199 protein-coding genes, 4 tRNA genes and 2 pseudogenes are annotated in these 202,025 nt (G+C 66.1%); 85 read left to right on the forward strand and 120 right to left on the reverse strand.

Features of this window, described 5'->3' with window-relative positions; genetic code table 11:
* The first annotated feature begins 257 nt into the window (after positions 1-257).
* Positions 258-470: a hypothetical protein gene (locus ACROSR_RS00845; RefSeq protein ID WP_432681858.1), complete on the forward strand. Its 213-nt coding sequence runs from the start codon at positions 258-260 to the stop codon at positions 468-470.
* A gap of 48 nt (positions 471-518) precedes the next feature.
* Here the strand turns inward: ACROSR_RS00845 and ACROSR_RS00850 are convergent, their stop codons facing one another.
* Together ACROSR_RS00850 and ACROSR_RS00855 are read right to left on the reverse strand one after the other, a co-directional pair.
* A complete protein-coding gene (locus tag ACROSR_RS00850) occupies positions 519-1,499 on the reverse strand; it encodes a glycerophosphodiester phosphodiesterase family protein (protein WP_432681859.1) in 981 nt (326 codons plus the stop codon).
* A gap of 4 nt (positions 1,500-1,503) precedes the next feature.
* Positions 1,504-2,355 carry a hypothetical protein gene (locus tag ACROSR_RS00855; protein ID WP_432681860.1) on the reverse strand — a complete coding sequence of 284 codons (852 nt, stop codon included), beginning with the start codon at positions 2,353-2,355 and terminating at the stop codon, positions 1,504-1,506.
* Here ACROSR_RS00855 and ACROSR_RS00860 point away from each other — a divergent pair.
* Complete coding sequence (locus tag ACROSR_RS00860) at positions 2,354-2,764, forward strand: metallopeptidase family protein (protein ID WP_432681861.1); 411 nt, start codon at positions 2,354-2,356, stop codon at positions 2,762-2,764. The genes ACROSR_RS00855 and ACROSR_RS00860 overlap by 2 nt on opposite strands.
* Before the next feature lie 109 nt (positions 2,765-2,873).
* On the opposite strand, the gene ACROSR_RS00865 is transcribed toward ACROSR_RS00860, so the two are convergent.
* A complete protein-coding gene (locus tag ACROSR_RS00865) occupies positions 2,874-3,410 on the reverse strand; it encodes a putative glycolipid-binding domain-containing protein (protein ID WP_432681862.1) in 537 nt (178 codons plus the stop codon).
* A 58-nt stretch (positions 3,411-3,468) separates the two neighbouring features.
* Between ACROSR_RS00865 and ACROSR_RS00870 the strand changes: the two genes are divergently transcribed.
* On the forward strand, positions 3,469-3,807 hold the full coding sequence (locus ACROSR_RS00870) for a hypothetical protein (RefSeq protein WP_432681863.1): 339 nt from the start codon (positions 3,469-3,471) through the stop codon (positions 3,805-3,807).
* A gap of 16 nt (positions 3,808-3,823) precedes the next feature.
* Here ACROSR_RS00870 and ACROSR_RS00875 read toward each other — a convergent pair.
* From ACROSR_RS00875 to yajC, 3 genes are all read right to left on the reverse strand, one after another.
* Positions 3,824-3,898: transfer RNA gene (locus ACROSR_RS00875), tRNA-Val, on the reverse strand.
* Between the two features lie 139 nt (positions 3,899-4,037).
* Positions 4,038-6,671, reverse strand: a complete 2,634-nt coding sequence (secD, locus tag ACROSR_RS00880) for a protein translocase subunit SecD (RefSeq protein WP_432681864.1) — start codon at positions 6,669-6,671, stop codon at positions 4,038-4,040.
* A gap of 45 nt (positions 6,672-6,716) precedes the next feature.
* A complete protein-coding gene (gene yajC / locus ACROSR_RS00885; protein ID WP_432681865.1) occupies positions 6,717-6,998 on the reverse strand; it encodes a preprotein translocase subunit YajC in 282 nt (93 codons plus the stop codon).
* 215 nt (positions 6,999-7,213) lie between these two features.
* Between yajC and ACROSR_RS00890 the strand changes: the two genes are divergently transcribed.
* The 5 genes from ACROSR_RS00890 (at position 7,214) to ACROSR_RS00910 (ending at position 11,937) form a co-directional block, all read left to right on the forward strand.
* Positions 7,214-7,894: a hypothetical protein gene (locus tag ACROSR_RS00890; RefSeq protein ID WP_432681866.1), complete on the forward strand. Its 681-nt coding sequence runs from the start codon at positions 7,214-7,216 to the stop codon at positions 7,892-7,894.
* A gap of 9 nt (positions 7,895-7,903) precedes the next feature.
* Positions 7,904-8,395, forward strand: a complete 492-nt coding sequence (locus ACROSR_RS00895; protein WP_432681867.1) for a pentapeptide repeat-containing protein — start codon at positions 7,904-7,906, stop codon at positions 8,393-8,395.
* A gap of 172 nt (positions 8,396-8,567) precedes the next feature.
* Complete coding sequence (gene serS / locus ACROSR_RS00900) at positions 8,568-9,860, forward strand: serine--tRNA ligase (RefSeq protein ID WP_432681868.1); 1,293 nt, start codon at positions 8,568-8,570, stop codon at positions 9,858-9,860.
* A gap of 147 nt (positions 9,861-10,007) precedes the next feature.
* Positions 10,008-11,267 (forward strand): glycerate kinase type-2 family protein, encoded by a 1,260-nt coding sequence (locus ACROSR_RS00905; RefSeq protein ID WP_432681869.1) that lies wholly within the window; start codon positions 10,008-10,010, stop codon positions 11,265-11,267.
* A gap of 289 nt (positions 11,268-11,556) precedes the next feature.
* Positions 11,557-11,937, forward strand: coding sequence for a hypothetical protein (locus ACROSR_RS00910; RefSeq protein ID WP_432681870.1), 381 nt, complete (start codon positions 11,557-11,559; stop codon positions 11,935-11,937).
* Positions 11,938-11,972: 35 nt separating this feature from the next.
* Here ACROSR_RS00910 and ACROSR_RS00915 read toward each other — a convergent pair whose 3' ends face one another.
* The 7 genes from ACROSR_RS00915 to ACROSR_RS00945 all read right to left on the reverse strand — a co-directional run bounded on the left by ACROSR_RS00915 (position 11,973) and on the right by ACROSR_RS00945 (position 17,414).
* Complete coding sequence (locus ACROSR_RS00915) at positions 11,973-12,878, reverse strand: lysophospholipid acyltransferase family protein (RefSeq protein ID WP_432681871.1); 906 nt, start codon at positions 12,876-12,878, stop codon at positions 11,973-11,975.
* A 52-nt stretch (positions 12,879-12,930) separates the two neighbouring features.
* Positions 12,931-13,209 (reverse strand): HPr family phosphocarrier protein, encoded by a 279-nt coding sequence (locus ACROSR_RS00920; protein WP_432681872.1) that lies wholly within the window; start codon positions 13,207-13,209, stop codon positions 12,931-12,933.
* A gap of 17 nt (positions 13,210-13,226) precedes the next feature.
* The gene (locus ACROSR_RS00925; RefSeq protein WP_432681873.1) at positions 13,227-13,619 is read right to left on the reverse strand and encodes a PTS sugar transporter subunit IIA; all 393 of its coding nucleotides are present in this window, start codon (positions 13,617-13,619) and stop codon (positions 13,227-13,229) included.
* Between the two features lie 7 nt (positions 13,620-13,626).
* A complete protein-coding gene (gene rapZ, locus ACROSR_RS00930) occupies positions 13,627-14,553 on the reverse strand; it encodes an RNase adapter RapZ (RefSeq protein ID WP_432681874.1) in 927 nt (308 codons plus the stop codon).
* Entirely contained in the window at positions 14,550-15,002 is a 453-nt protein-coding gene (locus ACROSR_RS00935; RefSeq protein WP_432681875.1) for an HPr kinase/phosphorylase, read from the reverse strand. The genes rapZ and ACROSR_RS00935 overlap by 4 nt, the downstream gene beginning before the upstream one ends.
* Positions 15,003-15,005: 3 nt before the next feature.
* Positions 15,006-16,619: an ATP-binding protein gene (locus ACROSR_RS00940; protein ID WP_432682057.1), complete on the reverse strand. Its 1,614-nt coding sequence runs from the start codon at positions 16,617-16,619 to the stop codon at positions 15,006-15,008.
* Between the two features lie 87 nt (positions 16,620-16,706).
* The gene (locus ACROSR_RS00945) at positions 16,707-17,414 is read right to left on the reverse strand and encodes a response regulator transcription factor (RefSeq protein ID WP_432681876.1); all 708 of its coding nucleotides are present in this window, start codon (positions 17,412-17,414) and stop codon (positions 16,707-16,709) included.
* A gap of 349 nt (positions 17,415-17,763) precedes the next feature.
* Between ACROSR_RS00945 and ACROSR_RS00950 the strand changes: the two genes are divergently transcribed.
* The gene (locus ACROSR_RS00950; RefSeq protein WP_432681877.1) at positions 17,764-19,362 is read left to right on the forward strand and encodes a phosphoenolpyruvate carboxykinase; all 1,599 of its coding nucleotides are present in this window, start codon (positions 17,764-17,766) and stop codon (positions 19,360-19,362) included.
* Between the two features lie 73 nt (positions 19,363-19,435).
* Here ACROSR_RS00950 and ACROSR_RS00955 read toward each other — a convergent pair whose 3' ends face one another.
* Positions 19,436-19,804, reverse strand: a complete 369-nt coding sequence (locus ACROSR_RS00955; RefSeq protein WP_432681878.1) for a hypothetical protein — start codon at positions 19,802-19,804, stop codon at positions 19,436-19,438.
* Positions 19,805-19,840: 36 nt separating this feature from the next.
* Positions 19,841-20,155, reverse strand: a complete 315-nt coding sequence (locus ACROSR_RS00960) for an arsenate reductase family protein (protein WP_432681879.1) — start codon at positions 20,153-20,155, stop codon at positions 19,841-19,843.
* 213 nt (positions 20,156-20,368) lie between these two features.
* On the opposite strand from ACROSR_RS00960, the gene ACROSR_RS00965 reads away from it, so the two are divergent.
* The gene (locus tag ACROSR_RS00965) at positions 20,369-20,575 is read left to right on the forward strand and encodes a cold-shock protein (RefSeq protein WP_432681880.1); all 207 of its coding nucleotides are present in this window, start codon (positions 20,369-20,371) and stop codon (positions 20,573-20,575) included.
* A 55-nt stretch (positions 20,576-20,630) separates the two neighbouring features.
* On the opposite strand, the gene ACROSR_RS00970 is transcribed toward ACROSR_RS00965, so the two are convergent.
* The gene (locus ACROSR_RS00970) at positions 20,631-21,218 is read right to left on the reverse strand and encodes a riboflavin synthase (protein WP_432681881.1); all 588 of its coding nucleotides are present in this window, start codon (positions 21,216-21,218) and stop codon (positions 20,631-20,633) included.
* Between the two features lie 240 nt (positions 21,219-21,458).
* Here ACROSR_RS00970 and ACROSR_RS00975 point away from each other — a divergent pair, with 240 nt between their 5' ends.
* The 5 genes from ACROSR_RS00975 to ACROSR_RS00995 all read left to right on the forward strand — a co-directional run bounded on the left by ACROSR_RS00975 (position 21,459) and on the right by ACROSR_RS00995 (position 27,173).
* Positions 21,459-22,841: a capsule polysaccharide biogenesis protein gene (locus ACROSR_RS00975; RefSeq protein ID WP_432681882.1), complete on the forward strand. Its 1,383-nt coding sequence runs from the start codon at positions 21,459-21,461 to the stop codon at positions 22,839-22,841.
* Positions 22,842-22,879: 38 nt separating this feature from the next.
* The gene (locus ACROSR_RS00980; protein WP_432681883.1) at positions 22,880-23,818 is read left to right on the forward strand and encodes a polysaccharide biosynthesis/export family protein; all 939 of its coding nucleotides are present in this window, start codon (positions 22,880-22,882) and stop codon (positions 23,816-23,818) included.
* Positions 23,819-23,885: 67 nt separating this feature from the next.
* A protein-coding gene (locus ACROSR_RS00985; protein ID WP_432681884.1) for an IS630 family transposase occupies positions 23,886-24,949 on the forward strand; the annotation gives its coding sequence in 2 pieces (ribosomal slippage) (positions 23,886-24,371 and positions 24,374-24,949; 1,062 coding nt in all).
* Positions 24,931-25,158 carry a hypothetical protein gene (locus ACROSR_RS00990; RefSeq protein WP_490166891.1) on the forward strand — a complete coding sequence of 76 codons (228 nt, stop codon included), beginning with the start codon at positions 24,931-24,933 and terminating at the stop codon, positions 25,156-25,158. The genes ACROSR_RS00985 and ACROSR_RS00990 overlap by 19 nt, the downstream gene beginning before the upstream one ends.
* Entirely contained in the window at positions 25,155-27,173 is a 2,019-nt protein-coding gene (locus ACROSR_RS00995; protein WP_432681885.1) for a capsule polysaccharide biogenesis protein, read from the forward strand. The genes ACROSR_RS00990 and ACROSR_RS00995 overlap by 4 nt, the downstream gene beginning before the upstream one ends.
* Positions 27,174-27,213: 40 nt before the next feature.
* On the opposite strand, the gene mltG is transcribed toward ACROSR_RS00995, so the two are convergent.
* From mltG to fabD, 6 genes are all read right to left on the reverse strand, one after another.
* Entirely contained in the window at positions 27,214-28,374 is a 1,161-nt protein-coding gene (gene mltG, locus ACROSR_RS01000) for an endolytic transglycosylase MltG (RefSeq protein WP_432681886.1), read from the reverse strand.
* On the reverse strand, positions 28,374-29,633 hold the full coding sequence (fabF, locus tag ACROSR_RS01005; RefSeq protein ID WP_432681887.1) for a beta-ketoacyl-ACP synthase II: 1,260 nt from the start codon (positions 29,631-29,633) through the stop codon (positions 28,374-28,376). The genes mltG and fabF overlap by 1 nt, the downstream gene beginning before the upstream one ends.
* A gap of 125 nt (positions 29,634-29,758) precedes the next feature.
* A complete protein-coding gene (locus ACROSR_RS01010) occupies positions 29,759-30,502 on the reverse strand; it encodes a 1-(5-phosphoribosyl)-5-[(5-phosphoribosylamino)methylideneamino] imidazole-4-carboxamide isomerase (RefSeq protein WP_432681888.1) in 744 nt (247 codons plus the stop codon).
* A gap of 328 nt (positions 30,503-30,830) precedes the next feature.
* On the reverse strand, positions 30,831-31,064 hold the full coding sequence (locus tag ACROSR_RS01015) for an acyl carrier protein (RefSeq protein ID WP_050663737.1): 234 nt from the start codon (positions 31,062-31,064) through the stop codon (positions 30,831-30,833).
* 229 nt (positions 31,065-31,293) lie between these two features.
* Positions 31,294-32,031, reverse strand: a complete 738-nt coding sequence (fabG, locus tag ACROSR_RS01020; protein ID WP_432681889.1) for a 3-oxoacyl-[acyl-carrier-protein] reductase — start codon at positions 32,029-32,031, stop codon at positions 31,294-31,296.
* A gap of 35 nt (positions 32,032-32,066) precedes the next feature.
* On the reverse strand, positions 32,067-33,011 hold the full coding sequence (fabD, locus tag ACROSR_RS01025) for an ACP S-malonyltransferase (protein WP_432681890.1): 945 nt from the start codon (positions 33,009-33,011) through the stop codon (positions 32,067-32,069).
* A gap of 172 nt (positions 33,012-33,183) precedes the next feature.
* Here fabD and ACROSR_RS01030 point away from each other — a divergent pair, with 172 nt between their 5' ends.
* The gene (locus ACROSR_RS01030) at positions 33,184-34,404 is read left to right on the forward strand and encodes a cytochrome b/b6 domain-containing protein (RefSeq protein ID WP_432681891.1); all 1,221 of its coding nucleotides are present in this window, start codon (positions 33,184-33,186) and stop codon (positions 34,402-34,404) included.
* A 4-nt stretch (positions 34,405-34,408) separates the two neighbouring features.
* Here ACROSR_RS01030 and ACROSR_RS01035 read toward each other — a convergent pair whose 3' ends face one another.
* Entirely contained in the window at positions 34,409-35,422 is a 1,014-nt protein-coding gene (locus tag ACROSR_RS01035; protein WP_432681892.1) for a Hint domain-containing protein, read from the reverse strand.
* A gap of 328 nt (positions 35,423-35,750) precedes the next feature.
* Between ACROSR_RS01035 and ACROSR_RS01040 the strand changes: the two genes are divergently transcribed.
* The 3 genes from ACROSR_RS01040 to ACROSR_RS01050 all read left to right on the forward strand — a co-directional run bounded on the left by ACROSR_RS01040 (position 35,751) and on the right by ACROSR_RS01050 (position 38,606).
* Positions 35,751-36,530 (forward strand): SDR family oxidoreductase, encoded by a 780-nt coding sequence (locus ACROSR_RS01040; RefSeq protein WP_432681893.1) that lies wholly within the window; start codon positions 35,751-35,753, stop codon positions 36,528-36,530.
* 127 nt (positions 36,531-36,657) lie between these two features.
* The gene (locus ACROSR_RS01045) at positions 36,658-38,025 is read left to right on the forward strand and encodes a sodium:proline symporter (protein WP_432681894.1); all 1,368 of its coding nucleotides are present in this window, start codon (positions 36,658-36,660) and stop codon (positions 38,023-38,025) included.
* A gap of 56 nt (positions 38,026-38,081) precedes the next feature.
* Entirely contained in the window at positions 38,082-38,606 is a 525-nt protein-coding gene (locus ACROSR_RS01050) for a DUF3833 domain-containing protein (RefSeq protein WP_432681895.1), read from the forward strand.
* 118 nt (positions 38,607-38,724) lie between these two features.
* On the opposite strand, the gene ribA is transcribed toward ACROSR_RS01050, so the two are convergent.
* Complete coding sequence (ribA, locus tag ACROSR_RS01055; RefSeq protein WP_432681896.1) at positions 38,725-39,816, reverse strand: GTP cyclohydrolase II; 1,092 nt, start codon at positions 39,814-39,816, stop codon at positions 38,725-38,727.
* A gap of 160 nt (positions 39,817-39,976) precedes the next feature.
* Between ribA and ACROSR_RS01060 the strand changes: the two genes are divergently transcribed.
* Positions 39,977-40,663, forward strand: coding sequence for a response regulator transcription factor (locus ACROSR_RS01060; RefSeq protein ID WP_432681897.1), 687 nt, complete (start codon positions 39,977-39,979; stop codon positions 40,661-40,663).
* A gap of 159 nt (positions 40,664-40,822) precedes the next feature.
* On the opposite strand, the gene speB is transcribed toward ACROSR_RS01060, so the two are convergent.
* Complete coding sequence (speB, locus tag ACROSR_RS01065) at positions 40,823-41,797, reverse strand: agmatinase (protein ID WP_432681898.1); 975 nt, start codon at positions 41,795-41,797, stop codon at positions 40,823-40,825.
* Positions 41,798-41,995: 198 nt separating this feature from the next.
* Between speB and ACROSR_RS01070 the strand changes: the two genes are divergently transcribed.
* Genes ACROSR_RS01070 through ACROSR_RS01085 form a run of 4 tightly spaced genes read left to right on the forward strand, consistent with a single transcriptional unit; the run spans position 41,996 to position 44,635 of the window.
* Complete coding sequence (locus tag ACROSR_RS01070) at positions 41,996-42,784, forward strand: exodeoxyribonuclease III (RefSeq protein ID WP_432681899.1); 789 nt, start codon at positions 41,996-41,998, stop codon at positions 42,782-42,784.
* Positions 42,785-42,840: 56 nt separating this feature from the next.
* Positions 42,841-43,767 carry a tetratricopeptide repeat protein gene (locus tag ACROSR_RS01075; RefSeq protein WP_432681900.1) on the forward strand — a complete coding sequence of 309 codons (927 nt, stop codon included), beginning with the start codon at positions 42,841-42,843 and terminating at the stop codon, positions 43,765-43,767.
* Between the two features lie 26 nt (positions 43,768-43,793).
* Complete coding sequence (locus ACROSR_RS01080; RefSeq protein ID WP_432681901.1) at positions 43,794-44,441, forward strand: LON peptidase substrate-binding domain-containing protein; 648 nt, start codon at positions 43,794-43,796, stop codon at positions 44,439-44,441.
* Positions 44,438-44,635, forward strand: a complete 198-nt coding sequence (locus ACROSR_RS01085) for a Trm112 family protein (RefSeq protein ID WP_432681902.1) — start codon at positions 44,438-44,440, stop codon at positions 44,633-44,635. The genes ACROSR_RS01080 and ACROSR_RS01085 overlap by 4 nt, the downstream gene beginning before the upstream one ends.
* Before the next feature lie 12 nt (positions 44,636-44,647).
* Here ACROSR_RS01085 and recN read toward each other — a convergent pair whose 3' ends face one another.
* From recN to ftsW, 11 genes are all read right to left on the reverse strand, one after another.
* Positions 44,648-46,297 carry a DNA repair protein RecN gene (gene recN, locus ACROSR_RS01090; RefSeq protein ID WP_432681903.1) on the reverse strand — a complete coding sequence of 550 codons (1,650 nt, stop codon included), beginning with the start codon at positions 46,295-46,297 and terminating at the stop codon, positions 44,648-44,650.
* A 38-nt stretch (positions 46,298-46,335) separates the two neighbouring features.
* Positions 46,336-47,184 (reverse strand): outer membrane protein assembly factor BamD, encoded by an 849-nt coding sequence (locus tag ACROSR_RS01095; protein ID WP_432681904.1) that lies wholly within the window; start codon positions 47,182-47,184, stop codon positions 46,336-46,338.
* A 114-nt stretch (positions 47,185-47,298) separates the two neighbouring features.
* Positions 47,299-48,243: a UDP-3-O-acyl-N-acetylglucosamine deacetylase gene (lpxC, locus tag ACROSR_RS01100; RefSeq protein WP_432681905.1), complete on the reverse strand. Its 945-nt coding sequence runs from the start codon at positions 48,241-48,243 to the stop codon at positions 47,299-47,301.
* 258 nt (positions 48,244-48,501) lie between these two features.
* The gene (ftsZ, locus tag ACROSR_RS01105; RefSeq protein ID WP_432681906.1) at positions 48,502-50,085 is read right to left on the reverse strand and encodes a cell division protein FtsZ; all 1,584 of its coding nucleotides are present in this window, start codon (positions 50,083-50,085) and stop codon (positions 48,502-48,504) included.
* A 347-nt stretch (positions 50,086-50,432) separates the two neighbouring features.
* Positions 50,433-51,767: a cell division protein FtsA gene (ftsA, locus tag ACROSR_RS01110; RefSeq protein ID WP_432681907.1), complete on the reverse strand. Its 1,335-nt coding sequence runs from the start codon at positions 51,765-51,767 to the stop codon at positions 50,433-50,435.
* The gene (locus tag ACROSR_RS01115; RefSeq protein WP_432681908.1) at positions 51,764-52,639 is read right to left on the reverse strand and encodes a cell division protein FtsQ/DivIB; all 876 of its coding nucleotides are present in this window, start codon (positions 52,637-52,639) and stop codon (positions 51,764-51,766) included. Before ACROSR_RS01115 ends, ftsA begins: the two co-directional genes overlap by 4 nt.
* A complete protein-coding gene (locus ACROSR_RS01120; RefSeq protein WP_432681909.1) occupies positions 52,627-53,505 on the reverse strand; it encodes a D-alanine--D-alanine ligase in 879 nt (292 codons plus the stop codon). The genes ACROSR_RS01115 and ACROSR_RS01120 overlap by 13 nt, the downstream gene beginning before the upstream one ends.
* Before the next feature lie 87 nt (positions 53,506-53,592).
* Positions 53,593-54,591, reverse strand: a complete 999-nt coding sequence (gene murB / locus ACROSR_RS01125) for a UDP-N-acetylmuramate dehydrogenase (RefSeq protein WP_432681910.1) — start codon at positions 54,589-54,591, stop codon at positions 53,593-53,595.
* 50 nt (positions 54,592-54,641) lie between these two features.
* Positions 54,642-56,051 carry a UDP-N-acetylmuramate--L-alanine ligase gene (gene murC, locus ACROSR_RS01130; RefSeq protein ID WP_432681911.1) on the reverse strand — a complete coding sequence of 470 codons (1,410 nt, stop codon included), beginning with the start codon at positions 56,049-56,051 and terminating at the stop codon, positions 54,642-54,644.
* A complete protein-coding gene (locus ACROSR_RS01135; protein WP_432681912.1) occupies positions 56,048-57,154 on the reverse strand; it encodes a UDP-N-acetylglucosamine--N-acetylmuramyl-(pentapeptide) pyrophosphoryl-undecaprenol N-acetylglucosamine transferase in 1,107 nt (368 codons plus the stop codon). Before ACROSR_RS01135 ends, murC begins: the two co-directional genes overlap by 4 nt.
* Before the next feature lie 15 nt (positions 57,155-57,169).
* Entirely contained in the window at positions 57,170-58,333 is a 1,164-nt protein-coding gene (gene ftsW / locus ACROSR_RS01140; protein ID WP_432681913.1) for a putative lipid II flippase FtsW, read from the reverse strand.
* A gap of 132 nt (positions 58,334-58,465) precedes the next feature.
* Between ftsW and ACROSR_RS01145 the strand changes: the two genes are divergently transcribed.
* Positions 58,466-59,647, forward strand: coding sequence for a BaiN/RdsA family NAD(P)/FAD-dependent oxidoreductase (locus ACROSR_RS01145; protein WP_432681914.1), 1,182 nt, complete (start codon positions 58,466-58,468; stop codon positions 59,645-59,647).
* An 80-nt stretch (positions 59,648-59,727) separates the two neighbouring features.
* On the opposite strand, the gene murD is transcribed toward ACROSR_RS01145, so the two are convergent.
* The gene (murD, locus tag ACROSR_RS01150; RefSeq protein WP_432681915.1) at positions 59,728-61,125 is read right to left on the reverse strand and encodes a UDP-N-acetylmuramoyl-L-alanine--D-glutamate ligase; all 1,398 of its coding nucleotides are present in this window, start codon (positions 61,123-61,125) and stop codon (positions 59,728-59,730) included.
* Between the two features lie 137 nt (positions 61,126-61,262).
* On the opposite strand from murD, the gene ACROSR_RS01155 reads away from it, so the two are divergent.
* The 6 genes from ACROSR_RS01155 (at position 61,263) to phnE (ACROSR_RS01180) (ending at position 66,270) form a co-directional block, all read left to right on the forward strand.
* Positions 61,263-61,580, forward strand: coding sequence for an ArsR/SmtB family transcription factor (locus ACROSR_RS01155; RefSeq protein ID WP_432681916.1), 318 nt, complete (start codon positions 61,263-61,265; stop codon positions 61,578-61,580).
* A 46-nt stretch (positions 61,581-61,626) separates the two neighbouring features.
* Positions 61,627-62,679 carry a permease gene (locus ACROSR_RS01160; RefSeq protein ID WP_432681917.1) on the forward strand — a complete coding sequence of 351 codons (1,053 nt, stop codon included), beginning with the start codon at positions 61,627-61,629 and terminating at the stop codon, positions 62,677-62,679.
* 133 nt (positions 62,680-62,812) lie between these two features.
* Positions 62,813-63,763: a phosphate/phosphite/phosphonate ABC transporter substrate-binding protein gene (phnD, locus tag ACROSR_RS01165; RefSeq protein WP_432681918.1), complete on the forward strand. Its 951-nt coding sequence runs from the start codon at positions 62,813-62,815 to the stop codon at positions 63,761-63,763.
* A 73-nt stretch (positions 63,764-63,836) separates the two neighbouring features.
* The gene (gene phnC / locus ACROSR_RS01170) at positions 63,837-64,658 is read left to right on the forward strand and encodes a phosphonate ABC transporter ATP-binding protein (protein WP_432681919.1); all 822 of its coding nucleotides are present in this window, start codon (positions 63,837-63,839) and stop codon (positions 64,656-64,658) included.
* Positions 64,655-65,461, forward strand: a complete 807-nt coding sequence (phnE, locus tag ACROSR_RS01175) for a phosphonate ABC transporter, permease protein PhnE (protein ID WP_432681920.1) — start codon at positions 64,655-64,657, stop codon at positions 65,459-65,461. The genes phnC and phnE (ACROSR_RS01175) overlap by 4 nt, the downstream gene beginning before the upstream one ends.
* The gene (gene phnE / locus ACROSR_RS01180) at positions 65,458-66,270 is read left to right on the forward strand and encodes a phosphonate ABC transporter, permease protein PhnE (RefSeq protein WP_432681921.1); all 813 of its coding nucleotides are present in this window, start codon (positions 65,458-65,460) and stop codon (positions 66,268-66,270) included. The genes phnE (ACROSR_RS01175) and phnE (ACROSR_RS01180) overlap by 4 nt, the downstream gene beginning before the upstream one ends.
* Before the next feature lie 154 nt (positions 66,271-66,424).
* Here the strand turns inward: phnE (ACROSR_RS01180) and mraY are convergent, their stop codons facing one another.
* The 10 genes from mraY to ACROSR_RS01230 form a co-directional block, all read right to left on the reverse strand.
* Positions 66,425-67,507 carry a phospho-N-acetylmuramoyl-pentapeptide-transferase gene (gene mraY, locus ACROSR_RS01185; RefSeq protein WP_432681922.1) on the reverse strand — a complete coding sequence of 361 codons (1,083 nt, stop codon included), beginning with the start codon at positions 67,505-67,507 and terminating at the stop codon, positions 66,425-66,427.
* Complete coding sequence (locus tag ACROSR_RS01190) at positions 67,508-68,947, reverse strand: UDP-N-acetylmuramoyl-tripeptide--D-alanyl-D-alanine ligase (RefSeq protein ID WP_432681923.1); 1,440 nt, start codon at positions 68,945-68,947, stop codon at positions 67,508-67,510.
* A complete protein-coding gene (locus ACROSR_RS01195; RefSeq protein ID WP_432681924.1) occupies positions 68,944-70,428 on the reverse strand; it encodes a UDP-N-acetylmuramoyl-L-alanyl-D-glutamate--2,6-diaminopimelate ligase in 1,485 nt (494 codons plus the stop codon). Before ACROSR_RS01195 ends, ACROSR_RS01190 begins: the two co-directional genes overlap by 4 nt.
* 14 nt (positions 70,429-70,442) lie before the next feature.
* Entirely contained in the window at positions 70,443-72,224 is a 1,782-nt protein-coding gene (locus ACROSR_RS01200; protein ID WP_432681925.1) for a peptidoglycan D,D-transpeptidase FtsI family protein, read from the reverse strand.
* Positions 72,221-72,565 (reverse strand): cell division protein FtsL, encoded by a 345-nt coding sequence (gene ftsL, locus ACROSR_RS01205; RefSeq protein ID WP_432681926.1) that lies wholly within the window; start codon positions 72,563-72,565, stop codon positions 72,221-72,223. Before ftsL ends, ACROSR_RS01200 begins: the two co-directional genes overlap by 4 nt.
* A complete protein-coding gene (rsmH, locus tag ACROSR_RS01210) occupies positions 72,565-73,557 on the reverse strand; it encodes a 16S rRNA (cytosine(1402)-N(4))-methyltransferase RsmH (protein WP_432681927.1) in 993 nt (330 codons plus the stop codon). Before rsmH ends, ftsL begins: the two co-directional genes overlap by 1 nt.
* Positions 73,558-73,560: 3 nt before the next feature.
* Positions 73,561-74,064, reverse strand: a complete 504-nt coding sequence (gene mraZ / locus ACROSR_RS01215; protein ID WP_432681928.1) for a division/cell wall cluster transcriptional repressor MraZ — start codon at positions 74,062-74,064, stop codon at positions 73,561-73,563.
* Positions 74,065-74,883: 819 nt separating this feature from the next.
* On the reverse strand, positions 74,884-75,078 hold the full coding sequence (locus ACROSR_RS01220) for a hypothetical protein (protein WP_432681929.1): 195 nt from the start codon (positions 75,076-75,078) through the stop codon (positions 74,884-74,886).
* An 87-nt stretch (positions 75,079-75,165) separates the two neighbouring features.
* A complete protein-coding gene (locus ACROSR_RS01225) occupies positions 75,166-75,444 on the reverse strand; it encodes a hypothetical protein (RefSeq protein WP_432681930.1) in 279 nt (92 codons plus the stop codon).
* Positions 75,445-75,836: 392 nt separating this feature from the next.
* Entirely contained in the window at positions 75,837-76,025 is a 189-nt protein-coding gene (locus ACROSR_RS01230) for a hypothetical protein (RefSeq protein ID WP_432681931.1), read from the reverse strand.
* Between the two features lie 204 nt (positions 76,026-76,229).
* Between ACROSR_RS01230 and ACROSR_RS01235 the strand changes: the two genes are divergently transcribed.
* Both ACROSR_RS01235 and ACROSR_RS01240 read left to right on the forward strand, forming a co-directional pair.
* On the forward strand, positions 76,230-76,841 hold the full coding sequence (locus ACROSR_RS01235; protein WP_432681932.1) for a S24 family peptidase: 612 nt from the start codon (positions 76,230-76,232) through the stop codon (positions 76,839-76,841).
* Between the two features lie 344 nt (positions 76,842-77,185).
* Positions 77,186-77,440 (forward strand): hypothetical protein, encoded by a 255-nt coding sequence (locus ACROSR_RS01240; protein ID WP_432681933.1) that lies wholly within the window; start codon positions 77,186-77,188, stop codon positions 77,438-77,440.
* A 183-nt stretch (positions 77,441-77,623) separates the two neighbouring features.
* Here ACROSR_RS01240 and ACROSR_RS01245 read toward each other — a convergent pair whose 3' ends face one another.
* The 6 genes from ACROSR_RS01245 to ACROSR_RS01270 all read right to left on the reverse strand — a co-directional run bounded on the left by ACROSR_RS01245 (position 77,624) and on the right by ACROSR_RS01270 (position 82,257).
* Complete coding sequence (locus tag ACROSR_RS01245; protein ID WP_432681934.1) at positions 77,624-78,151, reverse strand: GNAT family N-acetyltransferase; 528 nt, start codon at positions 78,149-78,151, stop codon at positions 77,624-77,626.
* Positions 78,138-79,133: an acryloyl-CoA reductase gene (acuI, locus tag ACROSR_RS01250; protein WP_432681935.1), complete on the reverse strand. Its 996-nt coding sequence runs from the start codon at positions 79,131-79,133 to the stop codon at positions 78,138-78,140. Before acuI ends, ACROSR_RS01245 begins: the two co-directional genes overlap by 14 nt.
* A gap of 105 nt (positions 79,134-79,238) precedes the next feature.
* A complete protein-coding gene (locus ACROSR_RS01255) occupies positions 79,239-80,351 on the reverse strand; it encodes a dimethylsulfoniopropionate demethylase (protein WP_432681936.1) in 1,113 nt (370 codons plus the stop codon).
* Positions 80,348-80,869, reverse strand: a complete 522-nt coding sequence (locus ACROSR_RS01260) for a DinB family protein (RefSeq protein ID WP_432681937.1) — start codon at positions 80,867-80,869, stop codon at positions 80,348-80,350. Before ACROSR_RS01260 ends, ACROSR_RS01255 begins: the two co-directional genes overlap by 4 nt.
* Entirely contained in the window at positions 80,869-81,504 is a 636-nt protein-coding gene (locus ACROSR_RS01265) for a DUF1326 domain-containing protein (RefSeq protein ID WP_432681938.1), read from the reverse strand. The genes ACROSR_RS01260 and ACROSR_RS01265 overlap by 1 nt, the downstream gene beginning before the upstream one ends.
* Before the next feature lie 18 nt (positions 81,505-81,522).
* Positions 81,523-82,257, reverse strand: coding sequence for a DUF2182 domain-containing protein (locus ACROSR_RS01270; RefSeq protein ID WP_432682058.1), 735 nt, complete (start codon positions 82,255-82,257; stop codon positions 81,523-81,525).
* Between the two features lie 89 nt (positions 82,258-82,346).
* Between ACROSR_RS01270 and ACROSR_RS01275 the strand changes: the two genes are divergently transcribed.
* On the forward strand, positions 82,347-83,087 hold the full coding sequence (locus ACROSR_RS01275) for a FadR/GntR family transcriptional regulator (RefSeq protein ID WP_432681939.1): 741 nt from the start codon (positions 82,347-82,349) through the stop codon (positions 83,085-83,087).
* Positions 83,088-83,176: 89 nt separating this feature from the next.
* On the opposite strand, the gene ribD is transcribed toward ACROSR_RS01275, so the two are convergent.
* The gene (gene ribD / locus ACROSR_RS01280; protein WP_432681940.1) at positions 83,177-84,277 is read right to left on the reverse strand and encodes a bifunctional diaminohydroxyphosphoribosylaminopyrimidine deaminase/5-amino-6-(5-phosphoribosylamino)uracil reductase RibD; all 1,101 of its coding nucleotides are present in this window, start codon (positions 84,275-84,277) and stop codon (positions 83,177-83,179) included.
* On the reverse strand, positions 84,274-84,759 hold the full coding sequence (gene nrdR, locus ACROSR_RS01285; RefSeq protein WP_432681941.1) for a transcriptional regulator NrdR: 486 nt from the start codon (positions 84,757-84,759) through the stop codon (positions 84,274-84,276). Before nrdR ends, ribD begins: the two co-directional genes overlap by 4 nt.
* Before the next feature lie 192 nt (positions 84,760-84,951).
* Between nrdR and ACROSR_RS01290 the strand changes: the two genes are divergently transcribed.
* A complete protein-coding gene (locus ACROSR_RS01290; protein ID WP_432681942.1) occupies positions 84,952-85,629 on the forward strand; it encodes an SDR family oxidoreductase in 678 nt (225 codons plus the stop codon).
* 11 nt (positions 85,630-85,640) lie between these two features.
* Positions 85,641-85,865 carry a hypothetical protein gene (locus ACROSR_RS01295; RefSeq protein WP_432681943.1) on the forward strand — a complete coding sequence of 75 codons (225 nt, stop codon included), beginning with the start codon at positions 85,641-85,643 and terminating at the stop codon, positions 85,863-85,865.
* A gap of 6 nt (positions 85,866-85,871) precedes the next feature.
* Here ACROSR_RS01295 and pgi read toward each other — a convergent pair whose 3' ends face one another.
* The 3 genes from pgi to zwf are packed head-to-tail and all read right to left on the reverse strand — an operon-like array spanning position 85,872 to position 89,601.
* Positions 85,872-87,449 (reverse strand): glucose-6-phosphate isomerase, encoded by a 1,578-nt coding sequence (pgi, locus tag ACROSR_RS01300; protein WP_432682059.1) that lies wholly within the window; start codon positions 87,447-87,449, stop codon positions 85,872-85,874.
* A gap of 5 nt (positions 87,450-87,454) precedes the next feature.
* Positions 87,455-88,153 carry a 6-phosphogluconolactonase gene (pgl, locus tag ACROSR_RS01305; RefSeq protein ID WP_432681944.1) on the reverse strand — a complete coding sequence of 233 codons (699 nt, stop codon included), beginning with the start codon at positions 88,151-88,153 and terminating at the stop codon, positions 87,455-87,457.
* Positions 88,150-89,601, reverse strand: coding sequence for a glucose-6-phosphate dehydrogenase (zwf, locus tag ACROSR_RS01310; protein WP_432681945.1), 1,452 nt, complete (start codon positions 89,599-89,601; stop codon positions 88,150-88,152). Before zwf ends, pgl begins: the two co-directional genes overlap by 4 nt.
* A 161-nt stretch (positions 89,602-89,762) precedes the next feature.
* Between zwf and ACROSR_RS01315 the strand changes: the two genes are divergently transcribed.
* Positions 89,763-90,719, forward strand: coding sequence for a radical SAM protein (locus ACROSR_RS01315; RefSeq protein WP_432681946.1), 957 nt, complete (start codon positions 89,763-89,765; stop codon positions 90,717-90,719).
* A 105-nt stretch (positions 90,720-90,824) separates the two neighbouring features.
* Here ACROSR_RS01315 and ACROSR_RS01320 read toward each other — a convergent pair whose 3' ends face one another.
* From ACROSR_RS01320 to ACROSR_RS01335, 4 genes are read right to left on the reverse strand one after another with little or no spacing between them, the layout of a single operon-like run.
* Complete coding sequence (locus ACROSR_RS01320) at positions 90,825-91,070, reverse strand: MoaD/ThiS family protein (protein WP_432681947.1); 246 nt, start codon at positions 91,068-91,070, stop codon at positions 90,825-90,827.
* Positions 91,070-93,319, reverse strand: a complete 2,250-nt coding sequence (locus tag ACROSR_RS01325; protein ID WP_432681948.1) for a xanthine dehydrogenase family protein molybdopterin-binding subunit — start codon at positions 93,317-93,319, stop codon at positions 91,070-91,072. Before ACROSR_RS01325 ends, ACROSR_RS01320 begins: the two co-directional genes overlap by 1 nt.
* Positions 93,319-93,798, reverse strand: coding sequence for a (2Fe-2S)-binding protein (locus tag ACROSR_RS01330; RefSeq protein ID WP_432681949.1), 480 nt, complete (start codon positions 93,796-93,798; stop codon positions 93,319-93,321). The genes ACROSR_RS01325 and ACROSR_RS01330 overlap by 1 nt, the downstream gene beginning before the upstream one ends.
* Positions 93,795-94,658 carry an FAD binding domain-containing protein gene (locus tag ACROSR_RS01335; RefSeq protein ID WP_432681950.1) on the reverse strand — a complete coding sequence of 288 codons (864 nt, stop codon included), beginning with the start codon at positions 94,656-94,658 and terminating at the stop codon, positions 93,795-93,797. Before ACROSR_RS01335 ends, ACROSR_RS01330 begins: the two co-directional genes overlap by 4 nt.
* A gap of 143 nt (positions 94,659-94,801) precedes the next feature.
* Between ACROSR_RS01335 and ACROSR_RS01340 the strand changes: the two genes are divergently transcribed.
* The 5 genes from ACROSR_RS01340 (at position 94,802) to ACROSR_RS01360 (ending at position 107,375) form a co-directional block, all read left to right on the forward strand.
* Positions 94,802-95,908, forward strand: a complete 1,107-nt coding sequence (locus tag ACROSR_RS01340; RefSeq protein ID WP_432681951.1) for an efflux RND transporter periplasmic adaptor subunit — start codon at positions 94,802-94,804, stop codon at positions 95,906-95,908.
* The gene (locus ACROSR_RS01345) at positions 95,905-98,997 is read left to right on the forward strand and encodes an efflux RND transporter permease subunit (protein ID WP_432681952.1); all 3,093 of its coding nucleotides are present in this window, start codon (positions 95,905-95,907) and stop codon (positions 98,995-98,997) included. Before ACROSR_RS01340 ends, ACROSR_RS01345 begins: the two co-directional genes overlap by 4 nt.
* Positions 98,998-99,098: 101 nt before the next feature.
* Complete coding sequence (locus tag ACROSR_RS01350) at positions 99,099-100,904, forward strand: autotransporter assembly complex protein TamA (protein WP_432681953.1); 1,806 nt, start codon at positions 99,099-99,101, stop codon at positions 100,902-100,904.
* On the forward strand, positions 100,904-105,682 hold the full coding sequence (locus tag ACROSR_RS01355) for a translocation/assembly module TamB domain-containing protein (RefSeq protein ID WP_432681954.1): 4,779 nt from the start codon (positions 100,904-100,906) through the stop codon (positions 105,680-105,682). Before ACROSR_RS01350 ends, ACROSR_RS01355 begins: the two co-directional genes overlap by 1 nt.
* Positions 105,683-105,782: 100 nt before the next feature.
* Positions 105,783-107,375: an FMN-binding glutamate synthase family protein gene (locus ACROSR_RS01360; protein WP_432681955.1), complete on the forward strand. Its 1,593-nt coding sequence runs from the start codon at positions 105,783-105,785 to the stop codon at positions 107,373-107,375.
* A 119-nt stretch (positions 107,376-107,494) separates the two neighbouring features.
* Here ACROSR_RS01360 and ACROSR_RS01365 read toward each other — a convergent pair whose 3' ends face one another.
* Genes ACROSR_RS01365 through ACROSR_RS01375 form a run of 3 tightly spaced genes read right to left on the reverse strand, consistent with a single transcriptional unit; the run spans position 107,495 to position 110,489 of the window.
* Positions 107,495-108,637, reverse strand: coding sequence for a trans-sulfuration enzyme family protein (locus tag ACROSR_RS01365; RefSeq protein WP_432681956.1), 1,143 nt, complete (start codon positions 108,635-108,637; stop codon positions 107,495-107,497).
* Positions 108,634-109,389 (reverse strand): maleate cis-trans isomerase family protein, encoded by a 756-nt coding sequence (locus ACROSR_RS01370; RefSeq protein WP_432681957.1) that lies wholly within the window; start codon positions 109,387-109,389, stop codon positions 108,634-108,636. The genes ACROSR_RS01365 and ACROSR_RS01370 overlap by 4 nt, the downstream gene beginning before the upstream one ends.
* The gene (locus tag ACROSR_RS01375) at positions 109,389-110,489 is read right to left on the reverse strand and encodes an anhydro-N-acetylmuramic acid kinase (RefSeq protein WP_432681958.1); all 1,101 of its coding nucleotides are present in this window, start codon (positions 110,487-110,489) and stop codon (positions 109,389-109,391) included. Before ACROSR_RS01375 ends, ACROSR_RS01370 begins: the two co-directional genes overlap by 1 nt.
* Before the next feature lie 63 nt (positions 110,490-110,552).
* On the opposite strand from ACROSR_RS01375, the gene tyrS reads away from it, so the two are divergent.
* Positions 110,553-111,806, forward strand: a complete 1,254-nt coding sequence (tyrS, locus tag ACROSR_RS01380) for a tyrosine--tRNA ligase (RefSeq protein ID WP_432681959.1) — start codon at positions 110,553-110,555, stop codon at positions 111,804-111,806.
* Positions 111,807-111,829: 23 nt separating this feature from the next.
* On the opposite strand, the gene aroB is transcribed toward tyrS, so the two are convergent.
* Both aroB and ACROSR_RS01390 read right to left on the reverse strand, forming a co-directional pair.
* A complete protein-coding gene (gene aroB / locus ACROSR_RS01385) occupies positions 111,830-112,948 on the reverse strand; it encodes a 3-dehydroquinate synthase (RefSeq protein WP_432681960.1) in 1,119 nt (372 codons plus the stop codon).
* The gene (locus ACROSR_RS01390; protein ID WP_432681961.1) at positions 112,945-113,505 is read right to left on the reverse strand and encodes a shikimate kinase; all 561 of its coding nucleotides are present in this window, start codon (positions 113,503-113,505) and stop codon (positions 112,945-112,947) included. Before ACROSR_RS01390 ends, aroB begins: the two co-directional genes overlap by 4 nt.
* Positions 113,506-113,615: 110 nt before the next feature.
* Between ACROSR_RS01390 and ACROSR_RS01395 the strand changes: the two genes are divergently transcribed.
* The 4 genes from ACROSR_RS01395 (at position 113,616) to ACROSR_RS01410 (ending at position 117,643) form a co-directional block, all read left to right on the forward strand.
* Positions 113,616-113,765, forward strand: a complete 150-nt coding sequence (locus tag ACROSR_RS01395; RefSeq protein WP_432681962.1) for a hypothetical protein — start codon at positions 113,616-113,618, stop codon at positions 113,763-113,765.
* A gap of 7 nt (positions 113,766-113,772) precedes the next feature.
* A complete protein-coding gene (locus ACROSR_RS01400; RefSeq protein WP_432681963.1) occupies positions 113,773-115,284 on the forward strand; it encodes a hypothetical protein in 1,512 nt (503 codons plus the stop codon).
* The gene (locus tag ACROSR_RS01405) at positions 115,281-116,267 is read left to right on the forward strand and encodes a site-specific tyrosine recombinase XerD (RefSeq protein ID WP_432681964.1); all 987 of its coding nucleotides are present in this window, start codon (positions 115,281-115,283) and stop codon (positions 116,265-116,267) included. The genes ACROSR_RS01400 and ACROSR_RS01405 overlap by 4 nt, the downstream gene beginning before the upstream one ends.
* A 68-nt stretch (positions 116,268-116,335) precedes the next feature.
* On the forward strand, positions 116,336-117,643 hold the full coding sequence (locus ACROSR_RS01410) for an HlyC/CorC family transporter (RefSeq protein ID WP_432681965.1): 1,308 nt from the start codon (positions 116,336-116,338) through the stop codon (positions 117,641-117,643).
* A gap of 118 nt (positions 117,644-117,761) precedes the next feature.
* Here ACROSR_RS01410 and ACROSR_RS01415 read toward each other — a convergent pair whose 3' ends face one another.
* The 8 genes from ACROSR_RS01415 to ACROSR_RS01450 all read right to left on the reverse strand — a co-directional run bounded on the left by ACROSR_RS01415 (position 117,762) and on the right by ACROSR_RS01450 (position 126,592).
* Positions 117,762-118,862, reverse strand: a complete 1,101-nt coding sequence (locus ACROSR_RS01415) for an ABC transporter ATP-binding protein (protein ID WP_432681966.1) — start codon at positions 118,860-118,862, stop codon at positions 117,762-117,764.
* Positions 118,863-118,955: 93 nt separating this feature from the next.
* Positions 118,956-120,095, reverse strand: coding sequence for a lipid-A-disaccharide synthase (lpxB, locus tag ACROSR_RS01420; protein ID WP_432681967.1), 1,140 nt, complete (start codon positions 120,093-120,095; stop codon positions 118,956-118,958).
* On the reverse strand, positions 120,092-121,000 hold the full coding sequence (lpxI, locus tag ACROSR_RS01425; protein WP_432681968.1) for a UDP-2,3-diacylglucosamine diphosphatase LpxI domain-containing protein: 909 nt from the start codon (positions 120,998-121,000) through the stop codon (positions 120,092-120,094). The genes lpxB and lpxI overlap by 4 nt, the downstream gene beginning before the upstream one ends.
* Before the next feature lie 3 nt (positions 121,001-121,003).
* Positions 121,004-121,798, reverse strand: a complete 795-nt coding sequence (lpxA, locus tag ACROSR_RS01430) for an acyl-ACP--UDP-N-acetylglucosamine O-acyltransferase (protein WP_432681969.1) — start codon at positions 121,796-121,798, stop codon at positions 121,004-121,006.
* A gap of 4 nt (positions 121,799-121,802) precedes the next feature.
* Complete coding sequence (fabZ, locus tag ACROSR_RS01435) at positions 121,803-122,267, reverse strand: 3-hydroxyacyl-ACP dehydratase FabZ (protein ID WP_432681970.1); 465 nt, start codon at positions 122,265-122,267, stop codon at positions 121,803-121,805.
* 82 nt (positions 122,268-122,349) lie between these two features.
* Positions 122,350-122,982 (reverse strand): OmpH family outer membrane protein, encoded by a 633-nt coding sequence (locus tag ACROSR_RS01440; RefSeq protein ID WP_432681971.1) that lies wholly within the window; start codon positions 122,980-122,982, stop codon positions 122,350-122,352.
* Between the two features lie 2 nt (positions 122,983-122,984).
* Positions 122,985-125,303, reverse strand: a complete 2,319-nt coding sequence (bamA, locus tag ACROSR_RS01445; RefSeq protein WP_432681972.1) for an outer membrane protein assembly factor BamA — start codon at positions 125,301-125,303, stop codon at positions 122,985-122,987.
* Positions 125,304-125,449: 146 nt separating this feature from the next.
* Complete coding sequence (locus ACROSR_RS01450; protein ID WP_432681973.1) at positions 125,450-126,592, reverse strand: pyridoxal phosphate-dependent aminotransferase; 1,143 nt, start codon at positions 126,590-126,592, stop codon at positions 125,450-125,452.
* A gap of 61 nt (positions 126,593-126,653) precedes the next feature.
* Here ACROSR_RS01450 and ACROSR_RS01455 point away from each other — a divergent pair, with 61 nt between their 5' ends.
* Genes ACROSR_RS01455 through ACROSR_RS01465 form a run of 3 tightly spaced genes read left to right on the forward strand, consistent with a single transcriptional unit; the run spans position 126,654 to position 129,261 of the window.
* Positions 126,654-127,982, forward strand: coding sequence for a M48 family metalloprotease (locus ACROSR_RS01455; RefSeq protein WP_432681974.1), 1,329 nt, complete (start codon positions 126,654-126,656; stop codon positions 127,980-127,982).
* A complete protein-coding gene (locus ACROSR_RS01460) occupies positions 127,979-128,740 on the forward strand; it encodes a DsbA family protein (protein WP_432681975.1) in 762 nt (253 codons plus the stop codon). Before ACROSR_RS01455 ends, ACROSR_RS01460 begins: the two co-directional genes overlap by 4 nt.
* The gene (locus ACROSR_RS01465; RefSeq protein WP_432681976.1) at positions 128,737-129,261 is read left to right on the forward strand and encodes a thioredoxin domain-containing protein; all 525 of its coding nucleotides are present in this window, start codon (positions 128,737-128,739) and stop codon (positions 129,259-129,261) included. Before ACROSR_RS01460 ends, ACROSR_RS01465 begins: the two co-directional genes overlap by 4 nt.
* A gap of 12 nt (positions 129,262-129,273) precedes the next feature.
* Here the strand turns inward: ACROSR_RS01465 and ACROSR_RS01470 are convergent, their stop codons facing one another.
* From ACROSR_RS01470 to ACROSR_RS01480, 3 genes are all read right to left on the reverse strand, one after another.
* Positions 129,274-130,470, reverse strand: a complete 1,197-nt coding sequence (locus ACROSR_RS01470; protein ID WP_432681977.1) for a DegT/DnrJ/EryC1/StrS family aminotransferase — start codon at positions 130,468-130,470, stop codon at positions 129,274-129,276.
* A 61-nt stretch (positions 130,471-130,531) separates the two neighbouring features.
* Positions 130,532-131,197, reverse strand: a complete 666-nt coding sequence (locus ACROSR_RS01475) for an HAD-IA family hydrolase (protein ID WP_432681978.1) — start codon at positions 131,195-131,197, stop codon at positions 130,532-130,534.
* 78 nt (positions 131,198-131,275) lie between these two features.
* Positions 131,276-131,707 (reverse strand): hypothetical protein, encoded by a 432-nt coding sequence (locus ACROSR_RS01480; RefSeq protein WP_432681979.1) that lies wholly within the window; start codon positions 131,705-131,707, stop codon positions 131,276-131,278.
* 86 nt (positions 131,708-131,793) lie between these two features.
* On the opposite strand from ACROSR_RS01480, the gene moaA reads away from it, so the two are divergent.
* The 3 genes from moaA to ACROSR_RS01495 are packed head-to-tail and all read left to right on the forward strand — an operon-like array spanning position 131,794 to position 135,169.
* Positions 131,794-132,801: a GTP 3',8-cyclase MoaA gene (gene moaA / locus ACROSR_RS01485; protein ID WP_432681980.1), complete on the forward strand. Its 1,008-nt coding sequence runs from the start codon at positions 131,794-131,796 to the stop codon at positions 132,799-132,801.
* On the forward strand, positions 132,801-134,087 hold the full coding sequence (locus ACROSR_RS01490; protein WP_432681981.1) for a 3-deoxy-D-manno-octulosonic acid transferase: 1,287 nt from the start codon (positions 132,801-132,803) through the stop codon (positions 134,085-134,087). The genes moaA and ACROSR_RS01490 overlap by 1 nt, the downstream gene beginning before the upstream one ends.
* A 35-nt stretch (positions 134,088-134,122) precedes the next feature.
* Positions 134,123-135,169 (forward strand): glycosyltransferase family 4 protein, encoded by a 1,047-nt coding sequence (locus ACROSR_RS01495; protein ID WP_432681982.1) that lies wholly within the window; start codon positions 134,123-134,125, stop codon positions 135,167-135,169.
* A gap of 24 nt (positions 135,170-135,193) precedes the next feature.
* Here ACROSR_RS01495 and ACROSR_RS01500 read toward each other — a convergent pair whose 3' ends face one another.
* Positions 135,194-135,604: a SufE family protein gene (locus ACROSR_RS01500; RefSeq protein WP_432681983.1), complete on the reverse strand. Its 411-nt coding sequence runs from the start codon at positions 135,602-135,604 to the stop codon at positions 135,194-135,196.
* 127 nt (positions 135,605-135,731) lie between these two features.
* Between ACROSR_RS01500 and ACROSR_RS01505 the strand changes: the two genes are divergently transcribed.
* On the forward strand, positions 135,732-136,259 hold the full coding sequence (locus ACROSR_RS01505; protein WP_432681984.1) for a hypothetical protein: 528 nt from the start codon (positions 135,732-135,734) through the stop codon (positions 136,257-136,259).
* 47 nt (positions 136,260-136,306) lie between these two features.
* Here the strand turns inward: ACROSR_RS01505 and rnd are convergent, their stop codons facing one another.
* The 3 genes from rnd to purM form a co-directional block, all read right to left on the reverse strand.
* Positions 136,307-137,467, reverse strand: coding sequence for a ribonuclease D (gene rnd, locus ACROSR_RS01510; protein WP_432681985.1), 1,161 nt, complete (start codon positions 137,465-137,467; stop codon positions 136,307-136,309).
* Between the two features lie 98 nt (positions 137,468-137,565).
* Positions 137,566-138,159, reverse strand: a complete 594-nt coding sequence (purN, locus tag ACROSR_RS01515; protein WP_432681986.1) for a phosphoribosylglycinamide formyltransferase — start codon at positions 138,157-138,159, stop codon at positions 137,566-137,568.
* Positions 138,156-139,205: a phosphoribosylformylglycinamidine cyclo-ligase gene (gene purM, locus ACROSR_RS01520; protein WP_432681987.1), complete on the reverse strand. Its 1,050-nt coding sequence runs from the start codon at positions 139,203-139,205 to the stop codon at positions 138,156-138,158. The genes purN and purM overlap by 4 nt, the downstream gene beginning before the upstream one ends.
* A 106-nt stretch (positions 139,206-139,311) precedes the next feature.
* On the opposite strand from purM, the gene ACROSR_RS01525 reads away from it, so the two are divergent.
* Positions 139,312-139,388: transfer RNA gene (locus ACROSR_RS01525), tRNA-Ile, on the forward strand.
* Between the two features lie 411 nt (positions 139,389-139,799).
* Here the strand turns inward: ACROSR_RS01525 and ACROSR_RS01530 are convergent.
* The 7 genes from ACROSR_RS01530 to ACROSR_RS01560 all read right to left on the reverse strand — a co-directional run bounded on the left by ACROSR_RS01530 (position 139,800) and on the right by ACROSR_RS01560 (position 146,944).
* Positions 139,800-140,048: a hypothetical protein gene (locus ACROSR_RS01530; protein WP_432682060.1), complete on the reverse strand. Its 249-nt coding sequence runs from the start codon at positions 140,046-140,048 to the stop codon at positions 139,800-139,802.
* Between the two features lie 278 nt (positions 140,049-140,326).
* Positions 140,327-140,458 (reverse strand): helix-turn-helix domain-containing protein, encoded by a 132-nt coding sequence (locus tag ACROSR_RS01535; RefSeq protein WP_432681988.1) that lies wholly within the window; start codon positions 140,456-140,458, stop codon positions 140,327-140,329.
* Between the two features lie 106 nt (positions 140,459-140,564).
* Positions 140,565-141,539, reverse strand: a complete 975-nt coding sequence (locus ACROSR_RS01540) for an IS3 family transposase (RefSeq protein ID WP_432681989.1) — start codon at positions 141,537-141,539, stop codon at positions 140,565-140,567.
* Positions 141,540-141,886: 347 nt separating this feature from the next.
* Positions 141,887-143,452 carry an ABC transporter transmembrane domain-containing protein gene (locus ACROSR_RS01545; protein ID WP_432681990.1) on the reverse strand — a complete coding sequence of 522 codons (1,566 nt, stop codon included), beginning with the start codon at positions 143,450-143,452 and terminating at the stop codon, positions 141,887-141,889.
* Positions 143,452-144,498 carry a hypothetical protein gene (locus tag ACROSR_RS01550; RefSeq protein WP_432681991.1) on the reverse strand — a complete coding sequence of 349 codons (1,047 nt, stop codon included), beginning with the start codon at positions 144,496-144,498 and terminating at the stop codon, positions 143,452-143,454. The genes ACROSR_RS01545 and ACROSR_RS01550 overlap by 1 nt, the downstream gene beginning before the upstream one ends.
* Before the next feature lie 33 nt (positions 144,499-144,531).
* Positions 144,532-145,353: an alpha/beta fold hydrolase gene (locus ACROSR_RS01555; RefSeq protein WP_432681992.1), complete on the reverse strand. Its 822-nt coding sequence runs from the start codon at positions 145,351-145,353 to the stop codon at positions 144,532-144,534.
* Between the two features lie 106 nt (positions 145,354-145,459).
* Positions 145,460-146,944: a S8 family serine peptidase gene (locus ACROSR_RS01560; protein ID WP_432681993.1), complete on the reverse strand. Its 1,485-nt coding sequence runs from the start codon at positions 146,942-146,944 to the stop codon at positions 145,460-145,462.
* A 107-nt stretch (positions 146,945-147,051) separates the two neighbouring features.
* On the opposite strand from ACROSR_RS01560, the gene ACROSR_RS01565 reads away from it, so the two are divergent.
* The 3 genes and pseudogenes from ACROSR_RS01565 to ACROSR_RS01575 all read left to right on the forward strand — a co-directional run.
* Entirely contained in the window at positions 147,052-147,558 is a 507-nt protein-coding gene (locus ACROSR_RS01565; protein ID WP_432681994.1) for an RNA polymerase sigma factor, read from the forward strand.
* A gap of 27 nt (positions 147,559-147,585) precedes the next feature.
* On the forward strand, positions 147,586-148,290 hold the full coding sequence (locus tag ACROSR_RS01570; protein ID WP_432681995.1) for an anti-sigma factor family protein: 705 nt from the start codon (positions 147,586-147,588) through the stop codon (positions 148,288-148,290).
* Between the two features lie 401 nt (positions 148,291-148,691).
* A pseudogene (locus ACROSR_RS01575) lies at positions 148,692-148,760 on the forward strand (hypothetical protein); the annotation flags it as partial.
* A 113-nt stretch (positions 148,761-148,873) separates the two neighbouring features.
* On the opposite strand, the gene ACROSR_RS01580 reads toward ACROSR_RS01575, so the two are convergent.
* From ACROSR_RS01580 to ACROSR_RS01610, 7 genes are all read right to left on the reverse strand, one after another.
* Positions 148,874-149,332 carry a hypothetical protein gene (locus ACROSR_RS01580; protein WP_432681996.1) on the reverse strand — a complete coding sequence of 153 codons (459 nt, stop codon included), beginning with the start codon at positions 149,330-149,332 and terminating at the stop codon, positions 148,874-148,876.
* 155 nt (positions 149,333-149,487) lie between these two features.
* A complete protein-coding gene (gene fhuB / locus ACROSR_RS01585) occupies positions 149,488-151,446 on the reverse strand; it encodes a Fe(3+)-hydroxamate ABC transporter permease FhuB (protein ID WP_432681997.1) in 1,959 nt (652 codons plus the stop codon).
* The gene (locus ACROSR_RS01590) at positions 151,443-152,336 is read right to left on the reverse strand and encodes an ABC transporter substrate-binding protein (protein WP_432681998.1); all 894 of its coding nucleotides are present in this window, start codon (positions 152,334-152,336) and stop codon (positions 151,443-151,445) included. The genes fhuB and ACROSR_RS01590 overlap by 4 nt, the downstream gene beginning before the upstream one ends.
* Positions 152,333-153,217: an ABC transporter substrate-binding protein gene (locus ACROSR_RS01595; protein WP_432681999.1), complete on the reverse strand. Its 885-nt coding sequence runs from the start codon at positions 153,215-153,217 to the stop codon at positions 152,333-152,335. Before ACROSR_RS01595 ends, ACROSR_RS01590 begins: the two co-directional genes overlap by 4 nt.
* Positions 153,218-153,230: 13 nt before the next feature.
* Complete coding sequence (locus tag ACROSR_RS01600) at positions 153,231-153,995, reverse strand: ABC transporter ATP-binding protein (protein WP_432682000.1); 765 nt, start codon at positions 153,993-153,995, stop codon at positions 153,231-153,233.
* Positions 153,982-154,665 carry a hypothetical protein gene (locus ACROSR_RS01605; RefSeq protein ID WP_432682001.1) on the reverse strand — a complete coding sequence of 228 codons (684 nt, stop codon included), beginning with the start codon at positions 154,663-154,665 and terminating at the stop codon, positions 153,982-153,984. Before ACROSR_RS01605 ends, ACROSR_RS01600 begins: the two co-directional genes overlap by 14 nt.
* Before the next feature lie 67 nt (positions 154,666-154,732).
* Positions 154,733-156,799, reverse strand: a complete 2,067-nt coding sequence (locus ACROSR_RS01610; RefSeq protein ID WP_432682002.1) for a TonB-dependent receptor — start codon at positions 156,797-156,799, stop codon at positions 154,733-154,735.
* 547 nt (positions 156,800-157,346) lie between these two features.
* Here ACROSR_RS01610 and ACROSR_RS01615 point away from each other — a divergent pair.
* The 5 genes from ACROSR_RS01615 to ACROSR_RS01635 all read left to right on the forward strand — a co-directional run bounded on the left by ACROSR_RS01615 (position 157,347) and on the right by ACROSR_RS01635 (position 158,963).
* Positions 157,347-157,508, forward strand: coding sequence for a hypothetical protein (locus tag ACROSR_RS01615; RefSeq protein ID WP_432682003.1), 162 nt, complete (start codon positions 157,347-157,349; stop codon positions 157,506-157,508).
* 5 nt (positions 157,509-157,513) lie between these two features.
* The gene (hemP, locus tag ACROSR_RS01620) at positions 157,514-157,687 is read left to right on the forward strand and encodes a hemin uptake protein HemP (RefSeq protein ID WP_432682004.1); all 174 of its coding nucleotides are present in this window, start codon (positions 157,514-157,516) and stop codon (positions 157,685-157,687) included.
* Positions 157,688-157,709: 22 nt separating this feature from the next.
* Positions 157,710-157,970 carry a DUF1289 domain-containing protein gene (locus ACROSR_RS01625; protein WP_432682005.1) on the forward strand — a complete coding sequence of 87 codons (261 nt, stop codon included), beginning with the start codon at positions 157,710-157,712 and terminating at the stop codon, positions 157,968-157,970.
* Positions 157,967-158,389 carry a hypothetical protein gene (locus ACROSR_RS01630; protein WP_432682006.1) on the forward strand — a complete coding sequence of 141 codons (423 nt, stop codon included), beginning with the start codon at positions 157,967-157,969 and terminating at the stop codon, positions 158,387-158,389. Before ACROSR_RS01625 ends, ACROSR_RS01630 begins: the two co-directional genes overlap by 4 nt.
* Positions 158,390-158,492: 103 nt before the next feature.
* Positions 158,493-158,963 (forward strand): Dps family protein, encoded by a 471-nt coding sequence (locus ACROSR_RS01635; protein ID WP_432682007.1) that lies wholly within the window; start codon positions 158,493-158,495, stop codon positions 158,961-158,963.
* A gap of 116 nt (positions 158,964-159,079) precedes the next feature.
* On the opposite strand, the gene ACROSR_RS01640 is transcribed toward ACROSR_RS01635, so the two are convergent.
* The gene (locus ACROSR_RS01640; RefSeq protein WP_432682008.1) at positions 159,080-159,739 is read right to left on the reverse strand and encodes a Fe2+-dependent dioxygenase; all 660 of its coding nucleotides are present in this window, start codon (positions 159,737-159,739) and stop codon (positions 159,080-159,082) included.
* A 3-nt stretch (positions 159,740-159,742) separates the two neighbouring features.
* Positions 159,743-160,603: a hypothetical protein gene (locus ACROSR_RS01645; protein WP_432682009.1), complete on the reverse strand. Its 861-nt coding sequence runs from the start codon at positions 160,601-160,603 to the stop codon at positions 159,743-159,745.
* A gap of 62 nt (positions 160,604-160,665) precedes the next feature.
* Here ACROSR_RS01645 and ACROSR_RS01650 point away from each other — a divergent pair, with 62 nt between their 5' ends.
* Positions 160,666-160,959 carry a class I SAM-dependent methyltransferase gene (locus ACROSR_RS01650; RefSeq protein WP_432682010.1) on the forward strand — a complete coding sequence of 98 codons (294 nt, stop codon included), beginning with the start codon at positions 160,666-160,668 and terminating at the stop codon, positions 160,957-160,959.
* On the opposite strand, the gene ACROSR_RS01655 is transcribed toward ACROSR_RS01650, so the two are convergent.
* The 6 genes from ACROSR_RS01655 to ACROSR_RS01680 all read right to left on the reverse strand — a co-directional run bounded on the left by ACROSR_RS01655 (position 160,956) and on the right by ACROSR_RS01680 (position 166,989).
* The gene (locus ACROSR_RS01655) at positions 160,956-161,855 is read right to left on the reverse strand and encodes a Brp/Blh family beta-carotene 15,15'-dioxygenase (protein ID WP_432682011.1); all 900 of its coding nucleotides are present in this window, start codon (positions 161,853-161,855) and stop codon (positions 160,956-160,958) included. The two genes, ACROSR_RS01650 and ACROSR_RS01655, sit on opposite strands and share 4 nt — an antisense overlap.
* The gene (locus ACROSR_RS01660; protein ID WP_432682012.1) at positions 161,852-162,961 is read right to left on the reverse strand and encodes a lycopene cyclase family protein; all 1,110 of its coding nucleotides are present in this window, start codon (positions 162,959-162,961) and stop codon (positions 161,852-161,854) included. Before ACROSR_RS01660 ends, ACROSR_RS01655 begins: the two co-directional genes overlap by 4 nt.
* On the reverse strand, positions 162,948-163,799 hold the full coding sequence (locus ACROSR_RS01665; protein WP_432682013.1) for a phytoene/squalene synthase family protein: 852 nt from the start codon (positions 163,797-163,799) through the stop codon (positions 162,948-162,950). The genes ACROSR_RS01660 and ACROSR_RS01665 overlap by 14 nt, the downstream gene beginning before the upstream one ends.
* Positions 163,800-163,807: 8 nt before the next feature.
* A complete protein-coding gene (gene crtI, locus ACROSR_RS01670; protein ID WP_432682014.1) occupies positions 163,808-165,316 on the reverse strand; it encodes a phytoene desaturase family protein in 1,509 nt (502 codons plus the stop codon).
* Complete coding sequence (locus ACROSR_RS01675; RefSeq protein WP_432682015.1) at positions 165,306-166,142, reverse strand: polyprenyl synthetase family protein; 837 nt, start codon at positions 166,140-166,142, stop codon at positions 165,306-165,308. Before ACROSR_RS01675 ends, crtI begins: the two co-directional genes overlap by 11 nt.
* Before the next feature lie 70 nt (positions 166,143-166,212).
* On the reverse strand, positions 166,213-166,989 hold the full coding sequence (locus ACROSR_RS01680; protein ID WP_432682016.1) for a bacteriorhodopsin-like: 777 nt from the start codon (positions 166,987-166,989) through the stop codon (positions 166,213-166,215).
* A 490-nt stretch (positions 166,990-167,479) separates the two neighbouring features.
* Between ACROSR_RS01680 and ACROSR_RS01685 the strand changes: the two are divergent.
* Positions 167,480-167,596 (forward strand): annotated as a pseudogene (locus tag ACROSR_RS01685) (IS5/IS1182 family transposase); the annotation flags it as partial.
* Positions 167,597-168,052: 456 nt separating this feature from the next.
* On the opposite strand, the gene ACROSR_RS01690 reads toward ACROSR_RS01685, so the two are convergent.
* Positions 168,053-168,844 carry an enoyl-CoA hydratase/isomerase family protein gene (locus tag ACROSR_RS01690; RefSeq protein ID WP_432682017.1) on the reverse strand — a complete coding sequence of 264 codons (792 nt, stop codon included), beginning with the start codon at positions 168,842-168,844 and terminating at the stop codon, positions 168,053-168,055.
* Positions 168,845-169,265: 421 nt separating this feature from the next.
* Positions 169,266-169,349: transfer RNA gene (locus ACROSR_RS01695), tRNA-Tyr, on the reverse strand.
* 133 nt (positions 169,350-169,482) lie between these two features.
* On the opposite strand from ACROSR_RS01695, the gene rlmB reads away from it, so the two are divergent.
* The 6 genes from rlmB to ACROSR_RS01725 all read left to right on the forward strand — a co-directional run bounded on the left by rlmB (position 169,483) and on the right by ACROSR_RS01725 (position 174,394).
* Positions 169,483-170,259 (forward strand): 23S rRNA (guanosine(2251)-2'-O)-methyltransferase RlmB, encoded by a 777-nt coding sequence (gene rlmB, locus ACROSR_RS01700; protein WP_432682018.1) that lies wholly within the window; start codon positions 169,483-169,485, stop codon positions 170,257-170,259.
* A 49-nt stretch (positions 170,260-170,308) separates the two neighbouring features.
* Positions 170,309-170,647, forward strand: a complete 339-nt coding sequence (locus ACROSR_RS01705) for a hypothetical protein (protein ID WP_432682019.1) — start codon at positions 170,309-170,311, stop codon at positions 170,645-170,647.
* Positions 170,648-170,837: 190 nt separating this feature from the next.
* Positions 170,838-171,311, forward strand: coding sequence for a CoA-binding protein (locus tag ACROSR_RS01710; RefSeq protein WP_432682020.1), 474 nt, complete (start codon positions 170,838-170,840; stop codon positions 171,309-171,311).
* A gap of 91 nt (positions 171,312-171,402) precedes the next feature.
* Positions 171,403-172,815: an FAD-binding oxidoreductase gene (locus ACROSR_RS01715; protein WP_432682021.1), complete on the forward strand. Its 1,413-nt coding sequence runs from the start codon at positions 171,403-171,405 to the stop codon at positions 172,813-172,815.
* A gap of 99 nt (positions 172,816-172,914) precedes the next feature.
* Positions 172,915-173,700, forward strand: coding sequence for an inositol monophosphatase family protein (locus ACROSR_RS01720; protein ID WP_432682022.1), 786 nt, complete (start codon positions 172,915-172,917; stop codon positions 173,698-173,700).
* 85 nt (positions 173,701-173,785) lie between these two features.
* Positions 173,786-174,394, forward strand: a complete 609-nt coding sequence (locus ACROSR_RS01725; protein ID WP_432682023.1) for an ImuA family protein — start codon at positions 173,786-173,788, stop codon at positions 174,392-174,394.
* 58 nt (positions 174,395-174,452) lie between these two features.
* On the opposite strand, the gene murJ is transcribed toward ACROSR_RS01725, so the two are convergent.
* From murJ to pdxH, 8 genes are all read right to left on the reverse strand, one after another.
* Complete coding sequence (murJ, locus tag ACROSR_RS01730) at positions 174,453-175,994, reverse strand: murein biosynthesis integral membrane protein MurJ (RefSeq protein WP_432682024.1); 1,542 nt, start codon at positions 175,992-175,994, stop codon at positions 174,453-174,455.
* Positions 175,995-176,434: 440 nt separating this feature from the next.
* Positions 176,435-176,869 (reverse strand): PaaI family thioesterase, encoded by a 435-nt coding sequence (locus ACROSR_RS01735; protein ID WP_432682025.1) that lies wholly within the window; start codon positions 176,867-176,869, stop codon positions 176,435-176,437.
* 227 nt (positions 176,870-177,096) lie between these two features.
* Entirely contained in the window at positions 177,097-178,026 is a 930-nt protein-coding gene (locus tag ACROSR_RS01740; RefSeq protein ID WP_432682026.1) for a BstA C-terminal domain-containing protein, read from the reverse strand.
* A gap of 11 nt (positions 178,027-178,037) precedes the next feature.
* Positions 178,038-181,694: a vitamin B12-dependent ribonucleotide reductase gene (locus ACROSR_RS01745; protein WP_432682027.1), complete on the reverse strand. Its 3,657-nt coding sequence runs from the start codon at positions 181,692-181,694 to the stop codon at positions 178,038-178,040.
* A gap of 375 nt (positions 181,695-182,069) precedes the next feature.
* Positions 182,070-182,146: transfer RNA gene (locus tag ACROSR_RS01750), tRNA-Pro, on the reverse strand.
* A gap of 65 nt (positions 182,147-182,211) precedes the next feature.
* Complete coding sequence (locus ACROSR_RS01755; RefSeq protein WP_432682028.1) at positions 182,212-182,706, reverse strand: DUF192 domain-containing protein; 495 nt, start codon at positions 182,704-182,706, stop codon at positions 182,212-182,214.
* Positions 182,676-183,209 (reverse strand): cold-shock protein, encoded by a 534-nt coding sequence (locus ACROSR_RS01760; protein WP_432682029.1) that lies wholly within the window; start codon positions 183,207-183,209, stop codon positions 182,676-182,678. The genes ACROSR_RS01755 and ACROSR_RS01760 overlap by 31 nt, the downstream gene beginning before the upstream one ends.
* 121 nt (positions 183,210-183,330) lie before the next feature.
* Complete coding sequence (gene pdxH, locus ACROSR_RS01765; protein ID WP_432682030.1) at positions 183,331-183,933, reverse strand: pyridoxamine 5'-phosphate oxidase; 603 nt, start codon at positions 183,931-183,933, stop codon at positions 183,331-183,333.
* Positions 183,934-184,100: 167 nt separating this feature from the next.
* Here pdxH and fabI point away from each other — a divergent pair, with 167 nt between their 5' ends.
* From fabI to ACROSR_RS01795, 6 genes are all read left to right on the forward strand, one after another.
* Entirely contained in the window at positions 184,101-184,907 is an 807-nt protein-coding gene (fabI, locus tag ACROSR_RS01770; protein ID WP_432682031.1) for an enoyl-ACP reductase FabI, read from the forward strand.
* Between the two features lie 9 nt (positions 184,908-184,916).
* Positions 184,917-185,417 carry a xanthine phosphoribosyltransferase gene (gene gpt / locus ACROSR_RS01775; protein ID WP_432682032.1) on the forward strand — a complete coding sequence of 167 codons (501 nt, stop codon included), beginning with the start codon at positions 184,917-184,919 and terminating at the stop codon, positions 185,415-185,417.
* A gap of 99 nt (positions 185,418-185,516) precedes the next feature.
* Positions 185,517-187,352 carry a peptidylprolyl isomerase gene (locus ACROSR_RS01780; RefSeq protein ID WP_432682033.1) on the forward strand — a complete coding sequence of 612 codons (1,836 nt, stop codon included), beginning with the start codon at positions 185,517-185,519 and terminating at the stop codon, positions 187,350-187,352.
* 11 nt (positions 187,353-187,363) lie between these two features.
* Positions 187,364-188,875: an anthranilate synthase component I gene (gene trpE / locus ACROSR_RS01785; RefSeq protein WP_432682034.1), complete on the forward strand. Its 1,512-nt coding sequence runs from the start codon at positions 187,364-187,366 to the stop codon at positions 188,873-188,875.
* Positions 188,876-188,973: 98 nt separating this feature from the next.
* Complete coding sequence (locus tag ACROSR_RS01790) at positions 188,974-189,588, forward strand: rhodanese-like domain-containing protein (RefSeq protein WP_432682035.1); 615 nt, start codon at positions 188,974-188,976, stop codon at positions 189,586-189,588.
* Positions 189,589-189,627: 39 nt separating this feature from the next.
* A complete protein-coding gene (locus ACROSR_RS01795; protein ID WP_432682036.1) occupies positions 189,628-190,179 on the forward strand; it encodes a pseudouridine synthase in 552 nt (183 codons plus the stop codon).
* On the opposite strand, the gene ACROSR_RS01800 is transcribed toward ACROSR_RS01795, so the two are convergent.
* The 3 genes from ACROSR_RS01800 to ACROSR_RS01810 all read right to left on the reverse strand — a co-directional run bounded on the left by ACROSR_RS01800 (position 190,176) and on the right by ACROSR_RS01810 (position 192,580).
* Entirely contained in the window at positions 190,176-190,841 is a 666-nt protein-coding gene (locus ACROSR_RS01800) for a transglycosylase SLT domain-containing protein (RefSeq protein WP_432682037.1), read from the reverse strand. The two genes, ACROSR_RS01795 and ACROSR_RS01800, sit on opposite strands and share 4 nt — an antisense overlap.
* Positions 190,842-190,955: 114 nt before the next feature.
* Positions 190,956-191,981 carry a GGDEF domain-containing protein gene (locus ACROSR_RS01805; RefSeq protein WP_432682038.1) on the reverse strand — a complete coding sequence of 342 codons (1,026 nt, stop codon included), beginning with the start codon at positions 191,979-191,981 and terminating at the stop codon, positions 190,956-190,958.
* Positions 191,978-192,580, reverse strand: coding sequence for a heme NO-binding domain-containing protein (locus ACROSR_RS01810; protein WP_432682039.1), 603 nt, complete (start codon positions 192,578-192,580; stop codon positions 191,978-191,980). Before ACROSR_RS01810 ends, ACROSR_RS01805 begins: the two co-directional genes overlap by 4 nt.
* A 271-nt stretch (positions 192,581-192,851) precedes the next feature.
* On the opposite strand from ACROSR_RS01810, the gene ACROSR_RS01815 reads away from it, so the two are divergent.
* From ACROSR_RS01815 to ACROSR_RS01830, 4 genes are all read left to right on the forward strand, one after another.
* On the forward strand, positions 192,852-193,589 hold the full coding sequence (locus ACROSR_RS01815; protein ID WP_432682040.1) for an ABC transporter ATP-binding protein: 738 nt from the start codon (positions 192,852-192,854) through the stop codon (positions 193,587-193,589).
* 3 nt (positions 193,590-193,592) lie between these two features.
* Positions 193,593-193,856, forward strand: coding sequence for a hypothetical protein (locus ACROSR_RS01820; RefSeq protein ID WP_432682041.1), 264 nt, complete (start codon positions 193,593-193,595; stop codon positions 193,854-193,856).
* Positions 193,857-193,864: 8 nt separating this feature from the next.
* Positions 193,865-194,608 carry an ABC transporter permease gene (locus ACROSR_RS01825; protein WP_432682042.1) on the forward strand — a complete coding sequence of 248 codons (744 nt, stop codon included), beginning with the start codon at positions 193,865-193,867 and terminating at the stop codon, positions 194,606-194,608.
* A gap of 274 nt (positions 194,609-194,882) precedes the next feature.
* On the forward strand, positions 194,883-195,881 hold the full coding sequence (locus ACROSR_RS01830) for a collagen-binding domain-containing protein (RefSeq protein WP_432682043.1): 999 nt from the start codon (positions 194,883-194,885) through the stop codon (positions 195,879-195,881).
* Between the two features lie 258 nt (positions 195,882-196,139).
* On the opposite strand, the gene ACROSR_RS01835 is transcribed toward ACROSR_RS01830, so the two are convergent.
* The 3 genes from ACROSR_RS01835 to ACROSR_RS01845 are packed head-to-tail and all read right to left on the reverse strand — an operon-like array spanning position 196,140 to position 197,988.
* Positions 196,140-197,024, reverse strand: coding sequence for a DMT family transporter (locus ACROSR_RS01835; protein ID WP_432682044.1), 885 nt, complete (start codon positions 197,022-197,024; stop codon positions 196,140-196,142).
* Positions 197,021-197,713: an HAD family hydrolase gene (locus tag ACROSR_RS01840; RefSeq protein ID WP_432682045.1), complete on the reverse strand. Its 693-nt coding sequence runs from the start codon at positions 197,711-197,713 to the stop codon at positions 197,021-197,023. The genes ACROSR_RS01835 and ACROSR_RS01840 overlap by 4 nt, the downstream gene beginning before the upstream one ends.
* Complete coding sequence (locus tag ACROSR_RS01845; RefSeq protein ID WP_432682046.1) at positions 197,710-197,988, reverse strand: DUF3572 domain-containing protein; 279 nt, start codon at positions 197,986-197,988, stop codon at positions 197,710-197,712. The genes ACROSR_RS01840 and ACROSR_RS01845 overlap by 4 nt, the downstream gene beginning before the upstream one ends.
* Before the next feature lie 93 nt (positions 197,989-198,081).
* On the opposite strand from ACROSR_RS01845, the gene ACROSR_RS01850 reads away from it, so the two are divergent.
* The 4 genes from ACROSR_RS01850 (at position 198,082) to ACROSR_RS01865 (ending at position 201,974) form a co-directional block, all read left to right on the forward strand.
* Positions 198,082-199,464, forward strand: a complete 1,383-nt coding sequence (locus tag ACROSR_RS01850) for a diguanylate cyclase (protein WP_432682047.1) — start codon at positions 198,082-198,084, stop codon at positions 199,462-199,464.
* Between the two features lie 133 nt (positions 199,465-199,597).
* Entirely contained in the window at positions 199,598-200,473 is an 876-nt protein-coding gene (locus ACROSR_RS01855) for an S-methyl-5'-thioadenosine phosphorylase (RefSeq protein WP_432682048.1), read from the forward strand.
* A 57-nt stretch (positions 200,474-200,530) separates the two neighbouring features.
* On the forward strand, positions 200,531-201,070 hold the full coding sequence (locus ACROSR_RS01860; RefSeq protein WP_432682050.1) for an adenine phosphoribosyltransferase: 540 nt from the start codon (positions 200,531-200,533) through the stop codon (positions 201,068-201,070).
* 688 nt (positions 201,071-201,758) lie between these two features.
* Positions 201,759-201,974: a hypothetical protein gene (locus ACROSR_RS01865; protein ID WP_432682051.1), complete on the forward strand. Its 216-nt coding sequence runs from the start codon at positions 201,759-201,761 to the stop codon at positions 201,972-201,974.
* Positions 201,975-202,025: the final 51 nt, after the last annotated feature.

A 202,025-nucleotide genomic window follows, 5' to 3' on the forward strand; every position in this document is an offset into this window, starting at 1 on the left:
GCGGCCATGCCGGGATGATCGGTCGGTGGGGGCATCCCGGGGGTTTCCTTGCGATCCGGGTGGTAATCAGCGTGCAGGAAGGCCCGATTGATGCGCCCCTTGTCGCAGGCAATGCGGTATGATGGGCTAACCTAAAGCAGTCCTCGCCGCCAAATTCTCGGGCGCCGCCGGAACCGGGGTTCGCAAATGCCGGGAAACTGCACAAATGATCAGTAACAGACACGCCGCTCACGCGCAAGCTTTCGAGCTTCGTCTCCTTGATCAATGCCCGTGGTCTGAGTGCCATCAATGTCAATCGCGTCTTGCGACAGCTTCGCGAAGACGGCTTCGTGACCGTGAAGGATGGTCGGGTCACGTTTCACGACCACAAGAGGCTCGCCGAGCTTGCCGAGTTCGACGAGTCATATCTTGATCAGAGCGGACCACTGCTGACCTGCAGGACGCCGTCCATCTCCCTTTCGAAATCGTGACCGAAATCACGATTCCACTGGTCGGGCTATGCGTATCGAGAGCCGCGATCACCGGATGGATTCGGCAAATTCAGACCTGACTTGCACAGCGAGGTCCGGATAGTCGGTGAACACCGCGTCCATCCCCATGGCGAAATACTGGGTGAACCGGGCTCTCGCCTCTGCGATGCTGTTCGGGCGGAAGGTCCAGCCATGCACCTCCAGCCCGTGCGCATGGGCGCTCTTGATGAAATCTTCGGTCAGGGACGGGCTGTCCAGCGAGACGCCGACACCGCCGGCGAACTGCGACAGCGCCTCAAGGCTGCTGGTCCTGTCCGTGGTATAGTCGAGCACGCCGAACGCCCCCTTGTCCCCGACAGCGGCGCCGAGTGCGACAACTGCCAGGTCCATGCCGAGCGTGCTCTGATAGTGCGCCATTTCCTGCGCGCCGGCGTGGCTGAAGCTTTGCAGATAGGTGCGCTGTTCGGCGGTCGTGAACCCGGCGTCGTTCAGGGCGTCCACGATCTTGCGCGACAGTTCCGGCCGGTTCGGGGTCTTGGATTCGGGATAGACGCCGATCGCGTCACCCGAGGTCGCGTTATGCGCCGTCACGAGGTCGAGGACTTCGCTCAGCGTGGGCACCTTGAACGCATCGGGATTGCTGGGCGTGAAGCCGGGATAGCTGGTCGAGGCGGGGCCCGTGGGCGTGACGGTCAGGGTCTTGATCTCTGCAAGCGTGAAATCCGAGACGTTGTAGCCGCCATTGCGCGGCGCGAAGATCGAGGCGACATCGGTGCTGCGCGTCAGTTCCGTGTCATGCATCGCGACAAGCGCGCCGTCGGCGGTCAGCTGCACATCCGGCTCCACGATGTCCGCCCGCATCCGGATGGCCAGTTCATAGCCGGCGAGGGTGTGTTCGGGCAGGTACGCACTCGCCCCGCGATGTGCGATCGCCAAGGGCGCATCACCGCTTAGCGTGCCGAAACTCTGGGCCGAAACCGGAACGGCCCCGATAACAAAGGCGGCGGCCAGAAGGATGTGATGAAACATGGCGTCACTCATTCGCGTTGATCCCGGACAGGCCGGGTTGGGTGATCCTCTGCCGTGACGCCTCCAGCCCATCTCCAAAGCCTTCGGCATCGCCGTAATCGACGAATTGCGCATAATAGGCGTGATGCGCGCCAATGCGAGCGGCGTGTTTGATCGGGCACCAGAACGCCTCTGTTCGTCCCGCCACCTCCTGCACATAGCCGATCAGCCCGTTGCAATAGCCACAATAGACGCAGTTCAGCTTTTGCACCCAGTTGAGATAAGCCAGATGATGCCGATCCACCCGGATGAAATCCGCGCGGCGCACCTTCTCGATCCCGTAAACCGGAAAGCACACCGCCTGGTAGATCGTGACGAGCAGATCCAGCAGCGCGAATGGCAGAATGAGGCTATAGATCACCGGCGCGGTGATCACGGTCATCGGCCTTGTCCGGCGCAAGAAGGTCAGAAATCTGACGCGCATCTCGCGATGGTGTCGCCGCATCTCGGCCTCGAACACGACCCTGCCGTTCTCAAAGCCATAGCGAAACGCCTGACGGCGCGCGTCGAACTCCTGTTCCAGGTCTTCCTGTAACTCGCGGATCCGCTTCAGCAGAGTATCGGGGGCTGTCATCTCGGAATTCTCCTGCCGGGTCACGAGCGACCAGCCTACGCCGCATGTCATGAAAAGCAAACACGCCGGGACAATCTCTGAAATCCGGTTGCGCAGGACAGGGGGGCGGTCGACATCAGCAAAGGCGGCCTGCAACGCCATCGTCACCGGGGCCTTGGCGATGACGCATCGTGGCGTGATGTGACAAAAATCCTCGCTAGCTGCCCGTTTCTGGTCATATGAGGGGCCGAGAGGAGATTGCATGACCGATGACTGGACCACCCGCCGCGCGCCAAGCCTGGCGGATATCGCCGTGATGGCGCGCGCTGCCCGTACCACCCTGCCGGACGCCTACCGCCCGGCGGCGGCAGCGGTGTCGCTGCGCGTCGAGGATTTCGCCCCCGACGCAATCCTCGATGAGATGGCGATCCGCGATCCCTTCGGCCTCACAGGGCTTTACGATGGCATCCCGCTGACCGAGAAATCGGTAATGGATCAGCCCCACGGTCCCGACACGATCTGGCTTTTTCGCCGTCCGATCCTCGACGAATGGGCCGATCGCGGCAATGTCGCCCTCGGCAACCTCGTCGCACATGTCTACGTGCATGAGCTCGCGCACCATTTCGGCTGGTCCGATGCCGATATCGCCGATATCGATCCGTGGTGGGAGTGAGCGGAGGCGGCGCGGGCCTTTCTGTGCTCGGACCCGACACGCGAAAGGCGTCATCCCCTAAGCCAGTCCGCTTTCGCGATCATCGGAAGGCACATTGGATGCGCGGACCTCAGGTCTGTGCAATCCAGTGGCCGGTGAACCTTTGAATGATGCCGTGCCCGTCCACCACAAGATGCGATGTCTTGCCCGTATCGGCATTCAGGCATTCGTATTCCTTATCCGCGGTGCGCCGAAGGACGAGATTCAAGGGCGTCAGCCGGTCGTTTTCGAGATCCAGCCTTGCCACCATGATCTCGGCGTCGTCGCCAATGCTTAGCTTCAGGCGGCGGATCGGCAAGGTCAGCGTCGCGGGCGTGAAGCCAAGATCGATATCCTCGGCCCCTTCGACGGCCGTGGCCGGTGTGCCATTCAGCAGCCACGTGTTATCAGGCGCACGGCTCACGAAGATGCGGGATTTCGCACCGATCCGGGCACGTCTTGTCGTGCCATCTTCTCGGGCACGGATGCGGTATGGCAGGATGCTGCCTTTCGAATCCGTCGACGACCCGTCGATCAGATATCCGCCCTCTGCGTCGGCGAAGCGGCAGGCGTCATTCCCGGATTCGTCCTGCCTGACCCATACGACGGCATGTGCCCCTGCGATCATGGTATGTGCTCCTTGTATGAGTATACGTTACCATGTCGAGAGTCCCGGTGGCCATGGAATGCTGCACACGACACGCATGACAGAAGTGAGCGTGTGGGATGAGACTGCGCGCGCCCTGACCGGCCTTTTGCTCGGCAAGGGCGATCTGGCGTTGACGCTGTGCGACAGCGCCCGGCAGCAACTTGAGCGCCTACCGGCAATCTGCACCCAGAGGGCTACGCGGCGCGGTCTTGCCGACGATTCTGCGCAGGTCTTTCGGCACCGCCAGCCGGGCATGGCAACGCCCTGTGCGGTTCATCAGGCAACTGATCTTGCCCGGCACGCCGATGAGCCTTTGCAACCAAATCCGCAACCTTTCAAAAGGCCACGCGACCTTGTTTGGGGCAGGTTTGTTTGATTCCAACAGGCTGGTATGGTGGGTGATGAAGGATTTGAACCTCCGACATCTTCGATGTGAACGAAGCGCTCTACCACTGAGCTAATCACCCGTTAATGGCGCTTTTAGCGACACTCCAAACCGTCTGCAACCGGATCTTTCCCCTCTGGATGCAATCAACCGTGCGCGCCACGGGCACAGCGATGGCACAGGGATCAACCGGCGCGCATACGCCGCGGCGCGCGCGCCTGTCAGGCCTCTGCATCCGCGAATTGCGTTCCGGCATTGGCATCCGGTTTCGACCAGTCGCGTTTCACGCCAAACCACATGAGCATGGTCGTAGCCACGAAGATCGACGAATAGGTGCCCACCAGAACCCCCCAGATCATCGCGAAGACAAAGCCCCGGATCACGTCGCCGCCCAGAACATACAGCGCCAGAAGCGCCAGAAGGGTCGTGACGGATGTCATCACCGTGCGGCTGAGCGTTTCGTTGATCGACAGGTTCAGCACCTCGCGCAGCGGTCTCTTCTTGTACTTGCGCAGGTTCTCGCGGACCCGGTCGAACACCACAACCGTGTCATTCAGGGAGTACCCCACGATGGTCAGAAGCGCCGCGATGATCGCGAGGTCGAACTGTATCTGAAGCTCGGAGAAGACGCCGACGGTCAGCGCCACATCGTGCAGAAGGGCGATCACCGCGCCAACGGCGAACTGCCATTCGAACCGCAGCCAGATGTAGATCAGCACAGCCCCGATGGCGAGCGCGATGGCAATGATCGCGGCCTGTATGAGTTCGCCGGAGACCTTGGGCCCGACGCTTTCGACCGAGGTGAACTCGATGTCCGGCACCACCGATTGCAGCGCGCCCCTGACCTCTTCGATGACCTCGGGCGAGACGCTTTCGCTGTCGTCCTGCGCCTGGATACGGATCATCGCGACATTTTCGTCAGGGCCGAATGTGGGGTCGAAGACTTCGGTGATGGTGACATCGCCAAGGCCGAGAGTGTCGATGGCGTCGCGATACTCGGCGACATCGACCGGTTGGGCGCTTTGGGTGCGGATGGTGGTACCGCCCTTGAAATCAATTCCGAAATTCAGCCCCTGCACCCCGAAAGAGCCGATTGCCACGAGGATCATCACGCCGGAAATACCCAACCACAGCTTCCAGCGGCTGAAGAAATCGATGGCCGTGTCCTGGGGCACGAGACGCAAGCCACGGCCCTGCAGCACAGATTTGGGGCGCTTGCGCTCGAACCACATGACCGCGACGAGCCGGGTGACGAAAAGCGCGGTGAAGACCGACGTGATGATCCCCAGACCAAGCGTGATGGCAAAGCCGCGCACCGGCCCGGACCCCATCGTGTAGAGGATCATCGCGGTGATGAAGGTGGTTATATTGGCATCCACGATGGCGCTCATCGCCTTTTCGTAGCCAAGTTCGATGGCCCGCGCAGGCCCTTTCGCGGTCTTCATCTCTTCCTTGATCCGCTCGAAGACCAGGACGTTCGCGTCAACCGCCATGCCGATGGTCAACACGATGCCGGCAATGCCGGGCAGTGTCAGCGTGGCCCCGATCAGGCTGAGCAGCCCGAAGATCAGACCGACATTGACGACCAGTGCGATATTCGCAAACAGCCCGAACCGGCCATAGGATGCAATCATGTAGCTCAGCACGAGGACGAAGGCGACGATGCAGGCGATCTTGCCCGCCTCGATGCTGTCGGCCCCCAATTCGGGACCGATGGTGCGCTCTTCGAGGAATTCCAGACCCGCCGGCAAGGCCCCGGCGCGCAGCAGCACGGCCAGTTGCGTGCTTTCCTCGACGGTGAAATCGCCGGTGATGATCCCGGACCCGCCGGGTATGTGACTTTGGATCACCGGCGCGCTGATCACCTCGCCATCCAGCACGATGGCAAAGGGATTGCCGATGTTTTCGGCCGTGTAGTCTCCGAATGACCGCGCCCCCGACGGGTTGAAGCGGAACGACACGGCGGGCCGGCCATTCTGGTCGAAATCGGGTTGCGCATCGACCAGCTCATCGCCCGTCACGACAGGCGCGCGTTCGAGGATGTAGAACACCCCCTCGTCGTCAAGCGACGGCAGAACCTCGTTGCCGGGTCCGGGGTTTTCGTTCCCGTCGGACGTGCGGCTGACGACGGGCTGAAAGGTCAGCTGTGCGGTGGTGCCGATCAGCTCCTTAAGCTCACCCGCAGAGCCGATGCCTGGCACCTGGATCAGGATGCGGTCCGCGCCCTGACGCTGGATCGTCGGCTCGCGCGTGCCGACCTCGTCGATGCGGCGGCGGATGATTTCGAGGGCCTGGCGCACCGTGCGTTCGTCGGTGGCGCGCTGTTCGGCCTCGCTCAGCCGCACGATCACGTCGGGGCCGTCCGTGCTGACGGCGATGTCGCTGGCCCCTGCCCCGCTGATACCGGCGACCGGCCGCGCAAGGCCACGCACGAGGCTCGCGGCCTCTTCGGCCATCTCGGGCTGGTTCACGAGACGCACGCGCAGCTCCGGGTCGTCCGTCTCTTGCAACCGGATGGGACCGACGCGATCACGCTCTTCGCGCAGCAGGTCGCGCACCTCGGGCCACATCGCCTCGATGCGCGTCTCGTACACGTCCTCGACCTGCACCTCGGCCAGCAGATGCGCCCCCCCCCGCAGATCGAGGCCCAGATTCACCAGCCCCGAGGGCATCCAGTCAGGCCATAGGGCAAGGTCCTCTTCGACGCTGGCAGGGTCTGCACCGGCCTCGACCGCGGTCACTGCGTCATTATGCGTCTCGACCCGGTTGTAGAACGCATTGGGCAGCGCAAGCAGCAAACCAAGCCCGACAATGCCCCAGATCACAAGGCGTTTCCACAGGTCGATTTGCAACATGATCAGGCCTTTTCAATGGCTTGGGGCGTGTCTGCGGTTGGCAGATCAGCTTTCGGCGGGTTCGGTCTTGGACAGGACCTGCGCGATCGTGCTGCGCACAACACGCACCTTGACGCCCTCGGCCAGTTCAACCTCGATCTCGTCGTTATCCTTGACCTTGGCGACCTTGCCGATCAGCCCGCCTTGCGTGACCACCTGGTCACCGCGCCGCAATGCCTCGACCATCGCCTTGTGTTCCTTGAGTTTTTTCTGCTGCGGACGGATCAGAAGGAAATACATGATCACGAAGATCAGGATTAGCGGGATGAACTGGGCGAAAGCTTCCATTGGGGATGTCCTTGTCTGAGGGCTTGCGGTGGAACACCGCGAATTACGGCGGAACGTAAAGTCGGCACCCGGTATTTGCAAGGCGCGAAAACCCGGCAAAAGGCGACATGCCGTACCCCGTCCCCGCGAGAGGCGGATGCAATTGGCGGACGGGTTTGCCACGACGGCACGCGCCGCATATCCTGGCGAAAGAACGTCAAGGCGGGACCCTGCGAGTGAGCGACGATCACGTAATCATCATGCTGCCGGTCCCGGTGCTGGGGGCTGTCGCGCTGATCGTGGCGGTGGCCGTGCTGTCTGGGCTGGTCCGCGCCATGATCCGCCGGGACGACCCGCCGTCCGACTGGCTGCACCGGCTGCAGGACCGGACCGGTCTGGGATCATGGCACCCGGTGGCGTTCGGGATCGTGTCGCTGACATGGGCGATCGTCGCTGTCACGCTGTTTTTCGGGATCTACCTTGTCCTGTGGCAGATCATCCTCCACGCGCCACCGACTGCCACCGAAGCCGTCTGGACTTGGCGTTTCGCGATTGCGCAGCTCGCGGCGCTGACGACGGTGCTGGGCGGCGTGATCGCCCTGCCGATCACCCTGAACCGGCTGATCCTCGCCCGGCGGCAGACCGAAACCACCGAACAGGGCCACATCACCGACCGGATCAACAAGGCCATCGAACAGCTCGGGAACGCCGAACCGGCGGTCAGGATGGGCGCGATCCTCAGCCTCGACAGGATCATGGCGGACTCGGCGCATGACAGGTTGATGGTATTGAACATGCTCAATGCCTATATTTCTCACCATCAGCCTGCCAGGTCGGGCGGGGCAGAGGACCCCGTGATGAACACCGGGATTGATGTGCAGGCGGCACTTGATGTAATGTTGAAATGGAATGCATGAGGATCACAGATGCTGGTCACACGTGGCACTGAAACCTTCCGGCCGGATTTCGGCGGTACCCGCCTGAGCCGTGCGAATCTCGAACGCGCCAATCTGCGCGGCGCAAAAGCGCAGTTCGTGGATTTCCGCGAAGCCAATCTCGGCCGGGCATCGCTTGTCGGCACGTTGCTTCAGGGTGCGGACCTGTCGCGGGCCAATCTTCAGAGCGCGGATCTTTCGAAAGCCGAGCTGAAGGCCGTCCGGCTCGATGGCAGCAATCTGTGCGGTGCCCATCTGCACGACGCCCGGGACCTGTCGCAATCGCAACTGCAGGGTGCCTTCGGCGATGCCGCGACCACCCTTCCCGACGGGCTGGAGCGGCCCGGCCACTGGATGAACACGCATCTCGACGAGGTCGGAAGCGTTCTGGAATGGCGCAAATGGCTATCGGACCCGGACGGCTACACGCCGCTTGACCCGATCGACGACGCGCAGGCCGCGCGCATGTCATCGCGGGCATGACCCCGCGACCGCAGCGCCGGACGGCCTGACGACCCCATCAGGCGCGCAAGCCGCGATGCGGCAATCTCGCGGAACCTGCCCCGAACGCCCCGCCGCAGCATGGCATGCCCTACACCTGACGCGCAAACTGGGATATCCACGTCGCGACTCAGGCAGCCCGAGGACAGAAGCCATGCACGATATCCGCGCGATCCGCGATGATCCTGACACGTTCGACGCCGCGATGGCGCGGCGCGGGTTTCAAGGGGCCTCGGGCCCCGTGCTGGAACTCGACGCGGCGCGGCGCGCGCGCATCAATGCCGCCGAAACCGCGCAGGCCGAACAGAACCGCGCCTCCAAGGACGTGGGTGCCGCCAAGGCGCGCGGCGACGAGGGCGAGTTTGCCCGGCTGCGCGTGCTGGTGGGCGAGAAGAAAGCCGAGGTCGCCGCGATGCAGGCCGAGGCCAAGGATCTCGACGCGCAGCTGACCGAGATGCTGATGGGCCTGCCCAACCTGCCGCATGACGACGTGCCCGAAGGCACGGACGAGGCCGACAACGTGGAATTGCGCCGTTGGGGCACGCCCGCCGTGCTCGATTTCGGCGCGAAAGAGCATTACGATCTCGCCGGTGTCGCGCCGGGCATGGATTTCGAGGCCGCCGCGACCCTGTCGGGCAGCCGTTTCGTGGTGCTGAAGGGCGCCGTGGCGCGCATCCACCGCGCATTGGCGCAATTCATGCTCGACGTGCATGTCGAAGAGAACGACCTATCCGAGACATGGACGCCCGTGCTGGTGCGCGACGAGATGATGCGCGGCACCGGGCAGTTGCCCAAATTCGGCGAGGACAGCTACCGCACGACCGATGGCTGGTGGCTGGTGCCGACCGCCGAGGTGACGCTGACCAACCTCGTGCACGGCCTGACCGTCGAGGCGGCCAGCCTGCCGCGCCGGATGGTGGCGCACACGCAGTGCTTTCGCTCCGAGGCCGGGTCGGCGGGGCGCGACACCGCCGGCATGCTGCGCCAGCACCAGTTCGAGAAGGTCGAGATGGTCTCGATCACCCATCCCGACAGCAGCCGCGAGGAACTCGACCGCATGACGGGCTGTGCCGAAGGTATCCTGCAGCGGCTTGGCCTGCCCTACCGGACCGTCGTGCTGTGCACCGGCGACACGGGATTCGGCGCGCGGCGCACGCATGATATCGAGGTCTGGCTGCCCGGACAGGCCATGTATCGCGAAATCTCCTCGGTCTCGGTCTGTGGCGATTTCCAGGCCCGCCGCATGAACGCACGGTTCCGGCCCGAGGACGGTGGCAAGCCCGAATTCGTGCATACGCTCAACGGCTCGGGCCTTGCCGTGGGGCGCGCGCTGATCGCCGTGCTCGAGAACGGCCAGCAGGCCGATGGCTCGGTGCGCCTGCCCGAGGTGCTGCACCCGTATCTGCGCGGCCGCACGGTGTTGGGTGCCGACGGCGTGCTGCGCTGAGGCGCCGGGTCTTGCCGTTTCTTGGCATGAAAGAGACCCTGGAAGAGTTCCCTTGCGCGGCTCGCTCAGGCATCCGCCTCAGGCCAGTTGCGTCGGGCATCGCGGGCGCAGTACAGTGACGAGGTGTCGCATTTCAAGGTTCCTCGCATGACAGATCCCCTGCCCTTCCTGCGCGCCCTGTTCGACCGCGCGGTGGCGGTCGCCGACCCGATGCAAAGCTTGGCGGCCTGTCTGCCCGCGCGCCCCGAGGGTCGGCTTGTGGTCGTGGGCGCGGGAAAGGCCAGTGCGCGCATGGCCGAGGCGGTCGAGGCCGTCTACGGCCCCTGTGAAGGCCTTGTGATCACCCGCTACGGCCATGCGCGCCCGTGTCGTGGCATAGAGATCGTCGAGGCGGCGCATCCCGTGCCCGATCAGGCCGGGCTGCGCGCAACCGCGCGCATGCTTGACCTGCTGCGCGGTCTGGATGAGGACGACATGGTGCTGGCGTTGATCTCGGGCGGGGCATCGGCATTGCTGGTGCAGCCGGCGGGCGACATGACGCTGGCCGAGAAACAGGCGGTCAATGACAGCCTGTTGTCATCAGGCGCGCCGATCGGCCAGATGAACGTGTTGCGCAAGCATCTCAGCCGCGTCAAGGGCGGGCAACTGGCGGCGGCGGCGTGGCCCGCGCGCATGCTGGCGCTGATGATCTCGGATGTGCCCGGCGACGATCCGGCAATGATCGGGTCCGGCCCCACCGTGGGCGAGGCAAGCCCGCCCGCAGAGGCGCGGCGCATCGCACAGACCCACGGCATCGACCTGCCTGCATCGGCGCGCGCGGTTCTTGAGGCACCGACCGGCGTGATCGCCCCGGACGACCCGCGGCTTGGCCGTGTCGAGAACGTGATCTACGCCGCGCCCGGACAATCGCTTGATGCTGCCGCGGAATTGGCGCGTGCGCAGGGCGTCACGGTGCAAATCCTCGGCGAGGCGATCGAGGGCGAGGCCCGCGAGATCGCGCAGCATCACGCGCAGCTTGCGCGCGCGGCACAGGCCCGCCTCGCACCCGGCGCGGCCCCGCTGCTGCTTTTGTCGGGGGGCGAGTTGACAGTCACCCGGCGCGGCGACGGCGTGGGCGGGCCGAATGCCGAATACGCGCTGGCACTGGCGCTTGCCTTCGACGGCGCGCCGGGAATCCACGCCATCGCCTGTGACACGGACGGGGTGGACGGCGCCGCCGAGGTGGCCGGCGCGACAATCGACCCCGAGACCCTGAGGCGCGCAAGCGCGTGCGGTGTCGATGCGGCGCAGGCACTGGACCGGAACGACGCCCACACGGTCTTTGCCGCGCTTGGCGACCAGGTCATCACCGGCCCGACCCTGACCAATGTCAACGACTTCCGCGCCATTCTCGTCGCGCCGTGCTAAGGCATGGCATGCAGGATCGGGCCCGGTGGCGCGCGTCCTTGAGGCGACATCACGCGGCGACACCACATCATGGTCGTGCCGCAGGCTGAGCCGCATGGCGGACGGGGGTCAGACACCCGATCCCGCCCTTGGGATCGAAATTACGCCGAATCAAGCGGTTATAGCCTTACGGCACTTCGACGCGAACCCCGAACTCCCTTATAAGCGCCTGTGATCGTTGGATCTTATTGGATTCGCCATTTTTCCGACAATTTGCCATACTTAGCGTCCACTGAAAGGGAGATCACACATGAAACGGCGTGTCCTGTTCACCACCCTCATGGCCGTGATGCTGGTGCCGCTATTCATCGGATCGGCCGGCGCGCAGCATATCAGCGCGTCCGAGATCGAAGACGTGCTGACCGGCAACACCATCGACGGCGTATGGTCCGGCAGTCACTATCGCCAATACTACGCCGAGGACGGCACGACCATCTATGTCCCCGACGAGGGGCAGCGCCGCGAAGGCCGCTGGCGCGTCAATCCCGAGGACGGAACCTACGAAAGCTGGTGGCGCAGCACCGGCTGGACCCCCTATGTGATGGTCGATCTTCCCGACTCTGGGTATGCTTGGATCAACGGCGATGTCGTCGAGGCGTTCACGGTCCAGAAAGGTAGACGGATCGAGTGACCCGGATCACCGTCATACCCGTGTATCCTGCTGCCCTAGCTTGCGCCGCCTGCCTCGTTCCCCGTGTCGCCCAAAGACAGCGTGTGCGCGCGCAACCAGTCCATGAATCCACGCGGATCGTGGGCCAGCATCTCCATCCGTGCATCGCTGACGGGGGCGCCGACGATCGGTTTTTGCGGATGATTGCAGCTATGCACGACCTCGTGCAGCAACAGCCCCTGGCGCAGCGTGGACGAGACGCGGTTGGCCAGCTGGTACCAGCGTGAATTGGCCCCCGGAAAGAACACCGGCACAACCGTGGCGCCCGACCGGCGGATCATCTGCGCGGTGAACACGTTCCAGTCACGCTCGACCGCGGGTCCGGACAGCGTGTCGCTTGACGCCACCACGCCCGACGGAAACACGCTAACCACCCCGCCCTTCTTGAGATGCGCCATCGCCTTGGCGCGCATCTCGACCGATTTGCGCTGCGCGTCGGGCTCGTGCGGGAACGGCACCGAAATCATGTAGGACGCCGCCACCTCGTCGATGCCGATCAGCAGCGCGCGCGACAGGATCTTGAAATCGCTGCGCCGGCGCCCGATCAGATCCGCAAGGATCATCCCGTCGACCAGGCCGTGCGGGTGATTGGCCACCACCACCACGGGCCCCTCGGCGGGAATGTTTCGGATCTGCGCCTCGGGCGTCAGAAGCTGGATCCCCATGACGTCGAGCGCCGCGCGCCAGAACGCCTGTCCACGCGGCGCGCCCATCTTTTCGAAACGCCGGATCATCCGGATGATCGTGACCTTGCCGGTCAGCCATTCCATGCCGCGAATGATCGTCGAGCTTAACGGGCCGTCGAAACTGTTGGCATAGGTTATGCTGCGCATGTCGTGGGTCTGGGGGGCATCCCCGTCACCGACCGCCTTGCCGGGCTCTTTGCGCGCGTTGCTGTTCACTGCCCCGTCCCCGTTCCGCTCATGGTGCGACCGACGGATTCTTCCGGCGCGGTCACATGTCCTCGCCAAAGCGCGCGGCCACGAGCGCCCCTATCGCATCGGCGAGGGGGTCGGCGTCGGACCCCGCGATTTCGACGTCAATAATGCTTCCCTTGGCCGCTGCCAACATCAAAAGCCCCATGATGCTGTCGCCAGAGGCGCTTTGCCCCTGATGGGACACCTCGACGCTGGCGTCAAAGCCCTCGACCACCTCGACGAGCTTGGCGGCGGCGCGCGCATGCAGCCCCTTCTCGTTCACGATCTGCACCTGTCGCGTGACCCTGTCGGCCATACCTGCGCCCCTTTTCGTCAGTCCGTCGTCACATTGTGACTGTCGATATACTTGCGCCCGGCCTCCAGCGCGGCGCGGACCGCCTCCGGTACGCTGACATGGCGGCTCTTGGCCAGCTTGATCAACAGCGGCAGATTGGCCCCGTAAAGGATACGCCGGTTATCCGGACGCCCGGCCCGCATCGCGAGATTGGACGGCGAGCCACCGAATATGTCGGTCACCAGGATCACACCGTCCCCGGTATCGACCGAATCCGCAGCCGCACAGATCTCGTCCTGCTTGATCGCCCGCTCATGCCCCTCCTCGATGCTGATCGCGCGAATTCCCGGCTGCACGCCGACCACATGTTCGACCGCGCTCAAATACTCGCGGGCCAGCCCGCCATGCGCCACGATCACAATTCCGATCACGACCTCGTCACTCCTCTGGTCGGCGGAGTCCGCCCTCGCCGCGCCGCTCCAGCTCGCGATGTCTTATAGACACCTGCCAGTCGCCCTGTGCAAGGGTTTCGGCAAGACTTTCCGCCATGACCACGCTGCGATGCTGGCCGCCGGTACAGCCGAACCCGATGGAGAGGTACGATTTTCCCTCGGCCTGATAGGCGGGCAGCAGTTCCGTCACCAGCTCTGTCACGCGGCGATGAAAGCTGTCGAAACGCGGATCGGCCCGCACGAAGGCCGCGACCTCGGGCGCGCGCCCGTCGAGCCCACGCAGGTCCGGCTGCCAGTGGGGATTTTTCAGGAACCGGCAGTCCAGCGCCATGTCGAGACCATGCGGCAATCCGCGCTTGTACGAGAAGGAATGCACCGACACCGCAAGCCCGCGACCATCGCGGGCGGCGAACCAGCGCTCCAGCTCGGTGCGCAGATCGTGCGGCGACATGTCGGAGGTGTCGATCAGAAGGTCGGACCGCACCCGGACCGGAACCAGCAGGTCGGATTCGCGGGCGATCCCCGCCTCGACACTTTCATCAGGGGCGAGCGGATGGCGCCTGCGTGTCTCCGAAAAGCGTCTTTGAAGGATCTCGGGACGACATTCGAGATAAAGCACCCGAAGTCGCAGCCCCGCCTGCCCTTCAAGACGGTCGATCAGGTCGATCAGCGCATCGGTCGAGAAATCGCGGTTGCGCACGTCGAGACCGAGGGCGAGTGGCTTGTCCGGTGGCGACGGCCCCTCGACCAGCCTCGGCAGCAGGCTGAACGGCATGTTGTCGATCGCCTCGAAGCCCATGTCCTCCAGCGCGCGGATCGCGGTGCTGCGGCCCGCGCCCGAGGGCCCGGTAACAAGCACCAGATGCGGTGGCAGGCGGTCGGTTTCGGGGGCGTTGACATCCGCCATGGTCATGACGTCCTGAATTTATCGAACTCTTCATGTCTGAGATATAGCAAAATCGCGGCCGGAAAATGCACATGCGGTGCATTTTCGAGACGCGGCAGCGAGATCGCCATCACGGTTTCGTGCGTGCAGGGCGGCAGACGTTCGGTCGCGGTCCGGTCCATGTCCACAAGCAGCGCGACCGGCTTCGGCCCGGACGCGGGCACCGTTAGGATGCCGACACCGCGCGCCTCGATTCGACCGCGGATCGTGTCGGGCGCATCCGCCATTAGGGCCGCGCCGGCGCGCCAGAGGCGCGTGCGATCGTCCGAAACGAGGACGGCCCCCATCGCCATGAGCTGCAAGGCAAGTCCGGATTTACCGCTTCCGGACGCCCCCCGGATCAGTACCGCACGCGCGCCCACCGCCACGCAGGTGGCGTGCATCATGTGCCCGTCTGGGGCGGGGTCATTGGTCATTCGCTACACCGAAAGGCCCACGACAAAGCGCACGCCAAGCGGCTCCGAAGTGGCGTCGGCCTCTGTCGGGCGGATGTTTTCGGCCCAGATCACCCCGTCATGCGCCTCGACGATCTGCTTGGAGATGGCGAGCCCGAGTCCGGAATTGTTGCCGAACTCGCTGTCCGGCCGGTTGGAGTAGAAGCGGTCGAACACCTTTTCGAGCGCGTCGGCGGGAATGCCCGGACCGGTATCCTCGACCACGACGAGTACCCGGTTCGCCCGCTGGCGGGCCCAGACCCGGATCGCGTCCCCAGCCTCGCAAAAGCTGATCGCGTTGCTGATGAGATTGACGAACACCTGCGCGAGCCTTGCCTCTAGCCCGGTGATGACGATCGGCTTTTCGGGAAAATCGGTGATGAACGCCACGTCTTTCTCATTGGCCCGTGTTTCGAGATACTGACCGAGATTGCGCAACATCGCAAGAAGGTCGAACGGCGCCTGCTCGTCCTTCACAAGATCGCTGTCAAGCCGCGAGGCGCTCGAGATGTCACTGACCAGCCGGTCGAGACGGCGCACATCGTGCTCGATCACCTCGATAAGCCGCGCGCGCTGATCGGGGCGCTCGGCCCGACGCAGGGCGCCCACGGCGCAACGCAGGCTTGTCAGCGGGTTCTTGATCTCGTGCGTCACGTCGGCGGCGAACTGTTCATTGCTTTCAATCCGGTGATAAAGCGCCGCCACCATGCCCCGCAGCGCCTCCGACAGGCGACCGATCTCGTCGGGGCGCGCGGTAAGATCCGGAATACGGATGCGCATGTCCGTCGCACCGCGCCGACTGGGGACGAGGTTGCGCCCGGTCTCCGCCGCGTTCGCCAGATCGGCCAGAGGCCTGGCAATGGCTGATGCGAGCACCAGACTGAGGCCCACGGAAATCAGCGCGGCGATGAGAAAAAGTCGCAGCACACGCTCGCGTTCCGCGGCGATCAGCCAGTCTAGCGTGTCCGTCGCGTCGGCAAGCGCCAGAACCGCGACCGGGGCCCCGTTCCGCACCACCGGGGCGGCGGCCCATACGACCGTGTCGCGCGTCGGGCCGGCGCGGCCCATCTGGGGCCCATCGGCGAGGGCGGGCCCGACCATCTCGCGCACCAGTTCGACCGGGTCCTGTCGCGTATCCGGATCGGCCCGGCCCAGAAACAACCCGGTCAGCATGTCCTCGATCCGGTCGAGCCCGTCCGACAGGGGCGTCGATGCCCGCACCGGTTGCGGCGACGTCGGCGGCGCGTCACCGCACCGGCGCAACAGCAGATGACCGTTGCGGTCGAACAGCATGACCTCGGTTCCTACGCGCAGGTTCAGGTGCCGCAGGATACCCGACCCGCCCGACCACGCACCAGCTACCGTGGCGACAGGCATCTCGTCGGGCAACCGCCCGGCGATCACGTCGGCCATGAGGCTGACATTCTGCACGAGGGTCTCGCCGCGTTCGCGCAGCAGCGGCTCGGGCCCGCCGCCGAGATAAAGAACCCCCAGGATCAGGATATTGAGAGCGGTGATGTTGAAAAAGATTATCCTGCGCCGAAGCGCGGAGCCGCGCATCAGCGCTCGGGCCCGTCGTACGTCGCGGCCACGGTTCATGCCACTGGGCGCGCCCGGATCCACGCCGCTTTGCTCCTCCGTATCCAATGGCACGTCCGGTCCCTCCCTGTTGCGGGCCTCCCGACATTACGTTTCGTTATAGCGATAGCCGATGCCATAAAGTGTCTCGATCGCCGCGAATTCGGGATCGACCAGACGCAGCTTCTTGCGCAGACGCTTGACATGGCTGTCGATGGTACGGTCATCGACATACACTTGGTCGTCATACGCCACGTCCATCAACTGATCGCGGCTTTTCACGAAACCGGGCCGTTGCGCGAGCGCCTGCAGCAACAGGAACTCTGTCCCGGTCAGCGTGACCGCCCGCCCCTTCCATGTCACCGCGTGGCGCTGCGGGTCCATGCGCAGATCCCCCCGTTCGAGCACGCTGCCATGCTCGTCCGCCATGGGCGCCTCGGCATCCGATACGTGCCGCCGACGCAGGAGCGCGCGGATACGTTCAACCAGAAGCCGTTGAGAAAAAGGCTTTTTCATGTAATCGTCGGCCCCCAGGCGCAGACCGAGCACCTCGTCAAGCTCATCATCCTTGGAGGTCAGGAAAATAACCGGCACCTGCGATGTCCCGCGCAGGCGTTGCAACAGATCAAGCCCGTCCATGCCCGGCATCTTGACGTCAAGCACCACGAGGTCGGGCATCCTGTCATTGAACGCATCGAACGCATGCTGCCCGTCGGAGAATGTTGCCACCTCAAACCCTTCGGCCTCGAGCGTCATGGCGACGGATGTGAGGATGTTGCGGTCGTCGTCGACAAGCGCAATTTTCCATCCTGCCATTTTTTCCGGCGTGTCCATAATTTTTAGCCTACGCATTCGTTCAAAACTTCATCACTGATGCTTACAGTAACGAATCATTGTTTTCGTTGATACGAATTAAGCACGCAGACCTTTCGATTTCCTGAAACCCCTCGGACCCGTCTCGCGCGGCCTCGTTCATGCCGTCCAGAAGACCGCGGTCGGGATCGCGCACAGGTGATTGCGCTAACTGCAAAAAACGACCTGTCCTTTCGCGAACCCCTCATGTTACGGGATGTCCAGCCGGGCGAGGCGCCCGACCGGCACCCCTTGATGGTCGTGCCGTTTCTGAGGCCGCAGGCGCGGACAGTACGCACAGGAGCAAAGCATCATGACATTCGGACGGGTCAACCCGCACTTCCGGCTGGAGGATCAAGGCATCACCGGGCTGGGCGATGTCCATTACAACCTGATCGAGCCGGCGCTGATCGAAGCCGCGTTGAAGCGCGGCGAGGGCACGCTGGGACGCGGCGGGGCGTTCCTTGTCAGCACGGGCAAGTTCACGGGCCGGTCGCCCGAGGACAAGCACGTGGTGAAATCCGACACGACACGCGACACCATCTGGTGGGACAACAACGCCGCGATGACCCCCGAGGCGTTCGACGTGCTTTACACCGACATGCTGGACTACATGAAATCACGCGACATGTTCGTCGAGGATCTGGTGGGCGGCGCCGATCCCGCGCTGGCGATCCATGTACGCATGGTCACCGAACTGGCGTGGCACAGTCTGTTCAACCGCACCATGCTGCGCCGCCCAGAGCGCAGCGCGCTGGACGCCTTCGTCGCCGATTACACGCTGATCAACTGTCCCGGTTTCAAGGCCGATCCGGAGCGTCACGACTGCCGCAGCGAGACGGTGATCGCGATGAATTTCGACCGCAAGATCATTCTGGTCGGGGGCACGGAATATGCCGGCGAGAACAAGAAATCCGTTTTCACCCTGCTCAACTACATGCTGCCGGAACACGGCGTGATGCCGATGCACTGCTCGGCCAATCATGCGCAGGACAATCCGGTGGACGCCGCCGTGTTCTTCGGCCTGTCGGGCACCGGCAAGACGACCCTGTCGGCCGATCCCGAGCGCACCCTGATCGGCGATGACGAGCATGGCTGGTCCGAGCGCGGCACGTTCAATTTCGAGGGCGGCTGCTACGCCAAGACCATCAACCTCGACCCCGAGGCCGAGCCCGAGATCTACGCCACCACCGGCAAGTTCGGCACCGTGATCGAGAACATGGTGTTCGACCGCGACACGCTGGAGCTGGATTTCGAAGATGATTCGCTGACCGCGAACATGCGCTGCGCCTATCCGCTGCACTACATCTCGAACGCCTCGGAAACGGCGCTCGGGGGTCATCCCAAGAACATCATCATGCTGACATGCGATGCGTTCGGCGTCCTGCCCCCCATCGCGCGGCTGACACCGGCGCAGGCGATGTATCACTTTCTGTCGGGTTTTACCGCCAAGGTCGCGGGCACCGAACGCGGCGTGACCGAGCCGCAGCCCACGTTCAGCACCTGCTTCGGGGCGCCCTTCATGCCGCGCCGTCCCGAGGTTTACGGAAATCTGCTAAAGACCAAGATCGCCACGCATGGCGCGACCTGCTGGCTGGTCAACACGGGCTGGACCGGCGGCGCCTACGGCACCGGGTCGCGGATGCCGATCCGGGCGACGCGGGCGCTGCTGACGGCGGCGCTTGACGGCTCGCTCGGCGATGCGGAATTCCGCAAGGACGAAAATTTCGGCTTTGACGTGCCGGTCACGGTGCCCGGCGTGGCCGAGGTTCTGCTCGATCCGCGCCGCACATGGGACGATGCCGCCGCCTATGATGCGCAGGCGGCCAAGCTGGTGCAGATGTTCGCCGACAATTTCGCCCAATACATCCCCTTCATCGACGACGATGTGAAGGCGGCCGCGATCGGCTGATCTACGCGGTGCCGACCCCGTCCCGACCCTCTGGTCGGGGCGGGGTGTCATTCCGGATCTGCGCGCTGCACGTTCAGAAATGCGATTTCGGCTCGTCCGGTTTGCCCGCGCTTACGGCAAGCAGACCTGCAAGCCCCGTCATGCCGATGGGAAACATGGTGAACACGTTGAAGCCGAACGCGTAATACATCATCGCCGCGGACACGATCATGAGTCCCCCACCCAAAAGCGCGCGGACCTTGGCCATGGCACCGCCGGCAATGGCCAGCAGCGGGGCCACGAAGCTTGCCGTGCGGATCAGGACCGGATCGCGCACCTGACCCAGAAGCCCCTCGACCTCGCCAAAGCGGTCGACAGCCTCGGTATACCCATAGCTGAAAAACCCCACGAGCACCGCGAGGCATCCCCCGATGATCCCCAGAACCATTGCCGCGCTGCGCATTGTCACACTCCTCTGGTCAGTGTCGTCCGGCGGCCGTCACCCCAGTAGCGCGGCCTGCGTGTCCTTGCCCCAGCCCAGGTAGAGCGTGCCCGCATCGTCGATCAGCGGGCGCTTCATCAGGGTCGGATGATCGGCCAGCAACGCGCGCGGATCGCGGGCGCGCTCGGCTTCGGACAACTGGCGCCACGTGGTCGATCTTCGATTCACCAGATCCGCGCCGAACGTCGCATGCGCCGCCTGTGCCACGTCTGCGGGCAACCCGTCTGCACGCAGATCGCGAAACTCTGCATTGTCAAGCGATTTCAACGCCTTGCGGCAGGTATCACAGGTTTTCAGGCCGTAAACTATCACGGTGCATCCCTTTCATTTGCGCCTGAATACCGGGCAATCGCAGTCGCGTCACGGGGTTTCGCTTGATTTTTACATTGGCGGTGCAATCATATTTCACCACCGGGCGTCCCGGGCGGACTGTGGTGCGGTTGCAGCACGTCACGCGCCTCTGACGATCGGTGTCACATGATGGCCCGGCATATTCCGGGGACGCGAAGACAAAGGAGAAGCGGCATGCCGACCGGCACCGTGAAATGGTTCAATACAACGAAGGGTTACGGCTTTATCGCGCCGGAGGACGGCGGAAAGGACGTGTTCGTGCACATCTCTGCGGTCGAACGCTCGGGGCTGACCGGGCTCGCGGATGACCAAAAGGTCGCGTTCGAGCTGATGGACGGGCGCGACGGGCGCCAGATGGCCGCGGATCTCAAGCTGCTCTGACGGAACACCTCGCAGACAGGGTGCTGGCGTCCGTGCCGGAACGGTGCGGCCGCGATCACCCAGCTTCGGCCAGCCGTGCGACGTACCTCGCCAGGGTGTCGATTTCGAGATTGACCTGATCCCCCACCGCGACGTCCCGCCATGTCGTCACATCCTTGGTATGGGGAATGAAGTTGATCCCGAAATCGCATCCGGCGACATCGTTCACGGTCAGCGACGTGCCGTTCAGCGCCACCGATCCCTTGGGCGCGATGAAACGGGCCAATCCGTCGGGCGCGCGCAAGGTGACGCGTGTGCTGTCGCCGTCGTCGCGCAGATCCACGACCTCGGCCAGACCGTCCACATGGCCCGCCACGATATGACCGCCCAGCTCGTCCCCGACCCGTAGCGCACGTTCGAGATTGACGCGCGTCCCCTCGCGCCATTCCGACAGGTTGGTTTTCGACACGGTCTCGGCGGAAATATCGACGTCGAACCAGTCCGGCCCCAGGTCGACCACGGTCAGGCAAACCCCGTCACAGGCGATCGAGGCGCCGATCACGATCGTGCTGGTGTCATACCCGGTTCCGATGCGCGCCCGCATGTCGCCATGCTGTTCTACGCCGCGAACATGCCCCATATCGGTGATGATGCCAGTGAACATCGTCGGCTCCTTTCCTGTCTCAAACCGGACCTAGCCCTGCCTGCACCGCAAGACAAGCCGCACGGACCCGCGCGGCGTGATTGCCGCGCACCTTCAGGCGGACGGCCCCGCGCGGCCCGCTGGCGCAGCGACACGGGCCATCGGGTCGATTCGGCAAGGATCGCGGCACAATAGGGCTATCAAAGTCCCACGAACTTGCTTTAGCGTATCGCGCATGACTTGCAGAGCGACGCGACGCACATGACGGGGTTGAGCGGCGCGAACCGCAGCTTCCTGTTTCTTCAGGGGCCTCATGGGCCGTTCTTTTACCGTCTGGGCGAACGGCTGCGCCAGAGGGGGGCGACCGTCTGGCGTGTCGGGTTCAACGCGGGCGACCGCGCCTTCTGGCCCGATGCGGCCAGCTATATTCCCTGTCGCGGGCCGGCCGTGGACTGGCCCGGCCACCTGCGCGATCTTATCACCGAACGGGCGATCACGGATCTTGTGCTTTACGGCGATACCCGTCCCGTCCACGCTCGCGCGGTCGGGATCGCGCACGAGGCGGGGCTGACAGTGCATGTCTTCGAGGAAGGGTACATGCGGCCCTACTGGGTGACCTACGAGCGCGGCGGAAGCAACGGCCACTCGCGCCTGATGGGGATGAGCGTTCCCCAGATGCGCGCGGCGCTGACGCACCCGGAGGCGGACACCGCCATGCCCCCGGCCAGCTGGGGCGACATGCGCCAACATATCTTCTACGGGGCCCTGTATCACGGCGTCGTTCTATGTCTGAATCGTGGCTATCGCGGCTTTCGCCCGCACCGCGCCCTGAGCGTCCGGCAGGAATTCCGCGTGTACCTCAAGCGGTTGGCGCTGATGCCGTTCCGCGCCATCGACCGGCATATCGCCACGCGGCGCATCCGGCGTGGCGGGTTTCCCTATCACGTCGCGCTCCTGCAACTGGAACATGACGCCGCGGTCCAGGCGCATTCCCCCTTCACGACCACGGCGGCGTTCCTGGACACCGTGATCGACGGGTTCGCGCGCGGCGCGCCGCCAGATCATCACCTCGTGGTCAAGGCGCACCCGCTGGAGGACGGCCGCGCGCCGATCCGCGCAACGTTGCGCCGGCTGGTAATGGCGCATGGCGTGCAAGGCCGCGTCCATTACCTGCCGGGGGGCAAGCTCGCGCATCTGCTGGACGCGGCGCGCAGCGCCGTCACGATCAACTCGACGGCGGGGCAACAGGTCCTCTGGCGCGGGCTTCCGCTGCGCAGCTTCGGGCGGGCAGTCTATGACAAGCCGGAATTCGTCTCGGGGGCGCCGCTGCCGGATTTCTTTGCCGGGGCCGACCGGCCCGACCGCGAGGCCTATGCCGATTACCGCCGCTTTCTTCTGGCAACCAGCCAGGTCGCGGGCGGGTTCTATTCCGCACGCGGACGCCGCCAGGTGTTGCACAGCGTGGTCGACATGATGCTGTCGCGTGACGATCCCTATGATGCGCTGATCCGCGGCACTGCGGCAACAGATGCGGCCTTTCCCCCGAAATCGCATCGCGGGAGGGATGGATCTTCGCAGGCAACGCCGCTAGCGTCCCGGCACAGGCAAGCCAGATACCAACAGGTCGAGGAGGCCGGGCAGTGATATCCCGACACATACGATCGACGAGACTCGTCGCACTCTTGCTCACCGTGCTCACCCTGGCCGGGTGCGCCCTGCCAAGCAGCGGCCCCGGCAAGGCCGAGATCTACCAAAGCGCGGTGGACCAGCAGGGCGATGCCCATATCGTGGAGGTCGACAACCGCGTCGCCCGCGTGACCGATGTGCAGCCCGGTCTGGGGTTTTCCGCGGCCCTCCGCAACGCCGCCGTGCTGGGCTCCGACACGATCCGACCGGGCGATACGCTTGGGCTGACCATCTGGGAAAACGTCGATGACGGGCTCATGGCAGGCGAACCCGGCAATCAGACCATCCTCGAGGAAGTCCAGGTCGACGGCTCCGGATTCATCTTCGTGCCCTATGCCGGCCGCATCAAGGCCGCCGGAAACACGCCCGAGGCCGTGCGGCGCGTCATCACCGAGAAACTCGATCAGCAGACCCCCGATCCACAGGTCGAGGTGCGCCGCGTGGCCGGCGACGGCGCCACCGTGTCGGTCAGCGGTGCGGTCAACGGTCAGGGCGTCTACCCGATCGAGGCCCCGACGCGCACGCTGTCGGCGATGCTCGCCTCTGCCGGCGGGATCGCGATCAAGCCCGACGTGGCACAGATCACGGTCATCCGGGGCGGTCACCGTTCGCGCGTGTGGTTCCGCGACCTGTTCGAGCACCCGAAATCCGACATCGCGCTGCGCGGCGGTGACCGCATCCTCGTCGAGGCCGATACCCGCGCCTACACGGTACTCGGCACCACCGGCCAGCAGGCGCGCGTGACCTTCGAAACCCAGACCCTCAGCGCGCTCGAGGGTGTCGCGCGGGTGGGTGGCCTGGTCTCCTCCGCCGCCGATCCGACCGGCATCTTCGTGTTGCGCAACGAGACGGCGGACATCGCCAATCGCGTCCTCGGGCGCAGCGACCTGACCGGCGAGCAGCGCATGATTTATACCAAGCCGCGTGAAGGCTGACTCACGGGGGATTCCCAAGGTGGCGAAAACCTGACTCTATGGTGACAGAGTTGGGGAGGGCGTGGCCATGGGTGCAGCAATAGAATTACGGGCGGACTTTGACGGGGCGACATTGAGGTGTCTGGCCCGGAAAACGAAGAACGCGAACCAGAGCCGCAGGCTGCTGGCGCTGGCCGAGATCTACGATGGCGGTCGTCGGGGCGATGCGGCGCGGATCGGCGGCGTGGGTCTGCAGATCGTGCGCGACTGGGTCCTGCGGTTCAATGCCCGCGGCCCGGACGGGCTGATCGATGGCAAGGCGCCGGGTGCGCAACCCAAGCTCGACGACACGCAACGTCAGGCGCTTGCGGCGATCGTGGAGAGTGGTCCGACGCCGGAGGTCCACGGGGTCGTGCGCTGGCGGCTGAGCGACCTGGCCCAGTGGCTCCATACGGAATTTGCGGTGTCGCTTCACGAAACCACGGTGAGCCGGGAACTCGGGAAGCTCGGCTATGTCAAGCTCACGGCGCGGCCCCGCCACCATGCGCAAGACACCGAAGCGCTGGAGGCGTTTAAAAAAAGGGCTTCGCAACCGAGCTGGAAAAGGTGCGTGCAGGCCTCCCGCAAGGCACTGCAATAGAAGTCTGGTTCCAGGACGAGGCGCGCGTCGGTCAGAAAAACAAGATCACGCGCCGGTGGGCGAAACGCGGAACACGCCCCTCGGCGCCGCATGATCAGCGCACCATCTCAAGTTATATCTTCGGGGCGATCTGCCCGACCCTGGGCAAGGGCGCAGGGCTTGTCCTGCCGGTCTGCAATACCGACGCAATGACCCTGCATCTTGCCGAAATCGCCCAAACCGTGGCGCCGGGTGCCCATGCCGTCGTGCTCATGGATCAGGCCGGATGGCATATGACCGGCGCGCTCGTCATACCCGACAATATCAGCGTCCTGCCGCTGCCAGCCAAATGCCCAGAACTCAATCCAGTCGAAAACATCTGGCAATTCATGCGCGATAATTGGCTCTCCAACCGCATCTTCGAGTCCTATGATGAGATCCTCGATCATTGCTGTGACGCTTGGAACAAGCTGATCGACCAGCCCAACCGCATCACCTCCATCGGAGGCCGCGAATGGGCAAAAGAGTTCTGATCAGTGCAGGTTGGTATTACGTTCTCGACCTGACCGCGCCGTCCGGGCTGTTCCATGCCCGCGAATTCGGAATCCGCGACGGGGACACGATCTACGTCACCGAGGCCCCGTTCTCGAAAAGCGCCAAGACCATCGCGGCCCTGACCGGCACGCTCGGGGCCGTGGGCTCTGTCTCGACCGCGGCCAGCACGCTGGAAGGCGATTTTTGAATCCGGTCCCCGGCGCGCCGCCCGCCGGGGACCAGACACCCCGGCGGGTGTTCCACTTCAACGCGGGCTTCCTCTGGCAGCCCCGGCTGCGCCGCATCCTTGCATTGTCCGGGTACGAACTCTGCCTCGGCAGACCCACGCCCGAGGATCTGATCGCCGTCTGGGGGCACAGCCCCCACGCATGGCGCGGCGAGACGATGGCGGCACGCACGGGTGCGGGCCTTCTGCGGGTCGAGGACGCCTTTCTGCGATCCCTCTTTCCGGGACGTGCGGGCGCACCGCCGCTCGGTCTCGTCATTGACCGGGGCGGCGTGCATTTCGACGCGGACACACCGTCGGATCTGGAACATCTGCTGGGCACGCACCCGCTTGACGACCCGGCACTTATGGAACGCGCGCAGGGGTGCATCGCGCGGCTGCAAGAATCACATCTGACGAAATACAGCGCGGTTGACCCGGACCTTCCCTGTCCCGATCCCGGCTATGTGCTGGTGATCGACCAGACGCGCGGCGATGCCTCTGTCCGCCATGGCGGGGCTGACGCGGCCACGTTCCGCCGTATGCTGCATCAGGCGCGGCAAGAGAACCCGGACGCACGCATCCTGATAAAGGCCCATCCGGAAACGGCCGCCGGCCACCGGCCCGGCCATTTCTCGCCCGCCGACGCGGGGGGACGCACCCGCCTCATCCGCGATCCCGTCAGCCCCTGGACGCTTCTGGCCGGGGCGCGGGCCGTCTACACCGTCACCTCGCAACTGGGGTTCGAGGCGATCTGCGCCGGCCACCGGCCTCGGGTCTACGGGCGGCCTTTTTATGCCGGCTGGGGCCTGACCACGGATTGCCACCCGCGCCCCCTGCCACGGCGCGGGCGCGGTCTGAGCCCGGCGCAGCTTTTCGCCGGGGCGATGCTGCTCTACCCCACGTGGTACGATCCGCATCGTGACCGGCTCTGCGACGCGGAAACCGCGATCGAGGCCCTCGCGGCCGAGGCGCGGACCTGGCGCGAGGACCGCCATGGCTGGACGGCCCATGGCATGCGGATGTGGAAACGCGCGCCGCTGCGGCGTTTTTTCGGACGGCACGCCCGGATGCGATTCTCCGGCCCGCCCCGACCTGACCGGCCCGCGATGGTCTGGGCCAGCCAGGCCGCCACCACCCCCGGCCGTGCCACGCGGGTCGAGGACGGGTTCCTGCGCTCACGCGGGCTGGGGGCCGACCTGGTGCCGCCCTTGTCGCTGGTGCTCGACGACCTGGGCATTTATTACGATCCCGCCGCCCCCAGCCGACTCGAGCACCTGATCGCGGCCCGCGCAATGCTGCGACCGGATCAGATGGCGCGCGCCGAACGGTTGCTCGCCACGCTGACGCAGCACGGTCTGAGCAAGTACAACCACGGCGCACCGCCGCCCGCCCTGCCCGCCGGCAATCGCATCCTGGTCCCCGGACAGGTCGAGGACGACGCGTCGATCACGACCGGCGCGGGCGCGATCAACACGAATCTCGCGCTGCTGGAAAAGGTGCGAGCCGAAAACCCCGATGTGGTGATCCTCTACAAACCGCATCCCGATGTCGAGGCCGGGCTGCGGCCGGGTGCCGTGCCCGACGCGCGGCTACGCGACCTCGCCGACATGACGGTCGGCGGCACCGACCCGGCGCAGTTGCTGGCACATGTCCACGCCGTCTGGACGATGACCTCGCTGCTGGGATTCGAGGCGCTGCTGCGCGGTGTTCCCGTCATCACCACCGGCACCCCCTTCTATGCCGGCTGGGGCCTGACCCGCGACCTCGGGACACCGACACCGCGTCGCAGCGCGCGCCCCACGCTTTGCGGGCTCGTGCATGCCACGCTCATCGATTATCCGCGCTATTTCGACCCCGTCACCGGGACGGCCTGCCCGGTCGAGGTGGTGGCGCACCGCCTTATCCATGGCCCGCTGCCAGGCCCGGGACCATCGAACCGCCTTCTGGCCAAGCTTCAGGGCGCGCTGGCAACCCACGCCCCGCTCTGGCGTTGATCCCGGCTTCATCTTTCCTGAAATACTCAATATAGCTTGGTCAGTTACCCGATCGCTCGGCCTCGATCTCGCGCCAGCGGGCGACGTTCCGGTTATGCTCGGCCAGCGTCTCGGCAAAGGCGTGCCCGCCACTGCCATCGGCCACGAAGAACACGTAATCCGTATCGGCCGGATCGACCGCGGCCTCGATGCTTTCCTTGCCGGGATTGGCGATCGGCGTGGGCGGCAGCCCGTCGATGGCATAGGTGTTCCAAGCCGTGGAGCGGTTCAGTTCGCTTTGCCGCAACCCGCGCCCCAGCACGCCCTGCCCCTCGGTGATCCCGTAGATCACCGTGGGATCGGTCTGCAGCCGCATGCCGCGTCGCAGCCTGTTGACGAACACGCTGGCCACCTGCCGACGCTCGCCTGCAACGGCGGTTTCCTTTTCAATGATCGAGGCAAGAATCAACGCCTCTTGCGGACTGTTCAGCGGCAGATCCTCGGCGCGGGTCTGCCATGCGGCCGCGAGGATATCCTCCTGCGCGGCAGCCATCCGGGCCAGAACGTCCGCACGGCTGTCACCGCCGCGCACCTCGTAGCTGCGCGGCGCGAGCGTGCCCTCATCGGGCACCCGCGCCACCTCGCCGGTCAGCACCTCGACGGCGCGCAATCCTTCGACGACCTGCCAGCTGGTGACGCCCTCGGCAAAGGCGATGCGATAGCGGGTGTCGGCCCGGTCCCGCACGGTCTGATAGATCTCGGGCGGGATCGCATCCGGGTCCATCGGATCGAAGGCCGCGCGCTCTTCGTAGCGGCTTGTGCCGGTGTCGAGTTCTCGTACCACCGCTTCGGCGGAGGTCACGCCGATGCGCCAGATCACCTCGGTTCCACAGGTGCTTGCGCCGCCGCTTGTGATGATGTCGGCGATCTCGGCCATGCTCGCCCCCTCGGGGATCAGCCAGCTTCCGGCCTTGAGATCGTCCGCCTTGCCGGCGTAATCCACGCCGATACGGAAGATCGCCGCATGCGTGACGGTACCGTCTTCCTCAAGCCGGTTCGATACAGGCCGGATCGTGCTGCCCGGCTCGACCCGCAGGCAGACCGCCTCGGAATGCGGTCCTTCGCCCGTGTATTGCGCCTGTCCCCACAGAATGACCCCCCCGAGAAGAAACAGCGCGACCACCAGCAGCGTCAGCACATTCGAGACGATATGCCGCCACATCAGCGCGGTTTCCCGACCAGAAGCGCGGCGTTGGTGCCGCCGAAGCCGAAGCTGTTGGACAGCGCGACATCGATCCTGCGCGGCTGCTTGGCATTGGCGGCCAGATCGAGCGGCGTGTCCACAGCCGGGGTGTCGAGGTTGATCGTCGGCGGGGCCACCTGATCGCGTATCGCGAGGATCGAGAAGATCGCCTCGACAGCCCCCGCCGCGCCCAGCAGATGCCCGGTCGCCGACTTGGTCGAGGTCAGCGTGGCCTGTTCCGCCGCATCGCCAAGAAGCCGTTCGACGGCCTTCAGCTCGATCGGGTCGGCCATGGTCGATGTGCCGTGCGCATTGATGTAATCCACCTCGTCCGGGCGCAGCCCGGAACTTTTCAGCGCGGCCCGCATGGCCCGCAGACCGCCATCGCCATCCTCGGCGGGGGCGGTGATGTGATACGCGTCGCCGGACATGCCGTAACCCAGGATCTCGCCATAGATCTTGGCGCCGCGGGCGCGCGCGTGCTCGTACTCCTCAAGGACCACGACGCCCGCGCCCTCGCCCATCACGAACCCGTCGCGGTCGGTGTCATAGGGACGGCTGGCCGCCTTGGGGTCATCCGCGCGCTTGGTCGAAAGCGCCTTGCAGGCATTGAAGCCGGCGATCCCGATCTCGCAGATCGACGCCTCGGCGCCGCCTGCCACCATCACGTCGGCATCGCCGAACATCACGAGCCGTGCGGCGTCACCGATGGCATGGGCCCCCGTGGCGCAGGCGGTCACGACCGAATGGTTGGGGCCCTTGTACCCGTAGCGGATGCTGATCTGCCCCGAGATCAGGTTGATGAGCGCGCCCGGAATGAAGAACGGCGAGACGCGCCGCACCCCCTTGTCGCGGATGATGTTCGTGGTCTCCTCGATCGAGCGCAGACCGCCGATTCCAGAGCCCATCATCACGCCGGTGCGTTCAAGGTCCTCTGCCGCCTCGGGTTGCCAGTCCGCATCCTCGATGGCTTGCTGCGCCGCGGCCATGCCATACAGGATGAAGTGATCGACCTTGCGGCGCTCCTTGGGTTCCATGTAGCGATCGGGATTGAACGTCCCGTTGCTGCCGTCACCGTAAGGCACCTCGCAGGCATATTTCGTGACCACGTTGGCCGGATCGAACCGGGTGATCGTCCCGGCCCCGGATTGCCCGTCCAGAAGACGGCTCCAGCTTTCCTCGACCCCGTCGGCCAACGGGGTAACAAGCCCCAGCCCTGTGACAACGACACGCCGCATGGTGCTGCCCTTTCTTTGTTTTTACCCGGGCGTATCTACCCCGGCTTTGGCCCACGGGGCAAGAGCGACCCGACGACGCCGCGCAAGGAGACGCCGATGCGCGGGGCATGATGCCGATGCGGGGGCTACTGGAATTCGGCGGTCTGTTCGATCGGCATGCGCGCCATGCGCAGCGCCTCGCCAAGATCGACATCCTTTGCCAAAAGCGCCCGCCCTATCAGCGTTCCGGCGATGTTCGGAAGGTACCGCAGCCGTGCGACATCGTCGATGCCGTGAACCGTGCCGCGCGCGATGACCGGCAGCCGCGTCTGCGCCGCCAGACCCGAGATCACCCCGAGGCTGCCGTCACTTTCCTCGATATCGGCGTCGATATCGGTGACGATGAACCCCGCCAGCGGCACCCCGTCGAACGCGCGGATAAAGTCGTCCGCGCCGAAGACGCTCGGGGTGTGCCAGCCCGCGGTCATCAACTGGCCCTGATAGACATCGACGGCGACGACGATCTGGTCGGGATGGTATTTCGCCAGTTCCTTGACACCCTCTGGATCGTGAAGGGCCATGGTGCCCAGCACAACCCGTCCCGCGCCGTGATCGATCCAGCGACTGACCGAGTCGCGTGCGCGAAAGCCGCCACCAAGTTGCACGGGGATGCCCACGGTGCGGATGATCTCCTGCACGAGGGCGTCGTTGCCGCCCTCGCCGCGCAGCCCGTTCATGTCGGTCAGGTGCATCCACTCGGCGCCGGCGCTCGCAAATCCGCGCGCCGTCTCGACCGGGTCCACGTGCCAGATCACCGGCTCGTCGAGCCGGCCGCGCCGGAGATTGACGCACTTGCCGTCGAGAAGTTCGAGTGTCGGATAGATGATCATGTCATGCCCCGTTCCTGCCGCGGTGATGGCATCGTGCCAGATGGCGGGTCCGGCGCGTCATGGCAGGACACCGCGATATGTTACTATCCTGCCGATACGCGGCGACCACCGCTACGACCGCAGCGGCATGATACCACGCTTTTCCGCCCTGCCTACCCCGCATCCGGTGGGTTCTGACAGTGTCCGGCACGGGGACGTCGGCAGCGCGCGATCAGGCCGCGGCACAGATACCCGGCCGGCCGGGTGTCCCTGCCTGCGAAACCCTGTCTTCCAAAACGCGACGGCCCCGCCAATGGGCAGGGCCGTCACATCGCGACATGGCGTGATCTCAGGACGCTTCAGAGATGAACTTCACCGCGTCGCCCACGGTCTGGATGGTGTCCGCCGCGTCGTCGGGAATCTCGATGCCGAATTCCTCTTCGAACGCCATGACCAGCTCGACCGTGTCAAGGCTGTCAGCCCCGAGATCGTCGATGAAAGAGGCCTTGTCGACCACCTTGTCCTCTTCGACCCCCAGGTGTTCCACAACGATCTTTTTCACGCGGTCTGCGATATCGCTCATGTCTTGTTCCTCATCTTGTGGTGGGCCGAACGGGCCCGGTCTTTGCCCCCGCCCGGTGCGGGAAGCGGCTTTGTTATGCCCCTACGGGCGGCTTGCGACTGCCTGCCTGCACGGGACGATGGAGAAACCGCGTGCTCCTCCGGCAAATCTGCGTGGCCTATAGCACATGCGTTGTCGATGGCAAACGAATTCACCACACCGCTGCGGCATCGAACGACCCCGCGTCAGCTCACAGCATCGCCATGCCGCCGTTGACATGCAGCGTCGCCCCGGTGACATAGCCCGCCTCGGGGCTGGCAAGGTACAGCACCGCCGCCGCGATCTCTTCGGGGGTGCCCATGCGGGCCACCGGGATCTGCGCGGTCAGGGCGGATTTCTGGTCTTCGGTCATCTTGTCGGTCATCGGCGTCTCGATGAAACCCGGCGCGACCATGTTCGCGGTGATGCCCCGCGTGGCGACCTCATGCGCGATGGATTTGGTCATCCCCGACAATCCCGCCTTGGCGGCGGCATAGTTCACCTGGCCCGGATTGCCGGTCGCCCCGACGATCGAGCCGATATTCACGATGCGTCCCCACCGGGCCTTCATCATCGGCCGCACCACGCCGCGACACAGCCGCATAGCCGATGTCAGGTTCACGTCCAGCACCTGAGCCCAATCGTCGTCGGACATCCGCATGAACAGCTGATCGCGGGTGATGCCGGCATTGTTGACGAGGATATCGAGCCCGCCCATGGCCGCCACCGCCGCCTTGGGAAGCGCCTCGACCGCGTCGGGGTCGCCCAGATCACAGGGCAGCACGTGGGCCCGCGTCCCCAGTTCGGCGGCCAGCGCTTCGAGCGGATCAACCCGCGTGCCCGACAGGCCCAGGGTCGCGCCGGCCCCGTGCAGCGCGTGGGCGATGGCGGCCCCGATGCCCCCCGACGCGCCCGTGACCAGCGCATGTTTTCCGGTCAGATCGAACATTCTTCGCTTCCTTCTCGTTGCTGTTGCATCGCGGCTCAGCGCGCGGCAAGCGACGCCACGGCCGCGGTCACATCCTCGGGCGTGCCCACGGTGCGGCATGCAAGGCTGCGGTCGATCCGCCGGATCATGCCCGACAGCGCCTTGCCCGCGCCGATTTCCCAGATCTCCGTGACGCCGTCGCGGGCCATGGCCTGCACGCTTTCACGCCAGCGTACGGGCGCGGTCACCTGTGCGATCAGCAATTGCTTGATCTCGCCGGGTTCGGTCACCGGCTCGGCGCGGACATTCGACACCAGCGGCACCTCCGGCGACACCAGCGTCACCTCCGACAGCGCTTGCGCCATCGCCTCGGCGGCGGGCGCCATCAGGTCGCAATGAAATGGCGCGCTCACCGGCAGGATCACGGCGCGCTTTGCGCCGCGTGCCTTGGCCAGCTCGACCGCGCGCTCGACCGCCGCCTTGTGGCCCGAGACGACGACCTGGCCGGGATCGTTGTCATTTGCGGCCTGGCATATCTCGCCCTCAGCGGCCTCATCGGCCACCGCCCGTGCGGTCTCGAAATCGAGCCCCAGAAGCGCCGCCATCGCGCCCGCGCCCACCGGCACCGCCTGCTGCATCGCGCGGCCCCGGATGCGCAGCAGCCGCGCGGTATCGCCCAGCCCGAGCGCGCCGGCCGCGGCAAGCGCGGAATATTCCCCCAGCGAATGCCCGGCGACGAACGCCGCCTGTCCGACCTCGACCCCTTCGGCGGCCAGTGCCCGCATCGCGGCCAGCGACGTGGCCATAAGCGCGGGCTGTGCATTGGCGGTCAGCGTCAGGTCGTCCTGCGCGCCCTCAAATATCAACGATGACAGTCTTTCGCCCAGGGCCTCGTCGACCTCGTCGAAGACGGCCTTCGCCGCCGGGTGCGCCCGTGCCAGATCGGCCCCCATGCCGATCACCTGTGCACCCTGTCCGGGGAAAACGAATGCGCGGCTCATCTGTGCTTTGCCTCCCTTGCAAAATTCGTCTCCGGGGTACATCGCCATGCCGTGCAAGGCAACGCCAAAGCCCCGATGGTGCCGCGATGCACGCCGGCTGTGCATGCGCGGCAATTGCCCGATCCGCGGGGCTGGCTATATCCCCGTGATAGATCGTATAAGGAGCACGGTGATGCCGCTTACCAATTCCGACACGGCCTATGGCAGCGTGACGAAGACGTTTCATTGGCTGATCGCGCTATTGATCCTGTCCAATATCGCGCTTGGCTGGATAGCCTCGAACCTTGCCCACGAGGTCGAAGGCAGCGCAAGCGAGGCGCTGATCGCCCGCGCCAGCCTGCTGTTTTCCATCCACAAGACGACGGGGGTGGCGATCTTTTTCGTGGCGGTCGCGCGTATCCTCTGGGCCGTCAGCCAGCCAAAGCCGGGACTGTTGAACGGGGATCGCGGACTGGAGGCGCGCGCGGCACAAACCGCGCACTGGCTGCTTTACGGATCGCTCGTGGTCGTGCCCCTGTCGGGCTGGGTGCATCACGCGGCGACCAGCGGCTTTGCCCCGATCTGGTGGCCCTTCGGCCAAGACCTGCCCCTCGTGCCCAAATCCGAGCCGTTGTCGGAGACCGCCGCGACGCTGCATTTCCTGCTGCAATGGGTGATGGTGGGCGCGATCGCCGCGCATATCGCCGGCGCACTGAAGCATCACGTGATCGACCGCGACGCGACGCTGCGGCGGATGCTGCCGGGCCGAACCTCGGCACAGCCCACGACACGCCAACCCGGCCATGTCCTGCCACTGTTTGCGGCGCTGGCGATCTGGGGTGGCACCATTGGCGGGGCCGGTGCGATCGGCATGTTCGACGCCTCCGAACAGACCGGTCCGGGTCTTGCGCAGGTCGAAAGCGAATGGACCGTCGAAAGCGGCAGTTTGCAGATCACCATCGTGCAGATGGGCTCCGAGGTCACGGGCAGCTTCGATGAGTGGACCGCCGACATCGCCTACTCGGAAACCGCCGATGACAGCGGCCAGCACGGCACGGTCGAGGTCACGGTCGCGATCAATTCCCTGACGCTCGGGTCGGTCACGTCGCAGGCCATGGGCGCGGATTTCTTCAATGTCGAAGAGCATCCCACCGCGACATTCACCGCCGACCTGATGGCCGGCGAGGATGGCAAGATCGCCTCGGGCACGCTGACGATTCGCGACCAGTCGGTGCCGGTCGAGATGCCGTTCGAGGTGAGTATCGAGGGCGACACCGCGACCGCAAGCGGCAGCCTGACGGTGGACCGGCGCAAGTTCAACATCGGTCAGGGCGTAAGCGACGAGGGTTCCTTGGCCTACTCGGTCGATATCGGGTTCGACCTGACAGCGACGCGGGGCGGGACGGACGGCTGACCGCCTATCGCGTCGAGGCGCGCTTGAGCCGGCCCGCGGCGTCGGGATGGGCCAACTGCGCCTCGGTTATCTCGAATTGCAGATGCGCACGCGCCGCATGGCCATCCGCCCCGACGGGCAGACAGTCCTCTATATCGCCGGGCAACGCGCCCCGCGCGCGCGGGTCCACCAGAAGGGTCTCGGCGGCGATGCCTTCGGCGTAGATGATCTGATGCGCGTCGAACAGGATCTGGTAGTAATCGACGAACCCGCCCGTTTCGCGCCGCACGGTATCCCCGTTGACGAGGTGACGGGCACGCACGAGGATCTCGGCCCGCCCCGCCCCCAGGCCGTCGGACCGCTGATAGATGAAAAGCCTGTGATTGGGACTGACCAGCAGGTCGTTTTCGTTATGCAAAGTGCCCGACACGATGCGCACCGGGGCGAATTCACCCACCGCGCGCATGGTGCTGTGACCGATCCAGCGTACCGGGCACGGGCCGTCGTCGCGCGTCAGAACCAGATCGCCGGGCGTCAACGTCTCGACCGGTTGCTGCACGCCGGACGCCATGGTGACATGCGTGCCTGCGGTGAAGGCGACACAGGCGGCCTGCGCGAACTTGCGAAGCGCGCCGGCACGGTCGATCCCGACAAGGGCGTAGCCCGTGCGCGGCAGGATCGGGGCCAGCGGCATGCCGTAGACACCCGCGACATGCTCCGCCTCGTCGACCTCGACGAAGACCAGCATTTCGGTAATCCCGCCGGTCGCGGTCATCAGCGTGAGCGCACAATCCAGATGGACCTGCGCGCCGGCACGACCAACCCCCGACTCCTCGGCGATGGTGAACGGCCCCGGTCCGTGCATGACAAGGGTCAGCCGCGCGGGCTGCGCCGGCGCGCGCAACTCGTAGACATCGTCGAGATCAAGGTCTTCCGCGAAGGACAGCGCGTCGCCCAGATTGGCCCCGGTGACGACGCGAAAATCGGCACCTCGCAAGACCTCGATCATCTGGCCGGGGCGCGAGCCTGATTGGGTCATCGGCAGGTCCGGTAACGAGAGAGCGGGGTGTGCATGTGCCTGTACCTTTTTTGATTGGGTGTCAGCGTAGGGTTGTGACGGCACCCGGTCAATCGCCCGCCCGCGTGCGCAGCACGCAAAGATGGAACAGGTGCGCAGCACGCAAGGCGGGAATGCGTGCGCAGCACGCAAGGAGGGAATGCGTGCGCAGCACACAAGATGTCGCCGCGCCGAGAGACGGGCTGAGGCGCCCACGACACCCGGCACGTACCGCACCCACCGTCTGGTGATTCTATCCGGCAAGGTGTTAAGGCATCGTCTACATGAGGACGAACACAGGGAGAAGAGCATGGATCTGGGCATCAAGGGCAAGCGGGCATTGGTCTGCGCCGCGTCGAAAGGGTTGGGGCTGGGCTGTGCCCGGGCCCTGGCAGAGGCAGGATGCGACCTGGTAATGAACGCGCGCGGCGCCGAGGCGCTGGAAGCCGCGGCAGAGGCGATCCGCATCGACTTTGGCGTCGAGGTGGTCACCGTCGCCGCCGACATCACCACCGAAGAGGGGCGCGCCGCCGTGCTCGACACGGGCGGGGGCGTGGATATCCTCGTCAACAACGCGGGCGGCCCGCCGCCGGGGATGTGGACCGACTGGACCCGCGAGGATTTCATCGCCGCCCTCGACGCCAACATGCTGGCGCCGATCGCCATGATCACCGCGCTGGTGCCGGGCATGATGGAGCGCGGCTGGGGCCGGGTGGTCAACATCACCTCGCAATCGGTGAAGGCGCCGATCCCGGTGCTGGGACTGTCGAATTCGGCGCGCGCCGGGCTGACGGGCTATGTCGCGGGCACCGCGCGGCAGGTGGCCGGGCATGGCGTCAACATCAACAACCTGCTGCCCGGCATCCACGCCACCGACCGGGCCACGTCGCTTGATCAAGGGGTCAGCGAGGCGCAGGGCATCACCATGGACGAGGCCCGCGCACAGCGCTGCGCCACGATCCCTGCAGGGCGCTACGGCACGGCAGACGAATTCGGCGCGGCCTGCGCCTTTCTGTGCAGCCAGCATGCCGGGTTCATGGTCGGGCAGAATGTGCTTCTGGATGGCGGCGCGGTGAACGCGACCCTGTAACGCGCGAGCCGGTCCCTTGCGGGGGGCCGGCCTTCACGTTTGCGTCAGGTGTCGGGCGGCGCGATGGCGCCTGACGGGTCGGCTTGCTAGCGCTTGACGGCGCCATACGCAGCAGGAGACCGCCCGCATGCAGACATTTTCGGTCATCGGCCTTTTCGGCCTCGTCGTTCTGGCAAGCCTGCTGGTCGCGCCGCGGCGGGTGACGACGGGCGGTTTCTTCGGCGGCACGGGCCTGGACGGGCGCGCGCCCGCCTTGTGGGTGCTCGTCCTCAGCCAGGTGACGACATGGATCTTCGCGCGGTCACTGATGAATGCGGCTATCCTTGGATATTTTTATGGCATCTGGGGCACGCTGGCCTATGCCGCCTATTACGGATCGTTCCTGACCGGCGGCTTTATCGTCGGCCGTTTGCGCGCCGGCGGCGCGCGCTCTGTACAGGACTGGCTGGGCGCGCGCTTCGGCACGACCGGCACCGTCTGCTACAATCTGGTGATCGGGCTGCGCCTGTTATCCGAGGTATTCGCCAACCTGCTGGTCGTCGGGCTGATCTTCGCCGCTGTCCTGCCGGGGGTGGGCGTGGCCCGCGAGGCGGCGATCGTGATCGTGGCCACGCTCGGACTGGCCTACAGCGCCTGGGGCGGGCTGGGCGCCGCACTGCGCACGGACGTGGTGCAGATGCTGGTGTTTCTCGGCGTCTTTGCCGCCGCCTTCCTGGCGCTTATCACCAGCCCCGGATTCGAGATCGGCGCGGTGCTGACCGCGCCGGGCGCGGCAGGCGCGTGGGCCGGGCAGGTTCTGCTGCTGGTGGCGCTGTTGCAGGTGTTTTCATACCCCGCGCATGACCCGGTGATGATGGATCGCGGCTTTCTCGCCGATCCGGAGACGACGCGCAGATCCTTCCTGCATGCCTTCTGGATCTCGACGTTGTGCATCATCGGCTTTGGGTTCTTCGGTATCCAGGCGGGGCTGGTGGGCGCCGAATACGAGGGCGAGCTGATCGGCACATGGGCGGCGATGTTTCCGCCATGGCTGTTCACGGCGCTGCTGGTGTCGCTGCTGATCTCGGCGCTCAGCACGCTTGATTCGGCACTGTCGAGCGCCGCGCGACTGGTCGTCGAGGAACTGCGCCCTGGCACGCGGTCGCTGATGGCGGGGCGCGTGGCGATGGTCGGTTTCATGGGCCTTGGCACCGCTCTGACGCTCTGGGGCACCCAGACGCTATTCGATGCCGTCGCCGTCAGCGGCACGGCGAGCATGTTCCTGACACCAGTGCTGCTGGTCGGGCTGGTGATGAACCGGCAGATCGCACCCTGGTCCTACGTCGTGGCCTTCGGCGCCGCACTGGCCGGCGCGGTGACCTATTTCGCGCGGGACGCGGGCTGGGCCGTGGTGATCCTGCCCGAGGGTCACAAGTACGAGCAGTTGCTCGCGATCTGCGTCACGGTGCTGATCGTCGGGTTCGCGGCGGTGCTGAGCGGCGCGCGACGCGTCTGAGCCTTGTCGCGGGGTGACGTCGTGATACCCTCACTATACAAGCAACGGAGGGTCCCATGCGTGCGTTATTCCTGATCCTGTCGCTGACGGTCCTTGCGGCCTGTGCCGGGCGACCCGATCTCGCCGACGAGAAACTGAGCGCGCAAGAGTTCAACCTCGAAGAGTTCTTCGACGGGCACGTCGTCGGCTACGGCCAGTTCCAAGACCGCTTCGGCACCGTGCGCCGCCGCTTCGAGGTGCAGGTCACGGGCGATTGGGATGGCAACACCCTGACGCTGGACGAACGCTTTGCCTATGCGGACGGCAGCACCGAAACCCGGATTTGGACACTGACCAAGACCGGCCCCGAGACGTGGCGCGGCAGCGCCGACGGCGTGATCGGGGTGGCCTCAGGCGAAGAGCGGGGCGATGCCTTCAACTGGCAATACCGGATCGACCTGCCGGTGCCCGATGGCACGCTGCGGGTCAGCTTTGACGACTGGATGTGGCAGATCACCGAGGACCGCGTTCTCAACCGTGCCTACATGGACAAGTACGGTGTCGAGATCGGCGAAGTCATCATCTGGTTCGAAAAGCAGTGACGCTACGACACGTTGCGCCGCACGGCGGAGTCGAGCGGCGGAAGTCGGGAAAATTCCGGTCAGGAAATGCGGCATTTGCCTCCGCATCACGGGCAGTCGTGATACCCGGTCTTGAGAGTTAAAGCAGGTGCCCCGATTTTGCCGCCTTGGTCGCTAGATAGGCGTGGTTGTGCATGTTTTTGCCCAGCTTCAGCGGCACGCGTTCGGTCACGTCGATCCCGCTTTGCTCCATCATCGTGATCTTGGCGGGGTTGTTGGTCAGCAGCCGCACCGTCGAGAACCCCATCAGCGACAGGATCCGCGCGCCGATGCGAAAATCACGCTCGTCATCCTCGAAACCCAGGCGGTGATTGGCCTCGACCGTGTCGAACCCCTGATCCTGCAACGAATAGGCGCGCATCTTGTTGGCAAGGCCGATCCCGCGCCCTTCCTGGTTGAGGTAAAGCAACACGCCCGTGCCCTCGGCCCCCATCTGGGCCAAGGCACCGCGCAGTTGCGGGCCGCAATCGCATTTCAGACTGCCCATGAGGTCGCCGGTGAAACAGGCCGAATGCAGCCGCGCCAGAACCGGGGTGTCCCGGCTGGGCTGACCGATCTCGACCGCGTAATGCTCTTCGCCACCATCCTCGGGGCGGAAGATGTGCAGGCGGCCCGCATCGGACACTTCCAACGGCAGCCGCGCGCTAACCACGGGATGCAGCGGGCTGGTCTGCATCAGTTGCGGCGCGGCCGTGTCGAGCGGCACGGTTGTCAGCCCGTGACGCGCGGCAAAGCCCGCCCCGTCCGAGATCGTCTGCACCACCGCCGCCGGCAGCAGCCGCGCGGATTTCACCAGCGCCAGCGCCAGGCGGTGCAGCCCGCTATCGCCGCCGCGCTGCGTCGTCAGCGGACCTTTCATCGGGGTCTTGAGGTCGTCGGCCGGATCGGCCACGGCCAGCACCCAAGGCAGCCGCGCGTCGGGCGGCAGCACGACCCGCGCCAGATCGCCGTCATAGGCGCGCGCCTTCAGCGTCGCCGCGCGGCGCGCGGTGATTGCCAGAACCGGTGTGCCGCCAAGCGCGCCGAGATCCGCAAGACGCTGTGCATCCAGCGTCTCGGCGGCCATGACAAGCGCGGCCCCCGTCCCGCCGTTCAGAACGACTGGCACACCCATGCGCAGATCTGCGCGGGCGCGGGCGATGACTTCGGTCACGTCTGGCGATAAACTCATGCGGTATGGTCCCCTTTCGTCCTTCGCGATCATGTAGGGCGTCGCATCCCGAATTGAAACAAAACTTGTCGTGGCAACACGTGGGCGTGAGACAGGGATCGTCGCCCTTGCCGCGACCGCGCAGGACAGGCACGGTCGCATCAAAGCAAGGAAGGTCGAAATGACACATGTCAAGAAGATACTGCTCGTGGACGACGACGACGACCTGCGCGAGGCGCTTGGCGAACAGCTGGTGATGACCGAGGATTTCGACGTGTTCGAGGCCGCCGACGGCGCGGACGCGATGCGCAAGGTCAAGGAGATGATCCACGATCTCGTGATCCTCGATGTCGGGCTGCCCGATACCGACGGGCGCGAGTTGTGCCGGCTGATGCGCAAACAGGGGGTCAAGGCCCCGGTGATGATGCTGACCGGGCATGACGGCGATTCCGACACCATCCTCGGCCTCGATGCGGGGGCCAACGACTACATCACCAAGCCGTTCAAGTTCCCGGTGCTTCTGGCGCGTATCCGCGCGCAGCTGCGCCAGCACGAGCAATCCGAGGACGCGGTGTTCCAGTTGGGCCCCTACACGTTCAGGCCATCTATGAAGATGCTGATAACCGAGGACGACCGCAAGGTACGCCTGACCGAGAAAGAGACCAACATCCTCAAGTTCCTGTATCGCACCAGCGAAGGCGTTGTCGCCCGCGACGTGCTGTTGCACGAGGTCTGGGGCTACAACGCGGGCGTGACGACCCACACGCTGGAAACCCATATCTACCGGCTGCGTCAGAAAATCGAACCCGATCCCGGCAACGCTCGCCTTCTGATTACGGAATCGGGTGGATATCGCCTTGTGGTTTAATTGACACGGTCGGCCGATTTCGTGCGGGGCATGTCATGCCACAGTCGTTCGATGTGCTATCATATTCATACTTACTTATGTAACCTCCCTGTTGACCTGATCCCGGCGGCCTGTCGGGGTCTTTTTTTGGTCAACGCCCCCCGGCGCGCCATTGCAGCGTCACGGGATGGCCCGGCCCCGTGCCGCCGCGTAGAGGCAGACCAGATCGTTGGCCAGCGTCGCCGCCGCAAGCGCGGTGATCTCTGACAGATCGTAGGCCGGCGCGACCTCGACCACGTCCATGCCCACAAGGTCGATCCCCTCCAGCCCGCGCAGCACGTCCTGCGCCTGCCAGGTGTTCAGCCCGCCGATGACCGGCGTGCCGGTGCCCGGCGCGCAGGAGGGGTCAAGCGCGTCGATGTCGAAAGTCAGGTAGGCGCGATGGTCGCCGACGATCCCGCGCACCCGTGCGGCCACGGCCTCGGGTCCGGTGCGGTGCAGCTCGCGCGCGTCGATGACGTGAAACCCCAGCGGATCCGGATTGTGCGTGCGAATGCCCACCTGCACCGACCGCTCGGGGATGACCAGCCCCTCGCGCACCGCGTGCCAGATCATCGTGCCGTGGTCGATTCGGTCCGGCGCATCCGCCCAGGTGTCGGAATGCGCGTCGATCTGCACAAGGCTCAGGGGTCCGAACCTTTCGGCATGCGCGCGTAACAACGGCAGGGTGACGAAATGATCGCCGCCAATCGACAGCAGGCCGGTCTCTTGCGCCAGCACGGCGCGCGCGGCCTGTGTTATGGCCTCGGGGATCCGGGCGGGATATCCGGGGTCGAAAAAGCAATCGCCGCAATCCACGACCGACAGCGTCTCGTAGGGGTCGGTGGGCCACGGCCACGGGGCCTGCCACGCGATATGCGCCGAGGCTGCCCGCACCGCGCGCGGGCCCAGCCGTGCGCCCGACCGCCCCGACAGGGCCAGATCGAACGGTATGCCCATCACCGCCAGATCGGCCCCGCCCGGATCTTTGGTGTAGCGCCGCCGCATGAAGCTGAGTGCGCCGGCATAGGCCGGCTCGGCCACGGTTCCGCGCGGCTCTGCCCGCGTAAAGGCGAGATCCGAGGCCACCGGCGTGATGCTGGTGCTGTCGGTCATGGGCTGTCCTTTCTGTGACTTGGCGGGTGATCACCGCCCGTTCGCACGACAGAATGCCCCCGCAACGCCGCACTGTAAACGCGGCGGCTGCGGTCGCGTGCCGGGCCGGCACGGTTTTCGGGCGCGGTTTTTCGGCTTGTGTTCACGCGGCCTGTCAGGTCAGGTGCCGCCAGTTTTCACCTATCCGCCGGAGGCCCGATGCCGTTCACCCTCGCCACATGGAACATCAACTCGGTCCGCCTGCGCGAGGGCCTCGTCGCGCGGCTGATGCAGGAGGAGGCCCCCGACATCCTCTGCCTGCAGGAATGCAAGAGCCCGGTGGACAAGATCCCGCTGGAGCAGTTCCGCAGTCTCGGCTACGGGCACATGGTCGCGCGCGGAGAGAAGGGCTATAACGGCGTGGCGATCCTGTCGAAGCGCACCCTCGAAGATGCGGGCGAGATGGATTTCGCGGATCTCGGCCATGCCCGGCACGTGGCCGCAAGGCTTGAGAACGGCGTGGTGATCCACAATTTCTACGTGCCCGCCGGCGGCGATGTGCCCGACCGCGAGAAGAATGCGAAGTTCGGCCAGAAGCTTGACTACCTGACCGACATGCGCGACTGGTTCCGCGACAACCGGCCCGAGAAATCCATCCTCGTGGGCGATCTCAACATCGCCCCGCGCGAGGATGACGTCTGGTCGCACAAGCAGTTGCTGAAAATCGTCAGCCACACGCCGATAGAGGTGGACCACCTTGGCGCGGCGCAAGAGGCCGGCGACTGGCATGACGTCACCCGCGCCGACATTCCCGAGGGGCAGCTTTATAGCTGGTGGTCCTATCGCGCGCGCGACTGGGACGCGACCGACAAGGGGCGCCGGCTGGATCATGTCTGGGCCAGCGCCGATATCGCCGCCGCCGCGCATGGAAGCCGCATCCTGCGCGCCGCGCGCGGCTGGGAAAAGCCGTCGGATCACGCACCGGTTTTCGCGCAATTCGACCTTTGAATCCACGGCCAGACCCCTCATATAGAGGGCTGACACACGAATAGAGGATGCAGACCATGCTGGAACTGGGGCAAGGCCAGAACACGCCAAAGCCGGGCGATCTGATCAAGGATGTCACCGAGGCCACGTTCATGGCCGAGGTGGTCGAAGCGTCGCAAAACGTGCCGGTCATCGTCGATTTCTGGGCCCCGTGGTGCGGACCGTGCAAGACGTTGACGCCCGCGCTCGAGGCGGCGGTGACGCGCGCCGGCGGCGCTGTGCACCTGGCCAAGGTCAATGTCGACGAAAACCAGGCGATTGCGGGGCAGTTGCGCATCCAGTCCCTGCCCACGATCTATGCGTTCTGGAAAGGTCAGCCGATCGACGGCTTTCAGGGCGCGATTGCCGGGTCCGAGATCGACGCCTTCGTGGACCGCGTCGTGCAGGCCGCCGGCACCACGGGCGGGCAACAGGGTAGCGGCCTTGACGAGGCCCTAGATGCCGCCGACCAGATGCTGGAACAGGGCGCGGTGCAGGACGCGGCCCAGACCTATGCCGCGATCGTGCAGGAGGATGGCAAGAATGCCCGCGCATTCGCCGGCATGGCGCGCGCGCAGATCGCCGCGGGCGATCTCGATCAGGCCGAGGCGATCCTCAACGGCGCGCCCGCCGATATCAGCACCAGCCCCGAGGTCGAGGGCGCGCATGCGCAGCTTCACCTGGCCCGGCAGGCCGAAAACGCGGGGCCGGTCGATGATCTGCGCGCCGCGGTCGAGGCCGATCCCGACAATCACCAGGCCCGCTTCGATCTGGCGCAGGCGCTTTACGCCAGCGGTCAGGTGCAGGCGGCCGTGGATGAATTGCTAGAGCTGTTCCGTCGCGATCGCGAGTGGAATGACGGGGCAGCGAAGACACAGTTGCTGACCATATTCGAGGCGCTCAAACCCAACGATCCCGTGCTGCTCAACGGACGTCGCAGATTGGGCTCGATGATGTTTGCCTGAGCCGTGGCACGGGCTAACTGACTGACATGACAAAGCACACAGACCTGCCTGAAACCATCCCGATCTTTCCGCTGCCGGGCGCGTTGCTGCTGCCCCGCGCGCGGCTGCCGCTGCACCTGTTCGAGCCGCGCTACCTGACCATGCTGGAGGATGCGCTCAAGACGCCCGAACGCCTGATCGGGATGGTGCAGCCCAACCGCGTGCCGGGGCGCAATGGCGGCACCGGCTTGCAGACCATCGGCTGCGTCGGGCGGGTTACCCAGTTCTCGGAAACCGAGGACGGGCGCTACATGATCACCTTGTCGGGCGTGTCGCGGTTTCGCCTCCTCGAAGAGGTAGAGGGCTTTTCGCCCTATCGCCGTGCCAAGGTGTCGTGGACCGGCTTCGAACGCGACAGGGGACCCACCGAAAGCGATCACGGCTTCAACCGCGACACGTTCATGGATCTTCTGGCACGCTATTTCGCATCCCAAGAGTTGCAGACCGACTGGGAGTCGCTCAAGGAAGCGGATGACGAGTTGTTGATCAACTCGCTGTCCATGCTGCTGGGGTTCGAGCCCGAGGACAAGCAGGCGCTGCTCGAGGCGCCGTCGCTGAGCACACGGCGCGAGACATTGGTCACATTGATCGAATATGCCATGCGCGGCGGCGACAACGAGGATATCATGCAATGACAGACACCGCTAATGTCGGCCCGAGCTTTGATCGCCGCATGCTGGACGGGCTGATATGTCCGCAGACACACGCCACGCTGCGCTATGACGCCGATCGTCAGGAACTTATCAGCGAGGCGGCCGGTCTTGCCTTTCCCATTCGCGGGGGAATACCCGTCATGCTCGTGGACGAAGCTCGCAAGATCGACCCCTGACGCGCCTGCGCCTCAGCCATCCATCAGCGCCCGCGCGGCGGCTCGTGCCTCTTCCGTGATACGGTCGCCCGACAGCATGCGCGCGATCTCGTCCACGCGGTCAGCGCCTTGCATCGCGCGCACCGTGGACAGGGTCATGTCGCCTTCCACGCGCTTTTCGACCCGCCAGTGATGCGCCCCGCGCGCGGCGACCTGAGGCGAATGCGTGACCACCAGAACCTGACCCTCATCCGCAAGTTGCGCCAGACGACGGCCAACGGCATCCGCCGTCGCCCCGCCAACCCCGCGGTCGATCTCGTCGAAGATGATCGTCAGCCCGCTATCGGTGCCCGTCAGGCAGACCTTGAGGGCCAGCAAAAAGCGGCTCAACTCACCGCCCGAGGCGATCTTGTTGAGCGGTCCGGCGGGGGCGCCGGGATTGGTGGCGACGGTAAATGTCACGTCATCGACGCCGGACGGCCCCGCCTCGGCCGTGCCGATATGGGTGGTGAAGACCGCCCGCTCCATCTTGAGCGGGGCCAGTTCGGCCATCACGGCCCGGTCCAGTGCCTCTGCCGCCGTGCGTCGCGCCGCGCTCAGCGTGTCGGCCTCTGACGCATAGGCGCTGTCGGCCGCGTCGAGGGTGGCGCGCAACGCCTTGAGATCGGCGTCGCCCGCGTCAAGCGCGGCGATCTGCGCCCGCAACCTGTCGGCGAACGCCCCCAGATCGTCGGGGGGCACGTCATGCTTGCGCGCCAGTGCACGGATGGCGAACAGCCGCTCTTCGGCCTGCTCCAGCTCCAGCGGATCGAAACTCATCGCGTCAAGCGCCTGATCCACCCCGCGCCCGGCCTCGTCCAGCTCGACCAGCGCCCGGCCAAGCGCCGCAATCGCCCCGTCCAGCGCGCCATCGGCCTGGTCGGACGCGCCTTCGAGCCAGCGCAGCGCATCACCCGCGGCCCCTTCGGCCCCCTCGGCCCCGATCAGTGCGGCAGCGCGCGAGATATCCTCGCGGATCCGTTCCGCCCCCTGCATCAGACGGCGACGCGTGTCGAGCGCCTCATCCTCGCCCGGCTGCGGATCCAGCTCGTCGAGTTCAGCGACCGCATGGCGCAAGTAGTCCTCTTCGGCGCGCACCGTTTCCAGCGCCGCCTCTGCCTCGGTCAGTGCCTTGCGTGCCCGCGCCCGCGCGCGCCATGCCGCTTGCACGGCATCACGCATGGGCTGCAGCCGGCCGAACGTGTCCAGCATTTCGCGATGCGCACGCGGGTCTAGCAGGCCCCGGTCGGCCTGCTGGCCGTGCAATTCCACCAGTGTCGCGGACAAGCGGCGCAGCACCTCGGCCGAAGCGCGGCGATCGTTGACATAGGCGGTCTTGCGCCCGTCGGCGTTGTTGACACGGCGCAGGATCACCTCATCACTGTCGGGAAAGCCGGCCTCGGCCATTACGGCGCGGGCGGGGTGATCCGCGTCCAGATCGAAGACGGCCGTCACCTCGCCCCGGTCAGTCCCGGCGCGCACGAGATCCGCGCGCCCGCGCCAGCCCAGAACAAAGCCGAGACTGTCGAGAAGAATGGACTTGCCCGCGCCGGTTTCACCCGTCAGCACGTTCAGACCCGGTTGGAACGCAAGATCCAGCCGGTCGATGATCAGCATGTCGCGGATTTCGAGCGCGCCCAGCATTCAGCCTATCCATCGGACGGGGGACCGCCCGGTGCCCCCTATAGCCAGCGACCCTGGATCGTCTGGCGATAGATCTGCCGCAGCCAGTTGTCGCCCGCCGCCTCGAGCGTCAGACCCCGTCCCGTCAACAAGGCGTAGCTGTCCTCGTACCAGCGGCTGCCCCGGAAATTATGTCCAAGGATGGCACCCGCTGTACGCGCCTCGTCGGTCAGGCCAAGCGAAAGATAGGATTCGACCAGACGGTGCAACGCCTCGGCCGTGTGGCTTGTGGTCTCGAAATCCTCGACCACGACACGGAAGCGATTGATCGCCGCGGGAAAATGATCGCGCTTGAGGTAATAGCGCCCGATCTCCATTTCCTTGGCCGCAAGATGATCGAAGGCGAGATCGAATTTCAGGATCGAGGTGGTCGCGTATTCGCTGTCGGGATAGCGCTCGATCACGCCGCGCAGCGCCTGCAGCGCCTGAAAGGTGAGCCCCTGATCGCGCCCGACTTCGTCGATCTGGTCGTAATAGCTGAGCGCCAGAAGATATTGCGCGTAGGCCGCGTCCTCGTCCGTTGGGTAAAAGTCGATATACCGTTGCGCGGCGGCGCGGCTTTCCTCGTAGTTCCGATCCTGATGATGAGCAAAGGCCTGCATGATGACGGCCCGCTTGGCCAGATCGGAATAGGGATAAAGCCGCTCTACCTCGGCAAAGCTGCGGGCGGCCAGACCGGGATCGTTCTGCGCAAGATCGTATTCGCCACGCTCGAAGATCTGCTGCGCGGTGTAGTTCTCGTAATTGACGTTTCCACGCTCGACGCTTTGATTATCTCCGCATCCGGCCAGCATGATCCCGGCCGACACCGCAAAGACCAACGTGACCCGGGACTTCCCCTTACTCATGCGCGCTCTCGCTCCAGCTTCCGGTAGGGCGGGAACCGATCCCGCTTTGGCTTGGTCCTAGCACAGAAGTTTGCGGTGCAAAACGCCTTTGGCACATTTCGCGCATCTGCGCGATTACGCGACCTGGGGGATCTCGCCGGCATGCACGCCGGCCCCCGGCAGCCGCGCCGCCGTCTCTGCGTCGCATTCGATGATCTCGTAATTCGCGGGGTCCGCGAACAGCGCGCGCAGCAGGTCATTGGTCACGGCGTGACCGGCCCGGAACCCGTGGTAATGCCCAAGCACCGGCAGACCCGCAAGCCCCAGATCACCAAGCGCGTCCAGCATCTTGTGACGCACAGCCTCGTCGGCATGGCGCAGCCCGCCGGGACTGAGGACGCGCGCACCATCGACGACGACCGCATTTTCCAGCGTGCCCCCAAGCGCCAGCCCGTTGGCCCGCATCGCGTCCACATCGGCCTTGCGGCAGAAGGTGCGGCTGTTCGATAATTCCCGCACGAAACTGCCGTTCGACATGTTGAGTACCTTCTTCTGCACGCCGATCGCGGCATCCTCGAAGGCGATGTCGAATTCGATGCGCAGCGTCTCGGCGGGCTCGATCCGGGCACGTGCAAGCCCTTTCTGGACCTCGACCGTGCGCAGGACCCGCAGTGCGCGCACAGGGGCATCCTGCACCACGATCCCGGCCGCAAGGATCTTTTGCACGAAGGGCATCGCGCTGCCATCGAGAATCGGAACCTCGGGGCCGTCCACATCGATCACGACATTGCTGATCCCGCAGCCCATCAGCGCGGCCATCACGTGCTCGACCGTCGAGACCGACACACCCGCCTCGTTCACCAGTCGCGTGCACAGCGGCGATTGCTCGACCAGCCACCACAGGGCGGGTATCGTGCCATTCACGGGTGTGGCCGTGAGAGCCAACCTGTCAACAAGGTCGGTGCGACGGAATGTTATGCCTGCCCCGATGCCGGCGGGGCGCAGCACAAGCCGCGCCGCCTTGCCCGAATGCAAGCCCACGCCTTCGAAAGACACGCTGGTGTTGATCGTCCGCTGCACGCTCGCTCCTCGTCCCGCTTCGTCATCCGCGTGACACAGTGCCATGTCAGGCTGCACTCACGTGGATATCGGGAACCTTTTATTTACCAGTCTCATGTACGGGCTTGGCCTTGTGGACTCAATTCAATCTTTGCAACCGTTTGAAACATGCCGCGGTACACTGTGCGCGGTTTCCCGCTTATTTCGGCAACCCATTGAGTTGAAACGAAAAAGGCCGCCCAAACGGACGGCCTTTTTCAAGGTTTTGCACGGCGAGGCTTAGTTTGCCTGACGTCGCAGGAAGGCTGGAATCTCGATCTGTTCATCGTCTTCCTGCGCCCGTGGCGCGGCCTGTTGCGACGGGCTGGACTGCACTTGCGGCTGATGCCGTGTCGGGCGCGGGGCCTCGGGTCCGCCGTGCCCGGTCATCCGGTTGATCAGCGAATTGATGCCGAACTTCTGCCGGTCATCGGTCGGATCGGGGCGACGCTGCTGCGGTTGCACCGGCGCCTTGTTCACCGCCGTTTGCAGGCGCTGCATGGCCTCCGGCGACGGTGTCCCCGGCGCGCGCGGGCCATCGGCCTGCGCCGCCCGGTTCTGCGAGGCTGCTCCGTATCCGGCCTGGCGGGCCGGCGCGAACTCTTCGACCTGCGGCTGGAACGCCGGCTCCATCGCGTCGTCGGACATGTCCTCGTCCTCGAAGATGTCCTGCACGGGCTCTTCCGCGACCGTGTGCTGCGGCTCTACCTCGCGGAACAGCGACGGCTCCGGCTCTGCCACGCGGGCGGCGACCGGCTCTGGCTCTTCGGCGACGGCGGGGGTGTCCACATGCACCGACTCGGGCTGCTTGAGCGGCTCTGCCAGCGACCGGCGCGGCAGCGGCGTTTCCTGCACGTCGGTCGCATCTATCCCGGTGGCAACGACGCTGACGCGCATCGCGCCTTCCATCGACGGGTCGAGGGTCGAGCCGACGATGATGTTCGCGTCGGGATCGACCTCTTCGCGGATGCGATTGGCGGCCTCGTCCAGCTCGAACAGCGTCAGGTCGTGCCCGCCGGTGATGTTGATCAGGACGCCCTTGGCGCCGCGCAGGCTGATCTCGTCCAACAGCGGGTTCGCGATGGCCTTTTCAGCGGCCTGAATGGCGCGGTTCTCGCCATCGTCCTCGCCCGTGCCCATCATCGCTTTGCCCATCTCGTCCATCACCGCGCGCACGTCGGCAAAGTCGAGGTTGATCAGGCCCGGCCGCACCATAAGGTCCGTCACGCCCTTGACGCCCTGATACAGCACATCGTCGGCGAGGCTGAACGCCTCGGTAAAGGTGGTCTTTTCATTGGCAAGGCGAAACAGGTTCTGGTTGGGGATGATGATGAGGGTATCAACCATCTTTTGCAGGCTTTCGACGCCCTCCTCGGCCTGACGCATCCGCTTGCCGCCCTCGAACTGGAACGGCTTGGTCACGACACCGACGGTCAGCACACCCAACTCGCGCGCGGCCTGTGCGATGATCGGGGCTGCTCCGGTGCCGGTGCCGCCGCCCATGCCGGCAGTGATGAAGCACATATGCGCGCCGGCCAGATGATCGACGATCTGTTCGATGCTTTCCTCGGCGGCGGACGCCCCGACAGCCGGGCGCGCGCCGGCGCCCAGACCCTCTGTCACCTTGACGCCAAGCTGCACGCGATGTTCGGCGTTCGACTGGCTGAGCGCCTGCGCGTCAGTGTTGGCCACCACGAAATCCACGCCGTCGAGGGCCTTCTCGATCATGTTGTTGACGGCATTGCCGCCGGCGCCACCGACACCGAAAACGGTGATCCGCGGCTTGAGTTCGTCATGTCCGGGTATTGAAAGGTTAAGTGTCATTGCTCTGTCCGCCTGTCTCTGTGGCCGGATTTGCCGACCGATTTTCGCCCCATTATCCTTAAATCTACTGATTTTCGGGTTGATCGTCACCAAAAAAACACGAGTCCACCCCCATATTTCGCCGGTTTTCTTGGCGCATACGCAAAATTATGCCAATCATGGCACATGTCGTGGTTTTCTCTGACCACACACCATCGCACACGTTTTGGCTGCGCAACGCGCGCAAGAATCTCATTTCGGTTTTGGCAGACACTGCTCGACTGCCGTCGGGGCCTTTTTCGGCCCTCGTTGTCTGATACGTACCAGAAATATGGCTGCGCGTCACGTCGTGATTATGCAGAAGCCTCCTACCAGTTGTCCTTGAACCACTTGACGGCCCGCTTCAGCGATCGGGCCGGATAGCGATCGACCGGGATCTCGAAATCCCACCATTCGTCCTGCGGGTTGGCCGCGAAAAGGCACATGCCGACGGCGCTGGCAAAGCCCGCGCCGGTTGCAGCCTGCGGCAGCCCATGCACCCGCATCGGCCGCCCGAGACGCACCTGCTGGCCCAGGATGCGACTGGCCAGCCCGTCGAGACCGGGGATCTGGCTGCCACCGCCGGTCAGCACGATCTGCTGGCTGGGCAGGTGGTCGAAGCCCGCGGCGTCCAGACGCGCGCGCACCTCTTCGAGGATCTCCTCGACGCGCGGTCGCATGATCCCGATCAGCTCGGCGCGGCTGACCTGGCGGCGGTCATGCTCGTAATCGCCGGTGTCGCCGCCGATATCGATCATCTCGCGGTCGTCCATGCCCGTGGCCACGACACCGCCATAGAATGTCTTGATGCGTTCGGCGACGGCCATCGGCACCTGCAGGCCCATCGAGATATCGCCGGTCACGTGATCGCCGCCCATGCGCACGCTGTCGGCATAGATCATGTGCTTGCGTATGAAAATCGAGACGCCGGATGTGCCGCCGCCCAGGTCGATGCAGGCCGCGCCCAGTTCCTGTTCATCCTCGACCAGCGTCGAGACACCCGACACGTAGGCGGAACTGGCCAGCCCCGCCAGTTCAAGATCACAGCGGGTCATGCAATGCGCGAGGTTGCGGATCGCGTCGGCATCGACGGTCAGCATGTGCATGTCCGTGGACAGGGACTGTCCCAGCTGGCCGCGTGGATCGATCAGGCCCGTGCGGTGATCCAGCGCGAAATTGACGGGCTGCGCGTGCAACACTTCGCGCCCGTCCCCGAAATCGGGCACGTCGCAGGCGCTGAGGACGCGGCTGATATCGTGCTCACTGACCGTCCGGGCCTCCAGTTCGACCTCGCCAGCCAGCCCGTAACTGCGCGGCCCGGCACCCGAGAAGCAGGCGATCACATGATCGACCCGCGTATCGGCCATGCGCTGTGCCGCTTGCACGACGGTGCGAATCGCACGTTCGGTTTCGACCATCGCGTCGATCTCGCCAAAGCGGACCCCGCGCGAGCGCGTCGTGGCCGCGCCGATCACCCGGAACCCGGCCTGCCCCGCCATACGGCCGATCTCCTCGGCCTCGGCCATGCGCGGGGTGCCGTCGAAGCGCAGCACGAGGCAGGCGATCTTGGAGGTACCAAGATCCAGCACCGCCACCACCCCGCGTTGCAGCGCCGCCTGGCGCATCGCGCGCATGGCCCTTTGCGATTCGTAAAGCTCGATCATGGTCGCTCCGCCCCCGATGTGATGCGTATTATTCGCCACCATTCCTGCGTGGCATAGTCGCTGAGCCGGACGGTCGGGCGCTCGCCGATCCGCATGTCCACCGCCACGAGATCGCGGTCCAGCATGTCATGCGCCTTGTTGAGCACGATCACCCGCTCCAGTGCGCGCACGGGCGACGTTTCGGGCAGCAGGATGCGCTTGCCGTCGCGCAGCACGACGTCCCAGCGTCGCTGGCCCACGCGCACCAGCCCGCGAATATCCATGTCCAGCGGGCGCGCGGCGTCGAGAATGTCCAGCGCCGCGGCCACGTGGGCATCCGCCCCGGCGCCGGTCACGACCGGCAAGGATGGCCGCGCGGCGCGACTGGTCAGCGTGTCGATCGTCACCCCCTCGATGTCGAGCACCCGGATCCCGTCACGGGTACGCCACAGCGCCACCGGCGCGCGTTCGGTGACCTCGACGGCCAGAACCCCGCCCTGCCGGATGCGCACTGCGGCCTGCGCGACCGGCGGCAGCGTTTCGAGCTGCGCGCGGATTGCGGGCAGGTCAAGATCGAAGGAACTGGCGGGCAGGTCATACGGAAAGATCTCGGCGATATCCTCGCGAAGCCCGTCGCTGGCCCCGTCTATGGACATTCGGTTCACCATGAATTCGGGGCGGGTCTCGATCTGGCGGCGCAGATCCGCCGCCTGCTCGACGAGGGCCGTGCGGCGCGCCTCATCCGCGAAATACCCCGCTATTGCGCCGATCACGACCAGAACCGGCAGCCCGATGCGCAGGAACCATCTGCAAAACGGTGTCAGCCACAGCCGCTGGATCCGGTAGCTGAGCCGCGAGGGCGCGGGATCGGCGCGCGGGATCACCGGTCGCATGACGCGTCCTCCACCATCCAGGCGCAAAGCTCGGGGAAAGAAATCCCCACCGCCTGCGCCTGTTCGGGGCTCAGCGACGTGGGCGTCATGCCGGGCTGGGTGTTGGTTTCCAGCAGGATCAGACCGTCCGCGCCGCGGCTCTCGTCCCAACGGAAATCCGTCCGGCTGAGGCCGCGACAGCCCAGCACGTCATGCGCGCGCCGCGCATGGTCCATGCACGCCTCGAAAATCTCCAGCGGCACATCGGCCGGCACCACGTGACGCGACCCGCCGGGCGTGTACTTCGCGTCGTAGTCGTACCAGCCATCGGTCAGGATGTCGGTGACGGTCAGGGGGCGGTTTCCCATCACCGTGGTGGTCAGCTCGCGCCCCGGCGCGAAGGCCTCGACCATCACCGTCGCGGGCATGTCATCGGACAGGGCGGGTGGCCCGTTCGCGGCCTCCTGCACCAGGTAGACACCAACGGACGAGCCTTCGTTGTTGGGTTTGACCACGTAGGGCGGCGCCATCACGTGGCGGCTGCGCACCGCGTCGCGCTCTGCCAGAACGCTGTCGACCACCGGCAGGCCGGCGGCACGATAGGCGGCCTTGGTCCGTTCCTTGTCCATCGCGAGTGCCGAGGACAGGACACCGGAATGCGTATAGGGCAGGCCCAGCCACTCCAGCAGGCCCTGCACGCAGCCATCCTCGCCCCAGCGACCGTGCAGCGCGTTGAACACGGCATCCGGGGATAGGTCGATCAATCGCGTGGGAAGATCGCGGTCGGCTTCGACCTCGACCACCTCGTACCCTGCTTCCCTCAATGCGGCAGCGCAGCCGCGCCCGCTTGACAGGGACACCTCGCGCTCGGCCGAGGGGCCACCCATGATCACCGCGATGAGGGAGGTTGTTCTGCCCGAACCAACCACCGTCTGCCTCGAAATTCCGGACCCTTCAAGCGGGCCCTGTTATCGTTATGTCTGATCTGCCTGTGGGCCTTCGCCCTTGTCGTTCTGTGGGCTGTCGCCCATTCCGTCTTGTGGGCTGCCGCCCGGGGCCGGTTCGCCGACCCTCAATATTTCCCACTGTAACGTCGTTCCGCTGTTTTGGAAAACCCTTTTTCGCACATCTTCGCCCAACCCTTCGAGGTCCGATGCCGTGGCCCCGCCGGTATTGATGAGGAAATTGGGATGCTTCTCGCTCATCTGCGCGCCGCCGCGCCGCGCGCCGCGCAGACCGGCCGCGTCGATCACCGCCCAGGCCTTCTGATCGTGCACGTCATCGGTCCGCCCGGTCGAGGAAAACCCCGCCGGATTGCGAAAGGTGCTGCCGGCGCTGCGCTGCCTGGTGGGCTGCGTCGCGTCGCGTCTTGCGATCTGGTCGTCCATCCGTGCCGTCAACGCCTCGGGCGTGTCGGGTGGCCCCTGAAACGTGGCCTCGACGATCACCCAGCCTTCGGGCAGGTCGCTGTGGCGATAGGCCAGCCGCAGGTCGTCCGGGGCCAGCGTCACGATCTCGCCCGTCCGCGTCACGGCCCTGGCGGCAATCAGGCGATCGGCCACGTAGGTGCCGTAACAGCCCGCATTCATCCGCACCGCGCCGCCGATACTGCCGGGGATGGTGCGCAGGAAAGTAAGATCCACCCCGGCCTCGGCCGCACGGCGTGCGACATGCGCGTCAAGGGCTGCGGCCCCCGCGATCACGCGCCCCCCTTCGAACCGGATAGCGTTGAAGCCGCGCCCCAGCCGGATCACCACGCCGCGGATGCCGCCATCGCGGACGATCAGGTTCGACCCCACGCCCATGGCAAAGACCGGCACGTCGCCGGGCAGCGCCGCGAGGAACGCCGCGAGATCGTCTTCGTCGGCGGGCTGGAACACCCAGTCGGCCGGGCCACCCACGCGCAGCCATGTCAGATCGGACAACGCGCGCTGCGGGCTCAGCCGGCCCCTCGTTTGCGGAAGCTCAGTCATGGCGCTCTCTATGCCGGCTGTGGCGTCAAAGATAAAGTCCGGCGCGCGGTTCAGCCCGCAGGCGCGTGCGCCAGACGGTCGGGCAGACCATTGGCCCAGCCGGTGATGGTGCCGGCGCCCAGGCAGACGACCATGTCGCCGGGCCGCGCCTCGGCCCGCACCAGACGCGCAAGATCGTCCTCGTCCTCGACCGCGACCGCATGCCGGTGCCCGTGGCGCCGCAGACCGGCGACCAGATCGTCACGCGACGCCCCGGTCACGGGGTCCTCGCCAGCCGCATAGACGGGCGTGATCGCGACGACGTCGGCCTCGTTGAAACAGGCGCAAAACTCGTCGAACAGGCTCGACAGGCGCGAATAGCGGTGCGGCTGGTGCACGGCGATGACCCGCCCCTCGGTGGCCTGCCTTGCTGCCCGCAGCACCGCCGCGATTTCCACCGGGTGGTGGCCGTAATCGTCGATCACCGTGACGCCGTTCACCTCGCCCACGCGGGTGAAGCGGCGGTTGACGCCTTCGAACGCGGCAAGGGCCGCGCGGATCTCGTCGCGCTTCATGCCCAGATGGCGCGCGACGGCCACGGCGCTCAGCGCGTTGCTGACATTGTGATCGCCGGGCATGGGCAGCGTGCAATCCTCGATCATTAGCCCCTCGGCCTGCAGGGCGATGTCGAAATGCGCCACGCCGCGCGCGTAGCGCAGGTTCACGGCGCGCAGATCAGCCTGCGCGTTGAAGCCATAGGTGACCACCCGCCGATCGCTGATCCGCCCGACCAGCGCCTGCACCTCGGCGTGATCGGTGCAGCACACGGCCAGCCCGTAGAAGGGGATGTTGCTGACGAAATCATGAAACCCCTGCCGCAGCCGGTCGAAGCTGCCCCAATGTTCCATATGCTCTGGGTCGATATTGGTGACGATGGCGATGGTCGCAGGCAGGCGGTTGAAGGTGCCGTCGCTTTCATCGGCCTCGACCACCATCCATTCGCCCTGCCCCATCCGGGCGTTCGAGCCGTAGGCGTGGATGACGCCGCCATTGATGACCGTCGGGTCGATCCCGCCGGCGACCAGCAGTTCGGCAACCAGGGTGGTGGTCGTCGTCTTGCCATGCGTGCCGGCCACGGCGATGTTGGATTTCAGGCGCATCAGCTCGGCCAGCATCTCGGCCCGGCGCACCACCGGCAGGCCTCGGCGTCGCGCCTCGTCCAGCTCGGCATTGCCCGGCTTGATGGCCGAGGAGATGACCACGACTTCGGCCCCGTCCAGATTGTCGGGCGCCTGGCCCACGAACACGCGCGCCCCCATGCCCGCCAGACGCTCGGTGATGGGCGAGGATTTCAGATCGCTTCCCTGAACCGTGTACCCGTGGTTGAGCAGCACCTCGGCGATGCCGGACATGCCGATGCCGCCGATGCCCACGAAATGGATGGGGCCCACATCGGTGGGCAGCTTGGTGGCGGCGTTCATCGCGTTGTCTCCTTGCGGGCCAGTGCCTCGACCATGTCGGCAAGGATCTGCGGCGCGTCGGGCATCCCCTGCCCAAGGGCGGCCTGTGCCATCAGGTTCGCGCCCTGCGCATCCCCCAGAACCGCCGCGATCTGTGCACTCAGGCTGGTGGCGTCAAGCTTGCTTTCGGGAATGCGGATCGCCCCGCCGGACGTGACCAGCCCGCGCACGTTGGCGGTCTGATGATCGGCGGCCGCGGCCGCGTAGGGCACAAGGATCGCAGGCCGGCCTATGACCGAGATATCGGCGATGCTCGACGCGCCCGCGCGGCTGATGACCAGCTGCGCCTCGCTCATCCGGCGCGGCACGTCGCGGAAGAACGGCTGCACGTCGGCATCGATCCCGGCCCGGACATAGGCACGTTCGACACGCGCCTGGTCCTCGTCCCGTGCCTGGTGGCTGACGCGAAGGTTGCGCAGGAGTTCGTCGGGCAGCGCCGCGATCGCGTCGGGGACGACATCGCTGAGGATGCGTGCGCCTTGGCTGCCGCCGATCACCAGAACCGACATCGGGTAGTCGCCCGGCGGGATATAGGCGGCGCCCGCGCGCTCCAGTACCGCGGCGCGCACCGGGTTGCCGACATGCACGCCGTCGGCCCCCTCGGGCAGGTCGGTCGGCCAGATCCCGCAGGCCACCTTGTCGACCCGCGGCGCGAAGATCGCGTTCACCCGGCCCAGGACGCCGTTCTGCTCGTGCACCATCCGCGGGCGGCGCAAAAGCCAGGCCGCCGCCAGCGCCGGGATCGTCGGATAGCCGCCAAAGCCCACCACCGCGTCCGGCTTGCTGCGCCGCATCCGCATCACCGCCCCCAGCACCCCACCGGCGATATGCAGCGGTGTCAGGATCTTGTTCCAAAGGCCGCCACGCGCGAAGGTGGCGGTGGCGACCTGCTCTATCTCGACCGAATGGGGAAACCCGCCGACATAGCGCGCGCCCCGCGCGTCGGTGCTCAGCCGCACACGCCAGCCCCGGCGCAGCATGACCTCGGCCAGCGCCTGCGCGGGGAACATGTGCCCGCCGGTGCCGCCCGCCGCGATGATCAGAAAGGGGTGTGTCTCGCTCATGACCTGCCTCGGCGTCTATCTGCGGCCGCGCAGCAGATCGCCGATCTGCCCCTGCGGTCGCGTGCGGGTAAAGGCCAGCAGCATGCCCATGGCGATGCCGACCGCCACCGCGGACGAGCCGCCATAGCTGACGAAGGGCAGCGTCATGCCCTTGGCCGGCAAAAGGCGCACGGCCACGCCGATATTGATCATCGCCTGCGCCCCGAGAATAGCGACCAGGCCCGTGCCCGCGAGCCGGATGAACGGGTCGCGTTCGCGCATCAGGCGCACCAGCGACCGCAGCACGATACAGGCATAAAGTGCGATGATGCACAGCACGAGGACCAGACCGTATTCCTCGGCGGCGACGGCGATGATGAAATCGGTATGCGCGTCCGGCAGGGACCATTTCACCTGGCCCTCGCCCAGGCCGACGCCGAAGAGGCCGCCCTCGCGAATCGCGTTGGTGGCAAATCCCAGCTGCGTCGTGGGCTCGACCTCGGCGCTGAGAAAGCCGTCGATGCGGCGCGCGAAATGCTCGGAATTCGAATAGGCAAAGCTGCCCGCCAGCACGACGCAGCCCGCCATGGCCAGCAACAGCGTCACCGGCGCGCCGGCGACGAAATACATCACCCCCCAGCCGAACAGCACCAGCGCCGCCTGCCCGAAATCCGGCTGCAACGCCAGAAAGCCAAGGATGATAAGTACCAGCATGAAAGACCAGCGCAGGCCGGGCGGACCGTTGATCTGCTGACTGGCGGCCATCATCCACGCGGCCATCACCACGAATGTCGGCTTGAGAAATTCCGACGGCTGCAGCGAGGCAAAGCCGAGGCTGTACCAGCGCACCGCGCCCTTGCCGAAATCCGTACCGAAGACCGGCAGCAGCATCAGCGCCACGAACGCGCACAGAAACCCGATCACCGCCAGACGCCGGACCAGATCGGGCCGCATCATCGACACGATCATCATCGCCGCAAGCGCGAGAGATCCGAAAACGGCCTGACGCTGCACGTAATGGAAGGGGGCAAAGCCGTTCTTCTCGGCCAGCGGCGGCGACGCGGCAAGCCCCAGCAATATCCCGATGCCACACAGGATCAGAACACAAGAGAACGACCACTTGTCGATCGTCCGCCACCATGCCGGAAGCACGGGCTCCGCGTCCCTTTGGGGCACTGCCCCATAGACCATTTCCGTCATCTGACTGCCGCCTCGTGATAACCTGCGCCCCTTTTCGGGGTCTGCGCCCGAGTGTAGCGATTTTCGGTGTCCGAGGCCAGAACTATCCCCTTGCCTTTCGGCGGGATTTCGCGTTTTGGGCCGGGCATGACCATGGCTGTCGACACCCTCATCCTCGGCGCGGGCGCGGCGGGGCTTCTCTGCGCGACACAGGCCGGCGGCAGCACGCTGGTCATCGACCATGCCAAGTCGCCGGGCGAGAAGATCCGCATCTCGGGTGGCGGGCGCTGCAACTTCACCAACCTTTACACCGGACCGGAGAATTTCCTGTCAGGCAATCCGCATTTCTGCAAGTCGGCGCTGTCGCGCTACACGCAATGGGATTTCATCGACATGGTCGACCGCCACGGCATCGCGTGGCATGAAAAGACCCTCGGACAACTCTTCTGCGACGGCAAGTCCACGCAGATCGTCTCGATGCTGGTCGACGAGGCGCGCGGCGCGGGCGCCGACCTGTGGCTCTCGACGCGTCTCACGGATCTGTCGCATGACGGCGCACGGTTCCGGGCGCAGGTCGAACGCGAGGGTACGCGCACCACCGTGACGGCGCGCAACGTCGTGCTGGCGACGGGGGGCAAGTCGATCCCCAAGATGGGCGCGACCGGCCTTTCCTATGACATCGCCCGGCAGTTCGGCCACGCCATCACCGAGACACGGCCCGCGCTGGTGCCGTTCACATTTTCCGACGCGCCCTTTTCCGATCTCGCCGGCACGGCGCTGCCGGTGCGCGCGACATGTCAGGGCACCTCCTTCGACGAGGCCGCGCTCTTCACCCACCGCGGCCTCTCCGGCCCGGCAATCCTGCAGATTTCGTCCTTCTGGCACGAGGGGGAACCGATCCGCCTCGATCTCGACCCTGCGGCGCAAATCCTGGGCACGCTCCGCGATCAGCGGCAGACCCACGGGCGGCGCAACCTGACAACAGAGCTTGGCCGCCACCTGCCCGCGAAGCTCCTGACATACCTCGCGCGGTCCATGGACATGACGGGCAATCTTGCAGACTGCTCCGATTCCGGCCTGTCACGGATCACCGGAAGCTTGCGCGACTGGTCGCTCAAGCCCACCGGCACCGAGGGCTACCGCACCGCCGAGGTGACCCTCGGCGGGATCGACACGCAGGGTCTCTCCTCCAAGACCATGGAATCAAGGCACCTGCCCGGGCTTTACGCCATCGGCGAGGCGGTGGACGTCACCGGCTGGCTGGGCGGGTACAACTTCCAATGGGCCTGGTCCTCGGGCTGGGCCGCGGGCCGAGCGATCGCGGCACGTGCATGAAACGTCGGAATGGGTATTTGGACCAAGAAGAAACACGGCACTGCACATTCTTCTTGGCAAAAATACCCAAGACTCCCGCCTCACAGCCGGGCGCGCACCTCGGTCATGAAATCCTCGCCGCGCCGCTCGAAATTGTCGTATTGATCGAAACTCGCCGCCGCCGGGGCCAGCAGCACCACCTCGCCCGGCGCGGCGTCGGCCATGGCCGTCTCGACCGCGCGCGCCATGGTGGTGCAGATCTCGACCTCGACGCCCTCCAGCCCAAGCGCGAATGCCGCCGCCTCGCGGCCGATCACGTAGGCCTTGCGGACATGTCCCAGACCGGGCGCAAGGGACGACAGCCCACCCTCTTTTTCAAGGCCCCCGCAGATCCAGCGGATATCGTCAAAGGCCAGCAGCGCCTGAAGGGCCGCATCGACATTCGTCGCCTTGCTGTCATTGACATAGCGCACGCCGTTCTGCTCGGCGACGATCTGGCTGCGATGCGGCAGCCCCTCGAAGCCGTGGAACGCCTGTTCGATCACCCGCGGCGCCAGCGCCAGCGTGCGACAGGCGGCATAGGCGGCGCAGGCGTTCTGGTGGTTGTGGTGCCCCGGCAGCCCGCGCACCGCGCGCAGGTCGATGGCGCCCACCTGTTTGCCCTTGCGAAACTCGGACAGGAACCCCTTGTTGGCAAAAACCGACCAGCCCGGTCCCGACAGCTTGCCCGCGACCGAGACCCGGATCACCCGGTCGTCGCCGCGCCCCGCGCTCAGTTCACCGGCGAGGTGACGTCCCTCGGGCTCATCCACGCCGATCACGGCGCGATCCGGACCGCCCTCGACGAACAGCCGGCGCTTGGCGGCGAAATATCCGCCCAGACCGCCGTGGCGGTCCAGGTGATCGGGCGAGAGGTTGGTGAACACCGCCACGTCTGGCGTCAGCGCGCGGGCCAGGTCGGTCTGGTAGCTCGACAGCTCCAGCACCACGACGCCGCCATCGCCCGGCGGGTCGATGTCGAGCACCCCGCGCCCGATATTGCCCGCCAACTGCACGGGCTTGCCGGCACTTTCCAGAACATGGTGAATCAGCGCCGCAGTTGTGGATTTCCCGTTCGAGCCGGTGACGGCGATCACCCTTGGTGCCACGTCGAAGCCGTCCCAGTCATCTGTCGCGAGCGACCGGAAGAACAGCCCGATATCATTGTCCACGGGTACGCCCGCCGCCTGCGCCGCCGCGATCACGCGGTGCGGCGCGGGATAGAGATGCGCGATGCCGGGGCTCACAATCAGCGTCGCGACCTCCTCGAACGCATCCGCGCGGGTCAGGTCGCGGACCTCCAGCCCCTCGACCTCGGCCTGCGCGCGGGCCTGCGGGTTGTCGTCCCAGCAGACGGCCTGCGCACCGCCCGCCCGCAGCGCGCGTGCCGCCGACAGGCCCGACCGGCCCAGCCCCAGCACCGCCACAATCGCGCCCTCGACGCCCCGCACAGGTATCATGTTGCTCTCCTTCGGACTCTCGCCCGCCATTTGCGCCGGGACGGGGTCAAGTTGCAAGCCGCGGCAGGGTCGATGCGCCGCGACATTCCACGGCAAAAATGACTCGACAAAACTGGATTTATAGTTATCTTGACGCCATGAGCATCACGAGCCCTACCGCCCGCGCGCTTGCGGCCCTCGGTCACGACGCGCGCCTCTCGATCTACCGTCTTCTGGTAAAGGCCGGCGATGACGGCCTGCGTGTCGGCGACATTGCCGAGCATCTGGACCTCGCCCCTTCGACGCTGGCGCATCACCTGCGCGCACTTGTCGAGGCGGGGCTGGTGGTGCAGGAAAAACGCGGCCGCGAAGTGGTCAACATGGCCGATTACGCGGCGATGAACAGACTGGTGCAATTCCTGACCAAGGAATGCTGCACCGGCGTGACCCTGAAACAGCGCAATGACGTGGCCTGACCCGCGTCTTGCGTCCAAAAGAAACCATAATTCCGGAGATACGGATATGACGGACACCACCCAGCCTCCCACCGCGGCGATTGCCCGCGCGGTCTGGCGCAATCACCGCGTCTGGCTCGCCTCGGCCCTGATCCTTGCGGTCCTGGCGTTGGTCGATCCCGGCCAGGCTTGGGATAGCCTCGGCTTTACCGCCGATGCGCTGCTGCGCACCGCGCCTTTCCTCGTGCTTTCGATCGCGGTCGCGGCGTGGGCCACGGCCACCGGCGCCGACAACCTCATCGCGCGCGCCTTTACCGGCGCGCCGGCGGTGATGATCCTGCTGGCGGCGCTTGCCGGCGGGCTGTCGCCGTTCTGTTCCTGCGGGGTGATACCGCTGATCGCGGCGCTGCTGGCCATGGGGGTGCCGCTATCGGCGGTGATGGCGTTCTGGCTGGCCTCTCCGGTCATGGACCCGTCGATGTTCGTGCTGACCACCGGGGTGCTGGGGCTGGAATTCGCCATCGCCAAGACGCTGGCGGCCGTGGGCCTCGGCCTCGCCGGGGGCTGGGTCGTCCATCTTCTGGGCCGCGCCGGTGGCCTTTCCGATCCGCTGCGAGAGGGGATCGGCAATGGCGGCTGTGGCGGCGGCAAGCTGCGTGATCCCAAACCCGTCATGTGGCGGTTCTGGCAGGACCCCGATCGGCGGGCCAAGTTCGGACGCGAGGCGCTGAACGTCACGCTGTTTCTGGCGAAATGGCTGACACTGGCCTTCCTTCTGGAAAGCCTGATGCTGGCCTTCATCCCGGCCGAGACGGTGACATCCGTTCTCGGCGGCAGCGGGCTTGCCCCCATCGCGCTCGGGACGCTGGTGGGCGTGCCCGCCTATCTCAACGGCTATGCCGCGCTGCCGCTGGTCGGCGGGCTGATCGATCAGGGCATGGCGCATGGCGCGGGGCTGGCCTTTCTCGTCGCGGGTGGTGTCACCTCCCTGCCCGCCGCCATCGCGGTCTGGGCGCTGGTCAAGCCACGGGTTTTCGCCCTTTACGTCGTCCTGTCGCTGTCGGGGGCGTTCACCGCCGGGCTGCTGTTCCAGCTTTGGGGCACGCTGTGGGCCGCATGACGCCGACAGGGGGGGCGGTACGGCGACGGGCCCGGCACCGCCCCTGACACATGTCGATTAAACAATGGACACAATCCTGTTACATTGTCATTCTAGACGAAGGCCCGGATGTCGCATGAACAAAGGATGCACCATGACACGCACCACGACGCTCACCGCCTTTCTCGCTTTGACGCTGGCCTTGCCCGCACAGGCCGAATTCCAGCTCAGCGACCGCTATACCGACGCCGATGGCGACCTGATCGCCGACATCCCCGAGGACGAATCGGAATGGCTGGACCCCGACACGCTGATCTTCGCCTACACCCCGGTCGAGGATCCGGCCGTCTATGCCGATGTATGGCAGGGATTTCTCGATCACATGGCCGAGATGACCGGCAAGAATGTGCAGTTCTTCCCGGTGCAATCGAACGCCGCCCAGATCGAGGCGATGCGCGCCGGCCGCCTGCATGTCGCGGGCTTCAACACCGGGTCGAACCCGATCGCCGTGGCCTGCGCGGGCTTTCGTCCCTTTGCCATGATGGCGGCCGAGGACGGATCTTTCGGCTACGAGATGGAGATCATCACCTACCCCGATTCGGGCATCGAGGAGGTCGAGGATATCCGCGGCAAGGAACTGACCTTCACCTCCGAGACGTCGAATTCCGGCTTCAAGGCCCCGTCGGCGCTGCTGAAGGGCGAGTTCGACATGATCGCGGGCGAGGATTTCGACACCTCGTTTTCCGGCGCGCATGACAACTCGGTGCTGGGCGTGGCCAACAAGGATTACATCGCAGCATCGGTCGCAAACTCGGTCAAGAACCGCATGATCGACCGCGACGTGGTCTCGGAGGACCAAATTGAGGTCGTCTACCAGTCGCAGACCTTCCCGACGACCGGCTACGGCACCGCCCACAACCTGCATCCCGACCTGCAGGACAAGGTCCGCGAGGCGTTCTTCGGCTTCGACTGGGAAGGCACCAAGCTGGCCGAGGAATTCGGGCGCAATGGCGAGGACCAGTTCATCGAGATCACCTTCAAGGATGACTGGGCCGTGATCCGCACCATCGACGAAGCCAACGACGTCACCTACGAGTGCAACTGACGCATCTTGCCTGACGTGAGTCCCGTGGGCGGCCGCGCGCCGCCCACGGCATTTTTCATTGACAGAGGTGGCCATGCTGACCCTCGACGGGCTGTCCAAGACCTACAAGACCGGCGAAACCGCGCTCAGCGACGTGACGCTGGAGGTGCCCAAGGGCCAGATCATGGGGCTGATCGGCCCGTCGGGCGCGGGCAAATCAACGCTGATCCGCTGCATCAACCGGCTGGTCGAGCCGACGGCAGGCGCCGTGCGCCTTGGCGACATGGATCTGGTGCGCCTCGGCAAGCGTGACTTGCGCCGCCAGCGCCGCAGGATCGGCATGATTTTTCAGGAATATTCGCTGGTCGAACGGCTGACGGTGATGGAAAACGTGCTGTCGGGTCGCCTTGGCTACGTGCCGTTCTGGCGCAGCTTCCTGCGCAAGTTCCCCGGCGCCGACATCCAGCGCGCCTACCAATTGCTCGACCGGGTCGGGTTGATCGACCATGCCGACAAGCGCGCCGATGCCCTGTCGGGCGGCCAGCGCCAGCGGGTCGGCATCGCGCGGGCCTTGGCGCAGGACCCCGAACTGCTGCTGGTGGACGAACCCACCGCCAGCCTCGACCCGCGCACCAGCCGCCAGATCATGCGCCTGCTGACCGAGATTTGCGCCGAGCGTGGCCTGCCAGCCATCGTCAACATCCACGACGTGCCCCTGGCGCAGCAATTCATGCAGCGCATCGTCGGGCTGCGCGCCGGGCGCGTGGTCTTCGACGGCCCGCCCGAAGACCTGACCGAAAATGCCTTGACCACGATCTACGGCGAGGAGGACTGGAACGCGATGCGCCAAGGCGACGAGGAACAGGCCGAGGCCGAAGCGGATGCGCGCGCCCGGATCGCGGCCCTGGCGCAATGACCGCGCAGGACTACCCCAGCACGTGGCGCCGTCCGCCGCAGATCATCCGCGACAAGCGCTGGCGCATCGCGGTGCAACTGGGCATCCTCGTCTACCTCGTGCTGGCCATCGGCACGATCGAGGTTGACTGGGCCCGCGTCTATCAGGGGCTGGAACGCGGGCAGCGCTTCGTCATGGGGTTCCTGCAGCCCGACTTCGCCAGCCGCTGGTCGGATATCGGCAAGGGCCTGTCGGAAAGCCTCACCATGACGCTCACCTCGACGGTCGTGGGCGTGGCGATCTCGGTGCCCATCGGCATCGGGGCAGCACGCAACCTCGCGCCGCGCGGCGTCTATTACGTCTGCCGCAGCATCATCGCCGTCAGCCGATCGCTGCAGGAGATCATCATCGCGATTTTCCTCGTGGCGATGTTCGGCTTCGGTCCCTTCGCGGGGTTCCTGACGCTCAGTTTCGCCACGATCGGCTTCATCGCCAAGCTGTTGGCCGACGATATCGAAGAGATCGACCCAACGCAGGTCGAGGCGATCCGCGCGACCGGTGGATCGTGGGGGCAGCTGGTGAACTACGCCGTGCAGCCGCAGGTCATGCCACGGCTCATCGGGCTGTCGCTCTACCGGCTCGATATCAATTTCCGCGAGAGCGCGGTGATCGGCATCGTCGGCGCGGGCGGCATCGGCGCGACGCTCAACACCGCCATCGACCGCTACGAATATGACAGCGCGGGCGCGATCCTGCTGATCATCATCGGGCTGGTGATGGTCGCCGAATACGGCTCCAGCTACCTGCGAAAGTTCCTGCAATGACCGAGATCACGCATTACAGTCAGGTCTGGGCGCACCGCACCCCGCGCAAGCGGCTGTTCATGTGGATGGGCTGGCTGGCGCTCGTGGCGCTGTTCGTGTTCTGCTGGCAGGTGATGACCCGCGACACGATCTGGATGTTCGTGACCGACGCGCCCCGGCAGGCCGCCGATATCGGCAACCGGATGATGCCGCCCCGCTGGGCCTACCTGCCGGAACTTTGGGGCCCGCTGTGGGATACGATCAACATCGCCACGTTGGGCACCATTGGCGGCGTGATCATGGCCGTACCGGTGGCGTTTCTCGCGGCGCGCAACACCACGCCGTCGCAACACATCCTGCGGCCCGTGGCGCTGTTCGTGATCGTCGCCTCGCGCTCGATCAACTCGCTGATCTGGGCGCTGTTGCTGGTGGCGATCATCGGACCGGGGCTGCTGGCGGGGATCGTCGCCATCGCGCTGCGCTCGATCGGCTTTGTCGGCAAGCTGCTCTACGAGGCGATAGAAGAGACCGAACGCAGCCAGATCGAGGCGATCGAGGCCACCGGCGCCAGCGGCGCACAGGTGCTGAATTACGGCATCGTGCCGCAGGTCATGCCGGCCTTCTGGGGAATTTCCGTGTTTCGTTGGGACATCAACATCCGCGAAAGCACGATCCTCGGGCTGGTCGGCGCGGGCGGGATCGGGCTAAAGCTGCAGGCGTCTCTCAACACCCTCGCATGGAGCCAGGTGACCGTGATCCTGCTGCTGATCCTCGCCACCGTCGTGCTCAGCGAATGGGTCTCATCCCGCGTGCGCCACGCCATCATCTGACCGGACACCGCCCCGGCGAAAACGCCAACGCATCCCGTGGGAGTCTGGGTATTTGAGCCAAGAAGAATGGCAAGTGCCCTGCTTCTTCTTGGCTCAAATACCCAAATTCCCGCCACGCGCAGCCGGGCGCACGGGGCCTGTGTCGCGGCGATGTCTATCGCAGCTTCAAAGTCGCCAGACCGATCATCGCGAGGATCAGCGCAATAATCCAGAAGCGGATGACGATCTGCGGCTCGGCCCAGCCCTTTTTCTCGTAATGGTGGTGGATGGGGGCCATCAGGAAGACGCGCTTGCCCGTGCGCTTGAAGTAGAGGACCTGCACGATCACCGACAGCGCCTCGGCGACGAACAGTCCGCCGACGATGCCCAACACCAGCTCGTGCTTGGTGGCCACCGCGATCGCACCAAGGGCCCCGCCAAGCGCCAGCGACCCGGTATCGCCCATGAACACCGCCGCCGGGGGGGCGTTGTACCAAAGGAACCCCAGGCCGCCACCCACGAGGCCCGCGACGAAGATCAGGATCTCGCCCGTGCCGGGCACGTAATGCAGACCCAGATAGTCGGTGAAGTCGGTGCGCCCCACGGTATAGGCGATGATCCCGAGCGCGGCCGAGGCGATCATCACCGGCATGATCGCCAGCCCGTCCAGACCGTCGGTCAGGTTCACCGCATTGGCCGCGCCCACGATGACGATCATCGCGAAGGGGATGAAGAACACGCCCATGTTCAACAGAACATCCTTGAAAACCGGCAGCGCCAGTTGAAGCTGCAGCTCGGCCGGATGGTGCCAGCTGGCCCAGCCCGCCGCAAGCAGCGCGATCGCGAAACCGACGCCAAGGCGCACGCGTCCCGGCACGCCCTTGACGTTGCCCTTCGAGACCTTGGCGTAATCGTCGAGAAAGCCGATCAGTCCGAAGGCCAGCGTCACGAACACCACCAGCCAGACATACGGATTGTCGAGCCGCGCCCAAAGCAGCGTCGAGGTCAGCAGCGCGCCCACGATCAGCAGCCCGCCCATCGTGGGCGTGCCCGCCTTGGACAGGTGCGACGCGGGGCCGTCGCTGCGAATGGGTTGGCCCTTGCCCTGCCGGCGGCGCAATGACAGAATCAGCGGGGGTCCGAAGAGAAAGCCGAAGATCAGCGCGGTCATGAACGCCCCACCGGCGCGAAAGGTGATGTAGCGGAACAGGTTGAAGAAATCCCCGCCATCCGACAAAAGTGTCAGCCAATACAGCATCTATCCGTGTCCTTCCCGGCCCGGTATTTCCTGATCGAGCTTGCGGATTGCCTGCACGACCGCCGACAGCCCGGTGCTGAGCGACCCCTTGACCAGCACCACGTCGCCCGCGTCAAGCTCGTGGCGGACACGCGCGGCCATCTCCTGCGCGGTGTCGCAATGGCGGCCACGTTTGGGCGCGGGCAGCGCCTGCGCCAGCCCCTGCATCAGCGGGCCGACCGTGTGGATCAGGTCGATGCCCTCCATCGCCGGATGATCGGCCAGCGCGCGGTGCATCTCGGGGCCATCGGGGCCCAGCTCCTTCATATCGCCCAGATAGGCGATCCGCCGCCCGCGCGCGACGCGCCCGATATCATGCGTCACCCGCGCCGCGGCCAGCACCTCGAGGGCTGCGCCGACCGAGGCCGGGTTGGCGTTGTAGCTGTCATCATACAGAAGCACGCTATGCGCATCATCCGCGCGGTCGAGCCGGATCACCTGCCGCGCGCCGCGCCCGGCATAGGGCGTCCATTGACCAAGCGCCATGACCGCAAGCGCCATGTCGAGGTCGAGCGCGCGCGTCGCGGCCAGCACTGCCAACCCGTTCATCGCGAAATGCCGCCCCGGGCTCTGGATCCGGAACAGGATCCGTTCGCCCCCGATCTCGGCCTCGGCAATCGTCCGGTCATCGACCAGCCGCACAGATTTAAGGCAGCAATCGTCAGCCTCGACCCCGAAGCCCACGACATGCGCGCCCACGGCGCGTGCCGCGTCGCGCAGGATCGGCGTGGTCTCCAGATCGGTATTGATAATCGCGGTGCCTTCAGGACCCAGCCCCTCGAAGATGCTGGCCTTTTCGCGCGCGATGCCGTCGAGATCGTCGAACGCCGCGAGATGGGCGGCGGCGACGGTGGTGACGATGCCGACATCGGGCCGTGCCATCCGCGCCAGTGGCGCGATCTCGCCGGGATGGTTCATGCCGATCTCGATCACGGCATATTTGGTGTCACGGGGCATCCGCGCCAGCGTCAGGGGAACACCCCAGTGATTGTTGTAGCTGGCCTCGGCGGCATGTGTCCGGCCTTGCGCGCCAAGGATGTCGCGCAGCATCTCCTTGGTCGAGGTCTTGCCGACCGATCCGGTGACGGCGACCACCCGACCCTTCATGCGGGCGCGCCCCGCCCGGCCAAGCGCCTCGAGCGCGGTCTGCACGTCGTCCACGACCAGCAGCGGCGCATCCTCGGCGACCCCGTCGGGGACATGATCGACCATCGCCGCCGCGGCCCCCTTGGACAGCGCGTCGGCCACGAAATCATGCCCGTCGCGCGCGGCCTTGAGCGCCACGAAAAGATCACCCTTCTGCAAGCTGCGCGTGTCGATCGAGACGCCCTGTGCGGTCCAGTCGGCGGTCGCGCGCCCGCCCGTCGCCTCGGCCGCCGCGGTCGCGGTCCACAGGGTCATACCCGCCCCCGATCCAGCACCGATACCGCAAGGCTGGCCTGTTCGGCATCATCAAAGGGCAGCACGTCATCGCCGACGATCTGCCCGGTCTCGTGCCCCTTGCCGCAGATCAGCAGCGCGTCGCCGGGACCAAGCGAATCGACCGCGCGCAGGATCGCCTCGGCGCGGTCGCCGACCTCTTGCGCGCCGGGACAGCCCTGCAGCACGGCGGCACGGATGCTGGCGGCATCCTCGGTGCGGGGGTTGTCGTCAGTCACGACCACCCGGTCGGCGAATTCCGCCGCCGCCTGCCCCATCAGCGGGCGCTTGCCACGATCGCGGTCGCCGCCTGCGCCGACGATGGCGCACAGCCGGCCCATCACGTGCGGGCGCATCGCCTTGAGCGCGGTGGCCACCGCATCGGGGGTATGCGCGTAATCGACAAACACCGCGGCACCGTTCTCGCGCCGGGCAGCAAGCTGCATCCGCCCGCGCACCGTGCGCATCTCGGTCAGGGTCAGGAACACCCGCTCGGGGTCGGCCCCGGTCGCGATGACAAGCCCGGCCGCCATCATCACGTTGTCCGCCTGGAACCCGCCGATCAGGTCGAGCCGTACCTGGTGCGTGCTGTCTTCCCAGTCGAAACGCAGCACCTGCCCGGTGACGTCAAAGCGTTGCGCCACGAGATGCAGATCGGCGCCGGGCCGACGTCCCACGGTGATCAGATCCTGTCCCCTTGCTGTCGCGATCTCGGCCATGCCGGTGCCGCGCGGATCGTCGATATTGATGACGGCGACACCGTCCTCGGGCAGCACACGGGTGAAAAGCCCCGCCTTGGCGTCGAAATACGCCTCGAAATCGGCATGATAATCAAGGTGATCCTGCGTGATGTTGGTGAACCCCGCCGCCAGCAGGCGCACCCCGTCCAGCCGCTTTTGCGCCAACCCGTGCGAGGAGGCCTCCATCGCGGCATGGGTGACACCGGCCTCGGCGCACTCGGCCAGCAGCCGGTGCAGGGTGATCGGCTCGGGCGTCGTGTGGGTCATGGGCGCGCGTATGGCCCCCTCGACCCCCGTCGTACCGAGGTTGACGGCGTCGAAACCAAGCCGCTCCCATATCTGGCGGGTGAAGGTCGCGACCGAGGTCTTGCCGTTGGTTCCGGTGACGGCGACGGCGACCTCGGGCTGGGCACCCGACCACAGGGCGGCGGCAAAGGCGAGGGTCTGGCGCGCGTCCTGCGCAACGACCAGCGCCACGTCGCTTGCCGACAGCGCCTGATGCGCGATGCGGGCGCCTTCGGCATCCGTCAGCACCGCGGCCGCGCCCTGCGCAAGCGCCGTGGGGATGTACGCGGCGCCATGCGCGCGGGTTCCCGGCAGGGCCGCGAACAGCATGCCCTCGCGCACCGCGCGGCTGTCGACGGCCAGGCCCGTCACCCTGGCCTGACGGCCCGCCATCGCGGTCAGGCCCAGCTCGGCCAATGTCTTGATCTGCCCCGCCACGTCTTTGCCCCGCTTCAGTTGGATGCCTGCTTTATAGCAGCAAGGTCCACGGGTTCAATCTCGGGGCGCAGCCCCATCAGCGGGGCGACGCGGCGTATGACCTCGGCGGCCACGGGCACAGCGGTCCAGCCGGCGGTGCGGCGCGGCTCGTCGCCCGAGGTCTCGACCGGCTCGTCGAGCGTGACCACCAGCACGTATTCCGGGTCATCCGCGGGAAACACGCTGGCGAAGGTGGCGATCACCTTGTCGTCGTAATAGCCGCCCGTCGGCTTGGGCTTGTCGGCGGTGCCGGTCTTGCCGCCCACGGCGTAGCCATCCACCTCGCCAAGGCTTGCCGTGCCTTCGGTCACGACCTGCCGCATCATCTTGCGCATCTCGGCCGCGGTTGCCTCGGACATCACCCGTTCGCCCGGCGCGTTGCCCGCATCGTGCAGCAAGGTGGGCACCACACGCCGCCCGCCATTGGCGATCATGGCATAGGCGGCGGCAAGATGCATCGGGCTGGTCGACAGCCCGTGCCCATAGGAAATCGTCATCGTCGAGATCTCCGACCAGTTCCGGGGCAATAGCGGGCTGCTTCCCGAGGCTTCGGTGATTTCCAGCGGCGAGGCCTCCATGAAACCCAGCTTGTCGAGGAAGGCGCGCTGCCGGTCTGCGCCGATCTCCATCGCGATCCGCGCCGTGCCGACATTCGAGGATTTCACGATCACCTTCCGGACGCTCAATTCCGGTCCGTAATTGCGAAAATCCCGGATGCGGAACCGGCCCCAGGTCAGCGGAGTCTCGGTGTTGATCATCGTCTCGGGCGTCGCGAGGCCCAGTTCCAGCGCCTGCGCGATGGCGAACACCTTGAAGGTCGAGCCCAGCTCGTAGACGCCCTGCACCGCGCGATTGAACAGCGGGCTGTCATCCTGATTGCCACTGGTGGGCAGGGCAGGCCGGTCATTGGGATCGAAATCGGGCAGAGAGGCCACCGCGACCACCTCGCCCGTGTCTGCTTCCATCAGGATGCCGGCCGCACCCTTGGCGTTCATGATCTTCATGCCGCCTTGCAGCACCTGCTCCATCGCCGCCTGCACGCTGAGATCCAGCGACAGGGTCAGCGGCTCGTGCGCGCGGGCCGGGTCGCGCAACCGGTCGTCCAGGAATTTCTCGATGCCCGCGACGCCCACGACCTCGGCGGCATGCACGCCCTCGCGCCCGAAGCTGGCCCCGCCCAGCACATGCGCGGCCAGCCGCCCGTTGGGATACAGCCGCATCTCGCGCGGGCCGAACAGCAGGCCGGGCTCGCCGATATTGTGCACGGCCTGCTGCTGTTCGGGGCTGATCGTCTTTCTGATCCACAGGAACTTGCGATCGCCGGTGAAATCCCGGATCAGCCGCGCGTGGTCGAGATCTGGAAAGATCTCGACCAGCTTCTCGGCGGCATATTCGGGATCGACCATGTCGGGGGGCTGCGCGTACAGGCTGTGCGTGTCGAAATTCGTGGCAAGGATGCGGCCCGCGCGGTCGGTGATATCGGCGCGCTGCGCCAGGATCCGCGCGCCCGCGACCCCGGTGCGCGGCTCTCCGGGTTCGGATTGCGCCAACATCGCCATGCGCCCGCCGACCAGCGTGAAGGCGCAAAAGAACGCGACCGCCAGCACCAGAAGCCGCCCCTCGGCGCGCCGCCGTGCGCGATCGCGCATCTCTTCATGACGCAGGCGGATGTTTTCGCGCTCGATCGCATCGGGGTTCTCGCCGCGACTGCGGGCCTCGAGGATACGGGCGAGCGGGCGCAGGGGGGTGCGGGTCATTGCGCGGGCTCCATGTTCGAGACATCGACAGGGTTGGTAATTGGCAGGGCCGGCGGTGGGGGAAACGCGACCTGATCAATTCGGCCGAACTGATAGGGTTGCATCGGCATCAATCCCAACGACTCGTAGTTCATCTCGACCAGGTCCATCAGTCGGTCAGGGCGATTGAGATAGGCCCATTCGGCATTGAGCACCCGAAGCCGCTGACGCGCGTCACCAAGGGCCTGCTGCAGATGCTGCGCGCGGTCCTGCGCCTCTTGCGTGCGGTAATTCTCGCGGTAGGCCCAGAAGGCAAGGCCGATCACGGCAAGCGATGTGAGAACATAAAGCAGGCTGCGCATCATTTGCCTTTCTTGAGCATCGGCATGCCGATCGCCGCACGATCCGCCGGGCCGGCCGGGGCCGCTGTGCGTTGCGCGACGCGCAGCATGGCGCTGCGGGCGCGGGGGTTCTCGGCCAGTTCGCGCGCGTCGGCGCGGGTGGCCTTGCGCGATTTCAGTATGAATTGCGGGTCGGGCTGCACCTGTGCGGGCGCATGGCGGCTGCCGCCCCCCATAGCCCCGGCGCGCGCCTGCAGAAAGCGTTTGACCATGCGATCCTCGATCGAATGGAAGGTCACCACCGCCAACTGCCCGCCGGGACGCAGCGCGCGCTCGGCGGCCTCCAGCCCGTCGATCAGCGCGCCGTATTCGTCGTTCACCGCGATCCGGATTGCCTGGAAACTGCGCGTCGCAGGGTGGGTCTGACCGGGTTTGGGACGCGGCAGGCAACGCTCCACGATATGGGCCAGGCGCAGCGTGGTCTCGATCGGCGCCTCGGCGCGTGCCCGGCCGATGGCCCGCGCGATCCGGCGGCTCGCCCGTTCCTCGCCGTACAGGTACAGGATATCGGCCAGTTCACCCTCGGGCGTCTCGTTCACAAGATCGGCGGCGGTCGGGCCGGACTGGCTCATCCGCATGTCGAGCGGGCCGTCCTTCATGAAGGAAAATCCACGCGCTGCCTCGTCCAGCTGCATCGAGGACACGCCAAGGTCCAGCACGACACCATCGAGATCCGTGGCATACGCATCCATCCGCGCGAAGTTGCCCCCGACCAGCTGCAACCGGTCGCCATAGGCCGCGCCCCAACCCTGCGCCATGTCCAGCGCCACCGGATCGCGGTCCACCCCGATCACCCGGTCCGCGCCGGCCTCCAGCAGGCCCCGCGCGTAACCCCCTGCCCCAAGCGTGCCGTCCAGCCACACCCCGGACACAGGCGCCACCGCCGTCAGAAGCGGCCGCAGCAGCACCGGCACATGCGGGGCATCGCCGGGTGTGGTGGCAGCCGCGGCCAAGGCTCAGATCCCGCCCGGATCGTCGAGCAGGCTCAGCGGATCGAAATCGTCGGGCTGTGCGTCCAGCCACGCTTCGGTCTTGGCCAGTTTTTGCTGCTCGTATGTCGTGGGGTTCCAGATCTGGAACGTGTCGCCGGCGGCAATGAAGAACGCCTCGCCGCCAAGGTCGATCTTCTCGCGCAGCTTGGCCGGCAGCACCAGCCGCCCGGTCTCGTCGATGCTGGTGGGATGGCTCAGGCCGTAGAAGATATGCTGCAGGTAGTTACGCGCGTTGGAGCCGCGCGGCAGGGCGGCGATCTTGGCATCCACCTCCTGCATCGCCTCGACCGTGTAACATTCAAGGTAATTGCGGCGATGGTCGCCGTAGACGATGATCAGTTCGGGGTTCAGCCCGTCGGTCCAGTTCGGGTCAGAGGCTTCGATGACCCGGCGAAACAACGCGGGGATAGACACCCGGCCCTTGCCGTCCACCTTGTGCGTGCTTGCGCCTCTGAATACCCGGCCCACTGTCCCGTTGGTCCCTTTTTGCGCCCCCAGCGTCAAAATGCGCCCCTCAGACACGAAAACAGCGGGTTGATCTGCTGCCACCGATCAACCCGCCGCCCTCGTCCCGCCTTGCGGGGTGTCCGGCTGCGCTTGCCACCTGGGGGGATGTCTGCTCGCCCGCGCGCCGGATCTCTTTATGCGATGAAAGCGGGTGCCTGTATGAAACCTGACTTGGGAGTGTTGGGGTCTTGCTGCCCCTCTTTGATCCCGTCCTCATCGTGTTACCTACATACTATGGGAATTCGTCCCATGGCAATAAATTTCTACCCCAAATTCCATATGATAAGGTTATGCGGTGCCAAGATAATATCACCAATGCATCAATCTGGACGATTTACTGGCCTATATTGATCATTTTTCAAAGTTTGGCACAAAATAAGCACTGATCATCTTGGTGCAGTAATTTCCCATGATATCCAAGATTATTCCACCCATGGCCTGTCTGTGCTATCGGCACCCTGTGCGAATGCAGGGTTCACGCCAAGGTTCACGCCGACTCACGGGTATTTGATTCGTCTCCAACTGGTCCCGCGCACCCCGCCATGAGGCAGCCCACGATTTCCCATACTCGCTCCGCACAACCGCTTCCCGGCGCGCATTAAGGCGAAGAAAGGTTTGTGTGTCGCGTGACAGCGAAGATTGCAGCCGCCGATTTTGGTTCGGGACGTCTTCAATACACAGGTGAACTCATCGATCGACTGGCCTTGAACAGCCCGGCACAAGCCCCGGCACTTTTCATCACATCGCGACCCGCGCCTTGGAACGCGCCGTCATTGCCAGTTATCCCTTGCCCGGATCGGCATCGACGGCGACCGGTTCGATCCGCACGGTCAACAATGGCAGGCTATGCCGCACGTCGCGGCTGATTTCGGTATCGGGTGCTTGGCACATCAGGATGGCCATGGTTCCCTGCGCCGCATCGCGCCGCTCGGGGCGATAGCTGAACGCGCCGCTGACCGGGTCGGGCCGCGACATACAGGCGCGCGTCGGAGACCACAGCCCGGACTGAACCTTGGCAAGCCCCGACGGCGCGGGCAGGCCCCCGGTCTGCGCGAACAGGCGCTATAAGAACCGCCCGCGCTGTCCGCCGACGCGGATCGCCGCGCACACCGCGTCGGGGGTGAACACATCCTTGCCGGTGATCTCGATTTCGGGGATATTGCGCGATCCCAGGGCTGTCGAGGTCAGGCCGCCATCACCGGAATACTCGAATTCGTAGACCGCCCCGTCCGGGGCGCCGCCCGCCATGATGGACAGGCTGATCGTCGTCGTGCTGGAGCCGGGCACGGCATTCACGCTCAGCTCGATGCCGGTGATGCCGTCGAGATCGCCACGGCGCAACAGCCGGTTTCCCAGTTCCGCCTCGACGGAGATCTCTACCGAGCGGAACCACGCCGACCAGTAATCTTGCCCGACCTCGCACAGGAGATGGTCGCGGTTCGTGATCCCGAAATACTGCTAGCGCCCTGTGATCAGTCCCACCGCGATCTCGGCCGGACGCTAGGTGCGCTCGTCCATGAACTGGGCGACCAGGCGTTTCGGCCACGCGCAGACCGGCAGGCAAGGGCGAATGGCGAGGCCGCCGCGCCGGATGTTGCGTTCGGAGCATAGCTGCCAAGGGATCGGCCGTGGCGCGTCACGACAGATCGCCATGTCACCGGCCAGTTCTCGGGCTGTACCGCGCCGAGGTCGCACAACACCTGATCGACCTCGTCCGGCTCATGGTCGAACGGTCAGGTGACCGCGCTGGCGTCGTCGGCGTCACGCAGGAACACGGCGATGCATTCGGCCGAAAGCCCCGCGCGGATCACATCGCAGACACTGTCCCCGGCACCCACCGCGCGGAACACGGCCGTGACATCACAAGTATCGGGCACAAGATCCGGGCAGATCAGCAGGGCAAGGCGATGGCGTATCCTCATGCGGCGTCCTCATTCTTGGATGACGGGCTGGGGATATCGGGCGGTCAGGCGAGGTCTTCGGGCCACGTCCGCGAAAGCTTTGCAATGAAAGCCTCCGCAGTCTTCGTTCGAACATCGCCGCCTTTAAGGAGGCGGTCGATGAAATCGCCTTACCCGGTCAGGCGCTTGGAAAGCCCCCAACGGGGCATCGCTTTGTGAGCCCTAATGGCCTCGGTCAGCGCGAGAATATATCTGATTTGCCTGCTAATGGCCCTATTGGGCTACCGCCCTGACACGGAGGAGGTTTTGGACGCAATCGAAGAGGCACTTCATCACAAGCAGATGTCTGCTGCGGCCGCGTTGGGTTTGGCAGTCGGCAACCCGTCCCTGATCATGAACCGTCGACATCGTCGTGCCGAGAAACCCGAACACCCAATCGAGAACCTTCAGAAGCTCGCGGACGTCTTGGGCCTTGAATTCTACCTTGGCCCGCCGCGCGAGACCGGCCCTGTCTGTACCCGTGCCCTCGACGGGGCCGCGCACACGCCGATCCCTTGCGTCGATCCCCGCCTTGCCGCCGGGGCCGAGAGTCACGACGTCAAATTCGAGGAAGCGCTCGCCTTCCGCCGCGATTGGCTGCGCAAGCGTGGTGTTTTGCCCGATCAGGCGTGCCTTCTGCAGCTGACAGGTGACAGCATGGTTCCGACGCTGCACGATGGCGATCTCGTGATGATCGACGAGCGCCGCACCGCGATCTGCGATCGCCACGTCTACGCCCTGGTCGACACAGATGGCGCTGCCCGCGTCAAGCACGTCGTGACGTCACACGATGCCTAGATCCTGCTGACCTGCGACAACCCTACCCATGTCAGAGAGCTGCCGCACCGGCCCCGACCTGAACCGCGTCCGCACTGGGCGAGATTGTCTGATCCGCGCATGCATGCTGAGCCCGCTCGCCTCATTAACTTCATATGAAGTAGAAATTCCCGATGTGGCAGATCGCAAGACGCCGCCCAAGAGCAGCAACGATCGCGGCGAGCGCCAGACGTCCTCGCGTCGAACTTTCAACGAGTCGATTGATTATGGCGAAGGCAAGCGCGGCGGGTTCGAGCTGTCTCCAACGCGACCGTCTCCGGCCCAAAAGCCCGATAGGGGGCAGGGTAAAACGAAGGGTAGGACCAATGACGGTCGACGACGAACGCCACGGCCTGGCCTGCCATCTGCAACGATGGATGCGCTATAACAGGGCACGTGAGCGGTTCTTCGAGGCCTGGTCGAACACGTTCTCGGTGCTCTCCGTCCTGGCCGGCACATCTGTCGTCGTTGCGCTTCTGGAGAAATCAGCGGACTGGGCTCCGCTTGTCGCAGGCACAACTGTCGCGTCCATGCAAGCGCTCGAACAGGTGCTGCGCCTCGGTGCGAGGTGGCTCGGTTGATCTGGATCGATGTCAAACGTCGTGGAAGCTGGTTCCGCCTCGATGACTTCACTGCCACGCGGGGGTCAGGAAACAGCGCCACGCACATGTCCTCCGTACAGCGCGCGACCATCGATATCTTCCTGTCACCCCCGGTTCTCCGGCGGCGATGCGGGATCGGGTTTCAGGCGGTCTCGCGCCGCCTCACGCGTCCAGCCATTTGTACATCACCCGCGCATCGACCAGCCCCGCCGTCGGATGCCGAAAGGCGCGCGGCAAACAGCCCACGGTCTCGTAACCCAGCCGCTGCCACAACGTGATCGCGCCCGTATTGGTCTCGACCACGAAATTGAACTGCATGGCCAGGTATCCCATGGCGCGCGCCTCGTCCTCGGCGCGCAGGCACATCGCCTGCGCGAGACCCTGCCCGCGGGCGTGCCCGGCCACGACGAAGCCCGCGTTGCAGACATGCGCGCCGCCGCCCGGCTGGTTGGTCTTGACATAGAAGGTGCCGCAGATCTTGCCCGCGACCTCGGCGACATAGGTGGCGCGCGGGGCCTCCATCCAGAGCGCGCACGCGTCCGCGCGCGACAGTCCCGGGTCGATCGCGTAGGTCTCGCCCGCGCGGATCACGCTGCACAGCATCGGCCAGAGCGCGTCGAAATCCGCAGCGCCGGCCGGGCGGATCGCGACACGCCCGGCATCACCGAACTGTGCTTCAGGCGTTGACATCGACCACGACACGTCCCTTGACCTGACCGTTCAGGATGTCACGGCCCAGCCCCGGCAGATCCGACAACGTGGCGGGCTGCACCATCGCCTCGAGCTTGTCCATCGGCAGATCGCGTGCGATACGCTCCCATGCGCGAAGACGGCCCTCGTAGGGCTGCAGCACACTGTCGATGCCCAGCAGGTTCACGCCGCGCAGGATGAACGGCGTGATCAGCGCGCCCTCGATCGCGGCGCCCCCGGCCAGCCCGATCGCGGCGACCGAGGCGCGCATGTGCATCTGCTTCAGCACCCGGCCCAGCATCGCCCCGGCGACGGCATCGACGCAGCCCGCCCAGGTTTCGGCCTCCAGAGGCTTCTTGGTCACCTCCGAAAGCTCCTCGCGCGGCACGATCCGGCTGGCGCCAAGGCCTAGCAGATAGTCCTCCTGCTCGGGGCGTCCGGTGACGGCGGCCACCTCGTGACCCAGATGCGCGAGGATCGCGGTGGCCACCGACCCCACGCCGCCCGCGGCCCCGGTTACCAGCACGGGCCCGTCACCGGGGGTCAGCCCGTGATCCTCCAGGGCCATCACCGCCAGCATCGCGGTGAACCCGGCGGTCCCGACCGCCATCGCAGCCCGCGTATCCAGACCGTCGGGCAGCGGCACCAGCCAGTCGGCCTTGACCCGCGCCTTCTGCGCGTAGCCACCCCAATGCGCCTCGCCGACGCGCCAGCCGGTCAGCACCACCTTGTCACCGGGGCTGTAGCGGTCGTCGTCACTCGCCTCGACGGTGCCTGCGAAATCGATCCCCGGCAAATGCGGGTACGTGCGCACAAGGCCCCCGCCCGGCCCGATGCACAGCCCGTCCTTGTAGTTGAGCGTCGAATACTCGACCGCGACCAGAACCTCGCCCGCGGGCAGATCGTCTTCGGATATATGCTGCACCCCGGCAGATGTCTTGCCGCTTTCCTCGTCCTTCTCGACGATCAACGCGTTGAACATGTCTCTCTCCTTTGCAACCGCAGGACCAGCCCCCTGCTTCATCTTTCCATAAATACTCCGGGGAGCGCGAGGGGCTGGCCCCTCGCTCCCACGCTCGAAGGCCACTCAGGCCCAGAAGCGCTCTTGCACCACTCCGCGCCGCGCGCCGTCGGGGGCCATGACCCGCAGCTCGGTTCCCGGTTCCCAGTCGGTCATCCGCACCATGCCGATGGCGACGTTGATGCCGTGATCCGGTGACCACGCGGCGGAACTCACCCGGCCTACCGGTTTGCCCTTTTCGGACAGTAACGGCCACCAGTCAACGCAGGGTGGCACGGCCGAGCCATCGATCGCGATGGCACGGATCTGCTGCACGGGGCCTTCCTTGGCCACGCGCAGCAGCGCGTCGCGCCCGATGCAGCCGATCGCGGTATGCGTGTTGCAGAACCGGCCCAGCCCGCATTCATGCGGCGTGTTGTCATCGGTCATGTCGTTGCCGTAGCTCAGCAATCCGCCCTCGATCCGCTCGATGAGGTTGGGACAGCCCGCGCGCACATCGAAACGCTGCCCGGCCTCCATCAACGCCCGCCACAAAGGCATGCCGATATCGCCGCCTTCGACATAGATCTCGAATCCGCCCTGCTTGGAATAACCCGACCGCGCGATAACCATGTCGCGGCCCTGGAAATCGAAAAGGCCGAACCGGAAAAAACGCACATTGCGCACCGCGTCGCCAAACACTGCCGCCATCAGATCCTCGGACCGCGGGCCCTGCACCGCCAGTGGACTGACATCCGGCTCGTCCACCAGCACGTCCAGCCGCCAGCCATGCGCCGTCGCCCGCACCCAGTAAAGAAGATCGGAATCGGCGATCGAGATCCACCAGCGATCCTCGGCCAGCTTCACCGCGACCGGGTCGTTCAGCATGCCGCCGGTCTCGTCGACGATCGGCACATACGCGCATTGCCCGGGCGTCATCCCGCGCAGGTCGCGCGGCGTCAGCATCTGCATCAGCCGCCCGGCATCGGGGCCGCGCAGCTCCACCTGCCGCTCGACCGACACGTCCCAGACCTGCACCGCCTGCTTGAGATGCCGGTAATCCTCTTCGATGGACCGGAACACCGTCGGGAGCAGCATGTGATTGTAGACCGTATACGCCTTGACCCCGGCCGCCTCGACACCCTCGGAAAACGGCGTACGGCGCAACCGGCGCGACAGCGACAGGACCGGCGCGGTCATGGCGTTGCCTCCTCTGAGGGCATGAAGACAAGATCCGTGACCGGGGCATCCAGCCCGACACGGGTCAGCATCGCGTGAACTTGCCCGCGATGATGCGTCTGGTGATTGAACATGTGGGTGACGCACACCGCGACAGGGCGCGTCATCTCCATACCCGTCGCACCGGAATACCATGCCAGGTCCCCGGTCAGGTCGAGGCTGCGCAACCGCTTCGCCCAAAGCGTGATGCGCCCGTCCACGGCGAACCGCGCCGCACTCCACGCCGCCCCCGTGGCGGTCAGCGCGGTGCTTTCGCCGATACCGTCTTCCGGGCATGGCTCGCCGGTGCCAAACCGATGCAGCCACAGCCGATCCGCCCAGAGGACGTGATTGAGCGTCCCCAGGATCGTGCCGAAATGCGCCCCGTGATCCTCGGTCAGAACCCCGAGCGAGACCTGGTCAAGCGCCCGCACGATCTGCGCGTTCTGCCACGCATTGTAGCGCGCCATCAGCCGCACATGATCGGCGGTCAGCAGCATCAGCGCGGTCCCTTCCAGTCGATCTGGCAAATCTCGGCGCTGCGCCCGTCGAAATCCCAGACCCGGCCGAAGGCGCGCACACGGCCCTTGGTGGCGGTGGCGACGGTGATGTCGGGGCCCATCCAGTACTCGGTATTGGTGACGACGACATCCTCACCGCCATGCCCCTCGACAGGGACCACCTCGCCCTGGATCTTCTTGCCGACCATCAGCCGGCGCGCCTTTCCTTCCGTCTCGAAGATCACCGGCGCGCGTTCGGCGCCCAGGAACTCGCTGACCAGCACGCCGAACAGGCCGGTGGTGCCGCGCGCACGGCCGCTGAATATGTTGACCAGCGCCTCATAGGCGTCGTCGCTGGCACGCTCGTCGATATAGGCGGCGGCCTTCCAGTTGCCGCGCGCCATCAGGCCGGGGATCTCCAGCATCAGGCCCACGTTCAGGCCCGACAGGTCGGTGTCGCCATACTGGCCCTCGTCGATCCGCACCCCCGACCAGGCCTGGCAGTAGCCCTCGGTGGGCGCGTGCTTACCCAGTGAGATCACGCAGGGACAGAACACCGTGCAGTTGCAGTTGAGGATCAGCTCCCCCTTGATCGTCCAGGGCACGGTGCCCACGCTCGCATCGTCCAGTGCCATTCTCGGCCTCCTCCATTGTCATATCGTCGTCATCAGGACGCACACCGCCCCGACCAGCAGCGCCGCGCCCAGGGGCCGCGTCAGCCAGCGGCCAAGGTCGGGCAGCTTTTCCAGAACCATGATCACCGTGGCCAGCCCCATGAAGGCAAGGTTCATCACCCCGCCCACGAAGGCCAGCGCCATCAGCGCCCAGCAACACCCCAGGCAGACAAGCCCCAGCCGCACGCCGTTGCGCGCCGGCCCCTCGTCCCAATGGGCCATGAAGAACGCCAGCGGGCGGCGGCAGCGCGACAGGCAGGCCTCCTTCAACGGGCTGAACTGGTAGAGGCCGGCGACGGCCAGCAGCCCTGCCGACAGAAACGCCGACCGGCTGTCTCCGAAGGCCGTCACCAATTCAGCGTTGAAAAGCACCATCTGCGCGCCCCCCGCAAACACGGCAAAGCCCAGCCAGACCGCGAGATACCCCGCGACCAACGCGCCGAAGCGCGTATTGCCGGCATGCGCAAGGTCGTCATAGGTCGCAAAGGCCGGCAACGCCGTCGGTGCCATCATCGCGGCCGACATCAGCATCCACATGAGCACCACGCGCCCGAATCCCGCAGCATCCGGCGTCACAACGCACAGGCCCTGCAGAAACCCGCTGCCGTAGATCGCGGCACCATCGCGAATTCCGGCCGGCAGGGCCATGGCATATAGCATCCCCCATGCCCCGAGGATCAGGCCGAAGAGGGCCAGCCAGTGGACCCCGCCCATCCGCCGAACCTGCGCCGCAATCATCACCGCCTCTCCTCGTGTCCTCATCCCTTGACGTGCAAATTGTCATACATTTAAATGTCGGACAAATGAAAATTGATCCCGACAGCAAGACCGACCTCTCGGCCCAGATCGCCCAGGCCCTCCGGGACGCCATCATCGGTGGCGACCTCATCGTCGACGAGCGCCTTCCATCGGAGGCAGAGCTTGCAGAGCATTTCGCGGTGTCGCGCCCCACGGTGCGCGAGGCATTGAAACGGCTGGCCGCCCAATCGCTGATCCGGACACAGCGCGGCGCGTTCGGCGGCGCGTTTGTCAACCGTCTCGGCTACCCCGAGGCGTATGGCCAGCAGATCACCACATCGACGCTGCTTCTGTCGATGAACGCCATCAGCTTCGACGTGGCCTGCGAGGCGCGCTTCGCGCTGGAACGCGCCTGCACGCCGCTCGCTGCCGCCCGCCGCACGTCTGACACCCTCGACAAGATGTACACAGAGATCGCCCGACAGACCCTCAAGGACCTGTCGGACGAGGATTTCTGCGCGTCGGACGTGGCCTTTCACCGCGCGCTGGTCGATGGCGCGGACAACCCGGTGCTCAGCTACCAGCTCGCCGGCGCGGTCGAGGCCATGCAGCCCTTGATGAACATGATCACTTTCACCGCCCGCTCCCGCGCAGCCATCGTGGGCTTTCACACCCGCATTGCCGACGCGCTCGAGGCGCAGGCGGCGGACGCCGCCCACACCGCGCTCAGCGAACTTGAAGCCTACACGCTGACATTGGGCCGGGATGTGGTGGCCGCAGGATCGGGATCGCGCAGGCCGGCCTGACCGACACGGCGTCCGGCCCGCATCGCAACGCCTTCGGCGCGACGCGACCGTCCGCATTCCTCTTTCCGAAAATACTCGATCCCGACCGTTCAGACAGAGACGCGCTGCCAGCGATGCATCACGTCGCCGCCGACGGCCCGCGTCTCGGTCAGGGTGAACCGTCCCGCCTCGTCGAGCCTTGCAAGACCCAAGGCCCCGATCCCCGGCAGCCCCTCGGCCCCGATGGCGAGACCGGCGGTGAACCCGACGAACTCATCGACGAGCCCCGCACCAAGCAGCGCCGCCGCAAGCGACCCTCCGCCTTCGCAGAAGACCCGCGTGATCCCCGCCCGCCCCAGCACCTGCAGGACCGAGGCCGGGTCCACCTGTCCCGCCGTCACGTCACAGGGCAAAAGCCGCGCGCCGACGCCCCGCCACGCCGCGACGATGCTGTCATCCACGTCGGCGCCGTGGCACAGCCAGACCGGCACGTCACCCGCGCTGCGCGCCAGGTTCGACATCAACGGCACGTCGAGCCGGCGCGACACCACCACGCGCACCGGCTGCCGCTGCTCGCCCATGTCGCGCACGGTCAGCATGGGGTCATCGGCGCGCGCGGTGCCGGCGCCGACCATCACCGCATCGTGGCGGGCGCGCTCTGCATGCACCATGCGGCGGGCCTGCGGGCCGGTGATCCACTGGCTGTGCCCGCTGGCGGTGGCGATCCGGCCATCCAGGCTTGCCGCCAGTTTCAGCGTGACACGGGGGCGTCCGATCTCGTTGCGCATCAGGAACCCGGCCAGATCGCGCGACGCCGCATCCACCATCACCCCGGTTGTGACCGCCACGCCACCCGCGCGCAGGCGCGCGAAGCCGCGCCCGGACACGCGAGCATCTGTGTCCTCGAACGGGGCTACCACGCGGGCGATGCCGGCGTCGATCAGCGCGTCGGCACAGGGCGGGGTGCGCCCGTGATGCGCGCAAGGCTCCAGCGTGACATAGGCCGTGGCGCCCCTCGCGGCCTCACCCGCCCGCGCCAGCGCCTGCGTCTCGGCATGTGGACGGCCGCCCGGCGCGGTCCAGCCGCGCCCAACGATCCGACCCGCGCGGACGATCACACACCCCACCGACGGGTTGGGCGCGCAACGCCCCATGCCCCGCCGGCCAAGCGCCAGGGCCATCGTCATGAACCGGGTATCCGTGCCGCTCAACCGCCTTGGCCGTCGGGCGGCAGGCCCGCGTCACCGGGGCGCAACTCGCTGACAAACCGGTCGAAATCGTCGGCTTCCTGGAAATTCTTGTAGACGCTGGCAAAGCGGACATAGGCCACGGTGTCGATCCGTGCGAGGCTTTCCATGACGATCTCGCCCACGACCTTCGAGGGAATGTCCGTCTCGCCCATGCTTTCAAGCCGCCGCACGATGCCGGAAATCATCTGCTCGATGCGCTCGGGCTCTATCGGGCGTTTCTGAAGCGCGATGCGAACCGAGCGTTCCAGCTTGTCACGGTCGAAATCCTCGCGTCGGCCATTGGTCTTGACCACCACCAGATCGCGCAGCTGCACCCGCTCGTAGGTGGTAAAGCGCCCGCCGCATGCCGGGCAGAAGCGCCGGCGCCGGATCGACACGTGATCCTCGGCGGGGCGTGAATCCTTGACCTGCGTGTCGATATTTCCGCAAAACGGGCAGCGCATGGACTGTCCCCCTATCCTGTCTTTGACGTGGCGTCATGGGTCTGCGGCCCATTTACCCACATGGACTATAGGGCAGCCGCAAGGTTTTGGGTAGGGGGGAAATCACACCGCAAGATACGCACAGCATCCGGATTTGCATTGTGCCGGGCAGGCACATAGATCACCGTCAAACAGATCTGAAAAGGAGACATCATGTCAGCCAAGACCCTTCTCATAACCGGCGCGTCAACCGGCATCGGGGCCGAGACCGCCCGCGCCGCCGTCCGCGACGGCTGGCGCGTCGCATTGTTCGCGCGTAGCCAAGACAAGCTTGACGCGCTCGTCAGCGAATTGGGCGGCGATACCGCGCTCGCCCTGCCCGGGGATGTCACGCAAAGGTCCGATCTCGACGACGCGGTTGCCAAGACGACGGAAAAATTCGGCAGCCTCGACGCCGTGTTCGCCAATGCGGGCCGGGGGCTCGACACCGCCGGGGTTTCAGAGGGCGACGCGGACGAATGGCGCGACATGATGGAGATCAACGTCATGGGCATGCTCTGGACGCTCAAGGCCAGCTATGACGCGTTGAAGAAAAGCAAGGGCCACCTTGTGCTGACCGGCTCGGCCGCCGGACGCAAGCACATCAAGGGCTCGATCTACAGCGCGTCCAAATGGTTCGTGCACGGGCTCGCAGGCAACATGGCCGCGGACATGCGCGACTGGGGCGGGCGGTGCACGGTGATCGCGCCGGGCATGGTGGACACACCGTTCTTCGACAGCCCCAAGCCCGAAAAGCTCAAGCCCGAGGACGTGGCCGAAGCCGTCATGCACGCCCTCAACGCGCCCGAGCGGGCCACTGTCGAGGAAATCTTCCTGATGCCCACCAATTGAGGAGGCACGCGATGACAGACAAGAAGACAGACCAAGAGTCGATCGAAACCACCGACCCGTCGACCGGACGGGGATCGACCGCCGATCCGCATCAGGCCGATCTCAACGACGTCGAACCATGGCCTGACACGGACGCGGATGTTCCAGAAACCCCGGACGCGGTCGAAATCGGGACGCCCGACCCCGACGCGGTGCCGGGCACCACGAAAGATCCCAACCAGGCCGACCGGACCTGAGAGGGATCACCCGGACCCGCGCGCGAATCCCAGCAGCGCGCGGGTCGAGGCGTCCTTGCCCGATGCATCGCCGCCGTCCAGCAGGTCGGCCATGTCGCGGGCCAGCACCTTGCCCAGTTCCACCCCCCATTGATCGAACGAGTTGATCCCGAGGATTACCCCCTCGACGAATACGCGGTGCTCATACAGCGCCACGATCTGGCCCAGCCTGTAGGGTGTCAGCCGGTCGTGGATCAGCGTGACCGAGGGGCGGTTGCCGGGAAACACCCGGTGCGCCGCCTGACGCTCCAGCTCGGCGCCTTCGAACCCTTCCGCGCGCATCATCGCGCACGCCTCGTCCATCGTTCTTCCGCGCATCAGCGCCTCGGATTGCGCAAGGCAATTGGCCACCAGCAGCCGGTGATGATGCGCCAGGTCCGGTTCGTGACCCTGTGCCGCCACGATGAACTCGCATGGCACGGTCGCGGTGCCCTGATGGATCAATTGGTAAAAGGCGTGCTGCCCGTTGGTGCCCGGCGCGCCCCAGACCACCGGCCCCGAAGGCCGGGTCAGCGCCGCGCCCGCCATTGTCACGCCCTTGCCGTTGCTCTCCATCTCGAGCTGTTGCAGGTAGGCGGGCAGATGCACGAGGCGCTGATCGTAGGGCAGCACGGCGCGGGTGGCATGGCCGCAGCCCTGATGGTGCCATATCCCCACCAGTGCCAGCATCACCGGCATGTTGTCATGCGGCGCTGCGTCCCGGAAATGCCGGTCCATCGTCTCGGCGCCGCGCAGGAACGTCTCGAACCTTTCCGGCCCGATGGCGATCATCAGCGGCAGGCCGATCGGCCCCCAGATCGAATAGCGCCCGCCCACGTAATCACCGAAACCGAAGACGCGGGCCGGGTCGATGCCCCAGTCGGCGGTCTTTTCGGTAGCCGAGGACACAGCGGCGAATTGCGGCCCCGGATCGACGCCCGCGCGGCTCATCCAGTCACGCACGGTCGCGGCGTTGGTCATCGTCTCGATGGTGGTGAAGGTCTTCGAGGCGACGATCACCAGCGTCGTTGCAGGGTCAAGCCTGGCCAGCGTGTCGGCGATGTCGGCCCCGTCCACGTTCGACACGAAATGACAGCGCGGCCCGTCATGGTACGGCGTCAGCGCCCGCACCGTCATCTCTGGGCCCAGATGCGAGCCGCCGATGCCGATATTGACGACATCCGTGACAGGCCCCGCGCGGACCTCTTGGGCGAATTCCGCCATCCGGGCCCGGGTGGCATGGATGCCGGGTATGATATCATGCCCGTCCTGCAACACCGGGCCGCCCGACAGGTTGCGCAGCGCGGTATGCAACACGGCGCGGCCTTCGGTCTCGTTGATCGGTGCGCCTGCAAACATCGCCGCGCGGCGGTCGGTCAGCCCCGCACCCTCGACCAAATCCAGAAGCGCCGCGCGCGCGTCACTGTCCAGCGTGGTCTTGGAATAATCCAGCAGCATGCCGTCCGCGCGGACGGAAAACGCCTCGGCGCGCGCCGCGTCGCCCAGCATGTCGCAAATGCTCTGCCCCTGCGCGGCGCGGGCCGCGCGCATCACCTCGTGCCACATGCCGCTCACGCCGCGCTGTCCGGCACGTTCGTGTCGGGGGCCCAATGCACCGTCATGCCGTCGAGCACGGCGGCGACCGGCGCCTCGTCGGGGGACATGTGCCACGCCCGCTGCACCGCGTCGCGCTTTGCCTGCCCGGTGATGACCAGATGCTTGGACATCGCCCCGTTCAGCACCCGTGCCGACAGCGTGACACGCGGCTCGGGCGCGTCCGGGGCGCGCATCGGCACGAGGATCGGCGCGCGTCGGTCCAGCGCCTCGTCCAGCCGGTCGGCCCCCGGAAAAAGCGACGCAACGTGCAGATCCGTCCCCATCCCCAGCAGGCAGATGTCGATCGGCAGGGCGGGTTCGATATTGGCTTCCAGCTCGGCCAGCACGGCCTCGGGTTCGTCGGCCTTGGCATAAAGTGGTAGATAGCGGGCCGCCGCCGCACGCCCCGTCAGCAGGCGTTCACGCACCAGCCGGGTGTTCGAGCGCACATGCACCTCGGGGCGCCAGCGTTCGTCCGAAAGCAGCACATCCACCCGATCCCAGTCGAGATGCGTGTCACACAGCGCGTCGAAGACCGGCCCCGGCGTACTGCCGCCAGGCACCACGAACAGCACCCTGTCCTCGACTGCCAGCGCGTTGCGCAGCTCTCCGGCCAGCACGTTGGCGAGGTTGATCGCCATCATTTCGGAATCCGCGTAATCGATGATCTTCATGGTCGTATCTCCCGCCAGCGACGTCCGTCGCGGCCCATCAGCATCGCCGCGGCGTCAGGCCCGGCCGTGCCCGGCGCATAAGACAGCGGCGCATCCCCGGAACGGTGCCAGCCCGCGATCACCGGATCGGTCCAGGCCCAGGCCGCCTCGACCTCGTCACCGCGCATGAACAATGTCTGATTGCCCCGGATCACATCCATGATCAAGCGTTCATAGGCGTCGGGGAAATCGGCCTCTTCGGGACCCAGTGCCTCGGCGAAGGTCATGTCGAGCGGCACGTCGATCAGCCGCATGCCGCCCGGCCCCGGCTCCTTGATGGTGACGCCCAGCTCTATCCCCTCATTGGGTTGCAGGCGGATCGTCAGGATGTTGCGGTGTCGGCCGGCCTCGGCCCCGAAGATCGAATGCGGTGCGTCCTTGAACACCACCGCGATCTCGCTGGCGCGGTCGCGCAGCCGCTTGCCGGTGCGCAGGTAAAAAGGTGTGCCCGCCCAACGCCAGTTGCTGACATGCGCCTTCAGCGCAACGAAGCTTTCGGTGGTGCTGTCGGGCTGGCCGATCTCGGCGGTATAGCCCGGCCGATCGGCATCCCCGGCATATTGCCCGCGCACCACGTCGCGATCGGCGACGGGATCGAGCGCACGGATGACCTTCAGCTTTTCGTCGCGCACGGCATCGGGGCCGAATTTCGCGGGCGGCTCCATCGCGATGAGGCACAAGAGCTGCATCAGGTGGTTCTGCACCATGTCGCGCATGGCGCCGGTCTGATCGTAATACTCGGCCCGGCCGCCGACGCCCCCGGCCTCGGCCACGGTGATCTGGATGTGATCGACATACTGGCTGTTCCACAAGGGTTCGAACAGGACATTGCCGAACCGGATCGCCATCAGGTTCTGCACCGTTTCCTTGCCGAGGTAGTGATCGATCCGGTAGATCTGCGTCTCGTCGAAATGCGCGGCCAGCCCGCGGTTGAGATTCCGTGCCGAGAGCAGATCGCGTCCGAACGGCTTTTCCACGACGATCCTGGCGTCACAGCCTGCAAGCCCGTGCCTGTGCAACCGCTCGGCCAGAGCGCCGAAAAGCGCCGGCCCGACCGAAAAGTAGAACGCGCGGATGCGTCCCGCGCGCATCTTGCCGGCCAGTTCGGCCCAGCCCGCCTCTCCGCGGGCATCGACGGTCACGTAATCCAGCATCGCCAGAAAGGCGTCGCGCGTGGTCGTGTCATCCTCGGGCGCGCCGTCTTCGGCCAGCGCGTCGCGGACCATCCTGCGGTAGCCGTCGGCGTCCATGTCGGTACGCGCGGCGCCGATCAGGCGGACATCCCCCTCGATCTGGCCCGCCTTGAACCGACGATAGAGCGCCGGCAGGATCTTGCGACGCGCAAGGTCGCCCGTGCCGCCGAATATCACCAGATCGAACGGATCGACCGGGATCACCCGAGACGCCATGTCCTGCCTCCCCTGACGTGGCGCGCATCCGGGGATCGGATGCCGCGCCAGTGCGACAGACTGTAACATGTCGCGACGGCTTCACAATGGCGTCAGCCGTCTTCCCTCGCCGCGTCAGGATCGGTAGAGGTCGCGGCGTACCGCTACGAAACGGATGACGCATGAAAGATACGCCTACAACCCTTGCAAATCAGGGCAAGTTCCGCGACCCGGCGCGCACCGCGGACGGCGCCCCGCGCGCGACCGTGGCGCTGAACCATCCGGAAACGCTTTGGTTCAATACCGGCACGCAGTGCAATATCGAATGCCGCAACTGCTACATCTTCTCGTCGCCCACCAACGACGCGCTGGTCTACATCACCGAGGCCGAGGTGCGGGACTATCTCGACCAGATCCGGACCCGCGGCTGGCCGGTGACCGAGATCGCGTTCACCGGGGGCGAGCCGTTCATGAACCCGCAGATGATCGGCATGGCCCGCGCGGCCCTCGAGGCCGGGTTCACTGTCCTGATCCTGACCAACGCCATGCGCCCGATGATGCGACCCGCGATGCAGGCCGGGCTGCGCGATCTCGCCGACCGCTGGCGCGACCGGCTGATGCTGCGCATCTCGATCGATCACTGGCAGGCGTCCTTTCACGACACCGAACGCGGCACCGGCGCCTTCGCCCGCACGATCGAGGGCATGTGCTGGCTGCGCGATACAGGTATCCAGATGAGCGTCGCGGGCCGCACCGTCTGGGGCGAGACCGAGGCAGAGGCCCGCGCGGGCTATGGCAGGCTTTATGCCGAGCACGGGTTCGAGATCGACGCGCAGGACCCCGGTGCGACGGTCCTGTTTCCGGAAATGGACGAAGACGAGGAAGTACCCGAGATCACCACCGCCTGCTGGGACATCCTTGGCAAGTCGCCCGACGACGTGATGTGCGCCTCGTCGCGCATGGTCGTCAAACGCAAGGGTGCGGACCGACCCGCGGTGCTGTCCTGCACCCTGCTGCCTTATGCCCCGGAATTCGAGATGGGCACGACGCTGGCCGAGGCCGAGCGCGACGTCGCCCTCAACCACCCGCATTGCGCCAAGTTCTGCGTGCTGGGCGGGGCCTGCTGTTCTGGCGGGTAGTGCGCGCGCCTTTACAGACGCTTAGGGCGGATACGCCCGGCGCGATACGCGGCCGCAGGCCGCAGCGCCAAATGAAATTAAAGGGTCGGCGCAACGGTTCGCGCCCTACCCGCCCTTCAGACGCTTGAGCAGCACGACCTCGCTATCCTCGTGGATCGGCGTGAACCAGGCATCGTTATAGACCTTGCCATCGATGGACACGGACACGCCCCGCTCCAGCTCGAGGCGCAGGCCAGGGAATTTCTCCCCCAGCCCGTCCAAGAGTTCCCGCAGGGTGCCGGCCTCGACCTCGACCTCGCGGTCGGCCTCGGCCGCGTCGGCCAGAGACCCCCAAAGCAGGACCTTGACCATCAGGCGCCGGTCTTGCCCTGAAGCGCGGCCAACACCTTTGGCGGCGACAGCGGCAGGTCGGTCAGACGTACGCCTGCCGCTTCGGACACCGCGTTGGCGATCGCCGCCAATGGCGGCACGATCGAGGTCTCGCCCACACCGCGCACGCCGTAGGGGTGGCCGGGGTTGGGGATCTCGAGGATCACCGTGTCGATCATCGGCAGATCCGAAGCCACCGGGATACGGTAATCGAGAAAACCGGGATTCTGCAGAATCCCGTCCTCGCCATAGACGTATTCCTCGTTCAGCGCCCAGCCGATACCCTGCACGGCACCGCCCTGAAACTGTCCCTCGACATACGAGGGGTGCACGGCCTTGCCGGCGTCCTGCAGGACCGTATAGCGCAGGATCTTCGTCGATCCCGTGTCGCGGTCCAGCTCGACATCGACCATGTGCGTGGCAAAACTGACGCCCGCACCTTCGGCGTTGACCTCGTGATGGCCGGCGATCGGCCCGCCGGTATTGCTGGCTATGGCCGCGATCTCCTTCAGCGTCATCGGCGGGAATTTCCCGGCATTGGGTCCTGCGGGGCGCGCGGCCCCGTCCTCCCAGTCGACGGCGTCCTCGTCGATGCCCCAGACCATCGCGGCGCGGCGGCACATTTCGGCCTTGGCGGCCTGAGCTGCCTTGATCGTGGCCAGCCCCACCGCAAAGGTCACGCGGGAGCCATCGGTCACCTCGTTCTGGCCCAGCGACCCGGTATCGGCGATGATCGTGCGCACCTGATCGTAGGGGATTCCCAGTTCCTCGGCGGCCATCATCGTCATCGACGCGCGCGAGCCGCCGATATCGGGGTTGCCTTCGGACACGGTCACGGTGCCGTCGGGCGTGATATTCAGGCTCACGCAGGTGTCGCCACCGAAGTTGAACCAGAACCCGCAGGCGACGCCCCGGCCCTGATTCTCGCCAAGCGGGGCGGACCAGTGCGGATGCGCCTTGGCGGCCTCAAGCGTCGCCTTGAGGCCGATGGCCGGGTAGGTCGGGCCATAAGACGCGCGCGTGCCCTCGTCGGCGCCATTCATCAGCCGCACCTCCAGCGGGTCGAGGCCGAACCCCTTGGCCAGTTCGTCAATGGCGCTTTCCACCGCGAAGGCCGCCATCGGGGCGCCGGGCGCGCGGTAGGCGGCGGCTTTGGGTCGGTTGGTGACAACGTCCCAGCCGACGGTCTTGACGTTCTCCAGATCATAGGGCGCGAAGGCCGACATCGCCCCCATGTCCACGGGCGATCCGGGCCACGCCCCGCCTTGGTAGCGCAGCTCGGCCATCCCGGCGGTGATGCGGCCGTCCTTGGTCATGCCGATGCGCACGTCGATGGACGTGGACGAGGTCGGACCCGACGCGCGCAGCACCTCGGACCGGCTCATGACCATCTTCACGGGGCGCCCCGATTTGCGCGCCAGCATCAGCGCGACGGGTTCGAGGAACACGGCCGTCTTGCCGCCGAAGCCGCCGCCGATCTCGCTGGCGGTGACGCGCAGCTGGCCCTGTTCCAGACCCAGAATGGCGGCGCAGGTGTTGCGCACCATGTAATGGCCTTGGGTGCAGACCCACAGATCACCCTGCCCGTCCGTGCCCATCGTGGCAACACAGGCATGCGGTTCGATATATCCCTGATGGGTGGCGGCCGTCCGGAAGGTCCGCGTCACGACGCGGTCGGCCTGCGCCAGCCCCGCCTCGATATCGCCATGTCCGAATTCCGAGCGTGCGATCACGTTTGGCGACATGCCCTCGGGCACGGTTTCCTGCTGGCGCCCTTCGTGCAACACCGGCGCGTCGGCGGTCATGGCCGCGTCCACATCCGTGACATGCGGCAGCACCTCGTAATCGACCTCGATCAGCCTGAGCGCACGCCGGGCCACCGCCACCGACGTCGCGGCGACGGCTGCGACCGCGTGCCCGTCGTAAAGCGCCTTCTCGCCGGCCATGCAGTTGTCGAGGATATCGGCCACGTCCTCGGGCACGTCGCCAAAGTCGGCGCGGGTGACCACGGCCTTGACGCCCGAAAGCGCCTCGGCCTTCGACGTGTCGATGGACCGGATGCGTGCATGGGCATGAGGAGAGCGCAGGATGCGGCCCGTCAGCATCCCCGGCAGCACCATGTCGGCGCCGAACCGCGCGCGGCCTGTCACCTTGTCGATGCCATCGGGGCGGTCGGGCCGCGTGCCGATCACCTTGAAATCCCGTGTCTTTTTCGTGTCGTCCAGTGCCATTACGACGCCCTCCGCATGTCCGCGGCCGTGTCCATCACGGCGCGGATGATCTTGTCATACCCCGTGCAGCGGCAGAGGTTTCCGGCCAGCCAGTAGCGCACCTCCTCCTCGCTTGGATCGGGGTTACGCTCCAGCAGCGATTTGGCCGCGACAAGGATGCCCGGCGTGCAGATACCGCATTGCAGGGCCGCCATCTCGATGAATTTCTGCTGCAGCGGATGCAACTGATCGCCCGTCGCGATGCCCTCGATGGTGGCCACGTCGCGCCCCTCGGCCTCGGCGCCCAGCATCAGGCACGAACAGACCACGCGGCCATCCACGGCCACCGAACAGGCCCCGCAATCGCCGGTGCCGCAGCCCTCCTTGGTCCCCGTCAGGCCCAGCCGGTCGCGCAGCACGTCCATCAGGGTCTCGTCGGGTTCGCACAGGAACTCTGTCGCGTCGCCGTTAATGCTCGTCGTCACATGTATCTGGCTCATGCCGTCTCTCCTTTTGCGCGTTTGGCGGCGATTTCGGCCGCGCGACGGGCCAGAACGCCCGACACGTGGCGGCGGAAATCGACCGTGCCGCGTTTGTCATCCATCGGTGTCGCGGCAGCGGAACAGGCCGCGGCCAGATCGGCCAGCGCCGCGTCGTCAAGCACCCGGCCGGTGATCGTCTCGGCAGCCGCATCGACAAGCATCACCTTGGGCCCAACCGCGCCCAGCGCCACGCGCGCCGCAGTCACCTTGCCCGCGTCGTCAAGCGCAAGCCACAGACCGCAACCCACCACCGCGATATCCATTTCGCTGCGCGGGATGAAACGCAGGTAACAGTCGCCCGACCGCGCCACGCGCGGCGGCAGGAACACCGAGGCGACGAATTCGCCCGGATCGAGCGCGGTCTTGCCCGGTCCCTGCGGCACGTCGATCACCGGCAGGTCACGCGTGCCCTTAGGTCCGATGATCCGCGCCACGGCATTCGCGGCGACCATTGCCGGCACCGAATCGGCGGCCGGCGAGGCGTTGCACAGGTTGCCCGCGATCGTCGCACGCCCCTGGATCTGGGTCGAACCGATAAGCCCGGCCGCCTCGACCACACCGGGCCAGTCGGCAACCAGCCCCGCATGCTCGCCCATCTCGGCACCCGAGACACCGGCGCCGATGCGCCATCCACCCGCCTCGGGGGTGATGTCGCGCATCCCGTCGATGCGCTTGATATCGACGATCATCCCTGGCTCGACCATCTCGGACCGCAGCTTGACCAGAAGGTCGGTGCCGCCCGCCAGCACATGCGCGCCGGTCTGGCCCGCCAGCAAGGCGACCGCATCCTCTTCGCGTGTTGGTGCCTCGTATCGCATTCGGGGTGTCCTTTCTGCATGTTTCGCGACCCGGTGTCACGAAAAGTTGCCTTTGTTTCCGCCTAGCACAAATGCTGTGTTATTGAATACCGCATAAAGACTGTTCAAACCAACTCACGTGTTCCTCAAAAGGCCGCTCCTCGATGTCGATCCTCAAACAGCTGATCATTCTGTGTGTGCTTGGCGGTCTGGCCTACGGTGGATACGTGACGTACCAGACCCAATTCGCCCCCGACACCGTGGCCCAGCCCGACGCGGGCGGCCCGCGCCCGGTGACAGTCGAGGTGTCCCGCGCCGAAACGCGCACCATGCGCGACACGGTCGAGGCCGTGGGAACGACGCGCGCGGTCAAATCCGTCGATATCGTGCCCGAGGCGAACGGCCGCCTGGTAGAGCTGACGATCACCCCCGGCACGCCCGTCGCGGCCGGCGCTGTGCTTGCACGGCTCGATGACAGCATCCAGCGCGCCGATCTGTCCGAGGCCGAGGCGGTGCTGACCGAACAGCGTCAGACGCTCGACCGAATCCGCCAGCTCAGCCGGTCCAACGCGGTGTCTCAGGCGGCGCTGGAAGATGCCACCGCCCGACTGGCCGAGGCGCAGGCCGACATGGAACGCGCCCGCCGCCGGCTGGAGGATCGCGCCATCACCGCCCCCTTTGCAGGCGTCGTCGGGCTGACCAATTACGACGTCGGCGCGCGTGTGTCGGACGGTCAGGTGCTGACACGGCTTGACGATCTGACCGAGGTCGAGGTCGAGTTCTCGCTGCCCGAGACAGTGTTCTCGCAGGTGCGCCGCGGCCAGACCGCGACGGCACGCAGCGCGGCCTTTCCGGACCGTCGGTTCCGTGGCACCGTCACCGCCGTCGACAGCCGGATCGACCCGGTCAGCCGCGCCTTTCGCACCCGCGCCGTGATCCCCAACCCCGACAGCACGCTGCCCGCCGGCATGTTCCTGTCGCTGACGCTGGTGCTGTCCGAACAGGAGCGCATCACCGTACCCGAAGAGGCGATCGTCTTTCAGGCGGCAGAGACGTATGTCTTTGTCGATGACGGGGGCACCGCGCGCCGCCGTACGGTCGAGACCGGTCAGCGCCGAGACGGCCGCATCGCCGTGCTTTCGGGGCTGGACGAGGGCGAAGAGGTCGTCGTGCGCGGTCTGCAACGGGTGCGGGACGGCACGCCGCTGACCATCCTGGACACCGGGGATGCCGCAACCGCGTCCGCCGCGCGCGCGGATCAGCCGTCATGACGCTCTCGGAACTTTGCGTGCGCCGCCCCGTGCTGGCCGCCGTGGGCAGCCTGCTGATCGTGATTTTCGGGCTGGCCGCGCTGCGCGACCTGCCGGTGCGCGAACTGCCCGATGTCGACAACGCGGTGGTGACCGTGACCACCACCTATCGCGGCGCCGCACCCGACGTGATCGACACCGACCTGACCGAAACGATCGAGGGCGCGGTGGCCACCATCGCCGGCATCCGCACGATCAGCTCTGAAAGCCGCCAGGGCCGGTCGCGCGTCACAATCGAGTTCGAGACCAGCGTCGATATCGACGTCGCCGCCAACGACGTGCGCGACGCCGTGGGCCGGGTGCGCGGCGACCTGCCCGAAGAGGCCGATCAGCCCGAGGTGGTCAAATCCGACGCCGATGCCGACCCGGTGATGCGCATCGCCGTCACCTCCGACCGGATGAGCACCGCCGAGATCACCGATTACGTCGACCGCCTGATCGTCGACCGCATCGCCACGCTCGACGGGGTGGCCAATGTCAACATGGTGGGCGAACGCCCCTTCGCGGTGCGCATCTGGATCGACCGGCGCGCGCTCGCGGCGCGCAATCTCACCGTGTCGGATGTCGAGGCGGCGCTCCGGCGCAACAACATCGAATTGCCCGCCGGCGAGGTCGAATCCTATAACCGCCAGCTTTCGGTGCGCCTCAACAGCCGGCTGGCCAGCGTCGAGGATTTCCGCGACATCGTGCTCGACCGGGTGGCGGGCTACCCGGTGCGGCTGCGCGACGTGGCCCGCGTGGTGCCCGGCGTGGCCGACGAGAACACCGTGGTGCGCACCAACGGCAAGGATGCCGTGGGCATGTGGATCCTGCGCCAGAGCCAGTCGAACACGCTGGAGATCTCGAACGCCGTGCGCGCCGAGATCGCCGCGCTGACGCCGACCCTGCCCGAGGGCATGAACATCGTCGTCGGTTCGGATGACGCGCTGTTCGTGGGCGCGTCGATCCGCGAGGTGCTGATCGCGCTCTGCATCTCGCTGGGGCTGGTGATCACGGTGATCGTGGTCTTCCTGCGCAGCTTGCGCGCGACGCTGGTCCCGGCGATCACCATTCCCGTCGCACTGATCGGCAGTTTCCTGCTGATCGGGCTGTGGGGGTTCTCGCTGAATACGCTGACGCTGCTGGCGCTTCTGCTGGCCATCGGGCTGGTGGTCGATGACGCCATCGTGGTGCTGGAAAACATCCAGCGCCGGATCGAAGAGGGCGAGACGCCGCTGGTGGCGTCGGTACGTGGCGCGCGGCAGGTGACGTTTGCCGTGATCGCCACCTCGCTGACGCTGATCGCGGTCTTCGTGCCGCTTTCGTTCATGCCCGGTCAGGTCGGGCGCCTGTTTGTCGAGTTCGGCTGGGTCATGGCCGGCACCGTCGCGATCTCGACGCTCGTGGCGCTGACCACCTGCCCTGCGCTGGCCTCCAAGGTGCTCAGCGCGCGTGCGCCACGCGCCGACGATGCCCCGGCCCGCCCGCCGTTGATCCAGCGCGCCTATCGCGCGACGCTGACCCGCGCCATCGCCATGCCGCTGGTGGTGCTGCCCGTGGCGCTGGCGATCACCGCCGGCGCGGCGCTGTTCTACAACACGCTGCCGCGAGAGCTTGCCCCGCGCGAGGATCGCGGCGTCGGCTTCGTGCCGCTGACGGCCCCCCAAGGGTCCACCGTGCCGCATTCCGACCTGGCCGCAAGACAGGTCGAGGAGATCCTGCAACCGATGGTCGATTCGGGCGAAATCGAGACGGTCTTTACCTTCACCGGCTGGGGCGGGCGCGCGTGGCGGTCCTTCGTGGTCTTTCGCCTCGCCCCATGGGAGGAACGCGACCGCCCGATCTCGGACGTCACCGCCGAGATCGCGCCCCAGATGGGCCGCGTCACCATCGCGCGTGGCTTTCCGGTCACCCCTGCGGGGCTGGGTCTGCGCGGCAACTCCACCCCGGTGCGGGTCGTGATCGGCGGACCCGATTTCGACAGCGTCGAAGACTGGGCGACCGAGTTCCTGGCCCGCGCCGAGAACGTCGAGGGGCTGGTCAACCCCGAGATCAACTTCGAGGAAAACCTGCCCCAGCTCGACATCCGGATCGACCGCGAACGCGCCGACGATCTGGGCATCTCGGCCGAGGTGATCGCGACCACGCTGCAGACCATGCTGGCCTCGCGCGAGGTCACGACCTTTGTCAGCCGCGGACGCGAGTACCCCGTGCTGGTACAGGCCGAGGACGAGGACCGCCGCACCCCCACCGATATCGAGAACATCTTCATCCGCGCGGGCGACGGCGAAACGCTGGTTCCTCTCGGCGCATTGGTGACACTGGACGAGAACGCCGCGACCCCCTCGCTGCGCCGCTTCGACCGGCTGCCCTCGATCCAGTTGTCGGGCGCGCTCGGGCCGGATGCGGAACTGGGCGAGGTCCTCGAACAGCTCGAGGCGATCGCCGCCGACATCCTGCCGCCCGAGGCCAAGCTGGGCTTTGACGGGCAATCGGCCACCTACAAGGACACCTCGGGCGGGATGGGCGTGATCTTCCTGCTGGCGTTGCTGATCGTCTACCTCGTGCTGGCCGCGCAGTTCGAAAGCTTCCTGCACCCGGTGGTGATCATGCTGACCGTGCCCATCGGCGTGGCGGGGGCGATCTACGCGATGGCGATCGGCGGCCTGTCGCTCAACGTCTATAGCCAGATCGGCATAATCCTGCTGATTGGCCTGATCTCGAAGAACGGCATCCTGATCGTGGAATTCGCCAACCAGCTGCGCGACGAGGGCATGACCGTGCGCGACGCGGTGATCGAGGCGTCGGTGCTGCGCCTGCGCCCGATCATGATGACCGCGATCTCGACGGTGCTGGGCGCGCTGCCGCTGGTGCTGGCCACCGGCGCGGGCGCCGAAAGCCGGATCGCCGTCGGCACCGTCATCATCGCCGGGCTCAGCCTTGCCACGGTGCTCATGATGTTCGTCACGCCGATCCTGTTCGACCTGCTCGCCCGGTTCACCCGCCCGCGCAGCGCGATGGAGAAAAGGCTCGAAAGCGAACTGGGCGGTACGCCTCACCCTGCCGAATGACGAGACCTGTTCGGGCCGGCGACGGGCCGGGGTCTGCCTGCTCTGGAAATCCGTATCGGGTGATGCAATAAAAGATGCAGACTGGCTGGAGATCTGAACACGTGAAGACACCGAATTTGGCTCGTGCGGCGCTTGCGGCGGTCGCGCTCGGATGGGGCGGACTGCCCGCGGCGGCGCTCGAAGTGGGCTTCGCGGCCCCCGGCGCGTCCGAAAGGTTCGAAACCCTGCTGCAGGACGCATCGCTCGTGATCGGCACCGCCAGAGGTGGCGATTATACCGCGCCGGATCTGCTGGCCGCGGCGCAATCGGATTACGCGCGCATGGTCGGCGTCCTCTACGCCGAAGGCTACTACGGCGGCGAGGTCACGATCCGCGTCAACGGGCAGGAGGCCGCCTCGATCGGGCCGCTGCAAGCGCCCGAGCAGATCGACCGCATCGACATCATCGTGACACGCGGCGCGGGCTTTTTCTTCGATCGCGCCAGCATCGCCCCGCTGCCGCCCGGCACCGACCTGCCGGAGGACTTCGCGATCGGCGAACTCGCCAAGGGCGGCCTGATCACCCGCGCCACCCGCACAGGCATCGACGCCTGGCGCGAGCAAGGCCATGCCAAGGCCAGCGTCGCCGGACAGGACATCGTCGCGGATCATGCCCGCAACCGGCTGTCGGCCGAGGTGACGGTCGATCCCGGCCCGCGCCTGCGCTTCGGCGATCTCGTCCTGCTTGACGACGGCAGCCCCAGCGCGGTCCGCGAAAGCCGCATTCGCGCGATCGCCGGTGTGCGCCACGGTGGAATCTATTCCCCCGCCGAACAGGCGGACGCGGCCAACCGTCTGCGCCGCACTGGCGCCTTCCGCTCGGTGGTGATGACCGAGGCCGATACGCCCAATCCCGATGGCACCCTCGATATCGAGACCCGCGTCACAGACGCCAAGCCCCGCCGCATCGGGGCCGGTGCGGAACTGTCGTCTCTGGAAGGTGTCACGCTGTCGGGGTTCTGGCTGCACCGCAATCTGCTGGGCGGGGCCGAACGGCTGCGCATCGATGCGATGATCGGCGGCATCGGCGGCGATTCGGGCGGCGAGGATTACCGCCTCGGGGCGCGCATCGACCGGCCCGCGACGTTCACCCCGCGAACCAGCGCGTTCCTGCTTGCCAATATCGAGGAAAACAACGAACCCGACTACCGCGAGCGCAAGGCGGAAATCGGCGGCGGTCTCACGCATCGCTTCAATGACGAATTGCGCGCCGAGGCGGGCCTGACCTACCGCTTCTCGGAGATCACGGACGACCTGGGACAACGCGAATTGCAGCACCTGCTGGTCCCGATCAGCGCCACCTGGGACACCAGGGACGATCAGCTCAACCCCAAGGACGGGCCGTTCATCGACCTGTCGGTGACCCCCTTCCTGCGGCTTGACGAAAGTGCGTCGGGCGCACGCCTTTATGCCGATCTGCGCGACTACCTGACCTTCGGCGACTCCGAGCGGATCACCCTCGCGGGGCGCGCGCAACTGGGAACGGTCGCCGGCGCCAGCGTGCGCGACGTGCCCGCCGACACGCTGTTCTATTCCGGTGGGGCCGGCACGGTGCGCGGCCAGAGCTACCAGTCGCTCGGCATCGATCTGGCATCGGGGGGCACCATTGGCGGGCGATCCTTCATGGGCTTGTCCGGCGAGCTGCGCGGCATGGTGACCGACACCATCCAGGCCGTCGCCTTTGCCGACACCGGCTATATCGGCGAGGACCCGTTCGGCGGCGGGTCCGGCGACTGGCACAGCGGCGCGGGGTTCGGCGCGCGGTACTTCACCGCGGTGGGACCGATCCGCGTGGATCTGGCCACCCCGCTCGACGATGATGCGGGCACGGCATACGAACTTTATATCGGGATTGGGCAGGCGTTTTGATGCGATTTCTTCTGACACGGCTTCTTTGTCTTTCGGCCCTCGCCCTAACCTTCGGGGCCACGCCCGGCCACGCGCAGGACGAGGACGGTCGCGGCTATCTGCAATCGCTGATCGAAGACAACCTGTCCGGCGCCGGACGCGAGGTGCGCATCTCCGGCTTTGCCGGGGCGCTGTCGTCGCGGGCCACGCTTGACACGCTGACCATCGCCGACGAGCAGGGCATCTGGCTGGAACTGCGCGACGTCGCGCTCGACTGGACGCGGACCGCGCTGCTGCGCGGCCAGGTCCAGGTCAATAGCCTGACCGCCGCCGAGATCACCCTGTCGCGCCTGCCCGAAAGCGAGGCGCCCGTCACGCCGGAGGATGCCGAGGCCACGCCCTTCTCGCTGCCCGAACTGCCCGTATCGATCAACATCGGCGAGGTATCGGCGGACACCCTGACCCTCGGCGCGCCGATCCTGGGCGAAGAGGTCGCGCTCAGCCTGTTCGGCGGCCTCAGCCTCGGCGGCGGCGAAGGCAGCGCCGAGATCGAGGTCACCCGGCTGGACGGGCGCGGCGAAATCACGCTCGATGCGGGCTTCGACAACGAAACCCGGGTGCTCGCGCTTGACCTGACGCTCGACGAGGCGTCGGGCGGGATCGCGGCGACGCTTCTGAACCTGCCCGACAGCCCCGCCATCGCGCTGAATGTGCAGGGCGAGGGTCCGCTCAGCGATTACACGGCCGATCTGTCCCTCGGCACGGACGGGACCGACCGGCTGACCGGTCGCGTGGCGCTCGCGGGGACCGACGCGGGCGGCACGGCGTTCGAGGCCAATCTCGACGGCGATCTCACCCCGCTGATGGAGGAGGACTTTCGCGCGTTCTTCGGCGGTGATACCGCACTTATCGTGGCGGGCCTGCGCGGCCCCGACGGCGCGCTGGAGATCGACACGCTGCGCCTTGCCGCGGCGCAGCTCGACCTCGACGGCACGATCGCGCTTGACGCAGAGGGTTGGCCGGTCCGCTTCGATTTCACCGGCAATATAGGTGACGGCACGGTGCCCGTGCGCCTGCCCGTCGCGGGCCCGCCTGTGACACTCGAACGGGCCACGCTGGCCGCCAATTACGACTCCGCGACCGATGACCGCTGGACCGCCGACATTGCCCTCACCGATCTGTCGCAACCTGATCTGCGGCTTGACAGCGCCACGCTGTCGGGCCGGGGCACCTTGCGGCGCTCCGACCCGCGCGGCGTGACCGCGGTGACGGAATTCGATGTCGCGGGCCTTGATATCGCCGACCCGGCGCTGGCCGAGGCTGCGGGCAGCGCGCTGACGGGGGTCGCGACACTGGACTGGTCCAAAGGGACGCCGCTTCTGCTGCGCGCCCTGCGCGTGGATTCGGGCGCCGCCACGCTGACCGCCGATGGCCAGATCGAGACGCTGGCCGACGGCTTTCCCGTCTCCGGCATCGCGACGCTCGACGCGCCCGATCTCGCGCGCTTCGCCGCGATCTCGGGTCAGGACCTTGCGGGCGCGGCAAAGGCCACGCTGGACGGCTCCGGCAGCCTTCTGGGCGGTGATTTCGACCTTACCCTCGATGCCGAGACCGACGGACTCGCGGTCGGGATCGAACAGGTCGATCCGCTGATCGCAGCCCCTGCAACGCTGTCACTCGCCGCCCGGCGCGACACGACCGGCATCACGGTCGATCGCTTCCGTCTGGACAACGCCCATCTCGATGCCCGCGCCGATGGCACGATCAACAGCGAGCGCGGGGCGCTCAACCTGTCGGCGGCGCTTGACGATCTGTCCCGTGCCGACAGCCGTCTCGACGGCCCTGTCCGGACCCGGGCGCAGGTCGACTGGACGGCGGGCGGCGATGTCACCCTGTCCGAACTCGTGGCCGAGGCCATGGGTGCGCGCATCACCGGCACCGCCACACTGTCGCCCGAGGCCGCGGGGATGCCCGCCTCGGGCCGGATCGAGGCGCGGGTGGGCGACCTCGCACGCTTTGCAGCAATCACCGGGCAGCCCCTCACGGGCCGGATCGACGCGGCGATAGCGGGCGAAGGCGTGATCGAGACGCAGCATTTCGACGTGACGCTCGACGCCGCGACCGACGGGTTGGCGACGGGGATCGACCAGCTCGACGGGCTTGTCGCCGGCAATGGCAGCCTGCGCGTCAATGCCGCGCATGACGGGCGCGAAACCACGCTGCGCGAGTTGCGCCTGAATTACGACGCCGTCACCCTGACCGCCTCCGGCGCGGGCGTGATCGCCGAGCAGACGGGCGAGCTGACCTTCGACGCCAGCGTGCCCGATCTTTCGGTGATCGATCCGCGCCTCGATGGGCCCGCCCAGGGCGCAGGCACGCTTGCGCGCGCCAAGAATGGCGAGATCACCGCCACCGGGCTCGCAGCCAGCCTGATGGGCGCGGAAATCACCGCCGATGGCACGGTCCAGCCCGACCCCGAGGCGCTGTCGGCCGCGGGCGACATCACCGCCCGCGTCGCCGATCTGTCGCGCTTTGCCGGGATCGTCGGGCGGCCGCTCGACGGGCGCATCGACGCCCGGATCATGGCGCGCGACGGGGCCGAGCCGGGCAGTTTCGACGGCACGGTGGACGCCACAACCGACGGCGTCGTCACCGGCATCGACCAGTTGGACGGGCTGATCGCCGGGCGCGGCACGCTGCGCGTCGATGCCGCACATGACGGGCGCGAGACCATGCTGCGCGATCTGCGCCTGAATTACGATGCCGTCACCCTGACCGCGTCGGGTGCGGGTGTGTTGGCCGAGCAAAGCGGCGAGATGACCTTCGACGCCAGCCTGCCAGAGCTTTCGGTGATCGATCCGCGCCTTGATGGCCCGGCGGACGCGGCCGGCACCATCGCCCGCGCCGCGGATGGCCGCATCACCGCCACCGGACTCGCGGCGCGGGTGATGGGGGCCACGCTGGACGTCACCGGCACGGTGCAGCCCGACCCAGAGGCGCTGTCGGCCTCCGGCGACATCACCGCCAGCGTCGCCGACCTGTCACGCTTTGCCGCGATCAGCGGGCAGGACCGCCTGCGCGGCAGCGTCGACCTGTCACTGACCGGGGACGCCCGCGACGGCGCCAACGCGTTTTCGGTCACCACCTCTGTCGAGGGCCGGAACCTTGTCACCGGCATCGCGCAGGTCGATCAGCTGCTCGGCGGTCGCGTGTCGCTCGCGGCCGAGGCCGGCCGCACGCCCCAGCGGGTCGAGATCACCAACATCAACCTTGAAACCCCGCAACTGCGGCTTGAGGCCCGCGGCGACGGCGCGGGCGGGCCGGTCCGCATCGATGCCCGGCTCGCCAATCTGGGGCTGTTCGCACCGCAGTTCTCGGGGCCGCTCACCGCCAACGGCACGGTCACGCTGCAAGGCCCCAAGGCGCGGCGCGTCGTTCTTGACCTCGACGCGACCGGCCCCGGCGGCACCACCGCCACCCTGTCGGGCAACGTCGCCGACCACGGCCAGACGCTTGACCTTGCGGCGGCGGGCCGCCTGCCGCTGGCGCTGATCAACGGGTTCATCCAGCCGCGCGCGCTCAACGGCACGGCACAATACGATCTGCGGGTGACGGGCGCCCCCGCGCTGTCATCCGTCTCGGGCACGGTCACGACAGAGGGCACCACCGTCGCCCTGCCCGCATCGGGGCTTGCCGTGGACGACCTGCGCGGCACCGCCACACTGGGGCAATCCCGCGTGCAGACCGATTTCGTCGCCGCGATGCGCGATGGCGGGCGTGTCACCATCACCGGGCCCGTCCGCCTGACCGAAGGCTTCGACGCCGGGTTGCGTATCGGCCTCGCCGGGCTGGTTCTGAGCGATCAGCGGATCTACACGACCACCGCCAATGGCGACGTGGCGATTGACGGCCCGCTTGCCGGCGGCGCGCGGATCGGCGGCCAGATCGCGCTTGCAGAGACCGATATCCGCATCCCGTCCGGGGGCGGTTCGGCGTCTATCACCGTGCCGGGGCTGCGCCATGTCAACGAATCCCGCGCATCGCGCGTGACCCGCGAACGGGCCGGCCTGATCGAGGCTGAACGGCAGGGGCCGCCACGCCGTCCCTATGCGCTTGATGTGACGGTTACCGCACCGAACCGGATCTTCGTGCGGGGGCGCGGCCTCGATGCCGAACTGGGCGGACGGCTGCGGATCGGGGGGACCACGCGCAACGTGGCACCGGACGGGTTCTTCGAGTTGATCCGCGGTCGGTTCGACATCCTCGGCAAGCGGCTGACACTGAGCGAGGGGCGCGTGACGATGCAGGGCTCGCTGGACCCCTATCTGCGCTTTGTCGCCGACACGCAGTCTGACGACACCACCATCCGGATCATCGTCGAGGGCCTTGCCTCGGACCCCGAGATCCGGTTCGAATCCACCCCGGAATTGCCGCAGGAAGAGGTCGTCTCGCGGCTGATCTTCGGGCGCGGCCTCGACACGATATCGCCGCTGCAGGCCGCGCAGATGGCGTCGGCCGTCGCCACTCTGACCGGCAATTCCGGCAATGACGTGGTCAGCCGGCTGCGCAGCGCCGTCGGTCTCGCCGATCTCGACGTGACACAGACCGCCGAGGGCGACACCCAAGTGAGCGCCGGGGCCTATCTCTCGGACAACATCTACACCGAGGTCACGGCCGACAGCGCCGGAAAACAGCAGATCGACCTCAATCTCGATCTCACGGACTCTGTTACCGTCAGGGGCAGCACCTCGACCGAAGGCGACGCCGGTGTCGGGGTGTTCTTCGAAAAGGATTACTGACCGCGCAGCCTGCCTTGATCCGCCCCAACAAAAGACTCGCGTCGGCGTGGCGCGATCTGCCACACTGGCAGTTGCGAGGTGGACGAGAGGGAGGGACAGCTTGCGTTACATTCCATTGCTCATGTTCATCGGGCTTGTGCCCTGTGGCCTGATCCTTGCGATCTGGGTGCCGTTCTGGGGCGGGGTTCTGGCGGCATTGTCGGGCCTTGTCGCGGCGGTCGGGATCGCGGATGTCCTGCAGACCCGGCGCGCGGTACTCCGGAACTACCCGATCTCGGCGCGGCTGCGGTTCCTGTTCGAGCATTTCCGCCCCGAGATCCGGCAATATTTCCTTGAAAGCGATCACGACGAGACGCCCTATTCGCGCGAACAGCGCGCCCTTGTGTATCGTCGGGCCAAGGGGATCGAGGGTCTGCGACCCTTCGGCACGCTGCGCAATGTCAACGAGATCGGGCATGAATGGATCAACCACTCGATGGCGCCTACGCATCTCGACAGCCACGATTTCCGTATCCGCATCGGCGGGCCGGATTGCACGCAGCCGTATGACAGCTCGCCGCTCAACATCTCGGGGATGTCCTACGGGGCATTGTCGCCCAACGCCATCGAGGCGCTGAACTGGGGCGCGAAGATCGGCGGGTTTGCCCATACCACCGGCGAGGGCTCGATCTCGCGGTTTCACCGCATTCATGGCGGCGACCTGATCTGGCAGGTCGGGTCGGGGTATTTCGACTGCCGCACGCCCGTGGGCGGGTTCGATCCCGACCGCTTCGCGGCGACCGCCGCCGATGATCAGGTCAAGATGATCGAGATAAAGCTGAGCCAGGGCGCGAAACCCGGCCATGGCGGCATCCTGCCCGGCGCCAAGGTGACAGAGGCGATCGCCGAGGCGCGCGGCGTCGAGGTGGGCGAGGATTGCGTCAGCCCGCCCGGCCATTCGGAATTCTCGACACCCGAGGGGCTGTGCGCCTTCATCGCCCGCCTGCGCGACCTGTCGGGTGGCAAGCCCGTCGGGCTGAAGCTGTGCGTCGGCCACCCGTGGGAATTCTTCGCGATGGCCAAGGCGTTCCGGCAGACCGGCATCACCCCCGATTTCATCACCATCGACGGGGCCGAAGGCGGCACGGGCGCCGCCCCCGCCGAATTCGCCGATCACAAGGGCGCGCCGATCCGCGAGGGCCTGATGCTGGCGCATAACACGCTGGTCGGCATGGGATTGCGGGACCGGATCACGCTGATCGTGTCGGGCAAGCTGATCAGCGCCTTCGATCTGTGCCGGATGTTCGCGCTCGGCGCGGATGGATGCAACATGGCGCGTGGCTTCATGTTCGCCGTCGGCTGCATCCAAGCGCAGGTTTGCCACAGCGGCAAATGCCCCACCGGCGTGACCACCCAGGATCCGGGCCGTTACAAGGCGCTGGCGGTCGAGGACAAGTATCGACGGGTCGCGAATTTTCACTGCAACACGATGATCGCGCTGAAAGAAGCGGTGGAATCGTCCGGCCTGCGCAGCCCGCAGGATTTCACCCCGCATCACCTGATGATCCGCGTCAACAGCCGTGAGGTTCGGTCGGCGGCCAGCCAGTATCTCTGGCTGAAGCCCGACGAATTGCTGAACGGCGAGGTCACGCACCCCGCCTTTGCAAAATATTGGGATCACGCACGCACGGACAGCTTTGATTTCGTGGCATGAGCCGCAGCGTCACGGTTCAGGCGGCGCGACGCCCCGCGGCGCCATCACATGTCCGTCCGCAGACACGCGGAGGCGCCGGGACCGTCCACAAAAGGGGTTACATTTGAGACGCGGCCCCCCTACCCGTCCAGCGCCTGCCCCAGATCGTCAATCAGGTCGCCCGCATCCTCGATCCCGATGGACAGGCGCAGCAGCGTGTCGGGTATGCCGCTTTGCGGCTCGATGGTCTGGCGATGCTCGACCAGGCTTTCGACCCCGCCCAGAGATGTCGCACGGTGGAAAATCCGCAACCGCCCGACCACGTCAAGCGCCCGTGCCCGGTCGCCCTTGACCAGCACAGACAGCAGATGGCCGTATCCGCCGCACATCTGGCGCGTGGCGATCTCGTGCCCATCATGCCCCGGCAGCCCGGGATAGAGCACCGCCGCCACGTCGTCGCGCCCGTCGAGATACTCGGCCACCTTCTGCGCGTTCTGGCACATGCGTTCCATCCGCAGAGGCAATGTGCGCATCCCGCGCATCAGCAGCCACGCCTCGAACGGGCCCAGGATGGCGCCCGCGTCATGCCGGTCGGTGGCGATCTCGCGCCACATCTCCTGGTTCGGGTCGCGGCACGACAGCGCACCGGCCAGCACGTCCGAATGCCCGTTCAGCGCCTTGGTCGCGGATTGCATCACCATGTCGGCGCCCAGCGCCAGCGCCTGCGTCAGCACCGGTGTCGCCGCCGTGCCATCGACCACCAGCACCGCGCCGGCCTTGTGCGCCATTCCGGCCGTGGCGGTGATGTCTGTGGTCTTGAGCCACGGATTCGATGGCGTCTCGATCCACACCATGTCGGCCGACGACCGGCAGGCCTCGGCCAGCGCGGCGGGGTCGGCCGCGTCCACCTCGTCAAGGATGATCGCGCGCCGCACGCAATAGGCGCGCACGAAGGACGCCGTCCCGTGATAGATGCCCGATTGCAGCACGACCCGCGCCCCCGAGGGCAGCGCGCGAAACACCGCCGCCACCGCCGCCATGCCCGACGGGAACAGAAGGCTTGCCCCGGCGCCTTCAAGTTGCCGGATCACCTCTTCGGCCTGCCGCACCGTGTCGTTGTCATCGCGCCCATAGGTGTTCCCGGCGCGCAACAGCGCGTTGTCCGGCCCGCGACCATAGGTCGTGGCCATCGAGATCCCCGGCACCACGCCCCCCGTCGCGGTGTCCACCGCGCCGGCCGCCTGTGCCGCGATCGTCGCGGGCTTGCGCGCATTTTCGGTCATGTCGTCATAGTCTCCCGTGTCTCCAGATCAAACAGCTGTCCCGGCCCCCAGCCGCGCGACTCGACCTTTGCCAGCCGCAACATATCCCACAGCAACGCCTGGTTGGAACTGACCACCGGCAGGCCAAGCGCCGCCTCGACCGGCTCGATCGTGTTGAAAGTGCGCAGATTGGTGCAGCTTGTAAAGATCGCCTGAACCCCCTCTGCGCGTCCGACCTGCAACATCGCGCGCTGCGTCGAGGCCTCGGCGATGCGCGCCACGGTCCAGTCCTCCTGCTGGCCAAAGCTTGCCTCGCTGAGGACGGTGATCCCGTGCGCGGCCAGTGCGTGCCGCATCGGGGCGTTCACAGCCGGAACATAGGGCGTCACCATCGCCACGCGCGTCGCGCCAAGGGCCTGCAAGGCCGCGATGACCCCGCTCAGCGGATTGGTCACCGGGGTGCCGGGATGCGCCTGCTGGATGCGCCGTGTCACCTCGTCCGGGCCGATGATGGCACTGGCCGAGGTACACCCGTACCCGACCACCGAAAGCCCCTGCGGCAACAGCGCGGCACTGCGCGTCATCTCGGGCGCCATGGATTGCAGATCCTCGGGCGTCACGTCGGCGCGCGCCGGGATGCGCGTGTGCAGCAGGTTCAGATCATGCCGCGCGAGGGTGCCGCGCACCTCCCATTCCAGCGTCTCGTCGGTCGACAGCACGACCAGCCCAAGCCGCCGCCCCTGTCCCGCGCCCAGATCCAGGTCGTAGTCCATCACGCCTCCAGGGGCTGGCTGACCGTGCCGCCCGATACGGGCACGCGCACGCCGGTCGTGGCAGGGCACGACGTGGGCAATCCCCGCGCCACGCGCACCGCCAGATGCGCGAAAGCTTGCGCTTCCAGCATGTCACCGTCAAGCCCCACCGCCTCGACCGGGGCCACGGGACAGCCAAGGCTTTCGGCAAGGCTCCGCATCAGCACCGGGTTGCGCCGCCCGCCCCCCGTCACCAGCAGGCGCTCGGGCGGGGACGGGCACTGCGCCATGCCGCGCACAAGCGCGGCCACCGCCATGGCGGTCAGTGTGGCGACCGCGTCCGCGTCGTCCAGATCCCGCACCGAACCCATGATCCCGGTGAAGGCGTCGCGATCGAGCGATTTTGGCGGGGCGCGCCGGAACCATGCATCGTCGAGAAACCTGTCCAGTGCCGCCTGCGACACCCGGCCCTGCGCCGCCAGCGCGCCGTCGCGATCGAACGGCGCGCCCCGTCGCGCCATCATCACGTCGTTGATCGGCGCGTTTGCCGGGCCCGTATCGAAGGCCAGAAGCGCGCCCGCGTCCTCGGGCCGGTCCTTCGTGGGATCGACCCATGTCAGGTTGCCCACCCCACCAAGATTGAGAAAGGCCAACGGCGCCTGCGCCACGATCCATTTCGCGCAGGCGAAATGAAAGAACGGGGCGAGCGGCGCCCCCTCGCCGCCCTGCGCGATGTCGGCCTCTCGGAAATTCCAGACCACAGGCAGGTTCAATGCCTCGGCCAGTCGCCGTCCGTTGCCCAGTTGATGCGTGCCGCGCCCCTGCGGCGCGTGCGCGAGGGTCTGGCCATGGAAACCGACGATATCGACCCCGTCTATGCCGCTCAGCACCTCCAGGTGCGCGCGTTCGACCAACGCCTCGGCCTCGGCCAGGTCGTCGTCCGGCCACTTGCCAAGCGCCGCCACCAGCACCGCCTGCTCGCCCGGCAGATAGGCGCGATAGGCGGTCGCCCCGAAACCGAAGATCGTCTCGCCATCGGTCTCGACAACGGCGGCATCCACCCCGTCCAGCGAGGTGCCCGACATCGCCCCGAGCGCCCGGACGCGTCCCGCGTTCAACATGGCCTTTTCCTTTGCCCGCCAACTGCCTATACATGCCGCGCAAATCAAGCTGGGACAAGCCTCATGACATACCATCCCAAGTCGGAATTCATGCACGTGATGATGGAACGCGGCTATCTCGCGGACTGCACGGATTACCAGGGACTGGACGACGCCCTCAGTGCAGGTCCGGTCACCGCCTATATCGGTTACGACGCGACCGCGAAATCGCTGCATGTCGGGCACCTGCTGAACATCATGATGCTGCGCTGGCTACAGAAATGCGGTCACCGCCCGATCACGCTGATGGGGGGCGGGACGACCAAGGTGGGCGACCCGTCGTTCCGGTCAGACGAGCGGCCGCTGCTGACACCGGACCAGATCGACGCGAACATCGCAGGCATGAAGCGCGTCTTCGCGCGCTATCTCGTCTACGGTGAGGGCGTTTGCGACGCATTGATGCTGGACAATGCAGAATGGCTGGACGGGCTGAACTACCTGGAATTCCTGCGCGACATCGGGCGGCATTTCTCGGTCAACCGGATGCTGTCGTTCGAATCGGTGAAGTCCCGCCTTGACCGCGAGCAATCGCTGTCCTTTCTCGAATTCAACTACATGATCCTGCAGGCCTACGATTTCCTTGAACTTCACCGCCGCTACGATTGCGCCTTGCAGATGGGCGGATCGGACCAGTGGGGCAACATTGTCAACGGGATCGACCTGACGCGCCGGGTGATCGACGCCGAGGTCTTCGGGCTGACCTCGCCGCTGCTGACCACCTCGGACGGCCGCAAGATGGGCAAGTCGGCGGGCGGCGCGACGTGGCTCGACCCCGAAATGCTGTCACCGTACGAATTCTGGCAATTCTGGCGCAATACCACCGATGCCGATACCGGGCGGTTCCTGAAGCTCTATACCGAACTGCCCGTGGCAGAATGCGACCGTCTGGGCGCCTTGCAGGGGTCCGAGATCAACGAGGCCAAGATCATCCTCGCCAATGCGGTGACGACGCTGCTGCACGGGCCGGACGCCGCCGAGGCCGCAGAGGCCACCGCGCGCGAGGTGTTCGAGAAGGGCGGCGTCGGCGACGACCTGCCGACGGTCACGGTCACGCGCGACGAGCTCGAACCCGGCATGTCGATCGTGCAACTGATCGTCAAATCGGGACTTGCGAAATCCGGCAAGGAGGCCAAACGCCTGATCGCCGAGAACGGCGCACGCCTCGACGATGCGCCGCTGACCGATCCGGGGCTGATGATCGACGCCGGGTCCGCCGGTGGCACGATCAAGCTGTCGGCAGGCAAGAAGCGGCACGCGCTGGTGAAATTCGGCGCGTGATCCCCGACGCGCCACAGGGCGCGTCAACGGCGCCCGGCAAGCGCGTCGGACAGAACGGCGCGCACCGCCTCGGGCGGGACGTCCGAGGTGATGAACGCGTCGCCGATGCCGCGCGCGAGGATGAAGCGCAGCTTGCCATCCTGCACCTTCTTGTCCTGCGCCATCAGGTTTACGAGGCCATCGACATCGGGCAATTCACCTGCAATATCAGACAGATCCGCCTTCATGTTCATGTCACGCAGATGTGCGCGCACGCGGGTCGGGTCCTCTTGCGGGCACAGCCCCAGCCGCGCCGATAGATCGAAGGCCAGCGCGCAACCGATCGCCACACCCTCGCCATGCAGCAGGCGCGACCCATCATATAGCGTCGCCGCCTCCAGCGCATGACAAAATGTGTGGCCAAGGTTCAGCAGCGCCCTGTCGCCCTGCTCGGTCTCGTCGCGCATCACGATCTCGGCCTTCATCTCGACCGCGCGTTTCACGATATGGTTGCGCGCGGCCATATCGCCCGCGGCGGCAGATGAGGCATTGCCCTCAAGCCATTGGAAATACGTATAATCCCCGAGAAGCCCGTATTTCACAACCTCGCCGTACCCGGCCAGATAATCGCGCGGCGTCAGCGTATCCAGAACCCCCGTATCAGCCAGAACGAGGCTTGGCTGGTGAAACGCCCCGATCAGGTTCTTGCCCTGCGGGGCATTGATCCCGGTCTTGCCGCCGACGGAACTGTCGACCTGCGCCAGCAGGCTGGTCGGCACCTGAACAAAGCGGACGCCGCGCCGCAGCACCGCTGCGGCAAAGCCCACAAGGTCGCCGATCACACCCCCGCCAAGGGCGATGACCACATCGTTCCGCTCTATTTTCTGATCGAGAAGCCATTCGACCACGCGCTCGAAATGCGGCCATGATTTCGTCGCCTCGCCGGCCGGCAGCGCCATCGAGACCGCGGAAATCCCGCTCTGTTCCAGCCCGTCACGCAAGGCGTCCAGATGCAGCCGCGCCACGGTCTCGTCTGTCACGACGGCCACGCGCGGACGGTGCAACAGCGGGGCGACCAGCGCCCCGGCATCCGCCAGCAGACCCGCCCCGACATGAATGTCATAGGCTCGGCCCTTCAGCCCGACATGCACGATTTCAGTCATTTCTCGTCCTCCAGAACATCGCGGCGCGTGGCCAGCGCGGCCTGCACCCGTTCGGCCATGGCATCAATCGAGTAAGACGGATGCGCGCGCACGCTCAGATCCGCCTGCGCGTAGATCGGCACCCGCGCCTCATAGATCTCGCGCAGCGTCTCGTAAGGGCGGGCCGTGCGCAGCAACGGCCTGCTGGACTTGCCCTTCACACGCGACCAGAGCAGATCGAGATCGGCGTCGAGCCAGACCGACACGCCCTTTTCCGACACCAGGTCGCGGTTGGTTTTTGCCAGAAAGGCACCGCCCCCGGTCGACAGGACACCGACATGCGTGTCGAGCAACCGATCTATGACCTCACTTTCGCGCATCCGAAAGAAGTCTTCCCCATCCCTTTCGAATATCTCGGCTATCGTCATGTTGGCCGCCTTCTCGATCTCGGCATCCGAATCGAGGAACGGCACGCCCAGCCGCGCTGCCAGCGCCTTGCCCACGGCCGTCTTGCCAGCCCCCATCATGCCGACCAGAACAACGGATTTCTTGAGTTTCATCCGCGCAGATACCGTCACCTACGGCGCTCCCCTGCCAATTTTCGAAGTTTTTCACTCAATGACGTGATCTTGCGTAAAAGGCCAGTTATAACTCTGCCACGCAAGGTGACCCGGCAACCGAGGTATGCATGTTCCGATTGATCAAGTGGCTGTTTTATCTGGCGGTTCTGGGGTTCGTCGCCCTTGTCGTCTATGCGTATCTCGGCCCGTTTTTCGGGGCCGATTTCTCGCCGCCACAAACCGAGATCCGCGACAGTGTCATTCTTGAAACGCAGTAGTGCCACCGTGCTTGTCGTCGTCTGGGCGGCGGCCTGCGCCGCGCAGGAACCGCTTTCGGTGATCGACTGGCTGGATGACGTCGAGACCGTCACACTGCCGTTCCCCCATGGCACAGAGCGGTCCGAACCCCCGTCTGCGAATGCCATCGACATGCCCGATGTGACCGTCAGCCCGCTCGACGGGGCGCGCGCCGACGCGGTCGGGCTGCTGCCCGGCACAACCACCGGCCTGCCCTCCACGCTTTGGCAGTCGAGCACGACCGCGGCCCTCACGCGTCGGCTGAACGCGCTGCCGGAAACCCCGCTGCCCGCCGTGCAGGGTCTGTATTATACGCTGCTTCTGGCCGAGGCCGACGCGCCGACGGGGACGGGACGGGCCGCACGTTTTCTTGCGGCGCGCATCGACACGCTGCGCCGTTTCGGGGCGGTCGAACCCGCGCTCGCGCTTGTCGAACGTGCCGGTGGCGCGGTTCCCGCACTGTTTGATCGATGGCTCGACCTGGCGCTTCTGAACGGGACAGAAGATCGCGCGTGTGAGGCGCTGCGGGACACCCCGCGCCTGTCCAGTCGGCTCAGCGCGCGGATCTTTTGCATCGCGCGGGCCGGCGATTGGACGACAGCGGCGCTGATCTATCACGGCGCGGCCTCGATCGACGCCCTTGGCGACCCGGATGCGACGCTTCTGTCCCTGTTTCTGGACCCCGAGCGAATCGAGACCGAGGCCCCGCCACCGGCCCCCGAGGACATCACCGCGCTGCAATTCCGACTGTTCGAGGCGATCGGCGCGGCCTTGCCCACCCGCAATCTGCCGCGCGCCTTCGCGATGGCGGATCTGCGCGGCACCGCCGGATGGAAGGCCGAGATCGAGGCGGCCGAACGGCTGGCGCGGACTGGGGCACTGCCCGGCACGCGACTGCTGGGGCTATACACGGCGCGCGCACCCGCCGCCTCGGGCGGGGTCTGGGACCGCGTCGCGGCCGTACAGGCGCTGGACACGGCCCTGACCACCAACGACGCCGAGGCGGCTGCGGCCGCGTTGCCCGCCTTTTGGTCGGCGGCGCGTGCTGCGGATCTTGAAACCCTCATGGCGGACCTGTTTGCAGAGCGGCTGATGCAGATGCCGCTGCCGGACAGCGTCCGCGGGCAGGTGCTGAATATCGGGTTGCTGTCGACCCGGTACGAGACCGCGGCACGCACTCTGGCCCCCGTCACGCAGCGCCAGCGGTTTGCCGTGGGGCTGGCGACCGGCACCCCCTCGCGCGCGGACGCGGCCACGCCGGTCGAAACGGCCATCGCGGACGGGTTCGCGCGCGCAGGTGCGGCCCCCGAGCATCAGGCGCTGCTGGACGAGGGCAGGCTGGGCGAGGCGATCCTGAGTGCGGCCGCGCAGCTTCATGCCCGCGCGGGCATGACCCGCGATGGCCTCCGGGCCGGTCTGGCCACGCTGCGCGCGATCGGATTGGAGGATACGGCGCGCCGCGCGGCACTCGAGATCCTTTTGCTGGAGGAGATCGAGTGAACACCGCCGGTCACTGGATTTCACTATTCCTGGAGGCCCAGGCCGCCGAGACGGGCGCGGCCGACAACACGCTGATGGCGTATGACCGCGATCTGGGCGACTTTGAAAGCTGGCTAAAGACGCACGGGCAAGAGATTGCGACGGCGACGCGCGCGGATGTCGAAGCCTATCTTGTCGACTGCGACATGCAGGGTCTGGCCAAGGCCACGCGCGCGCGGCGACTGTCGGCGATCCGACAGCTCTACCGGTTTGCCTTCGAGGAACGGCTGCGGGCCGACAACCCGGCGATCGACATCAAGGGGCCGGGGCGCGCGCATCGGCTGCCGCAAACCCTGAGCGAGGCCGAGGTCGACCGGCTGCTGAAGGCCGCGCCCCGCTTTGGGCGCAGCAGCGCCGACAGATGTCGCAACGTCTGTCTCATGGCCCTGCTATACGCCACCGGCATGCGGGTGAGCGAACTGGTATCGTTGCCCGTCGCCGCCGCGCGGGGGAACCCCGGCATGCTGCTTGTGCGGGGCAAGGGCGGCAAGGAACGCATGGTCCCACTGTCGCCGCCAGCCCGCGCCGCGCTTGCCGACTGGCTGGTGCAACGTGAGGCCCGGCAGGATCTTGACCGCGCGCGCGGGCACGCGCCCTCGTCCTATCTGTTTCCCTCGACGGGCAAGGCGGGGTATCTGACGCGACACAGGTTCTATCAGTTGATCAAGGACCTGTCGGTGGACGCCGGTGTTGATCCGGCCAAGGTCACGCCGCACACGCTGCGCCATGCCTTTGCGACACATCTTCTGTCCAACGGCGCGGACCTGCGCGTGATCCAGACGCTTCTTGGCCATGCCGACATCGCCACGACCGAGATTTACACCCATGTGCTCGACGCGCGTCTGAAGGCGTTGGTCGAAGATCATCATCCGATGGCAACCGCCGCGCGGCGCAGGACCGCCGAGGCCGCCGCCGAGGACCCGTCTTCGGACGAGGGCACGTGACGGGGGCCGGCTTGAACCCGGACCGTACACCTTGCATAACACGACCATTGAACAGGGATTGACACGACATGGACGCGACGCAGGCCACTCTCGACCTGACCTTCTGGATCATCACGGGTTCGATCCTCGGACTTCTCGTGCTTTCGGGTTTTTTCTCGGGCAGTGAGACCGCGCTGACGGCCGCGTCCCGCGGCAAGCTGCGGACGCAGGCCGAAAAGGGATCCAAGGGGGCCGAATGCGCGCTGCACATCACCGAGGACAACGAACGCCTTATCGGGTCCGTGCTGCTTGGCAACAACCTGGTCAACATCCTGGCCGCATCGCTTGCCACCGCGCTGTTCACGCGGCTTTTCGGTGAAAGCGGGGTGGCCCTCGCGACGCTGGTGATGACGTTGCTGGTGCTTATCTTTGCCGAGGTGCTGCCCAAAACCTACGCGATCACCAATGCCGAGACCGCCGCGTCGTTCGTCGCGCCGGTGATCCGGATCGTCATCAAGGTCTTCGATCCGGTGGTCAGCGCGGTGCGCTGGTTCGTGCGGATCATCCTGCGCTGCGTGGGCGTCCAGACCGATCCCGACACCCACATTCTGGCCGTGCGCGACGAGATCGCCGGCGCGCTCTATCTGGGTCAGTCCGAGGGCGTGGTCGAGAAAGAGGACCGTGACCGCGTGCTCGGGGCCCTCGATCTGGGCGAGCGCGCGGTCGAGGAAATCATGCTGCACCGTTCGCAGATCGAGATGATCGACGCCGCGGCCGATCCCGAAGAGATCCTTGATCAATGCCTCAGAAGCAACCACACCCGGCTGCCGATCTATCGCGACGACCCCGACAATGTCATCGGTATCGTGCATGCCAAGGATCTGTTGCGGGCCATGCACGCGCTTGCCACCGGGGCAAAGGGCGGCGCGACCGAGCTGCGCGATTTCGACGTGTGCAGCATCGCCCGAAAGCCGTATTTCGTGCCCGAGACGACGACGCTTGACGACCAGATGCGGCAATTCCTGCGGATGCGCAGCCATTTCGCGCTCGTGGTGGACGAATACGGCACTTTGGAGGGATTGATCACGCTTGAAGACATCCTCGAAGAGATCGTGGGCGAGATCACGGACGAATTCGATCCCGACGGCGAGCATCCCATTCGCAAGGCCGAGGACAACCAGTTTCTCGTCGACGGGGCGATGACGATCCGCGACCTCAACCGCGCGACCGAATGGACCCTGCCGGACGACGCGGCCAATACCGTGGCGGGTCTCGTGATCCACGAGGCACAGATGATCCCGGCCGTGGATCAGGTGTTCATCTTTCACGGCTTCCGCTTTCAGGTGGTCGCGCGCAAGGACAACCGGATCACCAAGTTCAAGATACGCAAGCTGTAAGCTACGGCGTGGGGCATTGCGTCCGGCGCGGAGCGGCGCGCGACAGCCCCGGCGCCACGTGATGTGCTGCACGGCGGGCGTCATAGGCCCGTGGGCGTCTCGGTGGCCGCTTGTGGCCTCACCCGTCCGTCGGAAACACGAAACAGCGGTCCCGCCGGATGGTCAGCCACAGGGGCTTGCCCGGCTTGGGCAGGAACACGTTCGGCACGGTCGCCTTCAGAAGCGATCCGTCATGGTCCATGCGAAACTCCACCAGGCTTTCCGAGCCGATGAAGCGCGCCCGCTCGACGATTCCGCGGGCGGGTGTGCCGTCCTGCGAGGTGGGGTTGGGCCCGCTGCCCTGACGGTCGAAGTCGATCTTGATGTGCTGAGGCCGGATCACGATCTCGACCTCACCGCCATCGGGAACGCCAGGGGCCAGGAACTGCCCGAACGGCGTGTCGGTCAACGCGCCCCGCACGGTGCCGCGAATGACGTTGATCTCGGAAAAGAAGGCCATCGCGCTACGGTCCACGGGCGCGTTGTAGACATTGTAGGGCGCGCCCTGCTGCACGATCCGGCCGTCGCGCATCAGCGCGATCTCGTCGGCCATGCGCATTGCCTCTTCCGGCTCGTGCGTGACCAGCAGCACGGCCGTGTCCTCTTCGCGCAGGATATCGAGCGTCTCGTCGCGGATGCCGTCACGCAGCCGGTTGTCGAGGCCCGAGAACGGCTCGTCCATCAGCATGATGCGCGGACGCGGGGCCAGCGCACGCGCGAGCGCCACGCGCTGTTGCTCGCCGCCTGACAATTCATGCGGATAGGCGGTATGGTATTGTGACAGCCCCACCCGGTCGAGCAGTTCCGACACCCGCACGGCCTTGGCAACCTTGTCGCCGGTAAGACCGAAGGCCACGTTCTGTGCCACGCTGAGATGCGGGAACAGCGCGAAATCCTGAAACATCAGGCCGATATGCCGACGCTCCGGCGGGACGCGGAAGACGGTGTCGCAGACGAGATCGCCATCGACATGGATTTCGCCCGCGTCCTGCATCTCGACCCCCGCGATCATCCGCAGGGTCGTCGATTTGCCGCAGCCCGAGGGGCCGAGAAGGCAGGTGACCTGTCCCGGCATGACACGCAACGACACATCCGCGACCACCACGCGCCCGTCATAACGGCGCGTCAGGTTTCTGGTTTCAAGGCGGGGAATGGCGGTCTGCACGGGGCCTCGTCTCATCAATCCGAGAGAATTGATCGGAATTTTTACGCTGCAGATAGCAACCCCACCCGCAACGTGCAAGCGCGCTTTGCGGGACCATGCCCGGTGCGGTCACAGCCGCGCCAGCACGGCGCGCGCCGCCCGCAGGCCCGGCGCCTCGCCACCCCGGCCAAGCCGCTGCATCGTCAGGCGCATGGCGTCGCGCTGTGCGTCGGGGGCCTCCATCAGGGCCAGAAGCGCGGGCGCGATCCGCTCGGCGCGGCACGCGCGCCCGATGAACTCTGGCACGGCGCGCGTGCCGCTCACAAGGTTGACCAGTGTCAGCGTGTCGACCTTCAGCATGCGCGCGATGATCACACGGCTCAGCCACGCCATGTCATAGGCGATGATCATCGGCGTGTCGGCTGCCGCAAGCTCCAGCGAGACGGTGCCCGACGCCGCGAGCGCACAATCGGCGGCATGAAAGGCGCAGGCCTTCTGATGAGTGAAATCCGTGGCATCCGGCGCAAGGATCAGGGGCGCGATCGCCCAGTCCGCCACCATTTCGTGCACGAGCGGAGCCATATGCGCCGTTGTCGGCAGGACAAGGCGCATATCGGGATGCGCGGCCGCCACGTGATGCACAACCTCGCCGAAGACCGGCGCGAGGCGCGCAACCTCGCCCTTGCGAGAGCCGGGCAGCACCATCAGAAGCGGCCGGTCGGTCAGCCCATGGCGCGCGCGGAACGCGGCCACGTCGGCGTCCGATGGCCGTGGTTCGGCCACGACCGGGTGACCGACGAAATCGCAGGCCATCCCCGCGGCCTCCATGTAGGGCGGCTCGAACGGCAACAGCGCCAGCACATGATCGACCACCTGCGCCATTTTGGCCGCACGCCCGCCACGCCACGCCCAGACCGACGGCGCCACGTAATGCACGATGCGCAGATCGCGGGCCGCCTTCACCTTGCGCGCCACGCGCAGGCAGAAATCGGGGCTGTCGATGGTGATGAGCACATCGGGGGCGGTGTCCAGCACCGCCGCAACGGTCTGATCCAGCCGCCGGCGCAACTGCGGATAGCGCGGCAGGATCTCGGCCAGCCCCATCACGCTGAGATCCTCCATCGGAAACAGGCTGTGCAGGCCCTCGGCCTGCATCCGTGCGCCGCCGACACCGTGAAACTCGACCTCTGTCAGTGATTTCAGCCCGGCCATCAGCGCCGCCCCAAGCCGGTCGCCCGAGGCCTCGCCGGCGACGACGAACACCTTCACTCCGCCCCCCCGGGACGCACCCAGAGAAACAGGCCGGACGCCGCAAGCGTTTCGCGCACCGTCCCAGCGTCCAGTAGCATCACGCCGCCCGCCTCGATCACGATGCCGCCCAGCCCGGCCCGGGCCGCAAGGCGCGCGGTCTCGGGGCCGATCACCGGCATATCGGCGCGCAGGTCCTGCCCGGCTTTCGGCGCCTTGTAGAGGATGCCGCCCGTCTGCTCCGCCTCCGCGTCCTGCCCGCTCAGCCAGTCGGCCGCGCCGCCGACCACCTGACCGGCCAGATCGAACGGGTCGAGCGTCCAGTCCCCGCCGCCGGGTTGCGGTGCCGCCAGATCACGCAGCATCGCATCGGTGCCGCGCGCATCCTCGCGCGCCACGTCACGGCCGCCACGCGCCACGACCGCCTGCCCCAGATCGGCATGCGCCAGATCCGCATGCGCTGCGCGTGCCGCGGCAAGGTCGGCCTCGATCCCGTCGGGCAAGACACCGACCGTAAGCCCTGCCTCGGGCAGCAGGTCGGGCGCGAGCGTGGCAGCGCCGACGACCTCGATCCCCGCCTCCTCGAAGATCGCGATGATCTCGCGCAGGGTGCCGTCATCGCCACGCGCCAGCGCGGCCTGAAGGCGCGGAATGTACGGCATTGTGGCGGCGTCGATCATCGACGGCTCCACGGGGGGCCGGCGCATCGCCCCCGCCATGCACAGCCGGGTGATCCCGCGCGCGCCCAGCTCTTGCAGGAAGCTGCCAAATGTTTCGAGCCGAAAGGACAGGCGCGGCAGGTCGCCCGTCACGCCGGAGGGGAACTGCGCCACCTCGCAGATCAGCGGCACCTCGCCGCGCGCCAGAAGGGTCCTGACCAGATGCGGCGGCACCCCCCCCTGCCCCGCGATGAGTGCAAGCGCCATGGCCTACCCCTGGCCCGGTGTCAGGTAGGAGCGGTCGGACTGCGCCGTGACGAAATCGACGATCCTGCGGACATAGTCGCTTTCCGTTTCCTCGCCCAGACGGCGGGCGCGATCCTGAAAGGCCCCCTCGCCCTGGGCCAGCATCTGGAACGCCGCACGCAGCGCGGTGATATCCGACCGCGCCACGCCCCGCCGTTTGAGCCCCACGAGGTTGAGCCCGTCGAGATAACCGCGCGGCCCCTGAACGAGACCGTAGGGAATCACGTCGTTGGTCACCATGGTCACCGCGCCGATGATCGCGCCGCGCCCGATGCGCACGAACTGGTGAATACCCGACAGCCCGCCGATGATCACGTCATCCTCGACCACGCAATGCCCGGCTAATGCAGCGTTGTTGACCACGATCACCCGGTCGCCGACAGCGACGTCATGGGCCACGTGGCAGCCCGCCATGAACAACCCGTCATCGCCCACGCGGGTCACCCCGCCACCGCCCTCGGTGCCGGTGTTCATCGTGACATGTTCGCGGATGCGGTTGCGCGCGCCGATATGCAGCGCGGTCTTCTCGCCCTTGAACTTTAGATCCTGCGGCACCTCGCCGATGCAGGCGAAGGGAAAGACATGGCTGTCATCCCCGATCACGGTATCACCGGCAACGACCACGTGGGATTTCAGTGTCACCCTGTCACCAAGGCGCACATCGGCGCCGACATGACAGAACGGCCCGACCTGACAGCCAAGCCCCAGTTGCGCACCGGGCTCGACACAGGCGGACGGGTGGACATGCGTCTCGGACATGGGCTTATCCTTTCGGCAGATCCATCATCGCGGTGAACTCGGCCTCGGCGGCCATGTCGCCCTCGACCTCGGCGACGCCGGCGAATTTCCAGACCTTGCCGCCCGGCTTGCCGCGCAGCGTCTCGAGCTTCATTTCCAGCACGTCGCCGGGCCGCACCATGCGGCGGAACTTGGCCCGGTCTATGGCCATGAAATAGACCAGCATGTTGCGGTCCTCCATGCCAAGCGCCGTGCCCACCATGACCGCCGCCGTCTGCGCCATGGCCTCGATGATCGTCACACCGGGCATGATCGGGTTATCCGGGAAATGTCCCTGGAAATGCGGCTCGTTCATGGTGACGTTCTTGATTCCGCGCGCGCGGTCATGGCCGTCGATATCGACGACCTTGTCCACCAGAAGGAACGGGTATCGGTGCGGGATGAGCCGCTGGATCAGATGGATGTCCGCGGATCTGAGCGGCTCGGTCATGGCACGTCCTTCATTGTATCACCTGCGGTCCATTAGCAACTGCGCGGGCGCGGGGCAAGTTCGCGGCCAAAGGCCGCCGGACCTAGTCGTCGCGGGATCCATCACCCGACGTTACCGGCAGATCCGGCAGGTCGGACCCGTTGCCTGCCCCAGTTGCGGGCTGCGGCAACGTTTCGGGGCCCTCGCCGATGCGGTCGTTGATCCGCATGATCGCGACATCCGTCACGTTCGCGACACTCGCATGCAGCAGCACGCTGCGCTGGTCGAGCATGACGACCGCCTCGGCCTCGTTCAGAAGATCCGTGAGCACCGGCTGGACCACGCGCATGAATTGCAGCGGGGCCATCTCGCGGCGGCGTTCAAGGCGTTGCGAATTGCGCTCGGCCTCGTTGCGCAGGCGCGTGGCCTTGGCGTCAAAGGCGTCGGCCATCTCTCGAAACTCGCCCGGCGGGGTATCGGCGCGCATGTCGGTCAACGCCTGTTCCTCCGCCTCAAGATCGGATGCGATCCGTTCGTTCTGGGCGACAAGGCGGTCGCGGGCGGTCTGGATGTCGCGCTGCAGGCGCTGTCCATACTCGGTCTCCGTCAACAGCCGCTCGGTGTCGATCAGCACGATATCGCTGGTCACCACACCAAGCTGCTGCGCGCGCGCCGGGTCCGGAACGACCGAGGCAAGCACCACCAGCACCCCGATCAAGGCAAGGGGCGCGCGCATGATCAGAAATCCGTTCGAACCGTCAGGTTGAATTGCTGCTCACGATCGCCCGGCTCTTTCTGAAGCGCCTCGGAAAAGTTCATCCGGATCGGCCCGAATGGCGAACTCCAGAAGATCGACAGGCCGACCACGTGCCGTGCCGTGAAGCTGGTGGCATTCAGCGGGCCGGTCGCGTTCGACTGGTTGCCGATCCCCCAGATGGAGCCGATGTCGTAAAAGGCGCCGCCGGTGATGCCGTATTCGTCCGGCAGGCCGAGGGGGAATTCCGCCTCGAGCTTCAGGGCCGCGAAGTAATCGCCCCCAAGATGTTCGTCCCCTTCCACGGGGCCCATGCCATTGGGCTCGAACCCGCGGATCACCTGGTTGTTGAAGCGGTTGAGAAAGCGGCTGTTCTGCCCGTTCGAGAATTCGATGGCCCCGCCTTCGAGGATCGCGCGCACGGTCAGATCCTCGTTGAAGAACCGTGTCTGGCCGACAAGACGGGCGGTGGTCTTGATGAATTCGTTGTCCCCGCCCAGCCCGGCGAACTCCTGCTGGAAGGACAGCAGCACACCTGAATTCGGGTCCAGCCCCGTGCGCCGCGTGTCATACGAGAATTCGTAGCCCACGCCGCTGGTCCAGATGTCACCCTGGTCCACTTCCGACTGCAGTATTCCCGAGGTGCCGTTGTAATCCGACATGTCCTCGTAGCGTGCATTGTAGAACAGCCCGAGACGCGTATTCTCTCCGGTCGGGAAGGTCAGGCTGGGGCGGAAGGTCCCGATGGCAGTGTCGAACAGGCTGTTGTCACGCTCGGTTTCCCGAAACGCGAAATCCAGACCCAGGGCGACATCGCGGCTGAGGAACGCGGGCTCAACGAAGTTGAGACCGTAGTTGATCGTGTCGCCGGTCGCCAGGATGTTGGCCGAGAGCTGCTGACCGCGCCCGATGAAATTCCGTTCGGAAAAGCCAAGCTGGACACCGAGGCCCGAGTTTGACGAGAAGCTGGCCCCGAGCGACACGCTGCCGGTCGTGGTTTCCTCGACATCCGTTTCAATCACCACCTGATCTGGCCGTGACCCTTCGCGCGCGTTCACGTCCACATTCTCGAAAAAGCGCAGCGCGCGGATGCGTTCGGCCGCCTGGCGGATCGCGCGCGGGTTGAACGGATCACCCTCGACAACGTCGAACTGGCGCCGGATCACGCGGTCGAGCGTGGTCGTGTTGCCCTCGATATCGATGCGCTCCACGAACACGCGGGGGCCGCGCTGCAGGACGAACTCGACATCCAGCGTCAGGTCGCGATCATTGCGCGTGATCCGTGGCTCCACCCGCAGGAAGTCGACGCCTCTGCGGACCGCGAGGCGCTCCATCCGGGCGATGGAATTCTCGATCACGGTCGGCGAATAGACAGCACCGGACCGTACCTTGAGCGTGTCGTGGAAAGGCTCGCTTTCGAGATCGGTATATTCGCTGACGGTGGTGATCTCACCAAAGCGGAAGCGCTGCCCTTCCTGAAGGTTGAAGGTGACGAAATAGGCGTCACGTTCGCGCGCAAGCTCGGCATTGAGCCCGGTGACGCGAAAATCCACGTATCCGCGCGAGTTATAGAAATCGGTCAGAACTTGCTGGTCGAATTCGATGCGGTCCTGAACGAAGGTATCCCGCTCGATCAGCGCACGGAACAGGCCGGTCTGCTTGCTTTCGATCACGCGGCGCAGACGGCTGTCGGAAAACGCCCGGTTGCCGACGAACCCGATGCGTTGCACCTCGATGTTGTCGCCCTCGAAAATCTCGAAGACTAGATCGACGCGATTGTCGCCACGGCGGATCACCTTGGGATTGACCCGCGCGGCGATGCGACCGTTCTGCGCGTAGGCCTCGGTGATCGTCGCGGCGTCCCGCTCTGCCTGGGTGGGGCTGAACACCTGACGCGGGCTGCTCTGGATGAACCCGGACAGGTCCTCGTCGCTCAGCTTGTTGTTGCCCTCGAACGCGATGCGGCTGATCGTCGGGAACTCGGTCACCCGGATCACGAGCCGATTGCCCTGCGGCTCGATCTCGACCTGCTCGAACAGGCCCGACCCGAGGATCTGCTGATAGGCGTCGTTCAACTGGCCCGCGGTCACCGTCTGGTTCCGCTCGATCCCGGTATAGGACAGGATCGTGCCCGCCTCGATGCGTTGATTGCCCTCGATCGACACGGAGTTGAAGCGATAGGATTGTGCCATGGCGCTGTCGGGTGCGGTCAGGACGATCAGGACCGTCAGCAGCGCCAAACCCTTGCATAATGCGGCCGCGACACGCGTCAGAACCGATCCACCTGCGTGACAATCATTCATCGCTCAAATCCAGTCATGTATCCCTCTGATCAAGGTCACTACCCCGTCTGTCAGGGCTTGTCAAAACGCGAGTGCGGCAAGGAAACCCGCATTCGGCCGCCCGGCCGGACCGGTGTCCCGGACCGTCGGTTGCGGTCGGCGGCCGGTCACCGGGCCGCCATGAACCGGGCCAACCGGGCAAGACCCTCCTCGATATCCGCCGTCGCCCGCGCATAGGAAAAGCGCAGCGTGCCCGCCCCGCGTGCGGGGTCGAAATCCAGCCCCGGCGTCACGGCCACGCCGGCCCGCTCGAGGATCTCGGCGGCAAAGGCGCGGCTGTCATCGGTCAGGTGGCTAACATCGGCATAGACGTAGAAGGCGCCATCCGGCGGCGCGATCCGATCGAAACCCGCGCGCGGCAGCCCGTCGAGCATCAGCGCCCGGTTGCGGCGGTAGACGTCCATGTTCGCCTCAAGTTCGGCGTCGCACTCCATCGCGGCAAGGGCCGCTACCTGGCTGGCATGGGGCGGGCAAATGAACAGGTTCTGCGCCAGCCGCTCGACCGTGCGCACGTGGTCTTCGGGGACCACCATCCAGCCGACCCGCCAGCCGGTCATCGAGAAATACTTGGAGAACGAATTGATGACATAGCAGTCATCGGTGACCTCCAGCGCGCTGACCGCCTTCGCCTCGTATTCGATGCCGTGATAGATCTCGTCGCTGATGAATTGCGTGCCTGCAGCCTGAGACGCCGCGACCAGCGCCGAGAGATCCTCGCGGCCCAGCATCGTGCCGGTGGGATTCGCGGGGCTGGCCACCAGAAGCCCGCGCAGATCGCGCCCGGCCAGGTCCGATGGCACGGGTTGCAGGCGGTTTTCCGCCGCCGTCTCGATATCCACCGGCACGAGATCGAGTGCCCGCAGGATCTGGCGATAGCTGGGATACCCCGGCGCGCCGATCCCCACCCGGTCGCCGGCATCGAACAGCGCCGTGAAGGCCAGGATGAACGCCCCGGATGATCCGGGCGTGATCACCACGCGGTCGGGGTTCAGATCCAGCCCGTACCAGTCCTTGTACAGCCGCGCGATCCGCGCACGCAGTTCCGGCAGGCCGAGCGCCACGGTATAGCCCATCGACTGCTGCCCCATCGCAGCGGTCAGCGCGGCGCGCGCGCCTTCGGGCGCGGGCGTGCCCGGCTGGCCCACCTCCATGTGCACGATATGCCGTCCTTCAGCCTCGGCACGGCGCGCGGCCTCCATCACGTCCATCACGATGAACGGCGCGACCTTGGACCGGCTCGAATTCCGCATTACACTCTCCATCACACAGGGGCTTTCGGGCCTTCTTCACTTCGATCGGCGGGGCGGGTCAATGCAGGTTCTTCGATTTCTCTCGATTGCGCTGATCCTGAGCCTCGTTCTGGCGGCGCCCGCGCGTGCCGTGGTACTGCTGCGCGATCCCGATATCGAGCATGCGCTGCGCCAACTCGGGGCCCCGGTGCTGCGGGCGGCGGGGCTCAACCCTGACCGGGTCGATGTTCTCGTGATCGACGATGCCAGCATGAACGCCTTTGTCATCGACGCCGACAGCATCTTCATCCATTCCGGCCTGATCCTGCGCATGGACAACCCCGCGATGCTGCAATCGGTGATCGCGCACGAGGCCGCGCATATCGCCAACGGTCACCTGATGCGCCGCCCGATCCATGCCCGCAATGCGCGCACCGCGGCGGCCCTCGGCACGGCGCTTGCCGCCGCGGCCGGCGTGGCGGCAGGCAGTGGCGAATTCGCGGCGGGCGCCGCCGCCGGTATCCAGGGGGCGGCCATGCGCAGTTTCTTCGCCCATACCCGCGCCGAAGAAAACGCGGCCGACAGCAGCGGCGCGCGTTTTTTGAACGCCGCAGGGATCGACCTGACCGGCATGGTGCAGGTGATGGACCTGTTTCGCGGACAGGAATCGCTGTCGATGTCGCGACAGGATGCGTATGCACGCACGCATCCGTTGTCGCGCGACCGATTTCGGCGCATCCGGGCGCTGGCCGGGTCGCAATCGCGGTCTGTCGCGCCCGATCCCGATGCCCAGTACTGGTTCGCCCGCGCCAAGGGCAAGCTTTCGGCCTTTCAGCGCGCGCCCAAATGGACGCTGACGCGCGCGGGGGAATTCGGATATGACGACGTGACGCTGATGCGGCAGGCCATCGCCTATCACCGCCGCGCCGATCTGTCGTCGGCGCTGTCAGCGATAGACGGGGCCGTTTCACGCCGCCCCGACGATCCCTACCTGCACGAGCTGCGCGGACAGATCCTGATGGAAAGCCGCCGGACGAAGGCGGCCGTCGCCGCCTACGCGCGCGCCGCCAACATTGCGCCGCGCAATGCGCTCATTCTTGGATCCTACGGACGCGCGCTGCTGGCCGACGGGCAGGTGCGAAAGGCCGCGCAATTCCTCGAATCCGCGCGCAGCCGGGACGGGCGCGATGCGCGCGTGCTGCGCGATCTTGCGCAGGCGCAAGCGCAGCTCGGCAATAAGGGGCAGGCCTCGGTCCTGACGGCCGAACGCTATGCCATGCAGGGCCGGCTGGAGGATGCAACGATCCATGCCGAACGGGCCTCTGACCTTTTGCCGCGCGGATCGGCGGCATGGCAAAGGGCACAGGATGTGCTAAACGCCGCCAAGATTGCCGAAAACCGGAGAAAATGACAGTGATTCGACCCCTTGCGACCGCCGCCGCCCTGGCCCTCGGGCTGGCCCTGCCCGCCCATGCGCTGGATCTCGACAACCTGACCGAGGCCGAACGGGCCACGCTGCACGATGAAATCCGCGCGTATCTTCTGCAAAACCCCGAGGTCATAATGGAGGCCGTCGCCGTTCTGGAAGAGCGGCAGGCGCAAGGTCAGGTGCAGGCCGACGCAGAGCTTGTGCGCGCCAATGCCGACGCGCTTTTCGATGAAGGGCATTCATGGGTCGGGGGCAACCCCGAAGGTGACATCACGCTGGTAGAGTTCATGGATTACCGTTGCGGCTACTGCCGGCGCGCCGTGGACGAGGTCGAAGGCCTTCTGGACGCGGATGGAAACATCCGTTTCATCCTCAAGGAATTCCCGATTCTCGGGGACGAATCGATGCTTGCCTCGCGCTTTGCCATCGCCACACGCCAAGTCGCGGGCGACGACGCCTACAAGGCGGTTCACGACGCGCTGATGTCCTACAATGGCGCGATGAACGAGGCCGGATTCATCCGGCTGGCCGATTCGCTCGGGCTTGATGCGCAGCCGATCGTGGACGCGATGAACCGTGACAGCGTGACACGGGTGATCGCCGCCAATCATCAGCTTGGGCAGAAGCTTCAGATCAACGGGACGCCAACCTTCGTCATGGGCGAGCAGATGCTGCGCGGCTTCGTGCCGCAAGACGCGCTGCAAGAGGTCGCCGACGAAATCCGTACACTCCGGAAATGATCCGGGCGCCGCTTGTGGCCGCCGGTCTATCGGCGCTGGTGCTGGCGGCCGGTGATGCGACCGCCCAGCATGCGGCACGGCAATCGCGCGCGCCCTTGGGCGAGGCCATCCGCGACGCGCTGATCGCGACGCCCGAAGTTCTGTCAGAGATCACGGGCGTGGGCGTGGCCCGCCCCGTGATCGACCTCTACGGTGCGGATGTCGCACGCGATCTCGGCGTGCTGGAGCGCGCGGCCCCGCGCCTGTTCGACCCGGCGCAGCCCGGTTTCGGCCCCGAAGACGCACCGATCCGCATCGCGATCTTCACGCGCGCGGACTGCCCCGATTGCGCGTCCGCGTTGGCGGACCTGCGCGATCTGGCAAACAGGATGCGCTTTCGTGCAACGATCTTCGATATCGAGGATAACGCGGACCTGGCCCGCGATCTCGGGCTGGACATGGCGCCAAGCTACGTGATGCGCGACAAGATGCTGCGCGGGGCGATGCCGTCCATCGTGCTGGAGCGGTACCTGTCCGAGTGACCGTGCGCCGCCTCAGCCCTCGGACTGGAAGACCGCGCCCACCTCGGCGCGGATGATCCGGGCGATCTGCGCGCAATCCTCCAAGCTGAAGGTCAGCGGCAGACGCATGTCGAGGGTCCCGCGCAGGATACGGTCGGTCGCCGGCATCGGCGCGCTCGGGGCGTAGTGCCAGCTGTCGTAGCGACTGGTAAAACCGACGGGCTCGGCGCCGCCGAACCATTTGAGCTCGACCCCGCGTGCGCGGCAGCGCGTCAGCACCTCGGCGATTTGCGCCCCCGGCCAATCCAGCAACAGGAACTGGATGGACGAGCCGACATAGGTCTCTTGCGCGGCCCGCTCGACAACGGTCAGGCCCGGCGTGCCGCGCACCCCGTCCTCGACCACGCGGTAGCGCGCGTTCCACTTCTCGCATTGCGCGTCGAGGTTGCGCAGTTGCGGGCGCAGGATGGCCGCGCGCAGATGATCCATGCGGCCCGAGACATTGGGCGTGTCGTATTTCGCCGCGTCGAACGTCGCCTCTGGCGGCACGGTGCCGTGGCGCGCATACAGCATGTAGGACCCCGACAGCAGGGTGGCCCGCGCCATCACCGCGTCATCGTCTGTGACCAGCAACCCGCCCTCGCCCGAGTTCATGTGCTTGTAGGTCTGGGTCGAATAACAGCCCACGCGGCCCCACCGGCCCGAGGGGATACCGCGCCACGCCGCCCCCATCGTATGCGCGCAATCCTCGATCACGGTGATGCCGTGCGCCTCGCAGATCGCCATCAGCCGGTCCATGTCGGCCAGATGCCCGCGCATGTGGCTTAGCATCAGGACATCGGCCGCACCCGCCTTCGCCTCCAGATCGTCGAGGTCGATGGTCAATTCTTGGGTCACGCCGACAAAGACCGGCACCGCGCCCACGCTGGCGATCGCGCCGGGCACCGGCGCAAGCGTGAAGGCGTTGGTCAGAACGCGGTCCCCCGGCCCCACGCCGAGCGCGCGCAGCGCGCATGCCATCGCGTACCCGCCCGAGGTCACGGCAAGCGCATAGCGCGCACCGGTATAGGCGGCGAATTCCTGTTCGAGCAGCGCGACCTCGCCCGTCTCGTCACCGGCAAGGTTGTAGCGATGCAGCCGCCCCGACCGCAGCACATCCAGCGCCGCCGCGATACCGTCGTCGGGGATCGGTTCCTGCTGGGTGAAACTGCCGGTGAAGACCTCTGTCATGGCCAGAGTTTTGCGGGGGCGCGCGGCCCGCGTCAATGTTTTCCTGCCCGTGCCGTGGCTTTCAGCCGATCAGCCGCGTCACCACGTCGCGCAGTTCGTCATAGTGCCCGATCACCGCCTCGGGGGCCAGCTCGGCAACCGCCCCGCCATTCGGGCCGAACCCGACAAGCACCGACGGCACGCCGGCCGCGCGCGCCGTGTCGCGGTCGGTCGCGGTATCGCCCACCAGCAGCGACCGCACCGGGTCGCCGCCCGCGCGGCGCACGGTTTCGCGCAGATGTTCAGGGTCGGGCTTGCGCACCGCAAGCGTGTCGGCGCCGGTGAGGGCCGCGAAGGCATCGAGCACGCCAAGCCGCTGCATCAGCAGGCGCGCCAGACGCTCGGGCTTGTTGGTGCAGATCGCGACGCGGTAGCCGGCCATGCTCAGCCCTTCCACCGCCGCCATCGCGCCGGGGTACAGCGTCGTGTGCACATCAATCGCTTCGGCATAGGCCTCTAGCAGGATGGGATATTGCCGTTCGATCTCGGCCGCGTCCTCGGCCCGCCCCAGCCTGTCCATCCCGAGGGTGAGCATCGCGCGCCCGCCCCGCAAGGCCACCCCCGCATCCGCCACGGGGTCCAGCAGATCGCGCGCACCCAGCTTGTGGAAACACGCATTGGCCGCAGCGATCAGATCGCCACTGGTATCGGCAAGCGTGCCATCGAGATCGAAAACCACCGTGCGCATCGCGCGCTCCTTCATCCGCCATCGTCGCCGCAGGGCCTTACGCGACCCGGCGGCGAATGACACGTCGAAATCGACGCGTCAGGCGCCGAGGCCCGTGAGGCGCAGTTCCGGCAAGGCTGTGGGCGAGAGGCCAAGCGCCCGGTAGCCGTCCAGCGACAACCGGCTGCCCGCGCCGGGCGCCGCGTCAAGCGGCATCACGTCCACCTCGACCGAGCGTCCGGTGGCAGGATCGGTCAGGCGGCCCCGGCCGGGAACCGGGACGAGCGGGGTTTTCAACCACAGCCCCGGCTCTTTCGCCGATCCCAGCGAGGCCACGGTCAGGCCAAGATCACCGGTGGCGGGGGATTGCGCGTCTTGCGACGGCTCGTCCTCTTCCGTCCGCGGTGTCGCCGCCTCTTCGGGCGCGGGCGGGGCGGACGATGCGTCCGGCGGGGCGGGGCTGCCCGGCTCGAACTGGGCGCAACCGCCCAACAGGATGAAAACGGCGAGTGTCTTGATCTGGTGTCTCATGGGGCAATCATAACGTGATCCGCATCTCCGGAGCAATCTGCAACACGGCCCTTGTCGCAGGCATGTGCGAGGCGTAGTTTGACGGTATGACAGTGCCTCTTATCGACCCGTTTCAACGCGCGATCTCGTATCTTCGCGTCTCCGTCACCGATCGCTGCGATTTTCGCTGCGTCTATTGCATGTCCGAGAACATGACCTTCCTGCCCAAGAAGGAACTTCTGACGCTGGAGGAACTGGATCGCATGTGCACGACCTTCGTCAGGATGGGCGTCGAGAAATTGCGGATCACCGGCGGCGAGCCTTTGGTGCGCAAGGGGATCATGACGTTTTTCAACGGCATGACACGGCATCTGGACTCGGGCGATCTGAAGGAGCTGACGCTCACCACGAATGGCAGTCAACTCGAACGGTTCGCGGACGATCTTTTCGCGGCCGGGGTGCGGCGGGTGAACGTCTCGCTCGACACGCTGGACGAGCAGAAATTTGCCGACATCACCCGCTGGGGCCGCCTGCCGCAGGTTATCAAGGGCATCGACGCCGCGCAACGCGCGGGTCTGCGCATCAAGATCAACACCGTGGCGCTCAAGGGGTTCAACGAGGACGAACTCTTCACGCTGGTCGAGTGGTGCAAGACACGCGACATGGACCTCACCTTCATCGAGGTGATGCCGATGGGCGATATCGGCAACGAGGACCGGCTTGACCAGTACTGGAAACTGTCGGACCTGCGCGCGCGCCTGTCCGAGCAGTACACGCTGACCGAACTGGCCGAGAGCAGCGGCGGCCCCGCGCGCTATGCGAGGCTGGAAGAGACGGGGCAGAAGATCGGTTTCATCACGCCGTTGACGCATAATTTCTGCGAAAGCTGCAACCGCGTGCGGCTGACCTGCACCGGCGAACTTTACATGTGCCTCGGACAAGATGACATGGCCGACCTGCGCGCGCCCCTGCGCAACAATCCGGGCAATGACGCCCCGCTGGAGCATGCGATTCGCGCGGCCATCGCGAACAAGCCCAAGGGCCACGATTTCGACTATTCCCGCCAGTCGGTCGACGGACGCGTGACGCGCCACATGAGCCATACCGGCGGCTGATGCCCCGTGCGGGCGTGCCCTTGCCGTTGCGGCTTTACAGCTTGGCGGCAAACCTGCTTGGTCCGGCGGCCTATCGCGGTGTCTGCCGCAAGCTGGCCGCGCATGGCACGCCGCCCGATCGCTGGCCCGAGCGTCTGGGGCATGCCACCGAACCCCGCCCTGCGGGTCCGCTGGTGTGGTTTCACGCGGCAAGCGTCGGCGAAAGCGTGTCCGTCCTCCGCCTCATTCGCCATTGGGGCGAGGCGCGGCCCGACCTGCAATTCCTTCTGACCTCGGGCACCGCGACATCCGCGGATGTGGTGATGGCGCGGCTGCCGCCGCGCACCCGGCATCAGTTCGCCCCGCTTGACACGCACGCCGCAATGCGCCGTTTCCTGGGGCACTGGCGCCCCTCGGCCGCGATTTTCGTCGAAAGCGAACTGTGGCCACAGATGCTGGAGGACACTCATGCGGCCGGCATTCCGCTCGCGCTGCTGAACGCGCGCCTGTCGGACACATCCGCCCGCAACTGGAACCGCGCGCCGCGCACGGCGCGTCACCTGATGGGGCATTTCCGCCTGATCCATTGTCAGGACGCGCGCACCGTGTCTCATCTGCATGCCCTTGGTCTCGAACAGGCCCGGCAGGGACAAAACCTGAAATCCCTGTCCGGGGCCCTGCCCTTTGATGACGCCACGCGGCAGGCGTTCGAGACCAGCATCGGCGCGCGTCCGCTCTGGCTGGCGGCATCGACCCATCCCGGCGAGGAAGAGATCATGCTCGCCGCCCATGCGCATGTCCTGCGGCATCATCCCGACGCGCTTGTCATCCTCGTGCCGCGTCACCCGGATCGTGGACCGGCACTGGAGCGGATGATCGCCGGGGCCGATCTTGCCGGGGCCCGCCGGGCTGGCGGCGGGCAGATCGACGCCGGGACACAGGTCTATCTCGCCGACACCCTCGGGGAAACCGGGCTGTGGTACGCGCTGTGTCCGATCACCTGTCTTGGCGGCTCGTTCACGCCGGTCGGTGGTCACACCCCGTTCGAGCCGGCCTATGCCGGGTCGGCCATCCTGCACGGCCCGCTTTATGCCAACTTCGCGGAGACTTACCCCGCGCTCGACGCGGCGGGTGGCGCGCGCGAGGTTGCAAAGGCCGGGGATCTTGGCCCCGCCCTTGTCACGCTGCTCGGGGATCCCCGGCGCCTTGATGCGATGCGCGACAAGGCGCGCGCGTTTGCCACCGCACAGGATGACGTGCTGGACACGCTCACGCGGGATCTTTCGGCGCTGCTGGATCCGACGTAGAACCGCCCGACGCCCTGTCAGCCAAGGATGCCGCCATGTCCCATGCCGCCGAAACCATCGACGTGATCGCGCCGAATTTCAAATCCCGCATGTCGGGCGTGACATCCACCGTGTTCCGGCTGGTGCCGATCCAGGCGCGCATGATGAACGTGGCGGCCTGCGGGCCGAACATCCCCGCCGACATCCCCCAGATCCCGCCTGCCTGCCTGCCAACGCTGAGCCGTCGCCGCAGGGTATGGCATGCGCGGCGCAACAACGAGATGCTTGCCGGGATCGTGCTGCGGCATCTGCTGCGCAAGGATCTCAAGCTGATCTTCACCTCGGCGGCGCAGCGAGATCACAAGAGGCTGACGAAATGGATGATCCGGCGGATGGACCGCGTCGTGGCGACCTCGGCCAAGTCGGCCTCGTTTCTGGAGGTGGCCGCGCAGGTCGTCCATCACGGCATCGATGTCGAGCGGTTCTCGCCGGCGCCCGACAAGGGCGCGCTGCGCGCCGAACTCGGCCTGCCGCGGGACAGCCTCCTCGTGGGGTGCTTCGGGCGCATCCGGCCGCAGAAGGGCAACGACCTGTTCATCGACGCGATGCTGCGCCTTTTGCCGGACCGTCCCGGCACGGTGGCGGTCATGATGGGCGGCGTGACAGACCGGTTTCGCACGTTCCATCAGGGGCTGGTGGACAAGGTCGCGGCCGCGGGGCTGCAGGACCGGGTCCTGTTCCTGCCCGAGGATCCGCACTGGGACGTGTCGCGCTGGTTCAAAGCGCTCGACCTTTATGTCGCGCCTCAAAGATGGGAAGGGTTCGGCCTGACCCCGCTTGAAGCGATGGCCTGCGGCAGCCCGGTGGTCGCCACGCGGGTCGGTGCGTTCGAGGAACTGGTACAGGACGGGCGGACCGGAACACTGGTCGATGTCGAGGATCTGGACGCGATGACACACGCCATCGCATCCTTGCTGGACGATCCCGCGCTGCGCGCCGAATGGTCCGACAACGCGCGTATTCATGCCCGGTCGCATTGCCGGATCGAACAGGAAGCCGAAGCGCTTTGCGCGATTTACCGCGATCTGCTCGACGCGGCATGACCGCGATGCGACGATCCCGAGGTGTCAGGCGGCCTCGGCCGCAACCGAGCGGATGCGCTCTATCATCGCCCGAAGCCCGTTCGAGCGTTGCGCCGACAGGTGATCGTGCAGCCCCAGCCGTTCCAGTTCGGCGGGCGCGTCGACCTTGGGAACGTCCGAGACGGGCAACCCGTTGTAAAGCGCGCGCAGCACGGAAATCAAACCTCGCACGATGACGGCATCGCTGTCGCCCTCGAACATGAAACGCCCGTCCTCGATCCGGGGATGCAACCAGACCTGACTGGCACAGCCATCCACCTTGGTCGCGGGCACCTTCAGCGCATCGTCGAGCGGCTCCATCGCCTTGCCGCTGTCGATCACGAACCGGTACCGGTCTTCCCAGTCATCGAGAAATTCGAAGTCATCGACGATTTCTTCGAATGCTGCGTTTGCCATGCTCTTCTCCTTGACCCACACCCTATGACGTAGGCAGCGATGCGGAAAACGTCCAGCCCCGGCTTGCACCTTTTCAAGCGCAGACGGATACGCTACCCAATACCTGTAGGACATGAGGGCAGACGGCATGCACAGGCGCGTATTCATATCCATGGCCGGGGCATTGGCCCTGACAGGATGCGGCGGTTTCCGCGACTCGCGGATCAATCCACGCAACTGGTTCGGGCGCAGCACGGCCCGACGTCGTGATCCGGCCGCGGCCTCGGCCGAGGGGACAAACCCGCTGATCCCGGAACGCGAGAACAGCATTTTCCGGCGCCGCACCCGCGAAGAGGTCTATGAAGGCATGCCTGTGGATCAGATCATCGCGCTGGACGTCGAGCGCACCGGCGACGGCGCGATCATCCACGTGACCGGGCAGACGATGCGACAAGGCGCTTTCGACGTGCGCATGATCCCCGGGCAGGCGAAGAACGATCCCGTCAATGGCGTGCTGTCATACGAGCTGCGGGCGGTGCAGCCGTCGGACACGCCGCAAGGACCGCCACGCACACGACAGGTGCACGCCGCCGTTTTCGTCTCCACCCAGGATGTCGAGCGCGCGACAGAGATCCGCGTGCGCGGACAGCGCAACGAACGCGTCAGTCGGCGCTGATCCGGACTATCGGGCCGGCCGCCGGTCAGCCGGGATCGCAGCCGGGGTCAGAGTTCCACCGGCTTGACCACCTTGCCCCGGACGGCGAGACCGATTTCGCCCTCGCAAAGCCGCAGCGCATCGCCGCCGAACACGTCGCGCCGCCAGCCGCGCAGGGCCGATACGTCGCGCGCACCGCCGGCGATGGCATCCAGATCCGCAGCGCTGGCGATCAGTTTCGACGCGACATCGTAGGTATCGCTTCTGGCCTTCAAGAGAACGCGCAGAAGATCGGCGAGCGCCGGGTTCACCTGCTGCCGGTCAAGTGTGCGGTCGGGCATGGGCAGATCCGCCTCGGGGCAGTCCAGCCCGGCCCTGACGGCCGTCAGAATGCCCTCGGCGATCTCGCCCTTGCGCGCCTCGCGCAGCAGAAGGCGCGACCGGCCCAGATCCTGTACGCTTTGCGGCTTGGTCGCGGCAAGCTCGACCAGCGCGTCATCCTTGTAGATCCGGCTGCGCGGTATGTCGCGGCTTTGCGCGTGTTCCTCACGAAACCGCGCCAGCTCGCGCACGATGGCCAGAAACCGGGGCGCGGTATTGCGGGTCTTGACCCGGCGCCACGCCTCTTGCGGGTCGGCGCGATAGGTTTCGGGATCGGTGAGGACGCTCAGCTCTTCGTCGACCCATCCCGCGCGGCCGGTGTTTTGCAGTTTCCGGGCGAGATGCTCGTAGATCCCGCGCAGATGCGTCACGTCGGCCAGGGCATAGCTTTTCTGCGCATCGCTGAGCGGTCGACGCGACCAGTCGGTGAAGCGCGAACTTTTATCGACCGACGTCTTGGCGATCTTCTTGACCAGCGTCTCGTACCCGGCCTGTTCGCCGAAGCCGCAGACCATCGCCGCAACCTGCGTGTCGAAAAGCGGGGCGGGAATGACGCCGGCATCGACGTGGAAAATCTCCAGATCCTGCCGTGCTGCGTGAAACACCTTGACCACCGAAGTGTCGCGAAAAAGCTCGTAGAGCGGCGCCAGTGACAGGCCCTCGCCCGCAAGCGGATCGACCAGAACGGCGCTGTCCTCGTCCGTGTCCGGCACCGCAAGTTGCACGAGGCACAGCTTGGAATAATAGGTCCGCTCTCGCAGGAATTCCGTGTCCACTGTCACGTAGGGGTACTGCCGCGCCTTGGTACAGAACGCGGCAAGGTCATCTGTCGTGGTAATCGTTTTCATGAGGGCGATTTCGTCTTTCTGTCGTGTCCTGCAGGTCCGGCACAGCCCGCAAGACGGATATATCCGAGATCCTCGGAGATGCCAACGAGGGCCGAGGCTCAGCCCATATCGACCCGGCGCCGGTCACCGCCGGCAAAACGCCGCAGCACTTCGGGATATAGAACATGTTCCTGCGCCAGCACCCGCTTAGCCAGGGTTTCGGGGGTGTCGTCGGAATGTACCGGAACCCGCGCCTGTCCAAGGATCGGCCCGTCGTCAAGCTCCGCCGTCACTTCATGCACGGTACAGCCGGCCTCACGCTCGCCAGCGGCAAGCGCGCGGGCATGGGTATTCAGCCCGCGATATTTCGGCAATAGCGACGGATGGATGTTGAGCATGCGCCCCTGCCATTGCGACACGAAACCCGCCGTCAGCACCCGCATGAAACCGGCCAGACAGATCAGGTCGATCTCGTGCCGGACCATTCGTGCCGCTATTTCGGCCTCGAACGCGGCCCGGTCGGACCCGAACGGGCGATGATCGACGATGGCCGTTGCAAGGCCCCTGCCCCGCGCCCACTCGATGCCACCGGCATCGGCGGTGTTCGACAGGACCAGCGCGGGCCGCGCCGGGTGGTCGCCGGTCATGTCCTCGACCAGTGCGCGCATGTTCGACCCGCCACCGGAAATCAGGATCGCGACCCGTCTGGTCAAAGAAGCCCGCCTGTGTAGCGCACCGTGCCATCGCCGGGGACGACATGCCCGAGCCGGTGCACCTGCTCGCCCGCGTCGTGCAGGCTGTCCGCGACGCGCCGCGCCGCGTCGGGGGCCACCGCCACGACCATTCCGATGCCCGCATTGAAGGTCTTGAGAAGCTCGTCCTCGGCCATGCCGCCGGTCTCGGCCAGCCAGCGAAAGACGCCCGGCAACGGCCACGCGCCAAGATCGATCTCGGCCCCGAGCCCCTCGGGCAGGATACGCGGCACGTTCTCGGTCAGACCGCCCCCGGTGATATGGGCAAGCCCATGCACACCGCCGGTCGCCAACGCCGCCAGCACGGGGCGCACGTAAAGCCGCGTCGGGGTCAGCAGCGCCGCCCCGAGGGCTCCCTCGCTCCATGGACAGGCGGCATCCCAGCCAAGCCCGGACCGCTCGACGATCCGCCGGACGAGCGAATACCCGTTGGAATGCACCCCGTCCGAGGCCAGACCCAACAGGACATCGCCCTCGGCCACGCCGTCCGGCAACGCACAGCCCCGCTCCATCGCGCCGACGGCAAAGCCCGCAAGATCAAAGTCCCCCGCCGGATACATGCCCGGCATCTCGGCCGTCTCGCCGCCGATCAGCGCGCAGCCGGACCCTTCGCAGCCGCGCGCGATCCCGTCGACAATCCGCGCCGCCTGATCTAGGTCGAGCTTTCCGGTCGCAAAATAATCTAGGAAAAACAGGGGCTCCGCCCCCTGGCACACAAGATCGTTGACGCACATCGCCACAAGATCGACCCCCACGCCATCGACATGGCCCGTGTCGATGGCGATGCGCAGCTTGGTGCCCACGCCATCGGTCGCGGCAACAAGGACCGGATCGCTGAAGCCCGCCGCCTTGAGATCGAACAGTCCGCCGAACCCGCCAAGACCCGCCATGACGCCCGCGCGCCGCGTGCGTGCCGCCGCCGGCTTGATCCGCTCGACAAGCGCATTGCCCGCATCGATATCGACCCCGGCCTCGGCATAGGTCATCGCGTCGCGCTTTTCGGTCATGGCAGCCCCCGATCCCACATGCGCCCCGCGTTAGACCATCCCGGCAAGCCGCGCAATGTCAAAGCCTTGACCTCACCCAAGGCTGCACGTATCGGTACTTCTGGTCGGGCCTGTAGCTCAATTGGTCAGAGCAGAGCGCTCATAACGCTTTGGTTGGGGGTTCGAGTCCCTCCGGGCCTACCAACGATTTCAACTCCTTAACGGATTTCTACCAACTGGGCAAAAGGTTCATTGAACCTCTTTTCCTCTGAACACCGGTTGTGAGTCTTTTCGCGGAACCATCCAGCATTTGGCCGGGACCTTGGGCTCTCAGCTCCAGGCAACGCGCCCGATCGATGTTTCAGAGCCCAGTAGAGCGTCCGATCGTCTCTTCGGAAATTGGAACCTTGAACAAGGTGGCGCATCTGCCACAACCGGAAAAATCGCGAAAAGACCCTGGTCGATCCATCGCACAAGACATGAATATGTGAGCGAACCATCCCTCGTGCTGTCTTGCTTTTCATGAGGTTGAGGTGGCGTTGTTGCAGAACTATCCCGTGAAGGATTCACTTTGGGAAGCCCAATGCGCACGACTTCTTTGGCGCCTGCTTTCCGTCAGGCGTGTTGCGTCTTCAGGATGCGGTGAGCAGGATGGTGGCGCTCAGCCGGTTCCGCGCAGCGCAGGCGCAGCCAGTCATTCAGCGCATCCAGATCGTCAAAGGCAAGCTTTGGGCAGCATAACTCGCCACGCAGAAACTGGACCTGCTTCTCGACCTGACCCTTCTCCCATCCTGCGGCGGGGGTGCAAGGCCGTTCATTGTGGCGCCATTGGTTCAAGCCCAATGGACGGCGGTTCGATGACATAGTGGTTCATCAAGGCCAGAAAGCGTGGATGAAAGATCCGATCCTTTGATCGTGAGACTTAGGTGACCATGGTTTTGGGGTTGTCGATGATCCTGGGGCTCCACCCGTTCATGTCCAAACCGTCTCCCAGACGGTTTGCCAACTGCGGTGGATCGATTATCACCCGGCGCGGGACGCCGCCGAAGCTGCAAATCGTGTTTGAAAAGCTCCCGGAGACGCGCCTCGAATGCCGCGCCCAGTTTGTGACCAACACGCGGTTGCCGCTCCCGATACTGCGGTTACTTCGGGTCCTTCAAATATTTCTTGATCGTCATGCGCGAGATGCCTGTCTCGTGCGCCACAGCACGGATGCTGCGGCCATCGCCCAAGATCCAACCACGGATCTTTAGTGCCGTTTCTATTAGTAACACCTGCTCTTCCTCCGTGCATGAACGCAAGGATGCTAACGTGGCAGGTGGGTCAGTTTTAGATGATCATAACCCACCCAGTGGAGTGCGCCCCTCGGGATGGACAGGATCAGGCGGCGGTTTTGACAGGTTTGCGGGCGTTGCGGTCCTCGAACTGGGTGGGGCTTAGATACCCCAGGGCTGAATGCAGGCGACGGGTGTTGTAGGCCTTGATGAAGCGCGGCACGCCGTCGGCGACATCCTCGAATGTTTCGTATTCCATCAGATAGGCATCTTCCACCTTCAGCGTCTTCATGGAGCTCTCGGCCTGCGGGTTGTCGTAGGGATTGCCACGCCGGCTCATGGAGCCGACGAAGCCATGTTCCTCGAGCAGGTCGCGATGCATTTCTGACGCGTATTGCGAGCCGCGGTCCGTGTGAAACACGCAACCGGGCAAGGGCCTGCGCAGCGCGATCGCCTGGCGAAGCGCCTTCACGGCGAGGCGCGCATCGATGCCTCGACCGATTGCGTATCCCACCACGCGGCGGGACCAGGCATCAAGAATGAGCGCGGCATAGGCGAAGCCACCGGTGATCGTGAGGTAGGTCAGGTCGGCCACCCAGAGCTGGTCCGGGCCGTGAACCTCGAACCCTTTTGCAACGAACGGAAAAATGGGGCTGTCGTGATCACTGTCGGTCGTGCGGACAAAACGCCGTCGTCGCCGCGGATTCAGATCGTGCTCCTTCATTAGCCGCCTCACCTTCTTTGCATTCACGACGAAACCGCGGTGGCGGAGCTCCGCATCGACGCGGCGATAGCCGTAGCCTTCGAACTCGTCGGTGATGATGCGGATTTCAGCAACGATCGCCCCGTCGTCAGGCTTGCCGGTGGACCTGTCGCGGTTTGGTGCCGCTCCTTTGATAGCATAATATGCAGCAAAGGAGCGGCACCAAACCGCGACAGGTCCATTCTCGATCCAGATCCGGATCAGGTTTCTTGAAAGGTCGTGGCGGCGGCCCAATGCATGCAGGGTTTCGCCGGCATGATACTCGGCGACGACCTGGCGCTTGAACTCGGTGCTATGGCTGCGATGGCGTCTTAGCATGTGCTTTCTTCCTCTGAAAGCCCGCTCCCGGTCAATTCAACTCACTTAATCTGTCCATCCCGAGGGGCGCACTCCACAGGTGGATCACTTTTCCATGCCGATTCACACTCTTGCCCTTCAGCGCGTTCGCGAGCGCCAGCATCCGCCGCGCCGTCCGGTTCTTCTGCTCACGCGCCGCCAGTGCCCGCGGTCGCGCCAAGCTCGGCTTGATCTCCAGCGCATGTTCTATCTCTGTCTCATGATCCGTTTTCCAGCCGGGAATCAGGGATCAGGGAGGTTGGAAAGGGCCGCAGGGTCAGACGTTTCGCGCGCTGGTATCATCCCTGTTCCTGTGCATTCCCGTTTTGTCAGGCGGCAAGTGGGCCATTGCCGCTGGCCTGTGACAGGGCCGGGTGGCGCAGGACGGTGGCCGTGCTTGTCTCGAGATGTGCCGTGAGGATGTGCCTTGCCTTCGGGTCGAGATGCCAGGCGCCGTCGCCCAACAGGACCAGTTGCGGCCTGCCCAGCAGGATCCGGGCCAGCGAGAGCGCGCTGCGGTCGTGCGCCGAAAGCGTGCGTCCACCCTCTGTGAGAGGACCGTCAAGGCCCCCGATCTTGTCCAGCAGCGTGCTCAGCCCGGCGTCGCGCGCCGTTTCTTCGAGCCTCGCATCCAATGGCCGCCGGCTCAGGCCGAGCGCCAGGTTCCGGCGCAGTGATCCCATGAGCACCACGGGTGTGCTGCTCAGCTGATGCACCCCGCGGCGCAGGCTGCCGCGCGACAGTTTGGTCAGGCAGATGCCCGACAGGGTGACATGGCCGGGCGGTATCTTTTCGAGCCCGCAAAGTGCCGAAAACAGCGCGTCGGCATCGGATGGCGCACAGGTCAGGTCGCATTGCCCACCCCCCGAGATCTTTAGTGACAGCACGTGTCCCTCCGGCATCGGCAGATCGCGCACCTCGACATCAAGCGGCCCGCGGGGCAGGCGCGCGTTGCCCCGACCGGTGCTGCGCTGGTCGCGCGTCAGGGCCGCGATGCACTTCCTGCGCGCCGCGAGATAGGCCGCGCGGAAATTCCAGACGCTTGCCAGGTCACGCAAGGGCGTCACCACGAGGCCGATGGCGGCCAGAGCGCCGGCAATGGTGCCCGTGCCGGCCCCGGTCTGTGCGCCGGTGACGATCACCGCGCAGGCGGCCAGCCCGGCCACCGCATCCGGCAGCGACTTGAGCGATTCCGCCCAGGCGAGGCGGCGCATCGCGGCGCGGATCATGCGCTGCGTGCGCTTGCGCAGGCTGCGTAGCTCGGTCGGCCGGCGCCCCATCCGGTCAAGCTCTGGGGCGAGGGGCATGCGTTCGGCCATCTCGGCGGCGATGCGCGCGCGGCGGGCCCGCAGGCGGCGGTGCAGCGGCTCCAGCCGGGGTCCGGCAAGGGCCATCGCCCCAAGCGTGACGCCGAAAAGCGGCGCGATGACGAGGGCAAAGCGCGGCTCCAGCATCCAGAGGACGGCACAGGCGGCGGGCACCATCACCGCCGCCGCGATCAGCCGGGGCAACCCCTTGCCCAGCCAGTTGCGAAAGGCGGTCATGTCGCCCACGAAGCGCAGGCTCATATAGCCGCTGCGCCGCCTGGCCACGGCGCTTGCCGGCATCCCCGATGCATGGTCCAGCAGCGCCAGGCGGATGGCAAGGGCATAGTCCTGCCCCAGCCGTTCGCCCATCAGCCGCGCCAGAACCCGCGCGCCCGCTATCGCCAGCCCGGAGGCGGCCAGCGCCGCGATCAGGCCTGGCGGGAGGCTCGATTTGGCGTGCATCGCCTCGAAAAGGCCACGGGTGGCGAAGGCCGCGATGCCTGCCGCGATGCCTTGCACCAGCGTCACGAGGCTGACGACAGCCAGCCCGCGCCGGCGGCCACCATCGAGAAGTCCTGGCATCGACATCACGCGGCCTCTTTACGACCAAGGCCTGCACGCAGGGCGAACCCCGTGGCCTCGGCCGGATCGGCGAGATCGTCCTTGGTCAATACGGGCAATCCGGTCGCTTCTCCGGCCTCGGTACTGGCCATCGGCGAGCAGCTGACCATGCCGGTCAGCGCATCGGGGTGCAGTCCCTGACGGATCAGCATCGCCGCGCCGCCCGCCGCCGCGACGGCATCGCCGCAGGCAAAGACCAGCCCCGAGATCAGCGCCTTGAACCACGGATCGGCGATGATCGCGGCAGTCTCGCGCTGCAAGAGGCCGTCGGCCACCTCCATCACCACGATGTCGCAGCCTTGCGCGCCGGCCTCGGCGATCAGCGTTTCGGTGGCGGCCTTGATCCGGCCGAGAGGTTCGCGGTAGGTCGTGACCATTCCGGCATCGGTGAAATCGCCCACGTAATGCGCGCCGCTGTCGCTATATTCATTGGTATCGCCGAATGCGCCAGTGCCGGTCGCCTTGATCGCGCCGACGCGGAACCCCGCGCGCCGCAGGCCGAGGACAAGCTGCGCGGTGGCCAGCGTCTTGCCGGAATTCATCGCCGTGCCCAGTACCGCGATCACCGGCGTCTGCGGCGCGCCCCGATGCGGCGATATCGCGAAATCGGCAAGGCTCACCGCACGTCCCGCCGCATCCAGCAACCGGGCCGACGGCATCAGCCGCGTGGCCGGCTTGATCCGGCTGTTGCGCGCCACCATCCGCCCGATGCAGCCGCCCCCGGCCAGCAGGTCGGCGCCTTGCGCGTCGATCTCGGCCAGCCCCTCGAACTGGTCGGGGGCGTAGCGCGCACCGCAGGCCATCACCACCGCGTCGCCGGGATAGATCAGCGATGGCCGCCCCGAGGGCAGTTGCACGCGGCGGTGCTGTCCGATCTTTTCCACATGGGCGAGGATCAGATCTCCAGGTTTCGCGGCGATGAAATCGGTATCGGCGCGGGCCACGCGGGCACGATCCACCCGCCTCGTGGCAAAGGTCCACTTGGCCTGCGCAAGGGTGTCGGAAAGGGTCATCTCGAATCTCCGGGGTTAAGTGTCGTGTGGCGTTCAGATCGCCTGACGACGCGCGTCCAGCACACGCGCCGCCAGATCGTTTTGGGTGATCGCGCGCGCCACGTCGTGATCGCAATCGGCCAGTTCGACAAAGCGTGCCCGCGCGGGTAGCGCGTGCCGGTCGGCCGCGACGGTCAGCGCCGCGACATAGGCGCGGGCACGTGCATGCCGGTTGCGGCCCTGCCCGGCATCGAGGGCCGAGGTCGTGCGCAGCGCCGGGTCGCGGGCGACATCCCGGCTGCCAACATAGACCGATATCGGCAGGCGCAGAAATTCGCGCAGCCCCTCGGTGTTGCGCCGCGCCCAGTTGGCGCCGGCGCGGTCAGTGCCGGGCGCCAGCCCGTAAGGATAAGGCATCTTCTGGTCTGGCAGGCAGTACCAGCCAGCCGCCACCAGGTGCAGCGCGGTGACCCGGTGCGGGTAGAGCATGGCAAAGCGATGCGCCAGTTGCGCGCCGCCGGAATGGCCGAACAGGTCCACCGGGCCGGCCCGGTCGGGCAGCGTTGAGGCGACGGCGTCGAGCAGCGCCAGCAGGGCCTGATCCGGCCGCGCGGCCTTGCACGGGCGCTGAAACACGGGCCAGATGTCTTCGGGGAAATGCGGCACGATGATTGTGCGGCCGGTACGCTCGGCCTCGGGTGTGAACAACCGCGCCAGGTCCCGGGCATTGCGCGAGATGCCGTGCAGGACGACCATGGGTGGTGCGGGCACGGGGTTTGCCGGCCGGATGACCCGGGCCGTCAGGCGACCGGCGGCGCTGCAGGCCGTGATCTTCTCGGGGATATCCACGTCGAGATGCATCGTGATGTCTTTCATCGTCCCATTCTCCGGTCATGCGTTCGATACTGGGACAACGTGGCGCGCCGAGGGTTATTCCCCGGCGCGACGTGATTTTTCCTGCAGACTATGAAAAGTGGCCGGGTTACTCGGCGGATACCGGCAGAAGCGGCAACGACCCGGGGCACCTGCCCCCGAGATCCAGCAGCCCGTACCCGTAGATGTCATCGCGCCCCTCAGGGCCGAGATCCGTGGCCGTCCCGACAAGCCGCCCGCGCACGGCCGCCGGCGACAGCATCGGGTCGTGCTGCAGCCAGAGCGCGGCCGCGCCGGTCACGAAGGGCGCGGCAAACGATGTGCCGGTCCTCCAGCGCGCGCCCTCGATCGAGGCCGCGGTCCAGACCTCGACCCCCTGCGCGGCCAGATCGACATGCGGCCCGCGCCCGGCGCGGCGATAGGCGGTGCCGCCGCGGTCCACCGCCGTGACCGCGATCACGCCGTCATACGCCGCCGGATAGGCCGGATCGGCGCGCGGGCCGGCATTGCCGGTGGCGGCTACGACGACAATTCCGCGCTGATCCGCAAGCTGGTCGAGCGTGGCCTCCAGCACGGTGTTGGGCGGGCCGGCAAGGCTGAGATTGATCACCTGCACGCCGTCCTGCGCCAAACGATCCAGCGCGCGCACCAGCGTGAAGGCATCGGCGCGCTCGTCGCCCGCATCGCGGTAGAAGGCATCGACCGCGCTCAGGCGCGCGCCCGGTAGCAGCCCCGGCACGCGGGTATTCGGGTTCCCGACCAGCAGGGCGGCGACGGCGGTGCCGTGAATGGCGTCCGACGGCGAATAGTCCTCGGGCGCGATGCGCGTCACCTCGATATCGGCGGCCACCAGCGCCTCGTGATCGGGGTTGAGCCCGGTATCGACGATCCCGATGCGCAGCGGGGCGCCGCATCCCGCCGGTCCGGTCCCCTCGGGCCAGTTGATCAGCGCGCGCGCCGGGCAGTGCAGCCCGTCGCATGTCGCCTCGGGGGCGTCGGTCAACGCCGCCGCGGTGGCCATGCCGTCCTGTCCGGTGCGGTAGTAGTGGTTGAAATCCGCGGCCTCACCCGACGGCAGCGCGCGTACCGTAGCGCGCGCTGCCTCCAGCGTCACGCCGTCGGGCAGGCCGAAGCGGCGAATGGTGGTGGCGAGGCTCGCCAGATCAACGCTTTCCAGCACGGCATAGCCTTGCGCCACAAGGGTCGCGGTATCCTCTGGCGTGAGGTCGCGCGCGACGATCTCATCGGGCGCGCGCTCGGGGCGGGGCGCGGGCTGCGGCGCGGCGCGTTGCCGGGACCGGGCCGGCGGCTGGTCGACCGATTGCCCCCTGAAGAGCTGCTGGAACGCGCGGATCACATCGCGCGGGCTGTCGACCTCACCGGTCCCGACGCTGCCGCCGCCACCGCCACCGGACGCGCCACGGCCGCCAGACGGGCTACTACTTCCGCCATCGTCGCCGTCGCCATCACCGCCATCCCCCTCGCCATCATCAGCCCACGCGACTCCGACCATCTGCAACGACGGCATCATTGGTGCCATGCCCGCCCCCCACAGGCAGATTACTGCAAAGCCCACCATCCAGACGCGTCGCATATCGGAAATCCCCTTTTGCCTTCGTCACCGATCATGCCATGTAGACGATAACGTAAAAACCGGGTGGTAATTCCGTCAGAACACGACGAGGCCCAGAAAAGCAGGTGATGCAGGATCATTTCGTCGAGGAGGTCGTCGATCTTCTGCCCAATCTCAAGCGCTTCGCCCTGTCACTGTGCCGCAACGGGGACTTGGCCGAAGAGCTTGTGCAGATCACCGCCGAGCGGGCGTTTCGCGCCCGCGCGCAATTCGACCCGGCGACGCGGCTCGAGGCGTGGCTGTTCCGGATCCTGCGCAATGCCTGGATCGACATGCTGCGGCGCGATGCCACGCGCGGCGAGGTTATCGACATTCACGAGGCACCGCAGGCCGACCCCGTGGACAGCGCCGCGCAAACCGACGATCGGCTGATGCTCGCCTCGGTGCGGGCCGCCATGAAGGACCTGCCCGAGGATCAGCGCGCGGTGCTGCATCTGGTCTGTGTCGAGGGCCTGAGCTATGCCGAGACGGCCACGGCACTGGAGATCCCCAAGGGCACGGTGATGAGCCGTCTGAGCCGCGCGCGCTTCGCCCTGGCGAAAAAGGTCGGAATAGACGGCGCCGCCAGCCGTTGACGTCAGGCAACACCAAGGATGGTGACCATGGAAATCGACGATGAGACATTGATGGCGCTTGCCGACGGCGAGATCACCGGTGACGCGGCCGCGCGCCTGCACGCCCGGATTGCCGATGATCCCGATCTGGCGGCCCGCTACGCCCTGTTTACGCAGACCGGTAAGTTGGTACACGCGGCGGCGCGCGAGGGTCCCGATACTGTCGTCTCGGCAGACCTCGGGACCCGCATCCGAGAGATGGGCGCAGCCGTGTCACGCGAAGCCGACACTGTGGTGCCGATCCAGCGCGGGCCCCGATGGCAGCCGATGGCACTGGCCGCGTCGCTGGCCCTCGTGGCCGGGCTGTCGGCCGGGGCCTTCTTCATGTCCGGTGCATCACGCACGGACCCACTTGTGTTGAACGCCGAGTTGCAGTCGCAGCTCGGCTCGCTGCCCGCAGGTGCGCAGGCGGAGCTGCCGGATGGGCGCGATCTGCGCATCGTCGCCTCGTTTACCGACAAGGCGGGCGCGTTCTGCCGCGAATACGAGACCACAGCAGGCGGCGCGACAGGCTACGTCAACGTCGCCTGTCGCGACGGCTCGGACTGGTCGCTGCGTTTCGCAATGGCGACGGCCGCGACCGCGACCGGCTATGCGCCGGCCGCCTCACTCGAAACGCTCGACGCGTTTTACTCCGCGATCGACGCGTCGCAGCCGCTCTCGCCAGAGGCAGAGCGGGATTTTCTGAAGTGAACTGCATGACGACGTGCAAAGGTATGCAAACGATCCCATAGCCCGACGCCATCGCCGCATGAGTTGAAACCGCACCCTGAACGGCCGCGGAATGTCCGACAGGTGATGGCAATAATTCAAGAACAAATGGAGGACGCGCATGGCTTGTCCCGGAAGGAACGGCGCCGAGGCGTAAGACGCGAAAGGCGCAACGCTTGATCGGTCCCCGCCCTCAGTTGTCGTTGCTTTGAATTCATAGTGCTGCGCTGACGCCAGTCACAACTACCATTGGCCGTGGTTGCATGGGGAATTCTGCCGCAACTCTATTTGCCCAAGCGATGGCCACCCTCGAAGATGGCCCGTAAGCATCCGGTGGACTCCGTTGTCAGGCGGCCTTCGGGTCGGGCAAGACCTTCACCGCGATGACCCAAGTCTACCGCCTGCTCAAACACCCCGGCGCGCGCCGCATCCTGTTTCTTGTCGACACAAAGAACCTCGGCGAGCAGGCCAAACAGGAATTCATGGCCGTCATCCCGAACGACGACAACCGCAAGTTGATCGAGCTCTACGACGCCCAGCCGGTCCATCATGGCCTCGATCCAGCTCATCCCGTCACCTCGACAGCCGAGTCGGAGGACAGGCGCAGCCCGGCAAGGCAGATCGCCGGCGAGAGACCGTCACCCTCGCAGGTGCCGATGCCGTTGACCAGAACCTCGCCGATATCGTCGCAGGACGACCCGGCCAGATCGAATTGCCGCACGCGCGGGCGGCCTTCGGGCAAGGCGCCGAAATCGAACAGCGTCATCGTGGCGACACGGCCTTTCGTGTCGAACAGCACCGCCTCGGTGACCAGTTTCTCGATCGCCGCGCCAAGATCATTGCGGATCACGAAGGTCACCCGGCAGCCGCCGCCCTCGGTCGCGACCACCGTGTTGAGGGTCAGGTCCAGGCGTGGGTGCGGCACATCGTCGGCCGGTTCCGCAAGACCGGGCGCAGCGAGCGCCCCAAGCGCAAGCACGGCGGCATGGACGCGGCAGGACAAACCCCGGCAGGGCGCAATCATGACAAGCTCCTTTCGCCTCCGGTCGGGAGAGGCCGAGAGAACCGCATGGCTGGCCCAAGGCTGGCACGGTCTGTGTGTGGATAGGCGGCGCAGTCGCCGCACCGCCCGCACCCCGACCCGTTAACGAGCAAATGAGTCAAGATTTGCTGTGGCAGTTACACCACCCGCCTGCGCAAAAGGAGATAGAGGAAGTATCCCCCGCCCAGCACCGAGGCCACGGTGCCCGCGGGAAGCTGCATAGGGTACATCGCCATGCGCCCCAGCCAGTCCGACCCGATCATCAGGATCGCGCCGATCCCGCCGGCCATCAGCGCCTGCGCCGCCACCCGGCGCGCGCCCAGCATCACCGCGGCATGCGGGGCGAGTAGTCCCACGAAGGCCACCGGCCCCAGCCATGCGGTAACAAGCGCGGCGAGCGCTGCTGCCAGCGTCAGGCAGACAGGCCGCGCCAGCCCCAGAGACAGACCGCGCGCCAGCGCCATGTCGTCGCCCGCCGCGATCAGCGTAAGCCAGCGGCGCAGCATCAGCACCAGCGCGAGCCCGGCGAGGGCGGTAAGGGCGAGCAACCCGGCCTCGACCGGGGTGACGCGGTAGGTCGAACCACCGAGCCAGCCGAGGATCGCGTAGCTGTCCTGGCTGCCGGCGGCGAGGGCCACCTTCACAAGCGCGTCGAGCAGCGCGGCAAGCGCGATACCTGTCAGGGCCAGCATCGTCGGGGCGTGACCGTGACGCCGCCCGAGAGCGAGCAGCAAGGCGAGCACGAGCACGCTGCCGAGGACCGCGGTGCCCGGCCCCACCTCGTGGATCGAGCCACCGCCGAGCATCGCCGTGCCGACCAGCGCGACGGTGGCGCCCGCCGTCATGCCAAGGATGTCGGGGCTGGCCAGCGGGTTGCGGATCAGCCGTTGCAAGATCACGCCGGAAAGCGCCATGGCGAGCCCCGCCGCGGCCGCCGCCAGCACGCGCGGCCAGCGCAGATCGAATGTGAGACCGGAGGGCCAGCCCGCCTGCCATCCCGCATCGCCGTGCCCGGTCGTCAGGGCGACGAGGGTGATGGCGATGATCGCAGCGGCAAGGCCGGGCCAGAGGGGGCGCGGGACGCGCGCCGGTCCCGGCGGCAGGCGGTAGGCGGCCTGATCCGCGGATCCCGGCCGACGCCGCATCAGCCAGATCAGCGCCGGTGCGCCGACGAGGGCTGCGACCGCCCCGGTCGGGACGAGATCGCGGGTCAGGTAATTCGCGAGCACCGCCACGAGGTCCGTGGCCAGCAACAGCCCGGCCCCGAGCCCGGTGCTGGCCAGCAGCTCCGCGCGCGGCAGCCGCGCGCCGGCAACGCGCGCGAGGTTCGGGGCGACCAGCCCGATGAAGCCGATCAGGCCCACCGCGGCGACGCTGAGCGCCGTGAGCCCGAGCCCGAGCCCCGCCGCGACGGCGAGGAAGGGGAGCAGCGACAGCCCCCGCGCCTTGGCCCCATCGGCGCCACTGCGCAGGAGCGCGAGGCCGCGTGTCAACAGGAGCGACAGCACCAGGAACGGGGCGAGGCGTGGGGCGAGCCACAACGCCTTGTCCCAGCCCGACTGGCCGAGATCGCCCGCGCCCCAGATGAACAGATGCCCGAAATAAGGGCTTTGCAGCAGCACGATGGTCGCGGCGATGGCGCCGAAGAGCAGGTTGACGGCCATGCCCGCCAGCACCGCGCCGATGCCGGTCAGCCCTCGCAGGCCCGAGATCGCGACAACGAGGCCGAAAGCGGTCGTGGCGCCGGCAAGGGCTACCCATTCGCCCTGCGTCGCCGCCAGCGACGGCACGAGCAACGTGGCGATCACGAGCGCGAGCCATGCGCCCGAGGCCGCCCCGAGGGTGAGCGGTGCTGCGAGCGGGTTTTGCGTGAGTTGCTGGAAAAGGCTGCCCGCGAGGCCGAGGCCCGCGCCGCAAAGGAGCGTCATCACGAGGCGCGGCAGCGCGGCATGGGTGAATTGCACATCGGCGAAGGCTTGCGGCGTGGCCCCCAGGACCAGCGCCAGCATGCGCGGCGCGCCAAGATCGCTGCCCGCCGCGAGATGTGCCGCGGCCAATGCCAGCACTGCAGCGCCGATCAGGGCTACACGGATCATGGCGCGAGGTTCGTCAGCGCGGCATGGATCGCCTGCGCGTGGCGGCCAAGCGACAGGATGCCGCCATAGCTCCAGAGCGGGGGGATCTCGGCAAAGCGGCCTTCTGCCACGGCGGGCAGAAACCGCCAGAGGGGGCTGTCGAAAACCGCCGCGCCCGGGCCATGGGGCCGGATGGCGAGTACCGCGCCGCTCTCGACCCCGGCCAGCACGTCGAGCGGACGTTGCGCCACGCCCCAGCGGCTGGCGGTCTGCGGCAGGGCATTGACGAGGCCGAGCCGCTGCAAGGCGGCCTCGGCAAGGGAATTGTCGCCATAGACCCAGATCGTCGCGGCATCGTTGAGGCGGACGATCGCCGCGCGGCGGATTGGGCTGCCTTGCAGATCCTCGGCCCGCCGGGCAATCTCGGCCCGCATCGCCTCTAGCCGCGTCCGCGCCAATGCCTCGCGGTCGAAAAGCTGGGCGAGCGTCAGGTAGATGCGCCGCGCCGCCGCGATGTTGTCATGCGCGGCGTCGAACGCGTCGAAGACCAGCACGGGTGCGATTCGTTCCAGCCGCGCCACCTCCGCCGGGGCGGTGTCCGACACCAAGATCACATCCGGGTCGAGCGATGCGAGCCGTTCGAGATCGGGCGCGTCGCGGCGACCGATATCGGTGACCGTCCTGGGGATTGGCGGTGTTGCCACCCAGTCGGAGTAAAGCGCGATCTCGGGCACCGCGACGGGCACGACGTCAAGATCGAGCACCTGCTGGGCGAACGCCCAGTCGAGCACAGCCACGCGCGCGGGCCGATCCGCGAAGTTCTGCACCCCGCGGCGGTCCTCGACGGTCACGGGATCGGCCTGCGCCGGCCCGACCCAGAGCAGCAGGACAAGGACGAGCGCGCGGATCATCGAGCGACTCTCGCGTCGAGGGTGAGCAGGGCATCGGCAAACGCTTCGGCCAGGTGGCCGAGCGAGAAGACGCCGCCAAAGGTCCAGACTGTTCGGGTCTCGGCGAAGCGCCCGGCGCGGATGAAGGGCATGAATTGCCAGATAGGCCGGGCCGCGAGCGCGTATTTCTCGGCAAACGGGCCGATCTGGAGGATGATGGCCTGTTCGTGCCGGGCGAGATCCTCGACGCGTTTCTGCACGAATCCCCAATCGCTGGCCTTGCCCGGCGCGGCGTGGCGCAACCCCATCCCGTCGAGCGCCGCCAGCGCCATCGAATTGGCGCCGTGCAGGCGCAGGCTTTCGGGGTTCAGCAGGCGAATGGGCAGAATGGGCGGCACCTCGCCGCCGAAATGCTCGCGCACCCGCGCGCCCGCCGCAGCGATGCGGGCGTCGAGCGCTGCGAGCCGGTCCCGCGCCAGCGCCTCGCGGTTGGTAAGCCGTGCAAGCGCGAGATAGGCCGCGCGGCTGGCGCGGGCATTGTCCTGCGCGGCGTCAAAGCCGTCTATTACCCGCACCGGGGCGATGCGCCGCAGCAGCGGAACGATGTCGGCCTGCTGATCGGCGGCGAGGATGAGATCGGGATCGAGATCCGCCAGACGCTCGATGTTTGGTTCCTGACGCAGGCCGAGGTCGGGGATGCCGTCGGGTAGCGTGGGGCGCGCGACCCATTGCCGGTAACCGGCCACGTCCGCCACGCCGACGGGGCGGATATCGAGTTCGAGCACCAGTTCCGTCAACACCCAGCTGAGCGTCGCAATGCGGTCAGGGGGTGCATCACCGGCGCGCGCGGCGCAGGCTGGCAGCAGCAGCGAAAGCGCGAGACAGAAGAGCGCGTGTCGCATGGCGTCAGTCCTTTCAGGCGACCACGGCCTGCGGCGGGCCGGCGGGATGGGGCAGCAGCGTCATCTCGATGCCGTAGAGGTCGCGCAGCACCGCCGCGTCGAGAAGCCGGTCCGGCGGCCCGTCAAAGGCCACCTGCCCCGCCTTCAAGGCCACGATACGGTCGGCATGGCGCGCGGCGAGGTTGATGTCGTGCAGGATGACGATCACGTGCCGCCCCGCGTCGCGGGCCAGCCGGTGCAGAAGCGCCATCACCTCGTAGGCATGCGCGAGATCGAGCGCCGCCGTCGGCTCGTCAAGCAGCAGCACTGGGGCCTCCTGCGCCAGCAACATGGCGATCCAGGCCCGCTGCCGTTCGCCGCCCGAGGCGCTGTCGACCAGGTGATCGGCCAGGGCGTCGCAGCCGGTGTCGCGCATCGCCTGCGCGATCACTGCCTCATCGGCGGGCCCCATGCGCCCGAGCGCGCCGCGCCACGCGAAGCGGCCCAGCCCCACGAGGTCGCGGACGCTGAGCCCGGCGACGGGGGGCAGGCGCTGCGGCAGGAACGAGACGCGGCGGGCCAGGGCTTTTTGCCGGTAGCGGTCGAGCGGGCGGCCTTCCAGCGTGATGCGGCCCGTCTCAGGGCGCATCTGCCGGGCCAGAAGCGCCATCAGCGTGGACTTGCCAGACCCGTTATGCCCGAGGATCGCCGTCACCCCCTCGGCCCCAAGCGCGAGCCGGTCCAGGCGCAAGATCTCGCGCCCGTCGCGCGCGACGCGCAGATCCTCAAGCGCGAACATGGGCCTGCCATTCCTGCTGGCTGAGGGCGATCCGGGCGGCGCGCGCGCGCCGTGGGCAGGTCGTGCAGAGAAAGCCCGGCCGTGCACGGTATTCCAGACAGCACGAGCGCCGGCGGAGCCACACCCCCTCGCCGCCATCGCCAAGCTGCAGCGGCTCGAGGGCGCTCAGCCCGTCGAGATCGAGGGCGGCGAGCCAGTGCGTCGCGGCGCCGCGGGTGGCCGACACCGTGGAGAATCCCAGAAGCGCGCGGCGGTGGAGCACGCCGAGCACCCGGTCAGCCAACTGCCGCCGGGCCAGTTCGCGGCGCAGACGCACGCGCTGCGAGAGGGCATCGAAGATCGCGGTGGTGGCGCGGTCTAGGGGCCGGGCGGCCATGCTGTGCACGTCCCCTGCCCGTTCGCCCAAGTCTTCGAGAAGACAGCCGAATTCAGGCCCCATGAGATAGCCGGCGCGGTCGACTGGGGCGGCGCGTCCCTCGGCCTCGGCACAGAGCACCGCGACCAGCACCGGCTGCCAGATCAGCACGTTCCACGACCGCATCGCCGCATGGGCGGGTCCACCCTGCCGGTCGATGCCGGAAAGGACGGTGTCGATCGCGTCTGTGTCACCATCCAACGGGTGGAAGACCGGCGATCCGGGTACCGGGCCATGCAGCGCATAGCCCGGCATGAGGGCGTCAAGCTCTTGCACAAGGCGCGGACGCGTCGCGCAGAGCGATATGCCCGCGGCCCCCATCTCAGAAGCGCCGTGTATACCCGAGCGAGACCCGGCGCCCCGGCGCGCGGGCATAGGCGTAGGCGGAGTCGTAGGCCTGATTGATCACCGGCGTATACTCGTTGTTGAGGATGTTATCGATCCCCACCTCCACCGTGCCGCCGGCGACATCGTGGATCGCGCCATAAAGGTCGAAGACGAGATAGTCGTCGATGTCGCTGGTGCCGCCGAACCGCGTGCTGTCGACATCGCGGTTGCCCGAATAAAGCGCCTGAAGCCGTGCTCGCCACTTGTCGGTCGGCGCGTATTCGGCATAGGCGGTGAGCTTGGCCGGTGCGATGCGGGTGCTGGGCAGATCCTCGTCGAAATTGCCGTCGCCGTCGAGATCGACCTCGCCCTCGAGCCAGGTTAAGGTGCCGCCCACGGTGATCGCCTCGGTGGCGTAGACATCGAGCGTCGCCTCGACGCCGTAGGTCTGTTCGGGCTGTTTCACGATCTGCAGGTTCTGGTCAAATGTGGTACCGTTGTCGGAATCGTTGAAGAACACGGCGACGGTCCCGTCCCAGCGGGTCTGCCGCGTGCGCAGGCCGATCTCGTAATTGTCGGTCTTTTGCGCCTCGGAGGTGGCTTGCGTCGTGGTGGCGAAGGTGTTGTCGGTGATCGACCGGCCTATGTCGGCCACGGTGAAGCCCTGCGAGAAACCTGCATAGAGATCGGTCCGGTCGCTCAGGTACAGCGTGCCGCTGATGTTGAAGAGCGTCTCGTCGAATTCGAGCGTGCCGCCGGGCACGAATGTGCCGTCGGCGCGGGTGAAGTCGCTGACATCGACATCGATGATCTCGTGGCGGATGCCGCCGCTCAGCTTGCCGATATCACCCAGGGGCGCGTTGACCTGCACGAAGCCGGCATAGGCATCCTGGTCGAGGGTGGGCGAGGTGTTCGGTGCGTCGGTCGAGGTCTGCTCGGTCTCGTCCTGCAGGTAATCCAGGCTCCAGATCACGTCGAAACCCGCGCCTGCAAGCTCGACCGGCGATTCGATGGTCAGCCGGCCGCCCCGTTTCTCGGATTCGATGCGGGTTTGCGGGAAGCCGGGAAACTTGGTGAACACCACGTCGAGATCGGCCTGGTAGAGTTGCAGATCGACGCTGCTGCCAAGCACGTCGTCGTGGGTGTAGGTGACGGCAAGGTTGCGGTTCTCGGTGCCCGGATTGACCGGGTTGGCGTCGCCGCGCACCGCCGGGGTCTTGGTGTCGGTATCGGGAGCGCCGGCAAAGCTGAGCCCGGCGAAATCGCTGTCCTGTTCCATATTGTAGTAAAGCGTGTTGATCTCGATGCGCTGATCCTCGGTGAGCTGGTAGCCCAGCTTGAGCATCAGGTTCGTGGCGTCGCTGTCGGCGATGCCGCCCTGCGCGCCGGTCGGATCGGCCGGGATACGGTCGCCATCGGCATCAAAACGTCCGCCACGGCGCAGGAAAGAGCCGCTGAACACGTAGTCGAGCTTGCCGGTGCGGCCCGAAGTGTTGACGGACGTCTCCCAGTTAAGGGATTCGCCCAGATCCTTGGGGGAAAAGCTGAGCCCGGCGCCAAGCTCGAGGTTGAATTCCCCGTCCTCGGGCCGTTTGGTGATGATGTTGACGAGGCCGCCGGTCGCGCCGAAGCCGTACATCGCGGTGCCGCCGCGGATCACCTCGACCTGCTCGATGGCCTCCGCGCCGATCGAGTTGAGCGAGCGCCGTCCATCGCGCAGCGGGGTCGATTGCGGTACGCCGTCGATCAGCGTCAGAAAGGGACGGCCGCGCAGGGTTTGGCCGAAATCGGTATTGGCCTCGGTGCTCTGGCTGAAGCCTGGCACCTCGTTGGACAGGATGTCGGCGATGTTGTTGTCGACGCGGCGCTGGTTCTGCACGGCTTCGCGATCCACCACGCTGACCGAGCGCGTGGTCTCGTCGACCGGTGTCTCGGTCCGGGTGGCCGATTCGAGCACCAGAGTGCCCAGCTTCGTCATCTCGTCGTCGGTCGTCGTCTGGGCGCCAGCCGGGAACGCCGCGCATGCGGCCAGGCAGACGGCCAGGGGCCGGTTTCGTTGCATGTCTTGATCCCCCGATCAGTGTGATTTCGTGTTCTGCCGATCGCACGTGCCTGGCGAAAGCTGGGGGATCGCGACGGTCGGAGGCTCGTAGTAAAGGTGACAGATAGTGTCAACCACTCATGCTGGGCGGTGCTGTCTGCGCTGGTGGATTGGCGGCGATCCCGTGAAGAGCCGCGCATCGACGGGCCGCGGTGCGGCGATGCAACGTGAATTTGGCAGGGCTTCATGCCAGCCAAGTCGGGAAAAGATCCGAGCATTGCGCATATTGCAGTCAAATCGCCGTGCCGGGGCGGCCTCATGCCAAAGGCATGCTTCCGGCATGACGAGGCGCGTCTTGATCCCGCACAAGGGACAGTGGCCGGGGTTTCGAGCATGGATACGTGAGAGATCCGCCTGATCCGGACTGAATTATTTCTTGACCGAATTGATCGGAAAAGGCTATGTTGAACAAAGTTGACTCTTTGCATCGTGATTTCGTCCTGCGCCTGCGGATGGCGTGCCAGCCCGTGGCGGGACCGGATCATCTGGACCGGAAAGGAAAAGGCCAGTGACGACACCCGAGCCCGAGCAGACCCGCCGCCGCCCGGCCCCCGGGGCGAATGGCTGGCGCGAGGTCGCGCATGATTGCGCCGGTGCAGACGGGATCGCGCTGGAACACCTGATCGACCTGCAGCGCACGCTTGCGCGGCAGCCGGACGATGCGCGGTAAGCCGGATGGGCGATGCGAGGACACATCCGCACGGGGCCGCAACACCCCTGCCCGCCACCCATGACGCCCGCGAGCTCGTGCAGGCGGACGGCACGGCGCATATCCGTCTGGACGGGCAGATCTACATGCTGCGGATCACCCGCGCAGGAAAGCTGTTCCTCACGAAATCACGACACTGACCTGGACCACCGGAAGGCCCGCATGAGCAAGATACCCAGCCCCTGCATCGATGTATGCAAGTTCAAGCGCGACGGGCATTGCATCGGATGCTCGATGACGAAGCAGCAGAAATCGACCTTCAAGGCGCTGGACAAGAACGCGCATCGCGCAGCGTTCGTCGAGCTTGTCGTGGCGCAGCAGACCCTCATGGGGCGGTATACGCATTGGAAGGAGGCCTTCGAAAAGAAATGCAGAAAGAAGAAGGTCGCGTTGAAGGTGCTGGATGGGGATAAGGCCGCATGAGATCCGCCCTGTCCGAAAGATCGCTGCCTCCAGCGGTCGCGCCGGGGGATAGCAGCCCCCTCAACCCGTTTCTGGATCGCCTGCGCCGCGCATCGCGGGATGTCCGCTGCAAGGGGTATGTCGACTTGTTCGGGGCCTGCGCTGCGCTGTCGCGCAACGGGTCCATCTCCGCGACCGCCGCATCGGAGGTATTGATGCGCTGCCTGTCGCAGGCCTTGGGGCGCCGCCCGATCCTGCGGCGCGCGGGCGAGGCGGAGATGTCCTTTGACGAGACTTGGCTGCTGGCGCTGGCGCGCAGCCTGCGCGGCCGCGACGATGCGAGCGCCGCGTTTCTGCTGCGGTCCCGCGTACCGGCGCATGCCCGCAGACATCTGGTATTCCTTCTGCGAACCGTCATCGACAATTACGAACAGGATTAGAAAGATTCTAAAAACTGTTGCAAGAGGACTTAATCGGGCTCAATATTCCGGTGGTAGCCAGCCGACGAGCTAGCCAGAATGATTCACGCTTCAGGAGGCGGAAATGACCGAGACCGCACAATCACTTTCGACAGACGCGTACACACAGATCATCGAGGCGCTGGACCAGTGCAAGGCCGAAACGGTCGTGACCACGATGCTGGCGCAGAACTTTCACTGGAACGTCACCGGCATGGCCTTCGGCCCGCTGCACGACCTGTTCCAGACCATCTACGAGGATCACTTCACCGCGCAGGACGATCTGGCCGAACGGATCAAGGCGCTGGACGGGCATGCCGAGGGCGTGCTGGCCGCGATGATCAAACGCTCGAAGGTCCCCGAATGCGAGGATGCACCCGCCGCCGAGGAGATGGTCCGCAAGCTGAAAGAAGCCCAGGAGACGCTGGCGGAAACCATCGCCGGGGCTGGTGCATTGGCCGCGAAACACGGCGACACGCTGACCGAGGATCTGTGCATCGAACGCGGTCGGACGCACGAGAAATTCGCCTGGATGCTGCGCGCGCATCTGCGCTGATCAGGCCTGATGCCGTATCGGCCTGCGGTCGTCGCATCCGCCCAACCGTCATGTAAGGTGCAGGTCGAGCGCTGCGGCGACCGGATTTGAGGCGTGACACTCACGAGCCGGAGGCTTCAGTCGTCATACCACATGCGCGACAGGTTGGCCTTTGCCTTGAAGATCCGGTCGAAGGCGGCCGTTTTACCATCGGTGTCAAAGATGGCGCGCGCGGCCACGTCAAGGTCATGCAGGATCTCGCGCCGGGCGGGGTCGCGCACCCAGCTGGTAATCCATCCAACGATCGCCACGCGCTCGCCTTCCGTCACGGGCTCCACCCGGTGCAGGGCCGATGTCGGGTAAAGCACCATGTCACCCGCCCCGAGCGTGATCGCCCGGTCCTCGACCGGATCCTCCATCACGAGCGCGCCACCCGCATAGCTGGCGGGATCGCTCAGCGACAGGGTGAAGGACAGATCCGTGCGATTGCCGTTCATCACCGGATCGTCGACATGCGTACCATAGGACATGCCGCCTCGATAGCGCGATAGCAGCATGCGCGCGTAGCGCCGCGGGCGCGCGATCGAGGTCACGATCTCATTGGTGTCCAGCGCCTTGCGCACCTGCTCGAAGATGGCGTCGAGTTCACGGCACGGTGTGGCTTGGAGGTTTGTCTTTACCTGTCGTGCATACCGCCCCGCGGTATTCCGACCGTCCTGATAGTCCAGCTTTCCGGCGGCCTCTTGCAAGGCCGCCAGATCATGGTCCCCCAAGACATTTCCGATCACGAAGACCATGCGTTACTGGCCGTCCCCCTCGCCGTTCGAAAGCTGGTTCGCCGCCAGTTCCATCCGCGCGGCGGCACCGTAGAGGATGCCCGGCTCCATGTCGAACGAGCCTTCGCCCTGCAGGTCGCCGAAGGCCGCCCCCGTCGCCTCGATCTGCTCGAGGATCGCCGCGCCGACCTTGGCCACGTCTGTATCATCGCTGTCAGCCATTTCGCGCGCCTCGTGCTCGATCGTGCGCAGAAAGCCCCAGCTGTCCTGATACTCGTGCAGGTTGGACACCTTGCCCCCCGCAACGGCGACCTTGTATTCGTCGCCGGCCACGCGGGTCAGTGCGATCAGGCCATCCACCTGCTGCGCCCGGCTGTACTCGGCGCGCGCGTCCTCAATCCCGGCATGCACCGTGTCGAAGAGCGACGAGACCTTTTCGAAATCCGCGTCGGACTCGGCGGCGGCGGCGAGCGCAGAGAGGTCGTCTTTCATGCCGTCCAGTCCAAGCTCTGCGAGGCGGTCCGCGACGGCGTCGTATTTCTCTTCGATGGGATGGCCCATATGGGTCTTGGCCGCCTCGAGATCGCCCTGCTCGTAGAGCGCGAGACCGGCACGGATATGGCCCTCCATGAATCCGAGGCCGCTCAGAAAGGCGGTTTCGGGTTCAAGTCCGGCGGACCCTTCGCCTTCACCCTCACCGCCTGCGGCGCTTTCGCCTTCGCCGCTGGCCTGTGTCAGCAGAATGGGATCGTCATTCGGTTGCGTGTCGCTTGCCGACTGTGCGGTGCCGGTAGTCATTGCGCCGGCTGTCACAAGCGCGGCAAGGCCACCTGTCATCCGGCGTGCGGCGATCCGGCGTGGTGTTTTGTCGGTCAGTTTTCCCATGTTCTCAATCTCCCGGTTTACTTTGACTTTGTTTACTAAAATAGTCGGAATTGTCAACGCCGGTGACGCACAGCGACGGCGCGACCCGTCAATCCGGTGTAAACTTCGTCCATGGGGACGCGATGCGCCTCTTGTTTCCGGATGTCAGTTTCGGCGCTGTGACGATCGGTTTCGGCATGCCGCACGCGTCCGGGCGGGCGGATCAGATCCGCGCGCCAACAGGGTTTGTCGACGCCGCCGCGTCTGTTGTGGCGAGAGGGGCGCAGGCAGCTTATTCGGACGGTAGCACCGGCTGGTTCATGAAAGAGGGCTTCGACACGAGGGTCGAGACATGCACTGCGCAGAAAACGAGCTAATGAATATTCGGTTGCAAAGCGGCTGACCGCCTTTTCTTGAGATTTCTAAACCCTTCTACCAGTATCATGTGTGGCACGGTAAGCGCGGCCAATCCGATGAAAACTGTTTGAACAAGATGCCTTGCAAGCCCATCCGGAGCTTCGACAGTCCGGTCATGCAGATAACCAGCGGCTGCGAGGGTAACAATCCCGGAAAGAAGCGCCGCGATGGCAAGGGCGCGTTTTGCACGCGGTACAAAAAGGATCGTGGTGCTGAAATGCCGAATTGAGTGCAGACCACAGAAATATATCGTGAAAAACATGAGGGGCGGGAGCAAAGCCGCGAGCCCCCACAAGATTGCCTGTTCCGTCGCCGCCCGGCCCCGCGCCTCTGGCCTGAATAGGCATGTCGCGGCAAAAAGGAACAATCCGAGAGCACCGGCCATTGCCGCTGCATGCGCGATGACGCCGGCCGCGGCCGGCGGCGCGAGATAGGCAAAGAGCATGGCCACCTCTTCGGGATGCACCAATGCAGGGGCGCCGATTGTCGCCACCCCTCCCGTCCAGCGCAGTGGCGATGCGGCGTAAGACCAGTCGTCGGAAAAGTGCAGCACCGAGTAGGCCAGAAAGGCAGCCAGGGCAATTCCGGGCACGAGGGTCCAAAGCACGATTACGACGGAGGCCAGCCCCAGATACACCGCCATGAAACGCAGCTTGCCGCGCCATCCGTGAAGCGGCCAGAGCGCCTCGGCGATCGGCAGGTCGAGCGCGCCGTGCGGCAGGCCCAGAATGGCGACAAGCGGTGCCAGAAGCAAAAGCTGCGCAACAAGTCCGGGCTGGGCGAACATGTACCACACCACCGCCAGTCCCGCGCAGCAGCCGAAGAGCACCGTCTGCCAGGCCGGGTTGGTCGTCATGCCGGAACCAATGCGGCGCGCAGAAAAGGCAGGGTCGGCAGCGATGTCATCACCGCGAGCCTGTCCACCGGATGCACCGATCCCGACAGGAACCGCTCCAGCCGGTCTGGGGCCGCGTTGCGAAACAGCGCCTCGAACAGCGCCGGCCCACGCTCTGGCATCGTCTGCAGGACCTGCAGGAACACCCGGTCCATGAACCGCGTGCCCGGCCCGTCCAGGCGCATTTGCGGGTGGGCGCCGCGCCGCAGCGCCGCCGCGACACGATCGGCCTGCGCCTGGATACGGGTAAAGGCATAGCCCGTGGACGGGCGTGCCGCCCCGCCCCCAAGGCCCATGCGGATCACGCCATCGTCGGATGACTCGCCATAGCCGACCTCCATCGGCAGGGCGCCGGCTTCCTCGCGCAGGACCTCTGTCGCGCCGGGTGACAGCGCGGCAATCTCGGCTTGCAGCCAGTCCTCGAACACGGCCTGGCCGGGCGAGGCCGGCGCGAAGGACGTGACCTCGACCAGCGCGCGATCCGGGGCGAAGGGCAGGATGTAGACGAAATCGACACCGCGGCTGCGGGCGGGGCGAAACTGCATCAGCTGCACGCGGGCCGGGTCGAACACCGCGCGCTCTGTGCGGATCTCGCGGCCCAGAAAGAACTGCCCGTAGGTCGGAATCCTTTGCGGCGTGCGCGTGTCGATCACGTGATTGGCGCACAGCGCGCCGGCGTCGGTCTCGATCTGCCAGCCATCTTCCGTTCGGCGCGGGTCCGATGCGCCCACCCCGAGCGTCAGCGAGGCCAGCGGGCTGTCGTCAATCACCGACTGCGCCCGGTCATAGAACGGCCCGGCGGCCACGCTTTGATAGCGCAGATGCGGTGACGTGCGCCCCACCATGCCTCCCGGTCCGCCGACATCCCAATGCGCCCAGGACGCGCGCACGCAATCCTCGAACGGATCCGGGGCGGTGCGCCAGAAGCTCCAGGCGCGGTCATCAGTGTAGTGCGCGCGCGGCTCGATCACCTGCAGGCTGCGCCCCGCCGCGGCCAGCCGGGTGGCGACGCTCAGCCCGGCGCAGCCCCCGCCGAGGATCGCGATATCGACGTCAAGACGCGGCATGATGGCGCTCCGTGTTGGCGGCGCGTCCGGGCCGGACATGCGCGGTCACGCCATGGGCCGCCAGCAGCAGCTTGCGCCATTTCGGCACGACCACCCGGCCGCTCAGCGGATCACAGGACCGCGCACGCAGCTCTGCCCCGATGCCGGAATACATCGACGCGGCGGCGGCCACCGCAAGCCGCAGGCGCAGCGGCAGCACCGGCAGACCGGCGCACCCCGAGGCGTACAGCGTGTCGGCCCGCGCCAGCAGCATCGCCACGGCACGCGCGACATCGCGCCTCGTGTCGGGCGCGGCGGCAAGGATCGCATCGGGCGCATGCGGGCAAAGTGTGCGAGGCAGGTACCGCCGCCCCACCGCCGCATCCTCGGCCACATCGCGGCAGATATTGGTCAGCTGCATCGCCTTGCCCAGATCGGACGCAGGTCCATGCCAACGGGCGGAGATATCAAAAAGCGTGCAGATCATCACGCCGACGGTGCCGGCCACCCCCATGCAGTAGCGGTCGAGCGCGGCCTCATCGGCAAGGCGGGTGGCGCCGGTATCGCCCGCAACGGTCTCGACCAGCGTGGCAAAGCTCGCCAGACCTTCCGGCGCCGCGTCAAACAGCGCGCGCGCCTCGATCGCCAGCGGATCGGCGCCGCCCGTGTCACGCAAGGCGGCACCCAGCGCGGTCAGCCGGGCCTGCACCTGCGGTCCACCCTCGGTATCGGCCAGATCGTCCACCGTACGACACAGCGCGTAGAGCCGCGCGATCCGTGCGTGATCCTCGGGCGGCAGCAGCCGTGCGGCAGGCGCGAAGCTGCGGGCATGGCGGGACAGGATCGCTTCGGGTGTCATGTCTTTTGTCATGGAACCACCGCCGGGGCCGGCACGACCGTGTCCAGCACCTTCGCCGAGGACACCACGCCCGGCAGGCCCGCGCCGGGATGCGTGCCCGCGCCGACGAAATACAGACCCTCGACCCCCTCGGCCCGGTTATGGAATCGAAACCACGCCGATTGCGAGAAGAACGGCGAGAGCGAGAACCCGGCCCCGTCCACCGACAGGTAGTTGGATTTGAAATCCTCGGGCGTCATGGCGAATTCGGCCGTAATGGCCTCCGACAGGCCCGGCAGCATCGAGGCGTCAAGCGCCGCGACGATCCGGTCGCGCAGCTTCGGCCCCTCGACCGCCCAGTCCTGCCCACCGGCAAGGTTGGGCACCGGGCACAGCACGTAAAAGCTGTCCTTGCCCTCGGGCGCAAAGCTGGGATCGGTTGCGGTGGGACGGTGCACGTAAAGCGAGAAATCCTCGGCCAGCACCTTGCGGTGGAAGATATCGCTCAGCAATTCCTTGTAGCGTTCGCCGAACCAGACGGTGTGATGCGCCACGTCCGGCCATGTCCGGTTCGCCCCGAAGAACAGCACGTAAAGGCCCATCGACAAACGCCCGCTTTTCGCGCGCAGTTTCGCGACGGGCGATTGCACCTCGGCGGGCAGCATCTCGCGGTAGACATGCACCGGGTCCATGTTCGACACGACGACATCGGCCGAAAGTTCCAGCCCGTTGTCCAGCACGACCCCGGTCGCGCGCACCCCGTCGAGCCGGATACGCGACACCGTCGTACCAAGGCTGATGGTGATCCCCTCTTCCTGCATCAGCCGCTCCAGCGCGTCGACCAGCGCGCCGGTACCGCCCTTGCAGAACCAGATGCCGTGCGTGCGCTCCAGATGGTTGATCATGCCGTAGATCGCGGTCGTGTCGAACGGGTTGCCGCCCACCAGCAACGGCTGGATCGAGAAGGCGCGGCGCAACCGGTCATCCTTGATGAAGCGGCTGACCATCGACCACACGCTTTCGTAAGACCGCAAGCGCACAAGATGCGGGATCTGTCGCAGCATGAACCCCAGCGAATGGAACGGCGTGGTCGACAGGCGCTGGAAGCCGATATCGTAGATCTTCTTGGACCATGCCCCAAGGCGGCGATAGCCATCGACATCCCGAGGCGACAAGCGCGCGATCTCTGCCTGGGTCGCGGCCTCGGTCGGGCCGTAGTCGAAGGTCTCGCCATCGTGGAAATGAAAGCGGTACCACGGGTCGGGCTCGACCAGTTCGACGTAATCCTCGAGGCGTTTGCCGAAGAGCGTGAACAGCTCCTCGAAGAGATGCGGCGCGGTCAGCACCGTGGGGCCGGCATCGTGGCGAAACCCCTCATGCTCGAACACTTGCCCGCGTCCACCAAGCCGCGCGCAACGGTCGATGAGATGCACGTCATAACCGCGCGCCTTCAGGCGCAGTGCTGCGGCGATTCCGCCAAATCCGGCCCCGGCGACAATCGCGCGGGGCTGACAATCGATCGAGGTATCACGCGGCATTGGAATACTCCGTCAAGGTGCCGTCCAGACGGTCGGCAAGGGTGTGAAAGGCCGATCCGGCGCCGTGCGGCAGGTCACATGCCAGCCGACGCGCCCCGGTCAGCGCGTCCTGGGCTGAACGTCGCGCGGCATCTCGGGCCTCGGCCGGTGTACTGTCCCCGGATTTGAGGATCGTGCAGATATTGACCCGGTTCGCGGCCTGATCCGCGTCGAGATCGTGCAGGTCGTCCAGTATCTGATAGGCGATCGCCAGCTCGCGCCCTACTCGTGCAGCGTCCCCAGTGTCACGCAGGCCCGCCGCACAAAGCGCAAGCTGCACCGGCAGCGCCAGAAGCGGGCCGGTCTTTGCGGCGACAAGGGCTCGATACGCCGCGACAGAAGGGATGCGCGCTGCCAGATCAATTGTCTGCCCGCGCGCCGTCTCGGCCACGGCCTCGTGCAGCAGCATGATGGCGCGGGCGGGGTCGGGATGACGGCCGAGGCTGGCATAGGCGGCGGATATCATCAGATCGCCCGCCGAGATTGCGGCGGCTTCGCCATGGGCGTGCCAGACCGCTAGCCTACCGCGCCGCACGGGATCACGTTCCTGCAAATCATCATGCACGAGCGAGGCGTTGTGCAAGAGCTCCACCGCGCAAGCGCAGGCTCGTGCCGCCGCGGTATCGAGGCCGAGCATCGCGGCGGCATCCAATGCCAACGTCGCACGGGTTCGGGCGCCCCCGGTGTCGAGGTGGTAAGTGGCAACCGAACCGACCGATCCGCCCCCGAGAAGGGCGCGCATCGACTTCTCGACCGCCATGCCGTCGACGTTCCATTGCACTGACACCACGTACCTCTTTTGAAAATTCTGAAATGGGATGGTATCGCTGCCCGCGAGATGGCGGGCAGCGACGACCTTACTCGGCCGGCTGTGCCGACGCTTTCTGGCTTTCGAAGTAGGAGATGCTCTTGCGCTGTGCGATCATGAAGATCAGCACACCGAACACCGCCTTGGCCGTGATGTCGGCCACCGTGTAGCCGACCTCGATCACCGTGGTCGCCGTCGCACCCTCAAGGCCGACAGCCCCGGCGAAGTAGACGACAGGATAGAACGCCCAGCTGGCGATCACGAGGTAGCGTGCACCGCTGATCAGGCCACGTGCCTCTTCCGGCTGATCGTCGATCGACTTCGACAATCCGACAAACAGCTCGTAGACGATCCACAGGAACGGGATCATCGACGCGATGCCCCAGAACCAGCGCGCGCCTGCAGTCTCGGCGATCTCGCCCGGATATCCGAGGGCGATCATCAGCGCCGCCAACAGACCGAGGCGCGTGGCACGCGACACGGTTTCCGACCGGCTGAGCCCCATGACGAGGATCAGTTCGACCAGCAGCAGCGGCACCGTCAACAGCCAGTCGACATAGCGGTATGCCTGATTGAAGGCATAGCCCGTTGTCGCGACCGTACCTTCGGTCACGTCAAACGCGGCCTCCCAGCTTTCGAATATTCGAAAGTAGTGGTAGGCGGCGATAAAGGTAACAAGACCGGTGATGGTCATTGCCGTCCTGTATTGCGGAGCGACCTGACTGCGTCCCAACCAGAAAAAGATTGTTGCCGCAGCAAGAGTCGCGAACGCAAACGAGAAAGCATTGTAAATGAGGTCGTATTGCCCCACCGAGATGTTTTCCATGATTTTGCTCCTTGTGCATACGTTGGTGTACGCGGCGATAGAGGTAACCTAGGGACCCGGTCCGGAAAGCCTTCGAGACTGTATGTCGCATACGGGGCTGCCCCCGTGACGGCGCGCGGCCAAAGACGGGGCATGCGGATCTAGGAAACGCGATGCGGTTCTGGCTGCACGACCCTGCGTGTGTGGGTTCGGCTACTCGGCCACTTGCCGTCGCTGCCCGGACAGCACATCCGCGCCGTCGGCGCGAGCCAAGCGACAAGCTAAATGGATATGCGTCGCCCGTTGGCACGCGTCCATTGACATGAAGGGTTTCACCAAAAGGCTCGGCGTCTATCGGCAAGCCCACCAAATCACCACATGGCGCTCTTTCCTCGCGATGTCGAGCGAGGCTGCCCGAGGCTGAGTGCGGAAGCATCAAAATGACGAGCCAGAGGTAGCGGTGCGGCCCACGCCCGCATCGAAACGCTGCGCGTCACCCGATACCGTGGGAACCTTCGAAGATCGCATCACCGCAAGAGATCCCGACCGCCAAACCGCAAAAATCTACATCCGCATCGCCTTCATGACCCGCGTCTCGGCCCCCGGCACCGCCGAAAGCGTCCGCGTTATATGGCGTCAATGCGATAAGGGGCGGTCCCAGCGCAGGCCGCAATTTTGCAACAATGGCAGCCTCAAGTGCGATCGGGCTGGTCTGGACGCTGCCGGATGGCCGCGGGCCATCGGGGCATGGCTTGACAGCCGGGCATACGGTGCATGACGCATGCAAGACTATAACAGGAACGCGTCAGGACTTGCGGATGCTCGTCTATCCGATAGATGTCACTGTCCTAATATACGGACAAATCAGCCTGCTGCGCCGTCCGCACGCCAGCGCGGGTTTTTCGTGACCGGCCGGCAATGATCCCGGGGATGAGATCAGATGAGATCGACCCGATGACTTGGGTCGTACGTCATCCCTCGTCCACCGTCTGATGGCAGCGGATTGCCTCCCGGACGTCGGAATTCGGGACGGAGGCATCATCGACATGGCCCGCGCCGAAAAATGCCGCCGGATCGCACATGGCTATTGTCCCTTGAAAACCGGATCGCGTTTTTCGTTGAAGGCCAGCACACCCTCGCGCCGGTCGTCGGTGGGCACGGTGCGGTTATAGGCCTCGATTTCGAAGGCGAGCCCGTCCATGAGCCCCATCTGCAGCCCTTTGTGAATCGCTTGCTTGGCCTGTCGCACGGCGATGGGTGCATTGGCGGCAATTGCCCTCGCCGTTTCCAGCGCATCATCCATCAGCGTGTCCGGCCGGCAGACCCTGTTGGCCAGCCCCCAGTCCAGCGCCTCTTGCGCACTGAAAGGACGCGCCGAAAGGATCAACTCTTTCGCGCGCTTCTCGCCAATGGCGCGCGCAAGGGTCTGGGTGCCGCCCGCACCGGGGATGATGCCGATGCGCACTTCCGTCTGGGCAAAGCGTGCCGTGTCCGCGACATAGATGAAATCAAGCGCCGACGCCAATTCGCACCCGCCCCCGTAAGCGGCCCCGTTGATCGCCCCGACAGACGGCACCGGGCAGGCGATCACGGCGCGGATCATCCGCTCGAACACAAGGTGCTGTGCGCCCCATGCCGCATCGGACATGCCTTTGCGCTCTTTCAGGTCGCCACCCGCGCAAAATGCTTTCTGGCCAGATCCTGTCAGGACCAGCGCGCGCACTTGCCCCGGCGACATGGCCAGTGTCTCGAAAAGATGGGTCAGATCCCAAGCCATCTGCGTGTTGAACGCGTTGGATGCCTCGGGCCGGTTGAGCGTGATCAGCAGCACGTGGTTGTCCACCTGCTCGGTCTTCAAGGTCTCAAAGCTGTCCATTATCGCAAAGCCCTCCCTGCGGCGTGGTTAGACTATGGGGGGGGGTCTCGACAACATCTTCATCAAGCGGCTGTGGCGGACCCTGAACCGCAGGTCTGCGAAGCGAACTACGGTTGTATCCACCTGCATGGCTGGAAGGCCGGGTCAGAAGCGAAGGCGGGCGTCCGGAAATGGATGACCTTCTACAACCACCAATGCGCACATTCTGCCCTTGGCGGGAAATCACCTGCCGTGGTCTGTTGACTGAGAAAACCCAACCCGATCAGCAGGTGCAACGAGTGGCTTGATCTATGCCAGCCCCCTTCGAGCGGCGATTCAGACAGCACCCACCCGGCTAAATTTGCTTAAGAAATGCTTATACGCTCTTCACAGCGGCTGTCCTCGCCACCTCAGTTTTTCCAATAAGTACGTGATTTCGTTGTGGTGGGCGACCTAGGAATCGAACCTAGCGTGCGTCTCCGCGAGGGAGTTACAGTCCCCTGCCACACCTTGCGGCCTGTCGCCCACACAGCGGCGGTTTTGCACCTGCTGTAACGGTGGGTTACAAGCGGGCGGAAAAGGCGTCAACCGGAAAATCGCTTGCACGCGATGGCCGCGCGGTGCAGGGTCGCGCGCTGGAATTGAGAGGGGCGACGGGCATGAAAAAGCCCCGATGGGTGATAGAGAAAGAGCAGGCCCGCCGCGCGGAGGGGGCCGAAACGGTGTGGCTGTTCGGGTTGCACGCCGTGCGTGACGCGCTGGAGAATCCGCGCCGCGAGAAGCTGCGCCTGATCGTGACGCGCAACGCCGCCGACAAGCTGGCGCCCGCGATCGCGACGAGCGCGATGACGCCCGAGATCGCCGATCCGCGCAGGTTCACCGCCCCGCTCGATCCGGGCTCGGTTCATCAGGGGGCGGCGCTCGAGGTCAAGCCGCTCGATTGGGGGCCAATGGCCGAGGTCTGCATGGGTGACGGGGTGCAGGGCCCGCGCGTGGTATTGCTCGACCGGGTGACCGATCCGCATAACGTCGGCGCGATCCTGCGCTCGGCCGAGGTGTTCGGCGCGCGTGCCGTGATCGCCCCGCGTCACCATTCCGCGCCCGAGACGGGTGCGCTGGCCAAGACGGCGAGCGGCGCGCTGGAGCGTCAGCCCTATCTGCGGGTACGCAACCTTGCCGATGCGATCGGCGACTTGCAGAACATGGGCTATATCGTTCTGGGGCTGGCCGGCGAGGCCGAAGAAAGCCTCGAAGCGGCGCTGGAGGGGCGGCGCGACCGGCCCGTCGCCCTGGTGCTGGGCGCGGAAGGGCCGGGATTGCGGCCACGCACCCGGGACACGGTAGACCGGCTGGTGCGCATCGACCAGGCCGGCGATTTCGGCTCGCTCAACGTGTCGAACGCCGCCGCGGTGGCGCTTTATGCCTCGCGGGGCTGAGCACGTCCGGGGGATTGGACATGGCGGAATTTCGGGCAATATAGGCGATATGGCCCACAAGATCGCCACATGCACCTATTGCGGCACGCGCGCGGCGCTTGTGCTGGATCGCGCACGCCACGAGTTGACCTGTGCAAGCTGCGGAGCGCCGCTGCATGACATGAAGGCGCTGCCCAAGGCCAAGGTTGCCCGGACCCGCGCGTCGGGCCCGCCCGGTGCGGATCCGCGCCAGCCGCGCGGCACGGCGCGCCCGATGACGCTGCCCCGGCAAAGCTACGAGGGCGACCGCCGGCACAGCCCCCCGCCCCGGCCACGCAAACGCCGCAAAGGGCTGGGCCGGCGCGTGATGGAAGAGATCTGGGACGTGGTCGAGGATATTTTCGATTGACGGGTTCTCTTCAACCGCCGGTCACAGATCTATTACAGGCCTTTTTATCCGGGAATCGGGCATTATATAAGATGCAGAAGCGGCGGAACGGAACATCGCCGTTTCCTATCACTGTCCCTCGTTCCGCGACTGGCGCCCAAGTTCTACTTGGGCGCTTTTTTCTGCGCGCAACACGTGCTTTATTACGGTCATGAGCGAAGAGTACAGCGATTCCCACCTGCGCGATATCCTGTCCCGCACGCGTCGCGTCGCGGTCGTGGGCGTGTCGATGAACCCGGTCCGCCCGAGTTATTACGTGGCGCGTTATCTCGGCCTGAGGTCGTACGAGGTGGTGCCCGTCAATCCCGGCCACGCGGGAGAGCGATTGTTCGGGCACAGTGTCGTCGCCTCGCTGTCGCATGTCGAAGGCGGTGTCGACATGGTCGATATCTTCCGCCGCCCCGAACACGTCCCTGCCATTGTCGACGAGGCGCTGGAGGCGTTTCCCGACTTGCAGACCATCTGGATGCAGATCGGCGTGGAGCATGCGCAGGCCGCCGCCAAGGCCCGTGCGCGCGGCGTCGACGTGGTGATGAACCGCTGCCCGAAGATCGAGTACCAGCGCCTCTTCGGGGAATTGCGGATGGGCGGGTTCAATACCGGCGTGATCTCGTCGAAGTTGTAACCGGGGAATCGCGTATTTTTGGCAAGGTAAAGCCGGGGACGGTCGCTGCGACAGGGCTGGATCACGGCGTCGGGCGTGATAGCTAGGGGGCATGACGCATTGTTCCGCTTCGCCTGACCTGATCGACTCCCTGCGCGCGCATCTGCCCGAGGCGGCGTTTCGCGAGACAGCGCCGCATTATCTTGAGGAACCGCGTGGACAATGGCACGGCCGCGGCATTGTGATCGCGCCCGATTGCGTGAATGGCGTGGCGCATGTGGTTCGGGCCTGTGCCGAGGCACGCGTGCCGGTGCTGCCCTATGGCGGGGGTACCGGCCTTGTCGGCGGGCAAATCAGCCCCGACGGCCCCGTGCCGGTGATCCTGAGCCTCGAGCGGATGCGCGCGGTACGCGGGATCTGGCCCGAGGAGAACGCGATGGTCGTCGAGGCCGGGGCGATCCTGCAGGACATCCATGCGGCGGCGGCGGCCGAGAACCGGCTGTTTCCGCTGTCGATCGCCGCCAAGGGGTCGGCCCGCCTGGGCGGGCTTCTGGGTACGAATGCCGGCGGAATCAACGTGTTGCGCTACGGCAACGCGCGCGACCTGTGCCTGGGGCTGGAGGCGGTTTTGCCCGACGGGCGGATCTGGCACGGGCTGAAGCGCCTGCGCAAGGACAATACCGGCTACGATCTGCGCAACCTGCTGATCGGGTCCGAAGGCACGTTGGGGGTGATCACCGCCGCGTCGCTGAAGCTGTTTCCGCGCCCCGCCGGGGAGGGCACCGCGCTGATGGTGGTGGACAGCCCGCGCGCGGCGCTCGACCTGCTGGCGATGGCGCGCGATCACCTGGGCGAGGGCGTCAGCGCGTTCGAGATCATGCATCGCCAGGGGCTTGAATTTCTGGCCGAGACCCTGCCGGATATTCGCCAACCGTTTGACGTGCTGCCTGAATGGCTGGTGCTGATAGATATCGGGCTGGCCCGTGGCCTTGATCCCGCCGAGGCGCTGGAGGGGCTTTTCGCCGCGGCATACGAGGCCGGTCTTGTCACCGACGGCATGATCGCCCAGTCCGAGGCGCAACGCCGCGACGTCTGGGAGGTCCGCGAACAGATCCCCGAAGCCAACCGGCGCATCGGCGCGATCAGTTCGCACGACATCTCGTTGCCGATGTCGTGCATCCCGGATTTCATCGCGCGGGCACGGACCATGATCGCCGATCTTGGCGCGTTCCGGATCAACTGTTTCGGACATCTCGGCGACGGGAACCTGCATTACAACGTCTTCCCGGCACCGGGCCGCAGCCGCGACGACCACGCGGGCGACCGCGCGGCGATCAAGCGCGCGGTACACGACCTGGTGCACGCGATGGAAGGGTCGGTCAGCGCCGAGCACGGCATCGGGCGGCTCAAGGTCGGGGATCTGGAACGCTACGGCGATCCGGTCAAGCTTGACGCGATGCGCGCCATCAAGGACGCGCTCGACCCCGCCGGTATCATGAATCCCGGGGCTGTTCTGCGCGGCTGACCGCGGAAGGGGATCGCACCACGACACTGCCGTGTCGCCCCTTGTCGCGGGCCGATGCCGGGCGTATAGGCCCGGTCTGACCCAGAAGGAGCAAGCGCCATGGTAGGCAGTGCCAATCTCAACGTCATGCTGAAGGCCGCGCGCAAGGCGGGGCGCACGCTTGTCAAGGATTTCAAGGAGGTCGAGAACCTTCAGGTCTCGACCAAGGGCGCGGGCGATTTCGTCAGCCGGGCCGACATCGCCGCCGAGAAGATCCTGAAAGCAGAGCTGATGAACGCACGGCCCAACTATGGCTGGCTGGCCGAAGAGGGCGGCGAGGAACCGGGCAAGGATCCCACCCGCCGCTGGATCGTCGACCCGCTGGACGGCACAACGAATTTCCTTCACGGCCTGCCGCACTGGGCGGTGTCGATCGCGCTGGAACACAAGGGCGAGATCGTGGCGGGCGTTGTCTACGACCCTGCCAAGGACGAGGCGTTCTTCGCCGAGAAGGGCGCCGGCGCGTGGATGAACGACAGCCGGTTGCGGGTCTCGGGCCGCCACAAGATGAGCGAGGCGATCTTCGCCACCGGCCTGCCCTTTGGCGGCCGCGCGGATCTGCCCGAGACGTTGCAGGACCTCGCGCGCCTGCTGCCCACCTGCGCGGGCGTGCGGCGGTGGGGGGCGGCGGCGCTCGACATGGCCTATGTCGCGGCGGGGCGCTATGACGGGTTCTGGGAACGCCGGCTCAGCCCGTGGGACCTGGCCGCGGGCATCATCATCGTGCGCGAGGCGGGCGGTCTGGTGGACCCGCTGACCCGCGGCGAAAATATCGTGGAATCGGGCGATGTGATCTGCGCCAACGAGCCGTTGTTCGACAAGTTCGTCGGCGTGATCCGGGGCTGATCCAGAGGGCCGGGGCAACATCCCGGCCACTTTCGGACGCGGGAATCGATTGAGAACAATAGGTGAACATGCTATATCTCATGGCATGAACGCGCCGATCCTGACACGACAGCAGACACAGCCCGCCGCGCCACTGCGCCTGCTGGGGGCGCTCGATCTGCCACGTGCGCGGCTGCACGAAGCCTGCGGTCCCGCGCGGCACAGCTTTGCCATGCTGGTGGCGGGCGACACGTCGGGCCCGGTGCTGTGGATCGCGCCGGGATGGGCGCCCGACCGGCCCAATCCCGACGGCATGCGCGCCCTGACCGGGCCCGCGACCGGCCCCGAAAGCTTCGTTTTCGTCACCCCGCAGCGGCGCGAGGACATCCTGTGGTGCATGGAGGAATCGCTGCGCAGCGGGGCTGCCCCGCTGGTGGTGGCCGATCTGCCCGGGCCGCCCGGCCTGACGCCGGTGCGCCGCCTGCATCTTGCTGCCGAAGAGGGCGCGGGACGGGGCCACGCGCGCCCGCTGGGGCTGATCCTGACGCCCGGCGATGGCGGCGCGCCCGGGATCGAGACCCGCTGGCACATGGCCCCGGCGCACACATTGCACGCCGATCACTGGCGACTGGAGCGCCGCCGCGCGCGCACCGGCCCACCCGCGACATGGGCGCTGTCGGGGCGCCCCGGCGCGTGGCATCTCGGGCAGGCGTGACATCCAGCGACGCCCGTCGCGGCCGGTGGGGATGACGCGCGCCTGTCCTTCGATCCGGTCATCCGCGCCGCAGGCGGTGGCGGACCTCTTGCAGTCGGAACGCGCCAAGCGCCTGACCGAATAGCCCGTAGGCCAGCGTGCCGAAGGCCACCAGCGCCAGCAGTGCCAGCCACCGCCAGCCGGCCATCGACAGCAGCGGCCCAAACACGGCGCCCAGCCCCCAGATCACCGCCCCCATCAGTGCCGAGGCCAGCACGATGCGCCACAGGCGGCGGCGGAACTGTGCATCGAACCGTGCCACCTCGCCAAAGGCCCGCGCCCCGCGCGCCAGTTGCCAGACCATCACCCAGGCCGCCACGGTGGTCGCCAGCGCCGCCGCGATCCAGCCCACGGCATAGGACAGCCCGACCGCCAGCACGGCGTTCACCACCATCGCCACGAGCGCATAGCGGAACGGGCTGCGCGTATCCTCGCGCGCGAAGAAGATCGGCTGCAGGATCTTCTGCAACACGAAGGCCGGCAGCCCGAGGCCGTAGATCGCCACCGCAAGCGCCGTCGCGGCGCTGTCATCAGCGCTGAACGCGCCGCGCTCGAACAGCACCGCGACCAGCGGCAGCGGGATCACCACCAGCGCCACGGCACACGGCACGGTCAGCGCCAGCGCCACCTCGCCGGCCCGCGACAGGGCGATCCGCGCGCCGGTGTCGTCGCCGGCCTTCAACCGGCGCGACAGGTCCGGCAACAGCACGATCCCCACCGCGATCCCGACCACGCCAAGCGGCAACTGGTACAGCCGGTCCGCAGAATACAGCCAGCTGACCGCCTTGTCGTAATGCGAGGCCACCAACTGCCCGACCACGAGGTTGACCTGCACCACGCCACCGGCCAACCCGGCAGGGATCGCGATGCGCACCAGCTGCGCCATCTCGGGCGTCCAGCGCGGCCGCACGGGGCGGATGCGCAGCCCGGCGCGGTTTGCCGCGTGCCAGACCAGCGCCAGCTGCGCGATGCCCGCCACCGGGATCGTCCAGACCAACGCCTGCGCGACGCCCCCACCCCAAAGCGACGCCGCGCCCATGGCCGCGATCAGCAGCACGTTCAGCAGCACCGGTGCGGCGGCTGCCGCGGCAAAGCGCCCGGCGGCGTTCAGCACGCCGGAAAACAGCGCGGCCAGCGAGATGAAGAAGATATAGGGAAAGACGATGCGCCCAAACTCGACCGTGACGCCGAAGCGCGCATCGCCCGCGAACCCCTCGGCGGTGGCCCAGACCAGCGCCGGCATGAACACCATCGACAGCCCGGTCAGCGCCAGCAGCACCAGCCCCAGCCCCGACAGCGCGAGGCTGGCGAAACCCATCGGGTCCTCTTCGGCCTCCAGCCGCTTGGAGAACATCGGCACGAAGGCGGCGTTGAACGCCCCCTCGGCAAAGAAACGGCGAAACATGTTGGGCAGGCGGAAGGCGGCGACGAAGGCGTCCATCAGAACGCCGGGACCAAGGAAACTGGCGATCATCACGTCGCGCACGAAGCCCAGAACGCGGCTCATCATTGTCCAGCCGCCCACGGTCAGGATGCCGGAGAGAAGGCGGACGGGTCTCATGGGCGGGCCTCCGGCAGGGTCGATGCAACGCAGACCTAGCCGATCGCGATCCGGGGTGAAAGGGGCCTGGCCTGTCCTGGTGCTTGCCACCCGACACAGGGCGCCCCGATGGGGTCGGGTTCTGTCATGATGGCACGATGCATTTGTGCAGGTTTTGGCCTTGAGCGGACGTTGGGAGTACGGCCCGCGCGGAATCAAGCCCGAAGGGCGCCGCGCATCGCCGGGCCGCCCCCCGGCACGGCGATTTGGCTGAAACCTGCGCAAGGCTCTGATCTTTTTCTGATCTGGCTGGGATAAAGCGCTGCTGAATTCACGCGGGATCGCCGCACCGCGGTCCGCCGATGCGCGGCTCGTCACAAGATTCCCAACGTCCACTCAAGACCATGAAAGACCCCCGCATATCCCTTCGAGATCGGGGAACGTCTCCTATCTGCCGGAGACTATCCCGGCAGCAGCGGCATCATGGTGCCGGTCAGCAGCGCGACATGGGTCTCGAACCCGTCCTCCTCGGCATGAACATCGGCCTGCACGATCACCAGCCGGCGCCCCGGCTTGATCACGCGGCCCCGCGCGATCAGACGGGTGCCGCGCGCCGGGGCCAGAAGGTGGATCTTCATCTCGGTGGTCAGCACCTCGGACCCTTCGGGCATGATGCCAAGGGCGGCATAGCCCGCCGCGCTGTCGCCGATGGCGAAGGTCAGTCCGGCATGGGCGTAGCCATGCTGTTGCAGGCTGCCGGGCAGGATCGGCGCCTCGATCCGCGCGGTGCCGGGCGCGATCTCGGTCAGCGTCGCGCCGAGCGTCGTCATCATTGCCTGCGCGGCAAAGCTGTCACGAATGCGCGCCTCGATCGCGGGCGACAGGGCTTGGGTCATGGCGGGCCTTCCTGCAAGGCTGGGACGGATCGCCACAGCCTTACCGTGTTTGCATCAACTGCGCCAGATCCGCCCGACCGGCCAATAACCGGCCCATAAAAAGAGGGGGCCAAGGCCCCCTCAGGTTTCGCGGATCGGATTATTGACGCGCTGCTCGATCAGGTCGTTGCCTGCCGCCGATCCGCGCGCGGGACGAGCGCACCCGCCCCTGAACTGTTAAATCCATTCTACTCTCGAATAAGTGCAAGCATGGCTCTCTCTACATATCCCTCTGGCAACAATCTCTCGTTTACCTTCTTTGTAAGATAAGTCTTAAAACGGCCCTCACCGATGTAGTCCTCTCGGAACCAACGACGAAACTCACCAAGTGCATTTTCTGGATAACACTTGACAATTTGTGGGTTGCTAAGCGCTTGGGGAAAATACTCAGGATAGTAGTGAGCGTATGACGTACGGGCTCCGAAATGTTTAGTCAGGTTTGCCTTCTCCCAATGCTTTGACCAAGCTTGGCCTACGCTGATGTCAGGAACAAAGTTTTCGTCAATTTGTAGACCTGAAAGACCAAGGGTTACGATCAATGAGGATATTTCTTTGAATATCCCAAAGTAGCCGTCTGGCACCGCATCAAACGTCAAACTGACTCGGTCCTTGAAGATCCTCCAAACATCTTCGTCAGGCTCGGATACATACCCTGTCGCATCGTAAATGTATTTCTTCAGGCCATTGCGAACCAACTTTCTATAGTTCTGCAGAGCGATTGCTGCACCTTGACGCTGCGCTTCAAAGGCAAAGTACTCAAGAAGCGCCGTGCATATTCTATCGGTATATGCGAGATACTTTTTATTTCCGGCCCACACTTCAATATGCGGGAGGTTAGGTATCTCATCACCTTGTTCGTAAAGAAGTTCTTTCAAACGCTTCACTTCTACCGGCGGACTAGAGTTATTCCACTCCGACGAAATTATCCCGATATATTTATTCCGAAGACCACATAGATCTCCAATTGCACGTTGGGTCAAAAACGGCGTGCCGTCGCTGAGCACCCCCATGCCAATACCATCTCTGTGGGCTTCTCGTTCGACATGGAGTTCCAGTTCGGGCTGCATCGGATCGCAGGCTTTTTGCCTTGTGGGCAATCTCACAATCTTTGGCTGCATGATCATTCTCCTTAGCTACACCCGCTGGTGGACCCGCAGGTGTTGCACTTCATGCAGGTGCCGTTGCGCACCAGCGTGTAGTTGCCGCATTCGCCGCAGGCCTCGCCCTCGAAACCCTGCATGCGGGCCTTTGTGCGGGAATCCATCGCGGTGGCCGCGGACGTGACAGTCGACAGGCTGGTCTGCACGGCCTCGGGCGCGCGTGTCTGAAGCGCGGTCTGCGCCTCTGCGACAAAGCTCTCCTCGGTCATGCCATGGCCACCTTGCAGCACGACCAGTTCCTGCGGCAGACGCTTGCGCAGATAGCCGGTCGAGCTGATCTGCTTGAGCACCTCCAGCGAACGCGAGGCGGCCTCGCCCGACACTTCCCGGATATTGCCGGTGCCTTCCTGCTCGCCATGACCCAGATCGTCAAAGCTCGCGCCCTCAGGTTTCACATGCGCCAGATCCGTGCGGTCGAGATAGCTGACCGCCAGTTCGCGGAAGATGTAGTCGAGGATCGAGGTCGCGTTCTTGATGCTGTCATTGCCCTGCACCATGCCCGCAGGCTCGAACTTGGTGAAGGTGAAGGCATCCACGAACTCTTCCAACGGCACGCCGTATTGCAGGCCGACACTGACCGCGATGGCGAAGTTGTTCATCATCGCCCGGAAACCCGCGCCTTCCTTGTGCATGTCGATGAAGATCTCGCCAAGCTGGCCGCCCTCGTATTCGCCGGTGCGCAGGTAGACCTTGTGCCCGCCGACATTGGCCTTCTGGGTGTAGCCCTTGCGCCGCTGCGGCAGCTTTTCGCGCTGCGTCTTGCGCACCTCCTTGTAGATCACCTTCTCGACGATCTTCTCGGCCAGCACGGTGGCCTTTTCCTGCTGGCTGCCGGATTCCAGCACCTCGGCGGCCTCGTCGTCATCCTCGACCAGCGCCGATGCCAGCGGCTGGCTGAGTTTCGAGCCGTCACGATACAGCGCGTTGGCCTTCACCCCCAGCGACCACGACAATTCATAAGCGCTCTGGCAATCCTCGATGGTGGCATCGTTGGGCATGTTGATCGTCTTGGAGATCGCGCCCGAGATGAAGCTTTGCGCGGCCGCCATCATGGTGATGTGGCTTTGCACGCCGAGGTATCGCTTGCCGGTCTTGCCGCACGGGTTGGCGCAATCGAAGATATGGTAATGCGCGGGGTCCAGATGCGGCGCGCCTTCCAGCGTCATGGTGCCGCAGACATGGTTGTTGGCCGCCTCGATATCGCGCTTGGAGTAGCCCAGATGCGCCAGCAGGTCGAAGGTCGGATCGTTGAGCTTGTCCTGCGGGATGCCCAGAACCTGCGTGCAGAACTCCACCCCCAGCGTCCACTGGTTGAAGACGAAGCGGATATCGAACGCACTGCCAAGCGCGGCCTCGATCTTGGCCAGCTCGTTTTCGCCAAAGCCGTGCCCGACCAGCGAGGTGGGGTTGATCGCCGGCGCGTTGCCGATGGTGCCGTGACCCACGGCATGGCCCACGATCTCCTCGATCTGCGCAGGGCCGTAGCCCAGCTTCTCCAAGGCGGCCGGCACCGACTGGTTGATGATCTTGAAATAGCCGCCGCCGGCGAGCTTCTTGAACTTCACAAGGGCAAAATCCGGCTCGATCCCGGTCGTGTCGCAATCCATCACCAGCCCGATCGTGCCGGTGGGCGCGATCACCGTGGCTTGCGCGTTGCGGTAGCCATGCGTCTCGCCCAGCTTGAGCGCCTCGTCCCAGCACCCTTTCGCCAGATCGGTCAGCCGCGCATCGGGGCAGTTGGCGTGATCCAGTGGCACGGGCGGCACGGCCAGCCCCTCGTAGCCCTTGGTCGCGCCATGGGCGGCGCGGCGATGGTTGCGGATGACGCGCAGCATGTGGTCGGCGTTCTTTTCGTAGCCCGCAAAGGCGCCCAGTTCGCCCGCCATCTCGGCGCTGGTGGCATAGCTAACACCGGTCATGATCGCAGTCAGCGCACCGCACAGCGCGCGACCCTCGTCCGAATCGTAGCCATGGCCCATGTTCATCAGCAGGCCGCCGATGTTGGCATAGCCCAGCCCGAGCGTGCGGAACGCGAAGCTGCGCTGCGCGATCTCGCGGCTGGGGAATTGCGCCATCATCACCGAGATTTCAAGCGTCACGGTCCACAGCCGCGTGGCATGCATGTAGGCGTCGGCGTCGAATTCCTCGCCATCATAGAACTTCAGCAGGTTCATCGAGGCGAGGTTGCAGGCCGTGTCATCCAGAAACATGTATTCCGAACACGGGTTCGATCCGCGGATCTCGCCATCTTCGGGGCAGGTGTGCCATGCGTTGACGGTGTCGTGATACTGGATACCCGGATCGGCGCAGGCCCATGCGGCATGGCCCACGTCCTCCCACAGGTCGCGGGCCTTGATGGTCTTGGCCACCGCCCCGTCGGTGCGGTTGATCAGCGCCCAGTCGGCATCGTCCTTGACCGCCTTGAGGAAGGCATCGGTGACGCGGATCGAGTTGTTGGAGTTCTGGCCCGACACGCTGGCATAGGCCTCGGAATCCCAGTCGGTGTCGTAGGTCGGAAACTCGATGCTCTCGTAGCCCTGCTTGGCATAATCCAGCACGCGCTTGACGTAGGTCTCGGGGATCTGCATCTGCTTGGCGCCACGGATGGCCGATTTCAACTGCGGGTTCACGCGTGGGTCGACGGCATCCTCGGTGGTCCCGTCCCAGCCACGGATTGCCGCGAAGATCTCGTTCAGCTTCTGCTCGTGCATCTTGCTGCCCGCGACGATGCTGGCGACCTTTTGTTCCTCGCGCACCTTCCAGTTGATGAATTCCTGGATGTCGGGATGGTCGGCGTCGCAGATCACCATCTTGGCGGCGCGGCGCGTGGTGCCGCCCGACTTGATCGCGCCCGCCGCGCGGTCACCGATCTTGAGAAACCCCATGAGGCCGCTGGACTTGCCACCGCCCGACAGCTTTTCGCCCTCGGCGCGCAAGCTGCTGAAATTGGTGCCTGTGCCCGACCCGTACTTGAACAGCCGCGCTTCGCGCACCCACAGATCCATGATGCCGCCATCGCCGACAAGGTCGTCGCGCACCGACTGGATGAAGCAGGCATGCGGCTGCGGATGCTCGTAGGCGCTGGTCGATTGCGTCAGCTCGTGGGTTTCGGGATCGACATAGAAATGCCCCTGGCTGGGTCCGTCGATGCCGTAGGCCCAGTGCAGGCCGGTGTTGAACCATTGCGGGCTGTTGGGCGCCGCCATCTGCCGGGCCAGCATGACGCGCATCTCGTCGTAATAGGCACGGGCATCGGCCTCGGTCGAGAAATAGCCGCCCTTCCAGCCCCAATAGGCCCATGCGCCGGCCAGCCGGTCAAAGACCTGCCGCGCCTTCGTCTCGCCGCCGAACCCGTCATTGTCGGCCGCGGGCCCCGAGCGCCACAGGAATTCCGGCACGCCGTCCTCGGGCCGCTTTTCCAGCTTGTTGGGCACGCCCGCCTTGCGAAAATACTTCTGCGCGATCACGTCGCTGGCCACCTGGCTCCAGCCCGCGGGCACCTCGATCTCGTCCAGCCGGAACACCGTGGTGCCGTCGGGATTGCGGATCTCGGACGCGGTGGTGACGAAATCCAGCGCGGCATACGCATCCTGTCCGGCGGTGGTGAATTTGCGTTCGATCTTCATGACTCGTGCCTCTTGATGGTCTGGACTGCCGGGACTGGGGCCCGATCTGCCGGTCTATGGGGACCGTCAGCCACACTGCGTCCTCAGCCGCACATCCTTGAGGGGCGCGCGACGCACTTGGACCCGGCGGCATCCGGTGATGTCGAAACTGGCCATCGGCTCCTGAATACGGCGCGGTGCTTGATTATGGGGCAACGCTATATCTGGTGGCCTTGATGGCGACACACACAACTTGCCGTATTTAGACCGGTCCGGTCAACGCAAAATTTACGGTTCTCATGACAAAAAAGGTTTGACTATCGGAATGCCGCAGCCACGCCGGGCCGGCCTCGCGACTCGGCCATGCAGGCCCGCGCTTACCCAATGTGTCGGAAATGGTCGGGGCGGCAGGATTCGAACCTACGACCCCCTGTACCCAAAACAGGTGCGCTACCAGACTGCGCCACGCCCCGAACCATGATCGGGCAATACCCGCGATGCGCGCTTTTGAAAAGTGGAAATCGCCGCGCCGCGCGCCTTACTCTTCGGCGCCGCAAGGCCAGGCGGCGCGGTCCTGGTCGATGGCCGGGTGGCGCAACTCCCAGCCCTCTGAAATGCCGATGCGGCGCGCCAGCCCGCCATTGATCTCCAGCACGCTCTGGATGCCGTCGCCACCGAAGATCGGCGTCTCGTCATGGGGGACGGCCTCGTGATGCACCTTCTGCACGATGCCGGCAGCGTCGAGAAAGATCATGTCGAGCGGAATGCGCGTGTTCTTCATCCAGAACGCCACCTGCCGCGGCTGCGGATAGACGAACAGCATGCCCGCCCCGCGCGCCAGCGTGTCACGGTTCATCAGGCCCTGCGCGCGCTCGGCCGCGTCATCGGCCAGTTCCACCCGGAACCGCGCCTGATCGCCGTCGCCGCGCAGCTTGACCGCGTCCTCGCGGCACGGCCCGGCCCCCGCGATGCCTGCCAGCGTGACGGCCACCGTGACCAGCGCTACCCCGAGGATCTTACTGCCGCTTCCCATCCGCACACCTCCGTTGCCATGCGTCCTCGCTTGCCGTCGATGACCCGGATCGCCACGGCCTCGCCCGCCTGCACGTCGGCCAACCCGGCTCGGCGCAGCACCTCGACATGCACGAACACGTCGTCCTGACTGCCAAAGGTGTTGGCAAAACCGAACCCCTTGCCCTTGTCGAACCATTTGACGCGCGCGGGCTCCAGCGGTGCCGCGCGCAGCACGTCCGGGTCAATATCCTGAAGATCGACCAACGCGCCGATCTCTGCGTCATCCGGCGGCTCGACGACATGTACCTCAACCGCCTGACGGCCGCGATCGGTCTGTTGCACATCGATCTCGACGCTTGCGCGATCGGCGATCGAGCTTTGGCCGAAGTTGCGCAGCACGTTGGCGTGCAGAAGGATGTCCGTGCCCCCCTCGTCGGCGACAACGAAGCCGAACCCTCTGACGGGATCGAACCACTTCACACGGCCCCTTAACCTGCGAATTGCGTCGTCGTCTGCGGTCACGGCACATTACCCTGAAACTCGGTGCACACGGGTTCGGTCGTGTCGCCCCCGCTCGACTACCGCACCCGCGCCCGTTAACCTTTGATCGTTACAGAAAATCGACACCCGCACAACACGCTTTTCACGGGTTGAGACGCTGCACAGTCCAGTCCTGCCCGGCATCCTGCCGGCGCCACACGAACCGGTCATGCAGGCGAAAGGCGCCGTCGGCCCAGAATTCGATCTCGACCGGCGTGATGCGGAACCCGCCCCAGAACTCTGGGCGCGGCGGGTTGGGTCCTTTTCGCGCCGAGACCTTCGCCACCTCTGCCATCAATGCGGCCCGCGACTCGAGCGGCTGCGACTGCTTCGACGCCCAGGCCCCCAAACGGCTCTTGAGCCCGCGCGAGGCATAGTATTCGTCCGCCTTCGCCCCGTCTTCGCGCGTGACATGCCCGCGCACCCGCACCTGACGGCGCAGCGATTTCCAATGCATCACCAACGCCGCCTTGGGGGTTTGGGCCAGCTCGGCCCCCTTGGCCGAGTCGTAATTGGTGTAGAAGATGAACCCGTCCGCGGCGATCTCCTTCAACAGGACCATGCGCACATTGGGCAGGCCGGTCGCATCGACCGTGGCGACGGCGATCGCGTTGGGATCATTGATCTCTGTCGCCTCGGCCTCGCGCATCCATTGACGCGCGATCTCGAACGGGTCGTCACCTGCGAATATTCCGTCACGTTCCATCGTGCACCTTTTCCTGAAACCACCGGAAACCCGGCTGATTTGATGATAGGGCCGCAAGGCCACGTTGACAAACCGTCACCCGCAGCGGCGTCTGTGGCCGACCGGCCCTTGATGCACTTCGTGCAATCGCCTAAGGGTCAGGTAAATCGCTGTGGCGGGGGTCGGGAATGTCGAACAATCTGATGACGGGCAAGCGCGGGCTGATCATGGGGCTCGCCAATGACAAATCCATCGCGTGGGGCATCGCGCGGGCCTGCGCCGATGCCGGGGCCGAGCTTGCCTTCAGCTATCAGGGCGACGCGCTGAAGAAACGCGTCGGCCCCCTCGCGGCAGAGCTTGGGTCAAGCATCGTCCTGCCGTGCGACGTGGCCGACATGGCCTCGATCGACCAGCTCTTTACCGATCTGGGCAGCCATTGGGACAATCTCGACTTCGTCGTGCATGCGATCGGGTATTCCGACAAGAACGAGCTGCGCGGGCGCTACGTCGATACCAGCCGCGAGAACTTCCTGCGCACCATGGATATCTCCGTCTATTCCTTCACCGCCGTGATGCAACGCGCGGAAAAGATGATGAATTCTGGCGGCTCGGCGCTGACGCTGACGTATTACGGCGCGGAGCAGGTCATGCCGCATTACAACGTGATGGGGGTCGCCAAGGCCGCGCTGGAGGCATCGGTCAAGTACATGGCCGAGGATCTGGGCCGCGACAACGTCCGCGTCAACGCGATCAGCGCCGGCCCGATCCGAACGCTCGCCGCCAGCGGCATCGGCGATTTCCGTTATATCCTGAAGTGGAACGAGCTGAACTCGCCGCTGCGTCGCAACGTGACCATCGACGATGTCGGGCGTTCGGCGCTCTACATGCTGAGCGACCTCGGCTCTGGCGTCACCGGCGAAACGCTGCATGTCGATGCGGGCTATCACATCGTCGGCATGAAGGCCGTCGATGCCCCCGATATCGACGCCACCTGAGGGCCCGCAATGACACCCGACCGCCTGCCCCATGAAAAGGGCTTTCACGTCAGCTGGGACCAGTTGCACCGCGATGCGCGCGCGCTGGCATGGCGCCTGCAAAGCGAGGCCCCGGTCGAGGGCTGGCGCGCCGTCGTGGCAATCACCCGCGGCGGCATGGCCCCGGCGATGATCGTCGCGCGCGAACTGGACATCCGCATGGTCGATACGATCAGCGTGAAATCCTACAACCATCAGACCCAGACCGCGCCGGTGGTCATCAAGTCGCCAGATGCGGACCTGATGGGCGACGGTGCGGGCGTTCTGATCGTCGATGATCTGGTGGATACCGGGCGCACGCTCGACGTGGTGCGAGATCACCTGCCGCAGGCGCATATCGCCACGGTCTACGCCAAGCCGATGGGGCGCGACCGGGTGGACACCTTCATCACCGAGGTCAGCCAGGACACGTGGATCTTCTTTCCGTGGGACATGGCGCTTCAATATGTCGAACCGTATCGCGGCGTCTGAGCGGCGCCGCGCGCGGCGGTATTGCCCCGCCTCGGCGTAGCGCGTAGACAGCCTGGCGATACGCAATTCTGAAATGATGGCGAACAGGAGGCCGGGATCGTGGGCAAGGGACTTTCGAAAGGCGCGATGTGGGTCCTGATGGGCCTTTTGATCATCGGGCTGGCCGGCTTCGGCGCGACCAACCTGTCGGGGACGGTGCGCAGCGTCGGCTCTGTGGGCGACGCGCAGATCGACGTCAACACCTATGCCCGCGCCCTGCGCAACGAGATCCGCGCGCTTGAGGCCGAACGCGGCGAAACCGTCAGCTTCGCCGAGGCCCGCGCGGCAGGGCTGGACCAACGGGTCCTGTCGCGGCTGGTCTCGCGCGCCGCGCTGGAGCACGAGACCGCGCGCCTTGGCATTTCGGTGGGCGACGCGACCCTGCGCGACGAGATCCTGTCGATCGAAGGATTTCGCGGCCTCGATGGCGAGTTCGACCGCGAGGCCTATGCCTTCGCGCTGGAACAGGCGGGGCTGAACGAGGCGGAGTTCGAGGAAGACATCCGTGCCGAGACCGCCTCGACACTGCTGCAGGCCGCGGCCCTTTCCGGCATCCGGGTGCGGCCCGCCTATGTCGAGACGATCATGACCTACCTGGGCGAGCGGCGCAGCGTCACCTACGCTGCGCTTGACCGCGGCGACCTGCAAACCGGCCTGCCGGTGCCCTCCGAGGCGGATCTGCGCCGCTATCACGAGGAAAACAGCGCGCAATTCACCACGCCTGAAACCAAGGTCATCACCTATGCGTGGGTCACGCCGGAGATGCTGCTCGACAGCGTCGCACTGGACGACGACACGCTGCGCCGCGCCTATGAAGAGCGTTCGAACCAGTTCAACCAACCCGAACGCCGCCTTGTCGAGCGGCTGGCCTTTTCCGACCGTGCCGCGGCCGAGGCGGCGCGGGCGCGGCTCGACGATGGCGACAGCTTCGAGACGCTGGTGGCCGACCGGGGCCTCGACCTCGCCGATGTAGATCTGGGCGACGTCTCTGCCGAAGAGCTTGGGGCAGCGTCCGAGGCGGTCTTCTCTGCCGAGCCGGGCAGCGTCGTCGGCCCGGTGCAAACGGACTTGGGACCGGCGCTGTTTCGTGTCAACGCGGTGCTCGACGCGCAGCGAACCTCCTTTGAAGAGGCGAAACCGCAACTGCGCGATCTTCTCGCGCTCGACCGCGCCCGCCGCATGATCGAAACGATCGGCACCGAGGTCGATGACCTGCTGGCGGGCGGCGCCACTCTCGAGGATGTCGCGCGCGAGACCGCGCTCGAACTGGGCGAGATCGAATGGCACCCCGGAATGACCGAAGGCATCGCGGGCTACGCCGACTTCCGCGACGCCGCCGAGGCCGTCGAGGACGGCGATTATCCGCGCGTCGAACGGATGGACGAACGCGGCCTCTTCGCGCTGCGGCTCGACAGGATACAAGAGCCGCGCCTGCAACACCTCGACGCGGTGCGTGACGAAGTGGTTGCGGGCTGGCGCGCCGACGCCACCATGCGGACCCTGCAGGACCAGATCGAACCACAACTTGATCGCTTGCGCGGCGGCGAAACCTTTGCGGCGCTCGACATGGACGCGACCGAGGTGATCGACATGACCCGTCGGGGCTATCGCGACGATGTCCCGTCCGACTTCATCGAGACGGTCTTCGACATGGACGAGGGCGCGGTGCGGATGATCGAGGGCGACGGCCAAGTCTTCGTGCTGCGGCTCGACGCGATCAGGCCACCGGCCGAGGACGACCCGGACATGGCGCGCCTGCGCCGCAGCCTGCGCGATCAGGTCGCCGCCGGTCTCGGTCAGGACATGTTCGAGATCCTCGCCAACGACATTCGCGCGCGCGCCGGAGTGACGATCGACCAGGCCGCGCTCAACGCCGTGCATGCCAACTTCAACTGAGGACGCATCCCGTGGAACTGACCCCGTCCTATGACGTTTTCGCGCGGGCCTACGAGGCCGGCGAAAACCAGGTCGTGCATGCGCGGCTGGCCGCGGATCTCGACACGCCGGTCTCGCTGATGCTCAAACTGACGGGCGGGGCACGCGACAGTTTCCTGCTGGAATCGGTCACCGGCGGCGAGGTGCGCGGGCGCTATTCGATCATCGGGATGAAGCCCGACCTGATCTGGCATTGCAATGGCACCACCAGCCGGCTCAACCGCGCCGCGCGCTTCGACGCCGACGCCTTTTCGGATCAGGACGGCGATCCACTGGCCAACCTGCGTGACCTGATCGCGGAAAGCCGCATCGCCTTGCCCGATGATCTGCCGGCGGCGAGCGCGGGACTTTTCGGCTATCTCGGCTACGACATGATCCGGCTCGTCGAAAACTTGCCCGACATGCCGCCCGACACGCTTGGCCTGCCTGACGCGGTCATGCTGCGGCCCTCGGTCGTCGCGGTGCTCGACGGGGTGAAGGGCGAGGTGACGGTCGTCGCGCCCGCATGGGTCAGCAGCGGCCAGTCGGCGCGTGCCGCCTATGCGCAGGCCGCCGAGCGGGTGATGGACGCGGTCCGCGACCTCGACCGCGCGCTGCCGCAATCCAGCCGCGATCTTGGCGAGGCGTCCGAGGACGCAGCGCCGGTGTCGAATTTCACGCGCGAAGGCTACAAGAAAGCGGTCGAGACCGCCAAGGATTACATCCGCGCCGGCGACATCTTTCAGGTGGTCCCCTCGCAGCGCTGGACACAGCCGTTCCGCCAGCCGCCCCTGGCGCTGTACCGGTCCTTGCGGCGCACCAACCCCTCGCCCTTCATGTTCTATTTCAACTTTGGAGAGTTCCAGGTGATCGGCGCCTCGCCGGAAATCCTCGTGCGGGTCTTCGGGCGCGAGGTCACTGTGCGTCCGATCGCCGGCACAAGGCCGCGCGGCGCGACACCCGAAGAGGACCGCGCGCTCGAGGCCGATCTGCTGGGCGACGCCAAGGAACGCGCCGAACACCTGATGCTGCTCGACCTCGGACGCAACGATGCGGGGCGCGTGTCCAAGATCGGCAGCGTCCACCCGACCGAGAAATTCGTCATCGAACGCTACAGCCACGTGATGCATATCGTGTCGAACGTCGTGGGCGAGCTGGCCGAAGATCAGGACGCGCTCTCGGCGCTGCTGGCGGGGCTGCCCGCTGGCACCGTGTCGGGCGCGCCCAAGGTCCGCGCCATGCAGATCATCGACGAGCTGGAGCCTGAAAAGCGCGGCGTCTATGGCGGCGGCGTAGGTTATTTCAGCGCCGGCGGCGACATGGATGTCTGCATCGCGCTGCGCACCGCGGTGGTCAAGGACGACACCCTCTATATCCAGGCCGGCGGCGGCGTGGTGCATGACAGCGACCCCGAGGCCGAGTACATGGAAACCGTCCACAAATCCAACGCCATCCGCCGCGCGGCGGCGGATGCGGCCCGGTTCGGCGGCGACGGCAACCTCTGAGGCGGGCTTGACGCAGATCAATGCGGACCCGCCACTTGAGATTTAGATCCTCATCATCATATTCCAATCTCGGAATGTATATCAGGAGGGAAAACCCAATGCCCTGTATCGCCCACAGCATTGCCCCGGCGCTTGTCGCGCTCATGTTGGCGTTTGCACCGATGGCCGGCCATGCCGCACCGCTCGACCTGCAAGACCCGGTCGCGGCCGACAGCCTGCCCGACAAGAAGCTCACCGACCCCGGCCTTTACATCACGGCGGCCGAGTCGGGACGCGTCCTGTCCGAACACGACAACGTCGCCCTGCTCGACGTCCGCTCGCCGTCCGAGACGATGCTCGTCGGCTATCCGACCCCGACCGCCGCGAATATCCCGTTCAAGATCGTCGACCCCGAACTGGGGTTCAACGCCAAGAAAGGCGTTTACAAGATGATAAACCATCCGGATTTCGTGCAAGAGGTGACGGCATGGCTGGCCAGTGATGCCGCACAAGGCATCGACACGCTGGTGGTCATGTGCCGCTCGGGCTCGCGCAGTGCCGATGCTGTCAACGCGCTGACCGAGGCGGGCGTCGACGTGACGCTTTACAGTATGGTCGACGGCTTTGAAGGCGACAAGAACGACGCGGGCGTGCGCGACGTCAATGGCTGGCGCAACGCCGGTCTGCCCTGGACCTACAAGATCCGCGAAGGCCTGTGGCCCGGCCACCACTGAGGCTTGCGGCGGGCCGGGCCTTGCGGCATCACCGGGGGCATGGCTCGCCTCATCCTTTTCAACAAGCCGTTCGGTGTGCTGTCACAGTTCACCGATACCGGCAATGCCGACAGCCCCCGCGCGACGCTGTCTGATCATGTCGACGTGCCGGGTGTCTACCCGGCCGGCCGGCTGGATCGCGACAGCGAGGGGCTGTTGCTGCTGACCGATGATGGTCGCCTGCAGGCGCGTATCGCCCAGCCCCGCCACCACACCGAAAAGACCTATCTCGCGCAGGTCGAGGGGGTGCCGGACGCCGCCGCCCTCGACGCGCTGCGCGGCGGTGTCACGCTCAAGGACGGGGCGACACGGCCCGCGCGCGTGCGGCGCATCGATCCGCCCGACCTTTGGCCCCGTGACCCGCCGGTGCGGTTCCGCAAATCCGTGCCGGATTGCTGGCTGGAACTGGTCCTGTCCGAGGGCCGCAACCGGCAGGTGCGGCGCATGACGGCGCATGTCGGGCACCCGACCCTGCGGCTGGTGCGGTGGCGGATCGGCGACTGGTCTCTTGATGGCTTGGCCCCCGGCACATGGCGCGACGCGACACCCTAGCGGCCCTGCGCCTGCCGCTGGGGTGTGGGGCGTGCGCGTGGGCGCGTGTCCGGCAATTGCTTGCAATAGTGCTGCGCGCGTAACCACTTTTGCATGTCGCGCCGTTTCGAGCTGCTGTGCAGCGGCCCCCAATCGGCGGCCACGCCGCGCATGCCGGCAGACACGACGCCGTCGCGCGACACGGTATGGGCCATGATGCGGATCGCACAGGACAGGTTGGACGGCCCGTGGCGTAGCGCCTCGCCGCTTTTTGCCCGGCAATCATAGCCGCGCGCCGTGGCCGGCGCGATCTGCAACAGGCCGAAATATCGCCCGCCCCCGCCGACGGCCTGGGCGCGATAGGTGCTTTCATGCTTGGCCAGCGTCGACAGGAACCCGACCCAGAAGGCGCGTCGACCCTGCTGACCGGCCTGCGTATAGCCGGGACACCACGCCGCGATATCGGTCGGCACATCCGACACGAGCGGCGCGCCATGCGCCCTGAGCGCCGAAAGCGCGCTGCGGGTCCATAGCGCAGCCTTGTCGCGGTGCGACCAGCGCACGGGCGGCAGCCCACCGTCCCGCATGACGGGTGACACGGTTTGTTCGCTGTCCTGCACATCCTTGCCGTGACCATCGGTGGGCAGGACGATCACAAGCAGAAAGACCAATATCCATTTCATCAGATGACTTTGCCGGACCGCATCGGCTTTGGCAATCCGGTTCGACGTGCTCGCGCCCGGCCCGCCAGCAGGGTCCGGCGCCAGGGCCGTCCGATCGTGTCGCGCGGCACCGCCTCATCCCGCGCTGCGCAGGGTCGATCCCGGCCGACGGTCGGGGTCATGGATCACGTGACACCCGCGCCCGGCGGCCTTTGCGGAATACAGCGCCTGATCGGCATCCGCCATCATCCGCGCGATATCGGGACATTTGTAAAACCGGCTGAGCGTCGTCCCGATACTGGCCGAGATCAGGCACCTTTGCCCGGATCGCAGTATAGGGTCCTGCAACCGCGTGATCAGCCGCGTGGCGATGTCGCTCAACGCCTCCGGTGCATCGGGTCCGACCAAGACCAGAACGAACTCGTCACCACCGACCCTGGCGATCAGGTCGCCCTCTCGCACCACCGTCAACATGCGCCGCGCCGCCACCTGCAACACGTGATCGCCGGTCGCATGGCCGTGCGTGTCATTGACTTGCTTGAAATAATCCAGGTCAAGATGCATCAGCGCAAAGGCCTGACCGCCCTCTCGCTGACGTTCCAGCAGATGATCGAGCGCGCGCCGGTTCCTCAGCCCAGTGAGCGTGTCGGTGAAGGCCTGTTCCTCGGCCGCGATCCGCGCAGTTTCAAGCCTCAGGTTGAGGCTGCGCGATTCTTCCATCGCCGCCGATTTCGCCTCGATCAGGTAAAGCATCTCGGTCGTCAGGTCGGTCGGGGCGAAATCGAGGCCCGTCAGGCCGAACTCGCGCACCGCGTCGGCCACGGAAATGCCGAAAGAAAGATTGACGAGTGCCCCGTCACCGCCCTGCACCGGAAATGGTGCAAGCACGCCCTTCAAGGCATGTCGCGGCCCGGTCCGCAGCCGTAATCGCAAACGCTGCCCCGCAAGGCCGCGCAGATCGGCCATGCCCTGCGTCATGTTCGGGCGGGACATCTCGAATAGTTCCAGAAACCGCGCGCCGACCGGCGCGGGGTCACGGACGACCTTGCACAGGGTCGGACCGGCCTGCACCACGTGCCCGGTGGGGCCCAGCACGACATGCATCGGGCACAGCGTATCCAGCATGTGCCACACCGCATCGTCGCATGTCCCGCCGGTCATCCCGCCTGCCTTCCGGCCCCCAGATCAAAGGCCCGGCCGCTGGCGAACCCCTCGTCCAGCAGTTGCACCTCGATCAGTTCCCGCGTGGCGCTCGCCCCCCGATGATCCAGCACCACCAACGCGCCATAATCGTCGGCCATCGCCCGCAGTATGCCCATCATCACGTGGCCGAATCGCAGGCCGCCAGGCGCGAGCAGGCCCACCTCCAACCGGTAGAGGCCCGCCCCGTGCGCATGAAGCGTCAGCGACGGCAGATCAAGTTCGGCCAACGCCAGACGCGCCCGCTCCGGCAGATCCTCGAGGGAATGCAGGAAATCCACGAAATCCACACCACTGAACCGCAGCAGCCGGCGGATTGCCTCAACCTCGCGGTGCGACACCAGATAGGTGCCGATATCCTCGAGCAGGTCATCGTGCCCGCGATCCAGCCGCGCGCCAAGCACCGCCAGCAGCCGCGCCGTCACCTCGGGATCGTACCGCATCATCGGCTCGAAACTGTCATAGCCGAGATCGAGCCGCCCGATCACGTCGTGCCAGACCTCGTCACCGTAACTGTCGCAAACGAATCGCTCGATGGCGCGGTTCATCAACCCGTGCATGCCCTTTCTCCCACTCGATTGCGCCGCAGCATGGCAGCCAAGCCTTAAGAATCGCTGAACCCGATCAGGCCCATATCCCGGCCGCTTGTCTTGGATCCATAGGACCGCTAACCTCTGCAAACCAGCTGGGGTGCACCGTTCCGGGGCTCAGAGGGTGTCGTGCCAACCCACCGAACCCGATCCGGCGCGCAACGGCGTAGGGAACGGGGCCGCGCAGATGGCGCGCCCGTCTCACTTGTGCCGCCAGTACCGCCTGATGAAAGGCCGCTCCATGCGTCCAGATCCGCCTGCGCTGACGCTCGATGGCACTGCCCGGATTGGCGGGCGGCACATCTTCGGGCCTTTGCGCCTGACGGTGGCCGCCGGGCGCATCACCTGTCTTCTAGGCCCTTCGGGCGTCGGCAAGACCACGCTGCTGCGGCTTTTGGCCGGTGTCGACGAGGTCACCGATTTCACCGGCATGAGCGCGGCGTCGGACGGGCGGCCGCTGGCCGGGCGCATGGCGCTGATGGCACAGGGCGACCTGCTGATGCCGTGGCTCGACGTGCTGGGCAATGTCACGCTCGGCGCGCGGCTGCGTGGCGAGCGGCGCGACCGGAGGCGCGCGATGACCATGCTGGGCCGCGTCGGGCTGACGGATCACGCGCACAAGCGCCCGCATGCCCTGTCGGGCGGGCAGAAACAGCGCGTGGCACTTGCCCGCACGCTGATGGAGGATCGGCCGGTGATCCTGCTGGATGAGCCGTTCTCTGCGCTGGATGCGCGCACACGCACGCAAATGCAGGATCTCGCGGCAGCACACCTTGCAAACCGCACCGTGCTGATGGTCACGCACGACCCCGCCGAGGCCGCCCGCATGGGCCACGCCATCCACATCCTGACCGAGACGGGGCTGGAGGATGTGACGCCGCCCCCCGGCGCGGTGCCGCGCCCCGTGGACGATCCCGACACGCTGACCGCGCAGGGCCGGTTGCTGTCCCGCCTACGTGCGCCCGTAGGTCAGGCGTAGTCGATGCGCGCCACCGATCACCTGAAATCGCCATGCGCCGCCGACTGGCGGGCGGGCAGCGTGGTCCCGGGCCGGGTGCCGGCCCGTCATCGGCAGGACCGCCCATGTCGCGACAGGTTCGAGGGCATGGTGGCGCCTCTGCACGATCACCCGGGCCCAGTGTGGCCCACGCTGTCGGACGCGGATCGACGCACCGTCGCGGCCGATTTCACGGAAACCGCGCGGACAGAGCGCGCCACGGCCCTCGCGGGCCATTGCGCGCCATGAACCGGCAGGTGAACCGCCTTGTCACCATCCTTGCCACGACCGCGCTGGCGCTGGCGCTCTGGCAGGCGTTGGTGACGCTGGCCGCGCTGCCCCCCTTCATCCTGCCGGGACCGGCCCGCGTCGCCGAGACGCTGTGGTCCAGCCGCGCGTTGATTGTCGGGCATGCGGGCATCACCATCGCCGAGGTCCTGATCGGGCTGGCGCTTGGGGCGATCCTTGGGGGAATATCGGCCATCGGACTGGCCGCCTCGCCGGTGGCACGTCGCCTGCTGCGCCCGATGATCGTGTTCTCGCAGGCGATCCCGGTCTTCGCCCTCGCCCCGCTACTGACGCTGTGGCTGGGCTACGGTCTGTGGTCGAAAATCGCCATGGCACTGCTGATCATCTATTTCCCGGTGACCTCTGCGTTCTTCGACGCTCTGATGCGCACGCCGCAGCACTGGCTGGACCTAGGGCGGATCATGGGCGCGAACGCTGCGCGGCTGATGTGGCATATTCGCGTGCCCGCCGCGCTGCCGGGCTTTGCCACCGGGCTGCGGCTGGCGGCGGTCTATGCGCCGATCGGCGCAATCATCGGCGAATGGGTGGGGGCATCGAAAGGCCTTGGCTACCTGATGCTGCTGGCCAATGGCCGCGCGAAGATCGACCTGATGTTCGCCGCATTGATCGTGCTGGCGATCTTCACCCTTGTCCTGCACATGGGCGTGGACCGCGGCTGCCGCCGCTGGCTGGACGGGACGCCGGCGGGCTGAAACGGCGGCTTTGTTCATCGTGGTGTCGTAAGGATCGGGCTGCAAACCATTTGTCCATTTGCGCGATGTCGGGGTGACGCGTGTCCATGGGCAGCAATCCGCGCGGACACCTCACGCGATGACACGGGCGATCACGGTTCGGCCTCGTGGAACATTTGTCCCACATGCCTGACACATTCATTTTTATCAATTCGTTGACACGAGCGGCGCGAATTCTGCGGTCCGCGTTTCGCCGGGCAATGGCCCGAAAAGCAGAATAATACGGAGACTATCGATGAAAATCTTGCTTTCCACCGTCGCGGTAGCAGCGGCGATTCCCATTGCGGCGCAGGCTGCGACACTGGATGCCGAGGCGGTCGCCTCCGGCACAGTCGCGATTGCGCTTGATGAGTTCAACGCCATCGGGACCGCCCACACCGAGGGACCCGCCTACGTTGGGGGCAACTTGAACAGTTCCACCGCGTTCTACGCCAATTCAGACTCGATGCCCGAGGTGGACATTGGTGGCGTCACGGGTGGCTTGATCGTCGGCGGTGATGTCAACGCCGACCTCCAGAAAACGGGCCAGACACCGGGGTCGGTCGAAATCGGGGGGTCATTTAACGGAAACCCCAATACGGGTGGATACGTCGTGAACGAAGGCGTGTCCGGCATCCCAGTCCAGGACATGAAGACAACCTTCGAGGACGTCTCAACGACCGCCTCGGCCTTGTCCGATACCGCAGGCGCGTCGTTTGACACCAGCCTGAACTTCAAGAGCTTCACGAGCGGGAGCGGTGGCGGCGACAACATCGCCTATCTCAACCTGTCATTCTCGGACGCGACCGACATGTTCGCCGGAAACCAAGGGCAGATCGGGCTTGACTTCGACACATCGCTCGATTCGTTCATCATCAATGTTGCGGGCACCGACTTCACCGGGTCGAATGCCATAAGCGCGAGTATCTTCCAGAACTACAAATCCGAGTCTGAAAAAGTGCTGTTCAACTTCTACGAGGCGACGGACATCGTCATGGACGGTAACCTGAACGGCAGCATTCTGGCCCCCGGCGCAGCCATAGACAGCCCGACCGGCGGCATGAACGGAACGCTTATCTCTCTCAATATCAATCAGCAGGGCGAGATCCGCCCCTATGACGACCAACGCGGCTTCGGCGGCGCCCTTCTCGCCACGACGACCATGGCACCGGTCCCGCTGCCTGCGGGCGGGTGGCTGCTGCTTTCAGCCTTCGGTGGGCTGGTTGGCCTGCGCCGGCGGCGTAACGTCAGCTGATCCGATCAAATCCAGCGTCTCTTGCGGCACCCTTCGGGGTGCCGTTTTCATGCGGCGTAGACGTGACCCTGTCACCATGTGGGACCCTTGGTTCTTCACGGCTGTCCAGCCTGACCGACCCTTGGGCCCATTGCGGAAAACCGCAGGTCTTCCGATCATGCAGATGCAGCATGTCAAAGAGATGCTCTGCCCGCGCCACATTGCATCTGACGACAAAGACACCGTCAGTCGGAACATCGGCGTTCGACACCGCACTGGTCAGGTCGCGCGTGCAAGCCGTCTTCGGCCTGTATGCCAAAGGTAGATCGCAAGGCTGCCCACCACGATCACACCGCCCGCCAGCATCATCGGTGTCGGCGTCTCGCCCACCCCCAGCCACACCCAAAGCGGGCCCAGAACCGTCTCGAGCAGCAATAGCAGGCTGACATTGGACGCATGGGTGTAGCGCGATGCAAGCGACAGCGAAAAGAACGACACCGGCAGGATCACCAGCCCGCAGACCGCGATTGCCCAGACCGTGCCGTCGGCCATTTGTGTCGGTCCGGTGACCACGACGCCGGTGACACCCGCCAAGGCCCCACCCAGCCCGATCAGCAAGGCGATCGGCAGATCGGGCCGTGCGCGCAGGATCACGAAATTGAGCGCCAGCACCATCGCCACACCCAGCCCGGCCAGCGCCCCCAGAAGCGCATCCGACGTCAGCGCCACCGCCCCGCGGCCACCAAAGACCGCCAAAGCGATGCCGCAGAGCACCGCCAGGATGGTGACCCAGGTGGCGCGGCGCGTCGGCTCTCCGATGATGATCCGCGCGAACAGGGCCGCGAAAACCGGCACGGTCGCGACCGCAAGCAGCATCACCGCCACCGGCGCATGCGCGATCCCCAGGCTGAACAGCGTCGCGTTGACATACTGGCAGGCGAGGATGGCCAGCCCGAACCCGGTGCCCAGCAGTGCCAGATCGCGCCCGCGATCCCGCGCCAGCACCGCCCAGAGCGTGACCATCACTGCCCCCATCATGAGCCCGCGCCAGCCGACCATCTGATAGCCGCCCATGCCCGATAGCCGCATGAACAGCGCATCCGGCGTCAGAACGAGCGCGCCGAGGGTCGCAAGACCAAGACCGAACAGCGGATGGCGCGTCATGCGTCCAGCCAGTCGGGAACATGCCCGATATCGGCAAGCACCACATCGGCCAGCGGGGCGAGATCGCCCCGTGCCGCGGTGCCTGTCAGCACGCCCACGCATGTCATCCCCGCCGCACGGCCCGCGATCAGGTCATGCGCGCTGTCGCCCACCATGACCACGCGCGCCGGGTCGATCCTCATCGCCCGCGCAAAAGCCAGAAGCGGCCCCGGCGCGGGTTTGGCCCCGTGCCCCGAATCAAAGCCGGCGATGAAATCGAGACGGTCCAGCACGCCGACCGTGCCCAGATGCGCCCGCGCGCCCGCTTCGGTGTCGTTCGTCACGACCCCGAGCCGCAATCCCCGCGCCGCCAACCCGTCGAGATACGGCACGAGCGGCACGGCGGGGACAAGCGGCGCGCTCGCCGCGCATCTGGTCATGTGGGTCTCGATCTCTGCGACCGCCCGCCCCGGCAGGACGGCGGCAAAGCATTCGGCGGCCTCGCGATTGGTGCCCGCCACGATCGGGCTGGACGGCAGAAAGCGCAGCGCGTCCAGATCGTAATGTGCCGCATCGGCCAACCGGGTCATGAGCTGCGCATCGCCGCCTGCAAGATCGGCGATCATGCGCTGTGCCCAGACACTCCAGGTGGCGTGGAAATCGAAAAGCGTGCCGTCCTTGTCGAACAGCACGGCGTCCGCCCGGCTCATGTCCAGTTCACCTGCGCACCGCCCGGCAGGGCCGCGCGCGCCCTCATCGGCATGTCGAAGGCCAGGCCCTGCCCCTCGCAGAACGCCACCACCCAGGCATCGTCCATCATCAGGAAATCCAGAACCGAGCCGAGAAACTCCGGCTCTGTGGCGCGGGCGCGCAGATCGGCTTCCGACGCGCCCGTCGCGCCAAGAAAGACCGGCAAAAGCTCTTCATTCGCCGCCAGCCAGCCCAATGCCTGCAGGGCGATCGTTTCGGCGGAATCTTGCTGCATATTCACCCTGACAAACTGATCGAAAGACTTTCTTAACCACTCCCATGGATAGTTAATCGAACATAAAGGGCAAGTCGGAAAGGCGTCACGCCCATGTCAGGGAAAATTTTGATCGTCGACGAACTCGCCACCAACAGGATCGTCCTGAAGGTGAAGCTGTCCGCGACACCGTACGAAATGCTGCAAGCCGCCAGCGCGTCTGAGGCGCTTCGCCTTGCGGCCAGAGAGCGGCCCGATCTCATCCTGTCGAGCAGCCGCCTGTCGGGGCACAACGTCGGCGGCTTCATCGCGGCGCTGCGACGCATCGACGGGATCGCCACGACCCCGATCCTGATGTTGCAGACCGGCAATTCGCGCGCGGAACGCGAGGAGGCACTGCGCGCCGGGGTGGACGACATTCTCGCCAAGCCGGTCACGGAAGCCCTGCTGCTTGCGCGGCTGCGCAACCTGTTGCGTCAACGTCACAACGATCACGAGCTGGCCCTGCAGGCCCCGATCGACCCGCATGGCGCAGGCTTCGCCGATGCGCAGGCCACCTTCACGCCCCCCGGCCGGATCGCCATCATCGGGACAAGCCGTGCCGACGCGCTCAGTCTGCGGGGGCTGCTGGCCGCGCAAAGCCATCACCACTATGACGCGCTGACCAGCGAGGCCCGCCCCCCGACCCGGCCTGCCGATATCTACATGCTCAGGATCGGCATGGCCCAGGCCGAGGACGGGCTGCGCCTGCTGGCCGATCTCAAGGCGGCACGTCCCACCCGCGACTGCCCGGTGATCGCCCTTCTCGACGCCGAGGCCGGTCCGCTGGCCGTCACGCTGCTCGACATGGGGGCGGATGACGTGCTCACCGGCACCCTCGACAGCCAGGAGATCCTGCTGCGCCTCGACAACCACCTCGGCCGCAAACGCCGCAACGAGGGCATGCGCGCGCATCTGCTGTCGGGTCTTCAGGCCGCCTGCATCGATCCGCTCACCGGCACCTACAACCGGCGGCACGCGCTGCCGTTCCTGCACCGCCAGATCGCGCTGGCGCGCGGCGCGGGCACGGATCTCGCCGTCATGCTCGCCGATTTCGACCTTTTCAAGCGGGTCAACGACACTTACGGCCACGCGGCGGGCGACGCGGTGCTGCGTACCATCAGCGACAGGCTGCGCAGCCATCTGCGCGGGGACGACATGCTTGCAAGGATCGGCGGTGAGGAGTTCCTGATCGTGCTGCCGGACACCCCCCGCGACCGCGCGCAGAAGGTCGCGCAGCGCCTGTGCAACATGGTCCGCGAGACCGGCGTCGCGGTGCCCGGCACGGCCACGCCCGTGCGCATCACAATCTCGATCGGCGTGACCATCGCCAGCCCCGCGCAGGGCCTCTCCCCCCCTGCGGTCGAGGATCTGCTCGAAGAGGCGGACAGCGCGCTCTATCTCGCCAAGGCGCAGGGCCGCAACCAGGCCAGATTTGGCGCACGGTCCGCCGCCTGACGCCGCCGGCATTCGCACCGCTGCTATCGCTCGCAACAGTTTGACCCTGCCACGTAGCGACCGGCATTTCCTTTTTGCCGCATCCGCTTTACCTGTCGGCGCGAAAACGGGCCAACCATGGGGGCAAGGGCAGATGACACGGACCATGATCGGGGTGATCGGCGGCTCGGGACTGTACGAGATCGACGGGCTGCAGGAGGCGCGGTGGCAAGAGGTCGAAACGCCCTGGGGGGCGCCCTCCGACGCGATCCTGACCGGCACGCTGGACGACGTGCCGATGGCCTTCCTGCCGCGGCACGGGCGCGGCCACGTGCATGCCCCCTCGACCGTGCCTTACCGCGCCAATATCGACGCGCTCAAGCGACTGGGGGTGACCGACGTGATCTCGGTGTCGGCCTGCGGGTCGTTCCGCGAGGACCGCGCGCCGGGCGATTTCGTGCTGGTGGACCAGTTCATCGACCGCACCATAGCGCGCGAGAAATCCTTTTTCGGGTCGGGTTGCGTCGGCCATGTCAGCGTGGCGCACCCCACCTGCCCGCGCCTGTCAGAGGCCTGCGGGACCGCCGCCGGGGCCGCCGGGATCACCGTGCATCATGGCGGCACGTACCTTGCGATGGAGGGTCCGCAATTCTCGACGCTGGCCGAATCGCGGATGTATCGCGAGGTCTGGGGCTGCGACGTGATCGGCATGACCGGCATGCCCGAGGCCAAGCTCGCCCGCGAGGCCGAGCTGTGCTATGCCTGCGTCGCGATGATCACCGATTACGACAGCTGGCACCCCCAGCACGGCGAGGTCGATATCGGCGACATCATCGCCACCCTCACCGGCAATGCCGACAATGGCCGCGACCTGGTCCGCCGCCTGCCCGCGCTGCTGGGGGCCGACCGCGCGCCCTGCCCGCATGGCTGCGACCGGGCGCTCGACTTCGCGCTGCTGACCGCGCCGGAGAAACGCGACCCGGATCTCGTGGCGCGGCTCGACGCGGTGGCGGGGCGTGTGCTCGGCTAACCCTTGCGCCCGCGCGCATCCTGCGCTTAAACCACGTGACCCCGACGGAGCCATCCCATGCCAGACACCAGATCCGTCAAGGATTACATCCGCACCATCGTCGATTTCCCGCATGAGGGGATCCTCTTTCGCGACGTGACCACGCTGTTCGCCGATCCGCGCGGCTTTCGCATCGCCATCGACCAGATGCTGCACCCCTATGCCGGACTGCCCATCGACAAGGTCGCCGGGCTGGAGGCGCGCGGGTTCATCCTGGGCGGCGCGATCGCGCACCAGTTGTCAGTGGGCTTCGTGCCGATCCGCAAGAAGGGCAAGCTGCCCGGCGCCGTCATCGCCGAGGAATACCAGCTCGAATACGGGCAGGCGGTGGTCGAGATGCACCACGACGCCGTCGCGCCGGGCGAGCGTGTGCTGCTTGTCGATGACCTGCTGGCGACCGGCGGCACGGCGGCGGCCGGCATCCGCCTGCTGGAACGTATGGGGGCCGAGATCACCGGCTGCGCCTTCATCATCGACCTGCCAGAGCTTGGCGGCCACAAGCGCCTGACCGATCTGGGCATGGACGTGCACACGCTCTGCGCCTACGAGGGCGCGTAACGCGGGATAGGCGTCGCGCAGGGGACAGCCCAACCGCCGGGCCGGGCATCAAGCCGCCCAAGCCACGCGCGGGTCGGGCCGTGATGCGGCGATCCGGGCGGTCAGGCTGTGCCCTTTATGTCGGCCAAACCCGCAAAACCCGGATGCTTCGCGCAGCGACAGCCAAATCCCCGCGCCGAACACCCCGCCCCGCCCCAAGCCGCGAGAGCGCCGGGCCGCGGTGCGGCGATCCATCGGTCGCGCTATGCGCTTTATGGCTGCCAAATCCGTAAAACCCGGATGCGTTGCACAGGTGGCAGCCAAATCGCCGTGCCGGGGGGGCGGCCCGGCGATCGCGCGGCGCCTTCGGCGCGTTTCGCGCAAAATGGATCGGCAACTTCGAACACTCAAAATGTCTTCAATTGAAGTTATACTCTTCAAATTTGCAAAACAATTGCGACAATATATGTCGCATAAATACTTCTAACCTTCTTTATCCTGCCTTAGCCATTGCGAAACTCTAGGGTGCGGATGTTGTGAATGCCTTTCATGTACTTTTAAGAGAAACATCCAACGAACAAGCCCCCTCTGCTGGAGAGTCGAAAAGGGGACGAATGCGGTTATTATATACAAAGTGGAAAAAGCCAAAAGAGCACCCGAGCCAACGACTAAACTATTGGAAAGCGGAGCGATCTGATATGAACCGTAGATGGTGAACGCGATTTTCGATATAGAAATCAAACTGGTCAAAACAGGAATTAAGATCGCAATTATTATTACTGAAAATATAATTGATCTAGCCCGCACCATAAATCTTGAAGGCTTAAGGAACGTGTCGAACATTGGTGGCGCAGTAAAGTCATCTATTTCAACACCTTTCAAGAATACAAGCATTTCATCCCGCATTCCCCAAGTAGTCCGCTGATTTCGCTGTCCTGAGCTTGGTATTTCGTATATAAATCATGGTGTTGATAGC

The organism is Roseovarius tibetensis (genome assembly GCF_050896375.1).
GTDB classification, from domain to species: domain Bacteria; phylum Pseudomonadota; class Alphaproteobacteria; order Rhodobacterales; family Rhodobacteraceae; genus Roseovarius; species Roseovarius tibetensis.

Coding starts and splice junctions, on each gene's coding strand:
- ACROSR_RS01450 (WP_432681973.1), bottom strand. CDS start 126,592: ATGCGGAATTCGAGCCGGTCCAAGGTCGCGCCGTTCATCGTGATGGAC.
- ACROSR_RS01120 (WP_432681909.1), bottom strand. CDS start 53,505: ATGGGTGGCCCCTCGGCCGAGCGCGAGGTGTCCCTGTCAAGCGGGCGC.
- ACROSR_RS01640 (WP_432682008.1), bottom strand. CDS start 159,739: ATGGTCTTCGTGATCGGAAATGTCTTGGGGGACCATGATCTGGCGGCC.
- ACROSR_RS01095 (WP_432681904.1), bottom strand. CDS start 47,184: ATGAGTAAGGGGAAGTCCCGGGTCACGTTGGTCTTTGCGGTGTCGGCC.
- aroB (WP_432681960.1), bottom strand. CDS start 112,948: ATGACTGAAATCGTGCATGTCGGGCTGAAGGGCCGAGCCTATGACATT.
- ACROSR_RS01325 (WP_432681948.1), bottom strand. CDS start 93,319: ATGGCACTGGACGACACGAAAAAGACACGGGATTTCAAGGTGATCGGC.
- ACROSR_RS01805 (WP_432682038.1), bottom strand. CDS start 191,981: ATGACCGGCGGGACATGCGACGATGCGGTGTGGCACATGCTGGATACG.
- ACROSR_RS01085 (WP_432681902.1), top strand. CDS start 44,438: ATGACAGACACCGCTAATGTCGGCCCGAGCTTTGATCGCCGCATGCTG.
- phnE (WP_432681921.1), top strand. CDS start 65,458: ATGACCGAGATCACGCATTACAGTCAGGTCTGGGCGCACCGCACCCCG.
- ACROSR_RS01045 (WP_432681894.1), top strand. CDS start 36,658: ATGCAGACATTTTCGGTCATCGGCCTTTTCGGCCTCGTCGTTCTGGCA.
- ACROSR_RS01035 (WP_432681892.1), bottom strand. CDS start 35,422: ATGACCCAATCAGGCTCGCGCCCCGGCCAGATGATCGAGGTCTTGCGA.
- crtI (WP_432682014.1), bottom strand. CDS start 165,316: ATGCCGCGTGATACCTCGATCGATTGTCAGCCCCGCGCGATTGTCGCC.
- ACROSR_RS01790 (WP_432682035.1), top strand. CDS start 188,974: ATGCCCTGTATCGCCCACAGCATTGCCCCGGCGCTTGTCGCGCTCATG.
- ACROSR_RS01375 (WP_432681958.1), bottom strand. CDS start 110,489: ATGTTGAACGCGGGACGCGTCCGGGCGCTCGGGGCGATGTCGGGCACC.
- ACROSR_RS00920 (WP_432681872.1), bottom strand. CDS start 13,209: ATGGCCGACAGGGTCACGCGACAGGTGCAGATCGTGAACGAGAAGGGG.
- ACROSR_RS01190 (WP_432681923.1), bottom strand. CDS start 68,947: ATGACCCTGTGGACCGCGACCGCGGCGGCCGAGGCGACGGGCGGGCGC.
- ACROSR_RS01475 (WP_432681978.1), bottom strand. CDS start 131,197: ATGCGCACGGTGGTTTTCGATCTCGATGGCACGCTTGCCGATACCAGT.
- ACROSR_RS01235 (WP_432681932.1), top strand. CDS start 76,230: ATGGCCTCGGTCAGCGCGAGAATATATCTGATTTGCCTGCTAATGGCC.
- ACROSR_RS01660 (WP_432682012.1), bottom strand. CDS start 162,961: ATGCCGCGTCTTGACGTCGATATCGCGATCCTCGGCGGGGGCTGCGCC.
- ftsL (WP_432681926.1), bottom strand. CDS start 72,565: ATGCGCAGCCTGCTTTATGTTCTCACATCGCTTGCCGTGATCGGCCTT.
- ACROSR_RS01395 (WP_432681962.1), top strand. CDS start 113,616: ATGTTCCGATTGATCAAGTGGCTGTTTTATCTGGCGGTTCTGGGGTTC.
- ACROSR_RS01320 (WP_432681947.1), bottom strand. CDS start 91,070: ATGGTCAAGGTCCTGCTTTGGGGGTCTCTGGCCGACGCGGCCGAGGCC.
- ACROSR_RS01610 (WP_432682002.1), bottom strand. CDS start 156,799: ATGCAACGAAACCGGCCCCTGGCCGTCTGCCTGGCCGCATGCGCGGCG.
- purM (WP_432681987.1), bottom strand. CDS start 139,205: ATGACCGAAAAGCGCGACGCGATGACCTATGCCGAGGCCGGGGTCGAT.
- recN (WP_432681903.1), bottom strand. CDS start 46,297: ATGCTGGGCGCGCTCGAAATCCGCGACATGCTGATCATCGACCGGCTG.
- nrdR (WP_432681941.1), bottom strand. CDS start 84,759: ATGCGCTGCCCGTTTTGCGGAAATATCGACACGCAGGTCAAGGATTCA.
- ACROSR_RS00965 (WP_432681880.1), top strand. CDS start 20,369: ATGCCGACCGGCACCGTGAAATGGTTCAATACAACGAAGGGTTACGGC.
- ACROSR_RS01410 (WP_432681965.1), top strand. CDS start 116,336: ATGGACGCGACGCAGGCCACTCTCGACCTGACCTTCTGGATCATCACG.
- ACROSR_RS01560 (WP_432681993.1), bottom strand. CDS start 146,944: ATGCGACGCGTCTGGATGGTGGGCTTTGCAGTAATCTGCCTGTGGGGG.
- ACROSR_RS00895 (WP_432681867.1), top strand. CDS start 7,904: ATGCTGGTCACACGTGGCACTGAAACCTTCCGGCCGGATTTCGGCGGT.
- ACROSR_RS00940 (WP_432682057.1), bottom strand. CDS start 16,619: ATGAACCGTGGCCGCGACGTACGACGGGCCCGAGCGCTGATGCGCGGC.
- ACROSR_RS00870 (WP_432681863.1), top strand. CDS start 3,469: ATGCTGCACACGACACGCATGACAGAAGTGAGCGTGTGGGATGAGACT.
- ACROSR_RS01345 (WP_432681952.1), top strand. CDS start 95,905: ATGACGCTCTCGGAACTTTGCGTGCGCCGCCCCGTGCTGGCCGCCGTG.
- ACROSR_RS01255 (WP_432681936.1), bottom strand. CDS start 80,351: ATGACCGCGCCGGTCCTGTCGCTGTCGCGCCGGTTGCGCCGTACGCCG.
- ACROSR_RS01710 (WP_432682020.1), top strand. CDS start 170,838: ATGAGCGAAGAGTACAGCGATTCCCACCTGCGCGATATCCTGTCCCGC.
- pdxH (WP_432682030.1), bottom strand. CDS start 183,933: ATGGAACGTGACGGAATATTCGCAGGTGACGACCCGTTCGAGATCGCG.
- ACROSR_RS01440 (WP_432681971.1), bottom strand. CDS start 122,982: ATGCGCGCGCCCCTTGCCTTGATCGGGGTGCTGGTGGTGCTTGCCTCG.
- phnE (WP_432681920.1), top strand. CDS start 64,655: ATGACCGCGCAGGACTACCCCAGCACGTGGCGCCGTCCGCCGCAGATC.
- secD (WP_432681864.1), bottom strand. CDS start 6,671: ATGTTGCAAATCGACCTGTGGAAACGCCTTGTGATCTGGGGCATTGTC.
- ACROSR_RS01470 (WP_432681977.1), bottom strand. CDS start 130,470: ATGACAGAGGTCTTCACCGGCAGTTTCACCCAGCAGGAACCGATCCCC.
- ACROSR_RS01665 (WP_432682013.1), bottom strand. CDS start 163,799: ATGACACCCGAAGCGATCCTGTCCCGCCATGCCCGCAGCTTCGCGCCT.
- ACROSR_RS01705 (WP_432682019.1), top strand. CDS start 170,309: ATGGCCCACAAGATCGCCACATGCACCTATTGCGGCACGCGCGCGGCG.
- ACROSR_RS01820 (WP_432682041.1), top strand. CDS start 193,593: ATGCGCGCCACCGATCACCTGAAATCGCCATGCGCCGCCGACTGGCGG.
- phnC (WP_432681919.1), top strand. CDS start 63,837: ATGCTGACCCTCGACGGGCTGTCCAAGACCTACAAGACCGGCGAAACC.
- ACROSR_RS00850 (WP_432681859.1), bottom strand. CDS start 1,499: ATGTTTCATCACATCCTTCTGGCCGCCGCCTTTGTTATCGGGGCCGTT.
- gpt (WP_432682032.1), top strand. CDS start 184,917: ATGACACCCGACCGCCTGCCCCATGAAAAGGGCTTTCACGTCAGCTGG.
- ACROSR_RS01595 (WP_432681999.1), bottom strand. CDS start 153,217: ATGCGACACGCGCTCTTCTGTCTCGCGCTTTCGCTGCTGCTGCCAGCC.
- tyrS (WP_432681959.1), top strand. CDS start 110,553: ATGACATACCATCCCAAGTCGGAATTCATGCACGTGATGATGGAACGC.
- ACROSR_RS01265 (WP_432681938.1), bottom strand. CDS start 81,504: ATGGCACTGGACGATGCGAGCGTGGGCACCGTGCCCTGGACGATCAAG.
- ACROSR_RS01220 (WP_432681929.1), bottom strand. CDS start 75,078: ATGTCGCGGCCCGACCCGGTCAGCGGCGCGTTCAGCTATCGCCCCGAG.
- ACROSR_RS00945 (WP_432681876.1), bottom strand. CDS start 17,414: ATGGCAGGATGGAAAATTGCGCTTGTCGACGACGACCGCAACATCCTC.
- fabG (WP_432681889.1), bottom strand. CDS start 32,031: ATGTTCGATCTGACCGGAAAACATGCGCTGGTCACGGGCGCGTCGGGG.
- ACROSR_RS01855 (WP_432682048.1), top strand. CDS start 199,598: ATGACACGGACCATGATCGGGGTGATCGGCGGCTCGGGACTGTACGAG.
- ACROSR_RS01030 (WP_432681891.1), top strand. CDS start 33,184: ATGCCGCTTACCAATTCCGACACGGCCTATGGCAGCGTGACGAAGACG.
- ftsA (WP_432681907.1), bottom strand. CDS start 51,767: ATGATCGAGCTTTACGAATCGCAAAGGGCCATGCGCGCGATGCGCCAG.
- ACROSR_RS01370 (WP_432681957.1), bottom strand. CDS start 109,389: ATGGACTACGACCTGGATCTGGGCGCGGGACAGGGGCGGCGGCTTGGG.
- ACROSR_RS00935 (WP_432681875.1), bottom strand. CDS start 15,002: ATGACCAATGACCCCGCCCCAGACGGGCACATGATGCACGCCACCTGC.
- ACROSR_RS01495 (WP_432681982.1), top strand. CDS start 134,123: ATGTCCCATGCCGCCGAAACCATCGACGTGATCGCGCCGAATTTCAAA.
- ACROSR_RS01580 (WP_432681996.1), bottom strand. CDS start 149,332: ATGATTGCGCCCTGCCGGGGTTTGTCCTGCCGCGTCCATGCCGCCGTG.
- fhuB (WP_432681997.1), bottom strand. CDS start 151,446: ATGATCCGTGTAGCCCTGATCGGCGCTGCAGTGCTGGCATTGGCCGCG.
- ACROSR_RS01625 (WP_432682005.1), top strand. CDS start 157,710: ATGAGCAAGATACCCAGCCCCTGCATCGATGTATGCAAGTTCAAGCGC.
- ACROSR_RS01260 (WP_432681937.1), bottom strand. CDS start 80,869: ATGCTGCTGACCGCCGATCATGTGCGGCTGATGGCGCGCTACAATGCG.
- ACROSR_RS01800 (WP_432682037.1), bottom strand. CDS start 190,841: ATGAAATGGATATTGGTCTTTCTGCTTGTGATCGTCCTGCCCACCGAT.
- ACROSR_RS01500 (WP_432681983.1), bottom strand. CDS start 135,604: ATGGCAAACGCAGCATTCGAAGAAATCGTCGATGACTTCGAATTTCTC.
- ACROSR_RS01075 (WP_432681900.1), top strand. CDS start 42,841: ATGCTGGAACTGGGGCAAGGCCAGAACACGCCAAAGCCGGGCGATCTG.
- murD (WP_432681915.1), bottom strand. CDS start 61,125: ATGATACCTGTGCGGGGCGTCGAGGGCGCGATTGTGGCGGTGCTGGGG.
- ACROSR_RS01355 (WP_432681954.1), top strand. CDS start 100,904: ATGCGATTTCTTCTGACACGGCTTCTTTGTCTTTCGGCCCTCGCCCTA.
- ftsW (WP_432681913.1), bottom strand. CDS start 58,333: ATGACGGAAATGGTCTATGGGGCAGTGCCCCAAAGGGACGCGGAGCCC.
- ACROSR_RS01745 (WP_432682027.1), bottom strand. CDS start 181,694: ATGAAGATCGAACGCAAATTCACCACCGCCGGACAGGATGCGTATGCC.
- ACROSR_RS01635 (WP_432682007.1), top strand. CDS start 158,493: ATGACCGAGACCGCACAATCACTTTCGACAGACGCGTACACACAGATC.
- ACROSR_RS01550 (WP_432681991.1), bottom strand. CDS start 144,498: ATGACCCTTTCCGACACCCTTGCGCAGGCCAAGTGGACCTTTGCCACG.
- ACROSR_RS01050 (WP_432681895.1), top strand. CDS start 38,082: ATGCGTGCGTTATTCCTGATCCTGTCGCTGACGGTCCTTGCGGCCTGT.
- pgi (WP_432682059.1), bottom strand. CDS start 87,449: ATGTGGCACGAGGTGATGCGCGCGGCCCGCGCCGCGCAGGGGCAGAGC.
- serS (WP_432681868.1), top strand. CDS start 8,568: ATGCACGATATCCGCGCGATCCGCGATGATCCTGACACGTTCGACGCC.
- ACROSR_RS01865 (WP_432682051.1), top strand. CDS start 201,759: ATGGTGAACGCGATTTTCGATATAGAAATCAAACTGGTCAAAACAGGA.
- ACROSR_RS01160 (WP_432681917.1), top strand. CDS start 61,627: ATGACGGACACCACCCAGCCTCCCACCGCGGCGATTGCCCGCGCGGTC.
- ACROSR_RS00950 (WP_432681877.1), top strand. CDS start 17,764: ATGACATTCGGACGGGTCAACCCGCACTTCCGGCTGGAGGATCAAGGC.
- speB (WP_432681898.1), bottom strand. CDS start 41,797: ATGACCGACAGCACCAGCATCACGCCGGTGGCCTCGGATCTCGCCTTT.
- ACROSR_RS01490 (WP_432681981.1), top strand. CDS start 132,801: ATGCCCCGTGCGGGCGTGCCCTTGCCGTTGCGGCTTTACAGCTTGGCG.
- ACROSR_RS00860 (WP_432681861.1), top strand. CDS start 2,354: ATGACCGATGACTGGACCACCCGCCGCGCGCCAAGCCTGGCGGATATC.
- rlmB (WP_432682018.1), top strand. CDS start 169,483: ATGAAAAAGCCCCGATGGGTGATAGAGAAAGAGCAGGCCCGCCGCGCG.
- ACROSR_RS01715 (WP_432682021.1), top strand. CDS start 171,403: ATGACGCATTGTTCCGCTTCGCCTGACCTGATCGACTCCCTGCGCGCG.
- ACROSR_RS01230 (WP_432681931.1), bottom strand. CDS start 76,025: ATGAGGATACGCCATCGCCTTGCCCTGCTGATCTGCCCGGATCTTGTG.
- rapZ (WP_432681874.1), bottom strand. CDS start 14,553: ATGACCATGGCGGATGTCAACGCCCCCGAAACCGACCGCCTGCCACCG.
- ACROSR_RS01835 (WP_432682044.1), bottom strand. CDS start 197,024: ATGACGCGCCATCCGCTGTTCGGTCTTGGTCTTGCGACCCTCGGCGCG.
- ACROSR_RS01155 (WP_432681916.1), top strand. CDS start 61,263: ATGAGCATCACGAGCCCTACCGCCCGCGCGCTTGCGGCCCTCGGTCAC.
- fabD (WP_432681890.1), bottom strand. CDS start 33,011: ATGAGCCGCGCATTCGTTTTCCCCGGACAGGGTGCACAGGTGATCGGC.
- ACROSR_RS01455 (WP_432681974.1), top strand. CDS start 126,654: ATGCAGGTTCTTCGATTTCTCTCGATTGCGCTGATCCTGAGCCTCGTT.
- ACROSR_RS01815 (WP_432682040.1), top strand. CDS start 192,852: ATGCGTCCAGATCCGCCTGCGCTGACGCTCGATGGCACTGCCCGGATT.
- lpxI (WP_432681968.1), bottom strand. CDS start 121,000: ATGGCGCTTGCACTCATCGCGGGGCAGGGGGGGGTGCCGCCGCATCTG.
- ribA (WP_432681896.1), bottom strand. CDS start 39,816: ATGAGTTTATCGCCAGACGTGACCGAAGTCATCGCCCGCGCCCGCGCA.
- ACROSR_RS01590 (WP_432681998.1), bottom strand. CDS start 152,336: ATGATCCGCGCGCTCGTCCTTGTCCTGCTGCTCTGGGTCGGGCCGGCG.
- ACROSR_RS01680 (WP_432682016.1), bottom strand. CDS start 166,989: ATGGAAAACATCTCGGTGGGGCAATACGACCTCATTTACAATGCTTTC.
- ACROSR_RS01270 (WP_432682058.1), bottom strand. CDS start 82,257: ATGGGCGGGGTCCACTGGCTGGCCCTCTTCGGCCTGATCCTCGGGGCA.
- mraY (WP_432681922.1), bottom strand. CDS start 67,507: ATGCTGTATTGGCTGACACTTTTGTCGGATGGCGGGGATTTCTTCAAC.
- ACROSR_RS01115 (WP_432681908.1), bottom strand. CDS start 52,639: ATGCGACCGGTGATCCCGCGCGCCGATCCCGCGCCCTCGCGGCTCAGC.
- ACROSR_RS01340 (WP_432681951.1), top strand. CDS start 94,802: ATGTCGATCCTCAAACAGCTGATCATTCTGTGTGTGCTTGGCGGTCTG.
- ACROSR_RS01080 (WP_432681901.1), top strand. CDS start 43,794: ATGACAAAGCACACAGACCTGCCTGAAACCATCCCGATCTTTCCGCTG.
- ACROSR_RS00975 (WP_432681882.1), top strand. CDS start 21,459: ATGACGGGGTTGAGCGGCGCGAACCGCAGCTTCCTGTTTCTTCAGGGG.
- ACROSR_RS00865 (WP_432681862.1), bottom strand. CDS start 3,410: ATGATCGCAGGGGCACATGCCGTCGTATGGGTCAGGCAGGACGAATCC.
- ACROSR_RS01480 (WP_432681979.1), bottom strand. CDS start 131,707: ATGAGACACCAGATCAAGACACTCGCCGTTTTCATCCTGTTGGGCGGT.
- ACROSR_RS01600 (WP_432682000.1), bottom strand. CDS start 153,995: ATGTTCGCGCTTGAGGATCTGCGCGTCGCGCGCGACGGGCGCGAGATC.
- ACROSR_RS01060 (WP_432681897.1), top strand. CDS start 39,977: ATGACACATGTCAAGAAGATACTGCTCGTGGACGACGACGACGACCTG.
- fabZ (WP_432681970.1), bottom strand. CDS start 122,267: ATGACCGAGCCGCTCAGATCCGCGGACATCCATCTGATCCAGCGGCTC.
- ACROSR_RS01530 (WP_432682060.1), bottom strand. CDS start 140,048: ATGTCATCGAACCGCCGTCCATTGGGCTTGAACCAATGGCGCCACAAT.
- fabF (WP_432681887.1), bottom strand. CDS start 29,633: ATGCGGCGTGTCGTTGTCACAGGGCTGGGGCTTGTTACCCCGTTGGCC.
- ACROSR_RS01720 (WP_432682022.1), top strand. CDS start 172,915: ATGGTAGGCAGTGCCAATCTCAACGTCATGCTGAAGGCCGCGCGCAAG.
- moaA (WP_432681980.1), top strand. CDS start 131,794: ATGACAGTGCCTCTTATCGACCCGTTTCAACGCGCGATCTCGTATCTT.
- mltG (WP_432681886.1), bottom strand. CDS start 28,374: ATGTGGCGGCATATCGTCTCGAATGTGCTGACGCTGCTGGTGGTCGCG.
- ACROSR_RS01645 (WP_432682009.1), bottom strand. CDS start 160,603: ATGGGAAAACTGACCGACAAAACACCACGCCGGATCGCCGCACGCCGG.
- ACROSR_RS00955 (WP_432681878.1), bottom strand. CDS start 19,804: ATGCGCAGCGCGGCAATGGTTCTGGGGATCATCGGGGGATGCCTCGCG.
- ACROSR_RS01460 (WP_432681975.1), top strand. CDS start 127,979: ATGACAGTGATTCGACCCCTTGCGACCGCCGCCGCCCTGGCCCTCGGG.
- ACROSR_RS01545 (WP_432681990.1), bottom strand. CDS start 143,452: ATGTCGATGCCAGGACTTCTCGATGGTGGCCGCCGGCGCGGGCTGGCT.
- ACROSR_RS01540 (WP_432681989.1), bottom strand. CDS start 141,539: ATGCTAAGACGCCATCGCAGCCATAGCACCGAGTTCAAGCGCCAGGTC.
- ACROSR_RS00855 (WP_432681860.1), bottom strand. CDS start 2,355: ATGCAATCTCCTCTCGGCCCCTCATATGACCAGAAACGGGCAGCTAGC.
- ACROSR_RS01735 (WP_432682025.1), bottom strand. CDS start 176,869: ATGACCCAAGCCCTGTCGCCCGCGATCGAGGCGCGCATTCGTGACAGC.
- ACROSR_RS01465 (WP_432681976.1), top strand. CDS start 128,737: ATGATCCGGGCGCCGCTTGTGGCCGCCGGTCTATCGGCGCTGGTGCTG.
- ACROSR_RS01655 (WP_432682011.1), bottom strand. CDS start 161,855: ATGACGACCAACCCGGCCTGGCAGACGGTGCTCTTCGGCTGCTGCGCG.
- ACROSR_RS01630 (WP_432682006.1), top strand. CDS start 157,967: ATGAGATCCGCCCTGTCCGAAAGATCGCTGCCTCCAGCGGTCGCGCCG.
- ACROSR_RS00990 (WP_490166891.1), top strand. CDS start 24,931: ATGGGCAAAAGAGTTCTGATCAGTGCAGGTTGGTATTACGTTCTCGAC.
- fabI (WP_432682031.1), top strand. CDS start 184,101: ATGTCGAACAATCTGATGACGGGCAAGCGCGGGCTGATCATGGGGCTC.
- ACROSR_RS01840 (WP_432682045.1), bottom strand. CDS start 197,713: ATGAGCCGGGCGGACGCCGTGCTGTTCGACAAGGACGGCACGCTTTTC.
- ACROSR_RS01565 (WP_432681994.1), top strand. CDS start 147,052: ATGCAGGATCATTTCGTCGAGGAGGTCGTCGATCTTCTGCCCAATCTC.
- ACROSR_RS00970 (WP_432681881.1), bottom strand. CDS start 21,218: ATGTTCACTGGCATCATCACCGATATGGGGCATGTTCGCGGCGTAGAA.
- pgl (WP_432681944.1), bottom strand. CDS start 88,153: ATGAAGATCATCGATTACGCGGATTCCGAAATGATGGCGATCAACCTC.
- zwf (WP_432681945.1), bottom strand. CDS start 89,601: ATGGCGTCTCGGGTGATCCCGGTCGATCCGTTCGATCTGGTGATATTC.
- ACROSR_RS01365 (WP_432681956.1), bottom strand. CDS start 108,637: ATGACCGAAAATGCGCGCAAGCCCGCGACGATCGCGGCACAGGCGGCC.
- ACROSR_RS01505 (WP_432681984.1), top strand. CDS start 135,732: ATGCACAGGCGCGTATTCATATCCATGGCCGGGGCATTGGCCCTGACA.
- ACROSR_RS01605 (WP_432682001.1), bottom strand. CDS start 154,665: ATGCCGGGCTATGCGCTGCATGGCCCGGTACCCGGATCGCCGGTCTTC.
- ACROSR_RS01010 (WP_432681888.1), bottom strand. CDS start 30,502: ATGATCATCTATCCGACACTCGAACTTCTCGACGGCAAGTGCGTCAAT.
- ACROSR_RS01740 (WP_432682026.1), bottom strand. CDS start 178,026: ATGCAGCCAAAGATTGTGAGATTGCCCACAAGGCAAAAAGCCTGCGAT.
- ACROSR_RS01040 (WP_432681893.1), top strand. CDS start 35,751: ATGGATCTGGGCATCAAGGGCAAGCGGGCATTGGTCTGCGCCGCGTCG.
- ACROSR_RS00905 (WP_432681869.1), top strand. CDS start 10,008: ATGACAGATCCCCTGCCCTTCCTGCGCGCCCTGTTCGACCGCGCGGTG.
- ftsZ (WP_432681906.1), bottom strand. CDS start 50,085: ATGACACTTAACCTTTCAATACCCGGACATGACGAACTCAAGCCGCGG.
- ACROSR_RS01725 (WP_432682023.1), top strand. CDS start 173,786: ATGAACGCGCCGATCCTGACACGACAGCAGACACAGCCCGCCGCGCCA.
- ACROSR_RS00910 (WP_432681870.1), top strand. CDS start 11,557: ATGAAACGGCGTGTCCTGTTCACCACCCTCATGGCCGTGATGCTGGTG.
- ACROSR_RS01755 (WP_432682028.1), bottom strand. CDS start 182,706: ATGGGAAGCGGCAGTAAGATCCTCGGGGTAGCGCTGGTCACGGTGGCC.
- murC (WP_432681911.1), bottom strand. CDS start 56,051: ATGAACGCCGCCACCAAGCTGCCCACCGATGTGGGCCCCATCCATTTC.
- rnd (WP_432681985.1), bottom strand. CDS start 137,467: ATGAAAACGATTACCACGACAGATGACCTTGCCGCGTTCTGTACCAAG.
- ACROSR_RS01555 (WP_432681992.1), bottom strand. CDS start 145,353: ATGAAAGACATCACGATGCATCTCGACGTGGATATCCCCGAGAAGATC.
- ACROSR_RS01850 (WP_432682047.1), top strand. CDS start 198,082: ATGTCAGGGAAAATTTTGATCGTCGACGAACTCGCCACCAACAGGATC.
- ACROSR_RS01330 (WP_432681949.1), bottom strand. CDS start 93,798: ATGAGCCAGATACATGTGACGACGAGCATTAACGGCGACGCGACAGAG.
- ACROSR_RS01810 (WP_432682039.1), bottom strand. CDS start 192,580: ATGCACGGGTTGATGAACCGCGCCATCGAGCGATTCGTTTGCGACAGT.
- ACROSR_RS01795 (WP_432682036.1), top strand. CDS start 189,628: ATGGCTCGCCTCATCCTTTTCAACAAGCCGTTCGGTGTGCTGTCACAG.
- murJ (WP_432682024.1), bottom strand. CDS start 175,994: ATGAGACCCGTCCGCCTTCTCTCCGGCATCCTGACCGTGGGCGGCTGG.
- ACROSR_RS01830 (WP_432682043.1), top strand. CDS start 194,883: ATGAAAATCTTGCTTTCCACCGTCGCGGTAGCAGCGGCGATTCCCATT.
- ACROSR_RS01145 (WP_432681914.1), top strand. CDS start 58,466: ATGGCTGTCGACACCCTCATCCTCGGCGCGGGCGCGGCGGGGCTTCTC.
- phnD (WP_432681918.1), top strand. CDS start 62,813: ATGACACGCACCACGACGCTCACCGCCTTTCTCGCTTTGACGCTGGCC.
- lpxA (WP_432681969.1), bottom strand. CDS start 121,798: ATGTCCGAGACGCATGTCCACCCGTCCGCCTGTGTCGAGCCCGGTGCG.
- ACROSR_RS01570 (WP_432681995.1), top strand. CDS start 147,586: ATGGAAATCGACGATGAGACATTGATGGCGCTTGCCGACGGCGAGATC.
- hemP (WP_432682004.1), top strand. CDS start 157,514: ATGGGCGATGCGAGGACACATCCGCACGGGGCCGCAACACCCCTGCCC.
- ACROSR_RS01275 (WP_432681939.1), top strand. CDS start 82,347: ATGAAAATTGATCCCGACAGCAAGACCGACCTCTCGGCCCAGATCGCC.
- acuI (WP_432681935.1), bottom strand. CDS start 79,133: ATGTTCAACGCGTTGATCGTCGAGAAGGACGAGGAAAGCGGCAAGACA.
- ACROSR_RS01415 (WP_432681966.1), bottom strand. CDS start 118,862: ATGAGACGAGGCCCCGTGCAGACCGCCATTCCCCGCCTTGAAACCAGA.
- bamA (WP_432681972.1), bottom strand. CDS start 125,303: ATGAATGATTGTCACGCAGGTGGATCGGTTCTGACGCGTGTCGCGGCC.
- murB (WP_432681910.1), bottom strand. CDS start 54,591: ATGACTGAGCTTCCGCAAACGAGGGGCCGGCTGAGCCCGCAGCGCGCG.
- ACROSR_RS01860 (WP_432682050.1), top strand. CDS start 200,531: ATGCCAGACACCAGATCCGTCAAGGATTACATCCGCACCATCGTCGAT.
- ACROSR_RS01335 (WP_432681950.1), bottom strand. CDS start 94,658: ATGCGATACGAGGCACCAACACGCGAAGAGGATGCGGTCGCCTTGCTG.
- ACROSR_RS01015 (WP_050663737.1), bottom strand. CDS start 31,064: ATGAGCGATATCGCAGACCGCGTGAAAAAGATCGTTGTGGAACACCTG.
- ACROSR_RS01690 (WP_432682017.1), bottom strand. CDS start 168,844: ATGGACAGCTTTGAGACCTTGAAGACCGAGCAGGTGGACAACCACGTG.
- ACROSR_RS01245 (WP_432681934.1), bottom strand. CDS start 78,151: ATGTCAACGCCTGAAGCACAGTTCGGTGATGCCGGGCGTGTCGCGATC.
- ACROSR_RS01240 (WP_432681933.1), top strand. CDS start 77,186: ATGACGGTCGACGACGAACGCCACGGCCTGGCCTGCCATCTGCAACGA.
- ACROSR_RS01200 (WP_432681925.1), bottom strand. CDS start 72,224: ATGACCCGCACCCCCCTGCGCCCGCTCGCCCGTATCCTCGAGGCCCGC.
- ACROSR_RS01070 (WP_432681899.1), top strand. CDS start 41,996: ATGCCGTTCACCCTCGCCACATGGAACATCAACTCGGTCCGCCTGCGC.
- ACROSR_RS01845 (WP_432682046.1), bottom strand. CDS start 197,988: ATGCAGCAAGATTCCGCCGAAACGATCGCCCTGCAGGCATTGGGCTGG.
- ACROSR_RS01290 (WP_432681942.1), top strand. CDS start 84,952: ATGTCAGCCAAGACCCTTCTCATAACCGGCGCGTCAACCGGCATCGGG.
- yajC (WP_432681865.1), bottom strand. CDS start 6,998: ATGGAAGCTTTCGCCCAGTTCATCCCGCTAATCCTGATCTTCGTGATC.
- ACROSR_RS01295 (WP_432681943.1), top strand. CDS start 85,641: ATGACAGACAAGAAGACAGACCAAGAGTCGATCGAAACCACCGACCCG.
- ACROSR_RS01135 (WP_432681912.1), bottom strand. CDS start 57,154: ATGAGCGAGACACACCCCTTTCTGATCATCGCGGCGGGCGGCACCGGC.
- ACROSR_RS01315 (WP_432681946.1), top strand. CDS start 89,763: ATGAAAGATACGCCTACAACCCTTGCAAATCAGGGCAAGTTCCGCGAC.